Below are 226,684 nucleotides of genomic sequence, written 5' to 3' on the forward strand. Positions count from 1 at the left end.
TCGCTTCTGCGGAGGACGAAGTCGATGATTCCGTTGCTGTAGTGGGACACCGACCTGAGAGCGGGGACGCCGGCGAAGGCCCCTTGGCACAGCTCTGTTATTCGGCCGTGGCCCTCCGGGAACCAGTGGGACTCGGTGAAGAGCTCGGTCTCCGGGTGCGGGGCTGCTGCCACGTACGCTCACCTTTCCGTCGAGGAACCGTCCGGGCGCCGGGGCCGGTGTCCGGCCCTAGATGCCGGGCAGTTCAAGATCGATGTCGAAGTCCCTGGCCGGTGCCGTGCGGGCGGCGGCGCGGGAGGTGAGCCAGGCGTGGTGCGCGCCCACCCGCCGGCCATCGGGCCGATGCCCCATGTCCAGGTCCCGCAAACGGCGCAGGGCACGCTCGGCGAGTCCGGCCGCCTCGTCCACGCGCCCGGCCGCGGCCAGGGTGGCCGCGAGGGAGTTCTCCGCGGCGGAGACCCAGGGGTGGCTGTCGCCGAGCCGGTCCGCCAGGAGGTTCAGGGCGGCCCTGCCGGTGGCCTCGGCCTCCTCGGCGGCGCCGGCGGACCGCAGGTACACCGCGTGCCGGACCCTGGACAGTCCGGCGTAGGGGTGCCAGGCGCCGAGTGTGCTCTCCAGGGCGCGGCCGCACTGGCGGGCCTCGTGTTCGGCCTCGTCGTGCTTGCCGAGCGCGTGCAGGTCGGCCGCGAGGCTGAAGCGGCAGCGCAGGGTGTCCAGGTGATCGGCGCCGAACCGGCCGGTGGCTTCGGCGAGCACCCGCCGGTCGCGCTCCAGGGCCTTCTCGTAGCCGTAGACCCTCTCGTGCGAGCGTGCGGAGTTGTAGGTGATGCGCCGTTCGCTGACGGCCAGGCCGAGTTCGATGCTCAGCCGGGTGCCGGTCGCGACGTCGCCGTGCCGGTGCAGCCACTGCCGCAGCAGGTCCTGGGACTCCGCGTCGCGGCCCAGTGCGCGGTAGACCCAGGCGAGCAGGTCGGCGGACCGCCAGACGGCCGGGTCGTCCTCGCCGCCGACGGCCTGGCGGTAGCGGAACCGGGCGAGGAGCCGGGCCAGCGAGTCGGGGGCCCGCCCGCTCAGCGCCTCCGTGAACGCCAGGTTGTGCTCGGCCTGCACGGTCGCGCGGTGCTGCGGTCCGAGCAGCAGCGTCAGGCCCTCCAGCACCGGCCGGGCCTGGAAGAGCGCGTCGGAGAACCTGCCGAGGGAGCGCAGCACGGCGCCGTAGGAGTCGGCGGACAGCAGTGTCCTCGGGTGCAGGGGGCCGAGCAGTCTGCGGTGGCCGCGCAGTGCCTGTTCGGAGAGCTGGCGGGCCTGTTCGTAGGCGCCGTCGAGGCGGTGGGCGCGGGCGGTGAGGTTGAGCAGGCGCAGATACTCCGGTGACGGGTCGTCGTCCCGCGGGCTCCAGGCCTCCCGCGCGCGCTCGGAGATGTCGAGCAGCCGGGCCAGGTCGGCGGTCTCGCCGCGCTGGCTCAGGGCGTTGAGATGGCGCAGCATGGAACGCCGGACAGGGGGGCGGTCGTCCTCCCACAGACGCAGCGAGTACACCTCGCGTGCCCAGTCGGCGGACAGACCGCGGTTCTCGTCCGGGTTGAACTCGGCGAGGGTGCCGCGCAGCACCTCCTCGATGCGGGCGCGCTCGTCCGGTGCCATGGCGTCGCGGACGGCGTCCCGTACGGCGTGGTGCTGCCCGAGGGGCTGGTCGGGCCGGTCGAAGTCGACCTCCATGAGCCCGACCCGGGACAGCGCCCACAGGGCGACGCTCACCATGTGCTCGTCGGGCAGCCGGGTCTCGGTCGGGGGGCGGCGGGTGCCGAAGTCGCGGGTGTCGTCCCGGGACAGTTCCGCGAGGATGCGTCTCGACCTCAGCAGTTCGAGTCCCATGCCCCGGCCGGTGAGCAGCGAGGCCGCGTTCAGCAGCCAGCCGAGGGCGTCGCTGGTGCGGCTCTCGGCGCGCCAGGCGAGGGCGCCCGGGGTGTGCAGCACGGTCTGCCGGGCGACGCGCACCATGACCGCCACGGGCGGGGCCGCGCCCTCGTTCCGTTCGAGCAGGGCCTCCTGGGCCGTGCGGTACTCGGCGAGGAGGTGTGCGACGGCGGCGCGGGCCGCCGTCTGGTCGCCCATGCTGTCGTCGCGCCGGTGTGCCGCGGCGCGCTCGGCGAGGCAGAGGGCGGCGATGCGCACAGCGAGCGGGACGAAACCCAGGACCTGGCCGACCCGCTGGGCCTGCTCCTCATCGATCTCCGCGAGCCGTTCGCCGAGGACGCCCCGGCATTCGGCGGGCGACATGGGCGGCAGGGCGAAGGCCGCCATGTCCCCCGCGGCGGGGGCGGTGCGGCTGGTGATGAGGACGTGCCCGCGTGCATGGGGGGTGGGCAGCAGCTCCCGCAGCCCGTCGGGGGATTCGGCACCGTCGTAGACGAGCAGCCAGCTCTGCGTGTCGGCGCGGGAGAGGTGGTCGAACAGCGCAGGGGAAGCGCCGTCTCCCGTCGTGACCAGGTCCAGCCGGCCGGCGAGCCGGTTCAGGCCGCGCCGGGCGCGGGGGATCTCCCAGGAGCGCACCCACCACACCACGTCGTAGGCGGAGCCGAAGCGGTGGCACAGCTCCCGTACGGTCTCGCTCTTGCCCCAGCCGCTCGCGGCGTGCACGACCAGCGGGGTGTGGTCCCGGCCGGCCGTGTGCAGTTCCTCCAGGAGTCCGCCGAGGACGTCGTCCCTGCCGACGAAGCCGCTGTAGCGGGGGGCCACGTTGGTGACGGCGGGCAGCCGCGGGAACCTCGCGCCGGGCGGGCCGTCCGCCGGGGGCGGGGCGCCGAGGCCGAGTCCGGCGTACAGCCGCCGCACGGCCTCGTCCTCGTCGGTGCCGCGCAGGTCGATGCGCTCGTGGTGGGCGGCGCCCGCGTCCGGGAAGGGCTCGTCGGCCAGGACGATGCGGACGTCGGGGTGGGACAGCGCGGCGAGCTGGGCCAGCGCCGCGTGGTCCATGTCCGCCGGGGAGAGGAAGAGCAGCGCCGTGCCGGGGGCCGGCCGGTCGCCGGAGTAGGCGTCCTGGGCGCGCAGTTCGGTACGGATGCCGCCGCGCCGGAACTGGTCCTCCAGCCAGGCGGCCCAGGGGGCGTGGCGCTGGGAGTGGACGAGGGTGACCCGGCCGAGCGGCACCGGCCGCCGGTTGCGGAGCCAGTCGGCGAGCCGTTCGTAGTAGGGGCGCAGCCCGGTCACCGAGCCCTCGGGCTCGCTCTCGACGGCGAGTTGCCGGGTGTCCAGGTAGAGCGGGTGGTACGGGATCTCCAGGAAGGCGACCTCGGAGGTGCGGGAGGTGCGCGAGAGGGGGCCGAACTTGCCGCGGACCCGTTCGCGGGCGCCGCGCAGCCGGTCGTGCGACTCGACATTGCTCTTCAGGCCGAGGGCCAGCAGCCGTACGGGCCGGTCGGCGCGGCCGCCGCTGAGCTGCTCGGCGAGGGCGGCGGAGCCATCGATGGACCAGGCCGTCATGGCGAAGCAGAGGACCAGCGAGTCGGCCAGGGAGCCGAGTCTGCCCTCGGGGGGTGCGCCGGGCGCGTCGGGCAGCGGGGCCTCGACGAGGACGTGGTCGTGGCGCAGGGCGTCCGGGTCCGAGGCGAGGGCGAGGAGGGACGCCGCGTCCGGGCGGGCCACGGAGGCGATCCGGCCGGGCACCGGCTCGGGCACCGGCGCTCCCGCCGGCGCGCCGGTGGCGCGGCCGTCCACGATGAGCACGCTGCGGTTGCTCGCGGCCAGCAGGTCCGCGACGTTGCGAACGGTCGTGCTGACGCCGAGGTTCTCCGCGGTGGAGCAGAAGAGGGCGAACCGTCCCGAGCGGTCGGCTGCGTGGGTGTCGGGCATGGCCACTCCGCTTCGGACGGAAGGTGCTGGACGGTGGGGCACGACAGGTCAGGGACGGTCATTATAGGGCGGGTTGCCCCTGATCAGGCGGTTTCGCGCTCGACGGTGGCGTCGCCACGCGGTGCCGGTCACTGGCTCTCGCTGAACCCGGTGACGAAGGGATCGCCCGCCGTGCGCCCGGTGCGCAGCCGGCGCAGGGTCTCCCCGAGCACGGAGGGCGGCAGTGCGGCGAGATCGTCCAGCGGCACGTCGGTGAGGTCCAGCACGACGGACTCCAGGGTGGCCTCGCCCTGCTCGGCACCCGCTTCCTCGAGCTCTGCCATGGGCCATCCTCCGCGGCTCGTGTCCAGTGTTGACGTCCCCACAGGGTGGCTTCCGAAACCGGCTACTTTCGGGCGGGGGCCGCGCGGACGACGGAATCTCGATGTTGACGGTCTGTCACCGGCGCCGAATACTGGGCCAAATGGCGTGGCCGGCCGGGTGGGCACCGGGCCGGCCGGCATGCGAACCGGGGGGTACGTATGAATCGACTGCGCCATGCGGAGCCGCCGTGGCCGGTCGCGGACGACGTCGTGGCGAGGGAAGCCGCCGGATGGGTGCCCCTCCCGTTCCACTCCTTCGTACTGAAGATGCACAGCCGCTGCGACCTCGCCTGCCGCTACTGCTACATGTACCGCTCGCACGACACGAGTTGGCGTGAGCAGCCGCGCACCATGGCGCCGGACGTCCTCGACCGCACGGCCGAGCGTGTCGCCGGGCATCTGGCGGCGCACCGGGTGCGCGAGGCCGGGGTGGTGCTGCACGGGGGCGAGCCCCTGCTCGCCGGGGAAGCCGCTCTCGGACGTGCCGCCTCGGTCCTGCGCTCCGCCGTGGGCCCCGGGGTACGGCTGCACCTCGCGCTGCAGACCAACGGCGTACGGCTGACCGAGCGCTGGCTCGACCTGTGCGCCGCGCACGGGATCCGGGTCTCGGTCAGTCTGGACGGCGACCGCGCGGCACACGACCGGCACCGGCGCGGCGCCGACGGGCGGGGCAGCCACGCCCGGGTCGCCGCCGCTCTGCGCCTGCTGGCCGACGGGCCGCATCGCGAGCTGTTCGCGGGCCTGTTGTGCACCGTCGACCTGCGCAACGATCCGGTGCGCTGCTACGAGCACCTGCTGACCTACCGGCCGCCGGCGGTGGACTTCCTGCTGCCGCAGGGCAACTGGCACACTCCCCCGCCGGGGCTGCGGCCCGGCCTGCCGGGCACGCCGTACGCGGACTGGCTGTGGCGGGTGTTCGAACGGTGGTACGGGGCCCGACGGCGGGAGACCCGGGTGCGGCTGCTCGAGGACATGATGACGCTGCTGCTCGGCGGCGCCCCGGAGACGGAGGCGCTGGGTCTGGCCCCGGTGCGGTACGCCGTGGTGGAGACGGACGGCTCCCTGGCCCAGGACGACACGCTGCGCACCGCGTATCACGGTGCCGCGCGGACGGGTCTGCACGTCGGGCGCGATTCCTTCGACGCGCTGCTGCGCCATCCGGGTGTGGCGGCCCGCCAGTGGGGCGCCGACGGGCTGTCCGCGCAGTGCCGCGACTGCCGGCTGCTGCGGGTGTGCGGGGGCGGCCACTACGCCAACCGCTACCTGCCGGCCACCGGGTTCGCCAACCCCAGTGTCTACTGCGCCGATCTGACCGCTCTGATCGACCGGGTCAGGGAGCGGCTGGCCGGGGACCTGGACCGGCTGCGCGGCGCCCCGGCGGAAGCCGCATGAGGCCCATGCCGCTCCGTGTGCCCGGCAGGCTCTTCACCGCGCTCGCGACGGGCGGCGGCGGGGCCGAGGCCCTGGAGCTGCTCGCGCGCGCCGAGTACAGCCGCCGCCTGGCCTGCGCCCACGCCGTCACCGAGGCCGCCCGTGGCATCGGCGACGGCGTGGCCGATACGGCCGGACAGGCCTGGGAACTCCTCGCCGCCGCCCATCGGGCCGATGCCCGGGCGGTGTCGGCGGTCCTGTCGCACCCGTCGGCCGGCACCGCGCTGATCGGCCTGCTGGCCCGCCTGGACCGCGTCGTCGAGGGCGAGGCGGGGGCCGATACTGCGAGCGAGCCGCCGATCCAGCGCTTCAGCGCACTCGCCGCGGCCGCGGCGGTCCGCGCGGGTGTGCCCGCACGGGTGCGGTGGCCTCTGACGACGGACCTGGTCTTCCTGCCCTCGCTCGGTGGTGCGCGCTTCCCCGGCGCCTGCCCGGGTGACGTGGCCGAGGTGCTGGTCGGTGCCGCCGGAGGGGCACGGATCGGGGTGGCGGGGCGGAGTGCCGTGCCCGGTCCGGTCGACGTGCCCCGGGCCCCGTACGGCTCGGCGGGACGGTGGCGGGCTGCGCACCGGCTCCTGGTACTGGACACCGGAGCACCGCTGCTCCTGGACGACCTCGACCCGCTGCGCTTCCCGGGTGTACAGGAACCGCCCCTGGGCCTGACGGCGGACGAGCTGCGCTGGTGGCAGGCCACGACCCGGGAAGCCTGCGACATACTCCGGTCCCACCACCCGGTGACCTACGCCGAACTCGCCGCCGGCCCCCGCACCCTGGTCCCCCTCGACAGCAGCGGCAGCTTCAGCGGCAGCAGCGCGGAGGCGTTCGGCTCCATGGCCCTGTCCCGGCCCCGCACCGGGCGCGGTCTCGCCCTGTCCATCGCCCACGAGTTGCAGCACAGCAAGTTCGCCGCCGTACTGCACCTGTTCGACCTGTTCGAGCCCGGCGGCGGGGAGCGCTACTACGCGCCGTGGCGCCCCGACCCGCGGCCCCTGCTCGGGCTGTTCCACGGGGCGTACGCGCACCTGGGCGTGACGGACTTCTGGAACCGCCGGCGGGCCGTGGAACAGGACCCCGGGGAACTCGCCCGGGCCGAGGCCCAGTTCGTCCGCTGGCGCACCGGCGCCCGGGAAGCCACGGAGGTCCTGCTGGCCTCCGGCCGCCTCACGCCCTTGGGACAGCGCTTCGCCCGGACGATGCTGGAGACCCTCGACGGCCTGTGCCGCCTCCCGGTACCGGCCGAGGCCCGGCGCCGGGGGCTGGCCCTGGCGGCGGAGCACCGGGCGGAGTGGGTACGCAGGAACGGGGTGCCGGAGGCGCTGCTGATCTGACGGACCTGGTCGTACCCCGCCGGCGAACGCGTTCGGGTGGGTGGCGCATGCCACCCACCCGAAATGCGTCGGCGCGCCCGCAGGACTTTCTCAGGACTGCGGACGGCTGCCGTGGTTCGCGCCGTTCTTGCGGCGGGCCTTCTTCTTGCGACGTCGCTTCGAGGACATCGAACCTCCTCTTTCTTGCTTTTCTGGCTTTTTGCTCACTGTCCACCGGATTGTCGCATCCGATGATCACAGAGCGCCTTTCCAGCCGTCGCCACGGCAAACCCATGTGCGCGAGGCATTGGCCGGAAGGCCAAAGCGGCCTCCGTCGCCTTGGCCGACGCGCACACCCCTCTCCACGCCCCCGTTCCGCATCATCAAGGGCCGAAGCGGGAGTCGTGGGAGGAGTGAACGCGTGGACAGTGTGCGAACCAGGCCGCGGAGATCCGTTGGCGAGGCCGGTATCCGCGGCAGGCTGACACGGCGGCGGGACGTCGCCGATCTGGTGGCGGAGGCCGGCGGCGGTCAGCTCCGCCGGACCATGGGGCTCACCCAGCTCACGCTGCTCAGTGTGGGTGCCACGCTGGGCACCGGGATCTTCGTCGTGCTCGGCCAGGCGGTGCCCGAAGCGGGCCCGGCCGTGGTGTTCTCCTTCGTGCTCGCCGGGCTCACCGCGCTGTTCTCCGCCCTGTCCTACGCCGAGCTGGCCGGCATGATCCCCGGTGCCGGGTCCTCGTACAGCTACACCTACGCCACGCTCGGCGAGCTGGCCGCCTGGGTCTGCGGCTGGTGCCTGGTGCTGGAGTACGGCGTCTCGGTGGCCGCCGTCGCGGTCGGCTGGGGCCAGTACGTGAACGAGCTGCTGGAGCTCACCGCCGGCTGGACACTGCCCGCGTCGCTGGCCGCCCCGCCCGGCGCGGGCGGCGTGCTGAACATCCCGGCCGCCGCGATCGTCGCCCTCGCCATGATGGTGCTGTTGCGCGGTTCCCGGCAGAGCGCTGTCGTGAACGCGGTCATGGTGGCGGTGAAGGTGGCGGCCCTCGCGCTGTTCTGCGCCGTCGCGTTCACCGCGTTCCGCGCCGGCAACTTCCAGCCGCTGTTCCCGCTCGGCATGGCCGGGGTGAGCGCGGGCGCCGCCTCGCTGTTCTTCTCGTACATCGGCTTCGACGCCGCCTCGACCGCCGGTGAGGAGGCGAAGAACCCACAGCGCGACCTGCCGCGCGCCATCCTTCTCTCCCTCGGGCTGATCACCGCGCTGTACTGCGCGGTGGCCGTCGCGGCGGTCGGCGCGATGCCGTGGCAGCGGTTCGCGGGTACCGAGGCCACCCTCAGCGAGGTGCTGGTCCACTCGGTCGGCGGTGGCGATCTGTGGCCCGTCCTGCTGTCCATCGGGGCGGTCGTCGCCACCACGAGCGTCGTGCTCGCCGTGCAGTACGGGCAGACCCGCGTCCTGTTCTCGATGGCGCGTGACGGTCTCGTCCCGCCGCTGTTCGCCAAGGTCCACGCACGGACCGGAGTGCCCCGCGCCAACATCGTCATCGTGTCCGCGTTCGTGATGGTGCTCGCCGCCCTGGTACCGCTGGGCGCGCTCGCCGACGCCACCAGCATCGGCACACTGTTCGCCTTCGCACTGGTCAACGGTGCCGTTCTGATCCTGCGCCGGCGCAGCCCCGGCGCGCCGCGCAGCTTCCGGGTGCCGCTCGCGCCCCTGACCTGCACGCTGGGCGCCCTGTGCTGCGGATACGTGATGTGGGGACTCGGCGCCGCCACCTGGACCGCGTTCGGCCTGTGGATGGCCGCCGGAATGGCCGTCTACGCGTTCTACGGCATCAGGCACTCCCGGCTCGGCCGGGACGCGCCTCAGAAGGAGAGCACCGAATGATCCCGCTGGACCCGGTGAATGCGCTGGACCTGGTGGGCCTGGCCCGAGCCCTCGTGGACACCCCCTCCGAGAGCGGCGAGGAGGCCCGCCTCGCCGACGCCGTGGAGTCCGCGCTGCGCGCGCACCCGCACCTCACCGTCGTACGCATCGGCAACTCCGTCGTGGCCCGCACCGATACGGGCCGCGCCGAGCGCGTGATCATCGCCGGACACCTGGACACCGTCCCGGCCGCCGGGAACCTGCCCTCCCGGCTGGACGGCGAGCGGCTGTACGGGCTCGGGGCGTGCGACATGAAGGGCGGCGTCGCCGTCGCCCTGCGGCTCGCCGCCGGCCTCGCCGCACCGGTGCGGGACGTGACGTACGTCTTCTACGAGTGCGAAGAGGTCGCCGGCGACCGGAACGGTCTGAAGCGCATCGCCGCCGACCGCCCCGACCTGCTCGAAGCGGACCTCGCCGTCCTCATGGAACCGTCCGACGCGGGCGTCGAGGCGGGCTGCCAGGGCGTGCTGAACGCGGACATCATGGTGCGCGGCGAGCGTGCCCACACCGCCCGCTCCTGGAGGGGCGTCAACGCCGCGCACCGGGCGTCCGCCGTGCTCCGGCGCCTCGACGAGCACAGCGCCGAGCGGATCGTCATCGACGGACTGGAGTACCGCGAGGGGCTGAACGCGGTCGCCGTCCGCGCGGGCATCGCCGACAACGTCGTCCCCGACACCTGCGTGATCAGCGTCAACCTGCGTTTCGCGCCGAGCCGTTCGCCCGAGCAGGCGGAGGCGTATCTGCGCGCACTGTTCCCCGAGTACGAGGTGGAGGTCACCGAGGTGGTGCCGGGGTCCCTGCCCGGGCTCGGCCGGGGACCGGTTGCCTCGCTGGTCGAGGCCCTGGGTGCGGTGCCCCGCCCCAAGCTGGGCTGGACGGACGTGGCCCGCTTCACCGCGCTCGGCACGCCCGCGCTCAACTACGGCCCCGGCGACCCGACGCTGGCGCACACCGCCGGGGAGTACGTGCACATCGGGCAACTGCTGGAGTGCGAGCGGCGGCTCGCCGCCTGGCTGAGCGGCTGACCACCCACGGCGTCAGAACGGGCCGGTGCCGCTCAGCCCCCCGAGCGTGCGCAACTGCAGCCACAGCACCAACCGCTCGTCCGGGTCGTCAAGATCGACACCGAGGTGCTGCTGCGCCTGTCTGAGGCGGTACCGGCAGGTGTTGGGGTGGACGGCGAGCAGCCTGGCCGCCCGCGCGACGTCGCACCCGGCGTCCAGCCAGCACACCAGGGTCCTGGCGTAGTCCGTGCCGTGCCCGGCGTCGTACGCCAGGACCTCCCGCCAGGACCCGGCCGTCAACGCCCGCTGCCCGGCCATGAGTTCCCGCAGCCGCAGCAGCGTGACCCGGGCCCGTACCTCCGTCACGACGGCGACGTCCTCCTCCGGGCCGAGCACCCGCAGCACCATGTCGGCATCGTCCCGCGAGCCGCGCACGGCCGCCGGCTCCGCCACCGCCTCGCCCAGCCCGGCCCGCACCCGGATCCGCAGCGCCTGAGCCGCACGCCGCACGATGTCCTCGGCAAGGCGCCGGTGCCGCTCCTTCCGCCCGCCCGAGCCGCTCGGCTCCGCACCGGTCACCGGCAGCAGCGCATACACCCGCCCGTCGACCAGCACGCACGCGTGCCGCCCGTACCGCGCCTCGCAGTGCAGCCGTACGAGGTCGAGCAGCCGCGGCGCGGTCTGTTCCTCGTCGGGTGTGGACTCGGCGCCTTCCAGGGCGAAGGCCACGACCCGTACCGGGGTTCCCTCGGCGAAGCCGAGGCGGTGCGCGGCGCCCGGATCGGCGCTGCCGTCGAGGAGCCGGCGCAGCAGGTCGCCGGTCAGCTGCCTGGACAGCTCCTCGCCGGCCCGCGCCCGCAGCATGAGCAGGGCGGCCGTGGACGCGCCACGGGTGAGCGCCTCCTCGCTGCCGGGGGCGAGCTGTCCGTCGTCGACGACCCACACCGACCCGAGCGTCTCGCCGCCCGCGCGGATCGCCACAGCGAGCCGCGGCAGCTCCTCGCCGTCCAGCGCGGCGAGGCGTACGGGGCCGGGGGCGGCGAACATGACGCGGTACTGCTCGCTGTTCTCGGGGCTGCTCGGCACCTGACGGCCCAGAATGCCCTGCCGCCGGGCCTCGTCGACGGTCTGCCGGGGCAGGGTGGAGTACGCCAGGATCCGCTGCCGGGCGTCCTCGATGACGGTCGCGCCTCCCACTGCCGCGGCCACCGCGTTGGCCAGCGAGAACAGGTCCCCGAACGCCGCGTCGCCGTCCCCCGGGCCCGGCCGGGACCCGATCGCCGAGGCCAGCAGCAGATGGACGTGATGCCAGGCGGCGTCCTCGTCGACGGCGAGCAGCGCGAGGCCGTGGGCCTTCGCGGCGGCCACCGTCTCGGGCCGCGAGACCTCGCCCCGTACGACGAGTCCGGCCACCCCGGCCGCGGCGGCGTCGCGCGCCAGCGGCTCGACCTGGCCCGGCGGCAGCCCGACGGTCAGCACCAGGGCACCGGGCGCGCTGCTCGGGAACGGGTCCCCGTGGCCGTACAGGAGGATCTCGGAGACGGGCGTGGCCAGGCCGTCCGCCGGGGCGGTGAGCACGCGGAGCAGGGGCTCGCCGAGGGTGCCGATCAGTTCCTCGAGGGTGCGGGCGTCCATGGGTGGTCGGGCTCCTGGGACGGTGGTGTAGGGAGGGGTCGGCGGGTTTCTATCGGACCCTGTTCGCGGTCGTCCTTGGCCGATCGCAACAGAGGCACATGCCTTCATTGTGCCTGCCGACAACGGCCGCCCGGCCCCGGCGCCGGAGACTCACTGCATGACACCTGTGACGATCTCCGCCGCCGGGTCCGGGCCGGCGGAAGCACCCCGCGCGGCCGGGGGAACAGCACCCGGTGCCTGGGCGGGCGTCGCCGACGCCGCGGCCCGCACCGCCGGGGTCACGGTCCGTACCGTGCACGACGTGGCCGGTATCCACGCCGTGGCCGGCTTCCTCGCCGACGTGTGGCAGACGCCCAGGGCCACCCCGCCGTACCCGGCCGAGGTGCTGCACAGCCTGGTGCACGCCGGTGGCGCGGTGCACGCCGCGTACGCCGCCGGACCGTCGGGCGAGCGGCTCGCCGGGGCGACGGTGGCGGTGTTCGGCGCGCCCGCCGAGCGGGACGTGTACTCGTTCGTCGCGGCGGCGGCCGGGGCGGGCCGGGGCGTGGGCTTCGCGGTCAAGCAGGCGCAGCGGGTGTGGGCGCTGGAGCGGGGCGCCACCACCATGCGCTGGACCTTCGACCCGCTGGTCCGCCGCAACGCCCGCTTCAACCTGGTCAAGCTGGGCGCGGTCGGCAGCGAGTACCTGGTCGACTTCTACGGGCCGATGAACGACGGCGTGAACGACGGCGACGAAAGCGACCGGCTGACCATCACGTGGAACCTGGCGACGGGGACCACGCGCACGGACGACCCCACCGCGGACCGCTCGGCGGCCGGCGTCGTGACCCGGGCACCGGACGGCGGGCCGCTCGCCCTGCGCGACGCGGACCGGCTGTGGTGCCGGGTGCCCGAGGACATCGTCGCGCTGCGCACCGCCGATCCGGCCCTCGCGCTCGAGTGGCGGCACGCCGTCCGCGGGGTGTTCACCGAGGCGTACGCCGAGGGCCTGCGCGCGACGGCCATGTCACGCGACGGCTGGTACCTGCTGACCCGTTCGCCGTGCGACAGCCCCGGCGAGCCTTCCCACGAGACGTCCCACGAGAGGCAGCGATGAAGCTCGAACGCGTGGAACTGCTCCACGTCGCCATCCCGCTCGTCACCCCGTTCCGCACTTCGTTCGGGACGATGACCAGCAAGGACACCTTCCTGCTGCACGTGGTGACCGACGAGGCCGAGGGCTGGTCGGAATTCGCCGCCGACCCCGAGCCCCTGTACTGCTCGGAGTTCGTCGCCGGCGCCGAGATGGTCGTCCGGGACTTCCTGCTGCCGCGCGTGGCCGCTCTCCCCGAGCCTACGACGGCGGCCGTCGCCCCCGCCATGGCCTCCGTCAAGGGCCACGAGCTGGCCAAGGCGGCCCTGGAAACCGCCCTCCTCGACGCCGAACTCCGCGCCTACGGAATGTCTTTGGCGACGTTCCTGGGATCGGTGCACGAACGGGTGCCCGCGGGCGTCTCGGTCGGCATCAAGAACTCCGTGCCCGAACTGCTGGACGACGTCGAGCGCTACCTCGCCGAGGGCTACCTCCGTATCAAGCTGAAGATAGAGCCGGGCTGGGACGTGGAGCCGGTGGGCGCGGTACGCGAACGCTTCGGCGACGCACTACCGCTCCAGGTCGACGCCAACACCGCCTACACGCTCGCCGACGCCGACCATCTGCGGCAACTCGACGCCTTCGGGCTGCTGCTGATCGAGGAGCCGCTGGAGGAGAACAACCTCCACGCCCACGCCCGGCTCCAGCAGCGCCTGCGCACCCCGGTCTGCCTCGACGAGTCGATCCACTCGGCGCGCGACGCCGCGTCCGCGATCGCGATGGACGCCTGCCGGGTCGTCAACGTCAAGCCGGCCCGCGTCGGCGGCTATCTCGAAGCCCGACGCATCCACGACGTGTGCGCCGCCCAGGGCGTGCCGGTGTGGTGCGGCGGCATGCTGGAGACGGGCATCGGCCGCGCTCCCAACCTGGCGCTGGCCGCCCTCCCGGGCTGCACCCTTCCCGGCGACACCTCTGCCTCCCGCCGCTACTTCGCGGAGGACATCACGGAACCCTTCACCCTCCACGACGGCCACCTCCCCGTACCCACGTCCCCGGGCATCGGGATCACCCCCCTCCCGGACGCCCTCGCACGCTTCACGACGTCGAGGCGGGAGCTGTACGCGACAGGGCCCCGAACATGACCGAGGGCCGGTTCCGGATGCCTCCGAAACCGGCCCTCAGCCGCGACTCTCACAAGTCGGGACGACAGGATTTGAACCTGCGACCCCTTGACCCCCAGTCAAGTGCGCTACCAAGCTGCGCCACGTCCCGATGCGTCTCGCGCGGGTGAACCGCGTGATCACGCAGGTCAACCCTACCGCACCCGGGGAGGGGCCTCGGCCTCGCGGCCCTCGTGGGGGCTCCGGCCGATCTGGGCCCCGGCCCGGCCGGCGAGGCCCACGGTCGAGACGGCGACGGCGAGGACGGCCCACCAGGGGATCTCCGCCTTGGTCGCGTGGCCGGCGCAGGCCGCGACGGCCAGGAGTGCCGGGACGGCACCCCCGATCAGTCCGGCACGCCGGACGAGTCGGTGCCGCGTCTCGTCCACGTCGTGTTCCCCCTTCGCCTGCGCGATCGCGCGCCCTGGGGAGCTCGACTCCCGGGCATATGCCGCAAACAATACGCTAAGTCGACGGTAACTCCCTACCAGGGCATACAGGTTGAGACGGACACGGGCGATGCACCCCTTATCGCCTGATGTCTGCCGACACCCACGTGGTCCGCTCCCCCGGTCAGTGCGCGCCGATCAGCGCCCGGCCCGAACACGGCCCCGAAGCGGCCCATGCCGGAGGTCCAGCCGACGGCGGTGGCACGGCTCTGAGGGGCCGAGCGGATGGAGACGGTCGCATAGACCATGGTCTGGGCGCTGTTGAGGAAGACGCCGGTGAGGAAGACGACCGTGAAGGTCAGCGCGAGCGGCATGGTGAGGGCGGAGCCGAGTTCGTAGCCCTCGCCGCGCATCAGGGTGGGCAGCCAGGTGGCGACGCCGTAGACGAGGAGCAGGCCGCTCGGGCAGGTACTTCGCGAGCACCGGCACGAAGAGCAGTGGGGCGACGCAGACCCAGAACGCGGCGCGCCAGCCGAGCGGCTCGACGACCCAGGGCCACGTAGGCGGAGAGGATGCCGCCGGTGTGGTGGGCCGTCATCAGCAGGCCGATGGTGAGGGCGCCGCGGCCGCGCGGGGCGTAGTCGGAGTCCATGCTGATCGCGGTGGGCAGCAGACCTCCGAGACCGATGCCGGCCAGGGTGCGGCCGAGGCCGTACACCGCGACGCCGTTCGCGATCGCGCACAGGCCGGAGGCCAGGGAGAAGAGGGTGACGCAGCCGACCATTGTCGGCCAGATTGCCCGCAGGCGCTCATTCAGGGAGGACTCACGCAGGCAGGGCTTCGGCCAGTACGGTCGCCAGGGTGAATCTCGTGATGTCCGCGAGATAGCCGTAGTCGAGCGTGTCCGGGGCGTCGGAGGTCCGGTGGTAGTGCGGGTTTCCCTCCCCTTCGTACGCACCGATCGCCACGTCGCCCCGCGCTTCGAACGGCATGTAGTCACTGGCGAAGATGGGGCCCAGTCGCACCGGCAGCGCCGTGTGGTCCGCCGCCGCCTGCGCCATGACCTCGCCGAAGGCGTGCGAGGCGGCGTCGTTGCCCGGCACGGCGTTCCCCAGGTCGCGCTCCACCGTCACGGTGCCGTCCGCGGGAGGTCTGCCCACCATGTCCAGGTTCACCACCCGCAGGGCCGAGACCCCCGCGGCCTGGAGCGCCGCCGCGTACGCCGTGGCACCCCAGAGCCCCTGTTCCTCGCCCGAGAAGGCCACGAACCGGACCGTGCCGCCCAGGGCGACCGGGGCGAGCAGGCGGGCGATCTCCAGGGTCGCGGCCACCCCGCTGGCGTTGTCGTCCGCGCCCGGCGCGCGGGCCGTGGCGTCGTCCGGGTTCTGCATACGGCAGTCGTAGTGGGCGCACAGGATGATGACGGGCCCGTCGACCGCCGTGCCGGGCTTGGTGCAGATCACGTTGTCGGCGCTGTGACCGGCGTTGGTCCAGGTGCGTCTGGTCACCTCCGGGTATCCCGCCGCCGACAGGCGGCCGGCGACCTCGTCGGCCGCCGGTCCGATGAACGGCGAGAAGGTGTGCCGCGTCGGGAAGTCCGCCAGGACCTCCACGGTGTCGCGCAGCGCGTCCGCCGACACCGAGGCGACGAGCGGGGCGATCGACTCGTCCGCCCGCTTGCCCGCCACCCCGCGTTCCGCCGGTACGAAGGGTTCGGCGGGGCTGGGCGGATGGCCCTTGAGCGGTGGCGCGAGGGGCAGGCCCTCGAGTACGTCGCGGTCCATCTCCCGTCTCCTCAGCCGGCGTGGCGGGCGGGTCGGCAGTAGGCACAGCCGTTGTAGCCGCGGGCGAGCGCGTCCTCGGCGCGCAGGAAGGGCACCTTGCTGCCGGCGCCGAGCCTGGACCAGTGCGGGCAGGTGGAGATGTGCAGTTCGCCGCTGTGCGGGTTGCCGAAGAAGAAGTCCTCCAGTTCCCGCACGGCCGTGATCTGGATGGTCATCCGCCCCGCAAGCTGACCGTCCTGGTACTGGGTGGCCACGAACGGATAGAGCCGGAGATGCTCCGCGTGCTGGGAGAAGTCGATCGTGATGTCGGCCGCCACCCGGTCGTCGGGCTCCAGCGTGAACCCGTCGACGACGGCCGTTCCGCCTCCGGGCATCTCCAGCGTGGAGCGCACGGCGCCCGTCTCGGTCACGGTGCAGCCGGTCAGCTCCGCGTTCTGCGTGACGCGGGTCAGCGTGCGGATCGAGACCCGGGTGTCGTCCGGCAGGGCCGTCGCGTCCAGCTGCCAGGAACCGGTGGTCTTGGCGAGGCCGCCGCGCAGCGTGCTCGCCATGTGCGTCTTGCCGCCCGGTACGGCCAGCTGCGGCACCACGTTCCGCTGCGCCACGTTGTTGTCGAACCGGACCAGCTGACCGTGTGGCACGGGCCCGTTGAGGGTGGCGGTGATGGCGGGGTCGGGGGCTCCGTGCACGACCGCGACCAGGCATTCCTGGTCGGCGATCTGCGGGGTCCACACGAGCGGTCCCACCCGCACCGCCCCGCCCGCGGGGATCGGCTGGTCGATCACCAGACTGCCCAGCGACCGGAAGTGCGTCGGCCAGAGCATCCCCGTGCCCGGATCGCACGCGAACGCCTCCACCTGGAACGCTCCGCTCGCGGCTTCCTGGATTCCTCGGTTGTGCACCCGTACATAGAGGAAGTTGGGCCGGTTGCCGATGGGCGGCTCGTGACCGAGCTCGGGATTGTCCCCGGTGCTGATGTCGTTGTTGCGGACCCAGATGTCCGGCGACGTCCAGAACGGCACACCGCTCGGCACGGCGCCGAGGTCGGCGGGGTTGTCGCCGATGTAGACGTCCACCGGCCGCGGTGCCCACAGTCCCTGGTTCACGAAGGCCTCGTCCATCACCTTGCTGTAGAGGCCGCCGGTGAGCGTGGAGTCGGCCGTGATGCAGCCTCTGGCCATACTCACGGCATGGCCGCGGGCCGAGGTTGTGTCGTCCGGCACGATGAGCAGCATTTCCAGCATCGTCCTGTTGATCGCGTCGGCCGCCGCGATCCGTACAGCGGGATCGGGCGAGTCGCCTCCCATGCCCAGGTAGCACCGCCACAGTGCCGTGCCGAGCATCGAGTTGCGCAGGTTGAAGTCGAAGCCGTTGAACGCCGGCGCGTCGAAGCGCTGAGGGAGGTCGAGCCGTCGCACCGTGCTCCACTGGTCGGTCGCGTTGTTGTCGAAGGGGAACGTCTCCGTGCGCCGGTGTCCGTGGGGGTTGAACCGGTCGCGGTAGATCGCGGGGAGCGCGTCACAGACGCTGTGCTCATACGCGAGAGAGCCACCGTGCTGGGCGTCCAGCCACTGGAACACGCCGTGGACGTACTCGTGGGCGATGACCCCGAGGTCGCCCGAGTCGGGTGCGCCGCCCTCGCCGAAGCGGATCCGCGGGGGCGTCGCCGAGCCGAGCCACGAGCTCTGGTCGGCGCCGTTGTGGGCCTGGGCGTCCACGTCGACCTTGACCATGTTGGTGTTGAGCGCCCTGTTGCCCAGACCGCGCAGGTAGCGCGCGAAGGAGTCGAGCCAGTAGTAGGCGTTGGCGCTCAGGAAGGCACGGTCGGCGGGGTAAGTCCGGTAGGAGAAGTGCGGCGACGTCTCCTCCGGCTGGGGGAAGGCCGGGCTGTCCCGGTCGATACACCTGAACCAGTCCCCGTCGAGCCGGAACCTGCCCCCGACGGCGGGAGCGACCTCCGCTTGGACGTCGTGGCAGAGGGCGTCGAGGGTGGCCGTGCTGGAACGGCCGTGCACCGTGCCGTCGTCGGACTCGGTCACGGGGTCGGGCATGAAGACCTTGAGATCTGCCGTCACATATTTCCCCGCGAGGGCGAGCCACAGCAGTTTCCCGGACACGGCGTCCATGACGACCCGGAAATGCTCGAAGGGGCCGGTGGTCTCGACGAGCAGATCGTGCACGAGATGGAGGGCGCCGTCGGGCTTCCGCCCCTTTTTCAGCAGGGCGATCGACGCGGTGGGATAGTCGGTCTCCGGCAATGGGGGCCTGGTCGTGTCCCGCAGATACACCAGCTCGTCCCTGACGATGCCGACGGACGCGAAATCGCCCTGGAACGGCGCGAGGGCGTTCTTCCGCACGGCGTCGAGCGGCTGGGCCGTGCCGGGGTCGGGGGCATCCGTGACATCGACCTCCGCCGTGTGGTCGACCTGGATGACGGCGGCCTGTTTCACATCGGCGACGGCCTGAACGGTGGCGCCCACGATCGGCAGGTCGTGGTGGAACTGCTGGTAGCGCACGCGCAGGGTGGCCGCGCCTTCGGCCGAATCCATCTCCCGCAAGTCCAGGCCGCCGGTCTTGAGGTCGCTGGACCGCGCTTTCATGAAACGGTCGATGGCCTTGCGAGCCGTCGGGGCGCGGGTCAGGGTCGCCCCGGGATCCGCGTAGGCCCGCAGAACACCGTCGGCGTCCGCGTGTTCACCCACATCCGGAACCATTCTCAGCGGCTTGTCGGCCTCCGGGCCCGGCATGTTCCTCTGCTGTTCGGCGCGGTGCGGATCCATGATGCCTCCTCCAGTGCATCTGGAGGGAAAGGAAGAAAACGCCAAGCCGCCTTGGCATTCTCGGATTTGGGGGTGTCGGGATAAATTCTAGTCCCGCCGGTCAGGAGCGGCGACTCGGGAAATCCCGCCGGAATCAGCCTCGTTGAAAACGAAACGTGGTTCCGCGGACTTCCAGCGTCGGCGTCGCCAGGTGCACGCGTCCCTCTCCCCCGGGCCGTTCGAAACGGTCGAGGAGGAAGCGGGCGGCGCGGCGGCCGACCTCGTGGCCGGCGTTGTCGACGGTGGTGAGCCAGAGATGGCGCAGCCGGGAGATGCTCGTGTTGTCGTAGCCGACGAGGGACACGTCGTGCGGGACGCGCAGGCCCAGTTCCTCCGCCGCAGAGAGGGCGCCGACACAGGTGATGTCGTTGACGGCGAAGACGGCCGTGGGCCGGTCGGGGCGGTTGAGGAGGCGGACGGCGGCGCGGTAGCCGCCCTCCTCCGTCATGTCGCCGGTCTCGACGACGGCCCGGTCCGCCAGGCCGTGCTCCCGCATCGTCGCCTCGAAGCTGCGGCGGCGCAGTTCGCCGACGGCTCCGTAGCCGGCGAGATGTGCGATGCGGCGGTGGCCGAGGCCGATGAGGTGCTCGGTGACCAGCCGGGCGCCCTTCTCGTCGTCGCCCGCGACCTGGTCCACCCCGGGCGGCACCGGCTCGCGGGCACCGGCCAGGACGACCGGCATCCGCGCGGCGACCGCGCCGAGGGCCGCCGGGTCGGGCAGGGTGCCGACCACGACCAGCCCGTCCACACGCAGGTCCAGCAGCGGGTCGGCCGGGTCCTGGCCGGTGCGGCGGTTGAGGCGCGCGTCGGCCAGCAGCATGTGCAGGCCGTGGGCGTGCAGCAGGGAGTTCAGGCCGTCGAGGAGGTCGACGAACCAGGGGTTGCGCAGATCGTTCAGCAGCACGCCGACCGTGCGGGTGCGCTGTTCGCTGAGACTGCGGGCGGCGGCGTTGGGCCGGTAGCCCAGCTCCCGGGCGGCCCGGAGCACGGCTTCCCGCTTCTCGGGACGTACCTGGTCGGAGCCGCGCAGCGCCAGGGAGACCAGCGACTTGGAGACGCCGGCCCGTTCGGCCACGTCACGGATCGTCGGCGGTCTCATGGGATGGACCGTTCCATGCGGCTCACCGGCTTGTCAAAGGGTTGACAGGCACGGGAAACCGCGCTCAGGGTGGGCTGGACAGGTTCTGGAACGGTCCAAAGAGGGGCTCTCATGGTGGACACGCTCGGCGTCGCCGTCATCGGTTTCGGCTGGATGGGGCGGGTGCACACCCAGGCGTACGCGCGGGTGCGGCACCACTATCCGCGGCTGCCCCTCGTCCCGGAGCTGGTGACGGTCGCCGAGGAGGTGCCTGGCCGGGCCGAGGAGGCCGCCGCGCAGTTCGGCTTCGCCTCGACGACGCGTGACTGGCGCGACGTGGTCGCCGACCCTCGGGTGAAGGCGGTCAGCATCACCGCGCCGAACTTCCTGCACCGCGAGATCGGCGTCGCCATGGCCGAGGCGGGCAAACACATCTGGATCGAGAAGCCGGTGGGGCTGACCGCCGAGGACGCCGGCGCGGTGGCGGACGCGGTGGCGAAGGCGGGTGTGCAGGGCACCGTCGGCTTCAACTACCGCAACGCGCCCGCTGTCGAGGCGGCCCGCGAGCTGATCGCCTCGGGAGAGATCGGCACGGTCACGCATGTGCGCATCCGGCTGTTCAGCGACTACGCGGCTCATCCCGAGGGCGCGCTGACCTGGCGGTACGAGCGGGAGCGGGGCGGCAGCGGGGTGCTGGGCGATCTGGCCTCGCACGGCACCGACCTGGCCCGGCATCTGCTCGGTGACATCACGTCCCTCACCGCCGACACCGCGGTCTTCCTGCCCGAGCGGGCCCGCCCGACCGGCGCCACCGCGGGCCACAGCCGCGCCTCCGGCGGCGAGGTCGGCCCCGTCGAGAACGAGGACTACGTCAGCTGTCTGCTGCGCTTCGCCTCCGGGGCGCGCGGAGTGCTGGAGGCCTGCCGGGTCTCGGTCGGCGAGCAGAACAACTACGGCTTCGAGGTGCACGGCACGAAGGGTGCGGTGTTCTGGGACTTCCGCCGTATGAACGAACTGGGCGTCAGCCGCGGCACGACGTACCAGGACCAGTCCGTCACCACGGTGTACGTCGGTCCGGGCCACGGCGAGTTCGCCGCGTTCCAGCCCGGTGCGGCGAACTCGATGGGGTACGACGACCTGAAGGTCATCGAGGCGTACCGCTTCCTGCGCTCGGTCGCGGAGGGCACCCCGCACGGGGCGACACTCACGGACGCCGTGCACAGCGCCGCCGCGCTGGACGCGATGGCGCGGTCGGCGGCCAGTGGCGCGTGGGCGGACGTGTCCGCGCGGGCATGACGTCTCAGGTCTGCTTCTGGAGGCGGCGGCCGAGGAGGAACCTCACCGGGACGAGGACGAGCCACAGCCACATGGCATGGGAGCCGATCACCAGGGCCAGCGGGACGGTCACGGCGAACACCGCCACCATCGTGGCGCTGTCGAGGAGGTAGAGCGTCGTGCCGGCCTCCGACGGGGTGCCGTGGCGGAGCCAGGGGCGTTTGGCCAGGAGGGCGGCGAGCGCCAGGTGGCCGGCGCCCATCGCGGCGACCGCCGCCGCGTAGACGGCGACCGAGACGGGCTCGTCGCCGTACTCCGCGAGCAGCCTGGTCGGAAAGGGCACCAGGGCCGCGACCCCCAGTCCGGCGATGGACAGGGTGATCACCTGTCCGTCGACCTCCCGCACATCACGGAAGATCCTTCGGTGGTCGTGCCAGAAACTGCCGAGCACCGTGACGCTGAGCACGTAGGCCCCGAGGTCCGGGAGCAGCCGGCGCAGGGCCTGGTCGTACTGGTCCGCGTCCAGTCCGCGCGGTACGTAGAGGTCCAGGACCAGCAGCGTGATGGCGATGGCGAACACACCGTCGGCGAGCGTCAGCAACCGGTCGGGGCCGCCGTCCGGGCGCGATGTCCACATGAGGACGACGGTAAGGGCCGCGCCGCGTCACGTTCGGCATCCACGCCCGGCCGTATGCCGTCCTCACCCCGCCTCACACACCCGCGGCCTGCGGCGGCATGTTGTACGGCGTCACCACCTGGATCGCGGACGGCAGGGTCGGGCCCGCCGGCGGCAGCGCGTCGTGCGCCCGCATCACGGTGTGGCAGGCCTCGCGCACGTCCTGGCGCAGGTCGTGGTGGAGCACGGCGGACAGGCGGTGCTCGCGCAGCAGCCGGGTGTTGTCGTGATCGAGGTCGTGCGCGACGAACACGGCGCACTCGCGGCCGAGGTCCTCGAACGCCCTGAGCGTGGCGATGTTGCCCCCACCGATCGAGTACACCGCGCGGATCTCCGGGTCGCGTTCCAGGGCGGCCCGCACGAGGTCGTACTGGGTGGCGTCCAGGCCCTGCCCCTCGGCGATCTCGACCAGCGTGCGCTCGGGGTGCCGGGCGCGCATCCCGCCGCGGAAGCCCATCTCGCGCTCCTCCTCGTTGCGGAAGAAGCCGCTGCTGAGGCTGGTGAGGATGTTGCCCGGCCGGTCGCCGAGCCACTGTCCCATCAGATACGCGGCCGTCGCCCCGGCCGCCCGGTCGTCGATGCCGACATAGGCGCGGCGGGCGCTGGCGGGCAGGTCGGTCACCAGGGTCACGACCGGGATGCCGGCCGCTTCGAGCCGGCCGACGGCCGCGGTGACCTCGGGGACGTCCGGGGCCTTGAGGATCACGCCCTGCGAGCCGCGCCGGGCGATCCGGTCGAGGTTCCGCACCAGTTCCCCGGCCGGGCCGGTCTCGCGGAAGTGGAAGCGGGAGCGCAGCACCGCCGGGTGCAGGGACGGCAGCTCGGCCTCCAGGGCGGCGCGGATCGCCGTGGTGAAGCGCTCGGGTGCCTGCATCACTATGTCGACCATGAACGTCCGGCCCACCAGCCGGACCTGGGTGCGCTGCCGGTCCAGGTCGGCTATCGCGCGGCGCACCTCCCGCGCGGTGCTCTCCCGCACCCCGCCCCGGCCGTTGAGCACCCGGTCGACGGTCGCCTCGCTCAGTCCCGCCTGCCGGGCGATCTCCCGGATCGGGAAGGGGTGGCCCATGCTCCGGCTCCTTGAGGGGTTTTTGATGGGTCGCTGCTGGTTGTTCGAGGGGTTTGTACTGACAAGAATGACAGGGCTGCGTCGCTCCGTGACCCCGAAGGGACGACGATGTCCTTCACTTCCGTACACCACCGTGCCTGGCTGTCCGAGCAGGACTGCGATCTCGACGCTTTCCGCGCCCTGGTCGAGCAGGCGACGGACCCCGCCGACTATCCGCACGCCTCCGCCGTGGAGCGGAACGTGCCGGTCTACGAGGCCGGTCTGCTCGAGGGCGACCGGGTGGTCCAGGCCGAACTGTCCCGCGCGCTCGCCGACGGCCCCGGCATCGTCGTCTTCCGCGGTGCCTTTCCCGACCCGGAGGTCGTGGACCGGGCCACCGCCGTGTTCGAGGCCCTGATCGCCGAGCAGCGCGCCTCGGGCGCGACGGCCGGTGACCACTTCGCGAAGCCGGGCGCCAACGACCGGGTGTGGAACGCGCTGGAGAAGGCGGCCCTGTACGACGCGGAGGCCTTCGCCGACTACTACGCCAACGAGGTGCTCGCGCTGGTCGCCTCGGCCTGGCTGGGCCCCGGCTACCAGGTCACCTCCCAGCTCAACGTGGTCAACCCGGGCGGCGCCGCGCAGAGCGTGCACCGGGACTACCACCTGGGCTTCCTGCCGAACGAGGTCGCCGCCGCCTACCCCGCGCATGTGCACCGCCTCTCCCCCGTGCTGACCCTCCAGGGCGCGGTCGCGCACTGCGACATGCCGGTGGAGTCCGGGCCGACGATGTATCTGCCGCACTCGCAGAAGTACGAGCCCGGCTATCTCGCCTGGCGGCTCCCCGGGTTCCGGGCGTACTTCGAGGCGCATCAGGTGCAGCTGCCGCTCGCGAAGGGCGACGCGGTCTTCTTCAACCCGGCGCTCTTCCACGCGGCCGGCACCAACCGCTCGGCGGACATCCGCCGCATGGCCAATCTGCTTCAGGTGTCGTCCGCGTTCGGGCGGGCGATGGAGACGGTGGACCGGGAGGCCGTGGCGAACGCGGTGTACCCGGCGCTGCTCAAGCGCGGGGCCGAGGGTGCCGACCAGGCATGGCTGGACCGGGTGATCGCGGCGAGCGCCGAGGGCTACCCCTTCCCCACCAACCTCGACAGCGACCCGCCGGTCGACGGCCTGGCCCCGCCCTCGCAGGCGGATCTCCTGCGCCGGGCGCTGCGCGAGAAGTGGACCCCGGAGGCGCTCCGCGCGGAGCTGCGGGCCGGTACCGAACGGCGAGAGAGCTGAGGAATTCGTGGGACTTCTCGACGACAAGGTCGTCCTGGTCAACGGCGGCAGCCAGGGCGTCGGCGCCGCCGTCGCGCGGGCCGCGGTCCGCGAGGGGGCGGTCGTGGCCGTCACCGGGCGGCGTCCCGAGCCGGGCGAGGCCCTGGTGGAGGAGCTGATCGCCGCGGGCGGCAAGGCCCTGTACATACGGGCCGACCTGTCGGACGCCGAGCAGGCGAAGGCCTCCGTGGCCCGGGTAGTCCAGGCGTACGGCCGCGTCGACTGCCTGGTGAACTCGGCCGGGCTGACCTCCCGCGGGACGCTGCTGGACACCACGCCCGAGCTGTTCGACCAGCACATCGGGATCAACCTCAAGGGACCGTTCTTCGCCATGCAGGCGGCGGTCGCGGACATGGTCGCGCGCGAGGCGCCCGGCACGGTCGTCAACATCATCACGTCGTCGGCACACGGCGGGCAGCCGTTTCTCGCGCCGTACGTCGCCGCGAAGGCGGGGCTGATCGGGCTGACCCGCAACGCCGCGCACGCGCACCGGTGGGACCGGGTCCGGATCAACGGGCTGAACATCGGCTGGACCGCGACGGAGGGCGAGGACGCGACCCAGCGGGCGTTCCACGGGGCCGGCGACGACTGGCGTGAGCAGGCCGCGGAGAAGTTGCCGATGGGCAGGCTGGGCCGGCCGGACGAGATCGCCGACTTCGTGGTCCTCCTGCTGTCGGATCGGTCCGGGGTGGTCACCGGGTCGATCATCGATTGGGATCAGAACGTGCTCGGTGGACTCGACTGAGGAACAAAGGCGCGTAGTAGCACCCCCCGTTTACACCAAGGAGCAACACCCATGCGTATCGGAATCCTCGGCCTCGGCCGTATCGGCGCCTTCCACGCCGAGACCCTCTCCGGGCTCGACGCCGTCGAGTCGCTCGTCGTCACCGACCCGTTCGCGGGTGCCGCCAAGGCCGCGGCCGAGCGGTTCGGCGCCGAGGTCGTGGACTCGCCCGAGGCCCTGCTGGCCGCCGGCGTGGACGGTATCGTCGTCGCGGCGGCGACCGACGCCCACCCGGCCCTGATCCTGGCCGGGGTCGAGGCCGGTGTCCCCGTCTTCTGCGAGAAGCCCGTCGCCAGGACCATGAGCGAGGGCGTCGAGGTGCTCAAGGCCGTCCAGGGCAGGGACGTGCCGATCCAGATCGGCTACAACCGCCGTTTCGACGCCGGGTTCGTCGCCGCGCGGGCCGCCGTCCAGGCCGGTGAGCTGGGCAAGCTGCACACCGTGCGGTCGACCACGCTGGACCCGGCGCCGCCCCCGGCCGCGTACATCGCCGCCTCCGGCGGTATCTTCCGCGACTGCTCGGTGCACGACTTCGACATCATCCGCTGGGTGACCGGCCGTGAGGTGACCGAGGTGTACGCCGTGGGCGGCAATCGGGGCGCCGACTACATCAAGGAGGCCGGTGACGCCGACACCACCGGCGCGATCCTCACCCTCGACGACGGCACGATCGCCGTGGTCTCCAACTCCCGGCACAACGCCCGCGGTCACGACGTTCGCATGGAGATCCACGGTTTCACGGACTCCATCGCCGTAGGCCTGGAGGACAAGCTGCCGCTGCGCTCGGTCGAGCCGGGCGTCACCTTCCCCGCGGGCACCCCGCACGACTTCTTCATGGACCGGTTCACCGAGGCCTACCGCGCCGAACTGACCGCGTTCACCGAGGTCGTCGCCGGCACCCGCCGCTCCCCCTGCACGATCGAGGACGCCCTGGAGGCGGGCTGGATCGCCGACGCGTGCACACTGTCGCTGCATGAGCACCGTCCCGTGACCATCGAGGAGGTACGGGTGGCCTGAGGACGTGGCGGCCGCCGCGGCTCACGGAGCGCGCCAGACGTTCGCGAACGCCTCGTCCTCGATGGCGCGTCGACGGCGGACGGCGCCCAGTTCCGTCACAGCGTCGACCACCGCGGCGAGCACGGCCCGGGCCGCGTCGTCGGGCTCCGGAAGGTCCTCGGGCACCTCCTCACGCGCCCCGACGGCCGCCGCGAGTGTGGCGAGCACCGGCTCGTCGGTCGCCCCGCGGTGCAGGGCGCGCTGCCGGGCAGGGGACTCGACCGGCTCCGGCCCGGTGCCGCGGAAGGGGATCCAGGAAGCTCGCGGCCGTGCGACGACCCCCTCTTCCTGGAGGACGGTCAAGTACTCCTCGGCCAGTCCACGGCCCCTGCGCCACAGCCAGTCCTCGATCGGCTCGTACGGCGCGTCGCGCACGAGCGCCGTCGCGGCCTGCTCCAGCAGAGGGTCGTCGAGGGACGGCGCCGGGCGGGACACGATGCGGTCGCCGTCCAGCGTCACCACCTCGGCACCGAGCAGGTCGATCACCTCGGCACCGGCCAGCCCGAGCGACAGGTCGCCCTGCGTCACCTCTCGGCTCGTGGCCGCGTCCGTCGCCACGATCATCAGGTCGCGTGCTGTACCCATCACCGCTCCCCTCGGAGGCACTGATCACGCTACGCCGCTGCCGCCCGCGGGGCGACCACGATCTTTGTCCACACTGTCGACGCACGAGCACCGTCCCGTGACGAACGAGGAGGAATGGCAGGCATGAGCGAACCAGGCCGGGAACCCCTGCGCATAGGACTGCTGGGAGCCGCGCGGATCACCGAACGCTCCCTGATCGACCCGGCCCGGGCGACCGGCCACCGTCTCGTCGCGGTGGCCGCCCGCGACCGTGCCCGGGCCGAGGCGTTCGCCGCCGGGCACGGTGTGGAGCGGGTGGTGGGCTCGTACGCCGAGCTGGTGGCCGATCCGGAGATCGACGTCGTCTACAACCCGCTCGCCAACGGCCTGCACGGCCCGTGGAACCTGGCCGCCCTCGCGGCGGGCAAGCACGTCCTGTCGGAGAAGCCGTCGGCGAGCAACACGGAGGAGGCGGCGGCGGTACGGCAGGCCGCCCGGAAGGCCGGGACGGTCTTCATGGAGGCCTTCCACTACCTCTTCCATCCCGTCACCCGCCGTCTGCACGAGCTGCTGGCCTCGGGCGAACTCGGCGAACTGCGGCACGTCGAGGCCATGGTCGCCATCGCCGCGCCGCCGGACACCGACCCGCGCTGGTCGCTGCCGCTGGCCGGCGGCGCCCTGATGGACCTGGGCTGCTACAGCCTGCACGCGCTGCGGATGCTGGCCCCCTGGGCGGGCGGCGCACCGCGTCCGGCCGGGGCCCGGGGCGGGGAGCGGGCGGGCGCGCCCGGGGTCGACGAGTGGCTGGACGCCGATCTGGAGTTCCCCGGCGGCGCGACGGGCTCCGCCCGCTGTCACATGGCCTACGACGGGCTGGACATGAGCATCCGGATCGTCGGCTCCCGGGGCGAGGCGACGGCCCCGAACTTCGTGCTGCCCCAGCTGGACGACCGGATCGTGGTCCGCACCCCGGAGGGCGAGCGCACGGAACGGCTCGGGACGCGCTCGTCGTACACGTACCAGCTGGAGGCGTTCGCCGCCGCGGTGCGGGACGGTGCTCCGCTGCCGCTGGACGCGGAGGACGCGGTGACGACGATGGAGCTCATCGACGCCTGTTACCTAAAGGCCGGGTTCGAGCCCCGGCCGCGGACCAGGATCTGACGCACACAGAAAGGGCCCGGGGCGTGGCCCCGGGCCCTTTCACGCATACAGCGTTCACGCGTACAGCGCGGGTTTCTCCACGAGTTCGACCTCGACCCGGCCGCCGTCCTCCAGCGCCCGTACACCCGCCTCGCACACGGCCGCGGCGGCGTAGCCGTCCCAGACGCCGGGGCCGGTGACCTCGCCGCGCCGGGTGGCGTCGACCCAGGCCTGGATCTCGTGGTCGTAGGCCGTCTCGAAGCGTTCGGTGAAGTCCTGGGCGATGGTGCCGCCCCAGCGGCCGGCCATATTGGTGACCAGGGCGTGGCCGTCGCCGATGCGGGCGGTGCCGCGTTCGCAGACCACCTCGGCCTGGACCTGGTAGCCGAAGCCGCAGTTGACGAAGATCTCCACGTCGGAGAGGGCGCCGCCGTCGGTCTCGAAGACGACGAACTGCGGATCGCGCAGCCCGTCGGGGGCGTTGGCGGACGGGGCCGGGCGCAGCACCGTGACGGCCGTGATCTCGTGGCCGAGCAGCCAGCGGGTCGCGTCGGCCTCGTGGGCGACGGAGTCCGTGATGAGCATGGTGCTGGTGAAGAAGGGCGGGCTGGCCGCGTTGCGGTGCCGGTTGTGCACCATCAGCGGGCGGCCCAGCTGGCCGGTGGTCAGCAGGGCCTTCAGCTTCGCGTACTCGGGGTCGTAGCGGCGCATGAAGCCGACCTGGACCCGGCGGTGGCCGAGGCGCGTTTCGGCTTCGAGGACGCGCAGGGCGGAGGCCGCGTCGGGGGTGAGCGGCTTCTCGCACAGGACGGGCAGATCGTGCTCGAAGGCGGCGAGCAGCGTGGCCTCGTGGGCCGGGCCCGGTGAGGCGATCAGGACGGCCTCGACGTCGGCCGCCGCCATGGCGGCGGCCGGGTCCGTGTAGGCGGCGCAGCCGTCGACGCGGGCGGCGACGGCTTTCGCGCGTTCCGCGTCGACGTCCACGACGGCTGTCACCCGTGCTCCGCTGGTGACTTCATGGATGCGGCGCACATGGTCGGCGCCCATCCTTCCGGTACCGATGACCGCGACTCCGAGGGTGGTGGCGCGCTCAGTCATGGCCGTCCTTTCGGGTCGTCAGGCGCCGCAGGACCTCAGGAACTTACGGGTGCGCACCGCGATCGGCAGCGGCTTGTCCGGCTCGCAGGGGTACATGTCCTGCTCGACGATGGCGAAGAGGTCCACGCCCAGCTTCTGCGCGGCCGTCAGGACCGGGCCCAGCTCGGGCACACCGGCGGGCGGTTCGCACATCACACCGCGCGCCACCGCGGGGCCGAACGGCACCTCGTTCTTCACCACGTCGGCGAGGATGTCCGGGTCGACCTGCTTGAGGTGGAGGTAGCCGATGCGCTCGCCGTACGTCTCGATCAGCTTGACGCTGTCGCCGCCGCAGTAGGCGTAGTGCCCGGTGTCCAGGCAGAGGTTGACCGCGTCGGAGTCGGTCGAGTCGAGGAACTGCTCGACGTGCTCCTCGGTGTCGATGTGGGTGTCGGCGTGCGGGTGGACGACGATGTCCAGGCCGTACTTGTCCTTCACCTCACGGCCGAGGCGCTCCATGCCCGTGGTGAGGTTGCGCCACTGCTCGGTGGTGAGCTCCGGGGGCTCCAGGATCTCGGCGGTCTTGTCGTCGCGCCAGAAGGACGGGATGACGACGAGGTGCTTGGCGTCCATGGCCTGGGTGAGCGCGGCCACGTTGCTGACCTGCTCCCAGGTGGAGTCCCACTCGGAGGGGCCGCGGTGCAGACCGCAGAAGATCGTGCCGGCGGAGACCTTCAGGTTCCGCTTGGTCACCTCGTCGGTGAGCCGGGCCGGGTCGGTCGGCAGGTAGCCGTACGGGCCGAGTTCGATCCACGAGTAGCCGGCTTCGGCGACCTCGTCGAGGAAGCGTACCCAGGGCACCTGCTGGGGGTCGTCGGGGAACCAGACGCCCCAGGAGTCGGGGGCGGAGCCGACCCGGATGCGGTCGAGCGCGAGGGCCATGTCAGGACTTTCCTTCCGAAGACGAGGCTACGGGGGCGGTGAGGTCTCCCGCCTCGGGGAGCTCTTCGACGTCGACGCCGCGTACCTGCGCCAACTCGTGCTTGAGGGAGGCCAGTTCGGTACCGCCGGCCATGTGGTTGGTCAGTTCTTCGAGGCTGACCTCGCTGCGGGAGGCGGACAGTTCCATGGTGCCGAGGCGCAGCACGCTGAAGTGGTCGCCGACCATGTAGGCGTGGTGCGGGTTGTGGGTGATGAAGATGACGCCCAGGCCCTTCTCGCGGGCGGCGGCGATGTACTTCAGCACGACACCGGACTGCTTGACGCCGAGGGCGGCCGTCGGCTCGTCGAGGATCAGGACCCGGGCGCCGAAGTAGACGGCGCGGGCGATGGCCACGCACTGGCGCTGGCCGCCGGAGAGCGTGCCGATGGGCTGCTCCATGTCGTCCAGGACGATGCCCATGTTGCGCAGCTCTTCGTCCGCGGTCTTCTTCATCTTCTCGATGTCGAGACGGCGGACCGGCCAGGGGCCCTTGGTCATCTCGGAGCCGAGGAAGAAGTTGCGCCACACCGGCATCAGCGGGACGACCGCGAGGTCCTGGTACACGGTGGCGATGCCCTTGTCGAGGGCCTCGCGCGGGGTGGAGAAGCGCACCGGTGCGCCGTCGACGAGGAACTGGCCCTCGGTGTGCTGGTGCAGCCCGGAGATGATCTTGATGAGGGTGGACTTGCCGGCGCCGTTGTCGCCGAGGACGCAGGTCACCTTGCCGGGGTGGACGGTGAGGTCGACGCCGTGCAGGGCCCGGATGTTGCCGTAGGACTTGCCTGCGCCCTTGAGTTCGACGAGAGCGGCGTCCTTGGTGGCGGCCTCGTCGGTGGCGGTTGCTTCGCTGGTCATTGCGGTCACCTCCGGGTCGCCGTGCGCTGGACCCACAGATTGATGAGGACGGCGCCGAGGAGCATCACGCCGAGGAAGGCCTTGAACCAGTCGGGGTTCCAGCCGGCGTAGACGATGCCCTGCTGCACCATGCCGAACATGAAGGCGCCGAAGACCGGGCCGATCGCGGAGCCGTAGCCGCCGGTGAGCAGACAGCCGCCGATGACGGCGGCGGCGATGTAGATGAGCTCCTGGCCCACGCCCTCGCCGGACTGCACGGTGTTGAAGGAGAACAGCTGGTGCATGCCGACGAACCAGGCGCCGAAGCCGACCAGCATGAACAGGGAGATCTTGGTGAAGGTCACCGGGACACCGACGGCCCGGGCGGAATACTTGTTGCCGCCGACCGCGAAGATCCAGTTGCCGTACTTGGTGCGCAGCAGCACCCAGGTGGCCAGGGCCGCGAAGACCAGCCACCACACCACGGTGATCTTGACGTTGACCCCGCCGACGTTGAAGGTCGAGGCGAAGAGCTTCTGCGCCTGGGTGAAGCCGTCCATGTCGCTGATGTCGTCGGTGGCCACGTTCTCGGTGACCAGCTTGGTGACGGCCAGGTTCACGCCCTGAAGGATCAGGAACGTGCCCAGGGTGACGAGGAAGCTCGGCAGGCCCGTCTTGACCAGCAGCCAGCCGTTGAACGCGCCGATCGCGAGCGACACGATCAGGGCGACGATCACGCCCACCCAGACGTTCAGGGTCAGCTGGTAGCTGAGCATCGACGCGGTCAGCGCCGAGGTGATCACGGCGACACCGGCCGACAGGTCGAACTCGCCGCCGATCATCAGCAGGGCCACGGGCAGCGCCATGATCCCGATGGTCGACGACTGGTACAGGATGTTGGCCATCGAGCTGCCGTCGCGCACCGGCGGCGCCGTGAACAGGAAGAACACGAGCACGGCGACGGCACCGAGGAAGACGCCGACCTCGGGCCGGGCGAGCAGCCGCAGCGCCAGCGGGCGCTCCCGCGTCCGGCCGTCGGACTGCTTCCGGCCGGGGGCCGGCGGTGTGTCCACCGCCGGCGTGGCCTGCTGGGTCATGCTCATCACCGGTTGCCCTTCGCGGCGAACTCCCCGATCTTGTCGACGTTGGCCTTGTCGACGAAGGCCGGGCCGGTCAGCACGGGCTGCTCACCGCCACCGCTGTAGTTGCCGTTGTTCTTGTAGAGCCACAGGCCGTCGACCGCCAGGTAGCCCTGGAGGTAGGGCTGCTGGTCGACGGCGAACTGGATGTCGCCGCCCTTGATGGACTTGATGAGGTCCTTGTTGAGGTCGAAGGTGGCGACCTTCGCCTTGCTGCCGGCGTCACCGACCGACTGCACCGCGGTCAGCGCGAAGGGGGCGCCGAGGGTGACGACGTAGTCGATGGACGGGTCCTGCTTCAGCTTGGCGGTGATCGTCGACTTCACGCCCGGCATGTCGGTGCCGTTGACGTTCTGGGTGTCGAGCTTGCCCTCGAAGGTCTTCTCCACGCCGTCGCAGCGCTGGGTCAGGCCGACGTTGCCCTGCTCCTGCACGACGCAGAGGGCGTGCTTGGCGCCGACCTCGTTGAGCTTCTTGCCGAAGGCCTCGCCGGCGACGGACTCGTCCTGGCCGAAGAACTCCAGCAGGTTGAGGTTCTTCCAGTCGCTCAGGCCGGAGTTGAGGCCGACGACGGGTATGCCGGACTTCTCGGCCTTGCCTATGACGCCCTTGAGCGCGTCCGGCTTGGCGAGGGTGACGGCGATGCCGTCGACCTTCTGGTCGATCGCGTTCTGGACCAGGTTGGCCTGGTTGCCAGCGTTCGGGTCGGCGGAGTAGACGAGCTTGATGTTGTCCTTGGCGGCCGCGGCCTCGGCACCCTTGCGGACGGTGTCCCAGAAGGTGTCGCCGGGCGCCTGGTGGGTGACCAGGGCGACGGTCATGCGCGGCGTGGTCGCCTTGCCGGCGGAGGCGTTCGCTGCGCCTTCCTCGGCACCCTTGCCCCCGGAACTGCTGGAGCAGCCGGCGAGAGTCAGGGCCGCTGCCGCGGCCACGGCGACGACGGGCGCGATTCTGCGGGAGCGGGGGTGAGAAGAGCGGTCCATCTTTCCTGGCACCTCACTGTGCTACTGCGGGGGAAAGGGGAGGGATCACGAAGGGATCCGTGGTCCCGGAGCCTTACGGAGTCCGGATCATGATGCCGCAAACAGACTGTGGCGATGCCACGGGATACAAGTCCCTGCCGCGCCCGCTGTCAATACTTTGTTAAGACATCATTTCACAAGCAGGTCCGAATGTAAGTACAAACTATTGACAGCGCCGCCCCCCGAGACCTACACCTGAGGGGCGGCAGGTCCCATGAGTCCACGCCCCCACCGTGTCAGGGCACCCCGGGACCCGCATCCCCAGCTTCCCGAGGAGGTCGCGCATGGCCGGGCCGGCACAGCATTTCGACTTGATCACGATGGGGCGCATCGGCGTCGACCTCTATCCCCTGCAGACCGGGGCCTCCCTGGACCGTGTGGAGACGTTCGGGAAATTCCTGGGAGGTTCGGCGGCCAATGTGTCGGTCGCGGCGGCCCGCCTGGGACGCCGTACGGCGGTGATCACCCGTACCGGAGACGACCCCTTCGGCACCTATCTGCACGAGGAGCTGAAGTCCTTCGGCGTCGACGACCGCTGGGTCACCCCGGTCGAGGCGTACCCCACTCCGATCACGTTCTGCGAGATCTTCCCGCCGGACGACTTCCCGCTGTACTTCTACCGCCGCCCCAAGGCCCCGGATCTGGAGATCCACACCGACGAGCTGGACTTCTTCGCGATCCGCGGGGCCCGCATCTTCTGGATCACCGGCACCGGCCTGAGCGAGGAGCCGAGCCGCTCCGCCACGCTCGCCGCCCTCAAGGCCCGCGACAAGTCGGGCATCACGGTCTTCGACCTCGACTGGCGGCCGATGTTCTGGCGCGACCCCGACGAGGCCCGCCCGTACTACCGCGAGGCACTGCGCCACGCCACCGTCGCGGTCGGCAACCTCGACGAGTGCGAGATCGCCACCGGCGTGCGCGAACCGCAGGCCTGCGCCGACGCGCTGCTGGAGGCGGGCGTGGAGCTGGCCGTCGTCAAGCAGGGCCCCAAGGGCGTGCTCGCCGTGCACCGCGACGGCACCCGGGCCGAGGTGCCGCCGGTGCCGGTCGAGGTCGTCAACGGCCTGGGCGCGGGCGACGCCTTCGGCGGCTCGCTCTGCCACGGCCTGCTCTCCGGCTGGGACCTGGAGAAGATCATGCGCCACGCCAACGCCGCCGGCGCCCTCGTCGCCTCCCGCCTCGCCTGCTCCTCCGCGATGCCGACCGAGTCCGAGGTCGCCGGCCTCCTCGCCGAGGCGTCGTCGCCGAGCACGAGCCTCTGAAACGGAGCCCGCATTGAACATCGGCATCCCCGACCTCACCACGGTCAGAGCCAGGAACCCCGAGGCGGTCGCCGAAGCGGCCGCCCGCCGGGTGCGCCGCCCGCTGATCGGCGACAGCGGCCGGCTGATGATCGTGGCCGCCGACCACCCGGCGCGCGGCGCCCTCGCGGTCGGCGACCGGCGCCTGGCCATGGCCAACCGCGCCGAGCTGCTGGAACGGCTGTGTGCCGCGCTGTCCCGGCCCGGCGTCGACGGGGTGCTCGCCACCGCCGACATCCTGGAGGACCTGCTCCTGCTCGGGGTGCTGGAGAACAAGGTCGTGATGGGCTCGATGAACCGCGGCGGACTCGCCGGGGCCTCCTTCGAGATGGACGACCGTTTCACCGGTCACCGCGCCGAGGACATCGCCCGGCTCCGCTTCGACGCGGGCAAGCTCCTGGTGCGCATCGACTACGACGACCCGGGCTCGCTGACCACCCTGGAGTCCACGGCCCGTGCCGTCGACGCCATGGCGGCCCACCGGCTCCCCCTGTTCGTGGAGCCGTTCATCTCCCGGCGGGTCGACGGCAGGGTCCGCAACGACCTGTCCGCCGACGCGGTCACCCGGTCCGTCGCCATCGCCTCGGGGCTGGGCGGCACCTCCGCCTACACCTGGCTGAAGCTGCCCGTCACCGACGACCCGGACGACATGGCCGAGGTGCTGGAGACCTCCACGCTGCCGGTCGTCCTGCTCGGCGGCGAGGTCGGCGAGGACCAGGAGGGCGCCTACGAACGCTGGCGCAAATGCCTGCGTCTGCCCACCGTCCAGGGCCTGGTCGTCGGGCGTTCGCTGCTCTACCCGGCCGAGGGCAGCGTGGAAGAGGCCGTGGACACGGCCGTCGGCCTGCTGTGATGCACAAGGCACCTGCTGTGTTGCAAGAGGCACCTGCTGTGATCCGAAAGGCACACGATGACGTATCACCTTCCCGCGGGTAAGGCCCTCGGCGGCCCCTACACCGTCGACATCACGCCCGAGAGGGCCGGCTGGGGCCACTCCGGCCTGCGGATCCTGGAGCTGCCGCCGGGCGGCGCGCACTCCTTCGAGACCGGCGACAGCGAGTGGATCGTCGTCCCGCTGAGCGGCGGCTGCACGGTCGCCGCGGCGGACGACTTCGGCCGGGACACCTTCGAACTCCAGGGCCGCCGGGACGTCTTCAGCGGCGTCAGCGACTTCGCCTACGTGCCGCGCGACGCCCGCGCGACCGTGACGTCCGCCGCGGGCGGGCGGTTCGCGCTGACCGGCGCGCGCTGCGACCGCCGGCTGCCCGCCCGCTACGGAGCGGCCTCCGACGTGCCCGTGGAGCTGCGGGGCACCGGGAACTGCTCCCGGCAGGTCAACAACTTCGGCGCGGCGGGCGTGTTCGAGTGCGACAAGCTCATCGCGGTCGAGGTGATCACGCCGGGCGGCAACTGGTCGTCGTTCCCGCCGCACAAGCACGACGAGCACCGGCCGGGCGAGGAGTCCGTGCTGGAGGAGATCTACTACTTCGAGTTCGCCGGCCACGACGGCATCCCCGGCCTCGGCTACCAGCGGGTGTCCCCGTCCGGCCCCGGCCGCGACACCGACGTACTGGCCGAGGTCCGCGACGGCGACGTCGTCCTCATCCCGGACGGCTGGCACGGGCCCTCGATGGCCACACCCGGCCACCACATGTACTACCTCAACGTCATGGCGGGCCCGGAGGCCGAGCGCGCCTGGCTGATCTGCGACCACCCCGACCACGCCTGGGTCCGCGACACCTGGCCGGACCAGCCGGTCGACCCCCGGCTCCCCCTCTACACCGCCCCGGAGACCTCCGCATGAACGCCCGCACCCGCCGACTGACGACCGCCCAGGCCCTGGTGCGGTTCCTGTCCGCCCAGTACACCGAGCGGGACGGCGTGCGGCGCCGGCTGATCGCCGGGACCTGGGGCATCTTCGGCCATGGCAACGTTGCCGGCGTCGGCCAGGCGCTGATGGAGGCAGGCATCGGGCAAGGCGCCGTCATGCCGTTCCACCAGGGCCGCAACGAGCAGTCCATGGTGCACGCGGCGGTCGGCTACGCCCGGCAGCTGAACCGGCTGTCGGCGCAGGCGGTGACGACCTCCATCGGCCCGGGCGCCACCAACCTGGTCACGGGCGCGGCCCTGGCGACGATCAACCGGCTGCCGGTGCTGCTGCTGCCCGGCGACTACTTCGCCTCGCACGCCCCCGACCCGCTGCTCCAGCAGCTGGAGCACCCCGTCGAGGCGGATGTGTCGGTCAACGACACGCTGCGCCCGGTGTCGCGGTACTTCGACCGGATCACCCGGCCCGAGGCGCTGATCCCCTCGGCGCTCCAGGCCATGCGGGTGCTGGCCGACCCGGCCGAGACCGGCGCCGTCACCCTCGCCCTGCCCCAGGACGTCCAGGCGGAGGCGTACGACTGGCCGGAGGAGTTCTTCGCCGAGCGCGTCTGGTACGTACGGCGTCCCGCGCCGGACCCGGTGGAGCTGGCGGCGGCCGTCGAGGCGATCCGGGCCGCCGAGCGCCCGCTGATCGTCGCGGGCGGCGGCGTCCACCACAGCGAGGCCGAGCAGGCGCTCAAGGCGTTCGTGGAGGCCACGGGCGTCCCGGTCGCCTCCACCCAGGCCGGCAAGGGCTCGCTGCGCCACGACCACCCGGCCGACCTCGGCGGTATCGGCCACACCGGCACGGCCGTCAGCGACGACCTCGCCCGCACCGCCGACCTGGTGATCGGTGTGGGCACCCGCTACACGGACTTCACCACGGCCTCCGGCACGCTCTTCCAGAACCCGGAGGTACGGTTCCTCAACCTCAACATCACCGGCTTCGACGCGCACAAGCTGGCCGCGCGCACGCTGGTCTGCGACGCGAGGTCCGGCCTGGAGAAGCTGCTGGACGCGCTCTCCGGCCACCGCGTGAGCGAGGCCTACGAGGCGGAGTACCGCGCCGGCAAGGAACGCTGGGACGAGGTCGTCGAGGCCGTCTACCGCGCCGACGACGAGAACGCCGTGCCGACCCAGACGCAGGTGCTCGGCGCGCTGGACGCGGCCGTCGGTGACGACGACGTGGTGATCAACGCCGCCGGCTCGCTCCCGGGCGATCTGCACAAGCTGTGGCGCGCCCGCGGCCCGCGCCAGTACCACCTGGAGTACGGCTACTCCTGCATGGGCTACGAGATCCCGGCCGGTATCGGCGTCCAGCAGGCCGCCCCGGGCACCCCGGTCTGGGCACTGGTCGGCGACGGCACCTATCTGATGATGCCGACGGAGATCGTCACGGCCGTCCAGGAGGGCCTGCCCGTCAACATCGTCCTCATCCAGAACCACGGCTACGCCTCCATCGGCGGTCTGTCGCAGGAGACCGGCGGCGAGCGCTTCGGCACCGCCTACCGCTTCCGGGCCGCCGACGGCACCTTCACCGGCGCCCCGCTCCCCGTCGACCTGGCCGCCAACGCCGCCAGCCTCGGCATGGACGTGCTGCGCGCCAAGACCGTGCGCGAACTGCGCGAGGCACTGGCCGCGGCCCGCGCCTCCGAGCGGCCGACGTGCGTCTACGTCGAGACCGACCCGGCCCCTACCGCGCCCCCGGCCGAGGCCTGGTGGGACGTGCCGGTGGCCGAGACCGCCTCCCGCGAGGCCGCCGTGGAGGCCCGCGAGCGCTACGACCGCCAGGTCGCCGATCGCCGCCGCCACCTCTGAACTCCCCCTGACATCCGGCTCCACGAAAGGCCCCGCACACCATGAAGACCATCACCCACTGGATCGACGGCAAGCCCGTCGAGGGCACCTCCGGCCGCTTCGGCCCCGTCTACGACCCGGCCACCGGCAGCCAGGAGAAGCAGGTCGCCTTCGCGACCGTCGACGAGGTGGACGCCGCCGTCGCCTCCGCCAGGGCCGCCTTCGAGAGCTGGGGCGAGTCCTCCCTGGCCAAGCGCACGGCGATCCTGTTCAAGTACCGCGAGCTGCTGGACGCCCACCGCGACGAGATCGCCGAGCTGATCACCGCCGAGCACGGCAAGGTGCACTCCGACGCGCTCGGCGAGGTCGCGCGCGGCATGGAGATCGTCGAGCTCGCGTGCGGAATCTCCGTCCAGCTCAAGGGCGAGCTGTCCACCCAGGTCTCCACCCGGGTCGACGTGGCCTCGATCCGCCAGCCGCTGGGTGTGGTCGCGGGCATCACACCGTTCAACTTCCCGGCGATGGTGCCGATGTGGATGTTCCCGCTGGCCATCGCCTGCGGCAACACCTTCGTACTGAAGCCGTCCGAGAAGGACCCGTCGGCCTCCTTCAAGCTCGCCGAACTCGCCTCCGAGGCCGGGCTCCCCGACGGCGTCCTGAACATCGTGCAGGGCGACAAGGTCGCGGTGGACCGCATCCTGGAGCACCCGGACATCGAGGCGGTCTCCTTCGTCGGCTCGACCCCGATCGCCAAGTACATCCAGCTGAAGGCCGTCGAGCACGGCAAGCGCGTGCAGGCCCTCGGCGGAGCCAAGAACCACATGCTCGTCCTGCCCGACGCGGACCTGGACCTCGCCGCCGACCAGGCGATCAACGCGGCCTACGGCTCGGCCGGCGAGCGCTGCATGGCCGTGTCGGTCGTGGTCGCGGTCGGCGACATCGGTGACGACCTGGTCGGCAGGATCACCGAGCGGGCGAAGAACCTCCGCATCGGCCCCGGCAACGACCCGGCCTCCGAGATGGGCCCGCTGATCACCCGCGAGCACCGCGACAAGGTCGCCTCGTACGTGGCGAGCGCCGCCGAGCAGGGCGCCGAGGTCGTCGTCGACGGCACCGGCTACTCGGTCGAGGGCCACGAGGAGGGCTTCTTCCTGGGTGTCTCGCTGCTGGACCGGGTGCCGCTGACGGCGGACGCGTACCGGGACGAGATCTTCGGCCCGGTGCTGGCCGTGGTGCGCGCGGAGACGTACGAAGAGGCCATCAAGCTGATCAACGACTCCCGCTGGGGCAACGGCACCGCGATCTTCACCCGGGACGGCGGCGCCGCCCGCCGCTTCCAGCTCGAGGTCAAGGCGGGCATGGTCGGCGTGAACGTACCGATCCCGGTCCCGGTCGGCTACCACTCCTTCGGCGGCTGGAAGGACTCGCTCTTCGGCGACCTGCACATCTACGGCAACGACGGCATCGCCTTCTACACCCAGGGCAAGGTCATCACCACCCGCTGGCCGGACCCGTCCGACGGCGGTATCAACCTCGGCTTCCCGAGCAACTCCTGACACCCGGAGGGGGGTTCATCCATGGCGAAGACCGGTGACCGGGCCCGCACCACGGCCGCCCCTGCGCTCAGCGCACTGGACTTCGCCCTGGACCGGGGCAGTCCCGTGCCGCTGTACCACCAGCTCGCGCAGCAGTTGGAGGCCGCGATCGAGCACGGGGTCCTCACCCCGGGCAACCTCCTGGGCAACGAGGTCGACCTCTCGGTGCGTCTCGGTCTGTCCCGCCCCACCGTCCGCCAGGCCATCCAGTCCCTCGTCGACAAGGGGCTGCTGGTCCGGCGGCGCGGGGTCGGCACCCAGGTGGTGCACAGCCAGGTCAAGCGCCCGCTGGAGCTGAGCAGCCTCTACGACGACCTGGAGGCGGCCGGGCAGGGGCCGACGACCCAGGTCGTGCGCAACGAGGTCGTCCCGGCGTCCTGCGACGTCGCGGCCGCGCTCGGTGTCGCGGAGGGCAGCGAGGTCACCGCCCTGGAACGGCTGCGCAGCACACACGGCCAGCCGGTCGCCCTGCTGTGCAACTACCTGCCGTCCGCCCTGCTGGACCTCGACAGCACCCGGCTGGAGTCGACGGGCCTGTACCGGATGATGCGCTCCGCGGGCATCACCCTGCACAGCGCCCGCCAGACCGTCGGCGCCCGCGCCGCCGACGCGCAGGAGGCCTCGCGCCTGGACGAGCAGGAGGGCGCGGCGCTGCTCACCATGCAGCGCACGGCGTACGACGACACCGGGCGCCCGGTCGAGTACGGGACGCACATCTACCGGGCGTCGCGCTACACGTTCGACTTCCAACTGCTGGTGAGGCCGTGAGGGGACCGGGTCACCTCCTGCGCAGCATCCGGCTGAACGGTGTGTCCGGGCGCTCCAGAGGCTCGTCGTCCAGCGTGATGTCGACGGCCTCGTTGAAGAACGCGACGCGCCCCTGGACCGCGGCCACCGCGGGCAACGGGGCGGCGTAGCTCCAGAGGATGTTGGGCGGCACATCGCCCTCGCCGCGCCAGGACCAGTACTCGGCGGTGCCCTTGTAGGGGCATCCGGTGCTGTGGTCGGTGGTGTCGAACAGGTCGAGGCGGACGTCCTCGCGCGGGAGGTAGTACCGGGTCGGCAGGGAGGTCTCGAAGAGCAGGACGGGGTCCCGGGTGTCGGCGACGACCTGCCCTTCGATCTCCACCCGGACATGGCGGCTGCTCGGCAGCGCGTCCACGCGTTTGTGCGGGTCACGGGGGTGGATGAAGATCTCCTCGTCCTCCTCGTACCAGTGGTCGAGGCCCGTGTCGGTGCGCAGGAACCACTCGAAGGCGATGTGACCGGCCAGGTCGTCGGCGGGGAACGTCCAGGCCGCGTTGGAGCGCACCTCGCCCTCCGCGTCGAGGTCGTAGAAGATCCGGGAGCCGGTGTGCTTGCCGGTGGGCGGGTTCTTCGCCGGGCGGAGCAGGTCGGTGCGGACGTCCGCGCGCGGGAAGACGTACTGCGGCACCGGCAGGTGCGGCTCCCAGACGAGCACGGGGTGCCGGCTGTCGACGACGGTGACGTCGCCCTTGCGGCCGCGCACCCAGCGGTCGCTGGGCTCCCACAGGAGGCCTTCGGGGGTGGTCCTGATCGTCGGGGCGGGAGTGTGGGCCGGGCGAATGGTCATGGCCGGTGCTCCTTCCGGAGGTCCGGGGGTCCGGTTCCTTCCACGGTCCCACGGTCCCGGCGCCCAGGGTCGGGCCGGGCGGACCCGCACTAAGCTGTAGGGACCGCACTTCAGGCCACGAGGCGCTCGTGATGGCAGGAGAGAGGCGAGGGCAGGATCCCAGGCAGCCGCAGCTGCCCGACCTGCATGTGCGCCTGCGTACCGAGCTGAGCCGGATCGACGAGCAGTTGCGCGCCCTGCTGGACGCCATGGACCGGATGCAGGGTCTGCTGGACGCGGTGGTCGCCATCAGCCGGGAGATGGAGCTGACCGCGGTGCTGCACCGCATCGTGACCACCGCCATGGACCTGGTCGGTGCCCAGTACGGCGCGCTGGGCGTGCTCAACGCGTCCGGAGAGCGTCTGGAGGAGTTCATCACCGCCGGTCTGTCCGAGCGCGAACTCGAGGACCTGGCCGACATCGAGCTGCCTCGCGGGCTTGGCGTCCTCGGCCACTTGATCAGCCACCCCGAACCCCATCGGATCGACGACATCCTGGCCCATCCGTCCTCCGTCGGCTTCCCGCCCGGCCATCCGCGGCTGCGGACGCTGCTCGGAGTCGCCATCAGCGTCCGCGGTGAGATCTACGGCGATCTGTACCTCGCCGAGCGGAGTGACGGACAGCCCTTCGACGTCCAGGACGAGAACGTCGTCACCGCCCTGGCCAGCGCCGCCGGCATCGCCATCGAGAACGTCCGCCTCTTCGAGCAGGTGCGGGTCGGAGCCGAGCAGTTCCAGCGGCTCCTGCTGCCCGCCCTGCCCGACCTGCGCCCCTTCAGCGCCGCCGCCGTCTACCGGCCGGCCGCCGAGCCCAGCAAGCTCGGAGGGGACTGGTACGACGCGATCCCGCTGTCCGGCGACATCGTGGCGGTCGTCATCGGTGACGTGGTCGGCCACGATCTGAAGGCGGCGGCCGCCATGGCGTCCACCCGCAACATGCTGCGGGCCCTGCTGTTCGACCGGGGCAGTACGCCCGGCGCGCTCCTGGCCCGGCTCGACCGCACCCTCCAGGCCATCACGGCCAACCCCGTCACCACCACCGCCCTGGCCCGCATCGAACCGGAGGAACCGGGCTGGCGCATCCACTGGAGCACCGCGGGCCATGTCCCGCCCCTGCTGATCACCCCCGACGGGCAAGCGGAGTACCTGACCGCCGAGCCCGGGCTGCCCCTCGGTGTCGACCTGGAGGAACCCCGCCCCGACCACTCCCGGTTCCTCCCCCCGGATGCCACTGTCGTCTTCTTCACCGACGGGCTGATCGAACACCCCGCCCACCCCATCGACGAGAGCCTGGACGAACTCGCCGGGCTCGCCACCGCCCATGCGCACCGGCCTCTGCACGAGTTCGTGCGGGCACTGGCCGATGACCACCCGAGCGACGGTCACGACGACATGGCGGTCCTGGCGGTGCGCACCCCGCCCGCCTGACGTGGCGTGGAGGTTCGGATGGATCCGACGGATGATGGTCGAGGGGATGCCGGGGGTGTCGATGCGGAGGTCCCCGATGAGTGTCGCGCGGCATGCCGGGGCCCGGCGGGGTGCCGCGGTCGCCCTGGAGATCTGCGCCGTTGCCGCGCTGTACTGGGGCTCGGCCGAGATCGGACTGCTCCAGCAGCAGGTACGGGGCCAGGTCACGCCGATGTGGCCGCCGAGCGGTATCGCGCTGGCCAGTCTGCTCCTGCGCGGGCCGCGGATCTGGCCGGGTATCGCGCTCGGGGCGTTCCTGGTCAACATCTCGCTGGGGCCGTCGTTCCTGGCCGTGCTCGCGATCGTGGCGGGCAACACGCTCGCGCCCGTCTGCTCGTACGCCCTGCTCCGCCGTGCCCGGTTCCGCAGGGAGATGAACCGCCTGCGGGACGCCCTCGCCCTGATCTTTCTCGGCGCGTTCACCGGCATGCTGGTCAGCGCCACGGTGGGCACCGGGACGCTCGTCCTCACCGGTGTGCTGGACACCAGCGACTTCTGGCCGACGTGGTCGGTCTGGTGGACCGGCGACGCGGTGGGCGTCCTGGCGGTCACACCGGTCGTGCTCCTTCTCCGCTCGGCGCGATGGCCCAGGGACGCTCCGCCGTACCGGTGGGCGGAGGGGATCCTGCTCCTGGCCGCCACGGTCTGCATCGGCTTCGTCGAGACCAGCACCACGCCGCTGCTGTTCCTCGGCTTCCCGCTGCTGGTCTGGGCGGCCTTCCGCTTCGGGCTGGCCGGGGCCGCGCCCTGCGCCCTCGCCGTGTCCACCTTCGCGATCATCGCGGCCGCGCAGAACGCGGGCCCGTTCGCCGGTCATGACCTCTTCACCAACATGATCACCCTGCAGGCGTTCAACGGCTCTGTCTCGCTGACCGCCCTCCTGCTCGGAGCGGCGGTCAACGAACGCGCCCAGACCGAGCGGGAGATCGCGCTGGCGTGCGGACAGCTCGCCGAGATGGTCACGCGCATCGCCGCCAGCGACCGCCGCCCCGCCCTGGGCCCCGAAATGACGAAGGGCCCCGCCCCACCGAAGTGAAGCAAGGCCCTGCCCGGGGAGAACTCCCGGGCACTCTGTCGGGACGACAGGATTTGAACCTGCGACCCCTTGACCCCCAGTCAAGTGCGCTACCAAGCTGCGCCACGTCCCGATGCGCGCCCACTCGCGGTGAAACCGCGTGATCGCGCGAACAGCACCTTACCCCACACCCCAGGCCGCGCCGAAAACGGCCCGGGCGGGACAATCGGCGTATGGGCAGCACAGACAGCAGGGGAAGCGCGGGAGACACCGGAGACACCGGAGACACGGGGAGCACCTCCGCGGAGCGGTGGGGCGACGCCCGGGACCGCGACAGCGAGGGGCGGGCACGCAACGCCCGGCCCCGGGACGGTCTCGGGCGGCCCCTGCCGTACGGCGCGGACGGCGTGGCCCGGCAGCCCGAGGGCGTGGTCCGCACGCCGGAGGAGACCGTCGCCGAGGCACAGCGGCTGCTGGACGAGGGCAAGCCGTTCCACGCGCACGAGGTCTTCGAGGACGCCTGGAAGTCGGGCCCCGACGCGGAGCGGGAGCTGTGGCGCGGTCTCGCCCAGCTCGCCGTGGGCCTCACCCACGCCGCCCGCGGCAACCTCACGGGCGGGGCACGGCTGCTGCGACGCGGCGCGGGCGCGACCGAGACCTGGGCCTCCGGCTCCGGGCAGCCGCTGCCGCACGGCATCGACCTCGAGGCCGTCGCCGCCTGGGCCCGGGAACTGGCCCAGGACGTCGAACGCGACGGCCGCGCGGTGGACGCGGGGGCACGGGCGCCCCGGCTACGGGGAGCGGGGGCGGGGCGCTGAGCCGGAGCGCGGTGCGGGTGCCGGCACAGGTGTGCGGCAGACTCGGGGTGTGCGAAGGATTCATGTCATCGGTATCGGCGCGGGCGACCCCGAGCAGCTGACCCTGCAGGCGGTCAGGGCGCTGCGGAGCACCGACGTGTTCTTCGTCCTGGACAAGGGCGAGGTGAAGGCGGACCTCACCCGGCTGCGCCGGGACATGCTCGACACGCACCTCCCGCAGGGGACGTACCGGGTCGTCGAGGCGCGTGACCCGGAGCGGGACCGGACCGCCGACGGCGCGGCCTACTCCCCCGCCGTCGGGGACTGGCGCAGCGCCCGCGCCGGCATCTACGAGCGGCTGATCGCGGAGGAACTCGGCGAGGAGGAGACCGGCGCGTTCCTGGTGTGGGGAGACCCTTCGCTGTACGACAGCACGCTGGGGATCCTGGAGGAGGTGCTGGAGCGGGACGCGGTGGCGTTCGAGTACGACGTGATCCCCGGGGTCAGCAGCGTGTCGGCGCTCGTCGCCCGGCATCGGACAGGGCTCAACCGCATCGCACGGCCCGTGCAGATCACCACCGGGCGGCGGCTCGCCGAGGGCTTCCCGGAGGGCGTGGACGACGTGGTGGTGATGCTCGACGCCCACCAGACCTTCCGGCGGTACGCACAGGAGGACGTCGACATCTACTGGGGCGCCTATATCGGCACTCCGGACGAGATCCTCGTCTCCGGCCCGATCGCCGAGGCCGCGCCCCGCATCGAGCGGTTGCGTGCCGAGGCCCGTGAGCGCAAGGGCTGGATCATGGACACATATCTACTGCGCAGGCGCCCCCGGGACTGACCCGGCTATCGTCCGGACATGGAGTCCGTGCGTGCCGTGCTCATCGACATCGACGGGGTGCTCACCGTGTCGTGGCGGCCCTTGCCCGGGGCCGTGGAGGCGTTGCGGGAGATCAGGGAAGCCGGGCTCGCCGTGCTGCTGGTCACGAACACGACCTCCCGTACCCGGGCCTCGATCGCCGGGACACTGGCGGACGCGGGGTTCCCGGTGTCCGCCGAGGACATCCTGACCGCCCCCGCGGCCACCGCCGCATATCTCGCCGAGCACTGTCCCGGCGCCCGGTGCGCTCTGCTGAACAGCGGCGACATCGAGGAGGACCTCGACGGTGTGACCCTCGTGGACGCGGCGGACACCGGGACCGTGCCGGACGTCGTGCTGGTCGGCGGGGCCGGTCCCGAGTTCGGCTGGGCGGCGCTCGACAAGGCCTTCGGGCAGCTCCAGCGCGGGGCCCGGCTGGTGGCGATGCACCGCAACCTGTACTGGCGTACGGACGAGGGGCTGCGGCTGGACGCCGGTGCGTTCCTGGCCGGTCTCGAGCAGGCCGCCCGGGTGGAGGCCGAGATCACCGGCAAGCCGGCGCGGGCGTTCTTCGAGGCGGCGCTCGCCCGGGTGGGCGCCGGTGCGGGCGAGGCCGTGATGGTGGGCGACGACGTGGAGTCCGACGTGCTCGCGGCGCAGCGGGCCGGTGTCACCGGGGTCCTCGTGCGGACCGGCAAGTTCCAGCCGGAGGCGCTCCGGGCCGCCGACGGCACGCCCGACCATGTGATCGACTCCTTCGCGGACCTGCCCGGACTGCTGCGGGGGTCAGCGCAGCAGTAGTTGCAGGCCGCCCACGACGGTCGCCGCGATGACCAGCTGCTCGAACAGCCGCTGGTTGATCTTGTTCACCGCCCACTTGCCGAAGAGCGCACCGGGCACGACGAACACCACGAGTGCCAGGTCCAGGAGCAGCGAGCGGCCGTCGATCAGGCCGAGACCGGCGCTGAAGGGCAGCTTGGAGACGTTGACGATCAGGAAGAAGAAGGCCGACGTGCCGAGGAAGCCGAGCTTGCGGAAGCCCGCGGAGAGCAGGTACATCGACATCACCGGGCCGCCCGCGTTGGCGACCATGGTGGTGAAGCCGCCGAGCACGCCGTAGGAGCGGGCTTTGACCCGGCCCGCCCGGCTGGTGACCGAGTCCGGCTGCTGCTCCGCGTCCGCCGTACGCCGTCGCCACACCGTCACGGCCGCCATCAGCAGCAGGATCGCGCCGATCGAGGTCCTTACGATCGCGTCGTCCGCCCACATCAGGAACACCGTGCCGACGACGACGCCCGCGGCGACCGCCGGGAACAGCCGCCACAGGGTGGGCCAGTGGGCGTGCCGCCGGTAGGTGGCGACGGCCAGCAGGTCCCCGGCGATCAGGACCGGCAGCAGGACACCGGTGGAGGCGCGGGCGGGCAGCACCGCGGCGAAGATGGCGAGGCTGACCGTATTGGCCCCGCTCACGGCGGTCTTCGAGAAACCGACGAGGAGGGCCGCGAAGGCGAGTGCGGCGAACTCCCAGCCGGTGATGTTCCAGAGCGTCATCGTGTTCATGCGAACACTGATGCTATGTGCATCGAACGGGGCGCCGCAGTGCCGTCTCGCCTGGTGGTTGCGGGCCCCGGTACTACGCCCGTTCGACGAGAAGCGCGCCCCCCTGACCGACCCCCACACACATCGTCGCCAGCCCCCGCCCCGCCCCCGTACGGCGCATCCGGTGGAGCAGCGTCGTCAGGATGCGGGCGCCCGAGCAGCCCAGGGGGTGGCCGAGGGCGATGGCGCCGCCGCTCGGGTTGACCAGGCCGGGGTCGATGCCGAGCTGGTCCACGCAGGCCAGGGCCTGGGCCGCGAAGGCCTCGTTGAACTCGGCCTCCTCCAGGTCGCCTACGCTCCAGCCGGCGCGGGCCAGGGCCTTGCGGGTGGCGGGGACCGGGCCGATGCCCATGACGTCGGGGTGGACACCGGCGGAGGCGCCGGCGACGTAGCGGCCCAGGGACTCAAGGCCCAGCTCGGTCAGGGCCTCCTCGCTGACCAGGAGGAGACCGGCGGCGCCGTCGTTCATCGGGGAGGCGTTGCCCGCGGTGACCGTGCCGCCGTCCCGGAAGACCGGCTTCAGCCGGGACAGCTTCTCGTACGAGGTGTCCTCGCGGACGCACTCGTCGGTGTCGACGACCACGCCGTCGGGGCGTTCCACGGGCAGGAGTTCGTCGTCGAAGTGGCCGTCCTTGCGGGCGAGGGCGGCGCGTTGGTGGCTGCGCAGGGCGAATTCGTCCTGGCGTTCGCGCCCGATGCCGTACCGCGCGGCGACCTCCTCCGCCGTCTCGCCCATGGACAGCAGGCCGTGCAGGTCCCGCATCGCGGGGTTGACCAGGCGCCAGCCGAGGCGGGTGTCGACGGTCTCGATGCGATGGGGCAGGGCCTCGTCGGGGCGGGGCAGGACGAAGGGAGCGCGGCTCATCGACTCGGAGCCGCCCGCGATCACGATGTCGGCCTCACCGGCGGCGATGGCGCGGGCGGCCGTGGTCACGGCCTCCAGGCCCGACGCGCAGAGCCGGTTGACCGTCGCCCCGGGGACGGACTCGGGGAGGCCGGCGAGCAGGGCTGCCATGCGGGCGACGTTGCGGTTGTCCTCGCCGGCCTGGTTGGCGGCGCCCCAGTAGACGTCGTCGACACGGGCCGGGTCCAGCGCGGGCACGTCGCCGGTCAGCGCCCGGATCACGGTCGCGGCGAGGTCGTCGGGCCGTACCGGGGAGAGGGATCCCCTGAGCTTGCCGATGGGGGTGCGGCGGGCGGCCGCGAAGTGGACGGGACGCACGAGAGGCTCCTCACACCGCACATTAATTAGCACTGCTAGTTTCGGACTATAGACCCTCGTCCCGCCGCCTGTGAAGATTCCAAGGCCACACGGTTCGGGGCGGGCGTCGCCGCAGGTAGGCACAGCATCTCCGGGCCGGTCGAGAGGCGTCACGGGTCGCGTTTGCACCAGTGCGCCCGGGGCACCCGCGCGGTCATGGAGTGGTTGCGGAACGCCGCCTGCGTGGACGAGGACCCCGAGTTGTTCTTTCCCGTGGGCACGGCGGGTCCGGCCCTGCGGGACGTCGCGGCCGCGAAGCGGATCTGCGCGCGCTGCCCGGTGACCGGCCAGTGTCTGAGCTTCGCGCTGGGCAGCGGCCAGGCCTCGGGCGTGTGGGGCGGGACCTGCGAGGAGGAGCGTGACGCACTGCTCCGGACCACGAGGAACGACGCGAGAAGGAGAAGCGCCCTATGACGGCCGTGAGGAGCACACTGCCCGACGAGGCCCGCCGGGTCTCCTGCGAGGCACTCCAGGACACCCTGGTCGACCTGCTCGGACTCTCGCTGATCGGCAAGCAGGCGCACTGGAACATCGTCGGACCGCGCTTCCGGTCCATCCACCTCCAGCTCGACGAGGTGGTGACGGCCGCGCGGAACTTCGCCGACACGGTCGCGGAGCGGTCCGCTGCGCTGGGTGTGCCGCCGGACGGCCGGCCGGAGACCATCGCCAAGACGTTCACGCTGCCCGCGCCCCAGGAGGGCTGGGTGCGTGACTCGGACGCCGTGCGGGTGATGGTGGAGTCCCTCCAGGACGCCGTCGGCCGGCTGCGCGAGCGCATCGACGCGACCGAGAAGGCGGACCTGGTCACGCAGGACCTGCTGATCAGCATCACCGCGGAGCTGGAGAAGCAGCGGTGGATGTTCGACGCCGAGAACTTCCCCCGCGAGGGCTGACCGGCGCGCGCACGAACGTATGAAAGGGGCACCCGATGACCGACGCCCTTGAACTCGACGCGCTGTGGGAGGACTTCCACCGCGTGGTGAACATGACCTCGCAGGAACTCGCGGCCTGGCTGCGGATGCGGGACGCCGACGAGGACGCGGAGCCGCTGCCCGACCAGGCGGGGAGCGAGACCGGACAGCATGTCCTGGCGATCCTCCAGAAGCGGCGCACCGACCTGACCGAGGACGATCTGCGGGTGATGCGGAACGTCGTGGACAGGGTCACCTCCCAGGTGGACCTGGAGAACGAACCGCTGCCGGAGGTGACGGCCGAGGACACGCGCCGCCGGCACCGGCTGATGACGGTCGGCCACGATCCGCTGAAGGCGTAGTCATGAGCCGCCAGGAGCGCGTCGTACGCGAACTCCTCGGCGCGCACGGCCGGACGTACGCGGACGAGGCGGGCATCCGGCTGAAGGACACCCCGCAGCCGCTGTACCGGCTGCTGGTGCTGTCCCATCTGCTCAGTGCCCGTATCCGCGGCTCGATCGCGCTGGCCACCGCCCGTGCCCTGCACGAGGCGGGGCTGCGCGATCCGCGCCGCATGGCCGAGGCCGACTGGCAGGAGCGGGTCGACGCGCTCGGGCGGGGCGGCTACCGGCGCTACGACGAGCGCACGGCCACCCAGCTGGGCGACGCGGCCGAGCTGCTGAACGAGCGGTGGGGCGGCGATCTGCGGCGACTGCGCCGGGAGGCGGACGGCAAGGTGTCCGAACTGCGCCACCTCCTGCGAGAGTTCCCCGGAATGGGACCGGCCGGAACCGACATCTTCCTGCGCGAGGCGCAGGGCGTCTGGCCCGAGGCGGCGCCCTACCTGGACGGCAAGGCCCTCCAGGGCGCCGAGCGGCTGAAGCTGCCGAAGGATCCGGAGCGCCTCGCCGAACTGGCCGGAAAGACCGACCCGGCCGTCCTCGCCGCCGCGCTGGTGCGGGCGGCGGTGGACAAGGAGATCGCCGAGGACACCCTGCGGCGGGCCGGGTGACCCGCCAGGTCCCCGGCCCGGAACCTCACCCCAGCAGCCAGCCTCCGTCCACGCTCAGTTCGACCGCGTTGACCGAACGGTTGCGCAGCAGGAAGTCGACCGCGTCCACCACGTCCGCCATCGTGGCGAGGCGGCCCGTCGGTGTCTCGGTGCGCAGCGTGGTGAGGACCTTCTCCGGTTTGGACTGCCAGTACGGGCTGTCGCCGACGACACCCGGATGCACGGAGTTGACCCGGACCGGGGCGAGTTCCACGGCCAGGGAGTTCATCAGGCCGCGCACACCCGCGTTGACGGTCGCCACCGTCGTCGCGCCCGGATAGGGGCGTTCCTTGGCCTGCCCGCCGAACAGCACGATGGCGCTGTCGTCGTGCAGCCGGGTGCGCAGCGTGTGCACGACCTCGGTGTAGCCGACGAGTTTCAGGGTGACCAGCCGCAGGGCGGCGTCGATGTCGTACTCGGTCACCTTGTTGTCGTCCCGGGAGACACCCGCGATCACCAGATGGTCGACGCGCCCCACCTCGGCAAGCGACGCCGCGACCTCCAGTGGTCGAGCCAGGTCGAGGGCGAGGCCCCGGGCACCGAACTCCTTGGCGAGCGTGTCGGCGCGGTGGGCGTCGCGGCCGGTCAGGACCACGTCGTCCCCGCACTCGGCCCGGGTCCGGGCGAACTCGAGGCCGATACCCGACGTGCCTCCGACGACAAGGACACTGCTCATGACTCCTCCTCAAGCGCCTGGCGCAGGTAGTCCCAGTCCCGCGTGAACCGGTAGGAGTGTCGCGACGGCGGCTGCGGCGCCTGGGTCTCCAGCCACCTCAGGGGCCCCTGCCCGGCGTTGACGAACCCATGCACACAACCGGCGCCCGCCCACGCGAGGTCCCCGGGTTCCAGCCGGTACCGCTCGCCGTCGAGGGTGGCCTCCGCCACGCCCTCGAGGATCAGATACGTCTCCTCGAAGGGGTGGTCGTGCGTGCCGATGACGCCGTCGGACGCGTACCGCACCATGAACATCGTCGAGGCGACCGCGCCAAGGTCGCCGTCGACCATCATCTTCACGGTGATGCCGCTGTAGACCAGCAGCGCGGTCCGCATGCTCGCCGTCACGGCCAGCAGGTCCTGGGACTGTTTGGCGGGATCCATCTGGTCGGGCTCGAAGTGCCCGAAGGTCCGGGTGCGCGGGTCGCGGACATCGATGGGGACGGGGTCGCGGGCGGGCAGCTCCGGCACCGCCTGGGTGTCGTGCCCGTAGCGCGCCCGCGGCACGGGGGCCAGCATGTCCGCCCACCGCCCGCCGGTGTTCCCGGCCCCGCGCCAGGCGTGCGGGACGCCGGTCGGCAGGAGGCCGTAGTCGCCCTCCCGCAGGAGGTACGCCCCCTCGGGCACGTCCAGGATCACGGCCCCGTCGAGGATGTGGAAGGTCTCCTCGTACGAGTGCACATGGGCGGGCACACGGCCGTCCGGCCGCAGTTCGCAGAGGCCGAAGCCGGTGTGCACACTGCCGTCGTCCTCGCCGACCAGCGTCCGCCGCCGGTGGCCGTGGCCGTCGTACGGCGGATCGGGCCGGTCGGCGGCGCGGCGCACCAGGTGGTTCGTCATGCCGTGGCCCTCTCCCCCTTCGCCTCCTTCGCCGCGAGGAGCCGGTCGCGGGACTCCTCGACGAGCCGGCGGGCCCGCCCGGTGTCGGCGAGCAGCCTCCCGTCGCGCTTGTGGATCACGCCGTCGACCAGGACGGTGTCCACGTTGGACACGTCCGCGCACAGAGTGACCGCGGCTGCCGCGTCGTGCACGGGGGAGACGTTCGGCGCGGTGGCGTCGATCGCGACGATGTCGGCGCGCTTGCCGGGCGTCAGGGAGCCGGTTCGGTCCTCGAGACCGGCGACGTGGGCGCCGTTGAGGGTGGCGATCTCCAGCATCTGACGTGCTGTCAGCATGGTGCTGGGCACCGGCATGTTGGCCTGCCAGCAGTCGGCGTTGACACGGGCGCGTTCGGCGCCGAAGGCGGCCCGGATCTGGGTGAACATGTCGCCGGGCACGGTGGTGACGACATCGATGCTGAGCGAGGGGCGCAGCCCGTGCTCGATCGCCTGCATCACGGGCGGCCAGCCGTGCCCCATCTGGAGCTCCACCTGCGGGGCGACGGACACCGTGCCGCCGCTGTCGGCGACCATCCGCCACTCCTCCTCGCTGAAGTAGCAGCAGTGGACGTAGGTGGTGTCCGGGCCGAGGAGGCCCATGCCGTGCAGCTGCTTGACCATGCCGAAGCGGCCGGCGAGGCGCCCCATGGCGACGTGCACGGTGATCGGGATGCCCAGCTCGCGCGCCAGGGCCCACTCGGCGGCGACGACCTCGTTGACGCAGAAGCCGGGTCCGCGGGTGGCGAGGCCCATGGTCAGCAGGCCGTCGTCGGAGGCGAAGTGCGTCGACCGGATCCTGCGGACGTCGTCCGCCGGGATCGCGATCTTGCTCTCGAACCAGTACTCGGCGAGGGACGTGTTGGCGCTGCCGTACGCGTACTGCGCCCGGATGCCGGATTCCTTCAGGCCCTGGATCGCGGCGTCCGGGTGCTCGGGGGTGTTGTTGATGTGGGACCAGTCGACGAGCGTGGTGATGCCGGCGTTGAGGCATTCGAGCGTGCCCGCGAGGTTGCCGGCGTAGACGTCCTCCGGGGTGTAGAGGGGTGCGAAGCTGTCGAGGACGTCGACGAAGTAGTCGTCGAGGGTGGCGTCGGGCGCGACGCCCCGGATCGGGGCCTCCCAGGTGTGGCGGTGGGTGTCGACGAAACCGGGGATGACGATTCGGCCGGTCATGTCGAGGACCTCGGCGTCGGCGCTGATCTCGGGCCGCACGGCCGCGATCCTGCCGTCCTCGACGAGGACGTCCCCCTGGGGCAGGTCCCCGATGTCGGGGTCCATCGAGATCACGTGACCGGCGCGCAGCAGTGTCCTTGTGGTCATCGCGCTTCCTCCCATGGGCTGTTCGGTACGGGGCCGGCGGGCAGCTCAGTAGGCGGCGAGTCTTCGGACCGCCGTGACGACCTTGTCGACGGTGGGGATGACCTGCTCCTCCAGCGCGTCGGCGAACGGCAGCGGGACGCACTCCCCCGCCACCCGCCGCACGGGCGCGTCCAGCAGGCCGAATCCCTCGTCGGCGACGACCGAGACGACGGTGGCGCCCCAGCCGCCCTGGTACGGGTTCTCCTCCACGGTGACGAGTCGCGAGGTTCTGCCGAGAGAGGCGAGGACGGTCGCGGTGTCCAGCGGGACCAGCGAGCGCAGGTCGATCACCTCCGCCTCGATCCCCTCCCCCGACAGCACGTCGGCGGCCCGCAGGGCCAGCGGCACCATCGAGGCCAGCGCGACGAGCGTGACGTCCGCGCCCTCGCGCACGACGGCGGCCCGCCCCAGCTCGACGAGGTGACCGGGCGGTGGCGGGGCGCCCTTGGAGGCCAGGAGGGCCTTGTGCTCGAAGAAGACCACGGGGTCGTCGCTGCGGATCGCCGCCGCCAGCATGCCGATGACGTCGGCGGGCGTCGCCGGTGCCGCGATCTTCAGGCCGGGGACGGTCAGCGCCCAGTTCTCGGTGGCCTGGGAGTGCTGGGCCCCGAAGCCGAGTCCGCCGCCGTTGGCGGTGCGCACGACGAGCGGCACGGTCACCTGCCCGCCGGTCATGTAGCGGACCTTGGGGATCTCGTTGGCGAGGTAGTCCCAGCAGCAGGCCAGGAAGTCGGAGAACATGATCTCCGCGACGGGCCGCATCCCGGTCATGGCGGCGCCCATCGCCGCGCCCACGATGGCCTGTTCGGAGATGGGCGTGTCCCACACCCGCTCGGGCCCGAACTCCTTGTGCAGCCCGACGGTCGTCTTGAACACCCCGCCGGCCGCGCCGATGTCCTCCCCGAGGCACACCACCGACGCGTCCCGGCGCATCTCGCGTGCGATGCCCTCGGCGACGGCGTCCCGGTAGGTGATCACGTCCGCCATGCGGCACCCCCGTCGGCCCATACGTCGGTCAGTGCCTCCCGCGGGTCGGGCGGCGGCGCGGCCTTCGCCGCCTCGACGGCCCGCTCGACGACGGCCCCGGCCCGCTCGTCGGCCTCCGCGACCGCCTCCGCCCCGATGCCCAGCTCGGCGAGCCGTCCCCGGGCGAGGTCCAACGGGTCGTGCTTCAGCCACCGTTCGACCTCCTCGGCCGGGCGGTAGGTCGCCGGGTCGGAGCGGCTGTGCCCGAAGTGCCGGTAGGTCTCCGCCTCCAGCACGGCGGGCCCGTCTCCGGCCCGGGCCCGCCCCGCGAGCCGCCCCACCGCCTCCGCCACGGCCACCACGTCGTTGCCGTCGACGACCTCGCCCGGGATGCCGTACGCGGGGGCCCGGTCGGCGGCCGGCCGGGGCACCGCCGTGACGTCGGCGATCGGCGTGTACTCCATGTACAGGTTGTTCTCGCACACGAACAGCACGGGCAGTTTCCACACGGCGGCCAGGTTGAGCGACTCGTGGAAGGCGCCGATGTTGGTGGCGCCGTCGCCGAAGAAGGCGACCGCGAGCTGCTCGGTCCCCCGCAGCCGGGCCGACCAGGCCGCGCCGACCGCCATGGGGAGGTGGGATCCGACGATGGCGTACGAGCCGAGCATGCCGGTGGCCGCCTTGGTCAGGTGCATGGAGCCGCCCTTGGCCCGGCACAGCCCGGTCGCCCGGCTCATCAGCTCGGCCAGACACTCCTCGGGGGTGGCGCCCCGGGCGAGGGCATGGTGGTGGCCTCTATAGGTGGCGAACACATAGTCGTCGGGGCGCAGGGCGGCACTCGCGCCCACGGCGATCGCCTCCTGCCCGGCGGCGAGGTGGGTGGTGCCCTTCACCAGGCCTTGCAGGAACAGGTCGTGGGCGGCCTTCTCCGTACGGCGGATGACGGCCATCCGCTCGTAGGCGGCGAGGAGTCCGGCCGGTTCCATCAGCCCGCCCCGTCGCCACGGGAGGTGTTGAGATGGGACTGCGCCTCACGGCGGGTGTTCAGCTCGCCGCCCACCGTCCAGTACTTCCGCCCGGCCACCAGCAGCTCCTCGGCGGGGAACTTGGTGATCACCTCGCAGCCGTCGGCGGTGACGACCAGTTCCTCCTCGATGCGGGCGGCGGACCAGCCGTCGGCGGCCGGCCAGTAGGTCTCCAGGGCGAACACCATGCCCTCCTCGAGGACTTCGGGGTGGTCGAGGGAGACCAGACGGCTGAAGATCGGCTTCTCCCAGATCGACAGGCCGACGCCATGGCCGTACTGCAGGGCGAAGGCGGCGGTCTCGTCGGCGAAGCCGAACTCCTCGGCGCGCGGCCAGACCCGGACGATGTCGGCGGTGGTCGCGCCGGGCCGGACGAGCGCGATCGCCTGGTCCATGTACTCCCGGCAGCGCACATAGGCGTCCCGTTGCGCGCGGGAGGCGCTGCCCACGGCGAAGGTGCGGTAGTAGCAGGTGCGGTAGCCGAGGTGGCTGTGCAGAATGTCGAAGAAGGCAGGATCTCCGGGGCGGATCAGGCGGTCGCTGTAGACATGCGGATGCGGTGAACAGCGCTCGCCCGAGATGGCGTTGACGCCCTCGACGTACTCGCTGCCGAGGTCGTAGAGGACCTTGCTGACGACCCCGACGCACTCGTTCTCGCGGACACCCGGGCGCAGGTAGCCGTACAGCTCCTCGTACGCCGCGTCCACCATGGCGCAGGCCTGGGTGAGCAGGGCGATCTCGTCACCGGTCTTGATCCGGCGGGCCTCCAGGAAGACCTGCTGTCCGTCGACGACGTCGATGCCCTCGGCCCGCAGTGCGGCCAGGACCGGCATCTCGGCGACGTCGACGCCGAGCGGTTCGTTCGCCAGCCCGTGTTCCCGCAGCTCGGCGGCGATCTTGGCGGCGACGTCCTCGGCGATCCCGGCATCCGGGTGGAAGGCGCCGCGCAGGGTGGAGATGCCGGCGCGGGCGCCGGTGGGCGGGCCGCCCTTGCCGTCGCTGTAGTCCAGCCACGGGTTGTACAGCTGGTGGTGGCGGGCGGCGGAGCCGAAGTCCCAGACGACCGGTTCGCCGTCGCGCACCAGCAGGGCGAAGCGGATCAGCTTGTCCATCGCCCAGGTGCCGATGTGGGTGGCCGTCATGTAGCGGATGTTGGCGAAGTCGAAGCTGAGCACCGCGCCCAGCGCGGACCGGTTCAGGGACTCGTGCAGCCGGGCCAGCCGCTGCCCGCGCAGCCGGTCCAGGTCGATGCGCTCTTCCCAGTCGACGGCGTTGGGGCCGTATGTGCGGATCGCCATGGCGACCACCCCCACTTCGGAGTGAACGCCCGGGTGACAGGAGTGTCAAGTGTCACTGAACATCGCCGGACACGAACCAGACGCCCACAGCGGGTACCTCTCCATCGTTGCGGTAACGGTGGGGAGTCGTCGACTCGAAGCAGACGGCGTCGCCCGGGCGCACCGTGTACTCGTCGAAACCGAGGGTGAGGATCAGCTCGCCGGAGGTCAGATAGCCGTACTCGGTACCCCCGTGCCGCATCAGTCCGCCGGAGCCCGCGGAGGAGCCGCCGGGCCGGTAGGTCACCAGCAGGAAGTCGACGTCCGCGCCCGGCACCCGCCCGAGGCGCTCCCACACGACCCCCGAGTCCAGTTCCAGCGTCTCGCGCTCACCCGCGCCGGCCAGCGGGCCGATACGCCGGCCCGGGTCGGCGGCGAAGGCCGCGAGGGCGTGCGGGAGGGATCCGGGCGTGCTCGCACCCACCACGGGCGACGAGGCCCGTGCGTCGAAGAGGGACTCCACGGAGATCCCGAGGGCCGTCGTGATCGCGTACAGCGTGCTGACCGACGGCTGGCTCTTGCCGGTCTCGATCTGCGACACGAGACTCGCCGACACGCCGACCTCCCTGGCCAGGGCGCGCAGGCTCGTGCCGCGCTCCTGGCGGGCCTGCCGGATACGCGCGCCGACGGGCGGCACGACGGCGGGTGACACGGGCGGCTCCTCTCGCGCTCGGCGGGTGTACAGCTTCATTGAACAGCGCGCGGGAGCCGGGAAGCCAGGTGCGGAGCGGCTCGCTCACGGCTCCCCCGCCGGGAACACCGCCCGCACCTGCCAGCCCGCGCCCGCTTCCCCGGCCGGGCCCCCGCGCGGCCCGGCGCGCAGTTCGCCGCCCAGCGCGGTCACCCGTTCCGTCAGGCCGACCAGGCCGAAGCCGCCGCCGTGGGCGGCCTCCGGGAGCTGGGTGCCGCCATGGCCGTCGTCCGTCACCGTGACCTCCAGCCGGTCGCCCGGGCAGGCCAGCCGGACGGTGACCCGTGTGGCGTCGGCCGCGTGGCGCCGTACGTTGGTCAGCGCCTCCTGGACGACCCGGAAGGCCGCCGCCTGCACCTCGTGCGGCAGGTCGTCGGAGACGGCCGGGTCACGGTGCAGGACGGACTTCTGGACCGGGCTCGCGAAGCGTGCGACCAGGTCGGAGATGCCGGCCAGATCGCCGACGGGGCGGCGGTCGGCGGCCTCGGGACCGGTGTCCCGCAGCACGCCGACCGTGCGCCGCATGGAGGCCAGCGCCTCCGTCGCGGCGCGCTCGATACCGGCCAGGACGGGGTCCAGGTCCTCCTGCGGCCGCCGGTCGGCCATCATGCGGGCCACCTGCGTCTGCACGAGGATCCCGGTGACGTGGTGGGCGACGAAGTCGTGCAGGTCGGCGGCGATCGCGACGCGTTCGGCGCGGCGGGTCTCGCTGACCGCGACGGTGCGCCGATAGTCCAGGGAGCGCAGATACGCGGCGAGTCCGGCGGTGAGCCCGATCAGGATCAGCCCGATCACGGCGAACGCCAGCATTTCGTCCTGCAACGACCGGAAGTACCGCACCGGCAACAGCAGCAGGGCCGCCCCGTCGAGCGCACCGCACAGCAGGGCCCACGGCCACGGGCAGTGGCGTACGGCGATGAACAGCAGGCTCAGCAGGATCACGACCTCGCCCGGCCCGAACGGCACCTCCGCCCGGTCCGTCAGCAGCACGGCCGTCGTGAAGAGCACGGAGAGCAGGGCGGGCCCGGCGGTGCGCAGCTGCGGGGTGAGCCACGGCGGCCGCCGCTCGACCGGCCACAGCACCGCGGCCAACCCGGCGAGGAGCACCGCCGCCGGCAGCCAGAGGCCACCGCCGAAGCCGCCGGCGATCAGCAGGTCGTAGACCGCGGCCGCCACGAGGAACCCGACGCCGAAGCCCCGCGCGCAGCCCCGGGGGGAGGTGGATCTCATGCGGATCACGGTAGGCGAGGCCCCCACGCGGCGGGATCGGCCGAACGGCCGAGGGCCGGTCCCCGGACCCGGCCGTTCGGCGGAGGCGGGCGCCCGGGACCGCGGGCGAGGATGGAGCCGCTCCGGCCGCTACCACCTGAGGCCCCTGCCCGGCCCCCACCCTGAGGCATGATCGACCCATGACGACCCCCGTCCCACCGGGCCCCGGCGTCCCCGCCGCCGGCCGCTCCGGCGCTCCCATCCGGGTGCTCATCGCGGACGACCAGGACATGGTCCGCACCGGATTCCGCTTCTTCCTCGACGCCCAGCCGGACATCACCGTGGTCGCCGAGGCCCGGGACGGCGAGGAGGCCCTGGCGCTGGCCCGCCGTGAGCGGCCGGACGTGTGTCTGCTGGACATCCGGATGCCGAAGCTGGACGGCCTGGAGGCGACCCGGCTGCTGGCCGGACCGGATGTCGCCGATCCCCTGCGGGTGGTCGTGGTCACGACCTTCGATCTCGACGAGTACGTGTACGGCGCGCTGCGCGGCGGCGCCTGCGGCTTCCTGCTCAAGGACTCCGGGCCGACCCTGCTCGCGGAGGCCGTCCGTGCCGCCGCCGCGGGCGACTCGCTGGTCTCCCCTTCGGTCACGGTCCGGCTGCTCAGGCACATCACCGCGGCTCCGGCCGCCGACAGCGCGCCGCGGCCGGTTTCCCCGGCCCCCGCGGCCCCGCTCAGGGAGCCCTTGACCGAGCGCGAACTGGACGTGGTCCGCCTGGTCGCCCTCGGCCGCACCAACGCCGAGATCGCGGCCGAACTGTATGTCTCCCTCTCCACGGTCAAGACGCACCTGTCCAGCGTCCAGCTCAAACTGGCCGCCCGGAACCGCGTCGAGATCGCGGCCTGGGCCTGGCAGAACGGGCACGCGCAGGCCGGGGCGTGAGGCGTCCGCGCTTCGGGACGCGCTCACCCGATCAGTCCGGTGCCGCTGGTGGGCCGTCGGTGCCGGTGATGCGCTGAGGACACGCGTCACGTTCTCAGGAGGCACTCTTGATGACCCGTCGTCCGTCCCCGCTCGCCCGCGTTCTCTCCTCCGCCCTGGCGGCAGGCGCCCTGCTGACCACCGCCGCCTGCTCGGACGACGGCGACGGCGACGGTTCGCGGGCGTCGGGCGTCACCGCGACACAGGTCGCCGGGAAGCAGCAGACCCCCTCGCCCACCGCCACCCTCACCGAGGACGGCGCCCAGGCCGCGCTGATCACCGAAGCCGACATCGAGGACGACTGGACCCAGGTCAAGGACACGGAGGCCGAGAACTGGAACGACAGTCTGGTCATCGGCACGGTCGACGTCTCCGACTTCCTCACCGCCAAGACCGACGCGGCCGACTGCCAGCGCCTCATGAACTCCCTCTTCGACGACGATCTGCTGGGCAGGCCGTCGGGAGCGAACGCGCTGCGCGGCTTCCAGCAGGGCGACTCACGCCTGCTGTACCAGGTCGCCTCCTACGACCGGACCGACCCGCAGGACTCCCTGAACTGGATGGCGACCCTGCCGGAGAAGTGCGACCAGTTCAGCGTCACCGAGGACGGCGAACAGCGCACCGCCCAGGTCATCGAGACCTCGCTGCCGAAGGTGGGCGACGCCCGTGAGGGCCTGCGGGTGACGGTGCGGGGCACGACCGGGGGCGCGGAGGCCACGCTGACGCTGACCGTGGCGGCCGTACGGGTCGGCAACGACGCCATCACCGTCACGGCGGGCGGGCTCGACGGGGACGAGCAGGACTCCGCCGAACAGGCGGTGAAGATCGGCACCCAGAATCTGAAGGACGTGCTGGCCGGCAAGACGCCCTCTCCGGACCCCAGCGAGGTCGAGTAAGGCCCGCCGACCTCTCCTGCACGCCGACCGCCCCGCCGACCGCCTCCCCGCCTCTGCCGATTCCCGGGACAGCGTGATCACCGGAGCGGCACAATGGCGGCGATGGCCGGTTCTCCGGCCGCTCGTGCGAGGAGAGGAAGAGACGTGAGTGAGAGCCACACCCCGCCGAGCGGCTCGGCGCGGCTGAACACCGGTGTGGCGCACAACGCGCGCGTGTGGAACTACTGGATCGGCGGCAAGGACAACTACGAGGTCGACCAGCAGGTCGGCGAGCACGTCGCCGGCATGTTCCCGATCATCCGGGACATCGCCCGGGCGGACCGGGAGTTCCTGGGCCGGGCCGTGTCGTACCTGGCCGGCGAGCGCGGAGTGCGGCAGTTCCTCGACATCGGCACGGGGCTGCCGACGGCGGACAACACCCACGAGATCGCCCAGCGGATCGCGCCCGACTCACGGATCGTCTACGTCGACAACGACCCGATCGTGCTGGCGCACGCCCGCACCCTGCTGACGGGCACCCGGGACGGCGTCACCGCCTACCTCGACGCCGATGTGCACGACCCGGACGCCATCGTCGAACGGGCTCGGAACACCCTCGACTTCACCCGGCCAGTCGCCGTCATGATGCTGGGCATCCTCAACTTCGTGCTGGACACCGAGCAGGCCCGGGACATCGTGCGCCGCGTGATGGCCGCGGTCCCCTCCGGCAGCTTCCTGGTCCTCACCCACCCCACCTTCGACGACGAGCTCGGCGGCGCGGGCCAGATCCCGGCCATGAAGTTCTGGAACGAGAACGCCACTCCCCCGATCACCGCCCGCGGCGGCACGGACATCGCCGCGTTCTTCGGGGGCCTCGAGCTGCTCGAACCGGGCATGGTGTCGTGCGGGCAGTGGCATGCCGAGGCCGGCTCGGGCGTGCTGGTACCGCAGTTCGGCGCGGTGGCCGTGAAGCCCTGACCAGAGGAAGAGGCGTATGACGACCCTTGCCGATCCCGTGCCCGGCGGCCGCCCCGGCGACGTCGAGCGGGCCACCGCGCTGAGCGGCGAGCTCTCCGGCCGGGGCGTGCACGGCGTCGTGCTGGCCTACGTCGACACCGCGGGCATCGGCCGGGTGAAGACCGTCCCGACGGCCCGGCTCGCCTCCGCCGCGGCCTGGGGCGTCGGCATGTCCCCGGTGTTCGACACGTTCCTGGCGAACGACTCCATCGTCACCACCGACGTCCTCGGCTCCCCCGACGGCGACCTGCGCCTCTACCCCGACCTCGACCAGCTGGTGGTGCTGGCCGGGCAGCCCGGCTGGGCATGGGCGCCCGTCGACCGGATCACCCAGGACGGGGAGCTGCATCCCGGCTGCACGCGCACGTTCCTGCGCCGGGTCGTCACCGAGGCGGCAGAGCGCCACGGCCTCGCCTTCCGGGCGGCCATCGAGATCGAGTGGACCGTGGCCCGGGGCGACGCGCCCGGCGACACCTTCGTGCCCGCGACGACCGGACCGGCCTACGGGGCCGCCCGGCAGGTCGAGCTCGGCGACTACACCGCCGATCTGCTGGCGGCCTGCGCGGCGCAGGGCATCGACGTGGAACAGGTCCATCCCGAGTACGCGGCCGGGCAGTTCGAGATCTCGGTGGGTGCCGTCGATCCGGTGGCGGCGGCCGACCGCAGCGTGCTGGTGCGGCAGACCGTCCGCGCGGTGGCCCAGCGGCACGGGTTCCGGGTCTCCTTCGCGCCGGCCGTCGTGGGCCAGGGCGTCGGAAACGGCGGCCATGTCCACCTCTCCGCCTGGCGTGACGGCGTGAGTCTGCACTCCGGGGGCGAGGGCCGGTACGGCATGACGGCCGAGGCGGAGTCGTTCACGGCCGGCCTCCTCGCCCATCTGCCCGGCCTCACGGCCGTGACCGCCCCGAGCCCGGCGAGCTATCTGCGGCTCAGGCCCTCCCAGTGGGCAGGGGTGTTCACCGCCTGGGGCCGCGAGACACGGGAGACCGCACTGCGCGTCATCACGGGCACCGCGGGCCTGCGCGACCAGGCGGCCAACCTGGAGATCAAACCCGTCGACCTGGCCGCCAACCCCTACCTCGCCATCGGCTCCCTGATCGCCGCCGGACTGGACGGCCTGTCCTCGTCGGCCGCCCTGCCCGGGGAGATCACCGGGGACCCGGCACGGCTGGCGGAGGCGGACGCGGCGGCCCGTGGCGTGCGGCGGCTGCCGGTCACGCTGCAGGAGGCCGTCGAGGCGTTCCGCGAGGACGAGGCGCTGCGCGCGGCACTGGGACCGGTCCTGGCCGACGCGGTGATCGCCGTACGGCGGGGCGAACTGGCGTCCGTGGCCGGGCTGGACGACGACCAGGTGGCGACGGCGTACCGCTGGAAGTACTGACGTGGGCGCGGTCCGCGAGACGCTCGACGCCCTGAGGCTGGTCGACCACCACTGCCACGGCACCGTCACCGCAGACCTCGACCGCGCGGCCTTCGAGTCGCTCATCACGGAGGGCGACGTCTGGCCGGGCGTCTCACCCTTCGACAGCCCCGTGGGCGTGGCCGTGCGCCGCCACTGCGCTCCCCTGCTGGACCTGCCCCGGCACGCTCCCGCCGAGGAGTACCTCGCCCGGCGCTCCGAACTGGGCCGGCACGAGGTGCAGCGGCGCTTCCTTCGCGCCTCGGGCACGGACGTCCTCTGCGTGGACACCGGCCTCGACCCCGACAGCCTCACCACCCCGCCCCAACTCGCCGACGCCGCGGGCGGGTCCGCGTACGAGGTCGTGCGGCTGGAGAGCGTCGCCGAGTCGGTGCGGGCCGCGGGGGTCGAGGCGGACGCGTACGCGGACGCCTTCCGCGCGGCCGCGCTCGACGCCGTACGGCGGCCCGGGGTGGTGGCCGTGAAGTCGGTGGCGGCCTACCGCACCGGCTTCGACCTGGACCCGGCCCGCCCCTCGGACCCGGAGGTCACCGAGGCGGCCCGGCGCTGGTCGGCCCGCGGCGGCCGGCTGGCCGATCCGGTCCTCGTACGGCACCTGCTGTGGACCGCCGTCGACCTGGGCCTGCCGCTCCAGCTCCACACCGGGTTCGGCGACAACGACATCCGGCTGCACCGGGCCGACCCCAGCCGGCTCACGGACTGGCTGCACCTGACCGCCGGGACGATTCCCGTCCTGCTGCTGCACTGCTGGCCCTACCAGCGGCAGGCCGCCTACCTCGCGGCGGTCTTCGAGCAGGTGTACCTCGACGTCGGTCTCACCCTGCACTACGTCGGCCCCGCCCGGGCCGGTGCGGTCCTCGCGGAGGCCCTGGAGATCACACCGTTCCGCAAACTGCTGTACAGCTCCGACGCGTACGGTGTGGCCGAGTTCTTCCACCTCGGGGCGCTCGCCTTCCGGCAAGGGCTTTCGGGGCTGCTCCAGGAGCGGGTGGACGCCGACGAACTGTCCCTGCCGGACGCGCTGCGGATCGCGCGGTGGGCCGGGCGGGACAACGCCCTGCGGGTCTACCGGCTGCCGGACGACGTGCCGGGAGGGGATTAGGACGGCGTGGGGCCGGTCACAGTTCCCCTGGAGCGGCTATCCAGGAAGTCCGAACGGCTGAAAGTATGATCAAGCAATGTCTGACATGACCGATACCACGCCCGGCTGGCTGTCCTCCGACGAACTGGAGATGACACGCGCCCGCATGCCGATCCTGTACGTCGAGGCCGTCCCGGTACGCGTCGACGACAGCGGCGAAGTCACCAGTGTCGGTGTGCTGCTGCGCATCGGGCCCGACGGAACGGTCAGCCGGACGCTGGTCTCAGGCCGGGTGCTGCACCACGAGCGCGTCCGCGACGCCCTTCTGCGCCATCTGGAGAAGGACCTCGGCCCGGTCGCGCTTCCCCGCGTCCCGGCCTCGCTCCAGCCCTTCACGGTCGCGGAGTACTTCCCGACCCAGGGCGTCACGGCGTACCACGACCCCCGCCAGCACGCGGTGTCGCTGGCCTACATCGTGCCGGTGACGGGCGACTGCCGGCCCCGGCAGGACGCGCTGGACCTGGTGTGGTTCAGCCCGCAGGAGGCCGTCTCCGAGGCGGTGCAGAGCGAGATGCCGGGCGGACACGGAGTGCTGCTGAAGCAGGCGCTGGCCCATGCGGGCTGTGTGATCTGACGGGGGCGGAACCCTCACGAAGGGGTGAGCTGATGCGGCTTCCCGACATGCCGCTGCACGATCCGTTCGTCGTCGCCGACGGCGAGTCCCGCACCTATCACCTCTACACGTCCAACGTCCCGTCCGTGTCGGGCGTGGACGGCACCGGCACGATGGTCTACCGCAGCCAGGACCTGCTGGACTGGACGGACCCCGTCGTGGTGTTCCGGACCGCCGGGCAGGAGGGAATCTGGGCGACGGACGGCGCCTGGGCGCCGGAGGTGCACGCGTGGGACGGCAGGTACTACCTGTTCACCACGCTGCACAACGAGGACAGACCACTCCCGGTCCCGCCGCCCGACCAGTGGGGCGTCCCGTTCCGGACCCCGACCCATATGCGCGGGACGATCACGGCGGTCTCCGACTCACTGCTCGGCCCGTTCACCGTGCTCGACCCCTCGCGCCCCGTGCCGCCCGAGCACCTCATGACCCTCGACGGCACGCTGTACGTCGACCCGTCCGGGCAGCCCTGGATGGTGTACGCGCACGAGTGGCTCCAGACCATCGACGGGACGATGGAGGCGGTCCGGCTGGCTCCGGACCTGTCCCGGACGACCGGCGACCCGGTCTATCTCTTCAAGGCCTCGGACGCGCCCTGGACCGCTGAGCAGATCCCCGCCGGCGTCCCGCACCAGCTGCCGCCCTACATCACCGACGGCCCCCAGCTGTACCGCGCCCCTGACGGGTCCCTGCTCATGCTGTGGTCGACCTACGAGAAGAACACGGCCGGCGGCGACGGCACCGTCAGCGGCGGCTACGTGCAGACCTACGCCGTATCGAGATCCGGGGACGTCCGAGGCCCGTGGGAGCAGCACCGGCCACTGGTCCGCGACGACAGCGGCCACGGCATGCTCTTCCGCACCTTCGACGACCGGCTGATGATGATCCTCCACCGGCCCTTCGAGAACGCCCGCGGCAAGCTGTACGAGATGGGGCTGCGCGGTCACGAGCTGGAGGTGCTGCGCCGACGGGACGACCTCGACGGCGGCGGCTGACGCCATAACGCAATCAGCGGGCCTGCCTTACGGCAGACCCGCTGGTCGATTCTGTCGGGACGACAGGATTTGAACCTGCGACCCCTTGACCCCCAGTCAAGTGCGCTACCAAGCTGCGCCACGTCCCGTTGCCCGTCTGACCTGGGGGTTCCCCCGGCCGAACGCGCAGGGAAACAATACCGCACTCGCGCCGGTGATCGCGCATCCGTTTCCCGGGGGCCGGCCCCCGGGGACGTCACTCGGCCGCCGGGAGCCCCAGGCGGGGATGCGCCTCCAGGAGCCGGTTCGGAGCGGCCTGGCGCCAGGAGTCGGCGAGGATGTCCCGCAGTTCGTCCTCGCCCTCCAGCGCCTCCAGCCGGGCCCGCACCCAGGCGAACGACGCCTCGTGGTCGGCGATCCAGAATTTCTTCGGCTCGGCGAGCACCAGTTCGTCCCGCTCCACCTTGGGGCAGCGCACGGCGATGGACGTCTCGTCCTCGGGCAGTGTCGCGAACATCTTTCCCGCGACCCGGAACGTGGGCATGCTCCAGGCGATCTTCTCCGTCGTGTCCGGGAAGGAGAGGGCGATACGGCGTACGTCTTCGGCATCCGGCATGGTGGGCACGGTAGCCGCTCCCACTGACAATCACCTGGTGAGAGCGTCTGCCGGTACGTGCTTGTAGTAGATCGTCGTCGGCCGCAGCACTCCGTCGGGGCTCGCCGCGTAGTCGGGGATCGCGCCGATCGCGGTCCAGCCTGCGGACCGGTACAGCCGCTCGGCAGGGCTGCCGGTCTCGGTGTCCAGATGCAGGAGGGTGACCCCGGCCGCCGCGGCGGCGTCCTCCGCCGTCGCCAGCAGCCTGCGGCCGAGGCCGCGCCCGCGGGCATCCGGGCCCACCATGAGCTTGACGAGTTCGGCACGGTGGCGGCTGTTGGCCTTGCCGGGGAAGGCGAGGCTCACGGTGCCCAGCACCCGGTCCCCGTCGTACGCCGCCCATACGGCGAGCCGGCCCGCGGCGACGTCGGCGGTCCGCTCCTCCCACCAGGCGTGAGCCTCCGCGCGGTCGAGCGGGGCGAGGAAGCCGACCGAGGCGCCGGCGTTGACGGTGTCGGCCAGCAGGACCGCCAACTCCACGACGGCTTTGCGGAGTTGAGTTTCGTCGAGACGGACGACGATCACGGCCGCACCACCGCCAGCAGATACCGCACGCCCTCGGGAGCGGCGCACCGGAACCGGGTCGGGCCCCACACACGCATGCGGAGGCAGTCGCCGGCGCCGAGGTGGTGTCCGGTGTCCTGCGCGGTCACGTCGAGGGCGCCTTCCAGCACCCAGATGTGCTGCTCCAGTCCGGCGACGGGCGGACGGTCGTAGGCGATGTCGGCGCCGGGTGAGAGGCGGGCCTCGACGAGTTCGCCGCGCAGGGCGGAGTGCGGCGGGGACACGGACCGCCGTACGAAACCGGAGGCATGGTCCTCCCACAGGGGCTGGTCGGCCGCCCGCACCACGGGCGCGGGCTCGGCCTCGACCTCGCTGAGCAGCTGGGACATGGTCCGCCCGTAGACGGCGCACAGACGGTTCAGCAGCGAGGCCGTGGGGCTGATCTCCGCCCGCTCGGCCCGGGACAGGGTGGACCGGCTCACTCCGCTGCGGTCGGCCAACTCGCCCAGGGACCAGCCGTGTTCGGCCCGCAGCTCGGCCAGGCGGACACCCAGCCGGGTGTCGACGGGGTCCGCGCCATCGTCGTCGTTTCTCATATCCGGGACGCTATCCCGGATATGAGACAGGCAGGTTTCGCAGTCCTCACACCGGCAGCGGCTGCGCCTGGGCCGCCGCGCCGAGCGCGTCCAGCACCGGGCGGATCAGCGGGTGCTCCTCGGCTCCCCGGCGCACGGCGGCGAAGACCCGCCGGGTGGGGGCGGTGCCGTCGACGGGGCGGACGACCACGCCCGTGAGGCCCATGCCGCGCAGCGCCGAGCGCGGCACGAGGGCGACGCCGGCGTCGGCGGAGGCGAGGGCGACGACCGCCCGGAAGTCGTCCGAGGAGTGCTCCATACGGGGCTGGAAGCCGGCGTTCTCGCAGGCCAGGACCACCACGTCGTGGCAGGGGTTGCCGGGGTACGGGCCGATCCAGGGGTCCTTGGCCAGTCCGGCGAGCGGGATCTCCGGCGCGCCGGACAGACGGTGGGCGACCGGCACGACCGCGTCGAAGGGCTCGGCGTACAGCGGCACGTGGGCCAGTCGCGGATCGTCGGCGGGCGGGGCTCCGCGGTACTCGACGGCGACGGCGACATCGACCTGCCGGTCCAGCACCATCGGCAGGCTGGCGTCGCCCTCGGCGTCCTGGACGCGGATACGGATCCCGGGCGCGGACTCGGCGAGCCGGGCCACCGCGGGCGCCACGACCAGGGCGATGCCGGTCGCGAAGGAGGCGACGGTGACGGTGCCGGCGGCTCCCGAGCTGTACGCGGCCAGCTCGGCCTCGGCCCGCTCCAGCTGGGCGAGGACCGCGTTGGTGTGGTTGAGCAGGATCTCGCCGGCGGGGGTGAGCCGTACGCCCTTGGCGCCGCGCTCGACGAGGCGGTGTCCGGTCTCCTGCTCCAGCGCGGCGAGCTGCTGGGACACGGCCGACGGGGTGAGGTACAGCGCGGCGGCAGCCGCCGTCACCGTGCGGTGGTCCGCCACCGCACGGAGGATGTGGAGCCGCCGCGCTTCGATCATGCGATCGATTGTCTCAAATGCGCCGCTCAGGCCTGCTCGGCATCCAGCTCGGCCCGCGCCGCCACGAACGCGTCCACCGCGCGGTCGACGTCCTCCGTCGAGTGCGCGGCCGACAGCTGCACCCGGATCCGGGCCTGCCCCTGCGGCACGACCGGGTAGGAGAAGCCGATCACGTACACACCGCGCTCCAGCAGCAGCTCCGCGAGACGGCCCGCCTTGGTCGCGTCGCCGATCATCACCGGCGCGATGGCGTGGTCGCCGGGGAGGATCTCGAAGCCCTCCTCGGTCATACGGCCGCGGAAGAGGGCCGTGTTCTCGGCGAGCCGGACCCGCAGATCGTCCGCGGACTCCAGCAGGTCGATGACCTTCAGGGAAGCCGCCGCGATCACCGGGGCGAGCGTGTTGGAGAAGAGATACGGCCGGGAACGCTGGCGCAGCAGGGCGACGATCTCGGCGCGGGCCGCCACATAGCCACCGGACGCGCCGCCGAGCGCCTTGCCGAGGGTGCCGGTGATGATGTCGACACGGTCCATGACGCCGTGCAGCTCGGGCGTGCCGCGCCCGCCGGGGCCCACGAAGCCGACGGCGTGCGAGTCGTCGACCATGACCATCGCGTCGTAGCGGTCGGCCAGGTCGCAGATCTCGCGCAGCGGCGCCACATAGCCGTCCATGGAGAAGACGCCGTCGGTGACGATCAGCCGGCGACGCGCGTCGGACGCCTCCTTCAGCCGGGCCTCCAGTTCGGCCAGATCACGGTTGGCGTAGCGCAGGCGGCGGGCCTTGGACAGCCGGATGCCGTCGATGATCGACGCGTGGTTGAGCGCGTCGGAGATGACCGCGTCCTCCGGGCCGAGCAGCGTCTCGAACACGCCGCCGTTGGCGTCGAAGCAGGAGGAGTACAGGATCGTGTCCTCCTGGCCGAGGAACGCCGACAGCCGCGCCTCGAGTTCCTTGTGCACCTCCTGCGTACCGCAGATGAAGCGGACAGAGGCCATTCCGTAGCCCCAGCGGTCCAGGGCCTCGTGGGCGGCGGCGACGACCTCGGGGTGGTCGGCGAGGCCGAGGTAGTTGTTGGCGCAGAAGTTGAGGACCTCGCCGGGGCGGCCGCCCGCGGTGACGTTGACGGTGGCCGACTGCGGGGTGCCGATGACGCGCTCGGGCTTGTGCAGGCCGGCGGCGCGGATCTCGTCGAGGGTGGCGCGCAGGTCGTCGCGCACGGAGTCGAACATGAGAGGGCTCCTAAGGTGCTTGCGGGACAGGGGGGTTACGCGGTCCAGTCGAGGATGACCTTGCCGCCGCGGCCGCTCGCCGCGTCGGCGAACGCCGCCTCGAAGTCGCGGAAGCCGTACCGGCCGGTGATCACGGGCGCGAGGTCGAGGCCGCCTTCGAGCAGCACGGACATCGCGTACCAGGTCTCGAACATCTCGCGGCCGTAGATGCCCTTGACGGTGATCATCGAGGTGACGATCCGGGCCCAGTCGACGGGAAACTCCTCGGCGGGCAGGCCGAGCATGGCGATCCGGCCGCCGTGCGTCATGTTGGCGATCATGTCGCGCAGGGCCTCGGGGCGGCCGGACATCTCCAGGCCGATGTCGAAGCCCTCGCGCAGACCGAGCGCGCGCTGCCCGTCGGCGATGGTGGCCCCGGAGACATCGAGCGCGAGGCTCACCCCGACCTTGCGGGCCAGCTCCAGCCGCTCCGGGCTGACGTCGGTGATCACGACGTTGCGGGCGCCGGCGTGCCGGGCCACGGCGGCGGCCATCAGACCGATGGGCCCCGCGCCGGTGATCAGCACGTCCTCTCCGACGAGCGGGAACGACAGCGCGGTGTGCACGGCGTTGCCGAACGGGTCGAAGATCGCTGCCACGTCGAGGTCGACGGGCACCCGGTGCACCCAGACATTGGCGGCGGGCAGCGCCACGTACTCGGCGAACGCCCCGTCCCGGCCCACCCCCAGCCCTACCGTGGCCCGGCACAGATGACGGCGGCCCGCCAGGCAGTTGCGGCACTTGCCGCACACCAGATGGCCCTCGCCGCTCACCCGGTCGCCGATGCCGATGTCGGTGACGTCCCGCCCGGTTCCGACGACCTCGCCGACGAACTCGTGGCCGAGCACGAGCGGGGTGCTGATGGCCTGCCGCGCCCAGCCGTCCCACGCTCTGATGTGCAGGTCGGTGCCGCAGATACCGGTGCGCAGCACCTTGATCAGTACGTCACCGGGCCCGACGGCGGGCTCCGGGACGTCCGTGAGCCACAGCCCGGGCTCCGCCTTCTCTTTGACCAGCGCCTTCACCGCAAGGGCTCCTGTGGGTGAGTCCCGGCTCCGGGCATGCCGAAGCAGCCCCTGGGCCGGGAGAGGAGTGGGATCGCACTGCAATCTGCCGTACGGCGGCCGCACCGGTCCATCGAGGATTTCTTAAGCGCCGCCTCAGCTTTCCTTCACGCCCTCAGGAGACTCCGGGAAACGCGGGCCATCAGTAGGGCAGCGAGCCGTCGAGGCCCTCCAGCCGCAGGACGAGCTGCGCGGCGTGTTCCTTGATGGCCGTCAGGCCCGGCTTCCCCCAGGGCCTCGGCTCGACGTCCGCGACACTGACCGTGCCCAGCACCAGCCCGGTGCCGTCGATGAGCGGCGCCCCCAGATAGGAGCGGATCCCGAACTCGTCGACCACCGGATTGCCCGCGAACCGCGGGTAGTCGCGGACGTCCTCCAGGACCAGGGCCTTGCGTCGCGCCACCACATGGGGGCAGAAGCCATGGTCGCGGGGCAGGGCACGGCCCACCTGAGGGCTGGTGCCGTCGCCGCGCACCACCGGCGCGACAGCCGGGACGTACAGGCCCGCGTAGAACTGCCGCTGCTCGTCGGGGAAGTTGACCATGGCGTACGGCGCCCCGGTGAGCTCGGCGAGACGGTGCGCGAAGGCGTCGAGTGCGGGTTCGGGGCGCTCCCCGAGACCCAGCCGGCGCAGTCGGTGGGTACGGGCGGGGGCCTCCTTGTCCTCGGGGGTGAGCAGCAGACGACCGGCCGGGCGCGGCGGGTCGTAGCTCATGGGCGTACTCGCGAAGTGTGGGCATGCGTCATACAGGGGCTCCGTGGCAGGTGTTATGGGGTCACATATGGGCGCCGTACCCCGTCGTGGGGGCCGGAGTGTGGGCGATGAGGTGGCGCACGAGGGTCAGCAGGGTCCGGACCCCGGAGCTGGAGATCCGGGCGTCGCAGCACACGACGGGAACGTCCGCGGTCAGGTCGAGGGCCGCGCGCACCTCCTCGGGGTCGTAGCGGTGGGAGCCGTCGAACTCGTTGACGGCGACGATGAAGCCGAGGCCGCGCTGTTCGAAGAAGTCGACCGCCGCGAAACACTCCTCCAGACGGCGGGTGTCGGCGAGGATGACCGCCCCGAGAGCGCCCTCGCACAACTCGTCCCACATGAACCAGAACCGCTCCTGGCCGGGTGTGCCGAACAGGTACAGCACATGTGCGGGGTCGAGGGTGATGCGGCCGAAGTCCATGGCCACGGTCGTCTCGACCTTGTTCTCGATGCCGTCGAGGTTGTCGGTCGCGGCACTGACGGTGGTGAGAAGCTCCTCTGTACTGAGCGGCGCGATCTCGCTGACCGCGCCGACGAAGGTCGTCTTGCCCACGCCGAACCCGCCCGCGACCAGGATCTTGAGCGCGGTGGGGAACGGATCGGCGCTGCCGCGCGGTCCGTCGGCGTAGTCAGAGCTGTCGTCGTAGTCCATCGAGCACTGCCTCCAGAAGAGCCCGGTCCGTCGGGTTGTGGTAGAACGCGGGGGGCTTGGTGGTCAGCGCCCCGCAGTCGACGAGGTCCGCCAGCAGCACCTTGGTGACGGCCACCGGCAGTTTGAGATGGGCGGCGACCTCGGCGACCGCGACGGGCGCGCGGCACAGGTCGAGCGCCTGGGTGTGCTCGGGGCCGAGGTAGCCGAGGGGGGTCGCCCCGGTGGCCATCAGCTGCGACATGAGGTCGAGCGCGACGGTGGGACGGGTGCGGCCGTTGCTGACGGTGAACGGGCGCACCAGCCGCCCGGCCGCGTCGTCGAGCCAGGGCCCGTCACCGGCCGCCGTCACGGTCAAGGCCTCATCGCCGGGGATTCGACGGACTGCTGCCGGGGAGCGGTGACCAGGTAGGGGCGGACGCTCTTGACGAGCATCGCCATCTCGTAGCCGAGCACGGCGGCGTCGGCCTCGCGGCCGGCGAGCACGGCCAGGCAGGTCCCGGAGCCGGCGGTGGTGACGAACAGCAGCGTCGAGTCGAGTTCGACGACGACCTGCCGTACTTCGCCGCCGTCGCCGAAGCGGACACCGGCGCTGCGGCCGAGGGAGTACAGGCCGGAGGCCAGGGCGGCCATGTGGTCGGCGCTGTCCGGGTCGAGGCCGTGGACGGACTTCACGAGCCCGTCGCAGGACAGGAGCACAGCGGCGTTCGTGTGCGGTACGCGCTGCACGAGGCCGCTCATCAGCCAGTCGAGATCGGATACCTGCGCGGTCGGCGCATCACTCGCCATGGTGGATCGACTCCTTGGGGTACGAAGGTCTGCGGGAGCGCTGGGCGTGGGGGTGGAAACGGGGGTGGTCATCCGGCGGGTGCGCTCCCGTCCCGCCGGGTGGTGGTGCTGTGGTCGGTGTGCACCGGCTCCAGGTGTGCCGGCTCGATGTGCGTCGGCTGCTCCCTGTCGTCCCGGCCCATGTCCCCGGACTCCATGTGCTGTTGCGCCTCGGCGAGGCTGATGCCGCGCTGGAAGGCCGCCATCAGACCGGGGTCGTGGCCGACGAGGTACTCGGGGTCCTGGCGCGGCGTGGGACCGTCGCGCAACTGGGGTGCGATGTGCTCCTGGGCGCGGCGGCGGGGCAGTTGGGGTTTGCCCATGGTGCCGCGCACGGCGCCGTTACGGGGGGTGGGCGGCTCGGTCACGTTCGCGGCGAGGACGCGCCGGTCGTCCGGGCTGATCCCGGGACGCGCCTCGGCCGGGGTGGGGCGCTCCCGACGGATCCCGCGCACGGGCAGGGGCGCGGGGTGGCCGTTCTCCGGGGTTCCGCCCGAGTCCGGTTCGGTGTCGCGCCGGAGGGCTCGGGACGCGGCGGGTGCGGAGGGCGGGACCGGCGGCCGTGGCTCGGACGCGGCACCCGAGACGGACGAGAACCCGTACACCGTCGAGGACCCTGCCGCGGGCGCGGATCCGGAATCGGGCGAGCCGCCGTGGCCGACGCCGCCGGACACCGCCGCCTCGGCCATGGACGGCTTCCGGGAGTCCGCCCGGGCTCCGAGCTCGGGCGCCGTCCGGACGCCGCCTCCGCCTCCGGCCCCGGCCCCGGTCCCGGTCCCGGTCCCGGTCGCGGCTCCAGCTCCAGCTCCAGCTCCAGCTCCAGCTCCAGCTCCAGCCTGGCCGCCCTCCGGCTGCCCGGCGCCCGCCGGCGCACCCGGCTCCGCCCCGAGCAGCGCCTGGGGCACGACGAGCACCGCCTGCACTCCGCCGTAGATGTTGGTCTGGAGGCGGACGTTGATGCCGTGGCGCCGGGCGAGCTGTGAGACCACGAACAGGCCGATGCGGCCGTCCGCGAGGAGCCGGGCGACGTTCACCTGGTCCGGGTCGGCGAGCAGGGCGTTCATCCGCGTCTGCTCCTCGACGGGCATGCCGAGTCCGCGGTCCTCGACCTCCACGGCGAGCCCGGAGGTGACGAGGTTTGCGCGCAGCAGCACCTGGGTCTGCGGGGCGGAGAACACCGTGGCGTTCTCGACGAGTTCGGCCAGCAGGTGGATGACGTCGGCGACGGCGTGGCCGCGCAGGGTGCCGTCGATCGGCGGCACGAGTTTGACCCGCGAGTACTGCTCGACCTCGGCGATGGCCGAGCGCAGCACCTCGGTCATGGAGACCGGGTTGCTCCACTGACGGCGGGAGACCGCCCCGCCGAGCACGGCGAGGTTCTCCGCGTGCCGGCGGATGCGGGTGGCGAGGTGGTCGACGTGGAAGAGCCCCTTGAGCAGCTCGGGGTCCTCCATCTCGTTCTCCAGCTCGTCGAGGATGGAGATCTCGCGGTGCACCAGTGACTGCAGGCGCCGGGCGAGGTTGACGAACACCTCGAGCTTCTGTTCGCTGCCCGCCTGGCTGGAGAGCTGCGCGGCCTCGACGACGGCGGTGAGTGCGCCGTCGTGCGCACGGGTCAGGTCGGCCGAGAGCAGGTCGAAGTCGTCGGCGTCCTCGGCGGGACCGCCGCGCTGTTCGTCGGAACCGTGCTGTGGCGGGCCGTCGCCGCGGCGCAGCGTCTCGACCAGGCCACGCAGGTCGGCCTCGCGCCGCGCGGTGGCGCGGCGCAGGACGCCGATGCGGTCGTGCACGGACCGGGCGGCCCGGTTGGCGGCCACCGCGGCGACGACGATGCCGACGAGGGTGACCGAGACGGCCCCGGCGAGCACGGCCCAGAGTGTGAGGCCCGGCCGCGCTCCGGTGGACCGGACGGTGAAGAGGACGGCGGCACAGCCGCTGAGGGCGACGGCGACGGGCGGCAGCACCGCGAGACGCAGCAGCTGGGGCCGTATATGGGTCTCGGGCAGCGCGGGTGCGGTGCGGGCGGCCGGCCGCCCGTGCCGCCCGCCCTCACGGCGGTCTGCGCGTGTGGCCGGGGCGCGGAGGTGAGACATCGGTGTCCTCGTACTGGTCCGTCGGTGCTGGGTGCCAGGGGGGCTCGCGGGCGGGTGATCGGGCTCGCGGGGCCGCTTCCGCGCCCTCCGGGCCGCCTCCCTGGACGTACCGGCGTCGGTGGTGCGTGGGCGGCGGACATCCCCGTCGCGTCGACTCCCTCGTCCGCCTTGCGCCTGCACGTGCCGGTCCCCGCTCCCTGATCCGCCCTGTTTCCCGACGGCCACTGACAGTAGTCGCCAGCGCATCATGTGCGGTGGGCAGTTGACAAACTCATACGGTGAGCGTCCTGCTCTGGTATGAGGTCTCGTACGACAGACCGATAACCCCGCCTCGCGCTCGACCATGAACGGACCCAGTTCGATCTGACCTGGTCAGAAGCGGTCACACGGAAACGGCGAGGGCCGGGGAGCCTCTCGCTCCCCGGCCCTCGCCGTCTACCTTCCGTCTGCTTCCCGTCAGCCCGCCGGGAGCGTCTCGGGGTCCTCGGCGACCTTGGCCGACCCGCCCTGGTCGTCACTCACCGTATCGGCCTGGGCCATGGCTGCCGCGTCCGCGGCCAGCTCGGCCGCCGCTTCCGCCGCCGCCGGAGCCGACTTGAAACCGGAGCCAGACCAGCCCGCGGCCACCACGGTGTGCGGAAGGCCGGGCACGGGTCCCAGCAGAGCTGACGGACTGACGTACAGATCGCGGCCGCGAACGCTGGTGAGCGCCCTCGCCGCGGTCAGGAACGGCAGCCGCGGACGCACCCGTTCCCGGAGAAGGTCGATCTGAGCAGCCGTCAGGGCCGTGTCCGCGACGGGCGGCACATCCCACTCCTCGACCGGAAATCCGGCCAGCACCGCGTCCTGGCCGTCGGGCCGCGCCCACATCCCGGTGGTCAGGTCGACCAGCACGGGGAGCGGTGCGCTCTCCGTCCCGGCCGGCCGCTCGAAGATCGCGTACTGGATCCGTTTGGTGCGGGCGGTGTGCCCGGCAGGCCAGTGTTCACCGAGCAGTTCGGGCGTGCCGCAGCCCGCCGCCAGCACCGCCGCCGCCGCGTGCAGGCGACCGTCCACGACGACTCCGGAACCGGCGTCGCCGGCCAGCGTCCGCGCCGCCGGGCCGTGCACGAGGTGCGCCCCGGCGCGGCGGGCCCGGTCCGTCATCGCGGCCAGCGCCACGGCCGCCACCGCGTACCCGCCGCCCGGCTCCCACACCGCGCCCTCGAGACCTTCGCCCTCGATCAGGGGCCAGCGGCGGGTCACGTCGTCGATGTCCAGGACCTCCGCGGCAAGGCCCCCGGCGACCAGGTCGGCGACTCCCTCGTCCGCGGCGGCCCTGCCCCCGGGCCCGAACAGGACCAGCGAGCCGGTCCTGCGGAACCCATGGACGGCCGCCCGCCCTTCGCTGCCCCACAGAAGCTGGAAGGACCTGATCGCCCGGCCCCGCTCGGCGGCGTCGGCCTCATAAGCTCGCACCAGTGCCCCGGACACCGTGCTGGCGGCGTCTCCCGCCCCGTCCAGCAGCGCCACCGACCGTCCCCGCTCGGCGACTTCGGCCGCCGTCGCCCTGCCGACCACGCCCGCGCCGACCACTGCCACGTCGAAGGAGGTCCGAGGCGTGGGAGGGACGGCGACGGGCAGCACCTCCCAGCCCGCGCCGGGCGAGCCGTCCGCCGGCTCACCCCGCGCGTCCAGCGCACCGGCCAGTTCGCCCCGCAGGGTCTCCACCAGCCGCTCACCACGGCGCTCCGGATGCTTGCCGAGAGCTCCCGCCAACGCCGCGCAGGCCGCCACGACCCGTGCCGCGGGTCCTCCGGTCAGCCGCGCGACCCGTACGCCCTCGACGGCGGCCCCCGCAAGCTCGGCGAACTCGGGTATGTCGCAGTCGTCGGTCGCGACGATCCACTGTCCCGGACCAAGCGGCGTCCGGCTCCGCAGCAGTGCGGCGGCCCCGTGGTGGACACCGCACAGGGCGATCGCCGCCCCCGGGGTCGCGCGCCACTCGGAGTGGACACCCACCGACAGCTCCGGCTCGGCGGCCTCTCGAAGGAGTCCGGCGAGCCGCAGCCCGTAGCCGGTACCGTCGTGCACCACGTCCAGGCACTCGTACCCCTGCTCGCGGCAGGCCGCCACCACGGCCGCGGCCTGCCCGGCGTCGTCGGAGCACAGCCTCAGCGCGAGGCCGTCGGACCCCTCGAGCAGACCGGGGGCCGTGGCGAGCGGCAGCAGCACCGGCAGCCGGTGCTCCCGGTAGACCGGCAGGGCGTCGCGGGCACCGAGGCTGTTGAAGTGGCCGACGACCGCGGCGAACCCGCCGTCGGAGACGACCTCGCGCGCCCTGGCTCCGCCCTGCTCCACGTCACCCCGGTCGTCGAAGAACTCCCACTCGACCGGGGCCCGGCGCACCGAGTCGACCGCACTGCTCAGGAGTTCGCCCCAGGCGGCGCGCGGCCCGCTGAAGGGCCCTACCACGGCCACCCGGGGACGCCGGAGCACTTCTCGTGTTCGCATCGGCCCTCAGCTCCCGAAGACCGGGCCGTCCGGCAGCGTGAGCACCGTCCCCGCCGGGGGCGGGGCCAGTGCCGCCGCGTCCACGCGCCGCGCGGGGTCCCACCCCAGGGCCTCGCTCAGCCGGGCGGCGCCCATGGGGACGACCGGGGCCGCCCAGGCAGCCAGCGCCGATGCCACGGCGAGTTCGCCGCTCAGGGCGGCTCGATACGCGTCGCGGCCCGCGGGGCGTTCCCGCTCGTGACGGTGGACATGTCCGAAGTCCGTCCCGCAGCGTACGACTTCGTCGAGGAGACCGACCGCGCGGCGGGTGTCGAAACCCTCCACGGAGTAGGCCTCGCGCAGCTCGCCGCAGAGGCGGGTGAGGCGCGCTTCGAGTAACTCCCAGCCATCGGCTCCGGCCGGTCGCTGGGCCGGGACGACACCGCCCGTCTCCGCGCGCAGGGCCTGGACCAGGCGGTTCAGCCAGTCGTTCCACACGGTGTCGAGGTGCTCGCGAGCCCGGACGAGGTCGCCGCGGCTGAAGTTGGTCTGGCGGCCGTTGGGCCGGTCACGCAGCACATGGAACCGCAGGGCGTCGACGCCGCCTTCCTTCAGCGCCTCCAGCGCCCACACGGCGTGCCGGCGGCTCGTGGAGAACTTCTTCCCCTCCAGCCGGTAGAACTCGTTGACGACGAACGCCCTGGCCAGGGGCATCTCCGGGTCCCAGGCCATGAAGAGCGCCGGGAAGAGGACGGCGTGGAAGTAGCCGTTGTCGTAGCCGAAGAACTGGACCGGGCCGACGGAGGGCCGGGCGGAGTCGGGATCGCACTGCAGGAGGTACCCGGGCGCCATCTCGAACCACACGAAGGTCCGCTGGTCCTCGAAGCCGGGCACGGTCACCGGGACGCCCCAGTCGGAGGGGTGACTGACCGCGATCTCCGGCATGCCGTCCCCGAGCATCCGCTCGCACAGCGCGCGCAGGTGCGGCGGCATCGGCGTGTCCCGCCAGAAGCGGGCCAGGCGGTCGGCGAAGGGCGCCAGCGGCAGGTAGAGGCGGGTCTGCGGGCGCAGCTCGGCCTCCGCACCGCACACGACGCAGTGCGGATCGACGAGGTCACCGCAGTCGTTGGGCCGGCCGCACGGCTCGCAGGCGTTGCCGTTGGAGCCGCTGCCGCAGTGCGGACAGCCTCCGGAGACGTACGCCTCGTACAGCCAGCGGTCACAGGGCACGCAGTAGGGGAGCGGCCGGGTGCGGGGCACCAGGACCCCGTTGTCGTACAGCTTCTGGAAGAAGGCCTGGACGAACTCGGCGTATCCCGGGTCGCGGCGGGGCGCGACCAACCGGTCGAAGTCGGCTCCGGCGAGGTCCCAACCGCGGGTGATGCGCTCGCCGTTGAGGTCCGCGACCTCCTCGCCGGTATGCCCGTCGAGTTCCCCCCGCACGGCGACGTAGCTCTGGTGGTCGTCGAGGCCACTGGTCATCAGCACGCGCTCGCGCTCGGCGAGAGTGAAGCGGCGCAGCACGTCGGCCGCGAGGTAGGGGCCCGCCATGTGGCCCACGTGCAGTTCGCCGTTGGGCGTCGGCGGGGTGGCGGTGATCCAGGTGAGGGTGGACACGCTCATGCCTCGTCCCCGTTCCCCGGGTTCTCCGGCTCGTGCAGGGGCCAGTAGAAGGAGACCCAGCTGAGGCCGGTGTCACCGGAGTTGTGCACGACATGGGCCTGGTTGCGGGGTATGACCAGCACCGCGCCGGCGTCGATGGCGGCGCTGTCGTCGCCGACGTCGACCGTGCCCCGGCCGCTCAAGGTGATCATCACCTCGTCCTGGTCGTGGCAGTCGGGCGCGGATATGTCTCCCGCGGGAAGGAAGCAGGCCATGGCGCCGAAGGGCGGATCCTCGCCCTGTCCGGCCCAGGGCACCAGGCGCTGGCAGGCCATGCCGAACTCCGGTGCCGCGTTGTCTTCGTGGATACGGAACGTCCTGATCATGTGCCTCTCGCTCTCTCAGCACGCGCTTGTGGGGCGTCCATCGGTCCTGGTCCGGCTGTCAGTACGCCTTGACCGGGGCGGTGTCCTGCCGTGCGACGGCCGGGTCCACCGCGCGTCCGGCGCGTTCCAGCACGGAGTCGAGGATCTCGCCGGCGCGAACGGCGGCATTGGACAGCAGTGAGGAGGTGATGCCGTGGGAGTGCTCGGTGGCTCCGCAGAGGTACACGCCCGCGTCGGTCTCGGACGCGGTGGCGACCCGGTACTCGCGCTCGACGAGCGGCTTGCCCTTCTCGTCACGGCGCAGCACGTCTCCGGCGGGGCCGAGCAGGTCCAGCGGGTCGGCCGCCCGGTAGCCGGTGGCGCACACCAGCAGATCGGCCTCCAGGTCGGTGGTGCTGCCGGTCGGCAGGTGATGGATGGTCAGCTTCACGGATTCGTCGGACTCCTGGACGTCACGCATCTCCGAGACGTTGTGCAGGCGCAGGCGCTCCACTCCGACGATCTTGTCCTGGTAGATCCGGCGGTACATGTCCTCGATGAGGTCGACGTCCACGACGGAGTAGTTGGTGTTGGCGTGGTAGCCGAAGAGCGAGTCCTTCACCTGCGGCGGCGCACCGTGGAAGTCGTCGACGGCCGAGGGATCGAAGATCCTGTTGGCGAAGGGGCTGTCGTCGGCCTGGCTGTACCCGAACCGGGAGAAGACCGCGTGCACTTCGGCGGCCGGATAGGCGCGGTGCAGGTGGTCGGCGACCTCGGCGGCGCTCTGTCCCGCCCCCAGGACGACGAATCGGCGTGGGGTACGCGTCGACGCGTCCAGGCGTGCGAGGTCGTGCAGCGTGGTCGAGCTGTGCCGTACGTGCGCGGAGACCTCGAGCCCGCTGGGCATACGAGGGACGAGGCCCGGGGCGAGCACCAGGTTGCGGGCCCTTCTGACGACCGGTTCGCCTGTGCTCTCGTCGCGGGCGACGACCTCGAAGTGGGTGACGACCCCGTCCTCGGCGACGGGCCGGGCGGAGACCATCTCGTGGCCGTAGCGCACCAGATGGTCCAGCTGGCCGGCGCACCAGGAGAGGTAGTCGTGGAACTCCACCCGGGACGGATACAGGACCTTGTGGTTGATGAAGTCGACGAGCCGGTCCCGGGCGTGCAGGTAGGGGACGAAGCCGAAGCGGCTGACCGGATTGCGCAGGGTCGCCAGGTCCTTGAGGAAGGCCACCTGCATGGTGGCGCCCTCGATGAGCATGCCGCCGTGCCAGTCGAACGCCGGTTTGCGTTCGAGGAACTCGGCGGTGAGCGGGACTTCGCCGCCGGTCTCGTTGTGCTCGGTGACGGCGATCGCGAGTGCCAGGTTGGCCGGGCCGAACCCCACGCCCAGCACGTCGACGACAGGGCTGTCCGTCCGCGACGAATCCATGTGTTTCCCTTTCAGTCTTGTGCCGGCCCCACGAGTTCGGAGCCCTCCCCGTCGCGCTCGGCCCGTTCCCGGGCGCGCGCGACCAGGACGGTGCGGTACTTGAGGAGGATCACGACGCCGAAGAGGCCGTAGAGCGCGGCGACGCCCCAGCGCGAGACGACCGCTCCGAGGGTCATGCACAGGGAGGCGATGAGCAGGGCGAGGCGGACGTTGAGGTTGAAGACCGCCATGTACTTGGTGCGCGACTGCTCGGGGACCAGGTCGGCCAGCATGGTCTGCTGCACGGGCACGTTGAGCAGCTCGCCGACGGTGAGGACCAGCATGGCCACGAGCAGTACCCAGCCGTTGCCGGACACGGCCATCACCATGTAGCCGGCGGTGAACAGGATCACGCCGGCGTACAGCCGCGGCCCGTCGCTCATCCGGCGCAGCACCCGGTGGACGACCAGGGCGAGCAGAACCACCAGGAGCGTGTTCTCGGCGCGCAGGATGCCGAGGATCTCCACTCCGTTGACGGTCGCGTCCCAGGAACCGAAGCTGAACAGCCGCTGTTCCTCGAAGGTCTCGCTGACCCGTACGTTGATGTAGTAGTTGATCTGTACTTCGATGGCCATCCGCAGGGTGGCCGCGATGAGAAGCGCCGAGAAGAGCCGGTCGGCGAGGACCGCGCGGTATCCGGAGGCGAAGCTGCGGACGTAGGCGCGCGCCGACTCGGCCTTCTCCGAGGCCGTACCGGCCGGTGCCGTCTCGCTGATCTTGAAGAACGTGATCAGCAGCACGGCGAGCGACCCGGCGGCGACGCCCGCCAGCATCTGCGGGAAGTAGTCCGCGTACAGGAAGCCGCCGATGAGAACGCCGCAGGCGAGGGCCAGGTTGATGGACCAGTAGTTGATCGTGTAGACGAACTGCCGTGACTCGGGGGTGCTGACGTCGACGACCATCGCGTCGTTCGCCGGCACCGCGAGGTTGGAGGCGAGGCTCGCGGCGAGGAAGCCGGCGTAGATGACGCCGGCGTTCTCCCACCAGGGCATCGCGGCGGCTGTCATCGTCACGTACGCGACGACGACACCCGCCTCGCCCGCCAGCAGCAGCGGACGGCGGCCGTGGATGTCGGCCAGGTAGCCACCGATCAGCGATCCCGACACCTCGCACACCGCGATGACCAGGACCAGCGCACCCGCCACCGCGACACCGAACCGCTGGGCCAGGAACACGGTCATCAGGGGCATGACCATGACGTGGAGGAAGCGCTGCACGGATCCCACGACGATGCGGATGCGGAGGTTGGGGTGCAGAGACCGGAACTTCATGTCAGGCACGCACTCCGGTGTAGATGTCGTAGTACTCGCCGGCGATGGGCGTCTTGTGCACGTCGATGAGGCCGCAGCCCGTGAGGATCTCGACGAGCTGGTCGTGGCGCAGGTAGCGGGACCGCCGCTGGAACTCGTGGCGGGTCCCGTTCACCGTCAGGGTGCTCGACCAGGTGCGGATACCCGTGGACCGGTCGATCGAGATGGACTCGGCGATGTCGACGGTGTGCTGCCCGATGCGCAGGGTGGGGTGGACGACCGACTGGTCCTCGCGCCGCTCCAGGTCCGCCGCACGCGTGATGTCGACGTAGAAGCGTCCGCCGGGACGCACACAGGCCACCCACTGCCCGATGGCCTCGGCCATCTCGGCCTGGTCGGCCAGCCCTTCGTCGTCCCAGGCGCCGGCGTAGATGTAGTTGCCCCCACCGCGGTTCATCACCACGTCGAAGCCCTCGGCGTGCCGGCGCGGGAGGTCCTCCCACAGCACGAGTTCGGGCCGGACGTCGAGGCCCTCGACGTGGGCGTTGCGCCGGAAGTGCGTCAGCATCAGTTCGCTGCCGTCGGTGCAGGTGACGTCATAGCCGCGGCGGATCAGTTCCAGGGCGGGAAAGCCGCTTCCGCAGGCACAGTCGAGAATGCGGAGGCCTTCCGCAGGGCCCAGCCACTTGGCTATTCCGTCGGCGGTCTCCTCGCGGTCGAACTCGAAGAGCATGCACAGTTCCCACAGCGTTCCGATATCCGGCTCACCGGCATCCAGAGCCGCCTCGATGCGCGCATCGGAAACTGACACGACTTCACTGTTCGTCAGGGCTGGTGCTTTTCCCACACCCCATCCTTCCAATGTCATATGAGCATTTCCTGTGACCTTCGCAGCGGTTCGAGCGCCCTGTCAAGCGGTTCCTGAAAACATCTCAGGCCGCCTGGCAGTGCTATAGAACCGCGTTATGAGCTGATTAGGAGAAGGGATTGGACAGGCCCTCTCCTTTCGTGCGCCACTGGTTAAGCCGTACCGGAATTCCGAAAACTCGCCGGAGGTAGCCCTGATGCTCGATGAGCACTCGCGTGTGTTCCGCAGGCGGCGATACCTCATGTGTCCGCCGACCCATTTCGACGTCACTTACTCGATCAATCCGTGGATGGACCTGAGCAAACCGGTCGACCAACGGCTGGCCGTCACGCAGTGGGAGGGGCTGCGTGACCTGTACGTCGCGCTGGGACACACCGTCGAGTTGATCGATCCCCTGCCGGGCCTGCCGGACATGGTCTTCGCCGCGAACGGCGCCACCGTCGTGGACGGCCGGGTGCTGGGCGCCCGCTTCCGCAACTCGGAGCGCGCCGCCGAAGGGCCCGCCTACGCCGAGTGGTTCCGCACCCACGGCTTCCCCGAGGTGCGCGAGTCCGGCCATGTGAACGAGGGCGAGGGCGACTACCTCGTCACCGGACGCTGGCTGCTGGCCGGCTGCGGCTTCCGCTCCGACCCGGCGGGCCACCTCAAGGCGCAGGAGTTCTTCCAGCGCCCGGTGGTGAGCCTCACCCTGACCGATCCGCGCTACTACCACCTCGACACCGCTCTCGCCGTGCTCGACGACGACCAGATCATGTACAACCCCTCCGCGTTCTCCCCCGGCAGCCTCGCGGTGCTGCGCGACCTGTTCCCCGACGCGCTGATCGCCTCCGAAGCCGATGCGGCGGTCTTCGGCCTCAACGCGGTCAGTGACGGATACAACGTGGTCCTGGCGCAGGCCGCGACCGGGCTGATCGAGCAGTTGCGCGCGCACGGCTTCCACCCCATCGGCATGGACCTGTCCGAACTGCTGAAGGCCGGCGGCGGCGTCAAGTGCTGCACGCAGGAGATCCGCACACCGCTCACCGCCCGGCACCGGACGGCCGCAGTCCCCGGATAGCCAGGGGGCGCGGGATCCGGGAGACCGCCGCACCGTCCGGGGGCCGTCCGCGCCGGGCCCGCCCGGGGGCGACGGCGCCCGGGGCTGACGAGGGTGGCACTGCCGGTTCGACGGCGCCGTGCACGAACGACACGAAGGTGTGCAGGGCGGCATTGGCGTTGTCCTTCCGCCAGGCCAGCGCCATCGGCACCGCGACCGGCACGGTGAAGGGCTTGAACACCACACCCGGCACGGCCAGCAGCGCCGCCGACGGCTCGGTGACCAGCGTGATTCCGGCGCCCTGTGCCACGGCCGCCAGCATGTGGGCCTCGTCGGGTTCCAGCCGGCTGATCTCCGGCGCGGCACCCGGCCCGTACACCGCGCCGAGGATGGACTCCCACAGACCGCTGCGCTCACGCGGGAAGAACACCAGCGGCTCGCCGAGGAGGTCCGCCGGCGAGACGCCCGGCCGGTCCGCGAGGGGGTGGCCGGTCGGGACGGCGGCGACCACCCGGTCGTAGGCGATGACGGAGCACTGGAGGTCGTCGCCGTCGATCGGCGGCCGGATGAAGCCGGCGTCGATCGTGCGCATCCGGATCCGCTCGACGTTCGAATGCGTGTGGCCCGTCGCGGTCTCGACCGTCATGTGGGGGTACTGCTCACGGAATCGGCTGGTCAGTTCGGATGCCAGCCCGATGCCGCCCGAGCGGGAGTAGGAGAGAGTGAGCTTCCCGTTGTGACGGCCCGCCAGCACACTGGCGAAGCGATCGAACTCCTCCGCGTGGACCAGCAGTTGCCGGGCCTTCGGCTCCAGTACCCGGCCCGCGGCCGTCAGGGCGACGCCCTGCCGGTCGCGCTCGAACAGCGGCATGCCGAGCCGGCGCTCCAGCGCCTTGATGCCCTGGGAGAGTCCCGGCTGCGTCATGTGCAGTCGCACCGCTGCCCGGCCGAAGCTCAACTCGTCGGCGACGGCGAGGAAGTAGCGCAGGCTGCGCAGGTCTCCGGTGGTGATGCCCTCGCCCTCGAAGGCGTTCTGACCGTTCACGGCGCACGCTCCAACAGCCCACGGGTACGCAGCACATACCGCTCCAATGGTGCGAAGAAAAGGAGTTCGACACTGATGCCGACGCACAGGATCAGCAGGATCGTCGCGAGGACCAGAGGCATGTCCTGCGCCACGCGCCCGTTCTCCAGCATCTGGCCCAGTCCGTACCCCATCTCCGGGGATCCCGCGATGAGTTCGGCGGCCATCAGGGACCGCCACGAGAACGCCCAGCCCTGTTTCAACCCCGCGAGGTAGCCGGGCAGGGCGGCGGGCAGCAGGATGTGACGCACTCCTCGCAGGCCGTGTGCGCCCAGCGACCGCCCGGCCCGCAGGAACAGCGGCGGCACCTGGTCCATGCCCGCCACCAGCCCGTTGGCGATGGACGGTACGGCACCCAGCAGCACGACCGCGTAGATGGCCGTGTCCGTCAGGCCGAACCAGATGACCGCGGCCGGGACCCAGGCCACCGAGGGCAGGGACTGCAACCCGGTCAGGATCGGCCCGACCGCGGTCCTGACGGGGCGTACACGCCAGACGAACAGCCCGAGCGGCGTGCCGATGGCGATGGCCGCCAGGAAGCCGAGGGCTCCACGCGAGACGCTCTGCCCGATCACTCCCAGCGTGGTGCCCAGGTACCACTGCTCCACCAGGGCGTCCCACACCGCACGCGGGCCGGGCAGGACGTACTCCGGCTTGACCCCCGAAAGATAGACCAGCTCCCAGGCCGCCAGAAACAGCGCACAGGCCACCACCGGGGGCGCCACGCGCGCCAGCAGCACCCTGCCCAGTCTGGTGCCGCCCTTGTGCTGGGTGCTCTGCAGAGCGTCCAGCCCGGTGCTCAGCCCGTCCAGGTCGGTGCTGTCCCGCGGGATGTCCGGCGGGACGGCTCGGGCTTCGACCCCGTTCCGGGACCGTCTGGTGTCAGCTCCTGGCATGACGGCTTATTTCCTTGCGCAACTCTTCCGTGATTTCCTTCGACTTCTCCGCCACTGCCTCGTCCTCCAGACGCCTGGGGTACGTCAGGTCGATGCGCCACTCGCGGGCGATCCTGCCGGGCCGGGAAGCCATCAGCACCACCCGGCCGCCGAGCCGCACCGCCTCCCGGACGTTGTGGGTCACGAAGAGCACGGACAGACTGCGGGTGTCGGCGGCGGGCTGGTTCCACTCCTGCCAGACCCTGATCAGTTCCTCGTGCAACAGGTCGCGGGTGATCGCGTCCAGCGCCGCGAACGGCTCGTCCATCAACAGGACTTGTGATGCCTGGGCCAGGGCGCGGGCCAGGGCGACGCGCTGGCGCATGCCGCCGGACAGCTCGTGCACCCGTTTGCCGTACGCGCCGCTCAGGCGGACGAGCCCCAGCAGACGCTCCGCCTCGGGACGGCGCTCACGCCGGGGAACTCCTCTGAGCCTGAGCGCCAGTTCGACGTTCTTCCCGGCGGTCAGCCACGGAAACAGGGCATGCTCCTGGAACATCAGCGCTGGGCGCGTGTCCACCGCCGAGACCTCTCCCGCGCTGGGCTCGTCGATCCCCGCCGCCAGGGCGAGCAGGGTGGACTTACCGCAGCCGGAGGCACCCAGGAGACACACGAACTCGCCGGGCGCGACGGCCAGACCGATGTCGTCGAGCACCAGCTGGTCGTCGCCCGGGCGGCCGAAGGACTTGGTCACCCCCCGGAACTCCAGCGCGGGCGGGACGGCGACGGCACGCACCGGGGCCGGCGGCACATCGACCGCCGCGGGGGACTCGGCCGTGGGCGGACTGTCGTACACCGGCCGGTTCACAGGCCTCCCCCGCAGCCGTCCGTGAAAGCGGCCCCCGCCATGCCCGCGGCCAGCGTGGCACCGTCGGCCGGGTCGATCAGCAGGAAGGATCCGGTGCGGCGCGAGTGCGCGTAGCCGTCCATGGCGAGCGGCTCGGAGGTGTGCAGCACGACCGTCGCGATGTCGTTGGCCGTCAGGTACTCCGGCCGGGGGCGGCGCGCCAGGCCGTGTGCCGTGTCGATCCGGTAGGGGAGGTCCTTGACGACCGCCCTGACCGTGCGGGTGGTGTGCTTGAGCAGTACGTGAGCCCCCACGGCCAGGGGACGTTCATGCAGGTGGCACACCGTCGCCTCGATGCGCTGTGTGAGTTCGGGGACGGCCCCGCTCGGCACGACCAAGTCGCCGCGCGCCACATCCAGGGCGTCGGCGAGCAGGACGGTCACGGACTCGGGAGCCGAGGCGGACGGGACGGGGACGCCCAGGGCGTCGATGCCCGCGATGGTCGTCACCCGGCCGGAGGGCAGCAGGGTGACGGACTCTCCGACGTGGAAGCTGCCGAGGGCGATCTGGCCCGCGTACCCGCGGTAGTCGGGGTGCTCGGCGGTCTGCGGCCGGATCACGTACTGCACCGGGAAGCGTGCCTGGTGCCCGGACAGGTCGCGGGTCACGGGGACGGTTTCCAGGTGTTCGAGGACGGTGGGGCCGCCGTACCAGTCCATGTTCGCGGACGGCTCCACGACGTTGTCCCCCGCCAGCGCGGAGATCGGGATCGCGGTGATCTCGGGAACGCCCAGTTCGGTCGCGTACGCGGTCAGTTGCACCGCGATCCGCGCGAACACCGACTCCTCGTATCCGGCGAGGTCCATCTTGTTCACCGCGAGCACCACGTGCGGGACCCGCAGCAGAGCGGCGATGGCGACATGGCGGCGGGTCTGCTCCACCATCCCCTTGCGGGCGTCGACGAGGACGACGGCCAGGTCGGCGGTGGAGGTGCCGGTGACCATGTTCCTGGTGTACTGCTCGTGGCCCGGGGAGTCGGCCAGGATGAACCGGCGCCGCGGGGTGGCGAAGTAGCGGTACGCCACGTCGATGGTGATGCCCTGCTCGCGTTCGGCGCGCAGACCGTCGGTCAGCAGAGCGAGGTCCGGGGTGTCCCGGCCTCGGTCGCGGGAGGCCTGCTCAACGGCCTCCAACTGGTCGGCCAGCACACTCTTGGAGTCGTACAGAAGCCTTCCGACCAGCGTGGACTTGCCGTCGTCGACGGAGCCCGCGGTGGCGAAGCGCAGCAGGGTGGTGGTGCCCGCCGGCCCCTCGGCGGTCTGCTCGGTGGTCGTCCCCATGTCTAGAAGTACCCTTCGCGCTTGCGGTCTTCCATCGCCGCCTCGGAGAGCTTGTCGTCGGCGCGCGTGGCGCCCCGCTCCGTCAGCCGGGTGACGACGATCTCCGCGATGACCTGCTCGACGGTCCTGGCGTCCGAGTCCACCGCTCCGGTGCAGGACATGTCCCCGACCGTCCGGTAGCGGACCAGTCGCTTCTCCACCGGCTCCGAGGCGGCTGGCCCGCCCCACTCCCCCGCTGTCAGCCACATCGCGGAGCGCCGGAACACCTCCCGTTCGTGGGCGAAGTAGATCTCCGGCAGCTCGATCCGCTCACGCTGGACGTACTGCCACACATCCAGCTCCGTCCAGTTGGACAACGGGAAGATCCGCACGTGCTCGCCGGGGGCGTGGCGGCCGTTGTAGAGCTGCCAGAGCTCGGGACGCTGGCGGCGCGGATCCCATTGCGAGAACTCGTCCCTGAGGGAGAACACCCGCTCCTTGGCCCGCGCCTTCTCCTCGTCCCGGCGTGCGCCGCCGAACACCGCGTCGAAGCGGTGCCGCCGGATGGCCTCGGTCAGCGGGAGGGTCTGGAGCGGGTTGCGGGTGCCGTCGGGGCGTTCGCGCAGGACTCCGCGGTCGATGTAGTCCTGCACGTCGGCCACGAGCAGCCGCAGCCCGTACCGGGCCACCGTGCGGTCCCGGTAGGCGAGCACCTCCGGGAAGTTGTGCCCGGTGTCCACGTGCAGCAGCGGGAACGGGACCGGTGCCGGGGCGAAGGCCTTCAGCGCCAGGTGCAGCATGACGATGGAGTCCTTGCCGCCGGAGAACAGCAGCACCGGGTTCTCCAGTTCGCCCGCCACCTCGCGGATGATGTGCACCGCCTCCGACTCCAGCGAGTCCAGATGGCTCCAGCCCCGCGACACCGGCGTGTGCGAGTGAGCTGCGGTCGCCCGCGTCACGACAACCCCCTCACGATCAGCAAAGCGTGGAGCGACACGGCGGACTCCTGCACCGTCTGGTTCTGCGTCTCGATGCGCAGATCCGGGGAATCGGGCACCTCGTAGGGGTCGTCCACCCCTGTCAGGCCGGTCAGTTCGCCCGCGGCCTGCCGGGCGTACAGCCCCTTCACATCGCGCTCGGCACACACCTCCACGGGCGTGGCGACGTGCACCTCCAGAAAGGGGGTCCCGCTCTGTTCATGGCGCTTGCGCACCGCCTCGCGACTGTCCCGGTACGGGGCGATCACCGGGACGAGCGCGATGATCCGGTTCCGGGCGAGGATCTCGGCGACCAGCCCGATGCGCTGTACGTTCGTGTAGCGGTCCTCGCGGCTGAAGCCGAGACCGGCCGAGAGGAACGAGCGGATCACATCACCGTCGAGCACCTCGACGCGATGTCCCTCGCCGCGCAGCCGTTCGGCGAGCGCGGTGGCGATGGTGGTCTTGCCGGAGCTCGGCAGTCCGGTCAGCCAGACGGTACAACCCTGGTGTAAGACAGCCGTCATACCCCCGCGCCCTCCTCGGCGACCGGCCAGTCGGGGCAGACCCGGGCGAACGCCGCCCGGAACCGCTCGTGCAGCTCCGGCGCGCAGACGGCCAGGTCGGGCAGCATCGGATCCGCCCGGTTGTAGCGCGGCACGCTGCCGTCGAGCCTGAGAACGGTGCAGCCGTAGTGGGCGGCGACCGCCGCGGGCGCCGCCGAGTCCCACTCGTACTGGCCGCCGGCGTGCACATACAGATCCGCCTCGCCGAGCACGACGGATGCCGTCTTGGCCCCGGCCGAGCCCTGGGGTACGAGGTCTGCCCCCAGTTCCTCGGCCAGCCGTGTGACGAACTCGGGCGGCCGGGTGCGGCTGACCAGCATCCGGGGACGCCGCCGGACGGCCGCCCGGGGCGGCACCGGGTCGTCGGTGCACAGGACGGTGCCGCGTGCGGGCAGGGCGACGGCCCCCGCCCTCACCTCGCCTTCCTCCCACAGCGCCACGTGCACGGCCCAGTCCTCGCGCGCAGGCTCGGCGAACTCCCGTGTGCCGTCGAGCGGATCGATGATCCAGACCCGGCGCGCACGCAGTCGGCCGCGATCGTCGGCCGCCTCCTCCGACAGGACCGCGTCGTACGGCCGATGCCGCTTGAGCAGGTCGGCCAGGACGGACTGGGCCCCACGGTCCCCGGCCGACTTCAGCTCGCGCGGGTCGGTGTCCGGCGCCGCCGCTGCCCTGATCTCCATGAGCCGCGCGCCCGCCTCCTCGGCGCAGGCGCGCGCGAAGGCGTGGTCGTCCTGGTGCGCCTCACCCGTGTCGTGTGTGTCAGTGGTACTCATGTGTTCTCCCCGTGCTGGTCTTGCCCGGCCCCGGCCCCGCAGAGCCCTGCGGTCCGAGGACTCGTTGGAGGAAGGTGCGGGTGCGTTCATGGCGGGGATCGTCGATGACCTGCGACGGCAGGCCCTCCTCGACGATCGCTCCGTCGTCCATGAAGACGACGCGGTCGGCCACGTCCCGGGCGAAAGCCATCTCGTGCGTGACCACAAGCATCGTCATGCCGTCCAGCCCCAGGTCGCGCATGACGGTGAGTACCTCGCCGACGAGCTCGGGGTCGAGGGCGGAGGTCGGCTCGTCGAAGAGCATCACGCTGGGGTTCATCGCCAGCGCGCGGGCGATGGCGACGCGTTGCTGCTGCCCGCCCGACAGCTGCGCAGGGTAGGCGTCGGCCTTGTCCGCGACGCCGACGCGCGCCAGGCAGTCACGCCCGACGCGCTCCGTCTCGGCCCGGTCCCTCTTCAGGACGCGCCGCTGGGCGATGGTGACGTTTCCCAGCACCGTCAGGTGCGGGAACAGATGGAACATCTGGAAGACCATTCCCATGCGCCGCCGGGCCGCGTCCAGGTCGGTGTCGGGGTGGTTCATACGGACACCGTCGACCCGGACGACGCCCGAGGTGGGCTCCTCGAGCATGTTCACGCAGCGCAGCAGCGTGGACTTGCCGGACCCGGAAGGGCCGATGACACACACGACCTCGCCGGGCTCGACGCGCAGGTCGACTCCCTTGAGGACGTCGAGCCCTCCGTACGACTTGTGCAGTCCGACCACTTCGACGGCTGGTTGAGCCGTGGCCATGCGTCAACCCCTTTCGGCGCGGCGGCTCTCCAGCCGGCGCACCAGGATCCCGAGCGGGACGGTGATGAGGAGGTAGCCGAGGCCGGCCACCACGAGCGGGGTGGAATCGGCCTGGTCGGCCGCCACGTCGGAGCCGAACTTGGCGAGTTCGGTGGTGGCCGCCGTGACCCCCAGGACGAACGCCAGCGAAGAGTCCTTGAAGAGCAGGACGAGTTCGTTGGTCAGTGGCGGCACGACGATGCGCAAGGCCTGCGGCACCACGATCGAGATCATGGCCCGGGTGTGCGACATGCCCAGGCAACGGGCGCTCTCCATCTGGCCCTTGGGCACGGCCTGGATGCCGGCCCGGAAGGTCTCGGCCATGTACGCCGCCGAGACCAGGCCCAGTGCCAGCGCCACCTGACCGTAGATGTCCCCGGGCAGCGTGAATCCGGGAAAGGCGACCGGGATCCCGAAGCCGATGATCAGGAAGATCACCAGCGCCGGCAGTCCCCGGAAGATCTCTATGTAGAGCAGCGCGGTCCAGCGGTGCAACGGTACGGAGGACAGGCGCATCAGGGCCAGCACGAGCCCGAGCAGGAAGCCGAGGACGTAGCCGGCGAGTGTGTACAGGACGGTGTTGCGCAGCGCCACCGTGAGCAGGTCGGGGAAGGTCTCGCGGGCGACGCCCCAGTCGAGGAAGTGCTCCTGGACGGCGGCCCAGTCGACCTGCAGCGCCAGCGCGGCGACGACGATCACGAACACCGCGTACTGCACGGTCAGGCTGACGCGTCTGCGGCGGCGCGGGCTGGAACCGGCTGTCGCGGAGGGTGAGGGTGCGGGGTCGAGGTTCAGGGGAGCTGCGGACGTCTTGGCCATGGCTCCCTCAGGAAGTCGCGCTCTGCTTTGGTGGGACACCGAGCCACTTCTGGTGGAGCCGGGCGTAGCTGCCGTCCTGCTTCGCTTCGGCGATCACCTCGTTGAGCACCTTGAGCAGGTGCTCACTGCCCTTCTTCTTCACCACGAAGCCGTAGTGCGCTCCGGTGCTGATGGGCTGTCCGGCGGTGAACTTCCCGGCCAGTTCGGGCTTCTTGAGCCAGCTGGTGACCACGGGGAGGTCCTGCACGATGACGTCGACGCTCCCCGAGCGCAGGGCGGTGAGCTGCTTGCCGGAGTCCTTGTACTCCTGAGGCTCGATGCCCTTGTCCACCGCGGCCTTCATGCTCGTGGTGCCGGTCAGCACACCGACGCGCAGCTTGCCGGCTTTGGCCTCGTCGAGCGTGGCCACCGGCTTGCCCTCGGGGCTCATCAGGCTGAGCGCCTCGTCGAAGTACGAGTCCGAGAAGGCGACGTTCTTTCTGCGCTCCTCCGTGATCGTGATGCCTGCCGCCGCGACGTCGCATCTGCCGGAGTTGAGCGCCGCGCCGCTCCGGATCGGGTCGAAGTCGATGTCGACGATCTCCTGCTTCACCCCGAGCCGCTCGGCCACCTTGTCCATCAGTGAGATGTCGAAGCCGACGACCTTGCCGTTCCGGCTGAAGGAGAAGGGCTCGTAGGGCACGTTGGTGCAGACCACGATCTTCCCGGCCTTCACCAGCGTGACATCCTTGACCAGCGGTGACGCGGCCTTCTCGGTGGCGGTGGCACCGCAGGACGCGGTGAGGAGAGCCACCGGCAGCATCGCGCCGCCGATGGCCCAGCGGCGTCTGTGGTGGGGCGACGCCGTCACGGAGTCTTCTGCCCTTGCGTCTCGCCGGCATCGACGACTTCCACGTCGAGCCTCTCCGCGAGGGCGCGGGCCACGTCGTGGACGACGGCCGGGTCCTGGCCGGGCTGCCAGGGGTGCCACACGGACAGCAGGCCGGTGAAGTCGAAGCCCTTCTCACCGGAGACGACGTCCGTACCGGGCTTGGCCACCGGGAAGTACGTGCGGAAGTACGGCGAGTGCATGGCCTCGCCCACGCTGTTGCGCACGACCCGCCCGTTGCGGTAGACGACCTTGGCGCACACGGTCATCCGGGGCGACTGCTTCTGGTTCTCCTGGGCGAGGATGTCCTCGACGCTCTCGCCGCACGCCGCGCGCAGGAACATACGCACGAAGTCGATGGCGTAGACGTCCTTGATGTGCCGGTAGACGTGGCCGCCGGAGACGCGGATCGAGAACTCGACGACCCGGTAGCGTCCTTCGGCGTCCTGCCGCATCTCGGCGTTGAACAGGCCGTGCTTCACGCCGAGTGCACGGGTGATGCTCGCGGCGATGCCGGCGACCTCGTCCTCGTGCTCCGGGGTCTTGAACGGCAGCGTGTACAGGTCCTCTTCGAAGTGCGGGCCGGCCGAGTGCTTCTTGTTGTGGACGCCGCCGAGGACGAACTGCCCGTCGAGTACGACGCCGTCGAGGGTGATCTCCTCGCCCGGCAGGTACTCCTCGAGGACCGCCCAGGACTCCGGGGAGCCGGAGAAGTAGAAGTTGCGTCCGCTTTCGATGTAGCCCTGAATCACCTTGAGGGAGGCCCTCAGCCGGTCCACGTCGCTGACGAGTTCGACGCAGTCGCTGGCGGCGGCCCGGGTCGGCTTCACCATGAGCGGCAGGCCTCGGGCGGTGGCCGCCTCGACGGCCGACTCGATGTCGGTGACCGGGTGGAACCAGACCGAGGGGATGTCGTGCTCGGCCAGGAACGTCCGCTGGCGCAGCTTGTCGCGGCAGATGCGGGCGGCCTCGGGGATCGCCCAGTCGAGGCCGAGTTCCGCGTTGGCGTCCTCGACGATCTCGATGTCAGGCTCGATGAAGGTGACGACGGCGGAGGCGCCGCGTTCCCGGGCGATCTCGACGGCGGCCTTCACGAAGTCACGCTGGTCGGAGTCGTGCGGGAGCCGGAGTACGGAGGCGAAGCGGGGATCGTTCGCCCAGGGCTCCGTGTCAACGGTGAGGAGGTGGGTCCGTATGTCCAGGTCGAGCAGGGTCTGAACGTGGTCCGGAGACGTGCTCAGCCCACGTCTCATCACGAGGACGAGGGTGCGTGTCCGGTCGGTGACCTTTGTCATGCGGCTTCGGAGCTCCTTGGTTCGGCGTACGAGGGAACAGAGTCCGCGGGCGACCGCCCAGGGCGGGGTTCAGGCCGGGTAGCCGTACAGCTCCAGGGCCTTGGCCAGGCGCTCGTGCGCGAGCTGTTCGACCTGTGGGGTGAACGCCTCCCGCCAGCTGCCGATCTGGCCCTTGAAGAAGGAGAAGGAGTCCCTGCGGAAGATCCCGTCAGCGGTCTTCTCGGGGTCCGCGTCGGCGCCGACGAACTCGATCACACGCCGTACCACGTCGAGCTGGGCCTCGGCCGAGCCACCGCCCTGCGCCCCCACCATTTCCTCGAACGATATGTTGCAGACCTTGGGGTGGTTCAGGAGCCAGAGCATCCGCTCATGGTCACCGCTGCCAGGGAAGGCCGGATCCGACAGGGCGTAGAGAAGGCGCTCCTCCAAGGAGCCCTTGGCGGCCAGAATGTTGTTGAAGACCTGGAACTCGCTGAAGTTGCCGAACCCCTGAGCGGTCCTCCCGAGCAGGAAGTTCACCATCGAGAGAACCATGTCCCGGGGATCGCGGTACATGAAGAGGATTCGCGGCTCACCGGTCTGGGACCATTCCTCGATGAATTTCCCGTCGACCTTCTTGATGTCGAGTTCCGGAACGATCCAAGCGGTGTTCTCCGGCGTCCAGGAGAAAGGCGTGTCGGAGGTGCGCCGCAGGGCGTTGTCGACGGCTTCGGTATGAGTGAGCTGAGCACCGTAGCGGTTGACCAGAGGCATTCCGAGTCGCTGTTGCCAGGCCCAGCCGAGCGCCTCCCAGGCCTGGTCCGCGCCCGCCTGGTAGGCCTCTTCCCCCTGCCCCTTCAGGGCGTCGGCCGCCTGATCGCCGTGCACCATGCGCACGACGCGATCACGCGTCTCGCCACCCAGAACCGGCCGGATTTCCTGCGGAATCCTGGACTGGCCGTAGATCTTGTAGCCGAGAGCCAGCATCAGTTCCTGCACGAGATGGGTGCCGGATTTCATCAGCGAGACAACGACGACTCTTTCCGCCCGAATACCGCTGACATCCGGAACCTGTTGCTGCACAGTCATCCCCTCACTTGTCCGCCGATGATTTTTGGCAATCAACGGACAACTCTGACTCTAATGTTGATCAAATCGTTGCAAGTCTTTGACATCAATGTCAACCAAAGAAACTTCTGCCCCATCCGTCCAGGGCGCCTTTCAGCCAAGAATGTTTCACCTTCGGCACCCTCACCGCCCTCGCGGTGCTGATAAGTGCCCCTTATGACGAAAAGGGGCGAACAGAACAATCACCTCACCCTGTGGCCCCAGGTCACGCCCGTGGACTCGCATCGCTCATAACGTTTACTTTCGCTTAGCCGCCGCAAAGAAAGGGAGGGAAGTATTCCGGACGGAGGGGAACGGTGGGCATTGCGGCTTGCGTCGGCCATCCGATTGTCCGAGAAGCCTCCGTGAAGGGACATCGACCGGCCGATTCGCTCAAAAACCCCGACTCACCCTTGACCGCACCGAGTTCGAGCACTCACGGATCGGGCGTAAGATCGGAATTCCCGTCAACTCACCAGGTCGTACGTCTGAACAGGAACACCGCATGATGCACCTCACCGTCCTGGGCGGCTGCGGAGCATGGCCGGTCAAGGACCAGCCGTGCAGCGGATATCTGGTCGAGAGCGAGGGTTTCCGCCTGTTCGTCGACCCCGGTTACGCGACGTTCCCCGCGCTCCAGGAGCATGCGACGGCCGAGCAGGTCGACGCCGTCCTGGTCACGCACGGGCACCCGGACCACTGCGCCGACCTCAACCCCCTGCTGCGCGCCCGCGCCCTCGCCGAGGAGCCACCGGCTCCCCTGCCCGTGTACACGCTGCCCTCAGCGCTCGACGCCGTACTCTCCCTGGACCGTCCCGGGATGCTGAGGGGCTCCTTCGAACTGCGCGAGTTCCAGGGCGGCGACAGCTTCGAGGCCGGCCCCTTCCGCGTCGACACGCGCCTGCTGCCGCACTTCGTCCCGAACGCGGGCGTACGGCTGACCGCCGGCGGCATGTCCCTGGCCTACACCGGGGACACCGGGCCCAGTCCCGAGGTGACCGCCTTGGCGCGGGACGCCGACGTGCTGCTGTCCGAAGCGACGTACGTCGATCAAGTCCCGCGTGCTGACGAGGAGTTCCTCTTGAGCGCACGTCTGGCGGGTGAGTACGCTGAGGCGGCCGGGGCGGCACGGCTACTTCTCACCCATCTGTGGCCGGGCACCGGTCGGGCGCCGGCCGTGAGCGCGGCAGCCCGGGCCTTCACCGGGCCGATCGACGTGGCGCGCCCCGGCCTCGTGGCCCATGTCCCCGCAGCCGCCTCCCCTCCTTCCGCCGGTTTCCACACCTGACCTCGAGGACCCGCATGCGCCTTGCCCCGTTACCGTCAGTGCCCCTGACCCGGCTGGTCGCGGCAGCGGTGGCGCTGACCGTCGCACTGAGCCTGCTGGCGGGCTGTGGATACGGAAAGAACCGGCCGGTCACGGCGGACGCGGCGGGGGCACCCGCCGGGGGGCCCAAACTCTCCGTCGACACCGTGCGCATCGGCTATCTGCCCAACCTCACCCATGCCACCGCACTCGTCGGCCTCGAGCGGGGCTTCTTCGCCCGGGAGCTGAAGGGCACCGCGCTCGCTCCCCGCAGCTTCAACGCCGGCCCGGCCGTGATCGAGGCCCTCAACGCCGGTTCCGTGGACATCGCGTGGACCGGGCCGTCGCCCGCGATCAACGGATATCTGCGGTCGGGCGGGGACGCACTGCGGATCGTGGCGGGCGCGGCCTCCGGCGGTGTGCGGCTCGTGGTGAACCCCGACCGCGTTCGCTCCCTGAACGAGGTGAAGGGCAAACGGATCGCCACGCCGCAACTGGGCAACACCCAGGATGTGGCCTTCCTGCACTGGGCGGCGAGCCGTGGGTGGAAGATCGACCCGGCGACCGGCAGGGGCGACGTCTCCCTCGTCCGCACCGACAACCGGGTGACGGTGGACGCCTTCCGCTCCGGCTCGCTGGACGGCGCCTGGGTTCCCGAGCCGACCGCCTCGATCCTGGTCGCGGAGGGGGCGCGCGTGCTGCTGGACGAGGCGGACCTCTGGCCCGGCCGCCGGTTCGTCACGACGAACGTCATCGTCTCGCCCAGGTTCCTGGCGAAGCACCGGGACGTGGTCGACGCGGTCGTACGGGCTTCCGTCGCCGCCAACGCCTGGATCGCCGACCACTCCGAGGAAGCCAGGACCGCGGCCGGCGCCCACCTCAAGCGCTTGACGGGGCAGGCGCTTCCCGCCGCCGTGCTCGACGCCGCCTGGAAGGGCATCACGTTCACGAACGACCCGCTGGCCCCGACCCTGCGCGCCCAGGCCCGGCACGCCGCCCGGCTGCGGCTGCTCGAATCGGCCGACCTGACGGGGATCTACGATCTTGGCCCGCTCAAGAGGGCCTTGCGCTCCGCGGGGCTTCCGCCGGTCACCGATGACGCGCCGTGACCCCGGCGGCGGACCTCCCCACCCCTGAGGCACCGCGCCGCCCGATCACTTCTCACCCGCGAGGTCGAGACCGTCCGGAGCCGCCGGAGCCGCCGGAGCGGTCGGAGCCGTCGGCACGGGCGTCACTCCGGGCGGAGTGGCCGGTGCGGCGGCCTCCCTTGTGGTGTCGCGCCACGGACGGGCGATGGGTGCGGACACCGCCTGCCACCACGGCTCCCCGGGAAGCTTCCCAGCCGGTTCGAAGGGCTCGCCCGGCCGGGGGAACGCCACGTCCTGTCCCGCCTCCCCGGCCAGGTCCTTCGTCCACTCCCCTGGCTCCGCCCAGGCATGGGTGGCGAGGTTGAACGTGCCCCAGTGGATCGGCAGCAGCACGCCGTGCGGCTTGCCTCCCTGCAGGTCGAGCTGAGCCCGGAGCCCCTCCGGGGGCGTCATGTGGATGTCGGGCCAGAAGTCGGAGTACGCGCCGAGCTGGATCATCGTGGCGTCGAACGGTCCGTGCTCGGCGCCGATCTCCTTGAAGCCCTCGAAGTAGCCGGTGTCGCCACTGTGGTAGATCCGGTGCTCCTCCCCGGCGACGACCCAGGAGGCCCACAGGGTGTGCTGGGTGTTGCGCAGGCCCCGGCCGCAGAAGTGCCGGGCCGGGGTGGCGGTCAGGGCGAGGCCGCCGATCTTCGTGGTCTCGTGCCAGTCCAGCTCGCGCAGCCGGCCGGGGGACACGCCCCAGTGCTCCAGGTGCGCGCCGACGCCGAGCGGCACGGCGAACAGCGTGTCCGTGCCGGCCAGGGCCTTGATGGTGGGCATGTCCAGGTGGTCGTAGTGGTCGTGCGAGATGACCACCACGTCGACCGGGCCGAGCGCGGCCAGCGGCAGGGGCGCCGGGTGCAGCCGCTTGGGTCCCGCGAAGGGGAACGGGGAGCAGCGCTCGCCCCACACCGGGTCGAACAGGACCCGTCGGCCGTCGATCTCCGCGAGCACGCTGGAGTGCCCCATCCAGGTCAGCCGCAGCCCCGTGGCCGGGGGCCTGGCGATGTCGGCGAGGGTGGTGGGGTGCAGCGGCACCGGGCCCTTCGGGCTGCGGCGGGGCCGGGTCTCCTTGTCGAAGAAGACCTTCGCGAAGTCCAGGGTGGAGCCCGAGGGCCGGGTCCGCGCGGGGCCGCCGGGGTTCTGGAAGACCCCGTCCGCGAAGTGGGGCGATCTGCGGATGCGCGCCATGCGCTCACCGCGCGGATCCGCGCCGAACGCCCCGGGCCGCAGCGCACGGAGCCCGGTGCTCAGGGAACGGAAACCGGCCACGGTACCTCCAGGTGGAGTCGGTCAGGCTTTCCATTATGGTCGGCCCCTCCGACAACACCGGAGCACAGGGGTCCCTCCGAGGGTGATACTGACCGGTGATTCAGTAACTTCCTCAGCAACCCCTTCAGTGACCCCGGCGAAGGAGCCCGTATGGCCGGCCCCCTGCTGTCCCTCACCTGGACCGACCACCTCACCGGTCACCAGGGCTTTCTGGTCGTCGACCGGCTGGTGCGCGGTGTCGCCAGCGGCGGTCTGCGGATGCGCGCGGGCTGCACCCTGGAGGAGGTCACGGGCCTGGCCCGCGGGATGACCATGAAGGAGGCCCTGCACTACGACCCGGAGAGCCGCTACGTCCCGCTCGGCGGCGCGAAGGGCGGCATCGACTGCGACCCCCGGGACCCGGAGGCGTATCCCGTGCTCGTGCGCTACCTGCGCGCGATGCGTCCGTACATCGAGAGCTGCTGGACGACCGGCGAGGACCTCGGACTCACCCAGGACCTGGTGGACCGGGCCGCCGCCGAGGCGGGGCTGGTCTCCTCCATCCAGGCCGTGTATCCGCTGCTGGACGACGAGGCCGAGGCGCGGCGCCGGCTCGGGGACGCGTTCGCGGTCGAGGTGGACGGCCTCGGCCTCGACGAGCTGGCCGGCGGCTGCGGTGTGGCCGAGGCGGCCCTCACGGCCCTGGACGGGGCCGGTGTGCCGTACGCGGGGACGCGGGTGGCCCTCCAGGGACTGGGCACCATGGGCGGGGCGACGGCCCGTTTCCTCGCCCGGGCGGGGCTCACGGTCGTGGCCGTGGCCGACCTCAAGGGCACGATCGCCAACCCGGCGGGCCTGGACGTCGAGGCGCTGCTCGCCGCACGGGACGCCCACGGCACCGTGGACCGCTCCGCGCTGCGGCCCGGCGACCGCGACCTGCCCGGCGACGCGTGGCTGTCGGCCGACACGGACCTGCTGGTACCCGCGGCCGTCTCGTACGCGATCGACTCCGGGAACCAGGAGCGGATCACCGCCCGCTGGGTCGTCGAGGCGGCCAACATGCCCGTACGACCGGAGGCGGAGCCGCTGCTGGCCGCGCGCGGGGTGACCGTGCTGCCGGACGTGGTGGTCAACTCCGGGACGAACGCCTGGTGGTGGTGGACGCTCTTCGGGGACATCGGCGCCGACGCGGAGGAGGCGTTCGCCCACATCCGCGGCTCGATGCGGGGCCTGGTCGAGCGGATGCTGGCCCGGGCGCAGGCCGACGGGACGACGCCGCGAGCAGCCGCCCACGCGATCGCTGCGGATCGCCTGCCGGTGATCGCGGAACGCTTCGGCTGGTACCGCTGAGGGACGGCGAACCAGCCACGCGCACCCTGCCGGACCGGCCGAATCCACACGTCAAGAGGGTGCACGCGCGTGTGTAGGGTGACGGCGTGACGAGAGTCCGGTTGAGCGTGGCGGAACGGCGCGGTGATCTGCTGCGGGCCGCAGTCGAGCAGATCGAGGCACGGGGCGTGACGGCGGTCAGGATCGCCGACATCGCCTCGGTGCTCGGTGTGAGCAACGCGCTGGTCCTCTATCACTTCTCGACGAAGGAACAACTGGTGGCCGCCGCGTTCCGGCACGCGGCGGAGGGCGACCTCGCCCATCTGAACAAGCTGCTGGGCCGCCGTACGTCGGCGCTGCGCCGGCTGCGGTCGGCCGTACGGTGGTACGCCCCGACGGGCCAGGCCAAGGGCTGGCGGCTGTGGATCGAGGGCTGGGCGGCGGCGCTGCGCGAGCCCGCGCTGCGGGAGGTCGCCCAGGACCTCGACCGGCAGTGGAAGGCGGCCATCGCCGAGGTCATAGCGGAGGGCGTGGCGGCCGGCGAGTTCCACTGCCCCGACCCGCACGGCACGGCCCTGCGCCTCACCGCCCTGCTCGACGGGCTCGCCGTCCAGCTGACGTCCTACGAGGGCGCGGTGCCGCGGGCACGGGCGCAGGAGTGGGTGGAGGAGGCGCTGGCCCGCGAACTGGGCCTGGAGTCAGCGGCCGACCCGGCGGAGCGGGGTACCGCGCCCATCCGTGCCGCCCCCAGCGGCACGCATTCCCGCAGCTAGGGCAGCAGTTGTGCGAGACCACTGCACAGCCGCATTCTCACGCCACCGACCCGATCCGCAGCCTGATGTCCTCCGGCGACAGCGCGCCCTTGGCCGTCACATGGTCCCCCGACGACTCCCCGCGCAACCGGCGTCCGATCCACGGCACCAGGAACTCGCGCGCCCAGTGGACGTCGTCCCGCCGGATGTCGAGGGTGCCGCGGGGCGGCAGCGGGGGCCACTCCTGCTCGGGGTCGGCCGGTACCTCGATGCCGAGCACCTGACCCGCGCGGAGCGCCACGCGCGTGTGGCCGTCGGGCGACAGGTGCAGCCGGTCGGCGTCCCAGGCCCGGCGGTCCTGGACACTGCGCAGGGACCACAGGTCGAGCACCGGGCAGCCGTACCGGTCGGCGATGGCCCGGACATGCCCGTTGTACGTGGCGATCTTGCCGCGCAGATGCTTGAGCACGGGCACGCGACGGGTGTCGAACCCGGTCGTCACCATCACCGTGCCGGCCACCGCGGCCAGCTGGGCGATGGCCTGCTCGAACCGCTCGGCCACCTCGTCCGGGTCGGTGCCGGGCCGGATGATGTCGTTGCCCCCGGCGCAGAACGAGACGAGGTCCGGGGCCATGTCGACGGCCCGCGGGAGCTGGTTCGCCACGATCTGGTCGAGGAGTTTTCCGCGTACGGCCAGGTTGGTGTACCGGAAGTCGCCTTCGGGCCTGCGGTCGGCGAGCAGCACGGCGAACCGGTCGGCCCAGCCGACGAACGCCCCGTCGGGGCCGGGATCGCCGACGCCCTCGGTGAAGCTGTCCCCCACCGCCACGTACGACCCGATCACTGCTCTGCTGTCACTCTTCGAATCGTCTGCCACAGCCGCTCATGATTCACCCTCGAATGTGACCTACGCGACCGTAGGAAGGGGTTGACGGGCGGTGAGATAAGCCACTCTTAAAGTGTTCGCCAACTCCGGAATAGGCCGCCCCTCACGGACGTTGCGGGGTCAGTCGCCAGACCCGGAAGCCCGTGATCCGGAAGTGGCTCCACACGGTCCGGAAGGCGAAGTGCCCGCTCGTGTACGGCTGCGGATCGGTGCAGTCGAAGACGAGCCGCCCGTTGTTCCACCACCGCACCGTCGACCCGTCGGAGACGATCCGGACCCGGTTCGGCATGCCCGGGACCAGCAGCGGCTCGGTGTAGTCGTGGATCAGGGGACGCACACCGGCCTGGCCCACGTAACGCCGCAGCCGGGTCGTGGTGTTGTGGTTGGCGCCGTACCCGGCGTAGTACGTCGTCAGGTGGTCGTACTCCTCCAGCGCCCCGCCCCGCGGCGTCGCGAAGAGGTCGTCCGGGGAGCGGACGTCGGTCGCGTTCCAGAAGTTGTTGAGGTCCGAGACCCGGTCGTTGATCCCGCCCTCGGAGACGGGCGTGGCGGTGTACTCGAGGACGTACGGCCCGTCGAGACGCCGTCTGAACCAGACGGTCGCTCCGCCCGGTACGTCGATGTCCAGGACGCCGCGGGAGGCGGTGACGGAGCCGCCGTCCTGGAGTTCGGCCGCCCACCGACCGAGGCCGCGGCAGAAGTCGTCGTGGGCGATGAGGCGGCGGTGCCGGGGTGCGGCCTGGGCGCTCCCCGACGGGGCGAGGGTCGCCAGCGCGGCTCCGGCCGCCAGGGCTCCGAACGTTCTGCGGGTGGTCGGCACGGGACACAGCTCCTTCAGAAAGCGCTTGCACTCACGACGGGATCACTGTGTCCCAACTGCCGTCCCCTGTCGATCCCTTGAGGCGATCGACAGCCGCACACACCGAAGGCCGGACCCGGGGATCGGGGTCCGGCCTTCGGCTGCGTGTCAGGCAGGTGGTCGTGCGATGGGTCAGCCCACGGAGACGCCGTGCGAGCGCAGGTAGGCGACCGGGTCCACGTCCGAGCCGTACTCCGGCGAGGTGCGGATCTCGAAGTGCAGGTGCGGTCCGGTCACATTGCCGGTCGCACCGGACAGGCCGACCTGCTGCCCGGCCGTCACGGTCTGGCCGGCCGAGACGGAGAGCTGGGACAGGTGGGCGTACTGCGCGTACTTGCCGTCCTCGAGCTGGACGACGACCTGGTTGCCGTACGCGCCGCCCCAGCCGGCGGAGACGACCGTGCCGGCGCCGACGGCCTTGAGCGAGGTGCCGGTCGGGACGACGAAGTCGACACCGGTGTGGTAGCCACTCGACCACATGCTGCCGGACATGTGGTACGGGGTGCCGACGGCGGCGCCGTCCACCGGGAGGCTGAAGCCGGAGGCCTCGGCGGCCGGCTTGGCGGCGGCCGGCTTCGCGGCGGTGTCGGCCTTCGGGGCCGACTCGGAGGCGGACGACTTCTCAGCCGACGCCTTGGGCTTCTCGGCCGCCTTGGGCGCGGACGACTGCGTCTTGGGCGCGCTCGCCGCCTTCTTGCCGATCGAGAGCTTCAGGCCCGGGTGGATCAGCGACGGGTCGGAGCCGACGGCGTCACGGTTGTCGCTGTAGAGCTTCTTCCAGCCACCGCTGACGTTCTGGTCGTCGGCGATCTTCGCGAGATAGTCACCGGCCTTCACGGTGTACGCGTGGGCACCCGTGGCCTTTTCGGCGGCCTTCTTCTCGGCGGCCGGAGCGGACTGGACGGCCTTTTCCGGAGCCGACTGCGGGGTCGCGGCGTGGGCGCCGGCGGCCCCCATGAGCGGAAGGGCGAGGGCGGCCCCACCGGTTCCGGCGACGGCGATGGAGCGGGTGAAACGCTGGGACTTCGGGCGGCGATGCTTACCCTTCGCGGGCATGGCGAATTCCTCTCCGGCGCCTGCGAGGTGAGCTGTCGGGTGCGGGCTGGAGATGCCCGGCCGCGCCGAAGTGCGGCTGAACCCCAAGCCGTTCCGGGAACCGGAACAGGCGTCGTACCTGTGGGTCCCCCGCTCCTGCCATACACGGGTGAGTGTGTGCGGGCTCCGGGCGGCGGCAGGATTAGGCGTCCGTCCGGATTGGTGTGGAACGTAAGCGACCGAGACGCAATGGGACAAGCTTGCGGTTGCCTGTGAGGGCGTTTTTCTTGACGCGTCGGCACATTTCCCGTCACCGAGCGTGGATTTCCGATCTCTGTTTCGCCTCAATGTCCCTGAATAACGCAAGAATTACGTGAACATGGCGACAACACATCGTCACGAATATGACGATGGTCACGCGCCCCGACCTCATCTCCTTTACGATCGGGGCACGTTATACCGAAACACCTGAAGTGCCTTATTCGCCTTATCCACCCGATCCGGACAGAACGACTACTTGCGTCGAAGGCGGACGACTGCGGCATCCAGGTCCCCGCGCAGGCCGATCCGCAGTCCGTGATGGGCGAGTACGGCCCCTCGGTGAACTTCGCCCGTTTCGAGGCATTCGTACACTGCTGTCGGGTCGAGGCCCCGCAGCCGGATCGCCGGAACGGGCTCGCCGTAGCGCTGCGCCTGGAGCCAGGCGAGGACGACGGTCTCGTCACCCAGGACGTACTGCACCGCGCTCGAGCTGCCCTCCGGGGCCCGCAGCCGGTACAGGTCACCGCGCTGCACCACGGGCCGGATCTCCTTGTAGAGCTCCACCCAGCCCCGCGCCTCGGCGAGCTCCTCCGCCGTCCACCGTGTGAGGTCGCCGCCCACCCCGAGCACGCCGGCCATGGCACTGACGAACCGGAACCGCAGGGAGCTGGCCCGCTGGTTGAGCATGGTGTTCGGGCTGTCGGTGACCCAGGCGGCCATGACCCGCGCCGGATGGATCTGGCTGAAGCCGTGCTGGATGGCGAGCCGGTCGAGCGGGTCGGTGTTGTCGGAGGTCCACACCTGGTCCGTGCGGCCCAGCACCCCGAGGTCGATCCGGCCGCCGCCGCCCGAGCACGACTCGAAGGCCACACCGGGGTGCGCCGCCCGCAGCCGGTCCAGCAGGGCGTACAGGGCATGGACGTGGTCGACCCAGAGCCGCTGCGGGTAGGGGTCGTCCGGCCATCCGGCGTCGGTGAAGCAGCGGTTGAAGTCCCACTTGACGTAGTCGATGGGGGCGCTGGAGAGCAGTCCGTCGAGCTGCTCCCACAGGTACTCCTGAACGTCCTCGCGGGCCAGGTTCAGTACGAGCTGATTGCGGAATTCCGTCCGCTTTCGTCCCGATTGATACTGGACCCAGTCGGGGTGGGCGCGGTACAGGTCGCTGTCCGCGTTGACCATCTCCGGCTCGACCCAGATCCCGAACCGCATGCCGAGGCCGTGCACATGGTCGGCGAGCGGCTTCAGCCCACCCGGGAAGCGGTCGGGGTTGGGGGTCCAGTCACCGAGCCCGGCCCGGTCGCTGGTCCGGGATCCGAACCAGCCGTCGTCGACGACGAACAGCTCGACGCCCATGGCCGCTGCCCGCTCGGCGAGCGCCCGCTGCTGCTCCTCCGAGATGTCGAACTCGGTGGCCTCCCAGGAGTTGAACAGCACCGGCCGGTCCCGGTCCGCGTCCGGGACGACGTGGGCCCGCTGCCAGGCGTGCCAGGCGCGGCTCGCCCCGCCGAAGCCGCCGTCGCTCCAGAGCCCGGCGAAGACGGGGGTGGTGTACGACCCGCCCGCGCCCAGCCTCAGCAGGCCCGAGTCGTCGTGTCCGGCCCCGCCGGTGATCTGCACGCGCGCGTCCGGGAGTTGGGCCACCGCGATCCGCCAGGACCCGGACCAGGCCAGGGCGCAGCCGTAGACCTCCCCGCGCTCCTCGGTCGCGTCGGAGTCGAGCGCGACCCACGGCAGATGCTGGTGGGAGGTGTGGCCGCGGCGGCTGCCGATGACCTTCTCGCCGTAGGTGAGGGCGGAGCGCGTCAGCCGGGACTCGGCGCCCCAGCGGCCGTGCAGCTGGGACAGCCGCCAGGTGTCGCGGTCGGGCAGGGTCCAGGTGGCGGAGTCGGCGCGCAGCACCTCGACGTCCGGGCCGTGGTTCTCCAGGGTCACCCAGCGCTCGACGACATCGGCCGAGGAGCGCATCCGGTAGTGCAGCGTGACGGCCAGGTCGCCGTCACGGAAGCGGAGCCGCAGCTCGCCGCCCTCGGCGTCATGCCCCTCGTAGGACCACTCGGTGCCGCGGCGCTCGGCGGTGCGCACGGACAGGGCGGGCCGGGCGAAGCGGGGGCCGCCCTCGACCGGATACTCCTCGCGTCCGTCGAGCGGGGACTCGAAGGCCCAGTAGTCCGGCAGCGGCCGGACAGCCAGGGCCTCGGCGTCGGCGAGGCCGATCCGGGCGCCCCAGTGCAGGTGCAGCAACTCGTCCCGGTCGGTGACATGGACGGCGTAACTGCTGGCCGGCCCCGAGAGCACCCATGTACGACCGTCTTCGGAGATCTCCAGCATCAAGCCCTCACAGATTCGAACAAGCCCGACCAGGTGCGGCCAGGCCCCAACATAATCAAGGGCTTCGGGGGCTCTCGGCAACGCCTGTGGACAACTCATTGCCCCTGGCAGGCATGTCGTATCGTCAAGTGGTGCCCGTCGACGAGCCGCGCCGACGGCACCGAGTGGGAGGAGCCCCCGTGACGCAGCAGGTCCCCTCGACCGAACCCGAGCTGGCCGCAGTACGCAATTTCCGTGATGTGGGCGGACTGCCGACCGTGGACGGACGGCGGGTGCGGCCGGGAGTGCTGTTCCGCAGCGGCCACCTCGCGCACGCGACCGGTGAGGACGCCGCCTTCCTGACCGGCCTGGGCCTGCACACGATCTTCGACTTCCGCAACGAGGCCGACCAGAAGCTCGAAGGGCCTGACGTCGAGCTGCCGGGCGTGCGCAATGTGAACCTGCCGCTCACCGACCCGGCCGACGGCGCAGAGTTCTGGAAGATGGTCCGCGACGGCGACCTGGAGCAGCTGCGTGAGATCCTCTCGGACGGCAAGGGCGCGGGCCGGATGATCGCCTCCTACCGCACGATCATCAAGCACCGCACCGCCGAGCACTCGAAGGTGCTGCACGCGCTGGCCGAGGACAGCGTCCCCGCGCTGATGCACTGCGCGGCCGGCAAGGACCGCGCGGGCCTCTCGATCGCGGTGACGCTGCTCGCGGTGGGCGTCGAGCGCGAGGCGATCGTCGAGGACTACTTGAAGTCGAACGCCAAGCACCGCCGCTACAAGGTGCGGCGCAGCGGTTCCGCCGACTCGGCCTACTCCCCCGAGGTCATGGAGCTGCTCAGCCCCCTGTTCGACGCGCGCGCCGAGTATCTGTCGGCGGCCTTCGACACCATCGAGGAGACCTGGGGCGGCGTCGACGCCTATCTGGAGAAGGGGCTCGAGATCGCTCCGGAGACGCGTGAGCGACTGCGCGAGCGGCTTCTCGACTGAGGAACGGGCTAGCGGGCCCCCGCCTCGAAGAGGAAATAGACGAACGCTGCGAAGACATGCCCCATCACGAGGTAGATGAACAGCCGCACCCACAGGGCGCGCGGGAATTTCTCCTCCATGTCGCTCAAGGCGTCTCTCCAGGGGTGGGGCCCAGGCACAGGGTGGCCGTGGGACTCTGCAACAGGGTGTGGACGAAAAGCAGCTCGACGCCGTCCTGGTCCTCGGCGGCGATCCGGTGCGGGGTCAGCGAGTCGAAGTGGGCGCTGTCGCCGGGCGCCAGCCGGTGCGTGGTGTCCCCGAGGCGCAGCCGTAGCCGGCCCCGCAGCACATGGAGCCACTCCTCGCCTGGGTGGACGCGCACGATGTCGCCCTGGGAGCCGTAGGGCACATGGACGCGCAGGGCCTGCATCCCGCGTCCGGACGCGCCGGCCTGCCAGTAGGTCCAGCCGCCCGCCGTGGTCGGTTCCATGTCGGACGCGCGGACGACGGCGTCCCGGTCGGCGACCGTCTCACCGAGCAGTTCGGAGACGGTCGTACCGTAGACACGGGCGAGCGCCAGCAGCATCGGCAGCGAGGGCTGGCGCTGTCCGGTCTCCAGACGGGAGAGATGGGCGGGCGACAGTCCGGCGGCACGGGCCGCGGCCTCCAGCGTCAGGGATGCCTGACGCCGCAGCGCGCGCAGCTGCGGGGCTACGGCGGGCAGCGCACCAGGCTGTTCGGAGGTGCTCATGCCTCCATTCAGCCGGAGGGTTACCTCTGCGGCAAGTTTCTTGCCTCAGAGGCAAAGCCCCCGCACCCCGCCTACCGGTTGGCCACCGCCTGCTTGACCAGGGTCTTCCCGAAGTCCCACACCAGACCGCCGTCGTGGGCGTCGTCCATCACGGCGGTGAAGGCGTCGACGAACCGGTCCACCTCCCGCTCGCCGATGATCAGCGGCGGGATCAGCTTGATCACCTCCATGTGGTCGCCGGAGACCTGGGTGAGGATCCGGTGCCGCTGGAGCAGCGGCACGACGACCATCTGCGCGAACAGTCCCTTGCGCGCGGCCTGGAGCATGGCCCAGCGGCTGCGCAGCTTCAGCGACTTCGGCCGGCCGAACTCGATGCCGATCATCAGTCCCCGGCCGCGGACGTCGGAGAGCATCTCGTACCGGTCCGTCAGTGCCGCCAGCCGAGATCTGAGCAGTTCCCCGGTGGCGCGGACGTTGGCCACGACCTGCTCGTTCTCCATGACCGACAGCACCGCGAGGCCCGCCGCCATGGCCTGCGCGTTGGAGCCGAAGCTCGCCGAGTGGACCAGCACCCGGTCCATGGACGAGTAGACCTTCTTGAAGATCCAGTCCTTGCCGAGCGTGGCGCCGACCGGTACATAGCCGCCGGAGAGCGCCTTGGCCACGCACACCAGGTCGGGCTCCACGCCGTCCTCGTGCTGGTAGCCGTAGAAGTCGCCGGTCCGGCCGAGGCCGGTCTGCACCTCGTCGGCGATGAGCAGCGCCTTGTGCCGGTGCAGCAGCTCCTGGGCGGCGGGCAGATAGCCGGGCGGGGCCGCCAGCACGCCCTTGCCCTGGATCGGCTCGACGATCAGCGCGGCGACATCGCCCTTCTTCAGCTCCCGTGCCAGCGCGTCGAGGTCGCCGAGCGGTACGGCCGTGTCGGGCAGCAGCGGGGCGAAGCCGTCGCGGAATCCGGACTCGCCGTTCACGGAGAGAGAGCCGGTGGTCAGGCCGTGGAAGGCGTGTGCGCAGTACAGGATCCTGGGCCTGCCGGTGACGAACCGGGCGAACTTCAGCGCTCCCTCGACCGCCTCCGTGCCGCTGTTGCCGAAGAACACCCGGTCCAGATGCGGGCTGTGCGCGAGCAGCTTCTCGGCCAGCAGGCCGGGCAGCGGCTGGCAGTCGAACCGGGTGAGGTCGGCGAGCCCGGCGTCCAGGACGTCGTGCAGTGCCTTGCGCACCACGGGGTGGTGGCGGCCGATGCCCATCACCCCGAACCCGGCGAGCATGTCGAGGTAGTCGTTGCCGTCCGCGTCGTAGAAGTAGGCGCCCTCGGCTCGCTCGTAGAACTTGTCGAAGCCGATGGTGTGCAGCATGCGCGGGAGCTGGTGGTTGAGGTACCGGGTGTGCAGCTCGTAGCGCTCGGCCGCGCGCTCGGCCAGCAGCTTGCCGAGGTCGAACTCCCCGGCCTGCGACGACTCCGACGCGGACTCGGCGGTTGTCATTCCAGTGGCTCCTTGGACAGCTCTTGCGTGACGGCCATGCTTCCGCTGATCCGTCCGGCGATCTCGACGGGTGTCAGGCCGATGTCGGCGAGCACCTCGCCGCGCTTGGCGTGCGCGAGGAACTGCTCCGGGATGCCGAAGCGCCGCACCGGTACGTCGACGTCGGCGTCCCCGAGGGCCAGTGCGACGGCCGAGCCGACCCCGGCGGCCCGGCTGTTGTCCTCGACGACGGCGACCAGGCGGTGTCCGGCGGCGAGGCCCGGGAGCGCCGGGTCGACGGGCTTGACCCAGCGCGGGTCGACGACGGTGCAGCCGATCCCGCGGGCTTCGAGCAGTTCGGCGGCCTGGAGGCAGACGGGCGCCATCACGCCCACGGCCACCAGGAGAACCTGTGGCTCCGGAGCACGGTGCAGCACGTCCAGTCCGCCCACCCGGTCCAGAGCCGGGACCGACGGGCCGACGGACTCCTTCGGGAAGCGCAGCAGGGTCGGGGCGTCGTCGACGGCGACCGCCTCGCGCAGCTGGGCGCGCAACTGGTCGGCGTCGCGCGGCGCGGCGATCCTCAGACCGGGGACGACCTGGAGGACGGACATGTCCCACATGCCGTTGTGGGAGGCCCCGTCGACGCCGGTGACCCCGGCCCGGTCCAGGACGAAGGTCACCCCGCAGCGGTGCAGGGCCACGTCCATCAGGAGCTGGTCGAAGGCGCGGTTGAGGAAGGTGGCGTAGACGGCGACGACCGGGTGCAGGCCGCCCGTCGCCAGGCCCGCCGCGGACACGGCCGCGTGCTGCTCGGCGATGCCGACGTCCCACACCCGGTCCGGGAACCGCTCGGCGAAGGCGCCGAGGCCGACCGGATGCAGCATGGCGGCGGTGATCGCCACCACGTCGTCCCGCTCCTCGCCGATCCTGACGATCTCGTCGCCGAACACCGAGGTCCAGGAGGGGCCGCCCGCCGGTGAGAGCGGCGCGCAGGTCAGCGGGTCCATGACGCCGACGGTGTGGAAGTGGTCCTCCTCGTGGGCGAGGGCGGGTTCGTAGCCGCGGCCCTTCTCGGTGAGGCAGTGGACGAGGACCGGCCCGTGGAAGCGTTTCGCGCGCCGCAGGGCGGACTCCACGGCACCGATGTCGTGCCCGTCGATCGGGCCGACGTACTTCAGGCCGAGGTCCTCGAACAGGCCCTGCGGGGCGAAGGCGTCCTTGAAGCCCTTCTTCGCTCCGTGCAGGGCCTCGTAGAGGGTGTGGCCGACCAGGGGCGTGCCCTGGAGCACGTCCTTGCCCCAGGCCAGGACCCGCTCGTAGCCGTCGGTCGTGCGCAGGGTCGCGAGGTGGTTGGCGAGGCCGCCGATGGTGGGGGCGTAGGAGCGTTCGTTGTCGTTGACGACGATGATCAGCGGCCGGTTCTTGGCGGCCGCGATGTTGTTCAGGGCCTCCCAGGCCATGCCGCCGGTCAGGGCTCCGTCGCCGATGACCGCGACGACATGGCCCTTCTCCCCCTGCACCTGGCGGGCCTTGGCCAGCCCGTCGGCCCAGCCGAGGGCCGTGGAGGCGTGGCTGTTCTCGATGACGTCGTGCTCGGACTCCTCACGCGAGGGGTAGCCGGACAGGCCGCCCTTGCCGCGCAGTTTGGAGAAGTCCTGCCGTCCCGTCAGAAGCTTGTGGACATAGCTCTGGTGGCCGGTGTCCCACAGGATGCGGTCGACCGGTGACTCGAAGACCCGGTGCAGGGCCACGGTGAGCTCCACCACGCCCAGGTTGGGTCCTAGATGGCCGCCGGTCCTGGCGACCGCGTGCACCAGGAACTCCCTGATCTCGTCGGACAGTTCACCGAGTTCCGCCTCGGACAGCGCCTTCAGATCGCGTGGTCCCCGGATGCTCTCCAGAATCGTCACGTCGGGCCCCCTTCGAATTCCGTGCTGTTCAGCTCACGGTGACGGCCGGCTCCCCCGGGCCCGTGCCGTCCTGCTCCATCTGCTCGGCGATCTTCATCGCCTCTTCGATCAGCGTCTCGACGATCTTCGACTCGGGGACGGTCTTGATGACCTCGCCCTTCACGAAGATCTGCCCCTTGCCGTTGCCGGAGGCCACCCCCAGATCGGCCTCCCGCGCCTCGCCGGGTCCGTTGACCACACATCCCATGACGGCGACCCGCAACGGCACTTCCATGCCCTCGAGTCCGGCCGTGACCTCGTCGGCGAGCTTGTAGACATCGACCTGGGCACGTCCGCAGGAGGGACAGGAGACGATCTCCAGCCTGCGCTCCCTCAGGCCCAGGGACTGCAGGATCTGGATGCCGACCTTGACCTCCTCGGCCGGCGGGGCCGACAGCGACACCCGGATCGTGTCGCCGATGCCGCGCGACAGCAGCGCGCCGAACGCCACCGCCGACTTGATCGTGCCCTGGAACGCCGGGCCCGCCTCCGTCACCCCCAGGTGCAGCGGGTAGTCGCAACTCTCGGCGAGCTGCTTGTACGCCTCGATCATCACGACCGGGTCGTTGTGCTTGACGGAGATCTTGATGTCCCGGAAGCCGTGCTCCTCGAACAGCGAGGCCTCCCACAGAGCGCTCTCCACCAGCGCCTCCGGGGTCGCCCTGCCGTACTTCTGGAGCAGCCGCCGGTCCAGCGACCCGGCGTTGACGCCGATCCGGATCGGCGTGCCGTGGTCCTCGGCGGCCTGCGCGATCTCCTTGATCCGGTCGTCGAACTGCTTGATGTTGCCGGGGTTGACGCGGACGGCCGCGCAGCCCGCCTCGATGGCCGCGAACACGTACTTCGGCTGGAAGTGGATGTCCGCGATCACCGGGATCTGAGACTTGCGCGCGATGGTCGCGAGCGCGTCCGCGTCGTCCTGGGTCGGGCAGGCGACCCGGACGATCTGGCAGCCGGACGCGGTGAGTTCGGCGATCTGCTGCAGGGTGGCGCCGATGTCCGACGTACGGGTCGTCGTCATCGACTGCACCGACACCGGGGCCCCGCCCCCGACCTCCACCGGACCGACCTGGATCCGGCGCGAGGCGCGCCGCTCCGCGATCGGCCGGGCCGGCACCTCGGGGACACCCAGCGAAACGGCGGTCATGGCTTCTGCTCCCGGTTCCCGGAGACCGTCTCGCGCATGGCGCGCAGGGACTCCTTCAGCGATCCCATGGTGGCGAGCACGGCGGTGGGCTCATAGCCGCAGTGCGCCATGCAGTTGGCGCAGCGCGGGTCCTTGCCGCGTCCGTACTTGTCCCAGTCGGTGTCCTCGACCAGCTCCCGGTACGTCGGCACGTACCCGTCGCTCATCAGGTAGCAGGGGCGCTGCCAGCCGAACAGCGAGTAGTTCGGGATCGCCCACGCGGTGCACGGGAAGTCGACCTTGCCCTCCAGGAAGTCCAGGAAGAGCGGGGAGTGGTTGAGCCGCCAGCGCCGCCGGTTGCCGCCCGCGAAGGCCTTCTTGAACAGCTCGCGGGTCTGCTCCACGCCGAGGAAGTGCTCCTGGTCGGGGGCCTTCTCGTAGGCGTAGGCGGGCGAGATCATCATCTCGTCGACCTTGAGGTCGTCGTTGAGGAAGTTCAGCACCTCGATGATGGTCTGCGGGGTGTCGGTGTTGAAGAAGGTCGAGTTGGTGGTCACCCGGAAGCCGCGCCGCTTGGCCTCCTTGATGGCCTCCACGGCCTCGTCGAAGACGCCCTCCTTCGCCACCGACTCGTCGTGCCGCTCGCGCAGCCCGTCGATGTGCACCGCGAAGGCGAAGTAGGGGGAGGGCTTGAACTTGTCCATCTTCTTGCGCATGAGCAGCGCGTTGGTGCACAGGAAAACGTACTTCCGCCTGGCCACCAGCTGACGCACGATCTCGTCGATCTGCGGGTGCATCAGGGGCTCGCCACCGGCGATGGACACCATGGGGGCACCGGACTCCAGCACCGCTCCGACCGCCTGCGCGACCGGCATCCGCTGCTTGAGCACCCCGGCCGGGTGCTGGATCTTGCCGCACCCCTCGCACTTGAGGTTGCAGGCGAACAGCGGCTCCAGCTCGACGATCAGCGGGAACTTGTCCCGCCGGCGGAGCTTCTGTTCAGCCAAGTATGTAGCGACCTTGATGGACTGTCGAAGCGGCATGGCCATCTGGCTCACCTCCTGGGGAGCAGCAAGGAACGGTGCCATTCGAAGAAAGCGGGAAGGACGGAACGAAGAACACGGAAAGCTGATATTCCACCGCGCACCGTGCCGATCCGGACGAGTTCATGTTCTGGAGCGTCCACGACCACCCGGACGGCCGCAACCGGGCGCTCGCCCGCGCGCACGGCGCTCAGGAGCGTGACGGCGGACTCCATGTCGACCGCGATCGCGCCGGTGGCGCGGAGAGCGGACCGTTCGGGACCGCGTACGACGTGGTCGGAGCCGGTGAGCGGCCCGGTGTGCACGGTCCGCCCGGGTACCGCCCGGGCCAGCTCCTTGACCAGCAGCTCGGTCCCGACGCAGGCGGTCGTGCCACGTGGGTCGCGGGTCTCCTCGGCGACGACCAGGTCACCGGGGTGCATGCCGGGCGCGAGGCCCGCGCAGAAGCCGGTGGCGAGGACGGCGGCGTCGCGCAGGGCCGGATCGGCGAGCATCCGGGTGACGGACCGCTCGGCCGCCGCCGGTCCCATGCCGGTGCGCAGCACGGTGACCGGCCCGCCGGCGCCGCCTCGGTCACCCGCGCGCAGAGCGAGCTGCTCGATGCCGAGCGCGCAGGCGATCAGCAGCGGCACCGGGGCGGGCGGGGTGCTCATCAGCTCCCCTCGGCCTCGGTGAACGGCCTCCCGGCCGCACCGCTCCCCTTGTGCCGGTCGGCGAAGGGCTCCCCATGGACGTACCGGCCGAGCGCGGTGAGCGGGAACACCTGCCGGTAGAGGTGGTAGTTGATCGAGAAGTCCCACGGGAAGCCCGTCCCCGTGAAGTAGGGCTCGTCCCAGGAACCGTCCTCCCGCTGGGTGGCGGCGAGCCACTCCACGCCGCGTTCGACGGCCTTGGAGTCCCGCTCCCCCGCCGCGAGCAGGGCCATCAGCGCCCACGCCGTCTGGGAAGCGGTCGAGGCGCCCTTGCCGCTCCACTCCTTGACGTCCTTGTAGGAGCGCAGGTCCTCGCCCCAGCCGCCGTCGTCGTTCTGCACCGACTCCAGCCAGGCCACGGCCCGCCGGATCGCCGGGTGCGCGGCGGGGAGGCCCGCGGCCACCAGGGCGGGTACGACGGACCCAGTGCCGTAGACGTAGTTGACGCCCCAGCGCCCGAACCACGAGCCGTCCGGTTCCTGTTCGGCCAGCAGCCACTCGATGCCGCGCCGGGTGCGCGGGTGGTGGGCGAGTCCCTCCACCGCGAGCATCTCGACGACGTGCGCGGTGACGTCGGCGGAGGGCGGGTCGATGACCTCGCCGAAGTCGCAGAACGGCAGCCGGTTCGGGAACGGGCTGGTGTTGTCGACGTCGAAGGCGGCCCACGCGCCGTTCTTCGACTGCATGCCGAGGGTCCAGCGCATACCGCGCCCGATGGCCTTGTCCAGCTTCTCCGGGTCGTGGTGCGTGATCCGGCGCAGCGCGAGGATCACCTCGGCGGTGTCGTCGATGTCGGGGTAGTTGTCGTTGTGGAACTCGAACGCCCAGCCGCCGGGCGGAAGTTGGGGCCGCTTGACGGACCAGTCGCCGGGTCTGACGATCTCCTCGCCCAGCATCCAGTCCGCGGCTTTCACCAACTGGGGGTGGTCGGCGGGCAGTCCGGCGTCGGCGAGCGCGATCGCGGCGAGGCAGGTGTCCCAGACGGGCGACTGGCAGGCCTCGATCATCCGGGCCCCGTCCTCGCGCCACACGGCGAACCGGTCCAGGGACGCCAGTCCCTCCCGCATCACGGGGTGCTGGAGGTCGTAGCCGAGCAGGTGCAGGGCGATGATCGAGTACACGGCGGGCGGCTGGATTCCGCCCCAGCAGCCGTCGTTCTCCTGCCGTTCGACGATCCAGCGGGCGGCGCTGTTCATGGCGGCTCTGCGCAGCCGGCGCGGGGCGACCTTCCGCAGGGCGTGCAGGCCCTTGTCCATCCGCTGGAAGGCTCCGTCCCAACTGGCCACCGGGGCCAGGGGCTTGGCGGGGTTCGGGGCGGCCGGGTCGGTATGCAGCTCGTCGAGCGGGAAGGGCGCGGGGCGTACCGGCCGCTTGGCGGAGACGATCGTCAGCGGCACGATGGTCTGCCGGGCCCAGCAGCCGAAGTCGTAGATGTTGAGCGGCAGCCACTTCGGGAACCAGATGAGTTCCGGGGGGAGTTCGGGCAGGTCCTCCCACTTCCACCAGCCGAACAGGGCCAGCCAGATCCTTGTGAAGACCCGGGCGGCGGCGATGCCGCCCCGCTCGCGGATCCAGGCGGAGGCCTTGGCCATGTGGGGCGCGTCGGGCGCGTCACCGGCCAGGCGGAGGGCGACGTAGGCCTCGATGCTGGCGGAGAGCTCGCCGGGGCCGCCGTAAAAAGTTGCCCAGGCGCCGTCGTCACGCTGCTCGCCGCGGATGAAGAGGGCCGCGGCCCGGGTGGTCTTCTCGTCGCGGATGCCGAGGAACTGACGGAGCAGCAGGTCCTCGGCGTCCATCGTGACGTTGGTCTCGAGGTCGCCCTTCCACCAGCCCTCGGCGTCCTGGCGGGAGAGCAGGAAGTCGGTGGCGAGCCGGGCGGCACGTGCGGCGGCTTCTGGTACCCCGGCCGCCGCGGGGATGTCGGTGTCGTGTTCGCTGGCCGCGGCGGCTCGGGGTGGCAGGGCCCCGGTGCTTCCGTCGGTCGTCGCTGTCATGGCTTCCCCTTCGTGCAGTGGTGCATGGTGTGCAGCTGCTGTGGGTCCGCCGTCGGCCGGTGCTCCGTGCTGTCTCGCGGCACCGGCCGGCGACTACGCGAGGGCTATTCGACCGATAGTGATCATCTCTTTCGTACGACGACGAAGTCGGCGAGCGCCGCGAACTGGTCCCGCACCCGGTCGGGCATGTCGACGGCATCGAGGGCTTCGATGGCGATGGTGTGCTGGCGGCGTGCCTCTTCGGCGGTCCACTCGCGGCCGCCCGCTTCCTCGATGAGGGCGGCGCGGGCCGCGAACTCCTCCTCGGAGAAGTTCTCGAAGTCGCTCGCCTTGGCGTCGGCGGCGAGGATCTCGCCGAGCCGCTCGGAGGCGGAGCCGCCCGCCGCGAGGGCGGCCACGACCGGCAGCGACTTCTTGCGCTGGCGCAGGTCGCTCCAGGTCTGCTTGCCGGTGGAGACCGGGTCGCCCCAGATGCCGAGGAGGTCGTCGACGGCCTGGAAGGCGAGGCCCAGGTGGTAGCCGTACTTCTCCAGCGTGTCGGCGGTGCGGTCGTCGGCGCCGCCGAGCACCGCGCCGATGGAGCTGGCGCTGGCGAGCAGGGCGCCGGTCTTGTTGCCCTCCATCTCCAGGCACTCCTCGACGGTGACGCGGTCGCGGTGCTCGTAGGAGATGTCCTGGGCCTGACCGTCGATCAGGGCGCGGCTGGCGGTGGTCAGACGGCGGGTGGCGCGGCCGGCCTCGACGGTGCCGAGTTCGAGGAGCACCTCGTTGGCGAGGGCGAACAGGGCGTCGCCGACCAGGATGGCCTGCGCGGGGCCGTGCACCTTCCAGACGGTGTCGCGGTGACGGCGCTGCTCGTCGCCGTCCATCAGGTCGTCGTGGAGGAGGGAGAAGTTGTGGACGAGTTCCACGGCGACGGCGCCGGGAATGCCGGTCTCGGGGGCGGCGGACATGACCTCGGCGGAGAGCACCGCGAGTGCGGGGCGCACGGCCTTGCCGCCGTCCCCCTCCGTGGGCCTGCCCTGGGCGTCGATCCATCCGAAGTGGTAGGCGGCAACAGTGTCCATGGGAGGTGCCAGGCGGTCGATGGCCGCCCGCAGGACCGGCATGGCCAGGGTCCGACCGCGCTCCAGGAGCGCGGCCACGTCCACCGCGGTCTCTCGAGCGGCCGTCGAGGCCGGGGGCACAGTGGGCACAGTCTCTCCTCTTGTTGCGGTACCGGAGGTGCGGGGGCCGCCTGCCGTGTGGTGCTGGTCGAGCATCACGCCGCCTCCTCGAACTCGAAGAGGTGGCGTGGGCGGGGCCGGCCCAGGGCGCCCAGCACGGCGTCCGCCGCACCGACGCCGCTGCGGACCGCACTCTCCATGGTCGCGGGCCACCCGGTGGCGGTCCACGCTCCGGCCAGGTAGAGGCCGGATGCCTTGGTGCGGGCGCCGGGCCTGAGGCGCCCGACGCCGGGGGTGGGAGCGAAGGTCGCGGTGCGCTCCCGGGTGACGAAGAAGTCCTTCACCTCTGCGCCGCGGGTCAGGGGCAGCAGCCGCTCCAGCTCGGGCAGGTACCGCTCGCGCAGCACGGCCACGGGTTCGTCGATCTCGTCCTGGGCCGCCGACTGGGACAGGGCCAGGTACTGCCCCTCGCGCAGCCCCGACGCCTCGGTGCGGTCGAAGACCCACTGCACCGGGGAGCCGAGGGCGGTGAAGAACGGCCGGGCGAGCACCTTCCGGTCGTACACCACATGGACGTTGAGGATCGGCGCGGTGCCGATCTCCAGGAGCCGCTCGGGGGCGTCCAGCGCGCCCTCGGGCAGCAGGTCGTAGGCCTCGCGCTGCGGTACGGCGAACACCACCGCGTCGGCCTCCAGCGTCTCGCCGGGAACCTGGACGCTCCACCCGCCGTGCGTGTTCTCGACGACGGAGGTGACTCGTGTCCGGATCTCGGTGCGGACGCCCGCGGAGTCGAGCGCCTTGCGGGCCAGCCGGTCGTGCAGCTCGCCGAGCGGGACATGCGCCCAGCCGATGTCGGCCGCGCCCGGGTCGGACAGCAGACCGGTCTTGAACACCATCGCGGCGAGGCCCAGGGAGGCGTCGCCCGCGACCGCGTTGAGGGTGGCGACCCCGACCAGATCCCACAGGGCCGCGACGGCACGCTCCGACTGGCCGTGCGCGGCCAGCCAGCTGCCGAAGTCCTGCGCGTCCAGCGCCGGATCGGCGAGGTCGAGTCCCTTGAGCGCGAGCGCGGCCCGGCCCACCTTGGCACGGTCGGCGAGCGACAGGTGCGGATAGGTGGCGAGGCTGCGCCCCAGATGCAGGGGCACGGGCAGCGCGTCGCGCCGCAGCCTGCCGAGCCGGCGTCCCTCGGGCCGCGCGACGTCGAGGACGGGTACGTCGAGCCGGTCCTGCAGCGGAGCCAGCGCCGCTCCCTCGATGCGGTCGAGGAACCAGCGGTAGGCGGTGCAGCAGCGCAGGTACACATGCTGTCCGTTGTCGACGGTCAGATCGCCGCGCTGGAAGGAGAAGGCCAGCCCGCCGAGTCTCGGCCTGCCCTCCAGCAGCGTGACACGCACTCCGGCGTCGGCGAGCGCGAGCGCGGTGGTGACACCGGCGAGCCCGCCGCCCACCACGACGGTGTGCCGCCCGTCCGCGACCGGCCCCTGGGACCGCGTGCCGTGGGTCATCGCGCACCCTCCCCTGCGCGGCGGCCGTGCGGCTCGAACGACGCACGGCCGGCCATCTCAGTCAGGGACGCCGCCCCGCGCCGGAGGGTTGCCCGCCGCTTTCTGCCGATGGCGGCTCCTTTGTCCCTCACGCACGCCTCCTGACGGCCCGTCGCGTCGCATGCCGGGCGTCCAGGCCGGACAGGCCGCGTACGGCGACGTATGCCTTCTCCCGGCCGGGGAGGGAGACGCGGCCGCGCAGCACTGCCTCCGGGTCGCGCTCGATACGGTCGAGGAGGCGGCGGTAGATGCCGGCCATGGCGGCGACACAGGCGCCGCTGCGCCGGTCGAGCATGGGGAGCAGCCGGTAGCCCTCGGCGAAGAGAGCGCGGGCCCGTCGCACTTCGAAGTGCACGAGGCCCGCGAAGTCGGAGCCCTCCGGTGGCCGCGGCCCGCTGAAGCCGGCCGAGCAGCCGAACTTGGCGAGGTCGTCGGCGGGCAGGTAGGTGCGCCCGCCCACGGCGTCCTCGCGCACGTCTCTGAGGATGTTGGTGAGCTGAAGCGCGAGCCCGAGCGTGTCGGCATACTCGGGCGCGCGGTCGACGCCGCGCGCCCCCGGCTCCGTGCCGAACACCCCGAGCGAGAGGCGGCCGATGGCGCCCGCTACACAGCGGCAGTAGACCTTCAGGTCGTCCCAGGTCTCGTAGGTCTCGCCCCGGACGTCCATCAGGACGCCGTCGATGAGTTCGTCGAGGCCGCTCAGCGGGATCGGGAAGGCCCCGGCGGCGTGCGTGAGCGCGACGGCGACGGGGTCGATGTCGTCCTCGTCGACCTCGCCCTCCCGGATCCGGGTGAGCAGCGCCCGGGTCTCCTCCATCCTGGCGACCTTGACATCGTGGGCGAGCGCGCCGTCGCCGATGTCGTCCACTCGCCGCGAGAACGCGTACAGCGCCGACATCGCACGGCGCTGAGGCGTCGGCAGCAGCCGGATGCCATAGGCGAAGTTACGGGCCTGCCGCCCCGTGACGGCCTCGCAGTAGCTGTAGGCGGCGAGTACCGGTGGGGACGCGTGTGGTTCCGGCTCCACGGTCCGGATCACCCCTCTCCTCGCAGAGTCACGCCCACCTCACGCAGCAACCGGACCTTGCCGGGCTCGGGCGGGCCGGGAAGTACGTCGTATTCGGCGGCGGCGATCGCGTGGACGGCCGCCCTTCCCCCCGCCACGAACCCTGCGAGCAGCAGCTTCAGCCTGCCGTGGACGCTACCCACCAGGGGGGCGCCTTCATTCAGGAGATCCCGGGCCCTTTGCGCTTCATACGCAATCAACGCACGGACCGACGCTCCGGCAGACTTCGTGGCGAGATCCGCCTCCTGGACGTGAAAACGCTTCATGTCGGCGGCGGGCAGGTAGATACGGTCGCGGCCGAGGTCCTCGGCCACGTCCTGAAGGTGCTCGACGATCTGCAGGGCCGTGCAGATCATGTCGGAGCGGCGGATCCGCTCGGGCGTCGAGGTGCCGGTGACGGAGAGGACGAGACGGCCGACGGGGTTGGCCGAGAGCTCGCAGTAGGCGAGGAGGTCGTCGTAGGTCTCGTACCGGCTGACCAGCTGGTCCTGGCGGTTGGCGGCGATCAGGCCGAGGAACGGTTCCGGGGTCAGCGAGCAGCGGCGGACGGCGGGCTGGAGGCGGCGCAGCAGGGGGTGGCGCGGGGTCGAGTCGAAGACCCTGCTCAGGTCGGCCTCGAAGGCGTCCAGCAGGACGAGCCGGTCCTCGGCGTCCGGCGGGGACACGCCGAGCAGCCGGGCGTCGGCGCCACCGGGGGCGAGGTCGCCGTCGCCGATGTCGTCGACCAGACGGGCGAAGCCGTAGACGGCCATGAGGTCGGTGCGCCAGGCCCGGGGCAGGAAGAACGGGGCCACCGGGAAGTTCTCGCCCGCGGCCTTGTCGAGAATGCCGCGCTCCGGGTCGAGGGCGCGCGCCGTGCCGGTTCCCGTCACCGCCGGCTGCCCGGCGCGGGGACGGCACGTGCTGCGTGGAGCTGGGGAGTATCCGTAGCCATCGCCGTCACATCTCCCGTTCTACACTGCCGACCCAATACACACTATTTCGGACACGCCGCCCAGCCGTCCGCACGGCTGCCCGACGGGCGGTGTCGCGCATTATCGCCCTGATTGCCGTGTTTCGGGACCTGTACAGCTTACGTTGTACAACGTGTCGCGGTCCGCCAGGGTGTCCCGCACATCACGAGAACACACCGATTGGCCCCAAGCTTCCTGAGATGGACCGGAGTTGACGTTTCCTTTGCAGACGCGGGGCCCCGCCGGAACAGTTGCGGCGGGGCCCTGGCCGATCCGGGCTACTTGCCCGTGAACTTCTCGTACTCCTTGAGGACCTCGTCGGTCGGGCCGTCCATCCGCAGCTCACCGCGCTCCAGCCACAGGACGCGGTCGCAGGTGTCGCGGATCGACTTGTTGTTGTGGCTGACCAGAAACACCGTGCCGGCTTCCTTGCGCAGCTCCCGGATGCGGTCCTCGGAGCGCTTCTGGAACTTGCGGTCACCGGTGGCCAGGGCCTCGTCGATCATCAGGACGTCGTGGTCCTTGGCCGCGGCGATGGAGAAGCGGAGCCGGGCCGCCATGCCGGAGGAGTAGGTGCGCATGGGCAGGGTGATGAAGTCGCCCTTCTCGTTGATGCCGGAGAAGTCGACGATCTGCTGGTAGCGGTCCTTGATCTCCTCGCGGGACATGCCCATGGCGAGCCCGCCCAATATGACGTTCCGCTCGCCGGTGAGGTCGTTCATCAGGGCCGCGTTGACACCGAGCAGCGAGGGCTGGCCATCGGTGTAGACCTTGCCCTGCTCGGCGGGCAGCAGGCCGGCGATGGCACGCAGCAGGGTCGACTTGCCGGAGCCGTTGGAGCCGATCAGGCCGATGGCCTCGCCGCGGTAGGCGACGAAGGAGACCCCGCGCACGGCGTGCACCTTGCGGACCCCGCGTTCCTCGCCGCGCTTGAGGATGCGGCTGAGCGCGGCCGTGGCGCTGCCCTTGCCGCTCTTGGCGCCGTTGACGCGGTAGACGATGTGCAGATCGTCGGCGACGACGGTGGGGATCCGTGCGTCCTGCTTCTGCTCAGCCACGGCCGTACCTCTCCTCCGCCTTCCAGAAGTACACGAAGCCGCCCACGGCGATGAGCACGGCCCAGGCGCCCGCGGCCGCCCAGACGTGGTCGGGAAGGTACCGGGAGCCGTAGTCGTCGATGAGGGAGAAGCGCATCAGGTCCATGTAGATCGCGGCCGGGTTCCACTGCAGCACGTTCGAGATCCAGGCCGGCTTGGACTCGAGGAAGATCGGGATGGAGAACATCACCCCGGACGCGTACATCCACGTCCGCATCACGAACGGCATCAGCTGCGCGAGGTCGGGGGTCTTGGCGCCCGCCCGGGCCATGATCAGCGCGAGGCCGGTGTTGAAGCAGAACTGCAGGACGAGCACCGGCACGATCAGCAGCCAGGACAGGTCGGGGTAGTTGCCGAAGCCGATCGTGATGGCGAACAGCACGATCATCGAGAACAGCAGCTGCTGGAGTTGCTGCAAGGCGAAGGAGATCGGCAGGGAGGCGCGCGGGAAGTGCAGGGCGCGGACCAGGCCGAGATTGCCGGAGATCGCACGCACGCCCGCCATCACCGAGCTCTGCGTGAAGGTGAACACGAACACGCCCGTGACCAGGAACGGGATGTACACCTCGCGGCTCATGCCCCGGTCGGCTTCCAGGAGCATGCCGAAGATGAAGAAGTACACGGCCGCGTTCAGCAGCGGTGTGGCCACCTGCCACAGCTGGCCGAGCTTGGCCTGGCTGTACTGGGCGGTCAGCTTCGCGCGGGAGAAGGCGAGGATGAAGTGCCGCCGGTCCCAGAGCTGACGGACGTACTCGATGAGGGACGGCCGGGCGCCGCTGACGCTCAGCCCGTGCCTGGCGGCGAGTTCACTCGCCGTGAGTCCCTCGTCGGGCGCCGCGGACGCGCTCACCGCGACCGGGGCATCGTGCGTTGTCTCACTCACTAGTGGAAACTTTCGTCTTCGAGATGCGTGGCCTGTGCGGGCCTGCATGAGCCGGGGGCCAGGGTACGGCCCGGGTGCTCCCGGATACCCGGATACGAGCTTGTCAGATGACGGGGGGCCGGCCCAGCCGGGTCAGCCGCCACACCGTACGCCACTTCATGGGCCGCCGGGGTCCGCACGGGGTCGTCCAGCCCTCGCGGAATCCGCCGAGCCAGGCCCGCAGGGCGGGGCGGGAGGGACGGCGTACGAGGGTGAGCAGCAGCCAGACGCCGAGGTAGACCGGGACGAGCGGTGCGGGGAGGTTTCTGCGGGCCAGCCAGACGCGGTTGCGGGCGACCATGCGGTGGTAGACCGCGTGCCGCGAGGGAGCGGTGGTCGGGTGGTACAGCACCATGTCGGACCGGTAGTCGATCATCCAGCCCGCGTCGAGGGCCCGCCATGCCAGGTCGGTTTCCTCGTGGGCGTAGAAGAACTCGTCCGGCAGTCCGCCGACCTCGGCGAAGACCCGGGTGCGGACGGCGTTGGCTCCGCCGAGGAACGTGGTGACGCGCGAGGAGCGCATCGGGTCGGCGGCGCGCAGCCGGGGCACATGGCGGCGCTGGGTGACGCCGTTCTCGGGGTCGGCTATGCGGAAACTCACGATGCCGAGCTTCGGGTCGGCCTCGAAGGCCTTCCGGCACAGCGCGGCGGTGTCGTGGCTCGCGAGCAGCCCGTCGTCGTCCAGGAAGAGCAGGACGTCGACGTCCCGGCCGGCCGGGCCGAAGGCCTCGATGCCGACGTTGCGGCCGCCGGGGATGCCGAGGTTCTCGGGCAGTTCGATGGTGCGGACGCCCTCGGGGACGTCCGGGACGGGCGAGCCGTTGCCGACGACGACCACCTCGACCGGGTCGCCGTCCTGCTTGGCGACCGAGTCGAGGAGGGCGCGCAGTTCATCGGGGCGGTTGCCCATGGTGATGATGACGGCGCCGACCTTCATGCCGCTCACTTCAGCCTGCTCGAAGCAAGGATCGACACGAGGTGCAGCAGGGTCTGCACCAGCGCGATGCCGGCCAGCACCGCCACGCCGAGCCGCGAGAAGAACAGGTCGCCGCGGGCCTGGTCGACGATCGCCAGCACCAGGATCAGCAGGGACGCCTCGATGCCGAGGATCAGCCGGTGGAACTTCAGGGCGCCGGCGGCCCTGCGGGCCAGCGCCATGCCGGAGGAGCGCATCTCGGAAGCGGCCTCCTTGACCGGCGGCTTTCCGGCCTGGTGCCGGGCGACGCCGACGAGGTCCGTCTCGGCCTTGATCAGGATGGCGCCGAGGGCGGCCAGGGTGCCGAGGAACGCCCACAGCCAGTCGATCCGGCCGCTGCCCCACAGGTCGGCGGCGCGCAGGCCGAAGCCGACGAGCACGGCGGCGTCGGTGAGGTAGGCGCCGACCCGGTCGAGGTAGACGCCGTTGAGCGAGTACTGCTTCTTCCAGCGCGCGATCTCGCCGTCGACACAGTCCAGCAGGAGATACATCTGGACCATGACGACGCCCAGCACCGCGCCCGCGATCCCCGGCACCAGCAGGGCCGGGGCCGCGAGCACGCCGAAGACGGTCATCAGGTAGGTGAGCTGGTTGGGCGTGACCCTGGTGTTGACCAGGTAACGGTCGACCCGCAGGGACACCTCACGCATGTAGAGGCGTCCCATCCAGTGCTCACCGCTGCGCCGGTCCTTCACCCCCGCGGGGTGAACGACGGGGCGGAGTTCAGCTACCGATGGCCTTGACATAGTCGGCGTAGATGTCCTTGATCTGTTCGGTGTTCAGGTCGAGGTGTTCGAGGATGGTGTAGCGGCCGGGCCGGGTCTCCGGGGCGAACTCGACGGCCTTGACGAACTCGTCCGTCGTGAAGCCGATCTCGTCCGGCAGCACGGGCAGCCCGTGCCGGCGCAGTACCTCGGCCATGTAGGCCGACTCCTCGTGGGCTCCGCGCAGCCACATCGCGAAGGCCGCGCCCAGTCCGCACTGCTCGCCGTGGGCGGCGGCCCGCTTCGGGTAGAGCAGGTCGAAGGCGTGGTTGATCTCGTGGCACGCCCCGGAGGACGGCCGTGAGTCGCCCGACACCGACATGGCGATGCCGCTGAGGACCAGCGCCTCGGCGAGCACCTGGAGGAAGTCGTTGTCGCCGATGCCGCCGGGGTGCCGGAGCACGGCCTCGCCGGCCTGGCGGGCCATGGCCGCGGCGAGGCCGTCGATGCGCTCGCCCTTGACGCGGTTGGCCAGCTCCCAGTCGGCGATCGCCGAGATGTTGGAGACGGCGTCACCGATGCCGGCGCGGACGAAACGGACCGGGGCCTCACGGATGACGTCCAGGTCGATGACGACCGCGATCGGGTTCGGCACACCGTACGAGCCGCGGCCCGCGTCGTTGTCGAGGGTGGCGACCGGCGAGCACAAACCGTCGTGCGCGAGGTTCGTCGGCACGGCGACCAGGGGCAGGCCGACGCGTGCCGCGGCGAACTTGGCGCAGTCGATGATCTTGCCGCCGCCGAGACCCACGACCGCGTCGTAGTGGCCGGCCTTTATGTCGCTCGCCAGCCGGACCGCGTCGTCGAGGGTGCCGCCGCCGACCTCGTACCAGGTGGCGCCGGGCATGCTCGGCGAGATGCGCTCGCGCAGCCTGGCGCCGGAGCCGCCGCTGACGGCGACGGCGAGGCGGCCGGAGTGCGAGATGCGCTCGTCGGCGAGGACACAGGCCAGGTCGTCGAGGGCACCCGGGCGGATGTCCACGACGAGCGGGGAGGGGATGAGACGGGTCAGTACTGGCACGCGATCTCCCGTCCGCGGGCGAGATCGTCGTGGTTGTCGATCTCCACCCACTTGACGTCGCCGATCGGCGCCACGTCGATACGGAAGCCGCGGTTCACGAGCTCCTGGTAGCCGTGCTCGTAGAACTGCTGCGGGTCGGTCTCCCACACGGTCTTGAGCGCGTCGGCCAGTTCGGGGGCCGCGTCGCCCTCGATGAGGGTGACGCCGATGTACTCGCCGGTGGCCTCGGCGGGGTCCATCAGCTTGGTGATCTTCGTCATGCCCTTCCCGGGGTCGACGACGACCTTCATCTCCTCGTCGGCCAGGTCCTTGACCGTGTCCAGGGCGAGGATGATCTTCTTGCCGTCGCCGCGGGCGGCGAGCAGCGTCTTCTCGACGGAGACCGGGTGGACGGTGTCGCCGTTGGCGAGGATCACCCCGTCCTTGAGGGCGTCACGCCCGCACCACAGGGAGTAGGCGTTGTTCCACTCCTCGGCCTTGTCGTTGTCGATGAGGGTGAGCTTGACGCCGTACTTCTGCTCCAGCGCCTCCTTGCGCGCGTACACGGCCTCCTTGCGGTAGCCGACGATGATGCCGACCTCGGTGAGGCCGACCTCCGCGAAGTTGGCGAGGGTCAGGTCGAGAACCGTGGGTTCGCCCTCTATGCCCGCAGGACCCACCGGCACCAGAGCCTTGGGAAGGACATCGGTGTAGGGGCGCAGACGCCGTCCGGCGCCGGCCGCCAGCACGAGGCCGATCATGCGGGTTCTCCTTCATCGTGTACGGCGGGCGCCCCTGCGGACACCCAGAAGCGGATGCTCTCCAGGAGCACCACCAGGGCCACGGCCACGGCCAGAGCCGTGAGCGCGACCGTGAACTGCGAGGCGGTGAGCAGCGCGGCGAGGACGGTGACGAGCAGCGTCCGTCCCTCGTGCCCCCCGATGGAACGCACCAGCCAGGCCGGGGGCGCTCCGGCGTTGCCGCGGATGCGGTACACCGTGTCGTAGTGATGGTAGGCGACCGCGGCCACCAGCCCGAAAGCCGCAGGAAGGGCTCCGTTCACGTCGGCTTTGGCTGCCAGGACGAGGACGGTGCCGTATTCGGCGGCGCGCAGGAACGGGGGGACCAGCCAGTCGAGGGCGCCCTTGAGAGGGCGGGCGACGGCGAGGCCCGAGGTCAGGGCGTAGACGACGGCGGCGACGATCGGCCACGGTCCGCCGAAGCCGGTCAGGGCGGCCGTGAGGACGACGGCGAGGCCGCCGAAGAAGGCGACGACGGGGGCCGTGAAGCCCGGCAGCCCGCGGGCGGGCTTCTTGAGCGCCTCGGCGAAGCCCTGGGCGAGCGGACCGCTGTCCGCGAGGTCGGCGAGCGCCCCGGCCGCCCGGTCGGTCCGCCGGGCCTTGCGGGTCAGGGAGCGCAGCACCCGGCCCGCCGTGGTGTAGGTCGCCGCGAAGGCGCAGCCGATGAGCAGTGCGTAGAAGGTGATACGAGGAGTCGTGGCCGCCGTGAGGATCGCGATCATCGCCCAGCGCTCGCCGATCGGCAGGACGATCATCCGGCGGATCCACACCGTCCAGCCGACGCTGTCGAGCTTGTCCGAGAGCGCGGCGGTGGGGCTGGTGTTGGCGGTGGCGTCGTGGTTGGCCTCGTTGAAGGAGAAGTCCACGACGTGCCGGCAGGTCTGGAGGACCATCGCGCCGAGGGCGAGGGCCCAGACGTCGTCTCCGCCGCGGGCTGCTCCCAGGGCGAGGCCGGCGTAGTAGGCGTACTCCTTGGCCCGGTCGAAGGTGGCGTCGAGCCAGGCGCCGAGCGTGGAGTACTGCAGGGAGTAGCGGGCGATCTGGCCGTCGACGCAGTCCAGTACGAAGGACGCGATCAGCAGGACGCCGGCCGCGACGAAGCCGCCGCGGGTGCCGGTGGCCGCGCAGGCCGCCGCTATGAGCGCGGTGAGGAGCGAGGCGGTGGTGACCTGGTTCGGGGTCAGGCCGCGGCGGGCGCACCAGCGGGCGATGTAGCGGGAGTACGGGCTGATGCAGTAGGTGGTGAAGAAGCCGTCGCGGGACTTCACGGCCGACTTCAGGCGTACGGCCTCGTCGTCGACGGACGTCAGGTCCTGCCGTGCCTCGTTGCGGGCCTGCGGGTCGGCGGGGACGGCGGCGACGAGGCTGCCCAGCTCGGGGCGGTGCACTTCGGTGCCGTCGCTGTCCAGGGCGGTGAGGATGCGGTCGGCGAGGCTGTCGACCAGGGTGGTGCCGCCGCCCGCGGAGTTCTCGCGGGCCATCGCCCGGGTGAGGGCCTGGCGGCCGGCCGGCTGGGCGGTGACGGCGCCGGGGATCGCGGCGAGCGGGAAGCGGGGGTCGGTGAGGCCGAGCCGCAGCGCGTGCACATGCCCCACGAACCGGGCGTCGACCAGGGCGACCCGCTCCTCGCCCGGCACCGCGGCGAGCAGGGTCTCGGCCTCGGCGGTGTCGGCCGCGCTCCGCACGTCGAAGCCGAGGGATCGCAGGTCGGCCTCGATCGACGATCCGGGGACCGGCTGACCGGTGAGGATGGCGGTCGACAACCGAATTCACTCCCTGGTACCGACGCGTCCGCGCCGGTGCTGTGCTGGGTGGGGGCGCCCGCTCCGGTGGCTCCCGGGCGGCATGTCGGCAGAGGCTATCGGATACCGGGAAGGCCACGTTCACCGCCTGTTAGGCAGATCGATCAACGTGGTTCGCACAAGCCTTTGCCACGATCATCATCGGGGATCCGGGGCCCGCCCCACAAACCGCGCCTCCCAGACCGGACATCGGGGACATCGCGTGGGGCCCGGTCGTGGCCGCATAGGGTGAGCGACCATGACTTGGCTGATCACAGGCGGGGCCGGCTACATCGGGGCACATGTGGCGAGGGCCATGACCGAGGCCGGGGAGCGCGTTCTGGCGCTGGACGACCTCTCGGCCGGGGTGCCCGCGCGGCTCCCTGACGACGTGCCGCTCGTGGAGGGGTCGTCGCTCGACGGTGAGCTGCTCAAACGGGTGTTCGCCGAGCATGGCGTGACGGGTGTGGTGCATCTCGCGGCGCGCAAGCAGGTCGCCGAATCGGTCGCCCAGCCGACGCGGTACTACCGGGAGAACGTCGGGGGTCTGGCGACCCTGCTGGACGCGGTGGCCGGGGCCGGCATCGAGCGCTTCGTCTTCTCCTCGTCGGCAGCCGTGTACGGCGACCCGGGTGTGGACCTCATCACGGAGGACACGCCCTGCGCGCCGGTGAACCCGTACGGCGAGACGAAGCTCACCGGTGAGTGGCTGGTGCGGGCGGCGGGGCGGGCACACGGGATCTCCACCGTATGTCTGCGGTACTTCAACGTGGCGGGCGCTGCGGCGCCGGAGCTGGCCGACACGGGTGTCTTCAACATCGTCCCGATGGTCTTCGACCGGCTGACGCGCGACGAGGCGCCGAGGATCTTCGGAGACGACTACCCGACCCCGGACGGCACCTGTATCCGTGACTACATTCACGTCGCCGACCTGGCCGAGGCGCATCTCGCGGCGGCCCGGCGGCTCGCCGACGGGGGCGTCACGGGCGATCTGACGGTCAACATCGGGCGCGGCGAGGGCGTCTCGGTGCGCGAACTCATCACGGTCATCGGCGAGGTCACCGGCGACCGGCGGCCGCCGCTCGTCGAGGGGCGCCGCCCGGGGGACGCCCCGCGGGCGGTGGCCTCGGCGGCCCGGGCGGCCGAGGAGCTCGGCTGGACCGCGCGGCGCGGGGTGCCCGAGATGGCCGAGTCGGCGTGGCGCGGCTGGCTGCTGCACCACGGCTCGTGAACAGCTCCCGACGCGCTGAGGGTGCCCTGACCAGCGCATCGTTTCCGCAGGTCAGGGCACATGACAACGGTGTTCAGTGCCGCGTTGCACATACCCCCTCCCCGTAGTTCACTGGGGCACCCGGGCACGATCGGACGGACACAGGAGGCGGCTTTCATGGGGGCTGGGCACGATCACGGGCACGCGCACGGAGCGTCGCCCGGTGGTACCGCGACGTCGGCGTACCGCGGCAGACTGCGGGCCGCGCTGGCGATCACGCTCGGCATCGTGGTGGTCCAGATCGTCGGCGGGCTTCTCGCGGACTCGCTCGCGCTCGTCGCGGACTCGGCGCACATGGCGACGGACGCGCTGGGCCTGATCATGGCGCTGCTCGCGATCCACTTCGCGGGCCGCCCGCCCAGCGACCGGGCCACCTTCGGCTACGCGCGGGCCGAGATCCTCGCCGCCCTGGCCAACTGCCTGCTGCTGCTCGGGGTCGGCGGGTACGTCGTGTACGAGTCGGTCCAGCGCTTCATCACCCCGGCGGACACCGAGGGCGGGCTCGCCGTCGTGTTCGGTGTGATCGGCCTGGTCGCGAACATGGTGTCGCTGGCGCTGCTGATGGGCGGCCAGAAGGAGAGCCTGAACGTGCGCGGCGCGTTCCTGGAGGTGGCGGCGGACGCGCTGGGCTCCGTCACGGTGATCGTCTCGGCCACGGTGATCATGCTCACCGGCTGGCAGGCCGCCGACCCCATCGCCTCGCTCGTCATCGCCCTGATGATCGCTCCGCGCACGTGGAAGCTGCTCCGCGAGACGCTCGACGTGCTGCTGGAAGCGGCGCCCAAGGGAGTCGACATGGCGGAGGTACGGGCCCACATCCTGGCGACCGACGGGGTGGAGGACGTCCACGACCTGCACGCCTGGACGATCACCTCGGGCATGCCGGTGCTCTCGGCGCATGTGGTCGTCAGCTCGGAGGCGCTGAGCGCGATCGGCCACGAGAAGATGCTCCACGAGTTGCAGGGCTGCCTCGGCGACCACTTCGACGTGGAGCACTGCACCTTCCAGCTGGAGCCGACCGGGCACGCGGAGCACGAGGCGCACCTCTGCCACTGAGAGGCACACCTCTGCCACTGACACGGTGACTGATGAGGTGCCCGGGGCCGGTGGGGCGCATTCCGATCCGAGTGCGCCGGGGGACGCAGCGTTACGGCGCACGCCCACGCCCTGCCCCTCCCCGCACCGGCAGGGACGATTTTCGGCCCAGCGCGCCGGGCACGATCAGCTCCTGGGTCCCTCTTCCGGCGTCGAGCGGCGCCGCCCGCGCTCCGCGCTGCCGCGCGGGGACATGCGGGCACGCCGCGAAGTGCCGGGAGTGCCGGATTCGTACGGCAGACTTGGGGCGCGAAGACCGATGTGAAGGATGGGTATGCCGATCACACCTGCCACCGCGACGCACAACCCGTCGAACGGCACCGCAGACGCGATTTTGCTGGAACTGGTCGACGAGGACGGCGTGACGATCGGCACCGCGGAGAAGCTCGCCGCCCACCAGCCACCCGGACAGCTGCACCGCGCGTTCTCCGTGTTCCTCTTCGACGAGTACGGCAGGCTGCTGCTCCAGCAGCGCGCGCTCGGCAAGTACCACTCCCCCGGTGTGTGGTCCAACACCTGCTGCGGCCATCCCTACCCCGGCGAGGCGCCCTTCGCGGCGGCGGCGCGCCGGACCTTCGAGGAACTCGGCGCCTCCCCGTCCCTGCTGGCCGAGGCGGGCACGGTCCGCTACAACCACCCGGACCCGGAGTCCGGTCTTGTGGAGCAGGAGTACAACCACCTCTTCGTCGGCATGGTGCAGGCCGTGCTGCGGCCGGATCCGGAGGAGGTGGCGTCGACGGCGTTCGTGACGCCGCCCGAGCTGGCGGAGCGGCATGCCAAGGACACCTTCTCGTCCTGGTTCATGACCGTCCTGGACACGGCCCGGCCGGCGATCAGGGAGCTCACGGGAGAGTCGGCCGGCTGGTGACGAAGAAGACCCTGACGGCAGGGCCGGAGAGGCTTTGAAGAAGCCGGACAGGCTTTAGGGGAAGCGTGTGGGCTTGAGCGGCAGGGCGGCCCAGATCACCTTGCCGCCGCTCGCGGTGTATTCGACCTCACACCTGCCGCCCGCCTCCCGGGTGACCTCGCGCACCAGGAGCAGCCCGCGGCCGCCGGTCCGGCCGTGGTCGGCCTCCAGGGCGGTGGGCCGGTACGGGTGGTTGTCCTCCACGGACACACGCAGCCACTCCGCCCCTACGGCCACCTCGACGGCGACCGTGGGCGACAGCACCGCCGCGTGCTTCACGGCGTTCGTCACCAGCTCCGAGACGATCAGCAGCAGCCCTTGGGCCAGGTCGTCCGAGACCGGCACACCCTGGCGCAGCAGCAGGTCCCGTACGGCGTGCCGGGCCTGCGGGACCGAGGCGTCGACCGCCGGCGCGGTGAACCGCCAGACTCCCTCGTACGGCAGCGGATCCGCGGGCCCGAGGGGCACCGCGCCGCCCTGTGGGCGTGGGCCGGACCCATGCCCCTCGTCGTCCATCGTCCGGTCGCCACCCTCGCGCTCGATTGTCGCCACATCTCGAGTGTTGGTAAGGATGCGCTCCGCACCCCGGGACTGAACAGAAGTCAGCAACTATCGAGCACTTCTGACCGTTGGCGTATGACACGGTCAGTTGTGGGACTGGTCCTGTCCCTGTTGTGCCGTCTCGGCGAACTATTCGGGTTGTACGGGTTTGCCTTCCGGATAGCATCCGGCCCATGGAGCCGCAGCTGCTGTACAGCGTGACCGACTCGGTCGCGACGGTCGTCATCCGTCATCCGGAGAAGCGCAACGCCATGACGGCCACGATGTGGCGCTCGCTGCCGCCGTTGCTGGAGGCGTCGGCGGACGATCCGGCCGTGCGGGCGCTGGTGCTCACCGGCGAGGGCGGGACGTTCTGCGCCGGTGCCGACATCTCAACGCTCCGGGGCTCGCCGGAGGAGGCGCAGGGTCTTGCCGTGCGGGCCGAGGAGGCGCTCGCCGCGTTTCCGAAGCCGACGCTGGCCGCCGTGCGCGGGCACTGTGTGGGCGGCGGGGCACAGCTGGCGGCGGCCTGTGATCTGCGGTTCGCCGAGGAGGGCGCGCTGTTCGGTGTGACGCCCGCGAAGCTCGGCATCGTGTACCCGGCGTCCTCGACCAGGCGGCTGGTGTCCCTGGTGGGTCCGGCCACCGCCAAGTATCTGCTGTTCTCCGGTGAGCTGATCGGCACGGAGCGGGCGCTGCGCACCGGTCTTGCCGACGAGGTGCTGCCCGAGGGTGAACTCGGCGAGCGGGTCGCCGAGTTCACCCGGACCCTCGTGTCCCGTTCGCAGCTGACGCAGGCGGCGGCGAAGGAGTTCGCGAACGGCGGTACGGACCGGGACGAGCACTGGACCGGGCAGGCGCGCGCGAGCGGCGACACCGCGGAGGGCGTCGCCGCTTTCCTGGAGCGCAGGCAGCCGCGATTCGACTGGAGTGTGTCTACGTCAGGATGACGTCGGCGTGCGACCGGAGCAGTTCGACGAGGTGCGCGGGGGCTTTCTCCGGCGATCCGGCGTCGTAGGGCGGCTGCGGGTCGTACTCGGTGGCGAGCTGGACCAGCTGGGCGTGTTCGTCGCCCGCGATCCGGCCGAGGAGGGTCAGTCCCATGTCGATGCCGGAGGAGACGCCGGCCGCGGTGACGTACTTGCCGTCGGTGACGACCCGCTCCCCGGTCGGCTCGGCGCCGAAGCGCTTCAGCTCCTCCAGGGTCAGCCAGTGGGAGGTCGCGCGACGGCCCCGGAGGAGTCCGGCGGCGGCGAGCAGCAGGGAGCCGGTGCACACCGACGTCGTCCAGGTGCTGCCCGCGTCGGCGGCGCGCAGCCAGTCCAGGAGCGGCTCGTGCGCCATCAGTGACTCCTGGCCCGGGCCGCCGGGCACGACGACGATGTCGGGGTTCGGTACGTCGGCCAGGGTCCGGTCGGCGGTGAGCGCGAGGTTCCCCGTCTCGTTCCGTACGGGGCCGGTCCCCTCGGCGACGAAGACGGTCTCCGCGTCCGGGATGCGGCCGAGGGTTTCGTAGGGGCCGACGGCGTCGAGGGCGGTGAAGCGGTCGTAGAGGACGATGGCGATCTGCATGGGGGGTCCCTTCTGGTCGGGTGAGGAACTCAGGGCGTGGTCGCGGGGCGGAAGCGGCGGCGGTACTCGGCCGGGGGTGTGCCGAGGGCTTTGACGAAGGCCCGGCGCATGGCCTCGGGGGTGCCGTAGCCGCTGGTGCGGGAGATCTCCTCGATGCCGTCGGTGGTGTCTTCCAGGAGACGGCGGGCGTGTTCGAGGCGGACGCGGTCCACGTACCGCCCGGGCGTCATACCGGTCTCGGCCCGGAAGGCACGGGCGAAATGGCGGGGCGAGAGGCGGGCGCGGGCGGCGAGCGCGTCCACGCAGAGGTCGGCGTCCGGGCGTTCCGTGATGAACCGCTGGACGTCCCGGAGGGGCTCCCGGTGAGCGGTCTGGGCTTCGAGCTGGGCGCTGAACTGGGCCTGGTTCCCGGGTCGCCGCAGGAAGACCACCAGGTGGCGGGCGATGGCCAGGGCGGCGTCCCGGCCCAGGTCCTCCTCGACCAGGGCCAGGGCGAGGTCGATGCCGGCGGTGACACCGGCCGAGGTGGCGATGTGCCCGTCGCGCACAAAGACGGGGTCGGGGTCGATCTCGACGGCCGGGTGGTCACGGGCCAGCCGGTCGCAGTACGCCCAGTGCGTCGTGGCGCGGCGGCCGTCCAGGAGCCCGGCCTCGGCGAGCACGGCCGCACCGGTGCACACGGAGACCAGGCGCACGGCACGCGGCCCGTGCTCGCGCACCCAGCCGACCAGGCGCGGGTCCGGATCCAGGGAGCCCGGACCGCCGGGGACGAGCAGGGTGTGCGGGTCGGACGCGTCGGCCAGGGACTCGTCGGGTACGAGGGTCAGGCCGCTGGTGGTCCGCACGGGCACCCCGTCCGGGGAGGCCGTGCGGATCCGGTACGTCCCCGGGGAGAGCAGCTCCGCGCCCGCGAAGACCTCCACGGGCCCCGTGACGTCGAGACTCTGCACGCCGTCGAAGAGGACGGCGAGAACGGTGCGCTGGGCCATGCCTTGATTCTTCGCGGGCCCGGAGTGTGGCCGCAATGACGAACTTCCCACCTTTCCTGCCATGGGATGTGCGGCCCTGGAAGGCATACCAAGCGGTTGGTAACCTGCCCGGCATGACGACTGCCGCCCTTGAGCCGCGCGCCGGCCGACGCTGCCAGAACGTGCTCAACTCCCTGCACGCGACGCACTACTTCTCGCCGGATCTGGGACGGGAAGTGGGTGCCGCCGGGATCACCCATCCCCACGCCGTGAACTTCGCCGTACGGTCCGCCGCCCTCGGCCCGGTCGGGCCCGGTGCGGTGGCGGCGGCCTTCTACAACTACAAGTACGAGCTCGTGGCCCGGCACGTGCCGGCGGTGTGGGAGAGCGCCACACCCGGCCAGGTGCTGGCGGCACGCGCGCGTGCGGTCGACGCGACGCTGCGGCGCCTGCTGGGCGAAGAGGCCCTGGCGTCGGCGGAGATGGCCGAGGCCGCGCGGCTGGCGCTGCGCGCCACCGAAGCCTGTTCGCGCGGTGCGAGGCCGCTGTACGCCGCCCATGCCGACCTGCCCGTCCCCGAGGAGCCGCACCTCGCGTACTGGCACGCGGCGACCCTGCTGCGCGAGCACCGGGGCGACGGGCACCTGGCCGCCCTGATGTCCGCGGGTCTCGACGGTCTCGAGGCGATGGTGACCCACACGGCGACGGGCAAGGGCATGGCGCCGAAGTGGGTGTTCACGACCCGGGGCTGGAGCCAGGAGGACTGGGACGCGGCGACGGACCGGCTGCGTGAGCGCGGGCTGCTGGACACGGCCGGCGAGCTCTCCGAGCGGGGTGCCGCCCTGCGCGAGGAGATCGAGCGGGAGACGGACCGGCTCGACCGGGCCCCGTACGAGCACCTGGGTCCGGAGGGCGTGGCCCGGCTGACCGAGCTCGGCGCCGGTTTCGCGCAGGCCGCGCTCGTGGCCGGTGCCTTCCCGGCGGATCTGATCGGCAAGGGCTGAGGGCCGCGGGGCTCGGCGGCTTGCACCGGGGTGAACCGTGGCCGGGACACGCGTGTTCGGTCGTGACGCATGGTGAAGCGTCAGTGAGGTACCCGCCCTTTACCGGCCAGTGCGGTCGGGAGAGGAAAGGGGAATGAACGTGTTCCGTGCTATCGCAGACGTGCTGCGCCAGATCGGCGGCGCCATCGCCACCGTCGTGACGCTGCCCTTCCGGGCCCTGGCCCGGCTCTTCGGCGGGGCCTCGTCCTCCACCCGCAGCCGCAGGGTCTGATCGGGGGCCACTCCCGACCTGCCGGGCCGCCCTGGACCCCGAGTGTCGGTGTCACCTGCCACAATTGCCGCGCAACCTCAGTGGAGAAGGCGGTACGGGATCGTGACGACACCCGGGTCCAACGGGTCCATCAACGCAGTGTCCATCGAAGGCAGGATCGCCGAGGAGCTCGGCGTACGGGAGCGGCAGGTCAGGGCCGCCGTGGAACTGCTCGACGGCGGTTCTACGGTGCCCTTCATCGCTCGCTACCGCAAGGAAGCGACCGAGATGCTCGACGACGCGCAGCTGCGCACGCTCGAGGAGCGGCTGCGCTATCTGCGGGAACTCGAGGAGCGGCGGACGGCGATCCTGGAGTCGGTGCGCGAGCAGGGCAAGCTCACCGAGGAGCTGGAGGCACGGATCCGGGGCGCCGAGACCAAGGCGCGCCTGGAGGACATCTACCTCCCGTACAAACCCAAGCGGCGCACCAAGGCGCAGATCGCCCGCGAGGCGGGTCTCGAGCCGCTGGCGGAGGGGCTGCTCGGTGACCCGGGCGTCGAGCCCCTCGCCGCGGCCGCCGCGTTCGTCGACGCAGACAAGGGCGTGGCCGATCCGCAGGCCGCCCTCGACGGCGCCCGGGCGATCCTCACCGAGCGGTTCTCGGAGGACGCCGACCTGATCGGCGAGCTGCGCGAGCGCATGTGGGTGCGCGGGCGACTGGCCGCCAAGGTGCGGGACGGCAAGGAGGAGGCGGGGGCGAAGTTCGCCGACTACTTCGACTTCGCCGAGCCGTTCACCGAGCTGCCCTCGCACCGCGTGCTGGCCATGCTGCGCGGCGAGAAGGAGGAAGTCCTCGAACTGGCCCTGGAGCCCGAGGAGGCCACGGACGGCCCGTCGTCCTACGAGGGGATCGTCGCGAACCGGTTCGGGATCGCCGACCGGGGCCGCCCCGGCGACAAGTGGCTCAAGGACACGGTCCGCTGGGCCTGGCGCACCCGCATCCTCGTGCACCTCGGCATCGACCTGCGGCTGCGGCTGCGCACGGCCGCCGAGGACGAGGCGGTGCGGGTCTTCGCGGCGAACCTGCGCGACCTGCTGCTCGCCGCCCCGGCGGGCACGCGCGCGACGCTCGGCCTGGACCCCGGCTTCCGTACGGGCGTGAAGGTCGCCGTGGTGGACGCCACTGGCAAGGTCGTCGCCACGGACGTCATCCACCCGCACGTCCCCGCCAACCGGTGGGACGAGGCCGTCGCCAAGCTGGCCCGGCTCGCGAAGGAGCACGCGGTCGAGCTGGTCGCCATCGGCAACGGCACGGCGTCCCGCGAGACCGACAAGCTCGCCGGGGAGCTGATCACCAAGCACCCGGAGCTGAAGCTCACGAAGGTGATGGTGTCCGAGGCCGGCGCGTCCGTGTACTCGGCGTCCGCGTTCGCCTCGCAGGAGCTGCCCGACATGGACGTGTCGCTGCGCGGTGCCGTGTCGATCGCGCGCCGGCTGCAGGACCCGCTGGCCGAGCTGGTGAAGATCGACCCGAAGTCGATCGGTGTCGGCCAGTACCAGCACGACCTGTCCGAGCTGAAGCTGTCGCGTTCGCTGGACGCGGTGGTGGAGGACTGTGTGAACGGCGTGGGCGTGGACGTCAACACGGCCTCCGCCCCGCTGCTCGCCCGGGTCTCGGGCATCACCTCCGGCCTCGCCGAGAACATCGTGGCGCACCGTGACACCAACGGGCCGTTCACGTCCCGGGGCGGGCTGAAGAAGGTGGCGCGGCTCGGTCCCAAGGCGTACGAGCAGTGTGCGGGCTTCCTGCGGATCCGTGGCGGTGACGACCCGCTGGACGCGTCCAGCGTGCACCCGGAGGCCTATCCGGTCGTGCGGCGCATGGTGAAGACCAGCGGCCAGGAGGTCGGCGCGCTCATCGGCAACACCGGTGCGCTGCGCTCGCTGAAGCCGCAGGACTTCGTGGACGATTCGTTCGGTCTGCCGACCGTCACCGACATCCTGAAGGAGCTGGAGAAGCCGGGCCGCGACCCGCGTCCGGGCTTCAAGACGGCCGCCTTCCAGGAGGGCGTGGAGAAGATCTCCGACCTGTCGTCCGGGATGGTCCTGGAGGGCGTCGTGACGAACGTCGCCGCGTTCGGGGCGTTCGTCGACGTCGGTGTGCACCAGGACGGCCTGGTGCACGTCTCCGCGATGTCGAAGACGTTCGTCAAGGACCCGCGGGACGTGGTGAAGCCCGGGGACATCGTCAAGGTGAAGGTCCTCGACGTCGACATCCCGCGCAAGCGGATCTCGCTGACGCTGCGGCTGGACGACGAGGCGGCGGCCTCGCAGGGCCAGGGCGGCGGCTCCGGTGAGCGCCGGCAGCGGGGTGGGCGTCCGCCGCAGCAGCGGCAGGGCGGGCGTGGCGGTGGTGGCGGTTCGCGTCAGGCGCCGCCGCCTGCCAATAGCGCGATGGCCGATGCGTTGCGCCGCGCGGGGCTGGCGGACCCCAAGGGGCGCAAGCGCTGACAGCTCCGCCAGGGAGGTTGTGGGGAGCTGCGGGTCCGTTGTGGCTGGTCGCGCAGTTCCCCGCGCCCCTGGGAAAGCGGCGCTTCGCGCCCTTTCCGTTCTAGGGTTGCTGGATGGGTGCCATCACCTGGGAAGTGTCCGGGAGCCAGGGGTTCGAGACCGCCTGGGCCGAGCAGGAGGACGGTGTGCTGCGGGCCCGGGGGCGGGCCGTCGGTACCGTGCCCGAGCCGTACTGGATCTCGTACGAGCTCGAGACGGCCGAAGGCTTCGTGACCCGGCGGTTGAGTGTCACCGCGGAGGCCGAGGCCGGTACCCGCTCGCTCGATCTGCTCCACGACGGTCAGGGCCGCTGGACCGCCAACGGCGAGCCGCTCCCCGACGTCGACGGTGCGCTCGACTGCGATCTGGGGCTGTGCCCGCTCACCAACACCATGCCGGTGCTCCGGCACGGGCTCCATCTGGCGTCCGGCGAGCGGGAGTTCCTGATGGCCTGGGTGTCGGTGCCGGATCTGGCGGTGCGGCCGTCGCGGCAGACGTACACGCATCTGGGGCCGGGGCGGGTCCGTTTCGCCTCCGGTGACTTCCGCAGCGACCTGGAGTTCGACGAGGAGGGGTACGTCGTGGAGTACCCCTCCCTCGCCACCCGCCTGACGGCCCGCTAGCGCTCGGTCACCTTGCCGTCCGCCACCTCCAGGCGGCGCGTCACGTGGACGGCGTCCAGCATGCGGCGGTCGTGTGTGACCAGCAGGAGCGTGCCCTCGTAGGCGTCGAGGGCCGACTCGAGCTGCTCGATGGCGGGCAGGTCGAGGTGGTTGGTCGGCTCGTCGAGGACCAGGAGGTTGACGCCCCGGCCCTGGAGCAGCGCCAGGGCGGCTCTCGTGCGCTCGCCCGGGGAGAGGGTCGCCGCCGGGCGCAGGACATGCTCCGACTTGAGGCCGAACTTGGCCAGGAGGGTGCGGATCTCGACCGGTTCGGTGTCCGGGACGGCCGCCCGGAAGGCGTCGAGCAGGGCTTCCTGGCCGTGGAACAGCTTGCGGGCCTGGTCGACCTCGCCGAGCAGGACACCCGAGCCGAGCGCGGCGTGCCCGGCGTCGAGCGGGACACGGCCGAGCAGGGCGGCCAGCAGCGTGGACTTGCCCGCGCCGTTCGCGCCGGTCACCGCCACCCGGTCCGCCCAGTCGATCTGGAGGGACACCGGGCCGAGGACGAAGTCGCCGCGGCGCACCTCGGCGTCCCTCAGGGTCGCGACGACGGCTCCCGAGCGCGGGGCCGACGCGATCTCCATGCGCAGTTCCCACTCCTTGCGCGGCTCCTCGACGACGTCGAGACGCTCGATCATGCGCTGGGTCTGCCGGGCCTTCGCTGCCTGCTTCTCGCTGGCCTCGCTGCGGAACTTGCGGCCGATCTTGTCGTTGTCGTTGCCCGCCTTGCGGCGCGCGTTCTTCACGCCCTTGTCCATCCAGGACCGCTGTGTCTGGGCGCGGTCCTGAAGAGCCGCCTTCTTGTCGGCGTACTCCTCGAACTCGTCGCGGGCGTGCCGGCGGGCGACGTCCCGCTCCTCGAGGTAGGCGTCGTAGCCGCCGCCGTAGAGGTTGATCTGCCCTTGGGCGAGGTCGAGTTCGAGGACCTTGGTGACAGTGCGGGTGAGGAACTCGCGGTCGTGGCTGACGACGACCGTGCCGGCGCGCAGGCCGCTCACAAAGCGTTCGAGGCGTTCCAGGCCGTCCAGGTCGAGGTCGTTGGTCGGCTCGTCGAGGAGGAAGACGTCGTAGCGGGAGAGCAGCAGGGAGGCGAGGCCGGCGCGGGCCGCCTGGCCGCCGGACAGGGACGTCATCGGCTGGTCCAGGTCGACCGCGAGGCCCAGTGAGTCGGCGACCTCCTCGGCGCGTTCGTCGAGGTCGGCGCCGCCGAGACCGAGCCAGCGCTCCAGGCTGGTGGCGTAGGCGTCGTCGGCGCCGGGGGCCCCGTCGACCAGGGCCTGGGTCGCCTCGTCCATGGTCCGCTGGGCCTCGGCGACGCCGGTGCGGCGGGCCAGGAACGCCCGTACGGTCTCGCCGGGCCGGCGGTCCGGCTCCTGCGGGAGGTGGCCGACGGTGGCGGTCGGCGGGGACAGGCGCAGTTCGCCCTGCTCGGGTGCGGTGAGTCCGGCGAGCATCCTGAGCAGGGTGGACTTGCCGGCGCCGTTGGCTCCGACCAGGCCGATCACATCCCCGGGCGCGACGACGAGGTCGAGCCCGGTGAACAGGGAGCGGTCGCCGTGGCCGGCGGCGAGGTTCTTGGCGACGAGGGTGGCAGTCATCAGATCGCCGATTTTAATGGGCGCTCAGTGGGTCACTGCCGTCACCAGGACACTTCCGGAGGTGCGCGCCACCACGTAGGACCGTCCCTTCACCGCCCTGGCGTCGAGGGCGATGTGGTGACGGCCCGGTTCGAGGACGCCGTCGAAGATCTCGTGGGTGTGGGTGCGGGAGAGCCGGTCGAGGCGGTACGCGGTCAGGGTGACCCGGCAGGCGGAGGTGACCTCGATGTCCGCCCCGCCGTCGGCGGCGGTCAGACCGGTGAGGCGGCGCTGTGCCAACGACCCCCGGTCCAGGGCGTGTTCGATCTGGGCGACGATGAGGGGGACGATCGGGGCGTGGCCGTCGACATAGGCGACGGGGACCTCGGCCTGTTCGAAGGCGCGGCGGACGGCGGCACGGTCCCGCTCGCCGGTCGCGTGGCCGAAGGCGACGGCGCCGTAGGCGCGCAGTTCGTCGGCGGGCACTCCGTCGGCGTCGTGGGCGATGTCGGCGCCGACGCCGATGGTGCGTAATGCCGCGGCGAGCTTGGCCAGGACGGCGACGCGGGCGCCGATCAGCAGGACGCGGCGCCGGGTGTCCGGGGCGGAGCCGTTCAGCAGGGCACTCAGGGCCGCGCGGTACTCGGCGCCGCGGAAGCGGAACGGGCCGATGCCGTGGTAGCCGTTGAGGTCGAGGTCGGCGTGTTCGTCGGTCTGCCAGGCGAAGTCCCGCCAGATGAAGTCCTCGCCGTCCCGCCGGATGATCGCGGTGACGGCTCCGCAGGCCAGATCCTCGCACTCGGGGCAGCCGTAGACGACGTAGCGGCCCTCGGGCAGGGGTGCCGGGCTTTCCAGGAGCAGGCTGCGGACCTGCGCGGTGAAGATGGCGGGCGGGACGTCGGAGGCGAGCGGGGAGACCGCGTCGAGGTCGGAGAGCCGGAACAGCAGCGGGCGTCCGTCGACGATGAAGTCCACGAAGTCCCGGTGGACCTGGTAACCACCGTCGTGGAGAACTCCGCCGGCCCGCATCGCGGGTGCCAGGCCGAAGGTCGCGTATTCAGGACACATGCTGTGAGTATCCCCATACTGCGCGTGATGTGAGCACGGCATGACACATTCCGCTACGGTCCCGGCATGGCGGGCGAGCGAAGTGACGAGATCGTGGTGGTCGGCGGCGGGGTCGTCGGGCTGACGACGGCTGTGCTGCTGGCCGAACGCGGGCGGCGGGTGCGGGTGTGGACGCGGGATGCCGTCGAGGCGACCACCTCAGCGGTCGCGGGGGCGCTGTGGTGGCCGTACCGGATCGAGCCGGTCGCGCTCGCGCGTGCGTGGGCGCTGCGGTCGCTGGAGGTGTACGAGGAGCTGGCGGCGCGGCCCGCACCGACCGGCGTACGCATGGTCGAAGGGGTACTGGGCGAGACCCGTCTCGACGAGGTGGACGGCTGGCTGGCGGGGCGGGTGCCGGGGCTGCGGCCGGCCACGGCCGGGGAGTACGCGGGTACGGGCGTCCGGGCACGGCTTCCCCTGATCGACATGCCCGCTCATCTGCCGTGGCTGCGGGAGCGGTTCGTGGCGGCGGGCGGGGTGGTCGAGGCCCGTACGGTGTCCTCGTTCGCGGAGGCCGACGCGCCGGTCGTGGTCAACTGCACGGGGCTGGGGGCGCGTGAGCTGGTGCCGGATCCGACCGTGCGGCCCGTGCGCGGGCAGTTGGTGGTCGTGGAGAACCCCGGCATCGACACATGGCTCGTCACCGCCGACGCGGCCGGGGACTACGCGTACCTGTTTCCGCAGCCGGGCGGGCTCGTCCTCGGCGGTACGGCGGAGGAGGACGCGTGGTCGCCGGAGCCCGACCCCGCGACGGCCGAGGCGATCGTCCGCCGCTGCGCGGCGCTGCGGCCGGAGATCGCCGGGGCGCGGGTCCTGGAACACCGGGTCGGACTGCGCCCGGCCCGCCCCGCGGTCCGACTGGACCGCGACGCCCTGCCGGACGGCCGGCTCCTGGTGCACAACTACGGCCACGGCGGCGCCGGGGTCACGGTGGCGTGGGGATGCGCTCAGGAGGCGGCGCGGCTGGTGTGCGACTGAGGGGACGGGGCGCCGCGCGGCTGACTGCCCCCAGCCGAGGCGAGGGGCGGACGCCGCCGGGCGAAGGCAGTCATCACCCCAGTCGAGAACGCTCGGGCGTCAAAAGGCCGGATGCCCCCGGCCGAAGGCATCGGAGCCGTCAGGCTCCGACGCCCCGGCCGGGGGCATCCGTCAGGGCGGTCAGTCGTATCAGTGCTTGCCGATGGGGTCGCCCTCGACGTCCGGGCCGACGCCCGGGCCGACACGGAACTCGAAGTCGCCGTCGTACTTCTCGTGGCCTGCCATGACGGCCATTTCGACGGCCTCGGAACCCATCTGCTCACGCACGATCACCGGGTCACGGCGCAGGTCGCGCATGAGGGCGACGCACATGAAGGTCATCACGACGACGAACGGCGCCGCGGCGAGGATGGTGAGGTTCTGCAGACCTGTCAGCGCGTCGCCCGAGCCGCTGCCGACGAGCAGCATGATCGCGGCCACCGCACCGGTGACGACGCCCCAGAACACCACCACCAGGCGGCCGGGTTCGAGCGCGCCCTTCTGCGAGAGCGTGCCCATGACGATCGACGCCGCGTCGGCACCCGAGACGAAGAAGATGCCGACAAGGACCATCACCAGCAGGCTGGTGGCGGTGGCGATGGGGAACTGCTGCAGCACGTCGAAGAGCTGGCCCTCGGGGGTCGCCTCCTTGCCGAGCTTGCCCTCCTCCTGCATCTTCATCGCCGAGCCGCCGAAGATCGCGAACCAGACCAGGCTGACCGTGCTGGGCACGAGGATGACGCCGCCGACGAACTGCCGGATGGTCCGGCCCCGGCTGATCCGGGCGATGAACATGCCGACGAACGGCGTCCAGGAGATCCACCACGCCCAGTAGAAGACGGTCCAGCTGCCCAGCCAGTCCGCGACGCCCTCCCCGCCGCTGGCCTCCGTACGGCCGGCCAGCTGGGGCAGATCGCCGAGGTAGGCGAAGACAGACGTCGGCAGCAGGTCGAGGACGATGATGGTCGGGCCCGCCACGAACACGAACAGAGTGAGGATCAGCGCCAGCACCATGTTGGTGTTGGACAGCCACTGGATGCCCTTCTCCACACCGGAGATCGCGGAAGCGACGAAGGCCAGGGTCAGTACCGCGATGATCGTGACGAGCAGCCCGGTGCTCACCTTGTCCATCCACTTCAGCTCCTGCACACCGGAGCCGATCTGGAGGGCGCCGAGCCCCAGCGAGGCGGCGGAGCCGAAGATGGTCGCGACGATCGCGAGGATGTCGATGACCCGGCCGGCGGCGCCGTTCGCGTGCTTCTTGCCGATGAGCGGGGTGAAGACGGCGCTGATGGTCTGGCGGCGCCGCCTGCGGAAGGTGCTGTAGGCGATGGCGAGGCCCACCACGGCGTAGATCGCCCAGGGATGGAGCGTCCAGTGGAACAGGGTGGTGGCCATGGCCGTCTCCATGCGTTCGCCGGAGTCGGCCGGGTCGGTGCCCGGCGGGGGCGTCGAGTAGTGCGACAGCGGCTCGCTCACGCCGTAGAACATCAGGCCGATGCCCATGCCCGCGCTGAACATCATCGCGACCCAGGACACCGTGCGGAACTCGGGCTCCTCACCCTCCGCACCGAGGTGGATACGGCCGTAACGGCTGATCGCGAGCCAGAGGGCGAACACGACGAAGCCGGAGGCGGCGAGCATGAACGCCCAGCCGCCGTTGTGCATCAGCCCGCTGAGCATGCTGCCGGAGACGGATTCGAGCGAGTCGGTCGCCGTGGCACCCCAGATCACGAAGGCGACCGTGAGCGCCGCCGTGACACCGAAGACGATCCGGTCGGTCTGGGGCGTCTCCTGACCGGGGAGGCCCGCTTCCGATCCCGGCAGCGCGCCTCCCTTATGGGGGTCGTTCTCGCTTGGTCGGTCGTGTGTCACAGGCGGCACCTTTCATTGGAACGTAGGAGGACCGTAAGTCCTCCGTAACGCCCCTACCACGTGTGGCGCAAATTCATCCTCCTGAACATTGCGGTTCGGACTCGGCTGCCGTGAGGTGGTACGTGGCCCGTTCGTCGAGCAGCAACGGGACGAGTGCCCGCAGGGGCTGGCGCAGGGGGACGAGCACGCCCTCGGCGTCCCGTCGTACGCGCACACCGTGCAGCGCGAGTTCGTCGCCGACCTCGGTGTACTGCGCGGCGGTGAGCCGGTAGCCGCAGGGCGGGTTCTGGATCACCTCGGCGGGTTCGGGCGTGTCGTTGTCGGCGCCGCCGACGTAGACGGGGCCGGTGGCAGCCAAGCCGGCGAGCCGGGCCCTGGCCGTCGTGGCCTCGATGCGGCCCCGGCGCTGGTCGGTGTAACCGAACAGACCCTTGAGCGCGTCCAGTTGGGAGGTGACCCGGCGCCGGTTGTTCAGCGCCTCGTCCGCCTTCTCCGCTTCGGTGAGCGGGTCGACGCGGCTCTCGATGAGCAGTCCGACCGAATGCTTTACACCGGACATATTGCGCAAAATGCGCTCCTGTCCATCTCCGGCGACCTGTTTGACCGGTTCGCCGGTTTCGGGGTCGGTCCAGATGCCGTAGGTGCCGGTCGAGTGGCCGGCCCGCTGTGCCGCGGGGCGGACATAGGCCTCGGAGAGGGTCTGCGCCTCGTCGTGGACCGCGTCGTGGGTGTTGAGGTTGCGCGGCCACAGGTCGAATAGGGCTTTGTCGTAGTACGGGGGTGTCGCGCCGTATTCGTGCAGGTCGTAGATGATGTCGGGGCGCTGGTCGCGGATGAGCGCTGCCAGGGCGCGGCCCTCGGCGGTCTGCAGGGCGAGGTGGTCGCGGTTGATGTCGACGCCGTCGCTGTTGCCGCGGGTGTTCGCGGCCCGGCCGTCGGGGTTGGCCGTGGGCACGACGAGGACGGTGGTGCGGTCCAGGAAGCGCCGGGTACGGCTGTCGCGGGCGTGTGCGAGGTCACGGACGGTGCTGAGACAGGCCTCGCGGCCAGAGGGTTCGTCGCCGTGCTGGCTGCACACGAGGAGCACCTTGTTCGGGCTCGGGCTCGTGCCGATCCGGACGAGTTGGAGCGGGCGGTCCTGCTTCGTCGTACCGAAGCGGGTCAGGGAGACCCGGCCGCTCGACCGGTCGACGGCCTTGAGGAAGTCCTGCTCCTCGGGCTGGGTGGTCCAGCGGGCGCCGTCGGTCCGCTCGAAGCCGGTGCGCGGCGGGGAGTCGCCGGCCGTGGCCGCCTGGGCGGGGACGGCCACCAGGGATGCGGCGAGGGCGGCGGTCAGGGTCAGGGCGCGGACGCGGTTCACTGGGTTCCCTCCGGGACGCGGTGGGTGGAGCGCGGTTGCCGTACGCCGTCCAGGAGCGCGGCGACGGGCGGGGTGAGCGCGGCACCCGCGGTGGCGCGGGCGAAGGCGGCGGGTCCGCCGACGAACGGCACGTCGGCCGAGGTTCGCGAGAGGTCGAGCGCCAGCTTCGGCGTGTCGGCGGGAGCGTCGATGAGGCCCTTGTCGGTGCCCGCGACGATCAGCGCCAGACGGTGGCCCTTCGGGACGACATGGTCGGTCGCCGCCAGGTCGAGGGTGATCGTGTACCGCTTGCCCGGGGTGAGCGGGGAGCCCTTGTCGTCCGAGGCGTGGTTGCCGAGGTCGGCCCAGCCGCGGCTGACGACCGTGTAGTCGACGTCGGCGGTCTTGGCCTTCGCCTCCTTGAAGCAGGAGTTGTCGCCGGCGGTGCTCGCGCCCCAGCAGGTGCGGTTCGTGAGAGTGGTGATGCCTTCGCCGGCGTCGGCGTAGTCGCGGATGGTGTCGGGGCCGATGTCCACGAGGACGGCGGAGAGATGGGCCGTCGGGGCGGAGGGCGTCGCGGTGACAGTGACCTCGGAGGAGCCGGACAGGCGCAGGTCGCGGGTGAGCGGCCCGGTGGCGAAACCGGCCTTCTCCGGTGTCGGCTTGTCGACCTGAGCGGCCCAGTCGGTCTCGCTCAGCTTCGGGTCGTCGGTGAAGGTCTCGGTGCCGTGGCCGCGGTGCAGGCCGAGGGTGCCGACGCCGGGCTGGGTTCCCCGGTCGGGGCGCAGGGTGGTGTCCCGGGTGCCGGCCGGCGGCCAGACCTTGGAGGTGCTCCACTGGTCGGGACGGCGTTCGATGTCCGCCATGGGCTCGCGGTCGATGCCGTTGTCGTAGCCCATGAGTTCGTGGTCGAACCAGCGGTGCAGGGTGTCGACCCAGGTGGCGCGGCGGAAGTCGAAGGGGTCGACGTGGCCGGTCTGGGAGAGCCAGATCTTGCGCTCGACGCCGTGCTTCGCGAGGGCGTCCCACCACTGGCCGACGTGCTTCATGCGCACGTTGAGGTCCTGCATGCCGTGGATCAGGAAGACGCTGGCCCTGACCTTCTTCGCGTCCTTCACATAGTCGCGCTCGGTCCACAGCGGGGTCCGGTCGCCGGTGCGCGGGGCCCCGTCGACGAGCTTCTGCTGCACGGCGCCGCACTTCTCGCGGGCGTCGGGGCTGTTGACGTAGTCGGACAGCCACTCGGGGCCGGAGTCGTAGAGCGGGGCGCCCTGCTGGAAGTAGTAGTCGTACCAGGAGGAGATGGCGCTGATCGGGACGATGGTCTTCAGTCCCTTGACGCCGGTGGCGGCGACGCCGTTGGCGATGGTGCCGTCCCAGCTCTTGCCGATCATGCCCGTGCGGCCGTTCGTCCAGCCGGCCTTGGCCCGGGTGGTGCCGGTGCGGGTCGTGTAGGCCTTGGCGCGGCCGTTCAGCCAGTCGACGACGGCCTTCGCCGACTGGACGTCGGAGCGTCCGCCGACGTCGTCGCAGCCGTCGGAGCGGTTGGTTCCGGCCAGGTCGACGCCGACGAAGGCGTAGCCGCGGGGCACGAAGTAGTTGTCGTAGTACAGCGGCATCTGGACGACGTCGCCGTTCGCGTCGTACGTCTTGCGCTGGCTCTCGTTGCCGCGCCCGCAGCAGGAGTAGTACGGGCTGGCGTCCATGATGACGGGAACCTTGCGGCCCTGCCGGGCGGGTTCGCGGGGGCGGACGATGTCGACGGCGACGCGGTCGGCCTTACCGTCGCCGTCGCCGTCGAGTCCGGTGTCCACCCAGACGGCCTCGCGGACGGCCTTGTCGTACGAGTAGACGGGTTCGCTCCCGCGCGGGGCGGCCTGTGCCGCGGCCGGGGTGAGCAGGGTGGCCAAGAGGGCGGCCGTGGCCGCCGTCGCGAGCGGTCTCCAGGTCGTGAAGCGCGTGCGTTTCGGCATGCGCCGGACGCTACATCGGTGAACTCCTGTTCAGAAGAGGGCAGCTGACGGACCGGCGTGTCCGGGAGGGGCCCGGGGGCTCGGCCGGTGCCTCATGTCGGCCGAATGGCGATCGTGTGACAGCAGGGACCATGGACATGACTGGTGACACAGGGAGTCAATAGGCTCCGGACAGCTTTCGGGACCTACGACTTGGAGCCTTGCGTGCACCGCAGAATCATCGCGCCGGGAGCCCTGGCAGCGGCCGTTCTCCTGCTGGCGATCCCGGCGTCGGCCGCGCCCCACTCCCCCGGCGCGCCGGGCATCGGTGACCCCTACTACCCGGCCTACGGGAACGGCGGATACGACGTCTCCCACTACGACCTCCGGCTGAAGTACCAGCCGGCCACGGACGAACTGGAGGGCACGGCGACCCTCGTGGCCCGCACCACGCAGGAGCTGTCGAGCTTCAACCTGGACTTCCTTTTGGACGTCGGCGAGGTGCGCGTCAACGGCGCGAAGGCCTCGTTCAGGACGTCGGGCGAGCACGAGCTGGAGATCACGCCTGGGACGCCGCTGGCCAAGGGCGCGCCCGTGACGGTCGTCGTGCGCTATCGCGGGGTGCCGTCGTCGAAGCAGGCCTACGGCTTCACCAGCTGGCACCGGACCCCGGACGGCGGTGTCGCGGCGAACGAGCCCGAGGCCGCGGCGTGGTGGTTCCCCGGTAACGACCACCCGCTCGACAAGGCCACCTACGACGTGTCCGTACTGGTCCCGGACGGCACCCAGGCCATCTCCAACGGCACGCTCCAGTCGACGAGTTCACGGCTCGGCTGGACTCGTTGGAACTGGCGCTCGAACAAGCCGCAGGCCACGTACCTCGCCACGCTCGCGGTCGGGAAGTTCGACATCACGACGGGCACTACCGAGAGCGGCGTTCCGGTCCTCAACGCCTACAGCAAGGAGCTGGGCGACCACGCCGGCGCGGCACGGGCGAGCATCGAACGGACCGGGGAGATCGCGGACTGGCTGGCCGGGTACTTCGGGCCGTACCCCTACAACGCGCTCGGCGGATACGTGCCGAACACGACCACGGGCTACGCGCTGGAGACGCAGACCCGGCCGTACTACAGCCCGCGGCAGTTCGCGAACGGGTCGAACGTGTCACTCGTCGTCCATGAGATCGCCCACCAGTGGTACGGGGACGACGTGTCCCTCAAGCGCTGGAAGGACATCTGGATCAACGAGGGGTTCGCACGGTACGCGCAGTGGCTCTGGTCGGAGCACGAGGGCGAGGGCACGGCGCAGGAACTCGCCGACTACGTGTACGCCTCGCATCCGGCGGACGACTCGTTCTGGACGGTGAAGCCCGGGGACCCGGGGCCGGAGAACCAGTTCCACGCGGCGGTCTACGACCGGGGCGCACTGGCCGTCCAGGCACTGCGCAACGAGATCGGCGACGAGGCGTTCTTCGCGATCCTCAAGGGCTGGCCCCAGAAGTACGCCCATGGCAACGCGTCGGTCGCCGACTTCCGGCGCTACGCCGAGGAGGTGTCCGGGAAGCCCCTGGCCGCGCTCTTCGACACATGGCTGTTCCAGGCGTCCAAGCCGACGTCGGCGGCGGCCCGGACCGCGTCCGTCGCGAAGGCCGGCGGGACGGTGACGCAGCCCAAGTCGTGGAAGAAGATCAAGGCGACGAACGGGGCGCACGAGCACGGCCCGGCCGCACGGGGGTCGCGTTGATCTAGCGCGGGCTCTCATGCCGCCGGGGCGGCCCGGGGGGCGCAGCGGCATCGCGCCGCCAGGGCGGCAGAGGTGGGGGCTAGTAGGCGCAGCGCCCTCACTCCGCCCGGCGTCGGCGCGCCTGCTCCCCGGTGTCGGTCTACCGTGGCCCCATACGCCCGGGTGTACGGGCCCGGGCCGCGTTCGGAGGAGCCGGGCGTGCGGGATGTGGCGATCGTCGAGGCGCCGTCCGTGCTGGGGCTGCGGCCGACCGGGGTCGAGGGACTGCCGGAGGCGCTGCTCGGGGCCGGGCTGGCCGAGGGGCTGGGAGCGGTGCGGGCGGGCCGGGTGGAGCCGCCCGGCTACGACCCGGAGCGGGATCCGGACACCGGGGTGCTCAACCCGGACGGCATCGCGGGGTACTCCGGCGCGTTGGCCGATGCCGTCGGCGGGGTCCTCGACGACGGCCGGTTCCCCGTGGTGCTGGGCGGCGACTGCAGCGTGCTCCTCGGCAACCTGCTCGCGCTGCGCCGCCGGGACCGGCACGGCCTGCTCTTCCTCGACGGGCACACCGACTTCTACCAGCCGTCGGCGGAGCCCACCGGTGAGGCGGCCTCGATGGAACTCGCCCTGGCCACCGGGCGCGGCCCGCACGTCCTGGCCGACCTGGAGGGCCGGGGCCCCCTGGTGCGGGACGAGGACGTCGTCGCCCTGGGCTTCCGGGACGCGGAGGAATCCGCGTCCTACGGCATGCAGCCGCTGCCGTCCGCGCTGCACACGATGGACCTGGACACCGTTCGTGCCCTGGGGGCGGCCGGGGCGGCCCAGCGCGCCGTCGGCCTGCTGACCGGCGACGGCACGGGCGCCGGGTACTGGATCCACCTCGACGTCGACGTACTGGACGACGCGGCCATGCCCGCCGTCGACTACCGCCTGCCCGGCGGCCTGACCTGGCAGGAACTGGAGACCGTCCTGCACACGGCCCTCTCCGACAGCGGAGCCGTGGGCCTCGACGTAGCCATCTTCAACCCCCTGCTGGATCCCGACAGCTCGCTCGCGAAGCGCCTGACGCAGTGTCTGGTACGGAGCTTCGACGGGCAGGGCTGAGGCGGTCCGAGCCGTGCCGCCTCAGTGCCGTGACGCCCTTCACCGACGGCACGGTGGCGTCACCCCGGACATACCTGATCCCCGACATGACGCCACCGTGGACGGGGCCACTGACAACGGCCCCGGGTTGCTACTTCGTCAGCTGCGACAGCTCCTGGTCGGCCGTCGCGGACACCCTGCGGCGGACGCCGAACCAGCCCGCGACCAGCATGGCCGCGATCAGCGGGACGAGCAGGAGGGTCCTGCGGCCGACCTCGGGGTCGTTCCACATCATGCCGAGGCAGGCCAGCAGGAAGACGACCGTGGCGATCTCCGTGACCGGGCTGCCGGGGAGGCGGAAGGAGGGGCGCTCGACCAGGCCCGCCTTGGCGCGGCGGACGAAGACCAGGTGGCAGATCATGATGATCACCCAGGTGCTGATGATGCCGAGGGAGGCGACGTTCAGCACGATCTCGAAGGCCTGGGCCGGCACCAGGTAGTTCAGGCCGACGCCGAGCACGCACACCGCGCAGGTCAGCAGGATGCCACCGTAGGGGACCTGACTGCGGTTCATACGGGCCGTGAACTTCGGGGCCGATCCCGCCATCGCCATCGAGCGGAGGATGCGGCCCGTGGAGTACAGGCCGGAGTTGAGGGAGGACATCGCCGCCGTGAGGACCACCAGGTTCATCACGTCGCCCGCCGCGGGGATGCCGATCTTCGACAGGACCGTGACGAAGGGGCTCTGGTCGGCCGAGTAGACCGAGCCGGGCAGGAGCAGGGCCAGCAGGACGACCGAGCCGACGTAGAAGAGCCCGACCCGCCACATGATCGAGTTCACCGCGCGCGGGACGACCTTCTCCGGCTCGGCGGTCTCACCCGCGGCGACACCGACCAGTTCCAGCGCGGCGTACGCGAAGATCACGCCCTGCATGACCAGGACGACGGGCATCATGCCGTGCGGGAAGACGCCGCCGTTCTCCGTGATCACGCTCATGCCCGGTGTCTGGCCGCCCACCTTGTGCTGCGTGGCGAGCAGGAAGATGCCGATGAACATGAAGCCGACGAGCGTGGCGACCTTGATGATCGAGAACCAGAACTCCATCTCACCGAAGATCTTCACCGAGATCAGGTTCACGGCCAGCACGACCGCGAGGGCGGCCAGCGCGAGCACCCACTGCGGGATGTCGGTGAACAGGCTCCAGTAGTGCGTGTAGAGCGCGATCGCGGTGATGTCGGCGATGCCGGTGGTCGACCAGTTCAGGAAGTACATCCAGCCGGCGACATAGGCGCCCTTCTCGCCGAGGAACTCGCGCGCGTACGACACGAAGGAGCCCGAGGAGGGGCGGTAGAGCACGAGTTCGCCGAGGGCCTTCACGACGAAGAAGGCGAAGACGCCGCACACCAGGTAGGCGATCGCCAGTGCCGGGCCCGCGTTGTGCAGCCGCCCGCCGGCGCCCAGGAAGAGTCCGGTGCCGATCGCGCCTCCGATGGCGATCATGTTGACGTGGCGGGCTTTGAGGTCCTTGCTGTAGCCGGCGTCACCCGCGTCCGCGGGCACCTGGGCCGCGTCGCTACGGGATGCGGCTGCTGCCGTGTTCACGGCGTCCTTGCTCACGGTGGATCCACTTCTCTGGTGCGCCCGAGCGGGTCACGCTCGGCTTGTCCGGACGTACATAAGGTCTGCGCCCTCGGTAAAGGCACAGACCAAGGGGCCACCTTCCCCCACCGAGCGCGACTCACGCGGTGGCATACGTCACAGAGCGCTACTTCTCACAGCACCTTCACGTCGGTCGCCGGAGGTTTCACAGCACTGGTGAGACAGCGATACTGCTGCATATGACGACCGACACCGAGGAGCCGACCCTCACGATCGACGAACTGGCCGCCCGGGCCGGTGTCACGGTGCGCACGGTCCGCTTCTACGGCACGAAGGGGCTGCTGCCGCCCCCGGTTCTCGGCCCCCGGCGGGTGGGGCACTACGGTCGGGAGCACCTGGCCCGGCTGGCGCTGATCGAGGAGTTGCAGCGGCAGGGCATGACGCTGTCGGGCATCGAGCGCTATCTGCGGCAGCTGCCGCCGGATCTGAGCGCGCACGACCTCGCCATCCACCGGGCCGTGGTGGCCTCCTGGGCGCCGGACACCGTCGAGACGGTCACGGCGAAGGAACTGGAGCGCCGGGCCGGACGGCCGCTCGGCGCCGAGGACGTCGAGCGGCTGGTCGCGATGGGCGTGGTCCGGCCCGGTGACGACGGGTACGAAGCCGACCTCGGTCTGCTCCGGCTGGGCGTCGGGCTGCTGGACGTGCCGCTCTCCCAGGAGGCGATCTTCGCGGCGCGCAAGGTTCTCATCGAACACACGCGCGCCGCGGCCCGTGAACTCTCCCAGCTCTTCCGGGGCGAGGTGGCGGAGCGTGACGCCCGGGACGTGCGGTCCCTGTCGGCGCACATGCACCCTCTGGTGGTGCAGGCGCTCCTCACGGCCTTTCAGCGGTCGCTGAAGGAAGAGCTGGGCGAGTGGCTCACGGAGCCTCCGGAGGAGTCAGCCCCGGGCTGAGTCGCTGAACCGCTCCCCCTTCTCCGCCTTGTCCACCAGGAGCGCGGGAGGCGTGAACCGGTCGCCGTAGCGCTCGGCGAGTTCCCGCGCGCGTGCCACGAATCCGGGCAGGCCGCCCTCATAGCCGTTGATGTACTGGAGCACGCCGCCGGTCCAGCCCGGGAAGCCGATGCCGAAGATGGAGCCGATGTTGGCGTCGGCGACCGAGGTCAGCACGCCTTCCTCGAGCAGCCGGACGGTGTCCAGCGCCTCGGAGAAGAGCATGCGCTCCTTCATGTCGTCGAACGGGATCTGATGGCCGGGCTTGGTGTAGTGCTCGCGCAGTCCGGACCAGAGTCCGGAGCGCTTGCCGTCGTCGCCGTAGTCGTAGAAGCCGGCGCCGCCGCTGCGGCCCGTGCGGCCGAACTCGTCGACCATGCGGTCGATCACGGCCTCGGCGGGGTGGGCGGTCCAGGTGCCGCCCGCCTCCTCCACGGCGCGCTTCGTCTCGCCCCGGATCTTGCGGGGCAGCGTCAGCGTCAGCTCGTCCATCAGGGACAGCACCTTGGCCGGGTAGCCGGCCTGGGCGGCGGCCTGCTCGACCGACGCGGGCTCGATGCCCTCGCCGACCATGGCGACGCCCTCGTTGATGAAGTGCCCGATGACGCGGGAGGTGAAGAAGCCGCGCGAGTCGTTGACGACGATCGGGGTCTTGCTGATCTGCCGCACCAGGTCGAAGGCGCGGGCCAGCGCCTCCTCGCCCGTGCGCTCGCCCTTGATGATCTCGACGAGCGGCATCTTGTCGACCGGCGAGAAGAAGTGCAGCCCGATGAAGTCGGTCTGGCGCTCCACGCCCTCGGCGAGTGCGGTGATGGGGAGGGTGGAGGTGTTGGAGCAGAGCAGCGCGTCGGGCGCCACGACGTTCTGGATCTCCTGGAACACCTTGTGCTTGAGGGAGGTGTCCTCGAAGACGGCCTCGATGACGGCGTCGCAGCCGGCCAGGTCCTGCGCCTCGGCGGTGGGCGTGATCCGGGCGAGCAGCGCGTCCGCCTTCGCCTGGGTCGTACGGCCCTTGGAGACGGCCTTGGCGCACAGCTTCTCGGAGTAGCCCTTGCCCTTGAGGGCCGCCTCCAGGGAGACGTCCTTCAGGACGACGTCGATGCCGGCGCGGGCACAGGAGTAGGCGATGCCCGCGCCCATCATGCCGGCGCCGAGGACGGCGACCTTGCGGACCTTCGTGGGCTCGATGCCCTTGGGGCGGTTGGCGCCGGAGTTGACGGCCTGGAGGTCGAAGAAGAAGGCCTGGATCATGTTCTTCGAGGTCTGCCCGGCCGCGAGGTCCACGAAGTAGCGGGCCTCGATGATCTGGGCGGTCTCGAAGTCGACCTGGGAGCCCTCGACGGCGGCGGCGAGGATGTTGCGCGGCGCCGGGTAGGGGGCGCCGCCCGTCTGCTTGCGCAGGTTCGCCGGGAAGGCGGGCAGGTTCGCGGCGAACTTGGGGTTGGCGGGCGTGCCGCCCGGGATCCGGTGGCCCGGCTTGTCCCAGGGCTGCTGCGACTCCGGGTTGGCGTCGATGAAGGCACGGGCCTTGGCGAGCAGTTCCTCCTGGGTCTCGGCGACGTCGTCGACGAGGCCGTTCTCCAGGGCGCGGCGCGGGTTGTACTGGGTGCCCTGGAGGAGGACCTTCAGCAGGGCGTCGGCGATGCCGAGCAGCCGGACGGTGCGGACGACGCCGCCGCCTCCGGGGAGCAGGCCGAGGGTGACCTCGGGGCAGCCGATCTTCGAGCCGGGCGCGTCGAGTGCTACGCGGTGGTGGCAGGCCAGGGCGATCTCGTAGCCGCCGCCGAGGGCGGCGCCGTTGAGCGCGGCGACGACCGGCTTGCCGAGGGTCTCGATGCGGCGCAGGTTCCGCTTGATCGCCATGCCGCCGTCGAACAGCTCCTGGGCCGTCTCGGGGGTGACGCGGATCAGGTCGCGCAGGTCGCCGCCGGCGAAGAAGGTCTTCTTGGCGGAGGTGATGATGACGCCCCGGATGGAGTCCTTCTCGGCCTCCAGGCGGTCGGTGACGGCGGCGAGGGAGTCGCGGAACGCCTGGTTCATGGTGTTCGCGGACTGGTTCGGGTCGTCGATGACGAGGGTGACGAGGCCGGTGCGGTCCTGTTCCCAGCGGATGGTGGTGGACTCAGTGCTCATGGGGATGTGCTCCGTAGTGATCCGTTGGGAGGTGGTCAGATGCGCTCGACGATCGTGGCGACGCCCATGCCGCCGCCCACGCACAGCGTGGTGAGGCCGTAGCGCTTGTCCTGGCGCTCCAGTTCGTCGACGAGCGTGCCGAGGATCATCGCGCCGGTCGCGCCGAGGGGGTGGCCGAGGGCGATCGCGCCGCCGTTGACGTTGACCTTGTCCAGGGACAGGCCCATGTCCTTCACGAAGCGCAGCACGACCGCCGCGAACGCCTCGTTGATCTCGACGAGGTCGATGTCGTCGATGGTCAGTCCGGCCTTGGCGAGGGCCTTGCGGGTGGCGGGGGCGGGGCCGGTGAGCATGATGGTGGGCTCGGAGCCGGAGACGGCGGCGGAGACGATCCGCGCGCGGGGGGTGAGCCCGTAGCGCTCGCCGACCTCCTTGGAGCCGATCGCGACGAGCGAGGCGCCGTCCACGATGCCGGAGGAGTTGCCCGCGTGGTGGACGTGGTCGATCTTCTCCACCCAGTGGTACTGCTGGAGCGCGACGGCGTCGAAGCCGCCGAGTTCGCCGATGTCCGCGAAGGACGGCTTGAGCTTGGCGAGGGAGTCGGCGGTGGTGCCGGGGCGGGGGAACTCGTCGTGGTCGAGGACGACGAGGCCGCTGCGGTCCTTCACCGGGACGACGGACCGCTCGAAGCGGCCGTCCTTCGTGGCGGTGGCCGCGCGCTCCTGGGAGAGGGCCGCGTACTCGTCGACGTCCCGCCGGGAGAAGCCCTCGATGGTGGCGATGAGGTCGGCACCGATGCCCTGCGGCACGAAGTTCACGTCGAGGTTGGTCATCGGGTCGTTGAACCAGGCGCCGCCGTCGGAGGCCATCGGCACCCGGGACATCGACTCGACGCCGCCGGCGAGGACGAGGTCCTCCCAGCCCGAACGCACCTTGGCGGCGGCCAGGTTGACGGCCTCCAGGCCCGAGGCACAGAAGCGGTTCTCCTGCACGCCGGCCACCGTGTCGGGCAGCCCGGCGGCGATGGCGGCGATCCGGGCGATGTCCGAGCCCTGGTCGCCGACCGGGCCGACGACGCCGAGGACGATGTCGTCGACGGCGGCCGGGTCGAGGCCGGGGAAGCGGGCGCGGATCTCGTGGATGAGTCCGACGACCAGGTCGATGGGCTTGGTGCCGTGCAGGGAGCCGTTGGCCTTGCCGCGACCGCGCGGGGTGCGGATCGCGTCGTACACGTACGCTTCGGTGCTCACGAGGGGGCCTTTCACTGAGGGTTGCGGAACGCTGGGAGGAGCCCGGGGACGTCCCAGTCCCGGGCGACGTCCGCCGTGTCGGCGCCCGGCCGCGCCGGGCCGGTGCGGACGGAGGTCGGGGTCGCGGAGAAACGGGGGGCCGGGGCGGGCTGGGTGATGCCGCCGTGGTCGGTGAAGGTGCCGCGGGCGGCGAGATGCGGGTGGTGCGGGGCCTCGCGCAGGGACAGGACGGGCGCCACGCACGCGTCGGAGCCCTCGAAGACGGCCGTCCACTCGTCCCTGGTCCGGGTCTTGAAGCGGACCGCGATCTGTTCGCGCAGTTCGCCCCACCGGGTGACATCCTTGCGGGCCGTGGCCTGGTCCTCGACGCCGAGGAGGGTCAGGAACTCCTCGTAGAACTGCGGCTCCAGGGCGCCGACGGCCATGTGCCTGCCGTCGGCCGTCTCGTACGTCCCGTAGTAGGGGCAGCCGCCGTCCAGGAGGTTGGCGCCGCGGCGGTCCTGCCAGCCGCCGGCGGCGAGCATGCCGTGGATCATCGTGGCGAGGTGGGCGGTGCCGTCGACGATCGCGGCGTCGACGACCTGGCCGGTGCCGGTCGCGCGGGCGTGGTTCAGGGCGGCGAGGACGCCGACGACGAGATACAGGGAGCCGCCCGCGTAGTCGCCGAGCAGGTTGGCCGGGACGGCCGGCGGCTCGTCCGGCCGGCCGATCATGCCGAGGGTGCCGGTGGGGGCGATGTACGCGATGTCGTGCCCGGCGCGCTCGGCGAGCGGACCGTCCTGTCCCCAGCCGGTCATCCGGCCGTAGACGAGGCGCGGGTTGCGGGCGTGGCAGACCTCGGGGCCGACGCCCAGGCGCTCGGCGACACCGGGGCGATAGCCCTCCACCAGGATGTCGGCGCGTGCGGCGAGGTCCAGCACATGGCCGGGGCCGTCCGGGGACTTCAGGTCGACGACCACCGAGCGCTTGTTGCGGTTGGTGACGTCGTACGCCGGGTCGATGGCGAGTCCGGGGCCGCCGGGGCGGTCCACGCGCACGACGTCGGCCCCGAGGTCGGCCAGGAGCATGGCGGCGAACGGGCCGGGCCCGATGCCGGCCAGCTCGACGACGCGCACGCCGGTGAGCGGGCCGTGTCCTGGCGTCTTTGCCGTGGTCATCCAGCCCCCAGTGCTGTGACACAACTGATGTAACACCAGTGATGCTAAGAACGCGTTCCGATCGGCACAAGACCTGAAGAGAGCAAGCGCTTAGTAATCTGCCCGACGGAGTCAGTCCGCGTCCAGTTCCGCTATCAGCCGTTTCGGCGCGATCACCCGGTAGCTCTCCTCCACCCAGTCGCAGAGCATCTCCGCGGCCGGGGCTCCCTGCGGCTCCAGGGGGACGCTCACCCAGCCGGCCTTGCCCAGGCCGTAACCGGCGGGCTCGGCGCCGGGGCTGGACAGGGCGTGGGCGTGGGCCGTCTCGTCCTTGAGCTTCACCGTCACACCCAGGGGGTAACTGCCGTCCTGGACGCCCAGGAAGACGAACACCTTCTTGTTGACCTTCGCGACGGACTCGCCCCAGGGGAACTCCTCGACGGCACCCGGCAGCCCCAGCGCGAACTCGCGCACTTTCTCCCACTTCTTCAGGGCATTCCTGGGCACGGCCATCGTCGTTCCTCCGGGCTCGTCGTCGGGCTCCGCACCCCTCACGCTAGCCTCGGCCACCGACAGCGGCACGGGCTGCACGACCGAGGGGTGTCATGAGCAGGCTGAACAGGACGGACCGTCCGTACGACATCGTGCTCTTCGGAGCCACCAGTTTCGCCGGAGCGCTCACCGCGGAGTATCTGGCCGCGCACGCGCCGGACGGGCTGCGCTGGGCGATCGCGGGCCGCAGCGCTCAGAAGCTGGAGCGGCTGCGCGAGCGGCTGCCGGACGGCGCGGAGGTGGGCGTGCTGCTGGCGGACGTCTCCGACCCGGCCTCGCTGCGCGCTCTCGCCGAGCAGGCGCGCGTGGTGGCCACGACGGTCGGCCCCTACGTGAAGTACGGCGAGGAGCTCGTGGCCGCCTGCGCGGACGCCGGGACCGACTACCTCGACCTCGCGGGCGAGCCGGAGTTCGTGGACCTGATGTACGTCCGGCACGACGCACGCGCGCGGGAGACCGGGGCCCGGCTGGTGCACGCCGCCGGCTTCGACTCGATCCCGCACGACCTGGGCGTGTACTTCACCGTGCGGCAGCTGCCCGAGGACGTGCCGCTGACCGTGGACGGTTTCGTGACCGTGGACGCCGCCTTCTCGGGCGGGACCTTCAACTCGGCCCTGAACCAGTTCGCGCGGCAGCGGGAGATGGCAGCGGCCGTGCGGGACCGGCGGCGGCACGAGCCGCGGCTGGTGGGACGGCGGGTCTCCGTGCCGACGGGTACGCCGCGGTTCGCCAAGGAGGTCGGCGCCTGGGCGCTGCCGATGCCGACCATCGACCCGCAGATCGTGCGGCGGTCCGCGGCGGCCCTCGAGCGGTACGGCCCCGACTTCCGCTACCGGCAGTACGCGGCGGTCCGGCACCTGCCCATGGCGGTGGGCGGGGTCGCGGCCGTCGGCGCGCTGGTGGCGGCGGCTCAGGTGCCGCCCGCGCGGCGCTGGTTGTCGGACCGGCTCAAGCCCGGGGACGGGCCGAGCCCCGAGAAGCGGGCGAAGAGCTGGTTCTCCCTGCGCTTCGTGGGCGAGGGCGGCGGCCGGCGGGTGTACACGGAGGTCTCCGGCGGCGACCCGGGTTACGACGAGACGGCGAAGATGCTCGCCGAGTCGGCGCTGTGCCTGGCCTTCGACGAGCTGCCGAAGACGGCGGGCCAGGTCACCACGGCGGCCGCGATGGGCGACGCGCTGATCGACCGGCTGAGCGCGGCGGGCATCCGCTTCCGCGTCGCGTCGACCCGCTGAGGGACGGCCGAGGGGCTCCGTCCTACATCGGCCACTCGGCGATGGTGTAGATCATCCCGGCGATCCAGGCGAGACCGGCCAGCACGGCGAGGATCAGCCCGACCGTGACGGCCCGCTCGACCGTCTGGGTCGGTCCGGCAACAGGCTTGGGAGCGCGGTGGGTTGTCATGCGCCCCAGCCTGCCGACGGGGCCGCGGCCGGGCATCCGTACAGGTACTCAGAGCCGGTACTCAGATCACACCGGCCGGTCCCTCGGCCGGGCGGTGGCCGGTCAGGTCGAGCAGGTCTCCCGCAGGGCCTCGCGGCAGAGGGCGTCCGCCCTGCGGGTGGTTTCCGGGAGACGGTACTCGGGGGTCAGCGCGAGGGTGTGGGCGCAGGCGCCCGCGAGCGTCACGCGGTGGCCGACCGAGACGAAGACCGGCTTGACGGCCTCCCGGGTGCGCAGGGCGCGGCCGACCTCCTCGGAGCCGGCGAGCAGCGCGGAGCTGCTGCCGCGCGGGGTGTCTGGGTCGTCGTAGGCGAAGGTGAAGGGGTTCTTGGCGACGCCGATCGTGGGGAGGCCGGTGAGGACGCCGAGGTGGCTGGCGAGGCCGAAGCGGCGGGGGTGGGCGAGGCCGTAGCCGTCGCAGACCACCAGGCCCGGCGCGAGCGGCAGGGCGTCGAGGGCGGCCAGGACCGCGGGGATCTCGCGGAAGGCGAGCAGTCCGGGCACATAGGGGAAGGAGACGCGGCCCACCGCCGTGGCCTGAGCGACGACCTCGAGACTCGACGCGTCCAGGACGACCGCCGCAGCCGCGACGACGTCACGTTCGTCGTCGTAGGCCACGTCGACCCCCGTCACACGGCCCGTGCCGGGCGGCGGTCCGGGTTCGTCGAGGATCACGCGCTCACGCAGTTCGTCCTGGACGGCGCGGGCCTCTTCCTCGGTCGCGGGCCAGTCTTCGGGGATGCGTACGGTCGTCATGGTGGGCCCGAGCCTACGGGCAGCGCGAAGGCCGGCGGGATCAGGGAGTCCCGCCGGCCTCGGGAGGCACGCGCCTCACTTGTTCAGTGCGCGCTGCAGCTGGCTCTTGTTCATGCTGGAGCGTCCGTCGACGCCGCGGCGCCTGGCCTCCTGGTACAGCTGGTCGTAGGTGGGCCCCTGGGAGCCCTTCCCGGACCGCTGACCGCCGCGCTTGCCGGAGGACATGTCCTTCGTGGAGGTGCGGCTGGCGGTCTTCGACTCGCCGGAGCGTGCGCGTTCCTTGTTCACCGTCCGCGCGGCGATCTCCTTGGCGCGGCCGGTGCTCTCGCCCCGGTCCTGCGCACTGTCCTTGATGTGCTCGTACTGGCGCTCCCGCTTGGAGCTCGAACCGCGTGGCATCACCGCTCACTTCCTTTCACGACCAGTGAACGGGTACCCACATTGCCGACTATCAGGGCGGTCCGCATGCTCAGTGCTCCAGGCGGGCAACCCGGCCCTTCTCGCCGGCGGCCCAGCACCCTCGGTCCGGGGTGCAGTCGACGGTGTCGTAGGAACCGGTGTCGACCGTCCGCCAGGTGCGGCCGCCGTCCGAGGTGAGGTCGGTGCCGGTGGGGCCGACGGCCAGGGCGGCGGTGCGGCTGTGCGGGAGCCAGGCGACGCCGGAGCGGTAGGCGGGCGGGGGTGTGGCGGCGGGGCGCCAGGTGCGGCCGCCGTCGGCAGTGCGCGCGGCGGCCCGCGGGGAGGGCTGCTCGGGGCGGAAGTCACCGCCGACCGCGAGGCCGTGAGTACGGTCGCGGAAGGCCAGCGCGAAGACACCGCGGGCCGGGTCGCCCGCCGGGAGGGCCGTGTCGGTGGCCGTCCAGGTGTGGCCCCGGTCGGCGGAGTGCAGCACCCGCGCGCGTGCGGCCCCGCCGGTGGCGAGCCAGACGTCCTTCGGCCCGGAGGTGACCAGGCACTGGCCGCTCGCCGCGAATCCGGCCTCGCCCTCCTGCGCGGCCGGCATGCCCGCGTTCGGCAGCACCTTCCAGGTACGGCCGCCGTCGCCGGTCGACAGGATGCGGAACTTCCCGTCCACCGGGTCGCTCATCGCGAGGCCGTGGCGGGGATCGAAGAAGGCCAGGCAGTCGTAGAAGGCCTTCGGGTCGGTGTTGCGGAAGGACTCCGTCCAGGTCGTCCCGCCGTCGTCGGTGCGGTACACCCGGGACGCCTCGCCCTCGCCGATGGCCAGGACCACGGCACGGCGCGCGTCGAACGCCTCGACGTCCCGGAACTGCAACTCCGCCGCGCCCGGGGGCGAGACGTTCCGCCAGGTCGCCCCGCCGTCGGTGGTGCGCAGCACGGTGCCGCCGGTCCCGGCGGCCCAGGCCGTGTTCCGGCTGACGGCGGCGAGGCCGCGGAACCGTACCTCCGGGGTGCCGGTGTCCTTCGGTTCCCAGTGCGGCACCCGGTGCTCCGGCTCGTGCGCCTGCGCCGGTACGGCGGTCAGGGCGGCCAGTGCCGCCACGCATGCCGCCGCCGCGGTCGCCCTGCGTCGTGTTCGTCCCGTCCGTCGCGTGCTCCCCAAGCGCCTCATGGCCGGGGAAGCTAGCCCACCGTCCGGGCGCCGTCCAGACGGCCTCGGCGGCGTTCCGGGGCCCCGCGGTGGGCGCCACAAACGCCCGCCGTGGCACATGAGGAGAGTCACGTCACTCTGGTGCATGAACGCGGTGACGGAGGTCACTCGCATTTCGTGTGCACGGATTGGCTGAATCCGGCGTCTCTTCCAATGCCCGGCCTCATCCGGCCGGAAGTCCGTCCAGCCGTCACAAGGGAGCAAGGCGTTGTCCATCGTCATCGAGCAGCCCGTGGAGGCCCGTCTCGTCGCCGCCGCGCCGCGAATGCCGAGCATTCCCGCGACGCTCCACTACGACCGACGTGACCCGTTCGCCGTCCGCATGACCTTCCCCGCCCCGGCCACGCTGGAGGGCGTCGAGGTCTGCTGGACCTTCTCCCGTGAGCTGCTCGCCGCGGGCCTGAAGGAGGCCGAGGGACACGGCGACGTGCGGGTGCGGCCGTACGGGTACGACCGCACGGTACTGGAGTTCCACGCCCCCGAGGGCACCGCCGTCGTGCATGTCCGCTCCAGTGAGGTGCGCCGGTTCCTGGAGGCCACGAGCGAGCTCGTGCCCGTCGGTCTCGAGCACCTCCAGCTGGATCTGGACCACGGTCTGGCGGAGCTGATGCGGGACGCGTGCTGAGCTAACGTCCCCGCGCCAGCAGGGCGTTGACCTCGCCGTAGTCCAGAGCGTCCGCGAGTGACCCGTATGTCCCCGTGTCCAGCAGCTCCCGCGCGGCTCGGCGGACCAGGGCGTGGGCGGCCTGGGCGACGCCCGAGCCCACACTGACACGAGCCACTCCCAGGGCCGCGAGTTCGGCGACCGGAGGTGCGCCCGGGCCTGCCATGACATTCAGCGGCCCGTCGACGCCGTCCACGAGTTCCTTCACGATCCCCGGGTCGACGGCCCCGGGGACGAAGATCCCGTCGGCCCCGGCGGCGCGGTACGCGGCGGCCCGCTCCAGGGTGGAGTCCACTCCCCCGGCGCCGCTCAGGAAGGTGTCGGTCCGGGCGTTGACGAACAGCGGCACGCCCGCCGCGTCGGCCGCCTCGCGGGCGGCGGCGATCCGCCCGGCCTGCTCCTCGACGTCCCGTAGCGGACCGCCCGCTCCGACGCCGACGTCGTACAGCGCGTCCTCGATGTTCACGCCCACCACCCCTGCGGCGAGGACCGCTCGGACGGTGTCGGCGACGCCCGCGGCGTCCTCGGCGTAGCCGCTCTCGATGTCCGCGGTCACGGGGACGGTCACGGCGCGGGCGATACGGGCGACGGCTTCGAGGGCCGCGTCGCGGTCCACCCGTTCGCCGTCCGGCGCGCCGAGCGCCCAGACGACCCCGGCGCTGGTCGTCGCAACGGCGGCGGCCCCCGCCTCCTCGACCAGCCGGGCGCTGACGGCGTCCCAGGCGTTGGGCAGGACCAGCGGGGTCCCGGGGATGTGCAGGGCACGGAAGGCCGAGGCCAGGTCGTTCCGGTTCGTCATACGGGCAACCCAAGCAGTGGGACGGGGGCCATGGCTGGCAGGAATCCGGCATGAACGTGAGTCAGCTCCGGGCAGGCGCCGTCGACTCCGCCGCCACCGCCCCACGCACCTCGCGCACGATCTTCCACAGCCCGGGCGCCACCGCCCCCGCACGCTCGGTCAGCTCCTCGACCCGCCACCCATGGACGCGGACGTCCTTCTCGGGCAGCAGGTGCGCCGCGACGGCGAGGGCGACGAGCGCCGCGTCCCGCTCGGACGTCTCGGCGACCGGCAGAGGTCCCTGGAGGACCCGCCCCGTCTCGTCCCGCAGCGCGTCCACGGCGGCGGCGCGCTCCAGCGCGTACTCGACGGACGGGAACACGCCGAGGACCCGCTTCTTCTCCGCCCGCAGATACCCCCCGGCCACGAGCTGCTCCCGCACGGCGTCGAGGGTCACCCGGGCCCGCAGTGTCACCCAGGTGCGCCAGGAGTGCGGGCACGACTCGTGGACCAGTTCCAGCAGCCCGTCGAGGACGGCGTCACCGGCGCGCGCGTCCATGTCGACCGGCGTGGCGATGCCGTCCTCGTCGGTGAGCAGTCCGCGCTGGGCCAGTTCGGTGAGGGCGCCGGCCCGCACGAGGCCGGCCAGGTGGCCGGTGCCTGCGGCCGACGGCCGCGCGGAGTCCCAGGCCAGCAGGCAGAGCCGGGCCGGCAGCGAGAGCGGGCCGTCGGTCACGGGGCCTCCTCGGGGCGCTCGGGCCGCACGTTAATTCGTTGACAGGCCCGACACCCCCTCGTACGTTGGGAAGCGTCCTGTTGCCGCCGATTGGAGAAGGACGTTGCTCGTCTGAGGTCCTGAGACACCGCGTCACACACATCAGGTGTGTGCGCTGCGTGCGACCTCGGCGATCGAGCCGTCCTTGGGTGCAGGGCTTTTCTCATGCCTGTGGACTCCCTCCTCCCTGGTCGCAGGTGTCTCGATACGCGTTTGCCCCTGACCGCATCAAGCAACCGCGAAAGAGGCCCCGCATGCCTACTTCGATCACTGTCACGTCCCTCTCCTTCACCTGGCCCGACGGCTCCTCCGTCTTCGAGGGCCTGGACGTCGCCTTCGGCCCGGGCCGCACCGGCCTGGTCGGTGTCAACGGGTCGGGAAAATCCACCCTGTTGAAGCTGATCGCCGCTGAGCTCGCACCGGCCGACGGCGCCGTCCGCGTCGCCGGCGAGGTCGGCTACCTCCCGCAGAACGTCACGCTCGACACCACCCTGCGCGTCGACCAGGCCCTCGGCATCGCCGCACAGCGGGCCGCGCTGCACGCCATCGAGGCGGGCGATGTGGCCGAGGCGCACTTCGAGACCGTCGGCGACGACTGGGACGTCGAGGAGCGCGCCCTGGCCACCCTGAGCGAACTCGGGCTCGGACACATCGAGCTGGACCGCACCATCGGCGAGGTCTCGGGCGGCGAGTCGGTCCTGCTGCGACTGGCCGCGCTGCTGCTGCGCCGGCCCGATGTGCTGCTGCTGGACGAGCCGACCAACAACCTCGACCTGTACGCGCGCAGGCGGCTGTACACGGCCGTCCAGTCCTGGCCGGGTGTGATGGTCGTCGTCAGCCACGACCGTGAACTCCTGGACCTCGTCGACCAGATCGCGGATCTGCGCTCCGGCGAGATCACGTGGTACGGGGGCAACTACTCCGACTACGAGGAGGCCCTGTCAGTCGAGCAGGAGGCGGCCGAGCGCATGGTGCGCGTCGCCGAGTCCGACTTCCGCAAACAGAAGCGCGAACTGGCCGACGCGCAGGTCAAGCTGGCCCGCCGCAAGCGGTACGGGCAGAAGATGTTCGAACAGAAGCGCGAGCCGAAGATCGTCATGGGGGCGCGCAAGCGCGCGGCGCAGGAGTCCGCGGGCAAGCACCGCATCATGCACGAGGAGAAGCTCGCCGAGGCCAGAGAGCGGCTCGACGAGGCGGTGGAGGCCGTACGGGACGACGACGAGATCCGTGTCGACCTGCCCTACACGGCCGTGCCGCCGGGGCGTACCGTCCTCACCCTCCAGGATCTCGGGCTCCGGTACGGCGCCCGCGTGGAGGGCGGCTTCGAGCTGCGCGGCCCCGAGCGGGTCGCGCTGATCGGGCGCAACGGCTCGGGCAAGACCACCCTGCTGCGCACGATCACCGGCGAGCTGGATCCGGAGTCGGGCGACGTGCGGACGCATGTCCCGCTGCGGTTCCTGCCGCAGCGGCTCGATGTTCTCGACGGGGAGCTGACCGTCGCCGAGAACGTGGCCCGGTTCGCGCCGGACGCCACCAACAACCGGATCCGGGCGCGGCTGGCCCGCTTCCTGTTCCGGGGCGCCCGGGCCGACCAGAAGGCGGCGACGCTGTCCGGCGGCGAACGCTTCCGGGCGGCGCTGGCCGCGCTGATGCTGGCGGAGCCCGCGCCGCAGCTCCTCATGCTCGACGAGCCGACCAACAACCTCGACATGGCGAGCGTGCATCAGCTCACCACGGCCCTGGAGTCCTACGAGGGGGCGCTGATCGTGGCCAGTCACGACCTGCCGTTCCTGGAGTCGATCGGCATCACGCGCTGGCTGCGGATGGAGGACGGAGAACTGAAGGAAATCACGCCAGAGGCTGTCGGGTATTCCGCCTAGCGTCGGCGGCATGACCGACTTCACGCACGATGTCATCACCCTGACCGGAGCACGCGAGAACAACCTCAAGGACGTCACCCTCCGCATCCCGAAAGGCCGGCTGACCGTGTTCACCGGCGTTTCGGGGTCGGGGAAATCGTCCGTCGTGTTCGACACGATCGCGGTGGAGTCGCAGCGCCAGCTGAACGAGACGTATCCGTGGTTCGTCCGCAACCGGCTGCCCAAGTACGAGCGGCCGCACGCGGACGGCCTGGAGGACCTCTCCCCCGCGATCGTCGTCGACCAGCGGCCGGTCGGCGGCCACTCCCGGTCGACCGTCGGCACCATGACGGACGTCTACTCGGTGATCCGGGTGCTGTTCTCCCGGCACGGCACCCCGAGCGCCGGGCCGGCCACGGCCTACTCGTTCAACGACCCGTCGGGCATGTGCCCCGACTGCGACGGCCTCGGCCGTACGGTCCGGCCCGACTGGGACCGCATCGTGGACCCGGACCGCTCCCTCGCCGACGGGGCGGTCCGCTTCCCGCCGTTCGCCGCCGGGACCTGGCAGGGGCAGGCGTACACGAACAGCGCCGACCTGGACCCGGACAAGCCGGTGGGGCGGTTCACGGCCGGCGAGCGGGAGTTCCTGATGCGCGGGCGGCCCGGCGGCAGCAAGGTCAAGGTCAACGGCACCGGCGGCACCTGGACCACCGAGTACGAGGGGCTGGCCGACCGCTTCGAGCGGCTGTATCTGAAGCGGGACCTGTCGGCCATGAGCCAGAAGACCCGCGACCTGGTCCGGGAGTTCCTGGTGGAGGGCACCTGCCCGGCCTGCCGGGGAGCCCGGCTCAACGCGGCGGCGCTCGCGACCCGGATCAACGGGCGTTCCATCGCCGAGTGCGCCGGGATGCAGGTCCCCGATCTCATCGCCGTACTGAAGGGGATCGACGATCCGGTGGCCGGGGTGATCGCGGGGGCGGCGGTGGCCGCGCTGGAGCGGATCGAGACGATCGGGCTCGGCTACCTCAGCCTCGACCGGGAGACGGCCACGCTCAGCGGCGGGGAGGGGCAGCGGCTGAAGACGGTGCGGCACCTCGGTTCCAGCCTGACCGGGATGACGTACATCTTCGACGAACCGAGCGTCGGCCTGCACCCGCGCGATGTGGGCCGCCTCGGCGATCTGCTGCTGCGGCTGCGCGACAAGGGCAACACCGTGCTGGTCGTCGAGCACGACCCGGATGTGATCGCGCTGGCCGACCATGTGGTGGACATGGGCCCGGGGGCGGGCACCGGGGGCGGCACGGTGGTGTTCGAGGGCACCCCGAAGGAGCTGGCCGCGTCCGGCACGCTCACCGGCCGCTGTCTGCGCACCCGTACGACGGTCAAGGACGAGGTGCGCGGGCCCGTCGGCGACCTGTGGGTCAAGGGAGCCGACCGGCACAATCTGCGGGACGTCACCGTACGGTTCCCGGCCGGTGTGCTCACGGCGGTGACCGGGGTCGCCGGGTCGGGAAAGAGCACCCTGGTCGCGGAGTTCACCGCCGCCCACGACGAGGCCGTGGTCGTCGACCAGTCGTCGATCGGGATCTCGGGCCGGTCCACTCCGGCGACCTATCTGGGGATCATGGACACGGTACGGAAGATCTTCGCCCGGGAGACGGGGGCCGAGGCGGGCTTCTTCAGCTTCAACTCGAGCGGTGCCTGCGGCACCTGCGAGGGCCGGGGCATCATCTACACCGACCTCGCCTTCATGGACCCGGTGACGACGACCTGCCACGACTGCGAGGGACGGCGCTTCAGGGACGAGGTGCTGCGGCTCACCGTGCGGGGCGGCTCCATCGCCGACGTCCTGGAGATGACGGCCGAGCAGGCCCTCGGCTTCTTCGACGACCCGGGCGTACGGCGCCGGCTGCGCGCACTGCGGGACGTCGGACTGACGTATCTCACGCTCGGCCAGCCCCTCTCCACGCTCTCCGGAGGCGAGCGGCAGCGCATCAAGCTGGCCACGCGGCTGCACCGGACGGGCGCGGTCTACGTTCTCGACGAACCGACGACCGGTCTGCACATGGCGGACGTGGAGGGGCTCGTCGGCCTGCTGGACCGGCTGGTCGACACGGGCAACACGGTCGTCGTCGTCGAGCACAACCTGGACGTGGTCGCCCGTGCCGACTGGGTGATCGACCTCGGCCCGGACGGCGGCAGGGACGGCGGCGAGGTCATCTTCGAGGGCACGCCGCGGCAGCTCCTGGAGGCGGAGGGTTCGTCCACCGGGGAGCACCTGCGGCGGGCTTTGCTGGGGTAGGGGCCTTGCCTTTGCCCACCCGCCCGCCCGAATCGGTTGGGCAGGAGGCTTGCCTTGCCTCGGGGTTCTGCCCGTGCCTCGGCGGGGGCGTTGTCCCTGTTTCCCACCCACCCGCCCGAATCGGTTGGGTAAGAGGCTCGCCCTGCCTCGGGGCTCCGCCCCGGGCCCCGGCGGGGGCTCCGCCCCCTGCGCCCCACAGCGGGGACCTCGCCCCGGGCCCCGGCGGGGGCTCCGCCCCCTGCGCCCCACAGCGGGGACCTCGCCTCGGACCCCGGCGGGGGCTCCGCCCCCTGCGCCCCCAGCGGGGACTTCGTCCCCTGCACCCCTGAGCCGTGCTTCACCCCCTCCACCCCGAGCCGGACTTCATCCCCCTGCGATCCCCCGGCGCCGCACCCCCAGCTCCTCCCTCCCTCCCGGGGGTGTCCTCCCGCGGGATCGCCCTGCATCATGGTCGGCTGACGCCCGATGCGTTCCGGTCGATCCCGGAGGTCCTGTCGGTGCGGTCCCGACACGTCCCATCCGATACGGAGTCACGCTCGTGCCCAGCAAGAAGGCCCTCGTCCGCCGCCCCAGCCCGCGTCTTGCCGAGGGGCTGGTGACGCACATCGAGCGGGAGAGGGTCGACGCCGACCTCGCGGTCGAGCAGTGGGAGGCGTACGTGGCGGCCCTGCGCGCGCACGGCTGGGACACCATCGAGGTGGATGCGGCCGACGACTGCCCGGACTCGGTGTTCGTCGAGGACACGGTCGTGATGTACCGGAACGTCGCGCTGATCGCCCGCCCGGGCGCCGAGTCCCGGCGCCCGGAGACCGCCGGGGTGGAGGAGGCCGTGGCCGGTCTGGGCTGCTCGGTGAACTGGATCTGGGAGCCGGGCACGCTGGAGGGCGGCGACGTCCTGAAGATCGGCGACACCGTGTACGTGGGCCGGGGCGGGCGCACCAACGCCGCGGGCGTGCAGCAGCTGCGCGCCGCGTTCGAGCCGCTGGGCGCGCGGGTCGTCGCCGTACCGGTGAGCAAGGTGCTGCACCTGAAGTCGGCGGTGACGGCGCTGCCGGACGGCACGGTCATCGGGCACATCCCGAAGATGGACACGCCGTCGCTGTTCGCGCGCTTCCTGCCGGTGCCCGAGGAGGCCGGCGCGCACGTGGTCCTGCTCGGCGGTGACAAACTGCTGATGGCGGCGAGCGCGCCGAAGACCGCGGAGCTGTTCGCGGACCTCGGGTACGAACCGGTCGTCGTGGACATCAGCGAGTTCGAGAAGCTCGAGGGATGTGTGACGTGCCTCTCGGTGCGGCTGCGGGAGCTGTATGCCTGACCGGGCCGCTTCGTCCCTCTTCCGGCCCTCGACCTGCGGGTCCCGGGGACGCTGCGGAGCGCGCGAGCGACCCGCTGATCAGCGGCCTTTACAGAGCTCTTAACCTACGGCATCGTAACCTACGGAAACGTAGCCTACGATTCCGTAAGTTACCGCTCACCGCTCGTACGCATGTCCCCTGGAGAGTCCATGACGATCACCACTCCCCACCTCGGCAGCCCCGCCGGCGCCTGGACCGACGCCCAGCTGCTGTACGCACTGGAGGAAGTGGTCGAGAAGGAGCTCAACCGGCATCTGCAGGTCGCCAAGGACTGGATGCCGCACGAGTATGTGCCGTGGACCGACGGGCGCAACTTCCCCGGCCTCTTCGACGACGGCGAGGCCTGGGAGAAGGAGCAGTCCAAGGTCACCGAGATCGGCCGCATCGCACTCGTCGTCAATCTTCTGACCGAGGACAACCTCCCCAGCTACCACCACGAGATCGCCTCGCTCTTCGGCCGTGACGGCGCCTGGGGCACCTGGGTGCACCGCTGGACGGCCGAGGAGGGCCGGCACGGCATCGTGATGCGGGACTACCTGCTCACCTCGCGCGCCGTGGACCCGGACAAGCTGGAGCAGTTCCGCATGTCCCACATGAGCGAGGGCTTCGAGTCGGACAACCGCCACTCGATGCTGCACTCGGTCGCCTACGTCGCCTTCCAGGAGCTGGCCACCCGCATCTCGCACCGCAACACGGGCCACCAGTCGGGCGACCCCGTCTGCGACCGGATGCTGTCCCGCATCGCGACCGACGAGAACCTGCACATGGTCTTCTACCGCAACCTGCTCAAGTCGGCGTTCCAGCTCGCGCCCGACCTGACGATGCAGGCGGTGCGGGACGTGGTCGTGAACTTCCGGATGCCCGGTCACGGCATCCCCGGCTTCGAGCGGGCCGCCGCACAGATGGCGATCGGCGAGGTCTACAACATGCGCATCCACCACGACGACGTGCTCCAGCCCGTGCTGCGCTTCCTGAAGATCATGGAGATCGACGGCCTGGGCCCCGAGGGCCGCAAGGCGCAGGAGGAACTCGGCCTGTTCATGAGCGGCCTGGACGCCGAGGCGTCGAAGTTCGACGAGAAGCTGGCCGCGCGCAAGGCCCGCATGGCGGCCCGGGCGGCCGGCGCCTGACCCGGCAGCCGCAGCCACACGCTCAGCCCCCTGGCGGGATGTCCCGCCAGGGGGCTGTCGCGTGCGACAGGCTCTAGCCCGACCTGCGCCGCAGCTCCAGCCGTTCCTTCTCCGACAGGCCGCCCCAGACGCCGAAACGCTCGTCGTTGTCCAGCGCGTACTCGAGGCACGCCGAGCGGATCGGGCACAGGCCGCAGATCCGTTTCGCCTCCCGCACCGAACTGCCCGGCTCGGGGAAGAAGAAGTCCGCCCCGGTCTGCGCACACAACGCTTCCTGCTGCCAGGCGAGTTCGGGCATGGTGATCGTGTCGATGTGCATGGCCAGAAGCGTCGCGGTCGGCGAAAAACGTTCGATCAACGCGGGATCAACACCGCGTTCACGCACCCCCGGCCACTCCGATCATCACCTCTTCGACGAGCCGGCGCACGGCGGCGCGCGGGAGCCTCGCGCACCCCGCCCCGGCAGGTCTCCGGCGGCGTTTGTCAGTGGGCGGTGCCAGACTCGGCAGAGAGACGACCGGACTCTGTGCGAGGAGGGCGACCATGCTCACCACCCGGTATGTCACCGGCGCTCCGAACTGGATCGATGTCGGCACACCCGACATCGACGGCGCCGCCGCCTTCTACGGGGACCTGTTCGGCTGGCGGTTCCAGCCGGGCGCCCCCGATGTCGGGGGGTACGGCCTTTTCCAGCTCGGCGGCAGAAGCGCCGCCGGCGGTATGCAGACCACGCCGGAGCAGGGCCCGCCCTCCTGGTCGGTGTACTTCCAGGCCCCGGACGCGGACGCCACGGCGAAGGCGGCCGAGCAGGCGCGCGGCTCGGTGCTGATGCAGCCGATGGACGTGCGGGACCTGGGCCGCATGGCGATCCTCGCCGACCGGGCGGGGGTGCTGTTCGGCCTGTGGCAGCCGGGGCGCAACAAGGGCCTGGACGTCGTCCAGGAGCACGGCTCGCTGTGCTGGGTGGAGCTGTACACGGCGGACGTCCCCGCCGCGGCCGCCTTCTACCACTCGGTGCTCGGCCTGGAGACCGTCGGCGTCGAGTTCCCCGGCGGCGCCTACACCACCTTCGTCCCCGCCGGAGAGCCCGAGGACGCCATGTTCGGCGGCGTCGTGCCGCTGGCCGACGACCCGGTCGAGGAGGAGGCGTACTGGCTGCCGTACTTCGAGGTCACCGACCCGGACGCCATCGCCGACAGGGCACAGGAGCTGGGCGGCACGGTCCGACTGCCCGCCACGGAGCTGCCGGGTGCCGGCCGCCTGGCCAAGCTCGCCGACCCGTACGGGGCACGCTTCGCTGTGATCCGCAGCGAGCCGCAGGCGGCGTGAGGCACTACGCCGACGCGCGCCGTACCAGTGTCGTCGGGAGCACCACGCTCGAGGGCGCTTCGGCCGCGCCCTCGTCCGGACCCCCGTGCGAGGTGCCCCGGTCGAGGTCACGCAGCAGCAGCCGGGCCATCAGGCGGCCCATCTCCTCGATGTCCTGACGGACCGTCGTCAGGGGCGGGTCGGTCTGTTCCGCCACGGGCAGCATGTCGTCGAAGCCGATCACGGCGACGTCGTCGGGGACGCGGCGGCCGGACTCGCGCAGGACGCGCAGGGCACCGGAGGCCGTGAGGTCGTTGGCGGCGAACACCGCGTCCACGTCCGGGCAGCGGTCGAGGAGCTCGCGCATCGCACGCTCACCCCCGGCCGGGGTGAAGTCGGCCTCGGCGATCAGCCGCGGGTCGGCGTCCGCCATGACGTCCCGGTAGCCGTCGAGCCGGTCCGCCGCGGAGGTCTGGTCGAGTGCGCCGGTGATGTGCGCGATCCGGGTGCGTCCGAGGCCGGCCAGATGGCGGACGGCGTCGCGGGCACCACCCCGGTTGTCGCTGTCGACGTACACCACACCGCGCCGGTCGCCGCTCCAGCCCGGCCGCCCGCCGAAGACGGTGGGGACACCGGCCCGCTGGATCAGCTCCGGCAGCGGGTCGTCGAGGTGCAGGGAGAAGACGAGGGCCCCGTCGACATGTCCGCCGGCCAGGTACCGGCCGACCCGGGCGTGATCGTCCCGGCCCTCCGTGAGCAGCAGGACGAGCTGGTTGTCGTGGGCCGTGAGCTCCTTGCTGATGCCGCGCAGCTGGAGCGCGAAGAACGGGTCGGCGAAGACCCGGGTCTCGGGTTCGGCGACGACGACCGCGATCGCGTCGTGCCGCCGGGTCACCAGGGAGCGGGCGGCCTGGTTGGGCACGTACCCGAGTTCGTCCACGGCCTTGCGGACCCGCTCCACGAGGACGTCCCGCACCCCGTCCCCGCCGTTGACCACACGCGAGACGGTGGCCCGCGAGACACCGGCCCGGGCGGCCACGGCCTCCAGAGTGGGACGCGGCGCGGTGTCGGTCACTTCGGGGCTCCTCATCTGCGGTTGCGGATCAGGATAGCCCCGGGGCGCGGCGCCGTGAGAGCGCTCTCGCGCACACGGGAGAGGATGTCACCTCATACGCCCCACGCGTCCGTCAGTGCTCGTGCGCGCCCTCCTGCCGCCCGTCGCCCTGCCGCTCGCTCGCGTGCTGTGCGTCCCCGTGATCATGGGGGTCGTACCCGGGGATCGTCCCGTCCGGCTTCTTCACGAGGAACAGCCCCACCATCCCCATGTCGGAGTGGCTCTGCACATGGCAGTGGTACATCCAGGCGCCGGCGCCGACCCCCTCCCCCGCGATCACCTGGAAGCCGAAGGAGTCGGCCGGGCCCGTGATCTTGTTGTCGATGACCTGGCTGGGGTCGTCGGGGCCGGTCAGCATGCCGGTGCGGTTGTCCGCCCAGCGATGACCGTGCATATGGAACGTGTGGTAGAACTCGCCGTGCGTGATCACGACGAACTCGACGCGATCCCCCACCGTCGCCTCGAAGTTCGGACCGGAGTGCGGCGGCCTGTTGTTGATGCGCATGTCGTTGAAGACGACCGTGTGCGTCCGGTCCGGCAGGACGTCGCCCTTGCGCCGGACGATCACCGGGCCGAACAGACCCTTCTGCAGCCCCTGGGTGCCGTGTTCGGTGCCGACGACGTGGTCGTGGTAATGCCAGTAGCCCGCGCTGCCCGCCCGCCAGGTGCCGTCCTTGCGGCGGCCGGGGGCGTGGGTGCGCCAGGTGTAGGTGCGGGTGCCGCCCGGTTCGACATGACTGCGGTTCATCTTCGTGCCGTCGCTGGTGATTTCGTAGTCCAGGCCGTGGACATGCAGACTCACCGCCACGTCCATGGCGTTCTCGAACTCGATGTGCAGGGTGTCGCCCTCGTTGAGCTCGATCAGCGGGCCGGGGACGGTCGCCTTGCCCTTCTCGAGGCCGTAGCCCATCTGCCCGTCGGCGAGCTTCTCGGCGTACAGCTTGATGCGCTTCACCTCGCCTCCGGCGGGCGCCGTCTTCGCCGGTCCGTCGGCGCTGATGGCCTCCGGCGCCACGGACAACGATGTCGCGACGGCAGCGGTGCCCAGCAGGACCCGTCGGTTGAAGCTGCGTCTGTCCATGCGGAACTCCCCACCCTGGTAAGGCTTTTACGGAGGCGTACCTGTGATGAACCTGTGCGACGGTACCGGCCACGCCCCCGTTTATCCACACTCAAGACAAAGTTGGAGCCATCCCGGTCATAGGTATTGGCGGGAGATGCAAAGGGGTTTAGCTTCCTTGGCGGTGTTGCTGTGACCGTGGAGGTGCCCATGCACTTACGAGGGTTGAGCAAGAGAAGACGCGTCTGGGCGGCCTCCGTGGCCGCCGGAGTCGTGACCGCCGGGCTGCTGACGGGGCCGGCCGCGAACGCGCGGCCGTATCCGGAACCCCCGCTGACAACGATGTCGATCAAGTCGCCGCCGGGCGGCGCGAATGTACGGGTGCTGATCTTCCACGGTTCCGCGGCGGCCGGGGAGGAGTCCCCGGTCGTGAACGCCGGGATCGAGGCGATCGAGAAGATCGGGCTCTCGGGCCCGGCGAACCGTCGTTTCAAGGTCGAAGCCACCGGTGACGCCTCGGTGTTCACCAATGAGACGAGGCTCGGCCGCTTCAACGCGATCGTGTTCCTGACCGGTGGGGGCGATGTCCTCGACGCGGAGCAGGAGGCGGGCCTGGAGGCGTACATGGAGGCCGGCGGCGGGTTCGTCGGCCTCCATGACGCGGCGCGCGCGGAGCCGTACTCGGACTGGTTCACCGGACTGGTGGGTGCCCGCCCGGCCGCGTCGAGCGCCTCGGCCGTGCAGCGGGCGACCGTCGAGGTCGGCGACCGCAGGCACCCGGCCACCAAGGACCTGCCGGTGCAGTGGAAACACCCGGACAAGTGGCTGAACTGGGTGAAGAACCCGTCGGGTGACGTCCATACGGTCGCCCGGGTACGGGAGTCGAGCTACCAGCCGGGCACGGGCGCCAACGGCTGGGACCACCCGGTCAGCTGGTGCCGCGACTACGACGGCGGCCGTTCCTTCTACACCGGCATGGGCGGCACGGTGTCGTCGTACGACGAGACCGACTTCCGTGCCCATCTGCGCGGCGCGCTGCTGTGGACGACCCGGCTGGAGCAGGCCGACTGCAAGGCGACCATCAACGCCAGCTACCAGGCGGAGCGCCTGACCAAGCCCAACCAGCCGGGGCAGAACGACCAGATCGGCGAACCGCACGGGCTGGTCACCGCGCCCGACGGCCGGGTGTTCTACATCGGCCGGGGCGGCGCCGACTCCTCGCAGCCGGTGGTCACCGACTGGAACAACCCCGACATCGGCAGGGGCAAGGGCGAGATCCACGTCTACGACCCGAAGACCAAGCAGGTCACGCTCGCGGGTGCGCTCACCGTCTTCGGCAACAAGGGCGGCGGCGACGAGCTGATCAAGGTCGAGGAGGGGCTGCTCGGCATCGAGCTGGACCCGGGGTTCGCGACGAACGGCTGGGTGTATCTGCACTACACGCCCCACTCGCAGATCAACCGCGACACACGGATGGCAGAGCGGCGCGTCTCCCGCTTCACGCTCGACCAGGCAACGAACAAGCTGGACCTGTCCAGCGAGAAGGTGCTGCTGAAGTGGCCGGTGCAGATTCACAGTTGCTGTCACTCGGGCGGCGGGATGGCCTGGGACTCGAAGGGCAATCTGTACATCGCCACCGGTGACAACAACTCCAGCGGCTTCAGCTCCGGTTACTCGGGCAACAACCCGCAGCCGAACTACAAGGGCGTCTCCTTCGCGGACGCGCGCCGCACGGCCGGCAACACCAACAACCTCAACGGCAAGATCCTGCGCATCCACCCGGAGCCGGACGGGACGATCACGCTTCCCGAGGGCAATCTCTTCACCGGGAAGGAGACCGACGAGGGCGGTGGCAAGACCCGCGGCGAGATCTATGTGATGGGGGTCAGGAACCCCGCCCGTATCTTCGTCGACAAGTCGACCGACGTGCTCTACGCGGGCTGGGTCGGTCCGGACGCGAGCGCGCCCTCGACGACCTGGGGTCCGGCCAAGTACGACACGTTCGCCGCCATCACCAAGGCGGGCAACCGCGGCTGGCCGTACTGCATGGGCAACAAGCAGCCCTACCGGGACCGTAATCTGCCGGACCCGTCCAAGCCGCTGGGCTGGTACGACTGCGACCGCCCGAAGAACGAGTCGCCGAACAACGACGGCCTGGTCAATCTGCCGCCGGTCACCGGCAACAACATCTGGTACTCGCCGCAGGGCGGCGCGCCGGACTATCCGCGGGACGCGAACGGCGTCCCCTCGTACAAGCCGGAGGAGGCGTCGTACCGGCTGCCCTGGCTGAAGGGCGGCGGCCAGGCCGCGATGAACGGCCCGGTCTACCGGTATGACGCCGGCAGCACGAGCGGGGCCAAGTGGCCCGCCTACTGGGACGGCAAGTGGTTCGTCGGTGACTTCTACGACGCCGACCAGCCGCGCAACGCGGTGATCATGGACCCGAAGACGCAGGGCGACGGCGGTCTGCCGGTGCACTCGGAGTCGCTGAAGAAGATCGTGCCGATCGGCAACGACGGCATCAAGAACCTCATGGACTGGAAGTTCGGTCCGGACGGTGCGCTGTACGTCCTCGACTACGGCCGCGGCTTCTTCACCTCGGACTCCAAGTCGGCCCTGTGGCGGGTCACCTACAAGGGCGGCGGGCCGACCCCGGCCGCCGACCAGCTGGCTAGGGGGACCGAGTGACCCGGCAACGAAGAATCTGGGCCGCCCTGCTGGCCGCCCTGCTCATGATGCTCGGCGTGCAGGCCATGCCGGCGTCCGGGCAGCCGAAGGAGAAGGCGAAGGCCGCCGAGCAGGTCCTCACCTGGACGGCCGGCAACGACATCGACAAGTACCTCTCGGCGCCCAAGACGGCGGTCGCCGGCACGGCCACGATCGTGTTCGAGAACAGTGTGGCCACCGGCAACACCACGGGCATGCCGCACACGCTGACGTTCGTGACGAGCGATCCCGAGTTCAACGACGATGTGACGCTCAACATCCTGGCCAACCCGAACGACGCCCAGGGCGGCAAGCACACCGCCCAGGTCACGCTCACGCCAGGCCGGTACTTCTACCACTGCACGATCCCCGGCCACGGCCAGATGCAGGGCATCCTCGTGGTGACCGAGGGCACCGGCGAGGACACCACGGCTCCCGAGGCGTCGGCCCATGTGAGCGGGACGCAGAACACGCAGGGCGAGTACGTCGGTTCGGCGAGCGTGGCGCTGCACGCGACCGACGAGGGCGGCTCGGGCGTCGAGAAGATCGAGTACGCGGTCGGTGACACGGGTGCCTGGCAGCCGTACACCACGCCGGTCGTCGTCGATCAGGTCGGCGCCCACAAGGTCCGCTACCGCGCCTTCGACAAGGCGGGGAACGTCTCCGCCGAGAAGAGCGCGGCGTTCACGGTCGTGGCGCCGCAGTCGGACGACACCACCGCGCCGGAGACCTCGGCGACGGTGAGCGGGGATCGCGATCCCGACGGGGCGTACATCGACATGGCGACGGTCACCGTCTCCGCCTCCGACACGGGCTCCGGGGTCAACACGATCGAGTACGCGATCGGCTCCGGCGACTGGCAGCCGTACACCGCGCCGGTGATGGTGCACCAGGTCGGCACGCACACCGTCCGCTACCGCGCCACCGACAAGGCGGGCAATGCGGCGGCGGAGAAGAGCGTGCAGTTCAAGGTCGTCGCGGCACCGCCGCAGGACACCACGCCGCCGGTGACGGGCGTGTCCGTGGAGGGCACGAAGAACTCCGCCGGGGCGTACGTCAACAGCGCGCGGGTGACCGTCACGGCGACCGACGCGCACGGTTCGGGCGTCGAGAAGATCGAGTACTCGCTCGACGGCGGGCCGTATCTCGTCTACTCGGCCCCGGTGGTGGTCGACCGGGCGGGCGGGCACACGGTGGCCTACCGGGCGACGGACAAGGCCGGCAACACCGCTGCGGCGCGCACCGTGACCTTCACGGTGGTCTCCGGGCAGGTGCCGGCGCCCGACTGCCCGGAGTACGACGAGCGGTTGACGGTGATCGTCGGCTCGGTCGACTCGGGAGTGCGCAACCGGGTGACCGACAACCGGTGCCGGATCGGCGAGCTGATCGAGGACGAGAAGGAGTGGACGTCCCACGCGCTGTTCCTCAAGCACGTGACGTCCGTCCTCGACGCCCTGCTGAAGGAGGGCGTGATCGACCAGCGCGAGTACAACGCCGTCCGGAAGGCCGCCCGCCAGTCCGGGATCGGCAAGCCGGGGCAGACCGAGGGCTACCGCTCGCTCTTCGACGGCAGCGCGGAGTCGTTGGCCAAGTGGCGGCAGGTGGGCGGTGGTTCGTTCGGGCTGAACGCCGACGGGACGATCACCTCCAGCACCACCACGCCCGGCATGGGCATGCTGTGGTTCCCGGAGCGCAAGTACGGCGACTTCTCGCTGAAGCTCCAGTGGCGCGACGACGCGCCCGGCACCGGCAACGCCAACTCGGGCGTGTTCGTGCGCTTCCCCTGGGTCCACGACCATCCGGAGGAGTCACGCCCGGAGTGGGTCGCCATCAAGTACGGGCACGAGGTGCAGGTGCTCGACCGGCCCGACGGCGACATGTACAAGACGGGGTCGGTCTACGGCTTCGACCGGGTGGGGCTCGCCGGCGCCGGCGTGACCCAGAAGGGCACCTGGAACGACTACGAGATCCGCGTGGTCGACCAGCACTACTCGGTGTACCGCAACGGTGTGCTGATCAACGAGTTCGACAACACCGGCGGCCAGGCCTTCACCCCGCCCCGCTCGGACGACCCGGGCACGGACGGGCGGCGGTTCGCCTCCGGCTACCTCGGGCTCCAGGTGCACGGCACGACGGATGTGGTGTCCTACCGGGACATCCGGATCAAGGAGCTGTAGGCCCCTCGGGCGCTTTTCTGGCCCTGCTCGGCTGTACCCGCCTCGGTTCTCCCGGCATCTTCGGATACTCGGGCGGGTACGGCAGATCCCCCAGCCCGTGGTCGTGCTCGTCACGGCGGGCGAGGTCGAGCAGGGACTCCAGGGAATAGCGGTGGTCGTCCATGTCCGCGTGCACGTCGCCGAGTTCGGCGAAGCGCGCGGGCATGGTCGCGAGATCGAAGTCCTGGGGGTGCGCGACCCCCACCTCGTCCCAGCTCAGGGGCGCGGAGACCGGGGCGTGCGGGCGGGGCCGTACGGAGTAGGCGGAGGCGATCGTGCGGTCGCGTGCCGTCTGGTTGTAGTCCACGAAGATGCGTCTGCCCCGCTCCTCCTTCCACCACTTGATGGTCACCTGGTCCGGCATGCGCCGCTCCAGCTCCCTGCCGACGGCGATGGCGGCGCGCCGCACCTGGGTGAAGGTCCAGCGCGGTTCGATGGGCACGAAGACGTGCAGTCCCCGGCCGCCCGAGGTCTTGGGGAAGCCGCGCAGCCCGCCGAACTCGTCGAGCACCGCCCGGAGTTCGTGCGCGGCGCGGGCGGCGTCGTCGTAGTCGGTGCCGGGCTGTGGGTCGAGATCGATGCGGAGTTCATCGGGGCGGTCGACGTCGCCGCGGCGTACCGGCCAGGGGTGGAAGGTGAGGGTGCCGAACTGGGCGGCCCACACCACCGCTCCGACCTCGGTGGGGCACATCTCGTCGGCGCTGCGGCCGCTGGGGAAGGTGATGTGCGCGGTCGGGATCCAGTCGGGCATGTTCTTGGGCGCCCGCTTCTGGAAGAAGTTCTCGCCGTTCATGCCCTCGGGGTAGCGCTCCAGGGTGGTGGGCCGGTCGCGCAGGGCGCGCAGGATGCCGGGGCCGACGGCGATGTAGTAGCGGGCGAGGTCCAGCTTGGTGAAGCCGCGCTCGGGGAAGAACATCTTGTCCGGGCTGGACAGCCGTACGGTCCGGCCGCCCGCCTCCAGTTCCACCGCGTCACCCATGCGAGCCACGGTAGGCGCAGGGCGTGGGCCGCGCATTCGGAGCGTTCGGGCGTCACGGGGCGCGCAGACGGGTGGCGAGCAGGGTGACGTCGTCCTCGGTGGTGCCGTGCACGAGGCGGGCGAGGAGGGCGTCTACGACGCTTTCCAGGGGACCGTCGATGTCGAGGCGCAGATGGGTCAGGCGCCGCAGCGAGGAGTCGATGTCCCTCCGGCGGTCCTCGATCAGCCCGTCGGTGTACATGAGCAGCACGGTTCCGGGCCGCACCGGCAGGGTCAGTGCCTCGTACCCGCCGAGGTCGGTGCCGAGGGGCGGTCCGGTCGGGACGTGCACGAGCTCGGCCGGGCCGTCGGGGTGCAGCAGCACGGGCGGCGGGTGCCCGGCGCCGGCGAAGGTGCAGGTGCCCTGGCCGGGGTCGACGAGGGCGAGCAGACAGGTGGCCACCCGGTCCAGGCCGATGCTCGCCAGCCGGTGGTCGGCCTGGAGGATCCGCTCGACGGGGGCGCCGGTGGCGGCGATGCTGCGCAGCAGGGAGCGGTACTGGCTCATGGCGACGGCGGCGGTGAAGCCGTGGCCCATGACGTCGCCCATCACCTGGAGGGTGCGTCCGCAGGGCAGGGCCATCGAGTCGAACCAGTCCCCGCCGACGAGGGCGCGGTGCCCGGCGGGGAGGTAGCGGGAGGCCGTCTCGATGTCCGGGTGCGGACCGCCCGGCTCGGACAGCAGGGCACGTTGCAGTTCCAGCGCCATCGAGTGCTCGAGGGTGTACTGGCGGGCGTTGTCGATGGCGACGGCGGCCCGGGCGGCCAGTTCCTGGGCCACCACCACGTCCTCGTCGGTGAAGGGTGCCGAATCGCCGGCTCGGAGCAGGTACAGGACACCGACCGGGTGCTCCCGTGTCGGCAGCGGAACCACGACGATGGAGTGGACCCCGAGTTCGCGGACCACCTCCAGGTCGAGCGGTGTGCGCAGCATCTTCAGCAGCACGTCGTCCGAGGCGAGGTTGCCGACCCACGGGCGGCCGGTGTCCAGGCAGCTCCGGACCGGCGAGTCGCGCGGGACGTCGAAGTAGTGGCCGCTCCTCGCGGTCAGTCCGATGCGGGCGACGATGTCCGGGCCGCCTGCCGAGGCCATGATGCGCAGCCGGAGGGCACCGGGGGCCGGCGGCGACAGGTCGTCGGCCTCCGTGTCCACGATCCGCACGGACGCCCGGTCGGCCAGGCTCGGCACGACGAACTCGGCCAGCTCGGCACAGGTCTTCTCGACGCGCAGGGTCGTGCCCACCCGCGTGGCGGCGGTGTCCAGCAGGGCCAGCCGCTGGTGGGCCCGTTCCAGGTCGTCCATGTACTGGCGCATCCCGCTGACCTCCACGGCGATCCCGCACAGGCCGAGCACGCGGTCGCCGTCCTGGAGCCGGTGGTACACCGCGCTCCACTGCCGGCGCCTGAACGGCGAACTCACGTGCGTCGTGCCGGTGACGGACAGCTCGCGGGGCCGGCCGTCGCCGAGGATCATGCGCAGAGTGCCCTCCGAGCGGTGGATGTCCGGCAGGACCTCGGCCATGGTCCGGCCGTGGAACGCGTCGGGCGGCACGCCGCTCATCCGGGCCATGGCTCCGTTGACGTACCGATAGCGCAGCCGTTCGTCCAGGATGGCCACCGCGGCGGACGTGCCGTCCAGGACTCTGCGGAGGATCTTGTACTCGTGGGCCTTCTCGAGCGCCTCCGTCGGCGCGTCGGACACCATCGACAGCAGCGCGTCGTCGGCCCCTGAGAAGAGCCACGTAGACGGAAGCTGGTCGAAGCCCATGCGGCTCCTCCTCGTCCCCCTCCCTGATCGGAACACGCCACCGTCCAGTGTGTCGCCCGGGGCCGGGCCGCGCATCCGCAGCTCCGCGCGATCTCGCCCTGACCTGCGGCTTTCGCAACCCCGCTCAACAGGCGGAGCCAGGCAGCGGCTCTTAGAGTCAAGTCATGGATCTCCCGGTGATGCCCCCCGTGCTGCCCATGCTCGCCAAGTCCGTGGCGGCGATCCCCGCGGGCATGCAGTACGAGGCCAAGTGGGACGGGTTCCGGGCGATCGTGTTCCGCGACGGGGACGAGGTCGAGCTCGGCAGCCGTACGGGCAAGCCGCTGACCAGGTACTTTCCTGAGTTGGTGACGGCTGTGCGGGAGCGGTTGCCGGAGCGCTGTGTGGTGGACGGGGAGATCGTGATCGCGCGGGAGGGGCATCTGGACTTCGACGCGCTGACGGAGCGGATCCATCCGGCGGACTCGCGGGTGCGGACGCTGGCGGAGCGGACGCCGGCCTCGCTCGTCGCCTTCGATCTGCTGGCGCTGGGGGACGAGTCGCTGATGGACGTCCCGATGACCGACCGGCGGGAGCGGTTGGCCGGGGAGCTGGCGGGGGTGACGGCGCCGGTGCACCTGGCTCCGGCGACCACCGACATCGAGGTGGCGCGGCAGTGGTTCGAGCAGTACGAGGGGGCGGGCCTGGACGGTGTCATCGCCAAGCCGCTGACGGTGCGCTACCGCCCGGACGAACGCGCGATGTTCAAGATCAAGCACGAGCGCACGGCGGACGTGGTCGTCGCCGGGTACCGCCTGCACAAGAGCGGCCCTGTCGTGGGCTCGCTGCTGCTCGGCCTGTACGACGACCGGGGCACCCTCCAGCACGTGGGCGTGTCCGCCGCCTTCACGATGAAACGGCGCGCCGAGCTGGTGGAGGAGCTGGAGCCGCTGCGCCTGGACGACGCCCAGGGGCATCCGTGGGCGGCCTGGTCCGACGAGGCCGCCCACGAGAAGGCACGGCTGCCGGGGGCGCCGAGCCGCTGGTCGGGCCGGAAGGACCTGTCGTGGGTGCCGCTCAGGCCGGAGCGGGTCGCCGAGGTGGCGTACGACCACATGGAGAACGGGCAGCGTTTCCGGCACACCGCCCGGTTCCGCCGCTGGCGCCCGGACCGGACCCCCGAGAGCTGCACCTACGCGCAGCTCCAGGAGCCGGTCCGCTACGACCTGGCGGAGATCCTCGGCGCCTGAGGACGCTCGAGAGCGCTCAGGGCTGCATCAGCACCTTGACCGCGCCGTCCTGCTTGCGCTGGAACATCTCGTAGGCGTGCGGGGCCTCCGACAGCGGCACCCGGTGGGTGGCGAAGTCCTCGACGCCCAACGGGTCCTCGTCGGTGAGGTACGGGATGATGTCGTCGGTCCAGCGGCGGACGTTGGCCTGGCCCATGCGCATCTGGATCTGCTTGTCGAAAAGGGTGAGCAGGGGCAGCGGGTCGGCCATGCCACCGTAGACACCGGACAGCGAGATGGTGCCGCCGCGGCGCACCAGCTCGATCGCGGTCTTCAGCGCGGCGAGACGGTCGACGCTGAAGCGTTCGGCGAGCGGGCCGCTCAGTTTGCGGGGCAGGATCGCCGAGGCGTTCTGCACCATGCGGGCGGCCGCGCTGCCGTGGGCCTCACTGCCGACCTCGTCGATCACGGCATCCGGGCCACGGCCGTCGGTCTCGTCGCGGATCGCCTCGATCAGTTCCTTCTCGTCGTCGAAGGACCTGAGGTCGTACGTCTCCACGCCCCGCGCGCGGGCCCGGCGCAGCCGCTCAGGGACCAGGTCCACGCCGAACACCCGTCCGGCGCCCCGAAGCCGGGCGACGCGGCAGGCCATGTCGCCGATGGGTCCGAGGCCGAGCACGGCGACGCTGCCGCCCTGCGGGACGTCGGCGTAGGCGACCGCCTGCCAGGCCGTGGGCAGGACGTCGGAGAGATAGACGAACCGGTCGTCGGGCGGGCCTTCCGGGACCTTGATCGGGCCGAACTGCGCCTGCGGGACCCGCAGATACTCGGCCTGCGCGCCCGGCACGGAGCCGTACAGTCGGGTGTAGCCGAACAGGGCGGCACCCATGCCCTCGCCGCTGACCTGGGTGGTCTCGCACTGGGTGGGCAGGCCGGTGAGGCACATCCAGCAGTTGCCGCAGGCGATCTGGAACGGCACCACGACCCGGTCCCCGGCCTGGAGGTCAGGTACACCGGCGCCGACCTCCTCGACGATGCCCATGGGTTCATGGCCGAGGATGTCCCCCGGTGTCATGAACGGCGTGAGCACTTCGTACAGATGCAGATCGGAGCCGCACAACCCGGTGGAGGTGATGCGGATGACCGCGTCCGTCGGTTCCTGGATCGTCGGATCGGGCACGTTCTCCACCCGCACGTCACGCTTGCCCTGCCAGGTCACTGCCCTCATCGCCTCGCGCTCCCTCCGTCGGCGTGCGCGTCGGTCGTTTCGGCGGGTCCCCGAGTACCCGGGTGCCCCGCACTGAACCTTGAGCCGATCGACGGACGCGACGGGAACACTGTCCCGCCAGAAACGATCGAGTGTGGCCATCGATGCTCAGATAAGCGCACAATCAGGACAAACGGATGACGTGAGGCGCGGTGGCGACGGTGGGCATGGGACGAGAGGCGCGCGGACGGCGGGCGGCGACGACAGCGGCGCTGCTGGCCGCGACGGTGACGGCGGCCCTGGCGGCGGGCTGCACGAGCGGGGGCGGTCCGCCGGACGACGGGCGGGGACCGGCCAGTGCGTCGGAGCGCGGCGCCTCACCCACGGCGACCGACGGCTCCGTCCTCGCCGTCAAGATCGACAACGCCGACGCGGCCCGGCCGCCCACGGGTGTCGATTCCGCGGACGTGGTGTACGTGGAGCAGGTCGAGGGCGGGCTGAGCCGTCTGATGGCGGTGTACGCGACGAAGCTGCCGCAGGCGGTCGGCCCGGTACGCAGCGCCCGGGAGTCGGATCTGGAGCTGCTGCGCCAGTTCGACCGGCCCACACTCGCCTTCTCCGGCGCCCAGACGAAGCTCCTGCCCCTGATCGACGAGGCGCCGCTGCGGACCGCGACGCCGGGCAGCGCCTCCGACGCCTTCTTCCGCGACCCCGACCGGTCGGCCCCGCACAACCTCTATGTGCGGCCCGAGCGGATCATGCCGGAAGCCCCGGGTCCGGCCGCCCTGACCACCGGCTTCCGCTACGGCTCCGCTCCCGCGGGCGGCACCGAGGCGAACTCGCAGACGGTGCGCTATCCGGCGGCCCGCTTCACCTTCACCTGGTCGGACTCCCGGGACCGCTGGCTGGTCGGCATGGACGGCACGCCGGCCACGACGGCGGACGGCAAGCGGATGGCGGCCGCGACGGTCGTCGTGCAGTACGTGAAGGTGCGCGACTCCGCCTTCCGGGACTTCCTCGGCAACAACACGCCGTACACCGAGACGGTGGGCTCGGGGAAGGCGAAGGTGCTGCGCGACGGGCGGGCCCATGACGTGAACTGGGAGCGCGAGGACGCCACGGACGGCACGGCGTTCACCGCCCGCGACGGCACACCCGTGAACTTCGCGAAGGGCCAGGTGTGGGTGGTGTACGCCGAGGCGCCCTGACCGGCCCGCGCGGACCGCGCCGGTCAGCGGGGCGCCACCAGGGACTCCCCCGGATTGCGCAGGCCTTCGGCCGCGTCCGACACCCGCCGGATGAGGTCGAAGAACACCGTCTGCTCCTCGGCGGTCAGCGGCGCGAGGAAGATCTGGTTCATCCGGGCGGTGCGCACGGTCAGCTTGCGGTGGGTACGCACGCCCTCTTCCGTGAGGCGCAGCAGGAAGCGGCGGCCGTCCTGCGGGTCACGGACCTTGTCGAGCAGTCCGCGCCGGATGAGCCGGCTGATCACCTCGGCGATGGTGGACCGGTCGAGCCCCACCCGCTCCCCCGCCGTGCGCTGATCCAGGCCGGGCTCGGCGACGAGCGTGTTGAGGACCGCGTACTGGGGCGAGGTGATCTCCTCGGAGACCATCGTGTTCCACAGCAGGTAGTGCGCCTGCTGGAGCCGCCGGGCCAGGTGCCCGGGGTGGGTGGTGAGGTCGGCCGCCGCCATGTGCACCCCTCGGTCGTTTTCGTTGGTGCACTGAACAATACCGGTCCGCTCCCGGGCTGTCTGCCGACCGCACAAGGGACCAGAGGCGCATACGCCAAGCTCTTGACGCCCTGCTGCGGCGATGGCAGCGTGAGGGGAGCTTCACGGAAATACTCAGTGCGCTGACTAATCAAGGTCGGGGTGCTCGGAAGAGATGGGGCTTCTCGGATGGACAAGGTGGTCGCCACAGCCCTGGAGGCGGTGGCCGATGTGCCCGACGGCGCGTCGCTCGCGGTGGGCGGTTTCGGGCTGAGCGGTGTGCCGAACGTGCTGATCCAGGCGCTGTACGAGCGCGGGGTGGCCGGGGTGTCGGTGGTCTCCAACAACTGCGGGGCGATGGAGTCGGGCCTGGCGGTCCTGCTCGCCGCCGGCCGGATCGCCCGGGTGACGGGCTCCTACATCGGCGCGAACAAGGAGTTCGCCCGGCAGTACCTGGCCGGGGAGCTGGAGGTCGAGCTGATCCCGCAGGGCACGCTGGCCGAGCGGCTGCGGGCCGGCGGCGCGGGGATCCCCGCCTTCTACACCCCGGCCGGGGTGGGCACCCAGGTCGCCGAGGGCGGTCTGCCGTGGCGCTACGACGGTGAGGGCGGGGTCGCGCTCGCCTCGCCGCCGAAGGAGGTCCGGGAGTTCGACGGCGAGGAGTTCGTGCTGGAGCGGGGCATCCGCACCGACTTCGCCCTGGTCCGGGCGGCGAAGGGCGACCGGCACGGCAATCTGGTCTTCAACAAGTCCTCCCGCAACTTCAACCCGCTGGCAGCGATGGCCGGGCGGGTGACGATCGCCGAGGTGGAGGAGCTGGTGGAACCCGGCGAGATCGATCCGGACGCGGTGCACCTGCCCGGAATCTTCGTGCAGCGGGTGCTCGCGCTCACCCCCGAGCAGGCGGCGGACAAGAAGATCGAGCAGCGGACGGTGAGGTCCTGATGGCCTGGACGCGTGAACAGATGGCCGCGCGGGCGGCGCGGGAGCTGAGGGACGGCCAGTACGTCAATCTCGGCATCGGCCTGCCCACCCTCATCCCCAACTACCTGCCCGAGGGCGTCGAGGTGGTCCTCGAATCGGAGAACGGCATCCTGGGCACCGGGCCCTACCCCACCGAGGAGACCGTCGACCCAGACCTGATCAACGCCGGCAAGGAGACCGTGACGGTCCTGCCGGGCGCGTCCTTCTTCGACTCGGCGCTGTCCTTCTCCATGATCCGGGGCGGGCACATCGACGTGGCCGTGCTGGGCGCGATGCAGGTGTCCGAGCGGGGCGACCTGGCCAACTGGGCGATCCCCGGCAAGCTGATCACCGGCATCGGCGGGGCGATGGACCTGGTGCACGGCGCCCGTACGGTCGTCGTCGTCATGACCCACACCGCCAAGGACGGCTCCCCCAAGATCCTCACCGAGTGCGCCCTGCCGCTGACCGGCAAGGGGTGTGTGAACCGGATCATCACCGACCTCGGTGTCCTCGACATCACCGAGGACGGGCTCGTCCTGGTCGAGACCGCGCCGGGCGTGAGCGCCGAGGAGATCGTCGCCAGGACCGACGCCGAACTGACCGTGCCGGAGGGCCTGAAGTGAAGGACGTCTACCTCGTCGACGCGGTCCGCACCCCCATCGGCCGCTACAACGGCGGTCTCGCCTCGGTCCGCCCGGACGACCTGGGCGCGCACGCGATCCGCGAACTGCTCGCCCGCACCCCGGACTTGGATCCGGCGCGCATCGAGGATGTGTACTTCGGCAACGCCAACGGCGCCGGTGAGGAGAACCGCAACGTCGGCCGCATGGCGGCACTGCTGGCGGGGCTGCCCACCTCAGTGCCGGGCGTGACCGTCAACCGGCTGTGCGCGTCCGGTCTGGAGGCCGTGATCCAGGCGGCCCGCGCCATCGCCGTCGGGGACGCCTCGATCGCCGTGGCCGGTGGTGTGGAGTCGATGACCCGGGCGCCCTATGTGCTGCCCAAGTCCGACAAGCCCTTCCCGGCCGGACACACCGAGCTGTACTCGACCACCCTCGGCTGGCGCATGGTCAACCCGCGCATGGAGCCGCAGTGGACGATCCCGCTGGGCGAGTCGGCCGAACTCATCGCGGACAAGCACAAGATCAGCCGCGAGCAGCAGGACGAGTACGCGCTCCGCAGCCATGAGAAGGCGGCGCGAGCACGGGAACAGGGCCTGTTCGACGCGGAGTCGGCGCCTGTCGCGGTCCCGCGACGCAAGGGCGATCCGGTGCTCTTCGCCGCCGACGAGTGTGTCCGTCCGGATGCCTCCCTGGCGACGATGGCCAAGCTGAAGCCGTCGTTCCGTAAGGAGGGCGGCACGGTGACGGCGGGCAACGCGTCACCGCTCAACGACGGTGCTGCGGCCCTTCTTCTGGTCGACGAGGAGGGCCTGAAGGCCACCGGCCGCGAGCCGCTCGCCCGGGTCAGGGCCACCGGTGTCTCCGCGACCGACCCGCACTACTTCGGGCTGGCGCCCGTGGAGGCCGTCAACCGGGCGCTGGCCAAGGCGGGCAAGGGGTTCGACGACCTGTCGGTGCTGGAGCTGAACGAGGCGTTCGCGGCGCAGGTGCTGGGATGTGTGGCCGAGTGGCCCGAGTTCGATACCGCGATCCTCAATCCGCAGGGCGGTGCGATCGCCCTGGGGCATCCGCTGGGTGCGTCCGGTGCGCGGCTCGCCGGGACGGTTGCGCATCAGCTTGCCCGGAGTGGCGGCGGCGTCGGCGTCGCCACGCTTTGCATCGGGGTGGGCCAAGGCCTTGCCCTTGTCCTGGAGCGCTAGCGCCGTTCGAGACTGCGGGCCGCACGTGGCTGGTCGCGCAGTTCCCGCGCCCCTGACGGGGCACGCCCCTCAAGAACCTCAGGGATTTCCATGACTCTCACCCAGCACGACATCGACCAGGAGATCGCGGCCGAGCACGCCGCGTACGAGAAGCGCCTCGCCGACGGCGGGCCCGTCGAGAACCAACCGCGCCGCGACTACGCGCCGTACCGCTCCTCGGTGCTCCGGCACCCCAAGCAGCCGCCGGTCACCATCGACGTCAGCAAGGACCCGGAGCTGGTGGAGCTGTCCTCCCCGGCCTTCGGGGAGCGGGACATCACCGAGATCGACAACGACCTCACCCGGCAGCACGACGGCGAGCCGATCGGCGAGCGCATCACCGTCTCCGGCCGGCTGCTGGACCGCGACGGCCGCCCGGTGCGCGGCCAGCTCGTGGAGATCTGGCAGGCCAACTCGGCGGGCCGTTACGCCCATCAGCGCGAGCAGCACGACGCCCCGCTGGACCCGAACTTCACCGGCGTGGGCCGCACGCTCACCGACGCCGAGGGCCACTACCGCTTCACCACCGTCCAGCCGGGCCCGTACCCGTGGCGCCAGCACGTCAACGCCTGGCGGCCGGCCCATATCCACTTCTCGCTCTTCGGCTCGGCGTTCACCCAGCGGCTCGTGACGCAGATGTACTTCCCGAGCGACCCGCTGTTCCCCTACGACCCGATCATCCAGTCGGTGACGGACGACGCGGCCCGGCAGCGGCTGGTCGCCACCTACGACCACAGCCTGTCGGTGCCGGAGTTCTCGATGGGCTACCACTGGGACATCGTGCTCGACGGGCCGCAGGCCACCTGGATCGAAGAAGGGCGCTGACCTGCCATGACGAAGATCGACACCAACAGGCCCGAGAGCGTGCTGCCCACCCCCTCGCACACCGTCGGCCCGTTCTACGGCCACGCCCTGCCGTTCCGCGGCGGTGAGGACATCGCGCCCGCCGGGCATCCGGACACGGTCACCGTGCACGGCTACGTCACCGACGGCGAGGGCAAGCCGCTGCCCGACGCCCTGATCGAACTGTGGGGCCCGGACCCGGAGGGCAACCTGGCGACGGCCGACGGATCGATGCGCCGCGACCCGGCCTCGGGCGGCTTCCTGGGGCGCAACGGCGTGGAGTTCACGGGCTGGGGACGCATCCAGACCGACGCGAACGGCCACTGGTACGCGCGCACGCTGCGGCCCGGTGCGCGCGGGCGGAACGCCCCCTACCTCAGCGTGTGCGTCTTCGCGCGCGGGCTCCTCCTGCATCTCTACACCCGGATCTACCTGCCCGGCGATGTGGCGGCGCTCGCCGCCGACCCGCTGCTGTCCCTGCTGGAGGACGGGCGCCGCGACACGCTGATCGCCGTGGAGGAGGCGCGCGGCACGTACCGTTTCGACATCCGCCTTCAGGGCGAAGGCGAGACGGTCTTCCTGGAGTTCCAGTGACAGCTGCGCACGGCGACACCGGCCTGCTCGCCCCCGGGTGGGCCGACTCGGCGGCCGCGTCCGCCACGAGCGACCACGCGTATCTGCGGGCGCTGCTCGACGCGGAGGCGGCACTGACCCGGGCCCAGGCCGGGCTGGGGCTCGCCCCCGCCGAGGCCGCGACTGCGGTGACCGAGGCGGCAGCGGGCACCTTCGACATACGGTCTCTCGCCGAGCGGGCCCGCGCGGGCGGCAACCCGGTCATCCCGCTGGTCGCGGAGCTGACGAAGGCCGTCGGCGACGAGCACGGCCCCTACGTCCACCGGGGCGCGACCAGCCAGGACATCATGGACACGGCGACGATGCTGGTCGCCGCGCGGACCCTGGACCTGGTGCTCGCCGACCTCGGACGCACCGAGCAGGCCCTCGCCCGGCTGGCCGCCGAGCACCGGGACACCGCGATGCCGGGACGGACGCTCACCCAGCACGCCGTACCGACGACCTTCGGGCTGAAGGCGGCCGGATGGCGGGCGCTGGTCCTCGACGCGCGGGACCGGGCGACGGCCGTACGGGACTCGCTGCCCGCCCAACTCGGCGGCGCGGCGGGCACGTTGGCGGCGTTCGGGGCGTACGGCGCGAGCGATCCGACCGGGCTGCCGGCGGCGTACGCCCGTGAACTCGGCCTCAGGGCACCCGATCTGCCCTGGCACACCCTGCGGACGCCCGTCGCCGACCTCGCCGGATGCCTCGCCTTCACGGCGGGCGCGCTCGGCAAGCTCGCGGCGGACGTCCTCATCCTGTCACGCACCGAGATCGCCGAGGTCGCGGAGGGCAGCGGCGGGGGCTCGTCCGCCATGCCGCACAAGTCCAACCCCGTACGCTCCACCCTCATCGCCTCGGCCGCGCGCCGGGCACCGCAGCTCGCGGCCACGCTGTACGGCTCGCTGGCCGCGGAGGACGAGCGGCCGGCCGGGTCCTGGCACGCCGAGTGGGAGCCGCTGCGGGACCTGCTGCGGCTGGCCGGCGGGGCCGCCGGGGACGCCGCGGAGCTGGCCGGGGGACTGCGGGTCAGGCCCGACGTCATGCGCGAACACCTCGACCTCACCCACGGGTTGATCGTCTCCGAGCGGCTCTCCGCCGAACTGGCCCCGGTGCTGGGCCGCGCCCGTGCCAAGGAACTCCTCACCCGGCTGGCCGCCGGGGGACGTCCGCTCGCCGAGGCCCCGGAGCTGGCGGACGTCGACCTCGACCCCACCCACTACACCGGCTCCGCGGGAGCCCTCACCGACCGTGCTCTGGAGCGACGTTGACACTCCTGAACCACCGCACCGAAGGCCCCGCCTCCGCTCCCCCGCTGCTGCTCGGCCCCTCCCTCGGCACGTCGTACGCCCTGTGGGACAAGGTGGCGCCCGAACTGTCGAGCACCCACCGGGTGGTCCGCTGGGATCTGCCGGGGCACGGCGGTTCGGCGGCCGGGCTCATCGGGTCCGGCGCGACGGTCGGTGACCTCGCCGGCCTGGTGCTGGCACTCGCCGACTCGCTCGGCGTCGAACGGTTCGCGTACGCGGGTGTGTCACTGGGCGGGGCCGTGGGCCTGCATCTCGCGGTGCACCATCCGGAGCGGCTGTCGTCGCTCGCCGTGATCTGCTCGTCGGCGCACTTCAACGGTCCCGGGCCGTGGGAGGAACGGGCCGCGCTGGTGCGGCGGGAGGGGCTGGCCGGGCTCGCGGAGGGCGCGGACGCACGCTGGTTCACGTCCGGGTTCACCGTGCCCGAGCTGGTGCGGGACCATCGGGACGCCGACCCGGCCGCGTACGCCGCCTGCTGTGACGCGCTCGCCGCGTTCGATCTGCGGGACCGGCTGCCCGGGATCGCCGTGCCGACGCTGCTGGTCGCCGGCCGCGAGGATCCGGCGACGCCGCCCGCGCATCTGCGGGAGATCGCCGACGCGGTGCCGGGCTCGACGCTCGTCGAGCTCCCGGGCGCCTCGCACCTGGCGCCCGCGCAGTGCCCGGAGGCGGTGCTGACCGCGCTGCGGGCCCACTTCGGCGGGCCTGCCGGACGCGGGATGGAGGTGCGGCGCGAGGTGCTCGGCGACCCGCACGTCGACCGGGCGCAGGCCCGGCAGACGCCCTTCACCGCGCGTTTCCAGGACTTCATCTCGCGCTATGCCTGGGGCGAGATCTGGACCGACCCCACGCTGTCGCGCCGCGAGCGCAGCATGATCACCCTCACCGCGCTGGTCGCGCACGGCCACTACGACGAGCTGGCCATGCACGTCCGGGCGGCCCGCCGCAACGGGCTCACGCCCGAGGAGATCGGCGCGGTGCTGCTGCAGACGGCCGTGTACTGCGGGGTGCCGGCGGCGAACTCGGCGTTCGCGACGGCCCAGCGGGTGCTCGCGGAGGAGGACGGCACGGCGGGGTGACCCTGCCGGTCGTGGTCTGGGCTACGCCGGTCCGACGCCGGCCGCGAGCACGGCCCGCGCCCGCTCCGCCAGTCCGTCCGCGCCGCACGAGACCGCCAGGCCCAGGCCGCGTTCGAGGTCGCTGACCGAGCGGGCCAGGATGCCGTACTCGATGCGGGCCGCCGCGTGCTCGTACTGGCAGGGCGACGCCTCCAGGTAGGTGACGGCCTGGGCGGCGAGCCGGACCGCGCGCTGCCCGGTCTCCAGGGCGGCGGCGCAGCGCAGGGCCTCACCGATGGCGGTGTCCGTGCCGAAGCGCTCGGCCTGCCGGCGGACGTCGACGGCGAGCCGGGCGGCACGGGCCGGGTCCTCGGTGCTGAGGGCCCGGGCAAGGTCGGCCGCCCAGGGGACGAGCACGGGGTTGTGGTGGCCGCGTGCCGCCGCGGCCTTCTCGGCGGCCTCCAGTTCGTTGACGCCGTCCTTGGTGCGGCCGACGGCCAGCAGCAGCCGGCCGCGCACCGAGCGCGGGTCCGGCAGGACGATGGTGGAGGGGTAGGGCGGGGCGAAGCCGTACCGTTCGGCGACCTCCCAGGCCTCCTGGACGTGGCCGCGGGCGAGCAGCGTGTCGACGAGGTTGCAGGTCGCGGACCAGTACAACGGCAGGCCGCGGCCGACGCGTTCGGCGAGGCGCAGCGACTCGCGCAGGGACGACTCCGCCTCCTTCAGCCGGCCCCGCCTGCGGTGGCCGAGCCCCACGTAGGCGTGGGCCAGGGCGAGGTGGCCGCCGCTCCAGCCGGCCGTCTCGTAGGCGCGCAGGGCCTCGTTGTAGAGGGTCTCGGCGCGGTCGAGGCGGTCGGTGAAGGCGTACGCGTTGGCCAGCATCAGCAGCAGTTCGATGCCCCACTCGGTGTCGGTCCAGCCGAGCCCGGGGGCCAGACGGCCGTTGACGAGGGCGCGGTCGCACAGTTCGGCGACCTCCTCCGCGTTCTCGCCGTGCATGAGGGCGTCGAAGCCGCGCAGCATCAGCAGCGCGCGTTCGGAGTTGTCCCGGCCGGTGCAGGGGCCGGCGAGGTCGGCGAGCCGCCGGGAGCGGTCGGGTGAGGTGGCCTCGCCGGCGTGTATGCCCTCCCACATGAAGTGCACGGCCTGGAGCCGCATCCGGGCGGGGCCGGGCCGGAGCCGGGCGGCCTCCGCCTCGACCGTGCGGACCGCCTCCTCCAGCTGGTCGTTGTGGAGCAGCGCCTGGGAGAGGCGGAAGACGGCGTCCACCCGCTTGTCCCCGCCGAGGCCGGGCATGCCGAGCGCGGTCCGCAGATGGCCGATGGTGCGGGCGGGCGCGGTCAGGAAGGTGGCCTCGGCCAGCTCGTACAGCACATGCGGGTGCGACTCGGGCCTGGGCGGTTCCCTCAGGGCGCGCTCGAGGCAGCGGCGGGCGGCGTCGGGGGCGCCGACGGCGAGGTGCTCGCGGGCGGCCTCGCGCAGCTGCCCGACGAGTTCCTCGTCGTCGTCCGGGTGGACTTCGAGGAGGTGGCGGGCGGCCGCGGCGGCGCCGCGCCCCTCGTCGGTGACGATCCGGGCGGCGATGCCGTGCATGGCGGTGCACAGGGCGTCGGGTATGGAGTTGTAGACGGCGGTGGCGATCAGCGGGTGGACGAACTCCAGGTCGCCGTCGGCGCCTCGGCCGGTCGCAGGGTCGGGTGTGGTGAGGATGCGGGCGGTGCGCAGCAGTTCGGCGCAGCGGCGGGCGTCGTCGGGCCCCAGGGTGGCGAGTTTGGCGACCAGGCCGGTGGAGATACCGGTGCCGAGGATGGCGGCGGCCCAGGCGAACCGCGTGGCGTCGATGCCGAGTTCCTCCAGGCGGGCGACGAGGCCGCCGCCGCGTGCCGAGCGGTTCAGTTCGCGCAGCTCCCCGGCCCGGGCCTCGACCGGTTCGACCTCGCTGTCCTGGACCTTGGCGAGGAGTTCGACGGTCTCGTAGGGGTTGCCCGCGGTGACGGCCCAGACCTCGCGGCAGAACGCGGCGTCGGCGTGCGGGCCGAGGGTGGCGCGGGTGAGTCCGGCCGTCGCGTCCGGGGTGAGGGCGCTCAGGGTCGCGACGGGTCCGTCCGCGGCGGCGGCGACGGTGTCGAGGTGGCGGGCGCTGGTGCCGGAGACCTCGCCGGGGCGGCGGGTGACCACGACCAGCACGGACATCTCGTCGAGGCGCTCGGCGAGCCCGGCCAGCCAGTGCAGGGTCTCCTGGTCGGCCCAGTGGGCGTCGTCGATCAGCAGCACCAGCGGCCAGTCCCGGCGGGCGAGCCGGCGTACGGCGGCGACCAGTCCGTCGCACACGCCCTGCGGGTCGGCCTGCCGGTCGCCGGGTTCCGCTATGCCGAGGGCCGGGCCGGCGATGTCGTACCAGTCGCCGAGGTACTCGCGGGCCTCCTCCGGCAGCATCGACACCAGTGCCGGCTGCAGCAACTGCCGTACCACGTTGAAGGGGACCGACCTGAGGGTCTCGCCGCCGCGTGCCGACCAGACCGTGCAGCCGCGGGCCTCGGCGATACGGCGGGTTTCGGCCAGCAGCGTGGTCTTGCCGAGTCCGGCCTCGCCGCGGAAGACCAGCAGTCCGCCGGACGAGGAGCGGTCCGCGCACAGGCCGTCGACCGCCCGCGCGACGGCGGCGACCTCCTCGTCGCGCTCCCAAAGGGAAGCCGAGGCGCCGGCCGTGGGCCGTACCTCCGTCATCCCGCTACCTCCCCAAGTCGCCCGAACGACGTACAGACGTCGAGCGTAGCCGTCCGCTTGCCTGAGCGGAGGGCGGTCCGGGCACCTGTTGCCGTGACGGGTGACACCGACGGCGATCGGACGGCACAACCGGCCCGTCACCAGCCGCCTTCGGGTCAACAAGGCACAACGGTACGGGAGGTGACGTTCATTCACCAGGGACGGGACACACGGCGCGGCCGGCGGGCGCTGGTCGCGGGGTCGGTGGGCAATCTCATCGAGTGGTACGAGTTCGGCGTCTACGGCTACTTCGCGACGATCATCGCGGCGCGGTTCTTCACACCGGAGGGCGGCAGCGAGGTCGAGGCTCTGGTGAAGACGTACGCGTCGTTCGCGCTCGCGTTCTTCTTCCGACCGGTCGGGGCGGCGCTTTTCGGCCGTCTCGGGGACCGCGTCGGCCGTCGGCCGGTGCTGGTCCTGGTGATCACGCTGATGACATTGGCGACGACACTCATCGGCGTACTGCCGACGTACGCGCAGGCCGGCGCACTGGCGCCCTGGCTGCTCACCTTTCTGCGGGTGCTCCAAGGGCTGTCGGCAGGCGGGGAGTTCGGCGGGGCGGTGTCGGTGATGACGGAGTCCGCTCCGCCGGGCCGGCGGGGGCTGTACGGGTCGTGGCAGTCGTTCACGGTCGCACTGGGGCTGCTGGGCGGGGCGGGCGCGGCGGCGCTGCTCGCCACCGCGCTGACCGAGGAGCAGCTCGGCGCGTGGGGCTGGCGGCTGCCGTTCCTGCTGACCCTGCCCCTGGGGCTCGGGGCGTTGTGGCTGAGACTGCGGCTGGACGAGACACCGGAGTTCGTGGCGGAGCGGTCACGGGAGACGCCTCCCCCGCGCGAGGTCGCGAGGGCGATCGTGCTGGGCGCGGGTCGGATCATGGGCTGGGCCGCGGCCGGATACACGTTCCTCGTCGTGCTGCCGTCGTATCTGCAGAGTTCGCTGGGTGCGACCTTCCAGCAGGCGCTGGTCGCCACTGTGCTGGCCAATCTGGGCTTCGCGGCGACGATCGTGCCGGCGGGGCTGCTCAGTGACCGGGTCGGCCGCAGGGCGGTGATGCTGACGGGCGCGGTGCTGGTCGTGGTCCTCTCGGTGCCGCTGCTCAACCTTCTGCAGGAGCCCGGCGTTTCGAACACTGTGAAGGGTGTGGCGGTGTGCGGGGCGGGTGCCGTGGTGGGGCTGATGGCGGGGCCGGGCCCGGCGATGCTGTCGGAGATGTTCCCGACACGGGTGCGATATACGGGCCTGGGACTCGCCTACGCGCTGTCCAATGCGGTGTTCTCGGGGTGCGCCGGGCTCATCATCACGGAGACGATCGAGCGGACGGGGAGTGTGGACATCCCCGCGTACTACGCGGCGGCGGCATGCGCGGTGAGCGTACCGGCCCTGCTCACGCTGCCCTCGCGAAGGGTGCGCGGGGCGAAAGCGGTGGAGGAGAGGACGGGTTGATGCGATGCGGATGATCGGTCTCATGTCCGGCACGTCGTACGACGCGATCGACGCGGCGGCGGCCGAGCTGGATCTCGTCGGCGACAGCCTGGTGCTGAAGCCGCTCGGCATGGTGAGCGAGGCGTACGACGGCGAACTGCGCGAGGCCCTGTCGGCCGCACTGCCGCCGGGGACCACCACGCTGGGCGAGGTGTGCCGGCTGGACACCCGGATCGGGCAGGCCTTCGCGGCGGCCGCGCTGCGGGCCGACCGCGAACTCTGCGACGGGCGGGCCGAGTCGGTGGCCTCGCACGGGCAGACCGTGTACCACTGGGTCGCCGAGGGAGAGGTCCACGGCACACTCCAGCTCGGACAGCCGGCCTGGATCGCCGAGGCGACCGGGCTGCCGGTCGTCTCCGACTTCCGGCCGCGTGACATCGCCGCCGGCGGGCAGGGCGCGCCGCTGGTCGGCCTGGTCGACCAACTGTGGCTGCGCGGCCGGCCGGGCCGGCCCGTCGCCCTCAACGTCGGTGGTATCGCCAACCTCACCGCACCCGACGGGACCGCCTTCGACACCGGGCCTGGCTGCGCGCTGATCGACGCGGCGGCACGGGGGTTCAGCGGCGGGGCCCTCTCCTGCGACACGGACGGGGCCCTGGCCGCCCGGGGCCGGGTGCACGGGCCGCTGCTGGACCGGCTGCTCCAGGAGCCGTACTACGCGCTGTCGGCGCCCAAGACGACGGGCAAGGAGCTGTTCCATCTCGGTCATCTGCGGGACGCGCTGGCCGGGTTCGGGACGCTGCCCGCCGAGGACGTCGTCGCCACGCTGACGATGCTCACGGCCCGGACCGTGGCGGACGCTCTGCGGTCGGTGGGAGCGACGGAGGTGATCGCCTCCGGGGGCGGGACGCGCAACCCCGTGCTGATGAGGATGCTCGGGGAGCTGCTGCCCGGGGTGACGGTGCGCGCGTCGGACGAACTGGGGCTGCCGTCCGGGGCGAAGGAGGCCTACGCCTTCGCCGTCCTGGGGTTCCTGACCCTGCACGGCCTGCCCGGCACCTCACCCGCGAGCACCGGTGCCCGGCATCCGAGCGTGCTGGGATCGGTGACCCCGGGCCGGGACGGACTGCGGCTGCCACCGCCCGCCCGGCTGCGGCCGACCCGGTTGATCCTGGAATGACCGGACCTGGTCGACTCCTCTCATGCCTCTTTCACCGACGCCTCATACGGTGGGGGCATGACGCAGGAGACTCCTTCCGGGTGGTACCCGGACCCCGGACAGAAGAGTGACGGGCCCGCCACCGAGCGTTGGTGGGACGGCAAGGCCTGGACGGCCCGCATCCGTCCGGCCCAGCCGCCGGCGCATCCGGCGGCTGAGGAGGGTTCGGCTTCTGCGGGGGACCCGAACGAGGACGCCGGTTCGGCCGCTCCCGCGCGCTCCGGCGCGGAGGGTTCGGACACTGCGGGCGAGCCCACCCCCACGGCAGGCTCGGGCTCTGCTGTGAATCCGGCCTCTGCGACAGACTCGGGCGCCGCCGACGGTCCTGCTCCTACGGCAAGCCCGGACGCTGCGGGTGATTCAGCCCCTCCGGGGGATCCGGCTGCTGCCGCGCATCCGGACACCGCCGGTCATGACAGCGCCGCTGGACACCCAGGCCCTCCCGGACACCCGAGCATCACCGGACATCCGAGCGACCCCGGACACCCGGGCACCGCCGGCCACCCGGGCGCCACCGCATACCCCGGCACCCCTGGATATCCAGGCACCCCCGGACAACCCCCAGGGCCGGCTCAATACCCGAACACCCCCGGACACCCGGGCGCCGGCGCCTACCCCTCCTACCCCGCCGCACCCCCCACCGCCAAGGGAAGCCGACTGCGGGTCGGGATCGCCGTCACGGCGGCCGTCGTTGTGCTCGCGAGCATCGGTGTCGGGGTGTACGCGCTGACCGACAACGGCGGCTCGGGCGGCGGTTCGGCCACCTCGCAGGGGCCGGGCGCACCCGGCGGCCAGGGCGGGCCGTTCGGCGGGCCGGGCGGGTCGGGTGGATCCGGAGGCAACGGCGGCTCCGGAGGGTCCGGCGGTTCCGGTGGGCAGAGCCCGTCTCCCGAGCGGTCCGAGCCGCCGAAGATCAGGAGCGGGTCGGTGACCGACGCCGTCAGCGGGATCAGCATGCCGATCCCGAAGGGCTGGTACGGCCAGGAGATCACGGTCGGCGCGCAGGTCACGTCCGACGACTCCTACAAGTGCCCCGGCGACACCTCCTCGACCTGCACGAAGGGCGGAGCCTACTCCGCACCGGCCCTGGCCCTCGGCACCAAGGGCAGCACCGCCGAGGAGATCGCCAAGGCTGACATCGCGGCCAACGCCGAGGAGTCCTACGGCGGCAAGTCCTACGGCGGGATCACCTCGCACGACGTACTGGCCGCCAAGGCGGTGACCGTGGCCGGGCAGAAGGGCTACCTGGTCCGCTGGAAGGCCGTCACCAGCAAGGGCGCCGACGGCATCGTGGAGTCACTCGCGTTCCCCTCCCCGGCGAACGCGAAGCAGATGGTCGTCGTCCGGTTCGGGGTGGACGCAGACCAGAAGGAGTCCGTCCTCGACGACATCGCCGAGGGAATAAAGGTGTCGACGGGCAGCGGCAACGGCCAGGACGTCTGACAAGGAACACAAGAACCGGCCGGGGCGGGGGGGGGGGCCCCCCCCCCCCCCGGGGCCCCCCCCCCCCCCGGGGGGGGGGGGCCCCCCCCCCCGCCCGCCCCCCCCCCCCCCCCCCGGCCCGGGGGGTGCGCGCCGCCCCCGTCCCCACGGGTCGGCGCGGTCGGGTCACCGTCCGGTCATCCGACGGACGGCGGCCCGGGTCTCATCTCAGGCCCAGAGCCGGCAGCACGGCGGCCTCCACGAACCGGACCAGATAGTCCGGGTCGGCCCACTCGCCCTCCAGGACGGGCCGCACCCGCAGAACGCCGAACATCTGCGCCGGGACGTACTCCAGCGCCGGATGGTCGGCGGGCACCTCTCCCCTCTCGACCCCACGCCGGATGATCTCCTTCAGCGCGGCGATCTCCGGTTCGACCAGCGCCTCGCGCAACGCGCGCTGCAACTCCGGGTCCTGGGGGGCCGCGTGGGCGAGCGCCTGGAGGAGCTGGGTGTCCCGGCCCGACAGCTCTCCCGCCGCCCGGGCGGCCTCGCGCAGGTCGTCCGCGAGCGAGCCGGTGTCGATGCAGCGCGTCCGCCGGTGGGAGCGCAGCGCCGCCGCGACGAACTGGGGCTTGGTCTTCCACTGACGGTAGAGCGTGGACTTGCTGCAGCGGGTGCTGGCGGCGATCCCCTCCATGGTGACGGAGTCGTAGCCGCACTCGCGGAGCTGCTCCAGCACGGCGTCGAAGAACTCCTGCTCACGCTCCGGCGTGATCTTGGAGCGGCGTGTGGCACCGACCGGCTCGGGTCGGTCGTCCGCAGCCTGCGACGTCATGACCGTGCTCCTGGCTTCCCTCGGGCGGCCGGAAAATTCCGGCCGGCAGTGTGTTCTACGTCTATCGATACGCCAGTGTACCGGAACGCGGGCGTATCGGTACACTGGCGTATCGGTACGCACTCGTACCGATAACAGCACCACCGTGACCGAAGGGGCCGGGGGATGAATGCCCGCACCGAGCCTGCGCCGGCGGGGTCCGACGCGACAGCGCGACCGCCGTACGTCATAGCCCGACCGCCGCTCGTCCGGGAGCTCCTGCTCGTCGCGGGGCTCTTCCTCGTCTACAAGTTCGGCCGGCAGCTGGCCACGGGCCACACCGGCGAGGCCTTCCACAACGCACAGCGTGTGTGGGACTTCGAGCGAGCGGTCCATCTGCCCGGCGAGGGCGCGGTGCAGTCCCTGCTGCTGCACGGCGACGGCCTGGCGCATGTCGCGAACACCTACTACGCGGCCGTCCACTTCCCGGCCACCGTCGCCTTCCTGGTCTGGCTCTATCTGCGCCGCCCGGCCCACTATGTGTGGGCCCGCCGGGTCCTGGCCGCCGTCACCGCCGCCGCGCTGGCGCTGCACCTGCTGTTCCCGCTCGCCCCGCCCCGGATGCTGGCCGCGACCGGTCTGGTGGACACCGCGCGCGTGTACGGGCCGTCGGTCTACGGCGATCCCACGACCGACTCCCTCTCGAACCAGTTCGCGGCGATGCCGTCGCTGCACTTCGGATGGGCGCTGATGGTGGCGATCGGCCTGATCGTCGCGACCCGCTCGCGGTGGCGCCGGCTCTGGCTGCTGCATCCGCTGCTCACGCTGCTGGTGATCGTCGGCACCGCGAACCACTACTGGCTGGACGCGATCGTGGCGACGGCCCTGCTCGGTCTCGCCCTCGCGGTGGTCCAGGTGCCGCACCGTACGGCGACCACGGCGGGCCGTGCGCGGGGCGAGCTCGTTCCGGCGCAGGCGCGATCCGAGGAGCAGGCACTCGCGGGGGCGGGCCGATGAACGCCGTGCTCGTCGCCGTCGCCCTGTCCCTCGTCTCCGCCGTCGCCTACGCGGCAGCGGCCGTCGCCCAGGAGCGGCTGGCCTCCCGCTCCCCCGGCTCGGGCGTGCTGCGGCTGCTCGGCAGCGGCGCCTGGTGGTCGTCGGTCGGACTGAACGCGTCGGCCGCGCTGCTGCACGTCGTGGCCCTGAGGTACGGGCCGTTGACCGTGGTCCAGCCGCTCGGCGCACTCACTCTGGTCGCGGCGGTGCCCATGGGGGCGCGGCTCGCGGGACGGCGGGTGAGCGCGGTCGAGTGGAAGGGCACGGCGCTGACGCTGCTCGGCCTGGGCTCGATCCTGGTCACGGCGTCCGGCCCGGCGCCCGACGATGTGCTGAGCGTTCCCGAGGCGCTGGCGGTGGCCGGTGCCACCGCTGCCCTCATCGGGGTGCTGTCCCGGCCGGGCGCCCGCCCCGGGCTGCGGCACGCGACCGCGTCCGGCATCGTGTCGGGAGTCGCCTCGGCCCTCACCCAGACGGTGACGGTGGCCGCGACGGACCGGTCCGGTCCGCTGCTGAGTGTCCAGGTGGTCGGGGTGGCGCTGCTCGTGGCGGCCTTCGCGGCCGGCGGGCTGCTGCTGTCGCAAGTGGCGTACCGGGGCGGTCTGGGCGCCCCGCTCGCGATGGTGACCCTGGCCAACCCGCTGGCCGCCGCGGTGATCGGGCTGTCGCTGCTGGGCGAACGTCTCCAGGGCGGCCCGGCGGGCGTGCTGCTCGCGCTCGCCGGGGCCGGACTGGCGTCCTGGGGGGTGGTACTGCTCAGCAGGGCGGCGCCCGTGGACGAAAGCCGCCCGGTGGACGACGACCATCCGGTGGCCGCCGTCCTGGCGCTGGAACCCGGCTCGGCCACGGCCGAACCGGCGTTGGTGCCCCGGCAGCACGATCCGGGGCACCTCACCCCGGCTACCCGGTGATGATCGCCGGGTCGCTCACACCCGGCCGGCCGTTCTCGACGTGTCCCGCGAACCGCCGCAGGAACGCCGCGTCGCCCTCGACGGTGACGGTCAGGTCGTACCAGCGGCCGCTGCGGTCGAGGTCGACGGTCCGCCGGACCTTCGCGCCCGGGCGGACGGTGACGGTCGAGGGCCTGCCACCGTAGCCGTCGGAGAGCTTCAGCCGTGCCGTGCCGGAGCCCTTGTTGGTGAAGGTCAGTTCGACGTCGTCACCGGTGTGGCGGGCGGTGACCTCGCAGCCGGCCTTCTTGTTCGACCCCTTGAAGACCCGCACGAAGCCGTTCGGGCCGTGCACGGTCAGGTCGTACGCGCCCGCCGAGTAGGCCGAGTTCCAGGTGTCCGAGAGTGTCTTGCCGGCCTCGGTGGTGTACATCCAGGGGCCGTCGGCGCGGTTGCCTGACGTGATGTGGAAGGCGGCGCCGGCCTTCGGCCCGGAGGCGAAGGCGAGGGTGAGCTTCCCGGCGGCGGCGTCGACCGAGGCGTCCACGTGCGGGGCGTACTTCAGCGGCCGGGTGCGGCGCGGACCGCGTTCCTGCCGGGGCATGCGCGGGTCGGCGGGCGGGGTGGGCTTGTAGTCGGGGTGGCGTTCGCGGTCCTGCGGCTCGTACTCGTCGGTGCCGGGCAGCGGAGCCGGCCGGGCGTCCTTGCGGGAGAAGTCGAACGCGGACGTCAGGTCGCCGCAGATGGCCCGGCGCCACGGCGAGATGTTCGTCTCGCGCACGCCGAAACGGCGCTCCATGAACCGCACGATGGAGGTGTGGTCGAGGGTCTCGGAGCAGACGTAGCCGCCCTTGCTCCACGGCGAGACGACCAGCATCGGCACCCGGGGGCCGAGCCCGTACGGACCGGCCGTGTTCTTGCTGTCGCCCGGGAAGAGATCGAGGGAGACGTCGACGGTGGACAGACCGCGGGAGGCGTCCTTCGGCGGCAGCGGCGGCACCACGTGGTCGAAGAAGCCGTCGTTCTCGTCGTACGTGATGAACAGGGCGGTCTTCGACCAGACCTCCGGGTTGGAGGTGAGGGCGTCCAGGACCTGGGCGATGTACCAGGCGCCGTAGTTCGACGGCCAGTTGGAGTGCTCGCTGAAGGCCTCGGGAGCGGCGATCCAGGAGATCTGCGGCAGCTTGCCGGCCTTGACGTCCGCCTTCAGCACGTCGAAGTAGCCGTCGCCGGCCTTGGCGTTCGTGCCCGTGCGGGCCTTGTCGTACCAGGGGTCGCCGGGCTGGGCGTTGCGGTACTTGTTGAAGTACAGCAGGGAGTTGTCGCCGTAGTTGCCGCGGTAGGCGTCCTGGATCCAGCCCCAGGAGCCCTTGGCGTCGAGGCCGTCGCCGATGTCCTGGTAGATCTTCCAGGAGATACCGGCCTGCTCCAGGCGCTCGGGGTAGGTCGTCCAGCCGTAGCCGAGTTCGTCGTTGCCGAGGACCGGGCCGCCGCCGGTGCCGTCGTTGCCCGTGTAGCCGGACCACATGTAGTAGCGGTTCGGGTCGGTGGAGCCGATGAACGAGCAGTGGTAGGCGTCGCAGACGGTGAAGGAGTCGGCGAGGGCGAAGTGGAAGGGGATGTCCTCGCGGGTCAGGTACGCCATGGTCGTGGTGCCCTTGGCGGGCACCCACCGGTCGTACTTGCCGCCGCGGTAGGCCTGGTGGCCGTCGGGCCAGGAGTGCGGCAGGCCCTCCAGGAACTGCATGCCGAGGTCGTCGGCGTCCGGGTGGAACGGCAGGATCTCCTTGCCGTCCTTCTCCTGGTGCCAGATCGACTTGCCGTTGTCGAGCGTGACCGGACGCGGGTCGCCGAAGCCGCGGACACCTCTCAGGGTCCCGAAGTAGTGGTCGAAGGAACGGTTCTCCTGCATCAGGACGACGATGTGCTCGACGTCCTCGATGGACCCGGTGCGATGGTTCGCCGGCAGCGCGGCGGCGCGCTGGATGCTGGCGGACAGCGCACTGAAGGCCGTGGTGGCACCCGCGAGTTGAAGAAAGCGGCGCCGGTTTACTTCGTACATGTAGGACAGACCTCTCATCCTGAGGTACGGGATGGCCGGAACATGACGGAATCTGCGCGGAAGGAGTGTTTCAGGGACACCAAACGCCAAGGAAGGGGCGGGTGACACTCGTGTGAAAGTCGCCGGTACGTGAGGTGTGCCGGCGCGCTTCCAGGGGAGGGTGAGGGGCGTGACAGAGACGCAGACGGTTTCCCCGCCGACGAAACGGCCCGTCCGCCAGCTCCTCGCCGCCTCCGTGGGCAACGCCGTGGAGTGGTACGACTGGTACGCCTACACGTTCCTGGCGACCTATATCGCCGCCCAGGTCTTCCCCGAGAGCGCGGACAACTCGCTGGTGCCGCTGCTGTCCACGTTCGCGGTCTTCGCGGTGGGCTTCTTCATGCGGCCGGTCGGCGGGCTGCTGATGGGCGCGGTCGCGGACCGGCACGGGCGGCGGGCCGCGCTCACGGTCACCATCCTGCTGATGGGCGGCAGCAGCCTGCTGGTCGGACTCACCCCGACCTACGCTTCGGTGGGCGTGCTGGCACCGGTGGTCCTCGTCCTCGCCCGGCTGTTGCAGGGCCTGTCCGTGGGCGGCGAGTTCGCGGCCTCGACCACCTTCCTGGTGGAGTCGGCGGGCCCCGGCCGGCGGGGGCTGTTCTCCAGCTTCCAGTACGTGTCGACGACCATCGGGCAGCTCGTCGCCTCCGGCATCGCGACACTCCTGGTGGACACGCTGAACGACGGGCAGATGAACGGCTGGGGCTGGCGGGTCCCGTTCGTGCTCGGGGCCGTGCTGAGCCTGGTCGGCTTCTGGATCCGGCAGGGCGCGCAGGAGACCCGCAGCGCCGAGCAGCAGGAGGCCCCGCGCCCGGGCCTGTTCGAGGCGCTGCGCCGGCATCCGCGCGAGTCGCTCCTGATCTGCGGCATCACGGCGGGCGGCACCATCGCCTACTACACCTGGACGTCGTATCTGCCGACGTACGCCGAACTCAACGCGGGCCTCGAGAAGTCGGACGCGCTGCTCGCCGGCACGATCTCACTGGCCTTCTTCGCCCTGCTCCAGCCGCTCGGCGGACTGCTCTCGGACCGCTTCGGCCGCCGCCCCCTGCTGCTCTTCTTCGGCCTGGGCTTCGCGCTGCTCTCGGTGCCGCTGCTGCACAGCCTGCGCGACTCGTTCGCCGTGCTGCTGCTCGTGCAGTGCGCGGGCATGGTGCTGCTGACCGGGTTCACCTCGATCAGCGCGGCCGTGAACGCGGAGATCTTCCCGCCCCGGGTGCGCGCGGCCGGCATCGGCTTCCCCTACTCGCTGACGGTGGCCCTCTTCGGCGGTACGGCTCCGTACGTCGGCACCCTGTTCAAGGAGGTGGGGCATGCTGGGCTGTTCCCGTGGTACGTCGCGGTGCTCTGCCTGCTGTCGTCCCTGGTGTATCTGCGGCTGCCGGAGACGGCGCACGGGCCGCTCCGGCGGTGAGCCGGCGGCCCGTCATGGCCCGGGCCGCCGGCCCGACTCCCCCGCGCGCTCCTCATCGAGAGGCCCTTCGAACTCTCCGTTGCCGGACTGATCGGCGGCAGCCGGTGGGGGCGCCGCGGGCTCGCCCTCGGCAGCGATCTCCTTGACGGCGGCCCGCTCGGGGTCGGTCGCGGCGTTGGTGGTCCGGCCCACCTCCGCCAGGGTCATCTGGGCGCGGTCGTCGACGAGCCGGGTCACCAGGTGCTGCGCGGCCCCGAAGGCAGCGGCCCAGCCGAGGACCTGCGCCCTGCTGTCGAGATCGCTGAGCCCGGGGACGAAGGCGCCCCGGATCAGCAGCAGCCCGAGGAAGGCGGACAGGGCACCGGTGGGGAACTTCAGCACCGCCGACGCCAGGGGCAGCATGTAGGGGGAGTCGGTGCCCCGGATGCGGCGCAGTGAGGCGATGACGGTGAGTGCCGCGCCGGCGAGTCCGGCGATCTCGACGGTGAGGATGTCCCTCGGCTGGGCCAGGCTGCTGGCGGCGGTGCCCACCGGCACATTGCGATGCTCCGCGGTGGGGCACACGACGTCGATCCCGCTCGCGTTCCCGGGCTCCACCTTGGGCGTGAAGCACAGGCTCAGCGACTGGGGGAAGAACCAGCCGTAGACGGCGAGGCCCGCCACACCGAGCAGGACGACGAACGTCGCGGTCCACAGGATGTTGCGCAGACTGCGCACCCGAGCCAGCTCGTCGTCCAGGGCGTTGTACGCGGCGTCGAGCGCCCGGACCATGAGGTCCCGGTCGCTCGGTGAGATCTCGCCGGAGATGATGGAACGGAGCCGCCGGCCCAGACGGACGCGTCGCGGGTCGTCCGCTTCCAGATGATCCTTGACCAGCGCCATGACCTCGCTGGCACGTCCGGCGGCTTCCTCGTCGGAGATGAGTTGCAGGAGCACCACCTCCGCGCTGCGTATGTTCGACCAGACGCCCTCACGCGCGGCCGATCCGGACCAGGCACGCCGCCATCCGAAATCCTCGTCGGCAGCCGCTCCGGCCTTTTTCAGATGGCCCCGCATTCCCTCGGCGAGCGTCTTGCGGTCTTCGGAGCACGGCTTGACACGTTCGCGTTCCAGCTGGGCTTCGAGATAGGCGATCCGGGTTTTCGCCCGTGCGCGCCAAGCGGTCCGCGGTGGCCGTCCCAGAGCGGTTCCGGTCACTCGTAGACGGCTGGTACGTGCAGCCTGTCCCACGACTTCCGGCCCGGTATGCCGTCAGCATCCCGGCCCCTGAATCCGAGTTTCCATTGCCAATTCGCGTACGACTTCCGGTCCGCTTCGCTCCAGCGCGAGTCGGGCCCGTCGGCGTACACCCCGCAGTCCTCGTCGATGAGGCGGTAGCCCATGGCCTCGATGATCGGGCTCCTCACGGAGGGCTGGAAGAAGTCGCCCCCCGGAAAGCGTTCGAACTCACCCTCCATTTGCGGGGGAGCCACGCGGATCCGCTGTCCGGGGCGGATGATGTCCGGATTCGTGATCTGGGGGTTCCACTCCAGAATCTGGTCCAGCGTCACGCGGTGCATAACCGCGATCTTACTGAGCGTGTCGCCACGTCTCACTACGTAGAACTCTACTGTCTTTTCCATGTATCCACACTAAGCGAACTACCCGACATGGAAAAGTCGAGAATTCCGTTTCAATTTCACTTTTTGATTCGGAAACGGCTTCCGTTGAAACCGCCTCACAGGCGGACGACGACCAGGGCGATGTCGTCGTCACGGCGTTCGATGAGGCCGTCGGTGTCGAGCACCCGGGTGTCTCCGCGGAGGTAGGACAGACCTGCCTGGGGGCGGGGGACGTGTTCCGGCCGGGCGCCCAGGGGCGGATCGGTGGCCTGGTCCAGCAGTTGGCAGCCGCCGTCCGGGCTGAGCAGGATCGGCGCTGGGTGGCCGACGTTGCTGTAGATGACCAGCCGGCTGCGCCCTCCGGGGCCCGTGCGGTGCTGGGCACGGCCCAGTTACCACACACATTGAGTGATCCGCTGGCCGGGAGGTAGCGCACCGCGATGTCCCGGTGCCTGTCCAGGTCGGGCGAGCGGAGCATGACCTCCTGGAGGGTGACGGCGATCTCACGTTCGCGGGCGTGCGCCTTGCGCAGCCGCTCGTTCAGCTGTTCCAGATCGTGGGAACGGGCGTACACCTGGGTCGCGATCCCCGTCACCTGGCTGCTCAGCGGCGGGGTGAGCTCCCGCATGAAGGGGGAGTGCATCAACTCGGTGACGTCGTCGGCCCGGGCGATGATCCATTTCACGTCGCCGTCCGGGGGTGTCCGGAAACGTCTCCAGGATGTACCGCCCGAGCAGTTCTTCGCGGCTCCTGCCTGTGAGCCGGAGGTAGGCCCGGTTGGCATGGCAGACCACCAAGTCGGCGTCCAGCACCAGGTACGGATTCGGTGCGGCGTCGAACAGCTCCGACCTCCGTCGTGGCGCTCGACTCCTCGCACTCGCGGCAATGACCGCGGTTCGGAACTGAATACACGTGGCCGGAAGGCCGACGGCTGATGGCGGCCGGGAGGCCGGGAGGCCCAAGACCATGGCGAGACGCCACCGGGGGTCCTCGCCGGCGAGGGTGTCGCGGACATTCGACCAGACGCCCTCGCGGGCGGTCGAGCCGACCGCGGACTGCGCCAGCCGAATTTCTCGTCGGCGGCGGTGGGGGCCCTTTCGAGATGCCCCCGCATTCCTTCGATGAGCGCAGGGCGCTCTTCCGGGCGGGGACTGACGCTTTCGTACTCGGGTTGCGCTTCGAGATAGGCAACCCGCGTTTTCGCACGCGCGCCATGCCGACCGCGACGGCCCGTTACGCAGGCCTGTCATTCGGCTGCGTGTACGGGCCGACCGGCTTTCGGTTCTGGTCATTCGCTCTGATACGCACCGCCCTCTCGGCCCGCTTCCCGGGGCGGGGCCACGCGAATCCGGTCGCCGGGGTGGATGAGGTCCGGATCCTCGATCTGCGGGTTCCACTCCAGAATCTCATCCAGACTCACGTGGTGCATCCGCGCGATCTTGGTGAGATTGTCACCGCGTTTCACTACGTAGAACTGCGTTCTTGTCTTTGCCATGCATCCAGCCTAAGGCAATTCCCCGCGAGAACAAAGTGCAGAATTCTGTTTCGATTTCACTTTTTGATTCGGAAACCGATTCTGCCGAAGGCCCTTCCGCCTGACGGAAGGGCCGTTGCGGTGCCCGGAGGGCCGCCCCGACGATGACGGCACGACCAGAGACGGGAGCCAGTGCCCATGCCTCACACCACCGCCTTCGCCAGGAACCATTGGTACGTCGCCGCCTACAGTCACGAGGTCGGGCGCGAGCTGCTCGGCCGGACGGTTCTCGGTGAGACGCTCGTGCTGTACCGGACCGAGGACGACGGCACGCCGGTCGTCCTGCACGACCGGTGTGTGCACCGGCGGTACCCGCTCTCCGAGGCCCCGACCCGCCTCGACGGCGACCGGATCGTGTGCGGGTACCACGGGTTCACCTACGACACGACCGGCACCTGCGTGTACGTGCCGGGGCAGAAACGCGTGCCGCGCACCGCCCGGGTCGCCTCCTACCCCGTCGTGGAGCAGGACTCGCTGATCTGGGTGTGGATCGGGGACCCGGCGCTCGCCGACCCGCAGGTCATCCCACGGGCCAGGCACCTGGACTCCCCCGGCTGGGTCACCGTGCGCGGCATGGAGCCCATCGACTGCGACTACGGCCTGCTCGTCGACAACCTCCTCGACCTCTCCCACGAGACGTATCTGCACGGCGGGTACATCGGCACCCCCGAGGTCGCCGAGACGCCGATCACCACGGAGGTCGACGAGGGCGCCGGGATCGTCCGCGTGAGCCGGCACATGGACGACGCCGAGTGCCCGCCGTTCTACGCCAAGTCGACCGGCATAGAGGGCCGGATCACCCGCTGGCAGGACATCGAGTACCACGCCCCCTGCCTGTATCTGCTGCACAGCCGCATCGCCCCGGTCGGGGTGGTGCCCGAGCCGGACGGCAGCGACCCGAACGGCTTCCACACGGAGATCACGTACGCGATCACTCCGTCCGGCGACGGCAAGGTGTACGACTTCTGGGCCGTCTCGCGCGACTGGGCGACGGACGACGCCGAGGTCACCGAGTTCCTGCGGGGCAACAACCACACGGTCGTGATGCAGGACGTCACCGCGCTCAACCTGCTGCACAGGACGCTCGGCAGCGAGCGCACCGGCTACCAGGAGCTCAGCATCAACATCGACACCGGTGGTCTGGCCGCCCGCCGTATCCTCGCCCGGCTGGTCGAGGAGGGCGACAAGCCCCTGGAGAAGGTCCAGTGACATCGCCCTCCGCCGCCGGGACCGGCGAGATCTACCGCATCGACTGGCTGCCCGGCACCGACGTCCTGCACGGCACCTGCCACTGCGGCCGTGAGCACACCGCGCAGGACCCGGTCGAGATGTGGGAGTGGATGCTCGCCCACCCCCAGGGGCACTCCGTCCACGAGCCACGAGGGAACAGCTCATGAGCGTGTACGAAGCCGAACTCGTCGTCGAGCGGCGGGAGTCCGCCGCAGACGGCGTGCTCGCCCTCACCCTGCGCCACCCGCTGGGCGAGCCGCTGCCGGACTGGGAACCGGGCGCCCACATCGACGTCGTGCTCGGCCCCGGCCTGGAACGGCAGTACTCGCTGTGCGGCGACCCGGCGGACCGGTCGGCCTGGCGGATCGCGGTGCTGCGCGAACCGGACGGGCGGGGCGGATCGGCCCATGTGCACGAGCGGGTGGGGCCGGACGACAAGGTCCGGGTGCGCGGGCCCCGGAACAACTTCGGCCTGGAACCCGCCCCGCGCTACCGGTTCGTCGCGGGCGGCATCGGCATCACCCCGATCCTGCCGATGCTGGCGGCGGCCGAGGCGTCGGGCGCCGAGTGGACGCTGCTGTACGGCGGCCGGACCCGCCGGTCCATGGCGTTCGGCGAGGAACTGGGCCGGTACGGCGACCGGGTGACGATCGCGCCCGAGGACGAGACGGGGCTGCTGGACCTGCCCTCGGTGCTGGACGACGTACCCGACGGCACACTCGTCTACTGCTGCGGCCCCGGGCCGCTGCTGGACGCGGTGGAGGCCCGCAGCCCCTCCGGGGTGCTGCGCGTCGAGCGGTTCCGGCCGAAGGAGCGGGAGACCGGCGGCGACTCCGCGTTCGAGGTGGAGCTGGCACAGAGCGGCAGGACACTCACCGTCGCACCGGACGTGTCGGTGCTCGACACCGTGCGCGCCGCCGGGGTCGAGGTGCTGTACTCCTGCGCCGAGGGCACCTGCGGCACGTGCGAGACCGATGTCCTGGAGGGCGAACCCGACCACCGCGACTCGGTGCTCACCGAGGACGAACGCGCGACGGGCGAGACCATGCTCATCTGCGTGTCCCGCTGCCGTGGCAAGCGGCTCGTGCTGGACCTGTGATCCGGACGGTCAGGGCGCTGCCCACAGGCCCCGGACATGCCCCAGGTGACGGGTCATCACCGCCCTGACGGCCTCCTCGTCCCGGGCGAGCAGCGCGTCCAGGATCTCCAGGTGCTCCTCCGCCGACGCCTCCAGCCGCCCCTGCCCGGCGAGCGCGGTCAGTCCGTACAGCCGGGAGCGGCGTCTGAGGTCCCGTACGACGTCGACGAGATGGTCGTTGCCGGCGAGGGCGAGCAGGCCGAGGTGGAAGCGCAGGTCGGCCTCTACGTAGGCGATGAGGTCACCGGCCGCCGCGGAGGTGACGATCTCCTGGGCGACCGGGCGCAGCGCCTCCAGCGCCACCGGGTCGGCCGTGACCGCCAGGCCCGCCGTCGTCGGGATCTCGATCAGCGCCCGGATGTGGGTGTACTCGTCGAGTTGCTTCTCGGAGACGGCGGTGACCCGGAAGCCCTTGTTGGGCACGGTGTCGACCAGGCCCTCCTTGGCGAGGTCGAGCATGGCCTCGCGCACGGGCGTGGCGGAGACACCGAAGCGGGCGGCGAGGCCGGGGGCCGAGTAGACCTCGCCCGGGCGCAGTTCACCGGCGATCAGGGCGGCCCGCAGCGCGTCCGCGACCCGCTCCCGGTGACTGGGCTTTCTGCTGCCCAGCAGGGGCAGGGCGGGGGTGTGCCGCGGGGCCATGACGGTCGGGTTCCTCTCGGGGTCGGCTCGGGTGCTGGCGGCTACAGGACGAAGCCCGCCGGGAACGGGTCCTCGGGATCCAGCAGGTACTGGGCGGTGCCGGTGATCCAGGCGCGTCCGGTGAAGCTGGGCAGTACGGCGGGACGGCCCGCGACCTCGGTCGTGCCGAGCAGTCTGCCGGTGAACCGGGTGCCGATGAAGGACTCGTTCACGAACTCGGTGTGCAGCGGGAGTTCACCGCGCGCGTGCAGTTGTGCCATACGGGCGCTGGTGCCCGTGCCGCAGGGCGAGCGGTCGAACCAGCCGGGGTGGATGGCCATGGCGTGCCGGGAGTGGCGGGCGGTGGAGCCGGGGGCGGCCAGGTAGACGTGGTGGAGGCCGTGGATGGACGGGTCTTCCGGGTGGACGGGCGGGTCCTCGGCGTTGACGGCGGCCATGAGGGACAGGCCCGCCCGGAGGATGTCGTCCTTGCGTGACCGGTCGAAGGGCAGGCCGAACTGCTCCAGCGGCAGGATGGCGTAGAAGTTGCCGCCGAACGCGAGGTCGTACGTCACCGTCCGCCCGTCCGCGAGCGTGGCCTTGCGGTCGAGGCCGACGGCGAAGGAGGGCACGTTCTGGAGGGTGACCGCCTTGGCGACACCGTCCTCGACGGCCACTTCGGCGACGACCGGCCCCGCCGGGGTGTCGAGCCGGATGGTGGTGACCGGCTCGACGACCTCGACCATGCCGGTCTCGACGAGCACGGTCGCCACGCCGATCGTGCCGTGCCCGCACATCGGCAGATACCCGGAGACCTCGATGTAGACGACGCCCCAGTCGCAGTCGGGCCGGGTCGACGGCTGGAGGATCGCGCCGCTCATGGCGGAGTGGCCGCGCGGCTCGTTCATCAGCAACTGCTTGATGTCGTCGCGGTGTTCGCGGAAGTACAGCCGCCGCTCGTTCATGGTGGCGCCGGGGACGGTGCCGATGCCGCCGGTGATCACCCGGGTGGGCATGCCCTCGGTGTGCGAGTCGACGGCGTGCAGGACGAGTCTGCTGCGCATGGTCACTACGCCAATCCGGCCGCTACGGCCTTCTCGGTTGCGGCTCGGACGGCTGCCTCCTGCTCGGGCAGCAGCGGCACGCGCGGCGGGCGGCAAGGGCCTCCGTGGCGGCCGACGAGGTCCATGGACAGCTTGATGGCCTGGACGAACTCCACCCGTGAGTCCCAGCGCAGCAGCGGATGCAGCTGCCGGTACAGGCCCCGCGCGGTGTCGAGGTCGCCGTCGACGGCCGCGTGGTACAGCTCGACCGAGGCCTGGGGCAGCGCGTTCGGATAGCCCGCGACCCAGCCCTTGGCACCCGCGACGGCCAGCTCCAGCAGGACGTCGTCCGCGCCGATCAACAGGTCGAGTTCGGGGGCGAGTTCGGCGATCCGGTAGGCCCGGCGGACGTCGCCGGAGAACTCCTTCACGCCCCGGATGTGCCCCTCGCCGTGCAGCCGGGCGAGCAGCTCCGGCACGAGGTCGACCTTGGTGTCGATCGGGTTGTTGTACGCCACCACCGGCAGGCCCGCCTTCGCGACCTCGGCGTAGTGGGCGACGACGGACCGCTCGTCGGCGCGGTAGGCGTTCGGCGGCAGCAGCATCACCGCCGTGCACCCCGCCTCCCCCGCCTGCTCGGCCCAGCGCCGGGACTCGGCTGACCCGTACGCCGCGACGCCGGGCATGACGCGCTGCCCGCCGATCGCCGCAACGGCCGTCTCGACGACCCGGGTGCGCTCCTCGGGGGTGAGCACCTGGTACTCGCCGAGGGAGCCGTTCGGCACGACGCCGTCGCAGCCGTTCTCGACGAGCCAGGCGCAGTGCTCGGCGTACTTGTCGTAGTTCACGGAGAGGTCGTCGTTCAGCGGGAGCGCGGTGGCGACGAGGACTCCGCGCCAGGGGCGGTGATCGGTCATGACTGTCCCTCCTGGGAGTGTTGCCGTGCGAGGACGCCGAGCGGCACGGGACGGGCGAACGGCCTTCGGGCCGGGGCGGGCGGGCATCCGGCGAGCCCCGCGACCGCGCCGGCGCACATCCGGCCCTGGCACCAGCCCATCCCGGCCCGGGTGAGCAGCTTCACGGTGCGCACGTCGCCCGCCCCGAGGTCCAGGGCGTCGCGCACGGCACCGGCGGTGACCTCCTCGCAGCGGCAGACCACGGTGTCGTCGGTGACCTGCTCGGGCCAGTGCGCGGGCCGCGCGTAGGCGGCTTCGAGGGCGGCAGCGGATCTCCCGAGCCGCGTACGGGCCTTGAGGGCCGCCGGGGCCGGGCCGGGGGCGGTGCCGTGCAGATAGGCGGCGGCGGAGCACCCGGCGATGTGCCCCTCGGCGAGAGCGAGGGCCGCGCCGCCGACGCCGGTGGCCTCACCGGCCGCCCACACGCCGGGCACGTCCGTGCGCTGCTCGGTGTCGACGGCCACGGCGAGCCCGTCGAGACCGCAGCCCAGGCCCTCGGCCAGGTCGGTGTGCGGGAGCATGCCGTGCCCGACGGCGAGGGTGTCGCAGGGCAGGTGCCGCTCGGTACCGGTCCTGACGCGTCCGCCGCTGTCCAGGGCGGCGACCGTGACGCCGGTCAGCCGGTCGTCGCCGTGGGCTCGGACGACGGTGTGACGGGCGAGGAACGGCACGCGGTGACGCAGCAGCCGGGCGGCGTATCCGGCGCCCTCCGGGAACTTGCCGGCCAGGGCCCGGCCGTGGCGGACGAGGCGCCTGGGGCCGGCGGACTCGACGAGCGCGGCGACCTCGACTCCGGCCGCCGCGAGCCCGGTCGCCACGGGCAGCAGCAGCGGCCCGGTCCCGGCCACGACGGCTCGGCGCCCCGGCACCACGAGCCCGCCCTTGAGCATGGCCTGGGCGCCCCCGGCGGTGACGACACCCGGCAGGGTCCAGCCGGGGAAGGGCAGCACCTGCTCGTAGCCGCCGGTGGCCAGCAGCACGGCACGGGCCCGCACCTCGGCCGGCTCCTCCTGCTCCGGCCCGAGCAGCGCGTGCACGACGAAGCCGTCGGACACCTTTTCGACGCACCACACATGATGATCGGTCAGCACCCGTACGGCACTGGCGGCGAGTCCGTCGCGCAGCCGCTCCCAGGTCCGCCACCCGTGGTGCAGCGCCTCGGGCCGCCCGGCCCCGAGTCCGGCGGCGGGCTGCCGGTAGAACTGCCCGCCCGCCTCCGTCGCCCCGTCGACGAGCGCGACCCGCGTGCCCCGCGCGGCCGCCGCCAGGGACGCGGCGAGACCGGCCGGTCCGGCTCCGATCACGACCAGGTCAGTCCGCATGCCGCACCCCTTCATGGCCCGTCCCCTCCTGCGTGCCGATCACGTCCCCCGGCCGTACCGGCACAAGACAGGCGCGTTGGTTGGGGCGGCCGTTGACGCTCACCAGGCAGTCGAAGCAGACGCCGATCCCGCAGAACACCCCGCGCGGACGGCCCCCGCCCCGGGTGGCGCGCCAGGAGGTGACGCCCGCCGCCCACAGCACGGCGGCGACCGTCTGCCCGGGCAGCGCCTCGACCGGCCGCCCGTCGAAGGTGACCGTGAAGGCGGGGCCGGGCCTGGCTCCCGCCAGCTCCAGCGGATTCACTCGGCCTCCTCGGTGAAGCGGTCGGGCCGGAACGGGCCGAGGTCCAGGTCGGGCTCCTGCCCGGTCAGCGCCTGGGCGATCAGCTGCCCGGTGCCGGTGGCGAGTCCGATGCCCGCGCCCTCGTGCCCGCAGGCGTGGAGAAGTCCGGGCGCCCGGGGATCCGGGCCGATCGCGGGCAGATGGTCGGGCAGATACGGCCGGAAGCCCACGTACGTGCGCAGGGCCCGGACGTCGGCGAGGAAGGGGAAGAGGTCCGTCGCTCCCGCTGCCAGCGCGCGCAGGGCCGGGAGCGACAACGACCGGTCGAAGCCGACCCGTTCGCGGCTGGCGCCGATCAGGACCGGCCCGGCGGGCGTGCCCTCCACCACCGGGGAGGTCTGCAGCGCCGCCGAGTCGCTCGCGACATCGCCCACGTAGTCGGCGGCGTACACCTTGTGCCGGATGCGGGGCGGCAGCGGCTCGGTGACCAGGACGAAGCCGCGCCGGGGCAGCACGGGCAGGGACACGCCCGCGCGGGCCGCGATCTCGCCGCCCCAGGTGCCGGCGGCGTTGACGACGGCCGGGGCGTGGATGTCGCCCCGGTCGGTCCGCACCCCGCGCACCGCGCCGCCGGGGCCGCGCAGCACGGTGGTGACCTCCCGGCCGGTGAGCAGCCGGGCGTTCGAGGCGCGCAGCAGGTGCGCGGCCGCGAGGGCGGGCATCACCTGGGCGTCCTGCGGGTAGTGCATACCGCCCGCGAGACCGGGAGCCAGATACGGCTCCAGATCGGTGAGCCGGTCGGGCGGTACGGGGACGGCCTCGACCCCGGCCGCGCGCTGCCCGGCGGCGAGTTTCTCCAGCCCGGCCAGTGCGCCTTCGGTGCCGGCGACGACGACACCGCCCTTGGCCTCGTACTCGACCGGCTTCCCCAGCCCCTCCCGGGCCAGTCCGGCCCACAGCCGGGCGGACAGCAGGGCGAGTTCGAGTTCGGGTCCGGGTTCCTTGTCGGAGACGAGGAGGTTCCCCTCCCCCGCGCCGGTCGTACCGCCGGCCACCGCGCCCCGGTCCACCACGACGACTTCGAGGCCGGCACGGGCCGCGTACAAGGCACAGGCGGCGCCGGCCACTCCGGCTCCGACCACCACGACATCGCAGGTCAGCGACTCGCTCACGCCAGTACTATGTCACACACCACATCGCCTGGGAATGGGGCGAACACCGGTCGAGCGAAGCCGGAAGGGCTCAGTCGGCCGCCGGTACGACCCTCAGGTGGGAGGCGGTACGACGCGTCCCGCGCTCCCTGGACGGGGTACGGCGGGCCTCGCGCAGCACGAACGTGAGCCGGGTGCAGCCCAGCTCCTCGAGCGTCCTGGACGTCTCGACGACGACCCGGCACTCGGTGGCACCCCGGCGCGGGTCAGGGTGCAGCAGGGGGCGTACGGCGCCGTCGTGCTCGACAGCGTCCTCGCCGACCGAGCGGATCCAGTGCGGCAGGCCCTGCCGGTACGCGGCCTCCATGATCGGGTCCTGGGCGATGTCACGGCGGACGGCCTGGAGCTCGTGGTCGGGGCCGTGGCTCTCCACGGTGCGCGCGAAGTGCGCGAGCATCGGCAGGCACCAGCTCGACTCGTGCTCGCCGAGCACCGTGGGGGCGTCGGGGTGGAACAGCACGAACCTGAGGAAGTTGTCGCCCGGCATGGCCGTCGGGTGCGGACCCACTCCGGCGAAAAGTGACCGGAACGCGCTATTGGTCAGCGCCACGTCCCAGCAGTGGTCGACGACGAGCGAGGGGGAGGAGACGGCCTCCAAGAGCCCGGCGTAGTCCTCCAGATAGGCCTGGGCCTCTGGAGTCTCGGCGACGGGCCGCGGTGCCGGCCGCTGCCCTCCTGCCTGATATGCCATCGGGAGGTCACCCCTCTTGCCTGTGCGGCCTTGACGCGGCGCCCCGATCCTGCTGCCCGGAGCTGAGGCGTGTCAACTATCGTGGCATTCCGTGCCTGTTGACGGCTGAAATTGGCCACAGTTGTGGCGAGACCTGGATGTGAGTTCGAAGCACCGGCTACGCTCCGGGAAGTTCACGCCGGGGAAAGTCACGGCATCCACTTGTGAGAAGCCTGTGAGAGACGTAGGAGATCTGTCGGTGACGGGTGGCTTCGTCGAAAGTCCGGGCGCCACGCCGACGGCCGTGCTACCGGCCGTCGTCTCCCGTGTCACCGCGCTCGCCGACCGGCTCGGCGTGCCGCACGCCGAGGTCTTCGGCATCGGCCGGCTGTCCGTCGCCTCCGGGGTTCCGGAGCCGGTGGTGAAGGCCCTGCTCTGCGGCAGGCCCGCGGGCGAGCCCGATGTCCAGGCCCGGTTCCTGCAGCGCCTGGACCTGCTGCGCCGGACCCGGCTCAAGCCCACCGGCCGCAAGTACACCCAGCAGGAGATCGCCGACGGCGCCGGAATGTCCCGGCAGCAGGCCGGAGCCCTCATCAACGGCGACCGGCGGCCGACCATGGAGCACTGCGACGCCCTCCAGCGCTTCTTCCGGGTGCACGCCGGATTCCTCACGGCGGAGGACCCCGAGGCACTCGTGAGCGCCCTCCAGCACATCGAGCAGGAGCTGCTGCAGAAGCTCGCCGACCGCGAGCGGGAGGCGGCCGCGGCGGCCGACGACCCGCTGGAGCGGCTGTTGCAGGACCACGGCGTGCGCGGCATCGCCTGGCGGGCCGCGCAGCTGCCCACCGACCAGCACCGTGACAAGGTCGCGGAGTGGCTGGACATGCTCCTGGAGAGCGTCAAGCGGCCCGATTCGTGACCGTGGGGAGAACTGTGGGCATCGGTAAGGAAATGCGCCGCCTGTGCGGCGAGCTGGTCGCGGAGCTGACCCTCCCCGCGCCGGCACGGCCCGACGAGCTGTACGCCGCGCTGTGCGACGCCATGAGCAGACGCCGTGGCCGGCCCGTCCACTTCCGTACGGCCGCCTTCCCGATCGGGACCGCCAGCGGGCTGTGGCTCGACATGGCCGAGCAGGACCTCGTCGTGATCGAGGAACGCACCGCGCCGGACCACCAGTTGGTGATCCTGGGCCATGAGCTGTGGCACATGAACGCCGGGCACTGCTCCCACCATGTCGAGGGCGCGGCGGTCGCGGCCCGGCTGCTCGACGACAACGCCGATCTCCAGGCGACGGTCCTGAAGGTCGCGGCGCGCACCCGCTTCGACCTGGACGACGAGAAGGAGGCCGAGAGCTTCGGCCTGCTGCTGGCCAGCAAGTGCCGGGCGTGGCTGGCCGGTTCGTCGGCGCGGGGGCCGGTGCAGCGGGATCATCTGGCGGGGCGGATCGAGGCGTCGCTGGGGTATCGGGGTCCGCAGGGCTGACGGCCGTGCGGTTCTTCCGCCGAGCGGGCGAACCGAGGGGCGGCGGGGCCGGATTGTCAGTGGTGGACGGCAAGCTGGAGGTGCGCCCTTTCTGTGCGGGGCGTGCGTGCCGCATGGCGCGGGACCGATGACGCCGACACGGGGAGAGCCGACCGATGCAGACCGCCGTATTGACCGACCGTGAGCGCGCCGCCGTCCAGGCGTATCTGCGGCTGCTGCACACTGTTCGGGCCGCGTTCGATCTGGAGACCGGCAGCCGTCCGGCGATGGTGCCGCCCGCCGTTCTCGCGGAGGCGGAGGCGGCTCTTGAACGGGCCGGGCTGACCGGTAACGAGGAGGACTTCTTCGGGTTGCTGCGGAGCTGGTGTTCCGAGTCGTAGCGCCTGTGAGGGGGCGGAGTCGAGCTCGGGGGTGCGGGTGGTTTCCGGGTGCGGGCCGTGCGGGGTTGTTCGCGCAGTTCCCCGCGCCCCTGAGAGGCTCGCGGCGCCTCAGGGGTGCGGTACCGCGACGGCCGTCGCGACCAGGCCGCGGGACGTCGTCCAGCGGCCCTCGAAATGGTCGAGGCGGCTGCCGCCCACCAGCGGCCCGGGGACGAGGAGCGCCGCGCGGAAGCCGCCGTCGGCGGTGAGCTCGATGTCCGCCTCCATGAAGTCCAGCCACTTCCCGGTGAGGGGGAACCACGCCTTGTAGACGGACTCCTTCGCGCTGAACAGCAGCCGGTCCCAGTGGATGTCGGGGCGCTGTGCCGCCAGCCGGCGCAGCCGCTCCGCCTCGGACGGCAGGGACACCGAGGGCAGGACCCCCTCGGGCAGCGGCCCGTGGACCTCGGCGTCGATGCCGAGGGAGGCCAGGTCGGCGGCGCGGACCAGGGCGGCGGCACAGTAGCCGTCGCAGTGCGTCATGCTGCCGGCCAGCCCGGCGGGCCAGCCCGGGGCACCCCGCTCCCCGGGCAGGATCGGCTGCGGCGGCACGCCGAGCTTCTCCATGGCGCGGCGGGCGCAGGAGCGTACGGCGGCGAACTCCCGCCGGCGCTTGGCGACCGCCCGCGCCACGAGCGCCGCCTCCTCGGGGTACAGCGGGGTGTCCGCGCCGTCCTGGCCGTAGGTCTCCACGGTGACCACGCTCGCGGGCAGCAGTTCCTCGATCACCTCTCCTCGCCCTCCCTCGGCAGGATGCGCCGCAGCCGCCCCGGCGGCCCGGGCCGCTTGCGCCACTCGCGGGGATAGCCCACCGATACCTCCTCGAAGCGCACGCCCTCGTGCCAGGTGGTGCGGGGGATGTGCAGATGGCCGTAGACCATCGTGTGGACGCGGAACCTGCGGTGCCAGTCGGCGGTCAGCTCGGTGCCGCACCACATGGCGAACTCGGGGTGCCACAGGACGTCCATCGGATGCCGGTCCAGCGGATAGTGGTTGACGGGGATCACCGGCAGGTCCTCGGGCAGCTCCGCGAGTCTGCGTTCGGTCTCGGCGACCCGGGCCCGGCACCAGGCCTCCCGGCTCGGGTACGGGTCGGGGTGCAGCAGGTACTCGTCGGAGCACACGATCCCCGTGCCGTGGGCGTACTCCAGGCCCTGCTCCTTGGTCGTGCACCCGGCCGGCAGGAACGAGTAGTCGTACCCCAGGAACAGCGGGGCGACGGCCACCGGGCCGCCGGGGCCGTCCCAGACGGGGTAGGGGTCCTCGGGTGTCGTCACGCCGAGTTCCCGGCACAGCTCGACCAGGTACTCGTATCGGGCGACACCGCGCAGGGTGACGGAGTCGCTCGGATGGGTCCACAGCTCGTGGTTCCCGGGCACCCAGACGACCTTGCGGAAGCGGCCCGCGAGCGTCTTGAGGGTCCAGCGGATGTCGGCCGCGGTCTCCGCGATGTCGCCGGCCACGAGCAGCCAGTCGTCGTCCGTCGCGGGCGCCATGCGCTCGACCAGGGCACGGTTCTCCGGGTAGCCGATGTGCAGATCGCTGATGGCGAGCAGTTGTCCGGCGCCACCGGCCGTCGATGTCACCCTTCATCCCCCTCCGCACACACGAACGCCACCAAGAGATCACATCTCGGCGTCCGGGGACAAGACCGGCCGGATGGCCGCGACGGGAGAAATCCTTCACACGCGCGTTGCACGAGAGGGCCCGCCGAAGCCGTATGATCGGCCGCAACACCACCGCTGAGAACTCCCTTTCACAGGGGCGGTTTGGTGTACCCACATTCATCCTGCCCGGGCACGGGCTGCTCAGCCCTGCCCGCGAACCGTGAAAGGCGGCCTGCATGGTCTCTCGCGTACGCGTCTGGCTCAACCGCACGTACGCGGAGAACGTGTTCTTCATGGATCAGCTGCGGAGAAATCCCAGCGACCGGGCCGTCGAGATCCATGCCACCCACGGAGACCCCGACTCCCCCGTGCTGGCCGCGGCCGACACCGCCGAGCTGGAGCCCGAGGGCCTGTCCCCGGCCGGGTACGTCGAGTACGCGCTGGTCCAGTGCGCCCGGCGGGGCATCGATGTGTTCGTGCCCCGGCTGCACCAGTCGGCGGTCGTGGCGCACCGCGCCGAGTTCGAGGCGGCCGGCACGGCGGTGCTGGCGCCCCCGCCCGAGGCGGTGGCCGTCTTCCACGACAAGGTGATCGCCTACGAGGCGGTCCAGGCGATCGGCGTGCCCGTGCCGCCGTGGTACCGGGTCCGCTCGGCGGGCGAACTGGTCGCCGCCGTCGAGGAGTTGGAGGCCGGCGGACACAAGGCGTGCTTCAAGCCGGCGTCCGGAGCGGGCGGGGTGGGCTTCCGCGTGATCACGCGCTCGCCCTTCTCCCTGTCGCAACTGAACGGGTACCCCAGCCCGTACGTGCCGCTCGATCTGGTGCTGGAGGCGCTGCGGCAGGCCGAGGAGCCGGTGGACTGGCTGGTGATGCCGCGCCTGGAGCAGCCCGAGGTGTCGGTGGACTGCCTGACCGGTCCGGACAACCGGGTCCGGATGGCGGTGGGCCGCACCAAGAACGGTCGCCGCCGGGGCTTCACGCTGCACGAGCAGTGGCTGGACCCGGCCCGGCGGATCGCGGAGGACTTCGGGCTGCACTACCTGTCCAACATCCAGTTCCGGATGTTCGGCGACCGGCCGGTCCTCATGGACGTCAACACCCGCCCGGCCGGCGGCCTGCACCAGCTGTCCCTGTGCGGCGTCAACGCCCCGTGGGCGGCTGTGCGGCTGGCGCTCGGCGAGGACCCGGGCGAGGTGGTTCCGCCGTTCCTGGGCCAGGACTACTCGGTGGTGTCGGGGCCGCGCCCGCTGCGTCCGGTGTCGCTGCCGCAGCAGCGGGCGGAAGCGGCCGATCCGCTGCCGCCGGTGCCGGTCGACTCCGTCGGGGCGACCCCGCAGGCCACGGTCGGAGCCCTGCCGCTCTAGGGGCCGCTAAGCGCTGTACCCCCACGCCTGGGCCAGTTCTTTCAGGCGTGGGGGCAGTTCGGCGTCCGGGTCGGCGGTGCGGGCCGTCTGGATGCGGCCGGACTTGATGGTGCTGGACCAGTCGCCGAGCTGGGGGCGGAAGGTGCCGTGGTCCTTGCTGCCGTAGTCGAGCATCGCGGGCTCCCAGGGCAGGCCGAGGTGGTCGCAGATGCCGCGGGTGACCTTCTCCGGTTCGGCGGTGAGCTCCTCGTACGTGATCACGTGCGGGTCGAGGTTGCGGCGGGCCTCCTCCAGCTTCTCGCTGTATTCGAGGACCTCGGCGCGGACGGCCTCGTGATCGGGGTCGGTGCGGCGGCTGGTGAGGGAGGCGACGACCGCGCCGGGGTGGCGGAGCAGCAGGATGTAGCGGGCGTTCGGCCAACATCGGCGCAGGCGGGGCCAGATGAGGGTGTTGGGCGGGGTCTTGTCGACGATGACGTCCTTGCCGCTGCGGGTGAGTTCGAGGTGCAGCACCCGGTCCCACAGCACGTGCTCCAGCTCGTCCTTGTCGAGGTGGAGCGCCTGCATGGCGTCCGCGGTGAAGTCGCGGGACAGGCTGACGTGCACGGTGCGCAGGTGCATCTCGTGCGGGGCGCGGACGCGGCTGTGGCTGTTGAGCAGGACGCGCAGCAGGGTCGAACCGGAGCGCACCGACGACAGCACGAAGACGGGCGAGTCCACCAGCCGGGGAGCGGTCGGGGCGGTGTAGGTGTCGGCGGCCGGGCGGGGGGCGGGGATCGCCTCGAGGTTCCGGCGCGGGGGACTGACCGCCTCTATCACCAGCCTTCCGCGACGCTTCAGTCCCTTGCCGATGGCGGACATGCGCGGGTCTCGCACGGTGACACCTTTCTTTCGCTGTGCGTTCCGATCCCAGGGGGGCCGGGCGAACCGCAGGTGTCGTACAGGCGAACCGGCCTGCTCACGGGCGTCCACATACGGTCCGTGAGCAGGCCTTTTACCGCTTTCTTAAACTTTCGTCAGAACCGGCCGGCGCCGCGGTACAGCTCCAGTTCCCCTTCCAGTTCCACGGCCAGCACCGTGGCGTACGGGTCGAGGTCCGCCGCCGCGGGGGGCTCGATCCAGAGGATGCCCGGTGTCTCGTGCAGGCCACCGGTGACGCGGTGGGGCAGTTCCGTGCCGCTGCCCAGGACCGACACCCGGCGCACCTTGCTGAGCAGGCCGCGGACGTTGATCTCGGCGCGTGGGGCGTCGAACAGGGTCAGGTAGAGGGTGCGGCGGTCCTTGGACAGGGTGCTCGGGCCGTAGTGGTGGCCCGGCGGCAGTCCCCGGACGGTGCCGTACACCGCTTCCGCGTGCTTGGCGATCCAGGCGCCGAGTTTTTCCAGCCGCTCCGCCTGCTCGGCCGGGATGGTGCCGTCCTCGCGCGGGCCGACGCTGAGGAGCAGATTGCCTCCGCCGCCGACGGTCTCGGTGAAGTAGCGGATCAGCTGGTCGACCGACTTGTGGTTGTGGTCGTGGTGCTGATGGCCCCAGGAGTCGTTGATCGTGAGGCAGAGCTCCCAGGGGCCCTCCGGCGGGATGACGGGTGCGCCCTGTTCCGGGGTGGCGTAGTCGCCCTCGCTCAGCATGCGGGCGTTGAAGACGACGTCCGGGACCTCGGAGCGGATGAGGGCGGCCAGTTCGGGGATGCGCCACTGCTCCTCGCTGCGGTCCCACTCGCCGTCGAACCACAGCAGGTCGGGCTTGTAGCGGGAGACCAGCTCCCGCATCTGGCCGTCCCGGTAGGCCAGGAAGCGTTCCCAGGCGTCCAAATCCTCGGACTCGGCGGCGACCTCGGAGTAGCGGTTGTCCTCCAGCTCCGGCGGGCGGCCGGGCTTGCGGGTGGAGGCGTAGTCGGGGTGGCTCCAGTCCGAGTGCGAGTAGTAGAGGCCGACCTTGAGGCCCTGCTCGCGCAGGGCGTCGGCGTAGCCGGCGATCAGATCGCGGCCCACGTTCAGGTCGCCGTGGGCCGTGTCCCACAGGGCGACGCCGTCGTGGTGGCGGCTGGTCAGCACGGCGTACCGGGCGCCGGCCCGCGCGAAGAGCGTCGCCCAGTCGCGTGGGTCGTAGCGGGAGGCGGTGAAGCGGTCGAACTGGGACATGTACCGGTCGTAGGGGACGATGTCGTCGTAGAACGACCAGGACTCCTGCACGCCGTCGACGGCGTAGATGCCCCAGTGGATGAAGATCCCCAGCTTGGCGTCGGTGAACCAGGGTTGTACGGCCATGGGTCAGCCCCTGCGCAGACGCAGCGTGAGGATCTGGAAGGGCCTCAGGGTGACGGAGACACCGCCGTCGGTGAGGTCCGCATCCTCGGTCGGCCGTTCCAGCAGGTCGGTGATCTGTGCGCCGGCGAGCGGGAAGCCGGTGCGCAGAACGCCCTGGGCGCGGCCGCCGCGGGACTCGTAGAGCCGTACGACGATGTCGCCCGAGGTGTCATCGGCGAGCTTGACCGCCTCCACGGTCACTCCCTCGCCCTCGACGGAGACGACGGGTGCGGGGGCGCCCGCCGCTTCGGCCACCCGGAGCGGGAGGTTGAGGGCGTAGCCCTCGGCAACGGCGTCCTCGATGGTCGCGCCGGGCAGCAGCGCGTAGGTGAAGCGGTGGCGGCCCTGGTCGGCCTCGGGGTCCGGGATGCGCGGTGCGCGGACCAGGCTGAGGCGCACGGTGGTGGTGGTGCCGCCGTCCTCGCGGACCGTGCGGGAGACGTCGTGGCCGTATGTCGAGTCGTTGATGACCGCGACGCCGTAGCCGGGTTCGCCCAGGTGCACCCAGCGGTGGCCGGAGACCTCGAAGCGGGCCGCCTCCCAGCTGGTGTTGGTGTGGGTGGGCCGCTGGATGTGGCCGAACTGGATCTCGGCGGAGGAGTGCGGGGCACGGATGTCGACCGGGAAGGCCGCCTTGAGGATCTTCTCGGTCTCGTGCCAGTCGATGTCCGTCTCGATGTCGATCCGGGGGCTGCCGGCTCGGACGGTGATCGTCTGGGTGATCGAGGAGCCCTTGCCGAAGGACCGCTCGACGCGGACCGCGCCGATCAGCGGGTCCTGCTCGACGACCGTGACGGACGAGGCGTCGAGCAGGTCCGTGTAGCGGTTCTGGTAGTGCTTGTCGATGTCCCAGGCGTCCCAGTAGTTGGGCAGGTCCGTGTGCAGACGCAGCAGGTTGCCCGGGTCGGCCAGGACCTCGCGGTTCGCGCGCAGGTCGCGCACGGACGACAGGGTGCCGTCCTCGGCGATCTCCACGCGGACCAGCCCGTTGTCGAGCACCCGGCCGCTGACCGTCACCGGCTGCGCGGGGCGGGAGTCGGCGAGGGGCGCGGAGCCGCTCGCGGGGACCTCCACGTACACCGGTGCGCCGTCGGCGGTGCGGATCACCTCGGCGCGGTCGTAGGGGCTGGTGTTGAAGGCGCGGGTCTCGCCGGCGCCGAGCGCGGCCACCGCCTCGGCCGTCAGCGTGTGCAGTTCCCCGGCGACTCGTGCGTACTCGGCCTCGGCCTCGCGGTGCACCCAGGCGATGGAGGAGCCGGGCAGGATGTCGTGGAACTGGTGCAGCAGGACCGTCTTCCAGAGCCGGTCCAGCTTCTCGTGCGGGTAGGCGTACCCGGGTGCGTGCAGAGCTGCCGTCGTCGCCCACAGCTCGGCCTCGCGCAGGAGGTGCTCGGAGCGGCGGTTGCCCTGCTTGGTGCGGGCCTGGGAGGTGTAGGTGGCGCGGTGCAGCTCCAGGTACAGCTCGCCGACCCACACGGGCGCGTCCGGGTACTCCTCGCGGGCCTTGGCGAAGAACTCGTCGGGGTGTTCGACGACGACCTTCGCGGAGCCCTCCAGGTCCGCCAGCCGGCGGGCGCGTTCCATGATCTCGCGGGTGGGGCCGCCACCGCCGTCGCCCCAGCCGAAGGGGGCCAGGGAGCGGCCGGCGCCGCCCTTCTCGGAGTAGTTGCGGACCGCGCGGGACATCTCCTCGCCGCTGAAGCGGGCGTTGTAGGTGTCGACCGGCGGGAAGTGGGTGAAGATGCGGGTGCCGTCGATGCCCTCCCACCAGAAGGTGTGGTGGGGGAACTTGTTGGTCTGGTTCCAGGAGATCTTCTGGGTGAGGAACCACTCGTTCCCCGCGAGCTTGGCGATCTGCGGGTAGGCCGCGTTGTAGCCGAAGGAGTCCGGCAGCCAGACGCCCTTGGTCTCGATGCCGAA

General features: G+C 71.6%; 210 protein-coding genes, 3 tRNA genes, 2 pseudogenes and 1 riboswitch (2 of these 216 cut by a window edge). Of the genes and pseudogenes, 83 read left to right on the top strand and 132 right to left on the bottom strand.

What is annotated here, in order from left to right:
• From ACFT32_RS05625 to fxsA, 3 genes are all read right to left on the bottom strand, one after another.
• On the bottom strand, nt 1-50 hold the 5' portion of the coding sequence (locus ACFT32_RS05625) for a hypothetical protein (RefSeq protein WP_382486148.1). Its footprint begins 823 nt before the window's first position; only the first 50 of its 873 coding nucleotides appear in the window; its start codon is at nt 48-50; its stop codon lies beyond the left edge, outside the window.
• A 178-nt stretch (nt 51-228) separates the two neighbouring features.
• Nucleotides 229-3,852: an FxSxx-COOH system tetratricopeptide repeat protein gene (gene fxsT / locus ACFT32_RS05630; protein ID WP_382486150.1), complete on the bottom strand. Its 3,624-nt coding sequence runs from the start codon at nt 3,850-3,852 to the stop codon at nt 229-231.
• Between the two features lie 128 nt (nt 3,853-3,980).
• A complete protein-coding gene (gene fxsA, locus ACFT32_RS05635; RefSeq protein ID WP_311128909.1) occupies nt 3,981-4,175 on the bottom strand; it encodes an FxSxx-COOH cyclophane-containing RiPP peptide in 195 nt (64 codons plus the stop codon).
• Nucleotides 4,176-4,373: 198 nt separating this feature from the next.
• Here fxsA and ACFT32_RS05640 point away from each other — a divergent pair, with 198 nt between their 5' ends.
• Together ACFT32_RS05640 and ACFT32_RS05645 are read left to right on the top strand one after the other, a co-directional pair.
• Complete coding sequence (locus ACFT32_RS05640) at nt 4,374-5,606, top strand: FxsB family cyclophane-forming radical SAM/SPASM peptide maturase (RefSeq protein ID WP_382486152.1); 1,233 nt, start codon at nt 4,374-4,376, stop codon at nt 5,604-5,606.
• A 5-nt stretch (nt 5,607-5,611) separates the two neighbouring features.
• Nucleotides 5,612-6,973 (top strand): aKG-HExxH-type peptide beta-hydroxylase, encoded by a 1,362-nt coding sequence (locus ACFT32_RS05645; RefSeq protein ID WP_382486154.1) that lies wholly within the window; start codon nt 5,612-5,614, stop codon nt 6,971-6,973.
• A 90-nt stretch (nt 6,974-7,063) separates the two neighbouring features.
• Here the strand turns inward: ACFT32_RS05645 and ACFT32_RS05650 are convergent, their stop codons facing one another.
• Complete coding sequence (locus ACFT32_RS05650) at nt 7,064-7,141, bottom strand: 50S ribosomal protein bL37 (protein ID WP_370443954.1); 78 nt, start codon at nt 7,139-7,141, stop codon at nt 7,064-7,066.
• A 232-nt stretch (nt 7,142-7,373) separates the two neighbouring features.
• Here ACFT32_RS05650 and ACFT32_RS05655 point away from each other — a divergent pair, with 232 nt between their 5' ends.
• Together ACFT32_RS05655 and dapE are read left to right on the top strand one after the other, a co-directional pair.
• Nucleotides 7,374-8,840, top strand: a complete 1,467-nt coding sequence (locus ACFT32_RS05655) for an amino acid permease (RefSeq protein WP_382486156.1) — start codon at nt 7,374-7,376, stop codon at nt 8,838-8,840.
• Complete coding sequence (gene dapE / locus ACFT32_RS05660) at nt 8,837-9,904, top strand: succinyl-diaminopimelate desuccinylase (RefSeq protein WP_382486158.1); 1,068 nt, start codon at nt 8,837-8,839, stop codon at nt 9,902-9,904. Before ACFT32_RS05655 ends, dapE begins: the two co-directional genes overlap by 4 nt.
• A gap of 12 nt (nt 9,905-9,916) precedes the next feature.
• Here dapE and ACFT32_RS05665 read toward each other — a convergent pair whose 3' ends face one another.
• Nucleotides 9,917-11,518, bottom strand: a complete 1,602-nt coding sequence (locus ACFT32_RS05665; RefSeq protein WP_382486159.1) for a PucR family transcriptional regulator — start codon at nt 11,516-11,518, stop codon at nt 9,917-9,919.
• 157 nt (nt 11,519-11,675) lie between these two features.
• On the opposite strand from ACFT32_RS05665, the gene ACFT32_RS05670 reads away from it, so the two are divergent.
• Together ACFT32_RS05670 and menC are read left to right on the top strand one after the other, a co-directional pair.
• Complete coding sequence (locus tag ACFT32_RS05670; protein ID WP_382486161.1) at nt 11,676-12,614, top strand: chorismate synthase; 939 nt, start codon at nt 11,676-11,678, stop codon at nt 12,612-12,614.
• A complete protein-coding gene (menC, locus tag ACFT32_RS05675; RefSeq protein ID WP_382486163.1) occupies nt 12,611-13,732 on the top strand; it encodes an o-succinylbenzoate synthase in 1,122 nt (373 codons plus the stop codon). The genes ACFT32_RS05670 and menC overlap by 4 nt, the downstream gene beginning before the upstream one ends.
• A 56-nt stretch (nt 13,733-13,788) precedes the next feature.
• Here the strand turns inward: menC and ACFT32_RS05680 are convergent.
• From ACFT32_RS05680 to ACFT32_RS05705, 6 genes and pseudogenes are all read right to left on the bottom strand, one after another.
• Nucleotides 13,789-13,862, bottom strand: a tRNA-Pro gene (locus tag ACFT32_RS05680).
• Between the two features lie 43 nt (nt 13,863-13,905).
• On the bottom strand, nt 13,906-14,139 hold the full coding sequence (locus ACFT32_RS05685; protein ID WP_382486165.1) for a hypothetical protein: 234 nt from the start codon (nt 14,137-14,139) through the stop codon (nt 13,906-13,908).
• Between the two features lie 176 nt (nt 14,140-14,315).
• Nucleotides 14,316-14,923, bottom strand: a pseudogene (locus tag ACFT32_RS05690) (MFS transporter); the annotation flags it as partial.
• A 40-nt stretch (nt 14,924-14,963) separates the two neighbouring features.
• Complete coding sequence (locus ACFT32_RS05695; protein WP_382486167.1) at nt 14,964-15,923, bottom strand: M28 family metallopeptidase; 960 nt, start codon at nt 15,921-15,923, stop codon at nt 14,964-14,966.
• 11 nt (nt 15,924-15,934) lie between these two features.
• The gene (locus ACFT32_RS05700; protein ID WP_382486169.1) at nt 15,935-18,703 is read right to left on the bottom strand and encodes a hypothetical protein; all 2,769 of its coding nucleotides are present in this window, start codon (nt 18,701-18,703) and stop codon (nt 15,935-15,937) included.
• Nucleotides 18,704-18,836: 133 nt separating this feature from the next.
• Nucleotides 18,837-19,841, bottom strand: coding sequence for a LacI family DNA-binding transcriptional regulator (locus ACFT32_RS05705; protein ID WP_382486171.1), 1,005 nt, complete (start codon nt 19,839-19,841; stop codon nt 18,837-18,839).
• Nucleotides 19,842-19,952: 111 nt separating this feature from the next.
• Between ACFT32_RS05705 and ACFT32_RS05710 the strand changes: the two genes are divergently transcribed.
• Nucleotides 19,953-21,116 carry a Gfo/Idh/MocA family protein gene (locus ACFT32_RS05710; protein ID WP_382486172.1) on the top strand — a complete coding sequence of 388 codons (1,164 nt, stop codon included), beginning with the start codon at nt 19,953-19,955 and terminating at the stop codon, nt 21,114-21,116.
• A 4-nt stretch (nt 21,117-21,120) separates the two neighbouring features.
• Here ACFT32_RS05710 and ACFT32_RS05715 read toward each other — a convergent pair whose 3' ends face one another.
• Nucleotides 21,121-21,732, bottom strand: a complete 612-nt coding sequence (locus tag ACFT32_RS05715; protein ID WP_382486174.1) for a TMEM175 family protein — start codon at nt 21,730-21,732, stop codon at nt 21,121-21,123.
• A 73-nt stretch (nt 21,733-21,805) separates the two neighbouring features.
• Entirely contained in the window at nt 21,806-22,840 is a 1,035-nt protein-coding gene (locus ACFT32_RS05720; RefSeq protein ID WP_382486176.1) for a LacI family DNA-binding transcriptional regulator, read from the bottom strand.
• Nucleotides 22,841-22,948: 108 nt separating this feature from the next.
• On the opposite strand from ACFT32_RS05720, the gene ACFT32_RS05725 reads away from it, so the two are divergent.
• From ACFT32_RS05725 to ACFT32_RS05735, 3 genes are read left to right on the top strand one after another with little or no spacing between them, the layout of a single operon-like run.
• The gene (locus ACFT32_RS05725; RefSeq protein WP_382486178.1) at nt 22,949-24,106 is read left to right on the top strand and encodes a phytanoyl-CoA dioxygenase family protein; all 1,158 of its coding nucleotides are present in this window, start codon (nt 22,949-22,951) and stop codon (nt 24,104-24,106) included.
• Nucleotides 24,107-24,113: 7 nt separating this feature from the next.
• Complete coding sequence (locus ACFT32_RS05730; protein ID WP_382486180.1) at nt 24,114-24,890, top strand: SDR family oxidoreductase; 777 nt, start codon at nt 24,114-24,116, stop codon at nt 24,888-24,890.
• Between the two features lie 51 nt (nt 24,891-24,941).
• On the top strand, nt 24,942-25,946 hold the full coding sequence (locus tag ACFT32_RS05735; RefSeq protein WP_382486182.1) for a Gfo/Idh/MocA family oxidoreductase: 1,005 nt from the start codon (nt 24,942-24,944) through the stop codon (nt 25,944-25,946).
• A gap of 21 nt (nt 25,947-25,967) precedes the next feature.
• Here the strand turns inward: ACFT32_RS05735 and ACFT32_RS05740 are convergent, their stop codons facing one another.
• Entirely contained in the window at nt 25,968-26,570 is a 603-nt protein-coding gene (locus ACFT32_RS05740) for a GPP34 family phosphoprotein (protein ID WP_382486184.1), read from the bottom strand.
• 123 nt (nt 26,571-26,693) lie between these two features.
• Between ACFT32_RS05740 and ACFT32_RS05745 the strand changes: the two genes are divergently transcribed.
• Nucleotides 26,694-27,710, top strand: a complete 1,017-nt coding sequence (locus ACFT32_RS05745; protein ID WP_382486185.1) for a Gfo/Idh/MocA family protein — start codon at nt 26,694-26,696, stop codon at nt 27,708-27,710.
• 54 nt (nt 27,711-27,764) lie between these two features.
• Here the strand turns inward: ACFT32_RS05745 and ACFT32_RS05750 are convergent, their stop codons facing one another.
• Genes ACFT32_RS05750 through ACFT32_RS05770 form a run of 5 tightly spaced genes read right to left on the bottom strand, consistent with a single transcriptional unit; the run spans nt 27,765 to nt 32,704 of the window.
• Entirely contained in the window at nt 27,765-28,787 is a 1,023-nt protein-coding gene (locus ACFT32_RS05750; RefSeq protein WP_382486187.1) for a Gfo/Idh/MocA family protein, read from the bottom strand.
• 18 nt (nt 28,788-28,805) lie between these two features.
• Nucleotides 28,806-29,708, bottom strand: coding sequence for a sugar phosphate isomerase/epimerase family protein (locus tag ACFT32_RS05755; protein ID WP_382486189.1), 903 nt, complete (start codon nt 29,706-29,708; stop codon nt 28,806-28,808).
• A 1-nt stretch (nt 29,709) separates the two neighbouring features.
• Complete coding sequence (locus tag ACFT32_RS05760) at nt 29,710-30,603, bottom strand: ATP-binding cassette domain-containing protein (protein WP_382486191.1); 894 nt, start codon at nt 30,601-30,603, stop codon at nt 29,710-29,712.
• 5 nt (nt 30,604-30,608) lie between these two features.
• Nucleotides 30,609-31,685, bottom strand: coding sequence for an ABC transporter permease (locus ACFT32_RS05765; RefSeq protein WP_382486193.1), 1,077 nt, complete (start codon nt 31,683-31,685; stop codon nt 30,609-30,611).
• Nucleotides 31,685-32,704, bottom strand: coding sequence for a sugar ABC transporter substrate-binding protein (locus tag ACFT32_RS05770; RefSeq protein ID WP_382486195.1), 1,020 nt, complete (start codon nt 32,702-32,704; stop codon nt 31,685-31,687). Before ACFT32_RS05770 ends, ACFT32_RS05765 begins: the two co-directional genes overlap by 1 nt.
• A gap of 323 nt (nt 32,705-33,027) precedes the next feature.
• Here ACFT32_RS05770 and iolC point away from each other — a divergent pair, with 323 nt between their 5' ends.
• Genes iolC through ACFT32_RS05800 form a run of 6 tightly spaced genes read left to right on the top strand, consistent with a single transcriptional unit; the run spans nt 33,028 to nt 40,070 of the window.
• Nucleotides 33,028-34,005 (top strand): 5-dehydro-2-deoxygluconokinase, encoded by a 978-nt coding sequence (gene iolC, locus ACFT32_RS05775; RefSeq protein WP_382486196.1) that lies wholly within the window; start codon nt 33,028-33,030, stop codon nt 34,003-34,005.
• A gap of 13 nt (nt 34,006-34,018) precedes the next feature.
• Complete coding sequence (locus tag ACFT32_RS05780; RefSeq protein WP_382486198.1) at nt 34,019-34,897, top strand: deoxyribose-phosphate aldolase; 879 nt, start codon at nt 34,019-34,021, stop codon at nt 34,895-34,897.
• Nucleotides 34,898-34,954: 57 nt separating this feature from the next.
• On the top strand, nt 34,955-35,848 hold the full coding sequence (iolB, locus tag ACFT32_RS05785) for a 5-deoxy-glucuronate isomerase (protein WP_382486200.1): 894 nt from the start codon (nt 34,955-34,957) through the stop codon (nt 35,846-35,848).
• Nucleotides 35,845-37,728, top strand: a complete 1,884-nt coding sequence (gene iolD, locus ACFT32_RS05790; protein WP_382486202.1) for a 3D-(3,5/4)-trihydroxycyclohexane-1,2-dione acylhydrolase (decyclizing) — start codon at nt 35,845-35,847, stop codon at nt 37,726-37,728. Before iolB ends, iolD begins: the two co-directional genes overlap by 4 nt.
• 41 nt (nt 37,729-37,769) lie before the next feature.
• A complete protein-coding gene (locus ACFT32_RS05795) occupies nt 37,770-39,263 on the top strand; it encodes a CoA-acylating methylmalonate-semialdehyde dehydrogenase (protein WP_382486203.1) in 1,494 nt (497 codons plus the stop codon).
• A gap of 21 nt (nt 39,264-39,284) precedes the next feature.
• Complete coding sequence (locus ACFT32_RS05800; protein ID WP_382486205.1) at nt 39,285-40,070, top strand: GntR family transcriptional regulator; 786 nt, start codon at nt 39,285-39,287, stop codon at nt 40,068-40,070.
• A gap of 10 nt (nt 40,071-40,080) precedes the next feature.
• Here ACFT32_RS05800 and ACFT32_RS05805 read toward each other — a convergent pair whose 3' ends face one another.
• Nucleotides 40,081-40,896, bottom strand: a complete 816-nt coding sequence (locus tag ACFT32_RS05805) for a DUF427 domain-containing protein (RefSeq protein ID WP_382486207.1) — start codon at nt 40,894-40,896, stop codon at nt 40,081-40,083.
• 131 nt (nt 40,897-41,027) lie between these two features.
• Here ACFT32_RS05805 and ACFT32_RS05810 point away from each other — a divergent pair, with 131 nt between their 5' ends.
• Entirely contained in the window at nt 41,028-42,362 is a 1,335-nt protein-coding gene (locus tag ACFT32_RS05810) for a PP2C family protein-serine/threonine phosphatase (protein WP_382486209.1), read from the top strand.
• Between the two features lie 76 nt (nt 42,363-42,438).
• On the top strand, nt 42,439-43,437 hold the full coding sequence (locus ACFT32_RS05815; RefSeq protein ID WP_382486211.1) for an MASE1 domain-containing protein: 999 nt from the start codon (nt 42,439-42,441) through the stop codon (nt 43,435-43,437).
• 38 nt (nt 43,438-43,475) lie between these two features.
• On the opposite strand, the gene ACFT32_RS05820 is transcribed toward ACFT32_RS05815, so the two are convergent.
• Nucleotides 43,476-43,549 (bottom strand) — tRNA-Pro (locus ACFT32_RS05820).
• A gap of 100 nt (nt 43,550-43,649) precedes the next feature.
• Here ACFT32_RS05820 and ACFT32_RS05825 point away from each other — a divergent pair.
• From ACFT32_RS05825 to ACFT32_RS05835, 3 genes are read left to right on the top strand one after another with little or no spacing between them, the layout of a single operon-like run.
• Nucleotides 43,650-44,234 carry a DUF309 domain-containing protein gene (locus ACFT32_RS05825; protein WP_382486213.1) on the top strand — a complete coding sequence of 195 codons (585 nt, stop codon included), beginning with the start codon at nt 43,650-43,652 and terminating at the stop codon, nt 44,232-44,234.
• A 49-nt stretch (nt 44,235-44,283) separates the two neighbouring features.
• Nucleotides 44,284-45,054, top strand: coding sequence for a precorrin-6A synthase (deacetylating) (gene cobF / locus ACFT32_RS05830; protein WP_382486215.1), 771 nt, complete (start codon nt 44,284-44,286; stop codon nt 45,052-45,054).
• An 18-nt stretch (nt 45,055-45,072) separates the two neighbouring features.
• Nucleotides 45,073-45,873 carry an HAD-IIA family hydrolase gene (locus ACFT32_RS05835; protein WP_382486216.1) on the top strand — a complete coding sequence of 267 codons (801 nt, stop codon included), beginning with the start codon at nt 45,073-45,075 and terminating at the stop codon, nt 45,871-45,873.
• Here the strand turns inward: ACFT32_RS05835 and ACFT32_RS05840 are convergent.
• On the bottom strand, nt 45,859-46,632 hold the full coding sequence (locus ACFT32_RS05840) for a sulfite exporter TauE/SafE family protein (RefSeq protein WP_382486218.1): 774 nt from the start codon (nt 46,630-46,632) through the stop codon (nt 45,859-45,861). The two genes, ACFT32_RS05835 and ACFT32_RS05840, sit on opposite strands and share 15 nt — an antisense overlap.
• Before the next feature lie 73 nt (nt 46,633-46,705).
• Nucleotides 46,706-47,893 (bottom strand): thiolase family protein, encoded by a 1,188-nt coding sequence (locus tag ACFT32_RS05845; RefSeq protein WP_382486220.1) that lies wholly within the window; start codon nt 47,891-47,893, stop codon nt 46,706-46,708.
• Between the two features lie 195 nt (nt 47,894-48,088).
• Here ACFT32_RS05845 and ACFT32_RS05850 point away from each other — a divergent pair, with 195 nt between their 5' ends.
• From ACFT32_RS05850 to ACFT32_RS05865, 4 genes are read left to right on the top strand one after another with little or no spacing between them, the layout of a single operon-like run.
• Nucleotides 48,089-48,346 carry a WhiB family transcriptional regulator gene (locus ACFT32_RS05850; protein ID WP_382486222.1) on the top strand — a complete coding sequence of 86 codons (258 nt, stop codon included), beginning with the start codon at nt 48,089-48,091 and terminating at the stop codon, nt 48,344-48,346.
• Nucleotides 48,343-48,825: a Dps family protein gene (locus ACFT32_RS05855; protein WP_382486224.1), complete on the top strand. Its 483-nt coding sequence runs from the start codon at nt 48,343-48,345 to the stop codon at nt 48,823-48,825. The genes ACFT32_RS05850 and ACFT32_RS05855 overlap by 4 nt, the downstream gene beginning before the upstream one ends.
• A 35-nt stretch (nt 48,826-48,860) precedes the next feature.
• Nucleotides 48,861-49,205 (top strand): DUF3140 domain-containing protein, encoded by a 345-nt coding sequence (locus tag ACFT32_RS05860; protein WP_382486225.1) that lies wholly within the window; start codon nt 48,861-48,863, stop codon nt 49,203-49,205.
• A gap of 2 nt (nt 49,206-49,207) precedes the next feature.
• Entirely contained in the window at nt 49,208-49,855 is a 648-nt protein-coding gene (locus tag ACFT32_RS05865) for an endonuclease (protein WP_382486227.1), read from the top strand.
• A 25-nt stretch (nt 49,856-49,880) separates the two neighbouring features.
• Here ACFT32_RS05865 and ACFT32_RS05870 read toward each other — a convergent pair whose 3' ends face one another.
• The 8 genes from ACFT32_RS05870 to ACFT32_RS05905 form a co-directional block, all read right to left on the bottom strand.
• A complete protein-coding gene (locus ACFT32_RS05870) occupies nt 49,881-50,570 on the bottom strand; it encodes an SDR family oxidoreductase (RefSeq protein ID WP_382486229.1) in 690 nt (229 codons plus the stop codon).
• A complete protein-coding gene (locus ACFT32_RS05875; RefSeq protein ID WP_382486230.1) occupies nt 50,567-51,448 on the bottom strand; it encodes a cupin domain-containing protein in 882 nt (293 codons plus the stop codon). The genes ACFT32_RS05870 and ACFT32_RS05875 overlap by 4 nt, the downstream gene beginning before the upstream one ends.
• The gene (locus ACFT32_RS05880) at nt 51,445-52,806 is read right to left on the bottom strand and encodes an amidohydrolase family protein (RefSeq protein ID WP_382486232.1); all 1,362 of its coding nucleotides are present in this window, start codon (nt 52,804-52,806) and stop codon (nt 51,445-51,447) included. The genes ACFT32_RS05875 and ACFT32_RS05880 overlap by 4 nt, the downstream gene beginning before the upstream one ends.
• Nucleotides 52,807-52,851: 45 nt before the next feature.
• On the bottom strand, nt 52,852-53,832 hold the full coding sequence (locus tag ACFT32_RS05885; protein ID WP_382486234.1) for an alpha-ketoacid dehydrogenase subunit beta: 981 nt from the start codon (nt 53,830-53,832) through the stop codon (nt 52,852-52,854).
• On the bottom strand, nt 53,820-54,797 hold the full coding sequence (locus tag ACFT32_RS05890) for a thiamine pyrophosphate-dependent dehydrogenase E1 component subunit alpha (protein ID WP_382486236.1): 978 nt from the start codon (nt 54,795-54,797) through the stop codon (nt 53,820-53,822). The genes ACFT32_RS05885 and ACFT32_RS05890 overlap by 13 nt, the downstream gene beginning before the upstream one ends.
• Complete coding sequence (locus ACFT32_RS05895) at nt 54,797-56,134, bottom strand: M24 family metallopeptidase (protein WP_382486238.1); 1,338 nt, start codon at nt 56,132-56,134, stop codon at nt 54,797-54,799. Before ACFT32_RS05895 ends, ACFT32_RS05890 begins: the two co-directional genes overlap by 1 nt.
• A gap of 52 nt (nt 56,135-56,186) precedes the next feature.
• Nucleotides 56,187-56,825 carry a helix-turn-helix domain-containing protein gene (locus tag ACFT32_RS05900; RefSeq protein WP_382486240.1) on the bottom strand — a complete coding sequence of 213 codons (639 nt, stop codon included), beginning with the start codon at nt 56,823-56,825 and terminating at the stop codon, nt 56,187-56,189.
• Between the two features lie 84 nt (nt 56,826-56,909).
• Entirely contained in the window at nt 56,910-58,094 is a 1,185-nt protein-coding gene (locus tag ACFT32_RS05905; RefSeq protein WP_382486242.1) for a sensor histidine kinase, read from the bottom strand.
• Nucleotides 58,095-58,273: 179 nt separating this feature from the next.
• On the opposite strand from ACFT32_RS05905, the gene ACFT32_RS05910 reads away from it, so the two are divergent.
• The 7 genes from ACFT32_RS05910 to ACFT32_RS05940 all read left to right on the top strand — a co-directional run bounded on the left by ACFT32_RS05910 (nt 58,274) and on the right by ACFT32_RS05940 (nt 65,117).
• The gene (locus tag ACFT32_RS05910; protein WP_382486244.1) at nt 58,274-59,017 is read left to right on the top strand and encodes a response regulator; all 744 of its coding nucleotides are present in this window, start codon (nt 58,274-58,276) and stop codon (nt 59,015-59,017) included.
• 110 nt (nt 59,018-59,127) lie between these two features.
• On the top strand, nt 59,128-59,952 hold the full coding sequence (locus tag ACFT32_RS05915; RefSeq protein WP_382486246.1) for a hypothetical protein: 825 nt from the start codon (nt 59,128-59,130) through the stop codon (nt 59,950-59,952).
• Nucleotides 59,953-60,096: 144 nt separating this feature from the next.
• Nucleotides 60,097-60,909, top strand: coding sequence for an SAM-dependent methyltransferase (locus ACFT32_RS05920; RefSeq protein ID WP_382486248.1), 813 nt, complete (start codon nt 60,097-60,099; stop codon nt 60,907-60,909).
• Between the two features lie 16 nt (nt 60,910-60,925).
• Nucleotides 60,926-62,329, top strand: coding sequence for a glutamine synthetase (locus ACFT32_RS05925; protein WP_382486250.1), 1,404 nt, complete (start codon nt 60,926-60,928; stop codon nt 62,327-62,329).
• A gap of 1 nt (nt 62,330) precedes the next feature.
• Complete coding sequence (locus tag ACFT32_RS05930) at nt 62,331-63,470, top strand: amidohydrolase family protein (RefSeq protein WP_382486252.1); 1,140 nt, start codon at nt 62,331-62,333, stop codon at nt 63,468-63,470.
• A gap of 76 nt (nt 63,471-63,546) precedes the next feature.
• Complete coding sequence (locus ACFT32_RS05935) at nt 63,547-64,083, top strand: NUDIX hydrolase family protein (protein ID WP_382486254.1); 537 nt, start codon at nt 63,547-63,549, stop codon at nt 64,081-64,083.
• Nucleotides 64,084-64,115: 32 nt separating this feature from the next.
• Entirely contained in the window at nt 64,116-65,117 is a 1,002-nt protein-coding gene (locus tag ACFT32_RS05940; RefSeq protein ID WP_382486256.1) for a glycoside hydrolase family 43 protein, read from the top strand.
• 54 nt (nt 65,118-65,171) lie between these two features.
• On the opposite strand, the gene ACFT32_RS05945 is transcribed toward ACFT32_RS05940, so the two are convergent.
• From ACFT32_RS05945 to ACFT32_RS06030, 18 genes are all read right to left on the bottom strand, one after another.
• Nucleotides 65,172-65,245, bottom strand: a tRNA-Pro gene (locus ACFT32_RS05945).
• Between the two features lie 107 nt (nt 65,246-65,352).
• On the bottom strand, nt 65,353-65,712 hold the full coding sequence (locus tag ACFT32_RS05950; RefSeq protein WP_382486258.1) for an MmcQ/YjbR family DNA-binding protein: 360 nt from the start codon (nt 65,710-65,712) through the stop codon (nt 65,353-65,355).
• Nucleotides 65,713-65,742: 30 nt separating this feature from the next.
• Nucleotides 65,743-66,276 carry a GNAT family N-acetyltransferase gene (locus ACFT32_RS05955; RefSeq protein ID WP_382486260.1) on the bottom strand — a complete coding sequence of 178 codons (534 nt, stop codon included), beginning with the start codon at nt 66,274-66,276 and terminating at the stop codon, nt 65,743-65,745.
• The gene (locus ACFT32_RS05960) at nt 66,273-66,851 is read right to left on the bottom strand and encodes a helix-turn-helix domain-containing protein (RefSeq protein WP_382486262.1); all 579 of its coding nucleotides are present in this window, start codon (nt 66,849-66,851) and stop codon (nt 66,273-66,275) included. Before ACFT32_RS05960 ends, ACFT32_RS05955 begins: the two co-directional genes overlap by 4 nt.
• Nucleotides 66,852-66,897: 46 nt before the next feature.
• Complete coding sequence (locus tag ACFT32_RS05965; protein ID WP_382486264.1) at nt 66,898-67,815, bottom strand: LysR family transcriptional regulator; 918 nt, start codon at nt 67,813-67,815, stop codon at nt 66,898-66,900.
• Between the two features lie 26 nt (nt 67,816-67,841).
• Nucleotides 67,842-69,044 carry a glycine C-acetyltransferase gene (locus ACFT32_RS05970; protein ID WP_382486266.1) on the bottom strand — a complete coding sequence of 401 codons (1,203 nt, stop codon included), beginning with the start codon at nt 69,042-69,044 and terminating at the stop codon, nt 67,842-67,844.
• Nucleotides 69,045-69,079: 35 nt separating this feature from the next.
• Complete coding sequence (gene tdh / locus ACFT32_RS05975; RefSeq protein WP_382486268.1) at nt 69,080-70,108, bottom strand: L-threonine 3-dehydrogenase; 1,029 nt, start codon at nt 70,106-70,108, stop codon at nt 69,080-69,082.
• A 181-nt stretch (nt 70,109-70,289) separates the two neighbouring features.
• Entirely contained in the window at nt 70,290-70,862 is a 573-nt protein-coding gene (locus ACFT32_RS05980) for a GAF domain-containing protein (RefSeq protein ID WP_382486270.1), read from the bottom strand.
• A gap of 61 nt (nt 70,863-70,923) precedes the next feature.
• Nucleotides 70,924-71,553, bottom strand: coding sequence for an ATP/GTP-binding protein (locus ACFT32_RS05985; RefSeq protein WP_382486272.1), 630 nt, complete (start codon nt 71,551-71,553; stop codon nt 70,924-70,926).
• Nucleotides 71,531-71,902, bottom strand: coding sequence for a DUF742 domain-containing protein (locus ACFT32_RS05990; protein WP_382486274.1), 372 nt, complete (start codon nt 71,900-71,902; stop codon nt 71,531-71,533). The genes ACFT32_RS05985 and ACFT32_RS05990 overlap by 23 nt, the downstream gene beginning before the upstream one ends.
• A 2-nt stretch (nt 71,903-71,904) precedes the next feature.
• Complete coding sequence (locus ACFT32_RS05995; protein ID WP_189725994.1) at nt 71,905-72,339, bottom strand: roadblock/LC7 domain-containing protein; 435 nt, start codon at nt 72,337-72,339, stop codon at nt 71,905-71,907.
• A gap of 68 nt (nt 72,340-72,407) precedes the next feature.
• Nucleotides 72,408-74,471 (bottom strand): sensor histidine kinase, encoded by a 2,064-nt coding sequence (locus tag ACFT32_RS06000; RefSeq protein ID WP_382486276.1) that lies wholly within the window; start codon nt 74,469-74,471, stop codon nt 72,408-72,410.
• A 456-nt stretch (nt 74,472-74,927) separates the two neighbouring features.
• Nucleotides 74,928-76,964, bottom strand: coding sequence for an FAD-dependent oxidoreductase (locus ACFT32_RS06005; protein ID WP_382486278.1), 2,037 nt, complete (start codon nt 76,962-76,964; stop codon nt 74,928-74,930).
• 6 nt (nt 76,965-76,970) lie between these two features.
• Entirely contained in the window at nt 76,971-78,566 is a 1,596-nt protein-coding gene (locus ACFT32_RS06010; RefSeq protein ID WP_382486279.1) for a class I tRNA ligase family protein, read from the bottom strand.
• Nucleotides 78,563-78,931, bottom strand: a complete 369-nt coding sequence (locus tag ACFT32_RS06015) for a cupin domain-containing protein (RefSeq protein WP_382486281.1) — start codon at nt 78,929-78,931, stop codon at nt 78,563-78,565. Before ACFT32_RS06015 ends, ACFT32_RS06010 begins: the two co-directional genes overlap by 4 nt.
• A 58-nt stretch (nt 78,932-78,989) precedes the next feature.
• Nucleotides 78,990-80,345, bottom strand: coding sequence for a lysine N(6)-hydroxylase/L-ornithine N(5)-oxygenase family protein (locus ACFT32_RS06020; protein WP_382486283.1), 1,356 nt, complete (start codon nt 80,343-80,345; stop codon nt 78,990-78,992).
• An 11-nt stretch (nt 80,346-80,356) separates the two neighbouring features.
• A complete protein-coding gene (locus ACFT32_RS06025; protein WP_382487056.1) occupies nt 80,357-81,655 on the bottom strand; it encodes an MFS transporter in 1,299 nt (432 codons plus the stop codon).
• Between the two features lies 1 nt (nt 81,656).
• On the bottom strand, nt 81,657-82,445 hold the full coding sequence (locus ACFT32_RS06030) for a class I SAM-dependent methyltransferase (RefSeq protein ID WP_382486285.1): 789 nt from the start codon (nt 82,443-82,445) through the stop codon (nt 81,657-81,659).
• Between the two features lie 253 nt (nt 82,446-82,698).
• Here ACFT32_RS06030 and ddaH (ACFT32_RS06035) point away from each other — a divergent pair, with 253 nt between their 5' ends.
• On the top strand, nt 82,699-83,559 hold the full coding sequence (gene ddaH, locus ACFT32_RS06035) for a dimethylargininase (RefSeq protein ID WP_382486287.1): 861 nt from the start codon (nt 82,699-82,701) through the stop codon (nt 83,557-83,559).
• Here the strand turns inward: ddaH (ACFT32_RS06035) and ACFT32_RS06040 are convergent.
• From ACFT32_RS06040 to ACFT32_RS06095, 12 genes are all read right to left on the bottom strand, one after another.
• Entirely contained in the window at nt 83,522-84,583 is a 1,062-nt protein-coding gene (locus ACFT32_RS06040; protein ID WP_382486289.1) for a LysR family transcriptional regulator, read from the bottom strand. The two genes, ddaH (ACFT32_RS06035) and ACFT32_RS06040, sit on opposite strands and share 38 nt — an antisense overlap.
• The gene (locus ACFT32_RS06045; RefSeq protein WP_382486291.1) at nt 84,580-85,518 is read right to left on the bottom strand and encodes an ABC transporter permease; all 939 of its coding nucleotides are present in this window, start codon (nt 85,516-85,518) and stop codon (nt 84,580-84,582) included. Before ACFT32_RS06045 ends, ACFT32_RS06040 begins: the two co-directional genes overlap by 4 nt.
• Nucleotides 85,505-86,308 carry an ABC transporter ATP-binding protein gene (locus tag ACFT32_RS06050; RefSeq protein ID WP_382487058.1) on the bottom strand — a complete coding sequence of 268 codons (804 nt, stop codon included), beginning with the start codon at nt 86,306-86,308 and terminating at the stop codon, nt 85,505-85,507. Before ACFT32_RS06050 ends, ACFT32_RS06045 begins: the two co-directional genes overlap by 14 nt.
• Before the next feature lie 53 nt (nt 86,309-86,361).
• The gene (locus ACFT32_RS06055; RefSeq protein WP_382486293.1) at nt 86,362-87,684 is read right to left on the bottom strand and encodes a sulfate adenylyltransferase subunit 1; all 1,323 of its coding nucleotides are present in this window, start codon (nt 87,682-87,684) and stop codon (nt 86,362-86,364) included.
• A 2-nt stretch (nt 87,685-87,686) separates the two neighbouring features.
• Complete coding sequence (gene cysD / locus ACFT32_RS06060) at nt 87,687-88,622, bottom strand: sulfate adenylyltransferase subunit CysD (RefSeq protein ID WP_382486295.1); 936 nt, start codon at nt 88,620-88,622, stop codon at nt 87,687-87,689.
• Entirely contained in the window at nt 88,619-89,167 is a 549-nt protein-coding gene (gene cysC, locus ACFT32_RS06065) for an adenylyl-sulfate kinase (RefSeq protein ID WP_382486296.1), read from the bottom strand. Before cysC ends, cysD begins: the two co-directional genes overlap by 4 nt.
• Nucleotides 89,164-89,982: a 3'(2'),5'-bisphosphate nucleotidase CysQ gene (locus ACFT32_RS06070; RefSeq protein ID WP_382486298.1), complete on the bottom strand. Its 819-nt coding sequence runs from the start codon at nt 89,980-89,982 to the stop codon at nt 89,164-89,166. The genes cysC and ACFT32_RS06070 overlap by 4 nt, the downstream gene beginning before the upstream one ends.
• Entirely contained in the window at nt 89,969-90,775 is an 807-nt protein-coding gene (locus ACFT32_RS06075; RefSeq protein WP_382486300.1) for an amino acid ABC transporter ATP-binding protein, read from the bottom strand. Before ACFT32_RS06075 ends, ACFT32_RS06070 begins: the two co-directional genes overlap by 14 nt.
• A 3-nt stretch (nt 90,776-90,778) precedes the next feature.
• On the bottom strand, nt 90,779-91,633 hold the full coding sequence (locus ACFT32_RS06080; protein WP_382486302.1) for an amino acid ABC transporter permease: 855 nt from the start codon (nt 91,631-91,633) through the stop codon (nt 90,779-90,781).
• Nucleotides 91,634-91,640: 7 nt separating this feature from the next.
• Nucleotides 91,641-92,483 carry an ABC transporter substrate-binding protein gene (locus tag ACFT32_RS06085; protein WP_382486304.1) on the bottom strand — a complete coding sequence of 281 codons (843 nt, stop codon included), beginning with the start codon at nt 92,481-92,483 and terminating at the stop codon, nt 91,641-91,643.
• Nucleotides 92,480-93,796, bottom strand: a complete 1,317-nt coding sequence (locus ACFT32_RS06090) for an acetyl-CoA carboxylase biotin carboxylase subunit family protein (protein WP_382486306.1) — start codon at nt 93,794-93,796, stop codon at nt 92,480-92,482. The genes ACFT32_RS06085 and ACFT32_RS06090 overlap by 4 nt, the downstream gene beginning before the upstream one ends.
• 69 nt (nt 93,797-93,865) lie before the next feature.
• Nucleotides 93,866-94,864, bottom strand: coding sequence for a hypothetical protein (locus ACFT32_RS06095; RefSeq protein WP_382486308.1), 999 nt, complete (start codon nt 94,862-94,864; stop codon nt 93,866-93,868).
• A 523-nt stretch (nt 94,865-95,387) separates the two neighbouring features.
• Here ACFT32_RS06095 and ACFT32_RS06100 point away from each other — a divergent pair.
• A complete protein-coding gene (locus ACFT32_RS06100) occupies nt 95,388-96,170 on the top strand; it encodes an MBL fold metallo-hydrolase (RefSeq protein ID WP_382486310.1) in 783 nt (260 codons plus the stop codon).
• 14 nt (nt 96,171-96,184) lie between these two features.
• Nucleotides 96,185-97,297: an ABC transporter substrate-binding protein gene (locus ACFT32_RS06105; protein WP_382486312.1), complete on the top strand. Its 1,113-nt coding sequence runs from the start codon at nt 96,185-96,187 to the stop codon at nt 97,295-97,297.
• A 45-nt stretch (nt 97,298-97,342) separates the two neighbouring features.
• Here ACFT32_RS06105 and ACFT32_RS06110 read toward each other — a convergent pair whose 3' ends face one another.
• Nucleotides 97,343-98,590 carry an MBL fold metallo-hydrolase gene (locus tag ACFT32_RS06110; protein WP_382486314.1) on the bottom strand — a complete coding sequence of 416 codons (1,248 nt, stop codon included), beginning with the start codon at nt 98,588-98,590 and terminating at the stop codon, nt 97,343-97,345.
• A 150-nt stretch (nt 98,591-98,740) separates the two neighbouring features.
• Here ACFT32_RS06110 and ACFT32_RS06115 point away from each other — a divergent pair, with 150 nt between their 5' ends.
• Both ACFT32_RS06115 and ACFT32_RS06120 read left to right on the top strand, forming a co-directional pair.
• A complete protein-coding gene (locus ACFT32_RS06115; RefSeq protein ID WP_382486316.1) occupies nt 98,741-99,919 on the top strand; it encodes a Glu/Leu/Phe/Val dehydrogenase dimerization domain-containing protein in 1,179 nt (392 codons plus the stop codon).
• 86 nt (nt 99,920-100,005) lie between these two features.
• Nucleotides 100,006-100,671, top strand: a complete 666-nt coding sequence (locus ACFT32_RS06120; protein WP_382486317.1) for a TetR/AcrR family transcriptional regulator — start codon at nt 100,006-100,008, stop codon at nt 100,669-100,671.
• A gap of 37 nt (nt 100,672-100,708) precedes the next feature.
• Here ACFT32_RS06120 and ACFT32_RS06125 read toward each other — a convergent pair whose 3' ends face one another.
• The 4 genes from ACFT32_RS06125 to ACFT32_RS06140 form a co-directional block, all read right to left on the bottom strand.
• Nucleotides 100,709-101,494, bottom strand: a complete 786-nt coding sequence (locus ACFT32_RS06125) for an SGNH/GDSL hydrolase family protein (protein ID WP_382487060.1) — start codon at nt 101,492-101,494, stop codon at nt 100,709-100,711.
• A 145-nt stretch (nt 101,495-101,639) separates the two neighbouring features.
• On the bottom strand, nt 101,640-102,356 hold the full coding sequence (locus ACFT32_RS06130; RefSeq protein WP_382486319.1) for a DUF6250 domain-containing protein: 717 nt from the start codon (nt 102,354-102,356) through the stop codon (nt 101,640-101,642).
• A 171-nt stretch (nt 102,357-102,527) separates the two neighbouring features.
• Nucleotides 102,528-103,451: a peptidoglycan DD-metalloendopeptidase family protein gene (locus ACFT32_RS06135; protein WP_382486321.1), complete on the bottom strand. Its 924-nt coding sequence runs from the start codon at nt 103,449-103,451 to the stop codon at nt 102,528-102,530.
• Between the two features lie 4 nt (nt 103,452-103,455).
• Nucleotides 103,456-103,612, bottom strand: a riboswitch (cyclic di-AMP (ydaO/yuaA leader).
• Nucleotides 103,613-103,943: 331 nt separating this feature from the next.
• Nucleotides 103,944-106,019, bottom strand: coding sequence for an alpha-galactosidase (locus ACFT32_RS06140; protein WP_382486322.1), 2,076 nt, complete (start codon nt 106,017-106,019; stop codon nt 103,944-103,946).
• Nucleotides 106,020-106,198: 179 nt separating this feature from the next.
• On the opposite strand from ACFT32_RS06140, the gene ACFT32_RS06145 reads away from it, so the two are divergent.
• Complete coding sequence (locus ACFT32_RS06145) at nt 106,199-106,996, top strand: tyrosine-protein phosphatase (protein ID WP_382486324.1); 798 nt, start codon at nt 106,199-106,201, stop codon at nt 106,994-106,996.
• A gap of 8 nt (nt 106,997-107,004) precedes the next feature.
• Here the strand turns inward: ACFT32_RS06145 and ACFT32_RS06150 are convergent, their stop codons facing one another.
• The 20 genes from ACFT32_RS06150 to ACFT32_RS06245 all read right to left on the bottom strand — a co-directional run bounded on the left by ACFT32_RS06150 (nt 107,005) and on the right by ACFT32_RS06245 (nt 128,053).
• Complete coding sequence (locus ACFT32_RS06150; protein WP_037834720.1) at nt 107,005-107,124, bottom strand: DUF6126 family protein; 120 nt, start codon at nt 107,122-107,124, stop codon at nt 107,005-107,007.
• A complete protein-coding gene (locus tag ACFT32_RS06155; RefSeq protein WP_382486326.1) occupies nt 107,121-107,726 on the bottom strand; it encodes a helix-turn-helix domain-containing protein in 606 nt (201 codons plus the stop codon). The genes ACFT32_RS06150 and ACFT32_RS06155 overlap by 4 nt, the downstream gene beginning before the upstream one ends.
• A gap of 71 nt (nt 107,727-107,797) precedes the next feature.
• A complete protein-coding gene (locus ACFT32_RS06160) occupies nt 107,798-109,213 on the bottom strand; it encodes an aspartate aminotransferase family protein (RefSeq protein WP_382486328.1) in 1,416 nt (471 codons plus the stop codon).
• Complete coding sequence (gene dxs / locus ACFT32_RS06165) at nt 109,210-111,105, bottom strand: 1-deoxy-D-xylulose-5-phosphate synthase (RefSeq protein ID WP_382486330.1); 1,896 nt, start codon at nt 111,103-111,105, stop codon at nt 109,210-109,212. Before dxs ends, ACFT32_RS06160 begins: the two co-directional genes overlap by 4 nt.
• A gap of 28 nt (nt 111,106-111,133) precedes the next feature.
• Entirely contained in the window at nt 111,134-112,291 is a 1,158-nt protein-coding gene (gene ispG, locus ACFT32_RS06170; protein WP_382486332.1) for a flavodoxin-dependent (E)-4-hydroxy-3-methylbut-2-enyl-diphosphate synthase, read from the bottom strand.
• Nucleotides 112,288-113,319 carry an adenosyl-hopene transferase HpnH gene (gene hpnH, locus ACFT32_RS06175; protein ID WP_382486334.1) on the bottom strand — a complete coding sequence of 344 codons (1,032 nt, stop codon included), beginning with the start codon at nt 113,317-113,319 and terminating at the stop codon, nt 112,288-112,290. The genes ispG and hpnH overlap by 4 nt, the downstream gene beginning before the upstream one ends.
• Before the next feature lie 5 nt (nt 113,320-113,324).
• A complete protein-coding gene (locus tag ACFT32_RS06180; protein ID WP_382486335.1) occupies nt 113,325-113,966 on the bottom strand; it encodes a 1-hydroxy-2-methyl-2-butenyl 4-diphosphate reductase in 642 nt (213 codons plus the stop codon).
• Nucleotides 113,966-115,999: a squalene--hopene cyclase gene (shc, locus tag ACFT32_RS06185; RefSeq protein WP_382486337.1), complete on the bottom strand. Its 2,034-nt coding sequence runs from the start codon at nt 115,997-115,999 to the stop codon at nt 113,966-113,968. The genes ACFT32_RS06180 and shc overlap by 1 nt, the downstream gene beginning before the upstream one ends.
• 122 nt (nt 116,000-116,121) lie before the next feature.
• Complete coding sequence (locus ACFT32_RS06190) at nt 116,122-117,186, bottom strand: polyprenyl synthetase family protein (RefSeq protein ID WP_382487062.1); 1,065 nt, start codon at nt 117,184-117,186, stop codon at nt 116,122-116,124.
• 74 nt (nt 117,187-117,260) lie between these two features.
• The gene (gene hpnE, locus ACFT32_RS06195) at nt 117,261-118,673 is read right to left on the bottom strand and encodes a hydroxysqualene dehydroxylase HpnE (RefSeq protein WP_382486339.1); all 1,413 of its coding nucleotides are present in this window, start codon (nt 118,671-118,673) and stop codon (nt 117,261-117,263) included.
• Complete coding sequence (locus ACFT32_RS06200) at nt 118,670-118,804, bottom strand: DUF6380 family protein (protein ID WP_382486341.1); 135 nt, start codon at nt 118,802-118,804, stop codon at nt 118,670-118,672. The genes hpnE and ACFT32_RS06200 overlap by 4 nt, the downstream gene beginning before the upstream one ends.
• On the bottom strand, nt 118,801-119,751 hold the full coding sequence (gene hpnD, locus ACFT32_RS06205; protein WP_382486342.1) for a presqualene diphosphate synthase HpnD: 951 nt from the start codon (nt 119,749-119,751) through the stop codon (nt 118,801-118,803). The genes ACFT32_RS06200 and hpnD overlap by 4 nt, the downstream gene beginning before the upstream one ends.
• Entirely contained in the window at nt 119,748-120,650 is a 903-nt protein-coding gene (gene hpnC, locus ACFT32_RS06210; protein WP_382486344.1) for a squalene synthase HpnC, read from the bottom strand. Before hpnC ends, hpnD begins: the two co-directional genes overlap by 4 nt.
• Nucleotides 120,651-121,009: 359 nt before the next feature.
• Complete coding sequence (locus ACFT32_RS06215) at nt 121,010-121,789, bottom strand: ABC transporter ATP-binding protein (protein ID WP_382486345.1); 780 nt, start codon at nt 121,787-121,789, stop codon at nt 121,010-121,012.
• On the bottom strand, nt 121,782-122,711 hold the full coding sequence (locus tag ACFT32_RS06220) for an ABC transporter permease (RefSeq protein ID WP_382486347.1): 930 nt from the start codon (nt 122,709-122,711) through the stop codon (nt 121,782-121,784). The genes ACFT32_RS06215 and ACFT32_RS06220 overlap by 8 nt, the downstream gene beginning before the upstream one ends.
• Nucleotides 122,712-122,814: 103 nt before the next feature.
• Complete coding sequence (locus tag ACFT32_RS06225) at nt 122,815-123,687, bottom strand: glycosyltransferase family 2 protein (protein WP_382487064.1); 873 nt, start codon at nt 123,685-123,687, stop codon at nt 122,815-122,817.
• A 5-nt stretch (nt 123,688-123,692) separates the two neighbouring features.
• Nucleotides 123,693-124,472, bottom strand: a complete 780-nt coding sequence (locus ACFT32_RS06230) for a CDP-alcohol phosphatidyltransferase family protein (protein ID WP_215117296.1) — start codon at nt 124,470-124,472, stop codon at nt 123,693-123,695.
• Complete coding sequence (locus ACFT32_RS06235) at nt 124,450-125,511, bottom strand: iron-containing alcohol dehydrogenase family protein (RefSeq protein ID WP_382486349.1); 1,062 nt, start codon at nt 125,509-125,511, stop codon at nt 124,450-124,452. The genes ACFT32_RS06230 and ACFT32_RS06235 overlap by 23 nt, the downstream gene beginning before the upstream one ends.
• Nucleotides 125,499-126,251: a sugar phosphate nucleotidyltransferase gene (locus ACFT32_RS06240; protein ID WP_382486351.1), complete on the bottom strand. Its 753-nt coding sequence runs from the start codon at nt 126,249-126,251 to the stop codon at nt 125,499-125,501. The genes ACFT32_RS06235 and ACFT32_RS06240 overlap by 13 nt, the downstream gene beginning before the upstream one ends.
• Nucleotides 126,248-128,053, bottom strand: a complete 1,806-nt coding sequence (locus ACFT32_RS06245) for a DUF5941 domain-containing protein (RefSeq protein WP_382486353.1) — start codon at nt 128,051-128,053, stop codon at nt 126,248-126,250. The genes ACFT32_RS06240 and ACFT32_RS06245 overlap by 4 nt, the downstream gene beginning before the upstream one ends.
• Before the next feature lie 277 nt (nt 128,054-128,330).
• On the opposite strand from ACFT32_RS06245, the gene galE reads away from it, so the two are divergent.
• From galE to idi, 3 genes are all read left to right on the top strand, one after another.
• The gene (gene galE / locus ACFT32_RS06250) at nt 128,331-129,302 is read left to right on the top strand and encodes a UDP-glucose 4-epimerase GalE (protein WP_382486355.1); all 972 of its coding nucleotides are present in this window, start codon (nt 128,331-128,333) and stop codon (nt 129,300-129,302) included.
• Nucleotides 129,303-129,458: 156 nt separating this feature from the next.
• On the top strand, nt 129,459-130,397 hold the full coding sequence (locus ACFT32_RS06255; protein ID WP_382486357.1) for a cation diffusion facilitator family transporter: 939 nt from the start codon (nt 129,459-129,461) through the stop codon (nt 130,395-130,397).
• A gap of 313 nt (nt 130,398-130,710) precedes the next feature.
• A complete protein-coding gene (idi, locus tag ACFT32_RS06260) occupies nt 130,711-131,304 on the top strand; it encodes an isopentenyl-diphosphate Delta-isomerase (RefSeq protein WP_382486359.1) in 594 nt (197 codons plus the stop codon).
• Nucleotides 131,305-131,358: 54 nt separating this feature from the next.
• Here the strand turns inward: idi and ACFT32_RS06265 are convergent, their stop codons facing one another.
• The gene (locus tag ACFT32_RS06265) at nt 131,359-131,859 is read right to left on the bottom strand and encodes an ATP-binding protein (RefSeq protein ID WP_382487066.1); all 501 of its coding nucleotides are present in this window, start codon (nt 131,857-131,859) and stop codon (nt 131,359-131,361) included.
• A 218-nt stretch (nt 131,860-132,077) separates the two neighbouring features.
• Between ACFT32_RS06265 and ACFT32_RS06270 the strand changes: the two genes are divergently transcribed.
• Entirely contained in the window at nt 132,078-132,833 is a 756-nt protein-coding gene (locus ACFT32_RS06270; protein ID WP_382486361.1) for an enoyl-CoA hydratase/isomerase family protein, read from the top strand.
• Here the strand turns inward: ACFT32_RS06270 and ACFT32_RS06275 are convergent.
• Nucleotides 132,820-133,455 carry a DJ-1/PfpI family protein gene (locus tag ACFT32_RS06275; protein ID WP_382486363.1) on the bottom strand — a complete coding sequence of 212 codons (636 nt, stop codon included), beginning with the start codon at nt 133,453-133,455 and terminating at the stop codon, nt 132,820-132,822. The two genes, ACFT32_RS06270 and ACFT32_RS06275, sit on opposite strands and share 14 nt — an antisense overlap.
• A 29-nt stretch (nt 133,456-133,484) precedes the next feature.
• Nucleotides 133,485-134,444 (bottom strand): GlxA family transcriptional regulator, encoded by a 960-nt coding sequence (locus ACFT32_RS06280; RefSeq protein ID WP_382486365.1) that lies wholly within the window; start codon nt 134,442-134,444, stop codon nt 133,485-133,487.
• Between the two features lie 113 nt (nt 134,445-134,557).
• On the opposite strand from ACFT32_RS06280, the gene ACFT32_RS06285 reads away from it, so the two are divergent.
• The 4 genes from ACFT32_RS06285 to ACFT32_RS06300 all read left to right on the top strand — a co-directional run bounded on the left by ACFT32_RS06285 (nt 134,558) and on the right by ACFT32_RS06300 (nt 138,850).
• The gene (locus ACFT32_RS06285) at nt 134,558-135,427 is read left to right on the top strand and encodes a hypothetical protein (protein ID WP_382486366.1); all 870 of its coding nucleotides are present in this window, start codon (nt 134,558-134,560) and stop codon (nt 135,425-135,427) included.
• Between the two features lie 139 nt (nt 135,428-135,566).
• Nucleotides 135,567-135,698, top strand: coding sequence for an LPFR motif small protein (locus ACFT32_RS06290; RefSeq protein ID WP_010042827.1), 132 nt, complete (start codon nt 135,567-135,569; stop codon nt 135,696-135,698).
• Between the two features lie 102 nt (nt 135,699-135,800).
• Nucleotides 135,801-138,188: a Tex family protein gene (locus ACFT32_RS06295; RefSeq protein WP_382486368.1), complete on the top strand. Its 2,388-nt coding sequence runs from the start codon at nt 135,801-135,803 to the stop codon at nt 138,186-138,188.
• Between the two features lie 113 nt (nt 138,189-138,301).
• On the top strand, nt 138,302-138,850 hold the full coding sequence (locus ACFT32_RS06300) for a putative glycolipid-binding domain-containing protein (protein WP_382486370.1): 549 nt from the start codon (nt 138,302-138,304) through the stop codon (nt 138,848-138,850).
• Here ACFT32_RS06300 and ACFT32_RS06305 read toward each other — a convergent pair.
• Together ACFT32_RS06305 and ACFT32_RS06310 are read right to left on the bottom strand one after the other, a co-directional pair.
• Complete coding sequence (locus ACFT32_RS06305; RefSeq protein WP_382486372.1) at nt 138,847-140,487, bottom strand: ABC-F family ATP-binding cassette domain-containing protein; 1,641 nt, start codon at nt 140,485-140,487, stop codon at nt 138,847-138,849. The genes ACFT32_RS06300 and ACFT32_RS06305 overlap by 4 nt on opposite strands.
• Before the next feature lie 24 nt (nt 140,488-140,511).
• On the bottom strand, nt 140,512-141,534 hold the full coding sequence (locus tag ACFT32_RS06310; RefSeq protein ID WP_382486374.1) for an oxidoreductase: 1,023 nt from the start codon (nt 141,532-141,534) through the stop codon (nt 140,512-140,514).
• 66 nt (nt 141,535-141,600) lie between these two features.
• On the opposite strand from ACFT32_RS06310, the gene ACFT32_RS06315 reads away from it, so the two are divergent.
• Entirely contained in the window at nt 141,601-142,551 is a 951-nt protein-coding gene (locus tag ACFT32_RS06315) for an FAD-dependent oxidoreductase (protein ID WP_382486376.1), read from the top strand.
• Nucleotides 142,552-142,740: 189 nt separating this feature from the next.
• Here the strand turns inward: ACFT32_RS06315 and ACFT32_RS06320 are convergent, their stop codons facing one another.
• From ACFT32_RS06320 to ACFT32_RS06330, 3 genes are all read right to left on the bottom strand, one after another.
• Nucleotides 142,741-144,465 (bottom strand): BCCT family transporter, encoded by a 1,725-nt coding sequence (locus ACFT32_RS06320; RefSeq protein WP_382486378.1) that lies wholly within the window; start codon nt 144,463-144,465, stop codon nt 142,741-142,743.
• Between the two features lie 73 nt (nt 144,466-144,538).
• Nucleotides 144,539-145,825, bottom strand: coding sequence for a M14 family metallocarboxypeptidase (locus ACFT32_RS06325; protein WP_382486380.1), 1,287 nt, complete (start codon nt 145,823-145,825; stop codon nt 144,539-144,541).
• The gene (locus ACFT32_RS06330) at nt 145,822-147,777 is read right to left on the bottom strand and encodes a Xaa-Pro dipeptidyl-peptidase (RefSeq protein ID WP_382486382.1); all 1,956 of its coding nucleotides are present in this window, start codon (nt 147,775-147,777) and stop codon (nt 145,822-145,824) included. Before ACFT32_RS06330 ends, ACFT32_RS06325 begins: the two co-directional genes overlap by 4 nt.
• 204 nt (nt 147,778-147,981) lie before the next feature.
• On the opposite strand from ACFT32_RS06330, the gene ACFT32_RS06335 reads away from it, so the two are divergent.
• Together ACFT32_RS06335 and ACFT32_RS06340 are read left to right on the top strand one after the other, a co-directional pair.
• Entirely contained in the window at nt 147,982-149,499 is a 1,518-nt protein-coding gene (locus tag ACFT32_RS06335; RefSeq protein ID WP_382486384.1) for a M1 family metallopeptidase, read from the top strand.
• A gap of 198 nt (nt 149,500-149,697) precedes the next feature.
• Nucleotides 149,698-150,585 (top strand): arginase family protein, encoded by an 888-nt coding sequence (locus tag ACFT32_RS06340; RefSeq protein WP_382486386.1) that lies wholly within the window; start codon nt 149,698-149,700, stop codon nt 150,583-150,585.
• Between the two features lie 130 nt (nt 150,586-150,715).
• On the opposite strand, the gene ACFT32_RS06345 is transcribed toward ACFT32_RS06340, so the two are convergent.
• Nucleotides 150,716-152,182, bottom strand: a complete 1,467-nt coding sequence (locus ACFT32_RS06345; RefSeq protein ID WP_382486388.1) for an amino acid permease — start codon at nt 152,180-152,182, stop codon at nt 150,716-150,718.
• A gap of 221 nt (nt 152,183-152,403) precedes the next feature.
• Between ACFT32_RS06345 and ACFT32_RS06350 the strand changes: the two genes are divergently transcribed.
• The gene (locus ACFT32_RS06350) at nt 152,404-153,120 is read left to right on the top strand and encodes a MerR family transcriptional regulator (protein WP_382486390.1); all 717 of its coding nucleotides are present in this window, start codon (nt 152,404-152,406) and stop codon (nt 153,118-153,120) included.
• On the opposite strand, the gene ACFT32_RS06355 is transcribed toward ACFT32_RS06350, so the two are convergent.
• The 4 genes from ACFT32_RS06355 to ACFT32_RS06370 form a co-directional block, all read right to left on the bottom strand.
• Nucleotides 153,106-155,292 carry a 3-hydroxyacyl-CoA dehydrogenase NAD-binding domain-containing protein gene (locus tag ACFT32_RS06355; protein WP_382486392.1) on the bottom strand — a complete coding sequence of 729 codons (2,187 nt, stop codon included), beginning with the start codon at nt 155,290-155,292 and terminating at the stop codon, nt 153,106-153,108. The two genes, ACFT32_RS06350 and ACFT32_RS06355, sit on opposite strands and share 15 nt — an antisense overlap.
• A 35-nt stretch (nt 155,293-155,327) precedes the next feature.
• The gene (locus tag ACFT32_RS06360) at nt 155,328-156,542 is read right to left on the bottom strand and encodes an acetyl-CoA C-acetyltransferase (protein WP_382486394.1); all 1,215 of its coding nucleotides are present in this window, start codon (nt 156,540-156,542) and stop codon (nt 155,328-155,330) included.
• 11 nt (nt 156,543-156,553) lie between these two features.
• Nucleotides 156,554-157,699, bottom strand: a complete 1,146-nt coding sequence (locus tag ACFT32_RS06365) for a CaiB/BaiF CoA transferase family protein (protein ID WP_382486395.1) — start codon at nt 157,697-157,699, stop codon at nt 156,554-156,556.
• Nucleotides 157,700-157,810: 111 nt separating this feature from the next.
• Complete coding sequence (locus ACFT32_RS06370; protein WP_382486397.1) at nt 157,811-158,191, bottom strand: MmcQ/YjbR family DNA-binding protein; 381 nt, start codon at nt 158,189-158,191, stop codon at nt 157,811-157,813.
• Nucleotides 158,192-158,283: 92 nt separating this feature from the next.
• Here ACFT32_RS06370 and ACFT32_RS06375 point away from each other — a divergent pair, with 92 nt between their 5' ends.
• Nucleotides 158,284-159,462, top strand: coding sequence for a saccharopine dehydrogenase family protein (locus ACFT32_RS06375; RefSeq protein ID WP_382486399.1), 1,179 nt, complete (start codon nt 158,284-158,286; stop codon nt 159,460-159,462).
• Between the two features lie 22 nt (nt 159,463-159,484).
• Here the strand turns inward: ACFT32_RS06375 and mmpA are convergent, their stop codons facing one another.
• From mmpA to ACFT32_RS06395, 4 genes are all read right to left on the bottom strand, one after another.
• Nucleotides 159,485-159,631 (bottom strand): morphogenic membrane protein MmpA, encoded by a 147-nt coding sequence (mmpA, locus tag ACFT32_RS06380; RefSeq protein ID WP_261684247.1) that lies wholly within the window; start codon nt 159,629-159,631, stop codon nt 159,485-159,487.
• 102 nt (nt 159,632-159,733) lie between these two features.
• Nucleotides 159,734-160,426, bottom strand: a complete 693-nt coding sequence (locus tag ACFT32_RS06385; protein WP_382486401.1) for an endonuclease V — start codon at nt 160,424-160,426, stop codon at nt 159,734-159,736.
• Between the two features lie 75 nt (nt 160,427-160,501).
• On the bottom strand, nt 160,502-160,825 hold the full coding sequence (locus ACFT32_RS06390; RefSeq protein ID WP_382486402.1) for a plasmid stabilization protein: 324 nt from the start codon (nt 160,823-160,825) through the stop codon (nt 160,502-160,504).
• Nucleotides 160,826-160,895: 70 nt separating this feature from the next.
• Nucleotides 160,896-161,999, bottom strand: coding sequence for a WD40/YVTN/BNR-like repeat-containing protein (locus ACFT32_RS06395; protein WP_382486404.1), 1,104 nt, complete (start codon nt 161,997-161,999; stop codon nt 160,896-160,898).
• 247 nt (nt 162,000-162,246) lie between these two features.
• On the opposite strand from ACFT32_RS06395, the gene ACFT32_RS06400 reads away from it, so the two are divergent.
• Complete coding sequence (locus ACFT32_RS06400) at nt 162,247-162,663, top strand: SsgA family sporulation/cell division regulator (RefSeq protein ID WP_184588159.1); 417 nt, start codon at nt 162,247-162,249, stop codon at nt 162,661-162,663.
• Nucleotide 162,664: 1 nt separating this feature from the next.
• Here the strand turns inward: ACFT32_RS06400 and ACFT32_RS06405 are convergent, their stop codons facing one another.
• Nucleotides 162,665-163,501, bottom strand: a complete 837-nt coding sequence (locus tag ACFT32_RS06405) for an isocitrate lyase/phosphoenolpyruvate mutase family protein (RefSeq protein ID WP_382486406.1) — start codon at nt 163,499-163,501, stop codon at nt 162,665-162,667.
• Between the two features lie 61 nt (nt 163,502-163,562).
• Nucleotides 163,563-164,216: a GPP34 family phosphoprotein gene (locus tag ACFT32_RS06410; protein ID WP_382486408.1), complete on the bottom strand. Its 654-nt coding sequence runs from the start codon at nt 164,214-164,216 to the stop codon at nt 163,563-163,565.
• 293 nt (nt 164,217-164,509) lie between these two features.
• Between ACFT32_RS06410 and ACFT32_RS06415 the strand changes: the two genes are divergently transcribed.
• The 4 genes from ACFT32_RS06415 to ACFT32_RS06430 all read left to right on the top strand — a co-directional run bounded on the left by ACFT32_RS06415 (nt 164,510) and on the right by ACFT32_RS06430 (nt 170,904).
• Nucleotides 164,510-166,135, top strand: a complete 1,626-nt coding sequence (locus ACFT32_RS06415) for an ABC-F family ATP-binding cassette domain-containing protein (RefSeq protein ID WP_382486410.1) — start codon at nt 164,510-164,512, stop codon at nt 166,133-166,135.
• A gap of 10 nt (nt 166,136-166,145) precedes the next feature.
• Nucleotides 166,146-168,419, top strand: a complete 2,274-nt coding sequence (locus ACFT32_RS06420; RefSeq protein ID WP_382486412.1) for an ATP-binding cassette domain-containing protein — start codon at nt 166,146-166,148, stop codon at nt 168,417-168,419.
• Between the two features lie 538 nt (nt 168,420-168,957).
• On the top strand, nt 168,958-169,734 hold the full coding sequence (gene ddaH / locus ACFT32_RS06425; protein WP_382486413.1) for a dimethylargininase: 777 nt from the start codon (nt 168,958-168,960) through the stop codon (nt 169,732-169,734).
• A gap of 189 nt (nt 169,735-169,923) precedes the next feature.
• Entirely contained in the window at nt 169,924-170,904 is a 981-nt protein-coding gene (locus ACFT32_RS06430; RefSeq protein ID WP_382486414.1) for an acyl-ACP desaturase, read from the top strand.
• Nucleotides 170,905-170,977: 73 nt separating this feature from the next.
• Here ACFT32_RS06430 and ACFT32_RS06435 read toward each other — a convergent pair whose 3' ends face one another.
• On the bottom strand, nt 170,978-171,223 hold the full coding sequence (locus ACFT32_RS06435) for a WhiB family transcriptional regulator (protein ID WP_382486416.1): 246 nt from the start codon (nt 171,221-171,223) through the stop codon (nt 170,978-170,980).
• A gap of 224 nt (nt 171,224-171,447) precedes the next feature.
• Between ACFT32_RS06435 and ACFT32_RS06440 the strand changes: the two genes are divergently transcribed.
• Complete coding sequence (locus ACFT32_RS06440; protein WP_382486418.1) at nt 171,448-172,233, top strand: VOC family protein; 786 nt, start codon at nt 171,448-171,450, stop codon at nt 172,231-172,233.
• Nucleotides 172,234-172,237: 4 nt separating this feature from the next.
• Here the strand turns inward: ACFT32_RS06440 and ACFT32_RS06445 are convergent, their stop codons facing one another.
• Entirely contained in the window at nt 172,238-173,287 is a 1,050-nt protein-coding gene (locus ACFT32_RS06445; protein WP_382486419.1) for a LacI family DNA-binding transcriptional regulator, read from the bottom strand.
• A gap of 112 nt (nt 173,288-173,399) precedes the next feature.
• Nucleotides 173,400-174,407: a multicopper oxidase domain-containing protein gene (locus tag ACFT32_RS06450; protein ID WP_382486421.1), complete on the bottom strand. Its 1,008-nt coding sequence runs from the start codon at nt 174,405-174,407 to the stop codon at nt 173,400-173,402.
• Between the two features lie 189 nt (nt 174,408-174,596).
• On the opposite strand from ACFT32_RS06450, the gene ACFT32_RS06455 reads away from it, so the two are divergent.
• Nucleotides 174,597-177,074: a ThuA domain-containing protein gene (locus tag ACFT32_RS06455; RefSeq protein WP_382486423.1), complete on the top strand. Its 2,478-nt coding sequence runs from the start codon at nt 174,597-174,599 to the stop codon at nt 177,072-177,074.
• A gap of 44 nt (nt 177,075-177,118) precedes the next feature.
• Nucleotides 177,119-179,269, top strand: a complete 2,151-nt coding sequence (locus ACFT32_RS06460; RefSeq protein WP_382487068.1) for an OmpL47-type beta-barrel domain-containing protein — start codon at nt 177,119-177,121, stop codon at nt 179,267-179,269.
• On the opposite strand, the gene ligD is transcribed toward ACFT32_RS06460, so the two are convergent.
• A complete protein-coding gene (gene ligD, locus ACFT32_RS06465; RefSeq protein WP_382486425.1) occupies nt 179,256-180,287 on the bottom strand; it encodes a non-homologous end-joining DNA ligase in 1,032 nt (343 codons plus the stop codon). The genes ACFT32_RS06460 and ligD overlap by 14 nt on opposite strands.
• A 52-nt stretch (nt 180,288-180,339) precedes the next feature.
• Nucleotides 180,340-182,094, bottom strand: a complete 1,755-nt coding sequence (locus ACFT32_RS06470; protein ID WP_382486426.1) for a SpoIIE family protein phosphatase — start codon at nt 182,092-182,094, stop codon at nt 180,340-180,342.
• A 164-nt stretch (nt 182,095-182,258) separates the two neighbouring features.
• On the opposite strand from ACFT32_RS06470, the gene ACFT32_RS06475 reads away from it, so the two are divergent.
• On the top strand, nt 182,259-183,323 hold the full coding sequence (locus ACFT32_RS06475) for an ATP-dependent DNA ligase (RefSeq protein ID WP_382486428.1): 1,065 nt from the start codon (nt 182,259-182,261) through the stop codon (nt 183,321-183,323).
• 16 nt (nt 183,324-183,339) lie between these two features.
• Here ACFT32_RS06475 and ACFT32_RS06480 read toward each other — a convergent pair whose 3' ends face one another.
• Nucleotides 183,340-184,530 carry a zinc-dependent alcohol dehydrogenase gene (locus tag ACFT32_RS06480; protein ID WP_382486430.1) on the bottom strand — a complete coding sequence of 397 codons (1,191 nt, stop codon included), beginning with the start codon at nt 184,528-184,530 and terminating at the stop codon, nt 183,340-183,342.
• A gap of 206 nt (nt 184,531-184,736) precedes the next feature.
• On the opposite strand from ACFT32_RS06480, the gene ACFT32_RS06485 reads away from it, so the two are divergent.
• Nucleotides 184,737-185,717 carry a DUF3048 domain-containing protein gene (locus ACFT32_RS06485; protein WP_382486432.1) on the top strand — a complete coding sequence of 327 codons (981 nt, stop codon included), beginning with the start codon at nt 184,737-184,739 and terminating at the stop codon, nt 185,715-185,717.
• 23 nt (nt 185,718-185,740) lie between these two features.
• Here ACFT32_RS06485 and ACFT32_RS06490 read toward each other — a convergent pair whose 3' ends face one another.
• Nucleotides 185,741-186,205, bottom strand: coding sequence for a MarR family winged helix-turn-helix transcriptional regulator (locus ACFT32_RS06490; RefSeq protein WP_215117379.1), 465 nt, complete (start codon nt 186,203-186,205; stop codon nt 185,741-185,743).
• Nucleotides 186,206-186,412: 207 nt separating this feature from the next.
• Between ACFT32_RS06490 and ACFT32_RS06495 the strand changes: the two genes are divergently transcribed.
• The 7 genes from ACFT32_RS06495 (at nt 186,413) to pcaD (ending at nt 192,894) form a co-directional block, all read left to right on the top strand.
• Nucleotides 186,413-187,168, top strand: a complete 756-nt coding sequence (locus ACFT32_RS06495; protein ID WP_382486434.1) for a CoA transferase subunit A — start codon at nt 186,413-186,415, stop codon at nt 187,166-187,168.
• The gene (locus ACFT32_RS06500) at nt 187,168-187,812 is read left to right on the top strand and encodes a CoA transferase subunit B (RefSeq protein WP_382486436.1); all 645 of its coding nucleotides are present in this window, start codon (nt 187,168-187,170) and stop codon (nt 187,810-187,812) included. Before ACFT32_RS06495 ends, ACFT32_RS06500 begins: the two co-directional genes overlap by 1 nt.
• Entirely contained in the window at nt 187,809-189,011 is a 1,203-nt protein-coding gene (locus tag ACFT32_RS06505; RefSeq protein ID WP_382486438.1) for a thiolase family protein, read from the top strand. Before ACFT32_RS06500 ends, ACFT32_RS06505 begins: the two co-directional genes overlap by 4 nt.
• A 90-nt stretch (nt 189,012-189,101) precedes the next feature.
• Nucleotides 189,102-189,875 carry a protocatechuate 3,4-dioxygenase subunit beta gene (gene pcaH / locus ACFT32_RS06510; RefSeq protein ID WP_382486440.1) on the top strand — a complete coding sequence of 258 codons (774 nt, stop codon included), beginning with the start codon at nt 189,102-189,104 and terminating at the stop codon, nt 189,873-189,875.
• A 6-nt stretch (nt 189,876-189,881) separates the two neighbouring features.
• Nucleotides 189,882-190,487, top strand: coding sequence for a protocatechuate 3,4-dioxygenase subunit alpha (gene pcaG / locus ACFT32_RS06515; protein WP_382486442.1), 606 nt, complete (start codon nt 189,882-189,884; stop codon nt 190,485-190,487).
• Complete coding sequence (pcaB, locus tag ACFT32_RS06520) at nt 190,484-191,776, top strand: 3-carboxy-cis,cis-muconate cycloisomerase (RefSeq protein ID WP_382486444.1); 1,293 nt, start codon at nt 190,484-190,486, stop codon at nt 191,774-191,776. The genes pcaG and pcaB overlap by 4 nt, the downstream gene beginning before the upstream one ends.
• Entirely contained in the window at nt 191,773-192,894 is a 1,122-nt protein-coding gene (gene pcaD, locus ACFT32_RS06525; protein ID WP_382486446.1) for a 3-oxoadipate enol-lactonase, read from the top strand. Before pcaB ends, pcaD begins: the two co-directional genes overlap by 4 nt.
• A 21-nt stretch (nt 192,895-192,915) precedes the next feature.
• On the opposite strand, the gene ACFT32_RS06530 is transcribed toward pcaD, so the two are convergent.
• Nucleotides 192,916-195,600: an ATP-binding protein gene (locus ACFT32_RS06530; protein ID WP_382486447.1), complete on the bottom strand. Its 2,685-nt coding sequence runs from the start codon at nt 195,598-195,600 to the stop codon at nt 192,916-192,918.
• A gap of 180 nt (nt 195,601-195,780) precedes the next feature.
• Here ACFT32_RS06530 and ACFT32_RS06535 point away from each other — a divergent pair, with 180 nt between their 5' ends.
• The 4 genes and pseudogenes from ACFT32_RS06535 to ACFT32_RS06550 all read left to right on the top strand — a co-directional run bounded on the left by ACFT32_RS06535 (nt 195,781) and on the right by ACFT32_RS06550 (nt 199,723).
• Nucleotides 195,781-197,082, top strand: coding sequence for an MFS transporter (locus ACFT32_RS06535; protein WP_382486449.1), 1,302 nt, complete (start codon nt 195,781-195,783; stop codon nt 197,080-197,082).
• A 4-nt stretch (nt 197,083-197,086) separates the two neighbouring features.
• Nucleotides 197,087-198,241: an anhydro-N-acetylmuramic acid kinase gene (locus ACFT32_RS06540; RefSeq protein ID WP_382486450.1), complete on the top strand. Its 1,155-nt coding sequence runs from the start codon at nt 197,087-197,089 to the stop codon at nt 198,239-198,241.
• A gap of 57 nt (nt 198,242-198,298) precedes the next feature.
• A pseudogene (locus ACFT32_RS06545) lies at nt 198,299-198,415 on the top strand (DUF2510 domain-containing protein); the annotation flags it as partial.
• A 321-nt stretch (nt 198,416-198,736) separates the two neighbouring features.
• Nucleotides 198,737-199,723, top strand: a complete 987-nt coding sequence (locus tag ACFT32_RS06550) for a hypothetical protein (protein WP_382487070.1) — start codon at nt 198,737-198,739, stop codon at nt 199,721-199,723.
• Between the two features lie 202 nt (nt 199,724-199,925).
• Here the strand turns inward: ACFT32_RS06550 and ACFT32_RS06555 are convergent, their stop codons facing one another.
• Entirely contained in the window at nt 199,926-200,537 is a 612-nt protein-coding gene (locus tag ACFT32_RS06555) for a TetR/AcrR family transcriptional regulator (protein WP_382486452.1), read from the bottom strand.
• Nucleotides 200,538-200,702: 165 nt separating this feature from the next.
• Here ACFT32_RS06555 and ACFT32_RS06560 point away from each other — a divergent pair, with 165 nt between their 5' ends.
• Nucleotides 200,703-201,533, top strand: a complete 831-nt coding sequence (locus ACFT32_RS06560; RefSeq protein ID WP_382486454.1) for a phosphatase PAP2 family protein — start codon at nt 200,703-200,705, stop codon at nt 201,531-201,533.
• The gene (locus ACFT32_RS06565) at nt 201,530-202,483 is read left to right on the top strand and encodes a hypothetical protein (protein WP_382486456.1); all 954 of its coding nucleotides are present in this window, start codon (nt 201,530-201,532) and stop codon (nt 202,481-202,483) included. Before ACFT32_RS06560 ends, ACFT32_RS06565 begins: the two co-directional genes overlap by 4 nt.
• Here ACFT32_RS06565 and ACFT32_RS06570 read toward each other — a convergent pair.
• A complete protein-coding gene (locus tag ACFT32_RS06570; RefSeq protein WP_382486457.1) occupies nt 202,473-204,524 on the bottom strand; it encodes a phosphocholine-specific phospholipase C in 2,052 nt (683 codons plus the stop codon). The two genes, ACFT32_RS06565 and ACFT32_RS06570, sit on opposite strands and share 11 nt — an antisense overlap.
• Nucleotides 204,525-204,693: 169 nt before the next feature.
• Between ACFT32_RS06570 and ACFT32_RS06575 the strand changes: the two genes are divergently transcribed.
• Nucleotides 204,694-205,977, top strand: coding sequence for an MFS transporter (locus tag ACFT32_RS06575; protein WP_382486459.1), 1,284 nt, complete (start codon nt 204,694-204,696; stop codon nt 205,975-205,977).
• Nucleotides 205,978-205,989: 12 nt separating this feature from the next.
• Here the strand turns inward: ACFT32_RS06575 and ACFT32_RS06580 are convergent, their stop codons facing one another.
• The 5 genes from ACFT32_RS06580 to ACFT32_RS06600 form a co-directional block, all read right to left on the bottom strand.
• Nucleotides 205,990-207,174: a hypothetical protein gene (locus ACFT32_RS06580; protein ID WP_382486461.1), complete on the bottom strand. Its 1,185-nt coding sequence runs from the start codon at nt 207,172-207,174 to the stop codon at nt 205,990-205,992.
• Nucleotides 207,171-207,599 (bottom strand): peptidoglycan-binding protein, encoded by a 429-nt coding sequence (locus tag ACFT32_RS06585; RefSeq protein ID WP_382486463.1) that lies wholly within the window; start codon nt 207,597-207,599, stop codon nt 207,171-207,173. The genes ACFT32_RS06580 and ACFT32_RS06585 overlap by 4 nt, the downstream gene beginning before the upstream one ends.
• A gap of 95 nt (nt 207,600-207,694) precedes the next feature.
• Nucleotides 207,695-207,970, bottom strand: a complete 276-nt coding sequence (locus ACFT32_RS06590) for a SpoIIE family protein phosphatase (RefSeq protein ID WP_382487071.1) — start codon at nt 207,968-207,970, stop codon at nt 207,695-207,697.
• A gap of 111 nt (nt 207,971-208,081) precedes the next feature.
• On the bottom strand, nt 208,082-208,870 hold the full coding sequence (locus ACFT32_RS06595; RefSeq protein ID WP_382486465.1) for a PAS domain-containing protein: 789 nt from the start codon (nt 208,868-208,870) through the stop codon (nt 208,082-208,084).
• Complete coding sequence (locus tag ACFT32_RS06600) at nt 208,867-209,073, bottom strand: LysM peptidoglycan-binding domain-containing protein (protein WP_382486467.1); 207 nt, start codon at nt 209,071-209,073, stop codon at nt 208,867-208,869. Before ACFT32_RS06600 ends, ACFT32_RS06595 begins: the two co-directional genes overlap by 4 nt.
• 177 nt (nt 209,074-209,250) lie before the next feature.
• On the opposite strand from ACFT32_RS06600, the gene ACFT32_RS06605 reads away from it, so the two are divergent.
• Genes ACFT32_RS06605 through ACFT32_RS06615 form a run of 3 tightly spaced genes read left to right on the top strand, consistent with a single transcriptional unit; the run spans nt 209,251 to nt 211,441 of the window.
• Nucleotides 209,251-210,321: a Rieske 2Fe-2S domain-containing protein gene (locus ACFT32_RS06605; protein ID WP_382486469.1), complete on the top strand. Its 1,071-nt coding sequence runs from the start codon at nt 209,251-209,253 to the stop codon at nt 210,319-210,321.
• Nucleotides 210,318-210,509, top strand: a complete 192-nt coding sequence (locus tag ACFT32_RS06610; RefSeq protein WP_382486471.1) for a hypothetical protein — start codon at nt 210,318-210,320, stop codon at nt 210,507-210,509. Before ACFT32_RS06605 ends, ACFT32_RS06610 begins: the two co-directional genes overlap by 4 nt.
• Nucleotides 210,506-211,441: a PDR/VanB family oxidoreductase gene (locus ACFT32_RS06615; RefSeq protein ID WP_382486473.1), complete on the top strand. Its 936-nt coding sequence runs from the start codon at nt 210,506-210,508 to the stop codon at nt 211,439-211,441. The genes ACFT32_RS06610 and ACFT32_RS06615 overlap by 4 nt, the downstream gene beginning before the upstream one ends.
• A 9-nt stretch (nt 211,442-211,450) precedes the next feature.
• On the opposite strand, the gene ACFT32_RS06620 is transcribed toward ACFT32_RS06615, so the two are convergent.
• The 7 genes from ACFT32_RS06620 to ACFT32_RS06650 form a co-directional block, all read right to left on the bottom strand.
• Nucleotides 211,451-212,122 (bottom strand): GntR family transcriptional regulator, encoded by a 672-nt coding sequence (locus ACFT32_RS06620; protein ID WP_382486475.1) that lies wholly within the window; start codon nt 212,120-212,122, stop codon nt 211,451-211,453.
• Between the two features lie 41 nt (nt 212,123-212,163).
• Nucleotides 212,164-213,165, bottom strand: coding sequence for a proline racemase family protein (locus ACFT32_RS06625; RefSeq protein WP_382486477.1), 1,002 nt, complete (start codon nt 213,163-213,165; stop codon nt 212,164-212,166).
• Nucleotides 213,166-213,170: 5 nt separating this feature from the next.
• Complete coding sequence (locus tag ACFT32_RS06630; RefSeq protein WP_382486479.1) at nt 213,171-214,061, bottom strand: dihydrodipicolinate synthase family protein; 891 nt, start codon at nt 214,059-214,061, stop codon at nt 213,171-213,173.
• Complete coding sequence (locus ACFT32_RS06635; protein ID WP_382486481.1) at nt 214,058-215,422, bottom strand: FAD-dependent oxidoreductase; 1,365 nt, start codon at nt 215,420-215,422, stop codon at nt 214,058-214,060. Before ACFT32_RS06635 ends, ACFT32_RS06630 begins: the two co-directional genes overlap by 4 nt.
• Entirely contained in the window at nt 215,412-215,726 is a 315-nt protein-coding gene (locus ACFT32_RS06640) for a (2Fe-2S)-binding protein (RefSeq protein ID WP_382486482.1), read from the bottom strand. Before ACFT32_RS06640 ends, ACFT32_RS06635 begins: the two co-directional genes overlap by 11 nt.
• Nucleotides 215,723-216,877 (bottom strand): NAD(P)/FAD-dependent oxidoreductase, encoded by a 1,155-nt coding sequence (locus tag ACFT32_RS06645; RefSeq protein WP_382486484.1) that lies wholly within the window; start codon nt 216,875-216,877, stop codon nt 215,723-215,725. Before ACFT32_RS06645 ends, ACFT32_RS06640 begins: the two co-directional genes overlap by 4 nt.
• A 70-nt stretch (nt 216,878-216,947) precedes the next feature.
• Nucleotides 216,948-217,607, bottom strand: coding sequence for a hypothetical protein (locus ACFT32_RS06650; RefSeq protein ID WP_382486486.1), 660 nt, complete (start codon nt 217,605-217,607; stop codon nt 216,948-216,950).
• Between the two features lie 238 nt (nt 217,608-217,845).
• Between ACFT32_RS06650 and ACFT32_RS06655 the strand changes: the two genes are divergently transcribed.
• From ACFT32_RS06655 to ACFT32_RS06665, 3 genes are all read left to right on the top strand, one after another.
• Complete coding sequence (locus ACFT32_RS06655; protein WP_189726086.1) at nt 217,846-218,505, top strand: helix-turn-helix transcriptional regulator; 660 nt, start codon at nt 217,846-217,848, stop codon at nt 218,503-218,505.
• 32 nt (nt 218,506-218,537) lie between these two features.
• The gene (locus tag ACFT32_RS06660) at nt 218,538-219,068 is read left to right on the top strand and encodes a toxin-antitoxin system, toxin component (RefSeq protein WP_382487074.1); all 531 of its coding nucleotides are present in this window, start codon (nt 218,538-218,540) and stop codon (nt 219,066-219,068) included.
• A gap of 155 nt (nt 219,069-219,223) precedes the next feature.
• Nucleotides 219,224-219,448 carry a hypothetical protein gene (locus tag ACFT32_RS06665; RefSeq protein WP_382486488.1) on the top strand — a complete coding sequence of 75 codons (225 nt, stop codon included), beginning with the start codon at nt 219,224-219,226 and terminating at the stop codon, nt 219,446-219,448.
• A gap of 108 nt (nt 219,449-219,556) precedes the next feature.
• Here the strand turns inward: ACFT32_RS06665 and ACFT32_RS06670 are convergent, their stop codons facing one another.
• Nucleotides 219,557-220,216, bottom strand: a complete 660-nt coding sequence (locus ACFT32_RS06670) for a 4'-phosphopantetheinyl transferase (protein WP_382486490.1) — start codon at nt 220,214-220,216, stop codon at nt 219,557-219,559.
• A complete protein-coding gene (locus tag ACFT32_RS06675; RefSeq protein ID WP_382486492.1) occupies nt 220,213-221,073 on the bottom strand; it encodes a metallophosphoesterase family protein in 861 nt (286 codons plus the stop codon). Before ACFT32_RS06675 ends, ACFT32_RS06670 begins: the two co-directional genes overlap by 4 nt.
• Before the next feature lie 257 nt (nt 221,074-221,330).
• On the opposite strand from ACFT32_RS06675, the gene ACFT32_RS06680 reads away from it, so the two are divergent.
• The gene (locus ACFT32_RS06680) at nt 221,331-222,458 is read left to right on the top strand and encodes an ATP-grasp domain-containing protein (RefSeq protein ID WP_382486494.1); all 1,128 of its coding nucleotides are present in this window, start codon (nt 221,331-221,333) and stop codon (nt 222,456-222,458) included.
• A 6-nt stretch (nt 222,459-222,464) separates the two neighbouring features.
• Here ACFT32_RS06680 and ACFT32_RS06685 read toward each other — a convergent pair whose 3' ends face one another.
• From ACFT32_RS06685 to ACFT32_RS06695, 3 genes are all read right to left on the bottom strand, one after another.
• A complete protein-coding gene (locus ACFT32_RS06685) occupies nt 222,465-223,334 on the bottom strand; it encodes a sulfotransferase family protein (protein ID WP_382486496.1) in 870 nt (289 codons plus the stop codon).
• Between the two features lie 140 nt (nt 223,335-223,474).
• Nucleotides 223,475-224,725, bottom strand: a complete 1,251-nt coding sequence (locus ACFT32_RS06690; protein WP_382486498.1) for an alpha-L-fucosidase — start codon at nt 224,723-224,725, stop codon at nt 223,475-223,477.
• A 3-nt stretch (nt 224,726-224,728) separates the two neighbouring features.
• Nucleotides 224,729-226,684, bottom strand: partial view of an alpha-mannosidase gene (locus ACFT32_RS06695; protein ID WP_382486500.1) — the 3' portion only. The gene runs 1,086 nt beyond the window's last position; the window shows 1,956 of its 3,042 coding nt (coding positions 1,087-3,042); its start codon lies beyond the right edge, outside the window; it ends in the stop codon at nt 224,729-224,731.

This window comes from Streptomyces sp. NPDC057002 (assembly GCF_042673825.1).
Lineage (GTDB): Bacteria > Actinomycetota > Actinomycetes > Streptomycetales > Streptomycetaceae > Streptomyces.

Coding starts and splice junctions, on each gene's coding strand:
- ACFT32_RS06485 (WP_382486432.1), top strand. CDS start 184,737: ATGGGACGAGAGGCGCGCGGACGGCGGGCGGCGACGACAGCGGCGCTG.
- ACFT32_RS06490 (WP_215117379.1), bottom strand. CDS start 186,205: ATGGCGGCGGCCGACCTCACCACCCACCCCGGGCACCTGGCCCGGCGG.
- ACFT32_RS06140 (WP_382486322.1), bottom strand. CDS start 106,019: ATGCTGGAGATCTCCGAAGACGGTCGTACATGGGTGCTCTCGGGGCCG.
- ACFT32_RS05960 (WP_382486262.1), bottom strand. CDS start 66,851: ATGAGAAACGACGACGATGGCGCGGACCCCGTCGACACCCGGCTGGGT.
- ACFT32_RS05910 (WP_382486244.1), top strand. CDS start 58,274: ATGACGACCCCCGTCCCACCGGGCCCCGGCGTCCCCGCCGCCGGCCGC.
- ACFT32_RS05755 (WP_382486189.1), bottom strand. CDS start 29,708: ATGGCCCTCGCGCTCGACCGCATCCGGGTCGGCTCCGCCCCCGACTCC.
- idi (WP_382486359.1), top strand. CDS start 130,711: ATGCCGATCACACCTGCCACCGCGACGCACAACCCGTCGAACGGCACC.
- ACFT32_RS06420 (WP_382486412.1), top strand. CDS start 166,146: ATGACCGACTTCACGCACGATGTCATCACCCTGACCGGAGCACGCGAG.
- ACFT32_RS06650 (WP_382486486.1), bottom strand. CDS start 217,607: ATGGCATATCAGGCAGGAGGGCAGCGGCCGGCACCGCGGCCCGTCGCC.
- ACFT32_RS06105 (WP_382486312.1), top strand. CDS start 96,185: ATGCGCCTTGCCCCGTTACCGTCAGTGCCCCTGACCCGGCTGGTCGCG.
- ACFT32_RS05760 (WP_382486191.1), bottom strand. CDS start 30,603: ATGACCAGCGAAGCAACCGCCACCGACGAGGCCGCCACCAAGGACGCC.
- hpnH (WP_382486334.1), bottom strand. CDS start 113,319: ATGGCCATGCCGCTTCGACAGTCCATCAAGGTCGCTACATACTTGGCT.
- menC (WP_382486163.1), top strand. CDS start 12,611: ATGAAGCTCGAACGCGTGGAACTGCTCCACGTCGCCATCCCGCTCGTC.
- cysC (WP_382486296.1), bottom strand. CDS start 89,167: ATGACGGCTGTCTTACACCAGGGTTGTACCGTCTGGCTGACCGGACTG.
- ligD (WP_382486425.1), bottom strand. CDS start 180,287: ATGGGTGACGCGGTGGAACTGGAGGCGGGCGGCCGGACCGTACGGCTG.
- ACFT32_RS06315 (WP_382486376.1), top strand. CDS start 141,601: ATGGCGGGCGAGCGAAGTGACGAGATCGTGGTGGTCGGCGGCGGGGTC.
- ACFT32_RS05870 (WP_382486229.1), bottom strand. CDS start 50,570: ATGAGCAGTGTCCTTGTCGTCGGAGGCACGTCGGGTATCGGCCTCGAG.
- ACFT32_RS05825 (WP_382486213.1), top strand. CDS start 43,650: ATGGGCAGCACAGACAGCAGGGGAAGCGCGGGAGACACCGGAGACACC.
- ACFT32_RS06075 (WP_382486300.1), bottom strand. CDS start 90,775: ATGGCCACGGCTCAACCAGCCGTCGAAGTGGTCGGACTGCACAAGTCG.
- ACFT32_RS06460 (WP_382487068.1), top strand. CDS start 177,119: ATGATGCTCGGCGTGCAGGCCATGCCGGCGTCCGGGCAGCCGAAGGAG.
- ACFT32_RS05805 (WP_382486207.1), bottom strand. CDS start 40,896: ATGACCATTCGCCCGGCCCACACTCCCGCCCCGACGATCAGGACCACC.
- ACFT32_RS06270 (WP_382486361.1), top strand. CDS start 132,078: ATGGAGCCGCAGCTGCTGTACAGCGTGACCGACTCGGTCGCGACGGTC.
- ACFT32_RS06540 (WP_382486450.1), top strand. CDS start 197,087: ATGCGGATGATCGGTCTCATGTCCGGCACGTCGTACGACGCGATCGAC.
- ACFT32_RS05645 (WP_382486154.1), top strand. CDS start 5,612: ATGCCGCTCCGTGTGCCCGGCAGGCTCTTCACCGCGCTCGCGACGGGC.
- ACFT32_RS06600 (WP_382486467.1), bottom strand. CDS start 209,073: ATGGCAAAGACAAGAACGCAGTTCTACGTAGTGAAACGCGGTGACAAT.
- ACFT32_RS05885 (WP_382486234.1), bottom strand. CDS start 53,832: ATGGCGGACGTGATCACCTACCGGGACGCCGTCGCCGAGGGCATCGCA.
- ACFT32_RS05980 (WP_382486270.1), bottom strand. CDS start 70,862: ATGAGCTACGACCCGCCGCGCCCGGCCGGTCGTCTGCTGCTCACCCCC.
- ACFT32_RS05670 (WP_382486161.1), top strand. CDS start 11,676: ATGACACCTGTGACGATCTCCGCCGCCGGGTCCGGGCCGGCGGAAGCA.
- ACFT32_RS06450 (WP_382486421.1), bottom strand. CDS start 174,407: ATGGACAGACGCAGCTTCAACCGACGGGTCCTGCTGGGCACCGCTGCC.
- ACFT32_RS06225 (WP_382487064.1), bottom strand. CDS start 123,687: ATGAAGGTCGGCGCCGTCATCATCACCATGGGCAACCGCCCCGATGAA.
- ACFT32_RS05965 (WP_382486264.1), bottom strand. CDS start 67,815: ATGATCGAAGCGCGGCGGCTCCACATCCTCCGTGCGGTGGCGGACCAC.
- ACFT32_RS05665 (WP_382486159.1), bottom strand. CDS start 11,518: ATGGACGCCCGCACCCTCGAGGAACTGATCGGCACCCTCGGCGAGCCC.
- pcaH (WP_382486440.1), top strand. CDS start 189,102: ATGACTCTCACCCAGCACGACATCGACCAGGAGATCGCGGCCGAGCAC.
- ACFT32_RS06005 (WP_382486278.1), bottom strand. CDS start 76,964: ATGCGAACACGAGAAGTGCTCCGGCGTCCCCGGGTGGCCGTGGTAGGG.
- ACFT32_RS06230 (WP_215117296.1), bottom strand. CDS start 124,472: ATGTCAAGGCCATCGGTAGCTGAACTCCGCCCCGTCGTTCACCCCGCG.
- ACFT32_RS06330 (WP_382486382.1), bottom strand. CDS start 147,777: ATGCCGAAACGCACGCGCTTCACGACCTGGAGACCGCTCGCGACGGCG.
- ACFT32_RS06385 (WP_382486401.1), bottom strand. CDS start 160,426: ATGACGACCGTACGCATCCCCGAAGACTGGCCCGCGACCGAGGAAGAG.
- ACFT32_RS05705 (WP_382486171.1), bottom strand. CDS start 19,841: ATGAGACCGCCGACGATCCGTGACGTGGCCGAACGGGCCGGCGTCTCC.
- ACFT32_RS06690 (WP_382486498.1), bottom strand. CDS start 224,725: ATGGCCGTACAACCCTGGTTCACCGACGCCAAGCTGGGGATCTTCATC.
- ACFT32_RS06000 (WP_382486276.1), bottom strand. CDS start 74,471: ATGTCTCACCTCCGCGCCCCGGCCACACGCGCAGACCGCCGTGAGGGC.
- ispG (WP_382486332.1), bottom strand. CDS start 112,291: ATGACCGCCGTTTCGCTGGGTGTCCCCGAGGTGCCGGCCCGGCCGATC.
- ACFT32_RS06435 (WP_382486416.1), bottom strand. CDS start 171,223: ATGCACATCGACACGATCACCATGCCCGAACTCGCCTGGCAGCAGGAA.
- fxsT (WP_382486150.1), bottom strand. CDS start 3,852: ATGCCCGACACCCACGCAGCCGACCGCTCGGGACGGTTCGCCCTCTTC.
- ACFT32_RS05970 (WP_382486266.1), bottom strand. CDS start 69,044: ATGTTCGACTCCGTGCGCGACGACCTGCGCGCCACCCTCGACGAGATC.
- ACFT32_RS05890 (WP_382486236.1), bottom strand. CDS start 54,797: ATGGAACCGGCCGGACTCCTCGCCGCCTACGAGCGGATGGCCGTCATC.
- ACFT32_RS06440 (WP_382486418.1), top strand. CDS start 171,448: ATGCTCACCACCCGGTATGTCACCGGCGCTCCGAACTGGATCGATGTC.
- ACFT32_RS05880 (WP_382486232.1), bottom strand. CDS start 52,806: ATGACCACAAGGACACTGCTGCGCGCCGGTCACGTGATCTCGATGGAC.
- ACFT32_RS06310 (WP_382486374.1), bottom strand. CDS start 141,534: ATGTGTCCTGAATACGCGACCTTCGGCCTGGCACCCGCGATGCGGGCC.
- ACFT32_RS06350 (WP_382486390.1), top strand. CDS start 152,404: ATGACGACCGACACCGAGGAGCCGACCCTCACGATCGACGAACTGGCC.
- iolB (WP_382486200.1), top strand. CDS start 34,955: ATGACGTATCACCTTCCCGCGGGTAAGGCCCTCGGCGGCCCCTACACC.
- ACFT32_RS06620 (WP_382486475.1), bottom strand. CDS start 212,122: ATGGCCCCGCGGCACACCCCCGCCCTGCCCCTGCTGGGCAGCAGAAAG.
- ACFT32_RS06595 (WP_382486465.1), bottom strand. CDS start 208,870: ATGACCAGAACCGAAAGCCGGTCGGCCCGTACACGCAGCCGAATGACA.
- ACFT32_RS06395 (WP_382486404.1), bottom strand. CDS start 161,999: ATGAGGCGCTTGGGGAGCACGCGACGGACGGGACGAACACGACGCAGG.
- ACFT32_RS05640 (WP_382486152.1), top strand. CDS start 4,374: ATGAATCGACTGCGCCATGCGGAGCCGCCGTGGCCGGTCGCGGACGAC.
- ACFT32_RS06180 (WP_382486335.1), bottom strand. CDS start 113,966: ATGAGCACCCCGCCCGCCCCGGTGCCGCTGCTGATCGCCTGCGCGCTC.
- ACFT32_RS06475 (WP_382486428.1), top strand. CDS start 182,259: ATGGATCTCCCGGTGATGCCCCCCGTGCTGCCCATGCTCGCCAAGTCC.
- ACFT32_RS05735 (WP_382486182.1), top strand. CDS start 24,942: ATGCGTATCGGAATCCTCGGCCTCGGCCGTATCGGCGCCTTCCACGCC.
- ACFT32_RS06680 (WP_382486494.1), top strand. CDS start 221,331: ATGGTCTCTCGCGTACGCGTCTGGCTCAACCGCACGTACGCGGAGAAC.
- mmpA (WP_261684247.1), bottom strand. CDS start 159,631: ATGACAACCCACCGCGCTCCCAAGCCTGTTGCCGGACCGACCCAGACG.
- ACFT32_RS05865 (WP_382486227.1), top strand. CDS start 49,208: ATGAGCCGCCAGGAGCGCGTCGTACGCGAACTCCTCGGCGCGCACGGC.
- ACFT32_RS05810 (WP_382486209.1), top strand. CDS start 41,028: ATGGCAGGAGAGAGGCGAGGGCAGGATCCCAGGCAGCCGCAGCTGCCC.
- ACFT32_RS06055 (WP_382486293.1), bottom strand. CDS start 87,684: ATGGGGACGACCACCGAGCAGACCGCCGAGGGGCCGGCGGGCACCACC.
- ACFT32_RS06625 (WP_382486477.1), bottom strand. CDS start 213,165: ATGCGCAGCAGACTCGTCCTGCACGCCGTCGACTCGCACACCGAGGGC.
- ACFT32_RS06020 (WP_382486283.1), bottom strand. CDS start 80,345: ATGGATTCGTCGCGGACGGACAGCCCTGTCGTCGACGTGCTGGGCGTG.
- ACFT32_RS05710 (WP_382486172.1), top strand. CDS start 19,953: ATGGTGGACACGCTCGGCGTCGCCGTCATCGGTTTCGGCTGGATGGGG.
- ACFT32_RS06255 (WP_382486357.1), top strand. CDS start 129,459: ATGGGGGCTGGGCACGATCACGGGCACGCGCACGGAGCGTCGCCCGGT.
- ACFT32_RS05840 (WP_382486218.1), bottom strand. CDS start 46,632: ATGAACACGATGACGCTCTGGAACATCACCGGCTGGGAGTTCGCCGCA.
- ACFT32_RS06305 (WP_382486372.1), bottom strand. CDS start 140,487: ATGACTGCCACCCTCGTCGCCAAGAACCTCGCCGCCGGCCACGGCGAC.
- ACFT32_RS06095 (WP_382486308.1), bottom strand. CDS start 94,864: ATGACTGTGCAGCAACAGGTTCCGGATGTCAGCGGTATTCGGGCGGAA.
- ACFT32_RS05850 (WP_382486222.1), top strand. CDS start 48,089: ATGGAGTGGTTGCGGAACGCCGCCTGCGTGGACGAGGACCCCGAGTTG.
- ACFT32_RS06390 (WP_382486402.1), bottom strand. CDS start 160,825: ATGCCACGCGGTTCGAGCTCCAAGCGGGAGCGCCAGTACGAGCACATC.
- ACFT32_RS05725 (WP_382486178.1), top strand. CDS start 22,949: ATGTCCTTCACTTCCGTACACCACCGTGCCTGGCTGTCCGAGCAGGAC.
- ACFT32_RS06470 (WP_382486426.1), bottom strand. CDS start 182,094: ATGGGCTTCGACCAGCTTCCGTCTACGTGGCTCTTCTCAGGGGCCGAC.
- iolD (WP_382486202.1), top strand. CDS start 35,845: ATGAACGCCCGCACCCGCCGACTGACGACCGCCCAGGCCCTGGTGCGG.
- ACFT32_RS06415 (WP_382486410.1), top strand. CDS start 164,510: ATGCCTACTTCGATCACTGTCACGTCCCTCTCCTTCACCTGGCCCGAC.
- ACFT32_RS05915 (WP_382486246.1), top strand. CDS start 59,128: ATGACCCGTCGTCCGTCCCCGCTCGCCCGCGTTCTCTCCTCCGCCCTG.
- ACFT32_RS06070 (WP_382486298.1), bottom strand. CDS start 89,982: ATGAGTACCACTGACACACACGACACGGGTGAGGCGCACCAGGACGAC.
- ACFT32_RS05985 (WP_382486272.1), bottom strand. CDS start 71,553: ATGGACTACGACGACAGCTCTGACTACGCCGACGGACCGCGCGGCAGC.
- hpnE (WP_382486339.1), bottom strand. CDS start 118,673: ATGACCCACGGCACGCGGTCCCAGGGGCCGGTCGCGGACGGGCGGCAC.
- ACFT32_RS06015 (WP_382486281.1), bottom strand. CDS start 78,931: ATGATCAGGACGTTCCGTATCCACGAAGACAACGCGGCACCGGAGTTC.
- ACFT32_RS05925 (WP_382486250.1), top strand. CDS start 60,926: ATGACGACCCTTGCCGATCCCGTGCCCGGCGGCCGCCCCGGCGACGTC.
- ACFT32_RS06025 (WP_382487056.1), bottom strand. CDS start 81,655: ATGAAGTTCCGGTCTCTGCACCCCAACCTCCGCATCCGCATCGTCGTG.
- ACFT32_RS06355 (WP_382486392.1), bottom strand. CDS start 155,292: ATGAGCACTGAGTCCACCACCATCCGCTGGGAACAGGACCGCACCGGC.
- dapE (WP_382486158.1), top strand. CDS start 8,837: ATGATCCCGCTGGACCCGGTGAATGCGCTGGACCTGGTGGGCCTGGCC.
- ACFT32_RS06455 (WP_382486423.1), top strand. CDS start 174,597: ATGCACTTACGAGGGTTGAGCAAGAGAAGACGCGTCTGGGCGGCCTCC.
- ACFT32_RS05720 (WP_382486176.1), bottom strand. CDS start 22,840: ATGGGCCACCCCTTCCCGATCCGGGAGATCGCCCGGCAGGCGGGACTG.
- ACFT32_RS06285 (WP_382486366.1), top strand. CDS start 134,558: ATGACGACTGCCGCCCTTGAGCCGCGCGCCGGCCGACGCTGCCAGAAC.
- ACFT32_RS05740 (WP_382486184.1), bottom strand. CDS start 26,570: ATGGGTACAGCACGCGACCTGATGATCGTGGCGACGGACGCGGCCACG.
- ACFT32_RS06370 (WP_382486397.1), bottom strand. CDS start 158,191: ATGGCCGTGCCCAGGAATGCCCTGAAGAAGTGGGAGAAAGTGCGCGAG.
- ACFT32_RS06280 (WP_382486365.1), bottom strand. CDS start 134,444: ATGGCCCAGCGCACCGTTCTCGCCGTCCTCTTCGACGGCGTGCAGAGT.
- ACFT32_RS05935 (WP_382486254.1), top strand. CDS start 63,547: ATGTCTGACATGACCGATACCACGCCCGGCTGGCTGTCCTCCGACGAA.
- ACFT32_RS06530 (WP_382486447.1), bottom strand. CDS start 195,600: ATGACGGAGGTACGGCCCACGGCCGGCGCCTCGGCTTCCCTTTGGGAG.
- ACFT32_RS05695 (WP_382486167.1), bottom strand. CDS start 15,923: ATGGACCGCGACGTACTCGAGGGCCTGCCCCTCGCGCCACCGCTCAAG.
- ACFT32_RS05650 (WP_370443954.1), bottom strand. CDS start 7,141: ATGTCCTCGAAGCGACGTCGCAAGAAGAAGGCCCGCCGCAAGAACGGC.
- shc (WP_382486337.1), bottom strand. CDS start 115,999: ATGACAGCGACGACCGACGGAAGCACCGGGGCCCTGCCACCCCGAGCC.
- ACFT32_RS06080 (WP_382486302.1), bottom strand. CDS start 91,633: ATGGCCAAGACGTCCGCAGCTCCCCTGAACCTCGACCCCGCACCCTCA.
- ACFT32_RS05715 (WP_382486174.1), bottom strand. CDS start 21,732: ATGTGGACATCGCGCCCGGACGGCGGCCCCGACCGGTTGCTGACGCTC.
- ACFT32_RS06300 (WP_382486370.1), top strand. CDS start 138,302: ATGGGTGCCATCACCTGGGAAGTGTCCGGGAGCCAGGGGTTCGAGACC.
- ACFT32_RS06010 (WP_382486279.1), bottom strand. CDS start 78,566: ATGAGCGTGTCCACCCTCACCTGGATCACCGCCACCCCGCCGACGCCC.
- ACFT32_RS06375 (WP_382486399.1), top strand. CDS start 158,284: ATGAGCAGGCTGAACAGGACGGACCGTCCGTACGACATCGTGCTCTTC.
- ACFT32_RS06565 (WP_382486456.1), top strand. CDS start 201,530: ATGAACGCCGTGCTCGTCGCCGTCGCCCTGTCCCTCGTCTCCGCCGTC.
- ACFT32_RS05770 (WP_382486195.1), bottom strand. CDS start 32,704: ATGGACCGCTCTTCTCACCCCCGCTCCCGCAGAATCGCGCCCGTCGTC.
- ACFT32_RS06115 (WP_382486316.1), top strand. CDS start 98,741: ATGGCCGGCCCCCTGCTGTCCCTCACCTGGACCGACCACCTCACCGGT.
- ACFT32_RS06045 (WP_382486291.1), bottom strand. CDS start 85,518: ATGCCAGGAGCTGACACCAGACGGTCCCGGAACGGGGTCGAAGCCCGA.
- ACFT32_RS06430 (WP_382486414.1), top strand. CDS start 169,924: ATGACGATCACCACTCCCCACCTCGGCAGCCCCGCCGGCGCCTGGACC.
- ACFT32_RS05860 (WP_382486225.1), top strand. CDS start 48,861: ATGACCGACGCCCTTGAACTCGACGCGCTGTGGGAGGACTTCCACCGC.
- ACFT32_RS05745 (WP_382486185.1), top strand. CDS start 26,694: ATGAGCGAACCAGGCCGGGAACCCCTGCGCATAGGACTGCTGGGAGCC.
- ACFT32_RS06090 (WP_382486306.1), bottom strand. CDS start 93,796: ATGACAAAGGTCACCGACCGGACACGCACCCTCGTCCTCGTGATGAGA.
- ACFT32_RS06480 (WP_382486430.1), bottom strand. CDS start 184,530: ATGAGGGCAGTGACCTGGCAGGGCAAGCGTGACGTGCGGGTGGAGAAC.
- ACFT32_RS06275 (WP_382486363.1), bottom strand. CDS start 133,455: ATGCAGATCGCCATCGTCCTCTACGACCGCTTCACCGCCCTCGACGCC.
- ACFT32_RS06630 (WP_382486479.1), bottom strand. CDS start 214,061: ATGACCGATCACCGCCCCTGGCGCGGAGTCCTCGTCGCCACCGCGCTC.
- ACFT32_RS06240 (WP_382486351.1), bottom strand. CDS start 126,251: ATGATCGGCCTCGTGCTGGCGGCCGGCGCCGGACGGCGTCTGCGCCCC.
- ACFT32_RS05765 (WP_382486193.1), bottom strand. CDS start 31,685: ATGAGCATGACCCAGCAGGCCACGCCGGCGGTGGACACACCGCCGGCC.
- ACFT32_RS05795 (WP_382486203.1), top strand. CDS start 37,770: ATGAAGACCATCACCCACTGGATCGACGGCAAGCCCGTCGAGGGCACC.
- ACFT32_RS05905 (WP_382486242.1), bottom strand. CDS start 58,094: ATGAGATCCACCTCCCCCCGGGGCTGCGCGCGGGGCTTCGGCGTCGGG.
- fxsA (WP_311128909.1), bottom strand. CDS start 4,175: ATGGCAGAGCTCGAGGAAGCGGGTGCCGAGCAGGGCGAGGCCACCCTG.
- ACFT32_RS05875 (WP_382486230.1), bottom strand. CDS start 51,448: ATGACGAACCACCTGGTGCGCCGCGCCGCCGACCGGCCCGATCCGCCG.
- ACFT32_RS06495 (WP_382486434.1), top strand. CDS start 186,413: ATGGACAAGGTGGTCGCCACAGCCCTGGAGGCGGTGGCCGATGTGCCC.
- ACFT32_RS06615 (WP_382486473.1), top strand. CDS start 210,506: ATGAGCGTGTACGAAGCCGAACTCGTCGTCGAGCGGCGGGAGTCCGCC.
- pcaG (WP_382486442.1), top strand. CDS start 189,882: ATGACGAAGATCGACACCAACAGGCCCGAGAGCGTGCTGCCCACCCCC.
- ACFT32_RS06135 (WP_382486321.1), bottom strand. CDS start 103,451: ATGCCCGCGAAGGGTAAGCATCGCCGCCCGAAGTCCCAGCGTTTCACC.
- ACFT32_RS06160 (WP_382486328.1), bottom strand. CDS start 109,213: ATGACAACCGCCGAGTCCGCGTCGGAGTCGTCGCAGGCCGGGGAGTTC.
- ACFT32_RS06100 (WP_382486310.1), top strand. CDS start 95,388: ATGATGCACCTCACCGTCCTGGGCGGCTGCGGAGCATGGCCGGTCAAG.
- ACFT32_RS06605 (WP_382486469.1), top strand. CDS start 209,251: ATGCCTCACACCACCGCCTTCGCCAGGAACCATTGGTACGTCGCCGCC.
- ACFT32_RS05940 (WP_382486256.1), top strand. CDS start 64,116: ATGCGGCTTCCCGACATGCCGCTGCACGATCCGTTCGTCGTCGCCGAC.
- ACFT32_RS05815 (WP_382486211.1), top strand. CDS start 42,439: ATGAGTGTCGCGCGGCATGCCGGGGCCCGGCGGGGTGCCGCGGTCGCC.
- ACFT32_RS06365 (WP_382486395.1), bottom strand. CDS start 157,699: ATGACCACGGCAAAGACGCCAGGACACGGCCCGCTCACCGGCGTGCGC.
- iolC (WP_382486196.1), top strand. CDS start 33,028: ATGGCCGGGCCGGCACAGCATTTCGACTTGATCACGATGGGGCGCATC.
- ACFT32_RS06660 (WP_382487074.1), top strand. CDS start 218,538: ATGCGCCGCCTGTGCGGCGAGCTGGTCGCGGAGCTGACCCTCCCCGCG.
- ACFT32_RS05700 (WP_382486169.1), bottom strand. CDS start 18,703: ATGGATCCGCACCGCGCCGAACAGCAGAGGAACATGCCGGGCCCGGAG.
- ACFT32_RS05800 (WP_382486205.1), top strand. CDS start 39,285: ATGGCGAAGACCGGTGACCGGGCCCGCACCACGGCCGCCCCTGCGCTC.
- ACFT32_RS06635 (WP_382486481.1), bottom strand. CDS start 215,422: ATGCGGACTGACCTGGTCGTGATCGGAGCCGGACCGGCCGGTCTCGCC.
- ACFT32_RS05750 (WP_382486187.1), bottom strand. CDS start 28,787: ATGACTGAGCGCGCCACCACCCTCGGAGTCGCGGTCATCGGTACCGGA.
- ACFT32_RS06500 (WP_382486436.1), top strand. CDS start 187,168: ATGGCCTGGACGCGTGAACAGATGGCCGCGCGGGCGGCGCGGGAGCTG.
- ddaH (WP_382486287.1), top strand. CDS start 82,699: ATGCTCGATGAGCACTCGCGTGTGTTCCGCAGGCGGCGATACCTCATG.
- ACFT32_RS06585 (WP_382486463.1), bottom strand. CDS start 207,599: ATGGAAAAGACAGTAGAGTTCTACGTAGTGAGACGTGGCGACACGCTC.
- ACFT32_RS06155 (WP_382486326.1), bottom strand. CDS start 107,726: ATGAGCACCTCCGAACAGCCTGGTGCGCTGCCCGCCGTAGCCCCGCAG.
- ACFT32_RS06665 (WP_382486488.1), top strand. CDS start 219,224: ATGCAGACCGCCGTATTGACCGACCGTGAGCGCGCCGCCGTCCAGGCG.
- ACFT32_RS06570 (WP_382486457.1), bottom strand. CDS start 204,524: ATGTACGAAGTAAACCGGCGCCGCTTTCTTCAACTCGCGGGTGCCACC.
- ACFT32_RS05835 (WP_382486216.1), top strand. CDS start 45,073: ATGGAGTCCGTGCGTGCCGTGCTCATCGACATCGACGGGGTGCTCACC.
- ACFT32_RS05950 (WP_382486258.1), bottom strand. CDS start 65,712: ATGCCGGATGCCGAAGACGTACGCCGTATCGCCCTCTCCTTCCCGGAC.
- ACFT32_RS06560 (WP_382486454.1), top strand. CDS start 200,703: ATGAATGCCCGCACCGAGCCTGCGCCGGCGGGGTCCGACGCGACAGCG.
- ACFT32_RS06555 (WP_382486452.1), bottom strand. CDS start 200,537: ATGACGTCGCAGGCTGCGGACGACCGACCCGAGCCGGTCGGTGCCACA.
- ACFT32_RS06405 (WP_382486406.1), bottom strand. CDS start 163,501: ATGACGAACCGGAACGACCTGGCCTCGGCCTTCCGTGCCCTGCACATC.
- ACFT32_RS05855 (WP_382486224.1), top strand. CDS start 48,343: ATGACGGCCGTGAGGAGCACACTGCCCGACGAGGCCCGCCGGGTCTCC.
- ACFT32_RS06265 (WP_382487066.1), bottom strand. CDS start 131,859: ATGGACGACGAGGGGCATGGGTCCGGCCCACGCCCACAGGGCGGCGCG.
- ACFT32_RS05895 (WP_382486238.1), bottom strand. CDS start 56,134: ATGGCGATCCGCACATACGGCCCCAACGCCGTCGACTGGGAAGAGCGC.
- galE (WP_382486355.1), top strand. CDS start 128,331: ATGACTTGGCTGATCACAGGCGGGGCCGGCTACATCGGGGCACATGTG.
- ACFT32_RS05995 (WP_189725994.1), bottom strand. CDS start 72,339: ATGGCGAGTGATGCGCCGACCGCGCAGGTATCCGATCTCGACTGGCTG.